The following is a 218,139-nucleotide window of genomic DNA, read 5'->3' on the forward strand; positions in this document are numbered from 1 at the left end:
GTCCTCGCGCTCGAAACGCGCCGGGATGCCGCTCTCATGCGACAGGCGGCGGGCGAAGGCGATCGCCTCGTCCGAGATGTCGACGCCCGTCACGTCGGCGCCGAGCCGCGCGAGGCTCAGGCTGTCCTGGCCGGAATTGCATTGCAGGTGAAGCAGGCTCAGGCCGCGGATCTCGCCGAGGAGTTCAACCTCCTCCGGAAAGAGCGTCGAACCGCCGTTCCGGAAGAAGGCGGCCTGGTCGCCCTTGTGGCTGTTGTGCGCGACGGTCGCGGCGTTCCAGGAGAGGCGGTTCGCCTCGTGAAGATCCTTGCGCATCGGGAGTTTCTTCCAGGTTCTTGTCGTTCTTACTGCATGGGATCATCCAAGCCGGGCAGATATGAAGCCGGGGATGCCCCTTTGCACCCCCCGGTCGTTGCAGGGCAGTGTTTCGTGCGCCGTCATCGGGGCTGCGCCGGGAAAAGCTGCCTCTCTCCCGGTTCCGGCATGGCCTCGGCGACCAGCTCGTCCGCGGCGGCGGCCAGCAGCTCGTCGGTGGCGCTGCCGTCCACCCGCTCCCGGCCGATCTCCAGGATGGCGGGGACGGCGAGCGGCGAGATGCGGTCGAGATCGCGGTGGAGGATGCGGCCGCGGATGCGCGCGAGGAAGTCGGACAGGCGGCGGATGTCGGTCAAGCCCCCCGCCGCGTCGGCCCGCGTCGCCCGCAGCAGCACATGGCCGGGATCGTGCTTGCGCAGCACGTCGTAGATCAGGTCGGAGGAGAAGGTGACCTGCCGCCCGGTCTTCTCCTGCCCCGGATGCCGGCGGTCGATGACGCCGGTGATCAGCGCCACGTTGCGGAAGGTCCGCCGCAGCATCGAGGACTCGTCCATCCACGCCTCCAGGTCGTCGCCCAGCATGTCCTGGTCGAACAGCGCCGCCATGTCGGCGGGCGAGCGCAGCGACCATACCGCCAGCACATAGTCGGTGGCGACGAAGCCCAGCGGCCCCAGCCCGAACCGCTCCATCCGCCGGGTCAGCAGCATGCCGAGCGTCTGGTGGGCGTTGCGCCCCTCGAAGGCATAGGCGACGAGGAAGCGCTTGCCGCCGCGCGGGAAGGTCTCGACCAGCAGCCCGTCGCGCGGCGGCAGGACGGAGCGCCAGCGCTGCAGCCGCAGCCATTCCTGCACATCCGCCGGCAGCCCGTCCCAGCCGGCGGGGTCGGAGAGCGTGGCCCGCACCCGGTCGGCGAGATGGGTGGTCAGCGGCAGGCGGCCGCCGGCATAGGCGGGGATCTTGGGGTCGCCGGTGCCGCCCTTGGCCACCTGCGCCTCCATCTCCCGCACGCCGAGGAACTTGAGGAGCTGGCCGGCGAACAGGAAGGTGTCGCCGGGCGTCAGGCCCTGGATGAAATACTCCTCCACCTCGCCCAGCACCGGGCCGCGGTTCAGGCGGACGCGCAGCAGCGCCTCCTGCGTGATGGTCCCGACATTCATGCGGTACTGCCGCGCCACCGCCGGCCCGGCGACCGCCATGCGCCCGTCCTCGCGCAGGGTCAGCCGATGGAAGCGCTCGTAGGCGCCGAGCGCGTAGCCGCCGGTCGCGACGAAGTCGAGCACGTCGTCGAACTCGTCGCGCGACAGGCCGGCGTAGGGGGCGGCGGTGACCACCTCGTCATAGAGGTCGTCGGGGCGGAAGGGGGCGGCGCAGGCCATGCCCAGCATGTGCTGGGCCAGCACGTCGATGCCGCCGGGCCGGGGCCGCTCGCCGTCCAGGGTCCGTTCCCGCACCGCGTCGAGCGCGGCACGGCATTCCAGCACCTCGAAGCGGTTGGCGGGGACCAGCAGGGCCCGGCTCGGCTCGTCCAGCCGGTGATTGGCCCGGCCGATGCGCTGGATCAGGCGGCTCGCCCCCTTCGGCGCGCCGATCTGCACCACCAGATCGACGGCGGCCCAGTCGATGCCGAGGTCGAGGGAGGAGGTGGCGACCACCGCCCGCAGCTCCCCGCGGGCCATCGCCGCCTCCACCTTGCGGCGCTGTTCCACGGCCAGCGAGCCATGATGGAGCGCGATCGGCAGCGCGTCCTCGTTGAGGCGCCACAGCTCCTGGAAGACCATCTCCGCCTGGGCGCGGGTGTTGACGAAGACCAGGGTGGTGCGGTGCCGCCGGATGCGCTCATAGACCTCGGGCAGGGCGTGCATCGCCATGTGGCCGGCCCAGGGAAGCCGCTGCGCCGTCTCCAGGATCTCCACCGCCGCGTCCGCACCGGCGCGGCCGAGCACAAGGCGGACGTCTCCACCCTCCGCCCGGCCGGTGCGCGACAGCCAGGCGAGCAGCGCGTCCGGCTCCGCCACCGTGGCGGAGAGGCCGACCCGCCGGGCGGCGGGCGCCAGCCGGGCGAGCCGCGCCAGCCCCAGCGCCAGCAGGTCGCCGCGCTTGGTCCCGGCCAGGGCGTGCAGCTCGTCCACGATCACGCAGCGCAGCCCGCGGAAGATCGCGTCGCTGTCGGCGTAGGAGAGCATCAGCGCCAGGCTCTCCGGCGTCGTCATCAGGATCTGCGGCGGGTGGGTGCGCTGGCGCCGCCGCTTGGCCTCCGGCGTGTCGCCCGTCCGCGTCTCCGTCCGGATGGGCAGCCGCATCTCCGCCACGGGCGTGTCGAGGTTGCGCTGGATGTCCACCGCCAGCGCCTTCAGCGGCGAGATGTAGAGGGTGTGCAGCCCTTCGCGCGGGCGTTCCGCCAGATCGATCAGCGAGGGCAGGAAGCCGGCCAGCGTCTTGCCGCCGCCGGTCGGTGCGATCAGCAGCGCGCTGTTCCCATGTGCCGCCGCCTCGACCATGGCGATCTGGTGGGGATGCGGCGTCCAGCCGCGTAACCGGAACCAGGCGGCGACGTTGGGCGGAATCAGGTCCGGTGCGGGAAGGGGTGGCTGGGAGGCATCCATCGCGGAGTCGGGAACGCGTCCGGGAGGATGGGCATGCTAGCCGAGCCGGGCGAACGGACAAAGAACAATGTCGAGCTGGGGCGTGATGGGCGGCGGGCAGCGGGCGGCGGGCGGCGGATCATCGCGGCCGACGGGTCGGGCAAAGAAATTCCCTTTCCCTCACGCATAGGATCATGCCGGACCGATGGTATGATATTTCGATGAGCCGTTTGTATAGTTTCTGCGGATTTGGCTCGCCGTATCGATATCGATGGCAGATGTGTCAAAAAGAAATAATTTCAGACGCATGATGATCCAAACATAAATCGGTAACGTAGTTGCCTTTTGTCTATGGGGTCTTCAGGGTTTTCCGCATCTTTTGTTTGTAACGGCGATGTGAAAATCTCCTGATTAGATCCGGTTGGTTTTTCCGTACAAAAACCGTGGTGGATATCGATTGAATGCAGGAGGTGGGCGCATGTCGTGGGTAATCAACGCAACGGTGCGGACCAAAGCTGTCGTCAGCTTTGCCGTCATCCTGCTCTTCACCCTGGGGTTGGGTGTCTTCTCCCTGGGCCAGCTCTCCAAGGTGAACCACGAGGCTGCGGAGATCCGCGACAACTGGCTTCCGAGTGTCCGGCATCTGGGCACGATCCGCAGTGCCTTCGACTTCTATCGCATCCTGGAAGGTGCCCATGTGATGTCCTCGTCGCCCGATGACATGAAGGCGGAGGAGCAGACCATGCAGACCGTCCTGCAGGACATGGAGAAGGCGCGGCGCGACTATCAATCCCTGCTGACCGCCGGGTTCGAGACGGAGAAGTACAAGCGGTTCTCGGAGCTGTGGGAAGCCTATCTGGCGCTGAGCCAGCAGAAGCTGCTTCCGGTGTCCCGTAAGAACCAGACCGAGCAGGCGAGCACGCTCTATCGCGGCGAGGCGCGCGTCGCCTACCGCGCCGCCAAGAAGATCCTGGACGAGCTGGTGGAGTTCAACACCAAGGGGGGCAACGAAGCCGCCGCCAAGGGCCAGCAGGTCTACGACAGCGGCAAGCTGTGGGTCTTCGCCGTCATCGGCCTCGCCGTCGTGATCTCTCTCGGGGCGGCCTGGTTGATGGTCGCCACCGTCTCCCGGCCGCTCCAGGTGCTGACCGGCACGATGAACCGGCTGGCCGCGCACGACCTCTCCACCCAGGTGGAGGGCGCCGGGCGGGGCGACGAGCTGGGCGCGATGGCGCGGGCGGTGCAGGTCTTCAAGGACGGGCTGATCGAGGCGCAGCGGCTGGCGGCCGAGCAGGCGGCCGAGCAGGCGGCCAAGCTGCGGCGGGCGGAGGCGGTGGACAAGCTGGTCGCCGACTTCGACCGGGTGGCGGCCTCGGCGCTGCGCACCGTGTCGTCGGCCGCGTCGGAGCTGGACGCCACGGCCAAGAGCCTGGTGTCGATGGCGCAGCAGACCAACATGCAGGCCGGCGCGGTGGCCGCGGCGGCGGAACAGACCAGCGCCAACGTGCAGACCGTCGCCACCGCGACCGAGGAGATGGCGAGCTCGATCCGCGAGATCGGCCAGCAGGTCACCAACTCCACCCGCATCGCCGGCCAGGCGGTGGAGCAGGCGGCCCACACGACCGACACGGTGCGCGGTCTTGCCGACGCCGCCCAGCGGATCGGCGAGGTGGTGAACCTGATCACCAACATCGCGAGCCAGACCAACCTGCTGGCCCTGAACGCCACGATCGAGGCGGCGCGCGCGGGGGAGGCCGGCAAGGGCTTCGCCGTGGTGGCCGGCGAGGTGAAGTCGCTGGCAAGCCAGACGGCCAAGGCGACCGACGAGATCGCCGCCCAGATCGCCGGCATCCAGAACGCCACCTCGGGCGCGGTGCAGGCGATCGCCGGGATCAGCGGCACCATCACCAACATCAACGACATCTCCACCACCATCGCCGCCGCCATCGAGGAGCAGGGCGCGGCGACCAACGAGATCGCCCGCAGCGTGCAGCAGGCGGCCGGCGGCACCCAGGAGGTCTCCAACAACATCGGTCAGGTGACGCAGACCGCCGGGGAGACCGGCAGCGCCGCCAGCCAGGTGATGTCGGCGGCCGGCGAACTGGCCCGGCAGGCGGAGTCGCTGCGTCACGACGTCGAGCAGTTCCTCGCCGCCATCAAGGCGGCGTAAAGCCCAAGCCGCCATCAAGGCGGCGTAAAGCCCAAGCCGCCATCAAGGCGGCGTAAGGCTCGGACCGCCATCAAGGCGGCGTAAGGCTCGGACCGCCATCAAGGCGGCGTAAGGCTCGGACCGCCATCAAGGCGGCGTAGGGCGGCGGTCCGGGCGGTCCTCTCAAGTGATGAGGATCGCCCGGAAGTCGTTGACGTTGGTCAGGGTCGGGCCGGTGACGATGCTGTCGCCCAGCGCCTGGAAAAAACCGTGCCCGTCATTGTCGGCCAACGCGTCCGGCGGCCGGATGCCGAGCGCGCGGGCGCGGTCCAGGCTGTCAGGGGCGAGGAGGGCGCCGGCGATCTCCTCCAGCCCGTCCACCCCGTCGGTGTCGCCGGCGATGGCGTGGACGCGCGGCTCGCCGTTCAATGCCAGGGCCAGCGACAGCAGGAACTCCACGTTCCGCCCGCCCCGTCCCGTGCCGCGCACCGTCACCGTCGTCTCGCCGCCCGACAGCAGCACGCAGGGCGCCGCGAAGGGCTGGCCGCGGCGGACCACCTGCAGGGCGAGGCCGGCCAGGACCTTTCCGACCTCGCGCGCCTCGCCCTCGATGCTGTCGCCCAGGATGTGGACCGGCAGCCCGGCCGCGCGGGCGACCGAGGCCGCCGCCTCCAGCGCCATCTGCGGGGTCGCGACCATGCGGACCTCGCCGCCGGCCAGCCGCGGGTCGCCGGGCTTGACGCTCTCGCCCCGGCCGCTCTCCAGCGCCTCGCGCACCGCCGGCGGCACCGCGATGGCGTAGCGCCGGAGGATCGCCAGGGCGTCGGCGCAGCTCGTCGGGTCGGCGACGGTCGGACCCGAGGCGATGTCCGTCGGGTTGTCGCCCGGCACGTCGGACAGCAGCAGCGTGACCACCCGCGCCGGGTGGCAGGCGGCGGCGAGCCGCCCGCCCTTCACCGCCGAGAGGTGGCGGCGCACGCAGTTCATCTCGGAGATGGTGGCGCCGGAGGCGAGCAGGGCGCGGTTGACCGCCTGCTTGTCCTCCAGCGTCAGCCCGTCCAGCGGCAGGGCCAGCAGGGCGGAGCCGCCGCCGGAAATCAGGCAGAGAACGGTGTCCTCGGACGTCAGGCCGCGCACGCGGTCGAGCAGCCGCAGCGTGGCGGCGTGGCCGGCGGCGTCGGGCACCGGGTGGGCGGCCTCGACGATCTCGATCCTCCGGCAGGGGACCGCGTAGCCGTAGCGGGTGATGACGAGGCCGGACAGCGGTCCCGGCCAATGGTCCTCCACCGCCCGCGCCATCGCCGCCGAGGCCTTGCCCGCCCCGATCACCACCAGCCGGCCCTTCGGCGGCTCGGGCAGATGCGCCGGGATGGTCAGCGCCGGCTGGGCCGCCGCCACCGCGGCGTCGAACAGGCGGCGAAGAAGCTCGCGGGGGCAGGGGCGGATCCGGACATCGCGGCGGCAGCCTCGGCAGGGGACGGGACGGACAGTATGCACCGTCCCGTCCGCCGCCGTCAGTCGATCCTGCTGACGCTCATTGGATGCCCGCGGCGGGTTGCGGGGGACGCGGGATCGGACGCGGGATCATTCCAGCAGCCGGCCCGCCGTCATCCTGTAGATCGCGACGAACTCGCCGGCGGTGGCCAGCAGGGCCGCGTACAGGATGACCTGGAAGTGGAAGATGAAGCCGATCGGCAGGGCGAGCAGAAGGATCGCCGAAGCGAGGACGGCGGGGATGAATACCCCCAGCCTGAAGGTTTCGTAGGGTTTGTCGTCGGCCGGGTCGTGCAGGACATTTGCCATGTCGGGTCTCCGCGAGGTCGGGACGGCGAGCCCTGTCTCCCGGCGCGCGGCCGGTCGATCCCCGCCGTCTGCTGGCGGAGGCGTTTCCCGGTGGGGGCGCGGGCGGGCTCGGATCGTGGCGTGGAGACTAGCTGCCGGCGGACGCGGGCGCTTTGCGAATTGACAAATTGCCGAGCCGGACCGGCGGACAGCGGCCCCCGGCGATGCCGCCGGGCCGCATGGCCGGGAAGACCCCGGCGGAGCCTGGACGTGCGAACGGGCGCTCCGGATAGGAGCGCCCGCGACGCAGCACGTTGCCCGGTTCGGGCGGTCTCGGCTTAGAACAGACGCAGGATGGACTGCTGCGACTGGTTGGCGAGGCTGAGGGCGATGGTGCCGAGCTGCTGGCGGGTCTGCAGCATCAGCAGGTTCGCGCCTTCCTCGTTCTGGTCGGCCAGCGTCAGCTTGCTGGCACCCTCGGTCAGCACGTCGCTGAACTCCTTGGTGAAGCTCTCGCGGGTCGTGATGATGTTCAGGTTGGTCGACAGCGTCTGGGAGGCGGAGCGGACCGTCGCCTTGGCGTAGTCGATGCTGGCGACCGCCTTGTCGATGTCGTTGCGGTCGGTCCAGTCGTTCTGGGCATAGTCCAGACGCAGGCCCTGGCCGCTCGTCGTCAGGTTCAGCGCCGACACCTTGATCGCGTTGGTGTTGCGCTCGTTCAACTGCACCGTCAGGTCGTTCGAGGTGTTGGCGTCCGCCACCTGCACCGTCACCAGGTTCGCCGCCGAGTTGGCCGACGCCGCCCGCTTGATGGTGTTCTGGTCGACCTTGACGCGCACCGTGCCGGTGTCGAAGGCGAGAGCCTGCTCGCCGTCCGACAGCTTGCCTTCGCCGCGGGCGGCCATGCCGTCGCGGGTGACCTGCGAGCCGTTCAGGTTGGTGGCGGTGAGCTGGATGTTGACCTTCTTCTCGATGGTCGAGATGCCGTTGCCGCCGTTGACCGCGGCCTCCAGCAGGGTCCGGTCCACCGTGAAGGACACCACGGTGCCCGACGCGAAGCTCTCGGAGATGCGCTTGGTCAGGGCGTTGGTCGTGGTCGCCGACACCGTCATCTCACGGGCGACGCCCGTGGTCTGCGCACCGGTCAGGGTCACCGTGCCGGCGCTGCCGACGGACACCGTGGCGACGTCCTTGCCGCTCAGCCGGCCGCCGGCGCCCAGGGCCGAGGAGATCGAGGCCTGGAGCTGGGTGGCGATGTTCTGCTTGGCCGTCTGGCCGACCGCGACGTCGGTGGAGGTGGCGGTGTAGCTGAAGGTCTGCCCCTCGACCGTGATCGAGAAGATGTCGCCCGCTTCGATGGTGCCGCCGACCGTCACCTTCGAGATCTGCGCGACGCCCGAGGTCGCGGCGCGCGTCAGGTTGGCGGAGATGGTCTGGTTGTTGTCGAAGTAGGAGATCGTACGGCTTTCCTTGCCGTCCGACACGATGAAGGAGCGCTCGCGGCCGGTGGCGCCGCGCACCTCGATCTGCACGTCGGAGAAGCTGCCGAAGCTGGTCGACATGGTGCCCGACAGCTTCAGGCCGGTCAGGCCGTGCGCCATCTCGGCGCTGTTGATGTCGGCCGCCGCACCGGTGATGGCGCCGTCGCCCTTGAGGCGGATGCTGTAGGTGTCGGTGGCGATGACGTTGGTGACGCGGGCGTTCTCGATGCCCTGGATCGTGTTGACGCCGGCGCGCGAGGTGTTGGTGGTGTCGAGCCGCAGCCCGTTGCCGGCGATCAGGTTCTTGCCGGCATAGCCGCTGTCGCCGGCCAGCTTGTCGATCTGCTCCTTCAGCGTGTTGAACTGGGCGGCCAGCGCCTTGCGGGTGGCGACCGAGCCGGCGTCCGTGCCGAGGGCGGCATAGGCGGCGGTGGTCAGGCCCTTGGCCTGGTCGATCATGGTGTCGATCGAGGTCAGGCCCTTGTCGGCGGCCTTGATGGTGCTGATCGACTGGCCCATCGCGTCCTTCAGCGACGACAGGTCGCCGGCGCGCTGGGTGAGGCTCTTGGCGGCGAAGAAGGCCGTCGGACCGTCGAGGGCGGAGTTGATCTTGTTGCCCGTCGACAGGATGTTCTGCTTCTTCGAGATCTGCTCCTGCGTGCCTTGCAGCTGCAGCAGGTTGGTCCGCATTGCGGCGGTCAGGGTCACTTCACCGGCCATGGCTCCAGTCTCCTTCTGAGGCTAACCCCGCGACCGGCCCTTTGGACCGAAGCGAGGCAACGTGCGTTTGCGTGACCAACCCCTTTCAAGCGGCGTGCCAACTCGGAAGGCCACTTCTATCCCATTGATTTTGCTCACTCCGTGACGAGGCCGGGGCAAAAAGCTCCCTGCCGCCCGGCGGGAGCTGTGCGGAAGGCCCACGGAAAACTTTGCCGGGAGCGGAGGGAACTGCCGGGAAATGCAAGGGACGAATCTTCCCAGCGGCCCTTCCCGGCACGCGTCGTCCCGGCTATGGTCGCCGGCGCAGGGGACCGTCGCGAACGACGTCAACGAACGACAAGGAAGGAAGACAGACCATGGCTGGTCGGATCGAAGCACGGCTGAGGGAGCTGGGGATCGAACTGCCGCAGGCGGCGGCCCCCGTCGCGGCCTATGTGCCCTACACGATCTCTGGCAAGACGCTCTACATCTCGGGCCAGGTCACCGTGTGGAACGGCGAGCGCAAGTTCATCGGCAAGGTCGGCAAGGAGTTCACGCTGGAGCAGGGCAAGGAGGCCGCCCGTCTCTGCGCGCTCAACATCATCGCCCAGGCCAGGGAAGCCTGCGGCGGCGACCTCGACCGCGTCGCCCGCGTGCTGCGCCTCGGCGGCTTCGTCAACGGCGGGCCGGATTTCCACGACCACCCGCAGGTGATCAACGGCGCGTCGGAACTGATGGTCGAGGTGTTCGGCGATGCCGGCAAGCATGCCCGCGCCGCCGTCGGCGTCTCCTCTCTGCCGGGCAACGTCGCGGTCGAGGTCGACGCGGTGATCGAGCTGGCGTAACGCCGGTGGGGCCGGAGCGGTGAGGGCGGCGGGAAAAACTTGCCGCGGCGCGGCACGCCTCCCACCTCCTTGGGCGTAGCCGAGGAGGAGCACGCATGCCGGACGGCAGCGACGCCATCACCGTGAAGGTCCTGACGGGGGTCGGGCTGGCGGATCCCAGCGAATGGGACGCCTGCGCCGGCCCCGACAACCCGTTCCTCTGCCATGCCTTCCTGCTGGCGCTGGAGGAATCGGGTTCGGCGGTGCGCCGCACCGGCTGGCAGCCGTCGCACCTCGCCGCCTATGACGCCACCGGCCGCATGGTCGGCGCGGTGCCGGCCTATCTGAAGAGCCATTCCTACGGCGAGTACGTCTTCGACCACTCCTGGGCGAACGCCTATGAGCGGGCGGGCGGCAGCTATTACCCGAAGCTCCAGGTGGCTGTTCCCTTCACGCCGGTCCCCGGGCCGCGGCTGCTGGTGGCGCCCGGCGGCGGCGACCGGGTCGTGGATGCGCTGGTCGCGGCCTTGGAGCAGGTCGCGGGACGCTATGGCGTCTCCTCCGCCCACGTCACCTTCCCGCGGGAGGAGGAGTGGACGCGGCTGGGCGAGGCCGGCTGGCTGCAGCGCATCGGCGTGCAGTACCATTGGGAGAACCGCGGCTATGGCAGTTTCGACGATTTCCTGGGCGCGCTGAACGCGCGCAAGCGCAAGGCCATCCGCAAGGAGCGGCGCGAGGTGGCGGAGAGCGGCGTCCGGCTGCACACGCTGACCGGCGACGATCTGAAGGCGGAGCATTGGGACGCCTTCCACCGCTTCTACCTCGACACCACCGACCGCAAATGGGGCGGCGGCTATCTGAAGCGCGACTTCTTCGAGCGGCTCGGCGCCACCATGGCCGACCGGGTGGTGCTGGTGATGTGCGAGGATGGCGGAGAGTGGGTGGCGGGGGCGCTGAACCTGCGGGGGAGCGACACGCTCTACGGCCGCAACTGGGGCTCCGACGGGAGCTACCGCTTCCTGCACTTCGAGGCCTGCTACTACCGCGCGCTCGACTTCGCCATCGAGCATGGGCTGAAGCGGGTGGAGGCCGGCGCCCAGGGCGAGCACAAGATCCAGCGCGGCTATCTGCCGGTGCCGACCTACAGCGCGCACTGGATCGCCGACCCCGGCTTCCGCCGCGCCATCGACGCCCACCTGCGGCAGGAGCGCGCCCTGATGCTCCAGGAGATCGCGGCGCTGGCCGAGCTGTCGCCCTACCGGCAGGAGGGGCAGGAGCGGGCGGCCTAGCCTTTCCGGCTCCATGCGGCGATGACGCCCGCCGCATCCGTCTCGCGCACCGGGGGACGGTCGGGCGGCGGCCCGCCATCGACGCGGACGCCCAGCAGGGTTTCGACCAGCGGCTCCGGACCGGAGGTCACGCGGATCTGGCCGCGGGCCTTCAGGTGCGGGTGGTCCGGGACCTCCGTCAGCGTCGGCAGCACCTCGAAGCAGCAGTCCGCCGGGTCGAGCAGGGCCCGCCAGTGGGCGAGGTCGTGGGCGGCGAACAGCGCGTCGAGCTCGCCGATCAGGCCGGTCTGCGGCAGCGGATCGGACTGGCGCTCGATCCAGTCGGGCCGGCCGACCGCCGCGCAGAAGCCGCGCCAGAATTTCGGCTCCAGCGCGCCCAGCGTGACGAAGCGGCCGTCCGCCGTCCGGTAGATCCGGTAGCAGGCGACGCCGCCCGAGAGCAGCCCCTCGCCGCGCTCCGGCAGCCGCCCGCGGGCCGCGTCGGTCAGCGACAGGCCCTGCCAGCCCAGCACGCTCTCCATGATGGAAAGGTCGAGGAAGCAGCCCTCGCCGGTCCGTTCCCGCCCGAACAGGGCGGCGGCGACCGCCATGGCGGTATGCTGGGCCGAAGCGAAGTCGGCGGTCGGCAGATAGGCGAAGACCGGTCGATCCGGCAGTCCGGAGGCGTCGAGCCCGCCGCCGACCGCCATGTAGTTCAGGTCGTGCCCGGCGCGCCGGGAGTAGGGGCCGGTGTATCCCCAGCCGGACAGGCTGGCATGGACGAGCCGCGGGTTGATCCGCCGCAGCCGGTCGCGCCCCAGCCCGAGCTTGTCGAGCACGCCCGGCCGGTAGCTCTCCACCAGCGCGTCGGCGCCGGCGACCAGCGCCTCGAAGGCGGCGACGCCCTCGGGGCTCTTCAGGTCGAGCCGGACGACGGTCTTGCCGGCCGACAGCAGCTTGTAGGCGGCGGTCGTCCCGTCGCTGTCGCGGTCGCCGAGCCCGCGCAGCGGATCGCCCTCCGGCGGTTCGACCTTCACCACCTCGGCCCGAGATCGCCGAGAAGCTGGGCGGCGAAGGGGCCGGGCAGATACTGGCCGAGGTCGATCACGCGGATCCCGGACAGGAAGCGGAGTGGCATCGGTGCGTTTCCCCATGATTATCGCCCCCGGCCCCCGGCTCGGAGGTCCGAGCGGGGAGGGGGATGGTTCCACGCGGCAGGATAGCGGAAATCAGCCGCCGGTCACGCTCATGTGCCGCGGCACCGCCGGCCCGTGGTTGCGCCGGTCGATGATGAAGTCATGCCCCTTGGGCTTGCGGCGGATGGCGTCGCGCACCGCGTCGATCAGCAGGCCGTCGTCGTCGCTCTTGCGCAGCGGGGTGCGCAGGTCGGCGGCGTCCTCCTGGCCCAGGCACATGTAGAGCGTGCCGGTGCAGGTCAGCCGGACCCGGTTGCAGCTTTCGCAGAAGTTATGGGTCAGCGGCGTGATGAAGCCGACGCGCTGCCCGGTCTCCGCCACCCGCACATAGCGGGCCGGGCCGCCGGTGCGGTGGTCGCTGTCCTCCAGCGTCCAGCGCGTCTGCAGTTCGGCGCGCAGCATGGTCAGCGGCCAATACTGGTCGAGCCGGGCGCTGTCGCCGATCTCGCCCATCGGCATCACCTCGATGAAGGTGAGGTCGAAGCCCTGCTCGCCGCACCAGGCGACCATGCGGTGGATCTCGTCGTCGTTGACGCCCTTCAGCGCGACGCAGTTGATCTTGATCTGCAGCCCGGCGTCCTTGGCCGCCTGGATGCCGCCCATCACCTTGTCGAGCTTGCCCCAGCGGGTGATCGCCTGGAACTTGTGGGGGTCGAGCGTGTCGAGCGAGACGTTGATCCGCCGCACCCCCGCCTCGGCGAGGCCCTGGGCATGCTTGAACAGCATCGTGCCGTTGGTGGTCAGCGTCAGCTCGTCGAGGTCGCCCGACTTGACGTGCCGGCCGAGCGCGTGGATCAGCCGCATCACGTCGCGCCGCACCAGCGGTTCGCCGCCGGTCAGCCGCAGCCGGCGCGTGCCCAGCCGGACGAAGGCGGTGCACAGGCGGTCCAGCTCCTCCAGCGTCAGCACTTCCGCCTTGGGAAGGAAGCTCATGTCCTCCGCCATGCAGTAGACGCAGCGGAGGTCGCAGCGGTCGGTCACCGACACCCGCAGATAGCTGACGGTACGCCCGAACGGGTCCACGAGCGGAGGCAGCACCGCCGCCGCATCGGTCTCACTCGGCGGAACGCTCTTCATCGGCAGGACCCCTCCCGGGGGATGGTTCTTGGTTGGCGGGTACAATACGCGAGTATGCAGACGAGTGTCGGACTTTGCAGATGGGACCGCCTTGATCCGGATCAAGCGTGGTATTACCACCGTATGCCGGTCAAGAGGGTTTCACGCCCTGCGGCAATCCGGCCGCCCGCGCCTCCTCCCGGTCGCGCAGGTCGTCGTCGGTGGTGCGGGGAACCGGCCGGGCGCCATAGGCGAGGGGGTCGTTGCCGCCCTTGAACTGGTCGACGACGCGGCAGTCCTCGCACATGCGGATGCGGTTGGCCGCCTCCGGCGTGGCGAACATCCAGTGCTTGCCGGCCAGCGTCGCGACGATCTTCTCGATCGACGACCTGGTGGCGAAGGGCTTGCCGCAGCTCACGCAGCAGAAGGGCTCCTCCTCCTTGACCACCCTGGCGCCGCGGGCGCCGTCGCGGAAGTCGATCTCGGGCGCCAGGGAGATCACCTTCTCCGGGCAGGTCGACTTGCACAGGCCGCACTGCACGCAGGCGTCCTGCGAGAAGGACAGCATCGGCTTGTCGGGGTTGTCGAGCAGCGCCCCGGTCGGGCAGGCGCCGACGCAGGCAAGGCAGAGCGTGCAGCCCTGCACATCGACCGCCACCCGGCCGAAGGGCGCGCCCGCCGGCAGGGGAAGCACCTCGACCGGTTCCGGGGCGACCTTGTGCAGGTGCCGCAGCGCCAGCATGGTGACGGCCCGCTTGCCGCCCATCGGCAGGAAATGGTTGGCCGCCGCGGCACCTTGCCGCGGCAGATCCCACAGCGTCGCCTCCACCGCGTCGGGGTCGGCGGTGTCGATCACCGAGACCCGGCCGGAGCCGTAGCCGAGTCCGGACAGCGCCGTCTCGGCCAGCCCGATCTGCGTCGCCAGACCGGCGGTCTCGCCGACGTTGGCCGGTCCGGTCAGCACCTGGACCGACTCCGCCCCATAGGCGAGCGCCGCCGCGAAGAGGTCGATGCCGAGCTGGCTGACCTCGTTGACCGCGAAGGGCAGCACGCGGGCCGGCAGCCCCCGTCCGTGCCGCCCGATCAGGGAGATCATCTCCTCGCCGTGGCGCGGGTCGTGGACCAGCAGCACCGGCGCCTCGCCGCCCGCCCCGGCATAGGTGGACAGCAGGGTGCGCAGCCGGTCGTAGACGCTCTGCATCGGCGGCAGCGCGTAGGTCGCGGCGCCGGTCGGGCAGACCGCGGCGCAGGAGCCGCAGCCGGCGCAGACATGCGGGTCGATCTGCACCGTGTCGCCGTTCGGCGTCACGGCGCCGGTCGGGCAGACGTCGAGGCAGCGGGTGCAGCCGGTCTTGCGGCTGCGCGAGTGGGCGCAGAGCTCGGCGCGGAAATCGACGAAGCGCGGCTTCTCGAACTCGCCCACCAGATCGGCGATCTCCAGCAGCGCCTCGGCGACGCGGGCCGGGCTGTCGGGATCGGGGCGCAGATAGCCGTCGCGCCGGCCGTGGGCGTGGAACAGCGGCGTCCCGCCGGTGAGGTCGAGGATCAGGTCGCAGCGCGAGGAGGCGCCGTTGCGGGCCGCCTCGAAGCGCAGGGTGCCGCGCGAGGACGGCTGGGCGGGCGCATAGTCGTCCACCACGATCTCGAACCGGCCGATGGAGCCGCGGGCCGTCCGGATGGTGCCCCTGAACAGGGCGACGTCCATCTGGCGCGGCGGGGCGACGTCCTTCGGGTTGGTCAGCAGCACGGTGACGTCGAGCCTGCCCGCCAGCTTCCGTCCGGCCTCGATCGCCCGCTCGTCGGTGCCGTAGACCAGGCAGACGCCCTCCGACTTCACCGTCAGGGCGCCGGCCGGCGGAACGGGCAGGGCGGCCTCCGCCAGCAGGGCGGCGATCTTGGGAAGCGACTGCGCGCCCTCGTCCGACCAGCCGGCCTTCTCGCGGATGTTGGCGAAGGACAGGGCGGCGTCCGGCGCCACCTCCGCCGCGATCTCGGAGAAGAGCGGGGCCTCCTGCGTACAGGCGACCAGGACCGGGCCTGCCGCCTCTTTCACCGCCGCTTCGAACCGGTCGAGCTGGGCACGGCAAAGCTGGCTGTGGACGACCGCATCCCCGCCCGCCCCGCAGGCACGGGCCAGCGCAGCCCCGTCCAGCGTCATGCTGTGGGCACAGTCGCAAACCAGCACCGTCCGCCCGTCGATCTTCATCACGCACCGCTCCCTTCAAGGCTGGGGAGACTCATATGGGCGAATGCGGGGGAATGGGAACGGGAATCTTGAAAACCGGGCCTGCAAGGCCGGGCGGACCGCACCGGCGGTTCGGTGACGCCGGTCCGCAATTTAAGAGAGCGTTAAGAGTGTGCCCGGAAAATTACAGCTGGCATTTTGTGAAATACTTCCGGCTCGAAGGATTGTTTCGGCCGCGGGAAGGGGAATGCGGGGGAAAGCGCCATGTCCACGTCCATCGACGCCCTGTTCGGTGCCACCAGTGCGGCGACCGCCAAGTGGAAGCCGATTTCCGCGTCGGCAGCATCGGCTGCGTCGGAAGGAAGCTGGAAGCCGGTGGCCGCCACGCCGGCGAAGGCGGCCGGCGCCGGCGACAGCGTCGAGGTGACCGGCCTTGCCAAGTCGCTGACCGGGGTGGCGGGGAAGGTGTTCGCCGCCCTCGGCTCCAAGGCCCGCGCCATGCTCGACGGCTTCGTGAAGTCCGGCCAGATGACCGAGGACGAGGTGGCGCTCGGCCTGCGGTCGCTGGCGACCGACGCGGTGCGCGGCCGCTTCATGCACGAGCGCGCCCATGACGAGGAGGACAAGGCCTGGGCCGAGAAGAGCGCCACTGCCGAAAAGGCCTTCCGGCGCAAGATGGACCGCATGGGTGCGCTGATGGGCGGCATGGAGGGCGAGCGGATGGCCGCCCATGCCGCCTTCGAGGCGGACGGCGACCAGCAGGCGTTCCAGGCCCGGATGCAGCCGGTCAACGAGCGGTTCCGGGCCGAGGCGGCGGCGATCGACAAGGAGGAATGGGACGCGGTCGGCGGAGACCCCAACGAGGTCAGGACCGCGGCCATGAACCACTTCCTGAAGAAGGGGATGACGGAGTTCGCCAAGCTCGGCCTCGACAAGGAGGAGGGCGGGCTGCTCAAGCAGAATGACGAGAAGGGCAAGGCGGCGGCCGACAAGATGTTCGACCTCGGCTTCATTCCCAAGACCTTCCGCAACGGGCTGGCCCAGTTCGCCGCCGACTTCGACATTCCGGGCATCGGGCGCGGGACCGTCGGACAGATGCTGCCGGAGTCCGACCCTTCCGCGGCCGAGGAGGCCGCGGCGACGGGCACCGCCGCGCCGACTGCTGCGGAGGCGGCGGCCGGGCCGGGGGTGAAGACCTTCGCGACGGTCGCCGAGGAGGCCCGGACGGCACTCGACGCCAGCCTCGCGTCGCTCGCCAAGGCGGGCAAGCCGGCCAGCCTCTCCGATCCGCAGCAGGCGGACGCGCTGTTCGGCGCCTTCGACCGCCGGTCGCTGTTCGCCGTCGCCAGCAACAGCGGCGGCAAGTTCTCCAAAGAGGAGCAGAAGGCGGCGCAGTCGGTGATGGCCCGCCAGCAGGAGCAGGCGATGAAGGCGGCCGATCCCACCGGCAGCAACCCCGCCGCCGCCTATCGGGCGGGGGTCCTGTTCCTCGATCAGGCGGGCGAGGAGGAGAAGGCGTCGGCCGGCTGGTCGGTGCAGCGGGCGGCGGCGCAGTTCGGCTATGAGAGCGCCATGCGCCGCAAGGGGGCTGAGCCGGACCGGCTGGAGAGCGGCAGCGACCTGGTCCGCATGCTGAAGGGAGCGCTCGACACCAGCAAGGACATGGAGGCCAAGGGGCTGTCCGGCGCCGACTATGTCCAGAAGCTGCTGAAGATGCCCGCCTTCCGCGACGGCGTTCCCGACCTGAACGACTATCTGAAGAACGCCGTCAGCCTGAAGGTCTGAGGGGAGGGGGCGGTCAGGCCCCCGGCTCGTTGGCGTTGGGGAAGAACAGGGACTGCCCCTCGATGGTGTAGCCGGCGATGGCCTGCTGGCCCTCGGCGGAGACCAGCCAGTCGACGAAGGCCTGTCCGTCCCTGGCCTTGACGTGCGGGAACCTGGCCGGGTTCACCAGCATGACGCCGTACTGGTTGAACAGCCGCTTGTCGCCCTCGACCAGCACCGTCAGGGGGCCGCGGTTCCTGAAGCTGAGCCAGGTGCCGCGGTCGGCCAGCGCATAGCCGCCCATGGCGGCGGCGGTGTTGAGCGTCGGACCCATGCCCTGGCCGATCGAGCGGTACCAGCCGCCGTCGGCCTTGGCCGGGTCGATGCCCGCCGTCTTCCACAGGGCGAGCTCGGCCTTGTGGGTGCCGCTGTCGTCGCCGCGCGAGATGAAGGGAGCCTTCGCCCGGGCGATCTTGTCGAGGGCGGCGGTCACGTCCTTGCCGCCCTTCACGCCCGCCGGATCGGCGGCCGGGCCGACCACGACGAAGTCGTTGTACATCACCGGCTTGCGCTCGGCGGAGAAGCCTTCGGCGACGAACTTGTCCTCCGACGGCTTGTGGTGGACGAACAGCACGTCGGCGTCGCCGCGCTTGGCGAGGTCGATGGCCTGGCCGGTGCCGCGGGCGACGACGCGGACCTCGATGCCGGTCCTGGCGGTGAACTTCGGCAGGATGGCCTTGAACAGGCCGGAATCCTCGGTGGAGGTGGTGGAGGCGACGGTGATGAACCGCTCCTCCGCCATCGCCCCGCGGGACAGTCCGACGACGGCCGCCAGGGCCATGCAGCCGAGCAGGACGGTACGGCGCAGCATCTCGGAAGCCTCCAGATCGTTGTTGCTTGCGTAGCATATCGCATACCGGAGTATGTGCATGCGGTCTGCCGGTTGGGAAGAGTCTTTACGGGCGGTCAGCGGCGCGAAATGTCGCGCAGCACCGTGGCGGCGAAGTTCACGGCGAGCGACAGGACCATCAGCACGATGCCGAGCCCCAGCGCCATCGGCAGGTCGCCCTTGCTGGTCTCCAGCGCGATGGCGGTGGTCATGACGCGGGTGACGTTTTCGATGTTGCCGCCGACGATCATCACCGCCCCGACCTCCGCCGAGGCGCGGCCGAAGCCGGCGAGCACGGTGGTGACGAGGCTCCAGCGCCCCTCCGACAGCAGGGTGCCCAGCGTGCGCAGCGGTCCGGCGCCCATCACCCGCAGGATGTCGTCATACTCGACCAGCAGGTCCTCCACCGTCTGGCGGGCGAGCGCCGCGACGATCGGGGTGATCAGCACCGTCTGGGCCACCACCATGGCGGCCGGGGTGAAGAGCAGCCCCAGCACGCCGAGCGGGCCGGAGCGCGACAGCAGCAGATAGACCGCCAGCCCGACCACCACCGGCGGCAGACCCATCATGGTGTTGAGCAGCAGCGCCAGGGCGTTGCGGCCGGGAAAGCGGAAGGCGGCGACGGCGGCGCCCAGCGGCAGGCCGATCAACGTCGCGGCGAACACCGCGGTCAGGCTGACCTGCAGCGACAGGCCGATGATGCGCAGCAGCCCCGGGTCGAGGGTCGCGATCATGTGGCCCGCGGTGACGAAGGCTTGGGAGACGTCCTGCATGACTTCCGACGACGAGGGAGGAGCTTGCCGTCAGGGCCCCGCTCCCCCACACTTGGCCCATGGACCTGACAGAATTCACCATAGCGCCGGATCCGGCGAACCCCAAGCTGACTGAGCGCGTCCAGGGCCTGGACCAGGACGGGCGAGCGGTCGAGACCTCCGTCACCGTCGAACGGCCGCTGACGCTCTACCTCAACGGCCAGGAGATCGTCACCATGATGACGATCGGCGACTACCCGGAGTATCTGGCGGTCGGCTACCTGCTGAACCAGAACATGCTGAAGCCGGACGACCGCATCACCGGCGTCGACGTCGACGAGGAGACCGACACCGTCGTCGTCCGCACCGCGCGGAAGACCGACTACGAGGAGAAGCTGAAGAAGAAGACGCTGACCTCCGGCTGCGCCCAGGGGACGGCCTTCGGCGACGTGATGGAGACCTTCGAGTCCGTCGCGCTGAACCCGGAGGCCCGGCTGCACACCTCCTGGATCTACGCCCTGTCGAAGAAGATCAACCTGCGGCCCAGCCTGTACCTGGAGGCCGGCGCCATCCACGGCTGCGTGCTGTGCCGGGAGGACCGGCCGCTGGTCTACATGGAGGACGTCGGCCGCCACAACGCGGTGGACAAGGTCGCCGGCTACATGCACCTGCACGGCGTCCCGGCCGGCGACAAGATCTTCTACACCACCGGGCGGCTGACCTCGGAGATGGTCATCAAGACCGTGCAGATGGGGATCCCGATCCTGGTCTCCCGCTCCGGCTTCACCGCCTGGGGCGTCCAGCTCGCCCGGCAGGCCAACCTGACGCTGGTCGGCCGCGCCAAGGGCAAGCGGTTCCTGGCGCTGGCCGGCACCGGCCGGCTGGTGTTCGACGCCGATCCCGCCGCCGCCGGCGACGAGGACAGCCGCCACGGCCGCAAGGGGAGCCGCGAGAATGACTGAGACGACCACCTCCGCAGCCGCCAGCCCGATCGCCGCCCCGGCCGCCGCCCCGGCCGCCGCCCCGACCGCCGCCCGACCGCCGGTCCGGTCGCCGGTGTCCTGCTGGCCGGCGGCCTGTCGCGCCGCATGGGCGGCGGCGACAAGACCCTGAGGACGCTCGGCGGGCGGCCCATCCTGGAGCGCATCGTCGGGACCGCCCGGGCGCAGGTCGGCCCGCTGGTGCTGAACGCCAACGGCGATCCCGCCCGCTTCGCCGCCTTCGGCCTGCCGGTGGCGCCCGACGTGGTGGAGGGCTATGCCGGCCCGCTCGCCGGGGTGCTGACCGGGCTGGAGTGGGTGCGGGCCAACGCCCCCGGCTGCGCCTGGATGGCGAGCTTCGCCACCGACGCCCCCTTCATCCCCGGCGACCTCGTCGCCCGCCTCGCCGCCGCCGTCGAGCGGGAGGGCGCCGACCTCGCCTGCGCACGGTCGGGCGGGCAGGACCACCCGGTGTTCGGCCTGTGGCCGGTCCGCCTCGCCGACGACCTCCGCCGCGCCATGGTGGAGGAGGGGGTGCGCAAGGTGGATCTGTGGACCGGCCGCCACCGGCTGGCGGTGGCGGAGTTCGCGGCCGACCCCGTCGACCCCTTCTTCAACACCAACCGCCCGGAGGATCTGGCGGAGGCCGAACGGCTTCTCGCCTCCGGCGCCGTCCGCTGAGGGACCGCCGGCAAGCGCCGGCCTGACCGGGGCGGCGTTGTGCCCGTTGTGCAGGTGTTTTCCGCTGCACAACGGGCGGAACTTCGTCTTTTCCCTTGTCCGGCAACGGCTTGGGCGGAGCGGCCGCGGGCTGCCGTTGTGCGTCGGATGCACAATGGCCGGGGGCCGGGGGCCGGGGGCCGGGGGCCGGACGCACCTCGCCCGCCGGCGCGCGAATGTTAGCCGTGCCGCCCGGCCGGAGCAACGGCGGTCTGAAACGCAGCTCCGACTCTGCCGTTCCCGCCGGGTAAAGGGTCTGTTAGGTGTCTTGCTCTATGGCCCTGAGGACCGATTACGTCGTGGTGCGCCGATGACCCAGCCGCTCAACCGCTTGGAAACCCTGTCGCTCGGCATCGTGGTGGAACGCCGCAGGAGCGCCAGCCCCTGGGCCGACTGGGTGTGGCGCCCGGTCTCCGTCATCCCCGGCGCCCCGCCGGTGGACGGCGGGCCGCGCATCCTGCTGGAGGGCGACGGCTGGCTGCATCTGCATGCCGCCACCCTGCCGCTGGAACTCTACCGGACCGATACGGAGGGCTATCGCCTGAACCTGTCGCAGGAGCCGCCGCGGCTGTGGATCGTCCTGCGCCCCGACGAGTCCGGCGAGGCGATGGTGCCCTTCTTCGTCACCGCCTCCGCCCATGAGGGCGAGGCCTATCAGGTGAGCGGGGCGGAAAGCGTCGATACCGTGCCGATGCCGCCGGAGGTGATCGCGCTGGTCCGCGACTTCACCGAACAGCACCATGTCGACGTGCCCTTCGAGAAGCGCGAGCGCAAGCGCCACTTCGACAAGGACGGCGCCCGGCGATGAGCGGCGAGGACTTCCTGTCGCGCTGGTCGCGCCTGAAGCGCAGCGCCGTCAAGCCGCCGGCGCCCGAGCCGCTCGCGGAGGCGGTGCCGCCGCCGGCCGCTCCCCTGCCGGATCCGTCCTTGCCGGATGCCGGCCCGCCTGTGGCTGCCGAAACGGCTGGACGGCGTGCGGCCGGACAGCGCGCGGACGAGCCGGGGGCGGACGTCGCCGAGGAGGATCCGCTGACGGATCTGCCGCCGGTCGAGGAACTGACGGCGGACTCCGACTTCACCCCCTTCCTGCGGGCCGAGGTGCCGGAGGACCTGCACCGGCAGGCGCTGCGCAAGCTGTGGACCTCCGACCCGGTCTATGCCAACGACGACGGATTGAAGGATTATGCCGACGACTATACCGGGATGTTCGACCTGTCGGAGCCGGTGAAGACGCTCTACCGGGTCGGGCGGGGCTTCCTCGAATCGGTGGAGGACATCGCCGAACCGGCGGCGGTTCCGGCCCAGGCCGAAGGCTGTGACAAATTACCCCGCGACGATGTAGCGGAAACCACAGACAGCGCGGCGGACAAGGGTGAAGAGCGGACCGTTTAACGGGCGATCTGTTTCTTGAAACATAGCGACTGCCGCACCTGTCCATAAGGTCTATTTCCCGGCCGCAACGTTGGTTGACAATGGCTGCGGCCGTGCTTTCTTATAGTCGGGCACTTTCGTCTAAACCCCTGGAATGGCAGGGTTTTTTCGCAAGTGCACACAAACGGGACGGAACAAGCCGTGAGAGGAAGGACGCCGTGTCGCTGACCGGTGACGAGGATCCTCATGCCCTGGCGGCAGAGGACCGGATGCGGGCGCAGGTTTATGCCCTGCTGGCGCGCCTGCTGGCGGCGGCGCCGGACGGCGATTTCCTGTCCGCGCTCGGCGCCATGCGCGGCAACGACAGCCCCTTCGGCGCCGCGATCGAGCGGCTTGCCGCGGCGGCGCGCGCGGCCGACCCGGCGGCGGTGGCGGACGAGTTCGCCGTGCTGTTCGTCGGCGTCGCCGGCAGCGAGCGCACGCCCTACGCCTCCTATTATCTGACCGGATTTCTGAACGAGAAGCCGCTGGCCGAGCTTCGCGACGATATGGCGCGGTTCGGCATCGCCCGGGCCGACGGGGTGACGGAGTCCGAGGACCACATCGCCTCGCTGTTCGAGATGATGAGCGGCCTGATCACCGGCGCCTTCGCGGAGGATGACGGGGACGGCGAGGACGGCCCGCTGGACATCGCCGGGCAGAAGGCCTTCTACGACCGCCACATCGGCAGTTGGGCCGGGCGGTTCTTCGCGGATCTGGAGACGTCGCCGTCCGCCGGTTTCTACCGGGCGGTCGCCGGCGTCGGCCAGTGTTTCCTGGCGGTCGAGGCGCAGGCCTTCGATCTGGCGGCGTGATTTTGACGGGCCGCCGTTCCGGCGGTCCGGTGGCGGCGATGACGGATTTTGGCAGACGGCATGCGGGAGGAACGGCGATGACCGAGAAGAACAAGACGACAACCGGTGCGTCGCTGGGGCGGCGCGAGCTTTTCCGTGCCGCCGGGATCGGCGTCGGCGCGCTGGGCGCCGCGGTCGCCGGCCTGCCGGCCGCCACGACCGAAGCCGCGGCCGCCGAGACCGTGACCTCCCAGGGCTACCGCGAGACCGACCATGTCCGGAAGGTCTATGAACTGAGCCGCTTCTAAGAGGAGCCCCCGACGATGCTCATCAAGAAGACAGCGGCCGCCGCGCGTGGCCGTCATCTCGCCAAGGCGATCTTCCCCGTGACCGCCAACACCGTGGATCGCCGGACGTTCCTGCGGGCCTCCGGAATCGCCGCGGGCGGGGCCGCCGTCGCCGCGACGGTGCCGTTCGGCATGGTGAAGAAGGCCGAGGCCGCCGCCACGCCGGCCGTCGCCGGAGCGCCGATCAAGCAGGTGAAGTCGGTCTGCACCCACTGCTCGGTCGGCTGCACCGTGGTGGCCGAGGTGCAGAACGGCGTGTGGACCGGGCAGGAGCCCGGCTTCGACAGCCCGATCAACCTGGGCGCCCATTGCGCCAAGGGCGCCTCGGTGCGCGAGCACGCCCACGGCGAGCGCCGGCTGCGCCATCCGATGAAGATGGTCGACGGCAAGTGGACCCGCATCTCGTGGGACCAGGCGATCGGCGAGATCGGCGACAAGCTGCTGTCGATCCGCGAGACGGCCGGTCCGGATTCCGTCTTCTGGCTGGGCTCCGCCAAGCACAGCAACGAGCAGGCCTACCTGTTCCGCAAGTTCGCCGCCTTCTGGGGCACGAACAACGTCGACCATCAGGCCCGCATCTGCCATTCGACCACGGTCGCCGGCGTCGCGAACGTCTGGGGCTACGGCGCCATGACGAACTCGTACAACGACATCCAGCGCGCCCGGTCGATGTTCTTCATCGGCTCCAACGCGGCCGAGGCGCATCCGGTGTCGATGCTGCACATCCTGAAGGCGCGCGAGCAGAACAACGCGCCGCTGATCGTCGCCGACCCGCGCTTCACCCGTACCGCCGCCAAGGCCGACGAGTACATCCGCTTCCGCCCCGGCACCGACGTGGCGCTGGTGTGGGGCATCCTCTGGCACGTGCTGGAGAACGGCTGGGAGGACAAGGACTACATCGCCAGGCGCGTCTACGGCTTCGACGAGATCCGCGCCGAGGTGAAGAAGTGGACGCCCGAGGAGGTGGAGCGCGTGACCGGCGTCCCCGGCTCGCAGCTCAAGCGCGTCGCGCGCACGCTGGCCTCCAACCGGCCGGGCACGCTGGTCTGGTGCATGGGCGGCACCCAGCACCACATCGGCAACAACAACACCCGCGCCTATTGCGTGCTGCAGCTCGCGCTCGGCAATGTCGGCGTGTCGGGCGGCGGCACCAACATCTTCCGCGGCCACGACAACGTGCAGGGCGCCACGGATTTCGGCGTCACCTCGGACTCGCTGCCGGGCTACTACGGGCTGGCCGAGGGGGCGTGGCGCCACTGGGCGCGCGTCTGGGACGTGCCCTACGACTGGATCCTGTCGCGCTTCAAGTCGAAGGACCTGATGGAGAAGACCGGCATCCCGGTCTCCCGCTGGTACGACGGCGTGCTGGAAGCCAGGGAGAACATGGACCAGCCGGACACGCTGAAGGCCATGATCTTCTGGGGCCACGCGCCGAACAGCCAGGTGCGCCTGCCCGAGATGAAGAAGGCGATGGAGAAGCTGGACCTTCTCGTCGTCGTCGACCCCTATCCGACGATGACCGCCGTCCTGTCGGACCGCAAGGACAACTTCTACCTGCTGCCGGCCGCCACCCAGTTCGAGACCTACGGGTCGCGCACCGCGTCCAACCGCTCGGTCCAGTGGGGCGAGAAGATCATGGAGCCGCTCTTCGAAGCGAAGACGGACCATGAGATCATGTACCTGTTCGCCCGCAAGTTCGGCTTCGACAAGGAGCTGTTCAAGCAGGTGAAGGTCAACGGCAGCGAACCGCTGATCGAGGACATCACGCGGGAGTGGAACCGCGGCATGTGGTCGGTCGGCTACACCGGCCAGTCGCCGGAGCGCATGAAGCTGCACATGCAGCATCAGGCGACCTTCGACAAGACGACGCTGCGCGCCAACGGCGGCCCGTGCGACGGCGATTTCTACGGCCTGCCCTGGCCCTGCTGGGGCACGCCGGAGATGAAGCATCCGGGCACGGCCAACCTGTACGACACCTCGCTGCCGGTGGCCGAGGGCGGCGGCGCCTTCCGCGCCCGCTTCGGCGTCGAGCGCAACGGCGTGACGCTGCTGGCCGAGGGGTCCTATCCCGTCGGGTCGGAGATCAAGGACGGCTATCCGGAAGTCACCTACGCCATGCTGGAGAAGCTGGGCTGGGCCGGCGAGCTGACCGAGGAGGAGATGGCCGTCATCCGGAAGATCGGCGGCGAGAAGATCGGCGCCGTGTCCTGGACCACCGACCTGTCCGGCGGCATCCAGCGCGTGGCGATCAGGCACGGCCTGAACCCGCCGGGCAACGCCAAGGCGCGCTGCGTCGCCTGGAACTTCCCGGACCCGGTTCCGATCCACCGCGAGCCGCTCTACACGCCGCGCCGCGACCTCGTCGCCAGCTATCCGACCTACAAGGACACCAAGTCCTGGCGTCTGCCGACGCTCTACAAGTCGATCCAGGACCGCGACGTGTCCAAGGAATACCCGATCATCCTCACGTCGGGCCGTCTGGTCGAGTATGAGGGCGGCGGCGACGAGACCCGGTCCAACCCCTGGCTGGCCGAGCTGCAGCAGGACATGTTCGTGGAGATCAACCCGTTCGACGCCAACAACGCGGGCATCAAGGACGGCCAGATGGTGTGGGTGGAGGGTCCCGAGAAGGGCAAGGTGAAGGTCAAGGCCATGGTGACCGAACGGGTCGGCCGCGGCGTCGCCTTCATGCCCTTCCATTTCGGCGGCTGGTACCAGGGCGAGGACCGGCGGTCCAAGTACCCGGCCGGCGCCGATCCGGTCGTGCTGGGCGAGGCGGCGAACACCGCCACGACCTACGGCTATGACTCGGTGACCCAGATGCAGGAAACCAAGACCACCCTCTGCCGCATCGCGGCGGCCTGATTGCGCCGGAGGTAAGACACCATGGCCCGCATGAAGTTCCTGTGCGACGCCGAGCGCTGCATCGAGTGCAACGCCTGCGTCACCGCCTGCAAGAACGAGCACGAGGTCCCCTGGGGCATCAACCGCCGCCGGGTCGTCACCATCAACGACGGCAAGCCGGGGGAACGCTCGATCTCCGTCGCCTGCATGCACTGCTCGGACGCACCCTGCAAGGCGGTCTGCCCGGTCGACTGCTTCTACCAGACCGAGGAAGGGGTGGTCCTGCACAACAAGGACCTGTGCATCGGCTGCGGCTACTGCTTCTACGCCTGCCCGTTCGGCGCGCCGCAGTACCCGCAGGCGGGCAATTTCGGCAGCCGCGGCAAGATGGACAAGTGCACCTTCTGCTCCGGCGGTCCCGAGCCCGACAATTCGGAGGCCGAATACAAGAAGTACGGCCGCAACCGCCTGGCCGAGGGCAAGCTGCCGCTGTGCGCCGAGATGTGCTCGACCAAGGCGCTGCTGGCCGGCGACGCCGACCGCGTCTCCGACATCTATCGCGAGCGGGTGGTGGCGCGCGGCTTCGGCTCCGGCGCCTGGGGCTGGGGCACCGCCTACCAGACCAAGTCCGGGCAGGAACGGAAGCTGGGGCTGTGAGCATGCGCAGGCTGCTTGGTCTCCTGCTGCTGCCGGCGGCGGTCGCGCTCGCCGGCTGCCAGGAGGAGGCCCAGCGCCCGGTCCATCTGGACAAGGGCGTCTATCGCGGCGCGCCGGACACGGCACGCAGCGCGGAGCAGGTCCGTGCGCTGGAGCAGCGCACCGCGACCCAGCGCTTCTAGGTCACGGGACAAGGGAGAGTCGGAGCGATGGCGTCCGTGATCAAGCGATGTGCCGGGGCCCTGCTGCTGGCGGGCGTGCTGGTGGTGGGGGCGGGCGTGTCCGGGGGCGTGTCCGGGGGCCTGTCCGCGGGCAGCGCGCTGGCGGCCGATCCGCCGCCGTTCAACACGCAGCTCGAGGGCAAGAGCAAGGGGGAGATGTGGTCGGGCGTCCGCCAGGGCGTGCAGGGACTCGTCTCCATCCCCGACAAGCGGGCCGGCACGCTGATCCAGTCGGAGGGCGAGGCCTGGCGGGCGGTGCGCAACGGGCCGCTCAGCGAGTATGGAAGCTGGGTGCTGGGCGGCATCTTCGCCCTGCTGGCGCTGTTCTTCCTGGTGCGCGGCCGCATCCGCATCGACGGCCGGAAGACCGGCCGGACCATCCAGCGCTTCAACGCCTTCGAGCGGGCGGTGCATTGGCTGACCGCCGGCAGCTTCGTCGTGCTCGGCGTCACCGGGCTGAACGTGCTGTACGGCCGCCATACCATCCTGCCGCTGCTGGGTCCCGAGACCTTCGCCGCGATGACCCATTACGGCAAGCTGGCGCACAATTTCCTGGGCTTCGCCTTCATCGTCGGCGTGACGCTGACCTTCGTGCTGTGGGTGCGCCACAACATCCCGGAGCGCCACGACCTCGTCTGGTTCCTCAAGGCGGGCGGCCTGTTCTCCAAGGGCGTCCACCCGCCGGCGCGCAAGTTCAACGGCGGCCAGAAGATCATCTTCTGGTCCACCGTGGTGGGCGGCGGCATCCTGGGATTCACCGGCGTGCAGCTGATCTTCCCCTTCAGCTTCGCCACGCTGGGCGAACTGCAGCTCTACCAGCTCGTCCATTCCGCCGTGGCGATCGTCATGATCGCGATCATCGTCGCCCACATCTACATCGGCTCCGTCGGGATGGAGGGCGCCTTCGACGCCATGGGCAGCGGCCAGGTCGAGCTGCAATGGGCGCGCGAGCACCATTCCCTGTGGGTGGAGGAGGTGACCGGCGAGCGGGTCGACCACCACCATCACCATCGGGCGCCGGCCGAGTGAGGACCTTGCCGATGACCTTCCGAAGCGCGCTGGCCGCCCTGCTGCTGCTGGCCGGCCCCGCCTTCGCCGACCAGCCGGTGAAGACCGCCGACGAGATCAAGGCGCTGGTGGCGGAGCGCTACGGCGTCGAGGTGCTGCGCGTCGTCGAGACGGCGCCGGAGGACGGCCCCGCCGCCTATCGCGTCACGGTGATGCTGCCGGGGCAGGCGGGCAACGCCGCCTTCCTGGTGAGCACGCTGCTGGTGGATGCCGCCACCGGCGGGCTGCTGTCGGCCTTCCGGCACGAGGCGGCCGGCTACAGCCTGTCCGACGCGCCGCAGCTCGACCCCAACCGGTCGACCGGCAACCCCGCCGCCGCCCGCGGCCACGTCTGGAGATAGGGCGGGCTCGAGGATTGGGCCGGGGGGCGTTCGTGGCGGCTTGACAGGGCAGGGCGGACCGTGGCGGGGTTGCGGCGTGATCCGTCCGGAGCCTTTGCCATGACCATCCCGCACCTCGCCGAGCGCCGCGCCGTCATCGACGCCTGCCTTGCCATGAACCGGCTGGGCATCAACCAGGGCTCGTCCGGCAACCTGTCGATCCGCATCCCCGGCGGCTTTCTCGTCACCCCCACCAGCCTGCCCTACGACGAGATGGAGCCGGAGGATTTGGTGGAGATGGGCTTCGACGGCACCTATCTCGGCAGCCGCCGCCCGTCGTCGGAATGGCGCTTCCACCGCGACATCCTGCAGGCCCGCACCGACGTGGACGTCGTGCTGCACGCCCACCCGAGCTACGCCACCGCGATGGCCGTCCACGGGCTGGACATCCCGAGCTTTCACTACATGGTCGCGCTGGCCGGCGGCGACTCCATCCGCTGCGCGCCCTACGCCACCTTCGGCACGCAGGCGCTGTCCGACCATGCGCTGGCGGCGCTGGAGGGGCGGCTGGCCTGCCTGCTCGCCCATCACGGCATGATCGTCCTGGGGCGGACGACCAAGGCGGCGCTGGCCCTGGCGGTCGAGGTGGAGACGCTGGCCCGCCAGTACAGCATCGCCCGCCAGTTCGGCGATCCGCCCCTGCTGCCGCCCGAGGAGATCGCGCAGGTGCTGGAGAAGATGCGGCGGATGAGGTACGGCCAGCCACTCGATACCGACGACCGGCCGGAAGACACCGCCCGGCCGCGCTATCCGTGACGGACCGGCCGACGGGAGCCGGCTTTGGCAGAAGACGCCGATGAACATGCGGATGTAGTCAGTGTTTGCCCCGCTACGGTCCAGTATGCGCGCAGAAATTCAACAAAATTCGCCCGATTGACGTACCGCGATTGCAGGAGAATATTGCGACCTCTACTCACTTGGAGGGCGCCACGATGCGCATTGTTTCTGCATTCATCTGTATGGTTGCCTGCACCGTCATGGCGGGAGAGGCCGCCGCGCGGGGCGGAAGCGGCGGACACTCGTTCGGCTCCGGCCACAGCTCCTCGACCTACACGCCGCACTCCTCGTCGCACGGCGACCACTCCGTCAGCGGCTATACGAGGAAGGACGGCACCTATGTGGCGCCGCATCACCAGACGAACCCGAACGGGACCAAGCTCGACAACTACTCGACCAAGGGGAACGTGAACCCCTACACCGGCAAACCCGGCACCGTCGATCCCTACAAATAACGGGGAACGATCTACGGTGTGAGCTGCGCCACCGGGCGGAGCGCGCCGACCGTCAGGAGGGGGCGGCCGGATCCCACCGGGTCAGCCGGGGCCGCATCCGCCGGCGGGCCGACCTGAAGGGGACGGTCCGCCGGCGGCGGGGAATAGGTGGCGGGCAGGAACAGGGTGATGCGGGTGCCGCGGCCGGGCTCGCTCGCCACCTCGATGTCGCCGCCGAGCATGGCGGTGTAATGCCCGACCAGCGTCAGCCCCAGCCCGGCGCCGCGCCGCGACACGCCGCCGGTCAGGGCGGCGCCCTGGACGAAGGGCTGGAACAGCCGGCCGGTCTGGGCCGCCGGGAAGCCGCGGCCGGTGTCGCTCACCGTGAAGCGGTACCAGATGCCGCCGTCGCGCTCGGTCTTCTCCGCCGCCAGCGTCACGCTGCCGCCCTCGGTGAACTTGCAGGCGTTGTCCAGCAGGTTCAGCAGGGCCTGCCGCACCTTGGTGAAGTCGCTGTTCATCTGGCCGAGCCCGGCGGCGGCGGCGAGGTCCAGGCTGTTGCCGTGCAGGTCGGCCGCCGGCATCGAGCGCTCGCGCACCTCGACCAGCAGGCGGTTGATGTCGAAGTCCTGCAGGACGACGTCCATCGTCCCGGCCTCGATCTTGGCATAGTCGAGCAGGGCGTCGACCAGCGAGACGAGCTGCTCGCCCGTCCACTGGATATGCTCCACGTCGGTCGCCAGCTCGTCGGCGCCGAAGCGGTGCAGCTCGCTCATCAGCGACTGGCTGGAATTGACGATGTCGGTCAGCGGCCCGTGCAGCTCGTGCCCCATGTTGACCAGGAAGTTGGTCTTGGCGACGCTGTCGGCCTCGGCCCGGTCCTTCTCGCGGGCCAGCCGGTCCTGAAGCGCCTGCGCCTCCTCCAGCCGCCGCTCGCTCTCGATGCTGGTGTCGCGCAGGATCTCCACGGCGCGCGCCATGGCGGCGATCTCGTCCTGGCCGGACAGCGCGGGCAGGGTGACGTCGGTCCTGCCGGCGGCGATGGCGGTGACGGCGCTGGCCATGGCATTGACCGGCCGGCCGACGCTGCGCTGGATCAGCCAGACGGCGACCAGCCCGACGAGCAGCAGGATGCCGCCGGTCCACAAGGCCGCCGTGGCATAGCCCGAGGCACCGGCAGCCAGGGCGCTGCGCAGGCTGCCGGCGCGCGCCTCGGCACGCTGGCGGATCTCCGTCAGGTTGGCGGCGATCCCGGCGGCGTTCGGGGCCATGCCCTCGGACCGGGCGGTGTCCTCCTCGGCGACCGCGGATTCGAGTCGCGTCAGGATGCCGTCGGCCCGGTCGAGGAGCTGGCCGACCTCGGTGATCGCCTGCTGCGTGCCGGCGATCCAGAGATAGCGGTTCATCTCCGCCAGCTTGCCGCGGGCATTGGCCAGCTCGGCCCGCATGCGCCCGGCATCCTGGGGATCGCGCCGCTCCAGGAAGCGGGTCAGATGCTCCTGCATCAGGAGCACGGCGATGGCGGCGTCGCTGGCCAGCGCCGTGGAGTCGACGCCGCCGGCGCTCTTCAGCAGCGACAGCCGGTCGCGCGCCTGGGCGACCAGCGGCTCCAGCTCGCCGGCCAGGACGGCGTTGCGGGCGTTGCGGATCGCGATGACCCGCTGCACCGCCGCCCAATAGGCGTCGAGCGAGCCTTTCACCTTGGTCAGGCTGGCGCGGTCGGCCGGATCGGCAACCGCCTTGTCGAGCAGGGCCACCCGCTCGACGATGCCGTCATGGCGCAGCGTGGCGTCGAGCAGGCTCTGGTCGTCGCCGTAGACGAGATGGTCGCGGATCGAGACCTCGAGGTCGCGCAGGCCGATATCCGCCTCCGCCGCGATCTGGCCGAGGTCGGCAGTGGCCGAATAGCTGCCGATGTCGCGGCTCAACGCATACATCCAGCCGAGCCCGATCAGCATGACCAGGACGACCAGCGCGAGCGCGACGCCGAAGCCGACGGAAATGCGGCGCGCCACGCTCAGGTCGTTGAACCGGCGCAGGGACGGGAGTCGTGGCAAGCCGCCGACCGTGGACAGAATGCCGCTCCGCTTCACGCCAACTCCGCACAAGCTGTGACAGTTTCGGGACCCGCCGGTCAGCGCTTGACCGGCCGGCGCGGATTGTAGCTTGGCGCGGACACCCCGCAAACAGACAAGTGCAGTCCTCAGCCCTCATCCTGCCCGTAAAAGGCGTAGGCGTGCATGCCCAGGCTGCCATGCTCGAAACCGGCGTGCAGCCGCCCGGTCCGCGGTACCGGCCCGGCGGCGCCGAACGCCACCGGCAGCGGCAGGAAATGCTCGTCGGTCGGATGGGCGCGGCGGGACTCGGGGCAGCGGGTCAGCCACTCCGCCACGGCATCGCCGTCGCCCGCAGCCAGCGCGCCGTCCAGCCAGTCGGCGAAACCGCTTGCCCAGCCGGCCGGACCGCCCGCCCCGCCGGACCACATGAACTCGCGCAGGTTGTGGACGGCGCCGCCGCTGGCGAGGATCAGCACCCCCTCGCGGCGCAGCTCCGCCAGACGGCGGCCGAGCGCGATGTGGTCGGCGGCGCTGCGGCCGGGCTGGACGGAGAACTGGGCGACCGGGATGTCGGCCTCCGGGTACATCAGCATCAGCGGCACCCAGGCGCCATGGTCGAGCCCCTGCGACGGATCGACCGCCGCCCCGGTCAGACCGGCCACCCGCTCCGCCAGGGCGGGGGCGCCGGGGGCGGGATAGCGCAGGCGGTAGAGCGCGTCGGGGAAGCCGGAAAAGTCGTGCACCGTCTCCGGCCGGGTCGCACCGCTGACGGCGGGGAGGCGCGTCGTCCAGTGGGCGGAGACGGCAAGCACCGCGCTCGGCCGGCCGAGGGTCGTGCCGAGCCCGGCGAGGAAGTCGCGTCCCGGGCTGTTCTCCAGGATCAGGGTGGGGGCCCCGTGGGAAACGAAGACGGACGGGAAACTGGTCATGGCGGGCGCTGGCTCCGGCAGGGGAGGGCGGGGAGCGCCGCGATGCGCCTCACGCCCGGAAATCTCGCGGAGACCATTGCACCAAAGAAAAACCCCGGCGCCTAGGCCGGGGTTTTCTCAAACTCCGTTGCGGAAGCCGCAACGATTCGTCCGAAGACGGTCAGTGCAGGTGCCGGGGCAGATCGGCGATCGACTGCTCGATCAGCTTGTCGGCCTGGGCAGGCTGCAGGCCGGTCTCCAGCAGGCGGCGGCCGGCGGCCACCGCGACGTCGACCGTCAGGTCGCGCACCTCGGCCACCGCCGCGGCTTCCGCCTGGGCGATGCGGGTCATCGCCTGGGCCTCGCGGCGCTTCAGCGACGCCTCGAGCTCGGCGGCGGCCTGCGAGCGCAGGCGCTCGGCCTCCTCGCGGGCATGGGCGAGGACGGCCTCGGCCTCCTTCAGGGCGTCGGCCTGGCGGCGCTGGTAGCTGTTGAGCAGCTCCTGGGCGTCGCGGTGCAGGCGCTCGGCCTCGTCCAGCTCGGCACGGATCTTCTCGGTGCGGGCGTCCAGCAGACCGCCGATGGCGGCGGCCGCCTTCTTCCAGACCAGCGCCACGAAGATGACGAAGGAGACGGCAACCCAGAATTCAGGCTGGTGGATCATTGCCGGCGCTCCTCGATCACGGCGGCCACGGCGGCTTCGGCCTGGGCGGCATCGACCTCGACCCCGGCCAGACGGCCGGCGACGTCACGGGCGATGTCGGCGGCGGCGGCCCGCACGTTGGCCAGAGCCTGCTCCTTGGCCGCGGCGATGTTCGCCTCGGCGGTCTTCAGGCGCTCGGCGATGTCGGCATTCAGCGCGGCCTGGCGGGCCTGGTTGTTCGCCTCGATGTCGGCAGCGGCCTGACCGATCAGGGTCTGGGCCTCGGACCGGGCATTCGCGAGGGACTTTTCGACCTGGGCCAGAACGGCCTCGGCCTCCTCCTTGAGCGAGGCGGCCTTGCTGAGGTCGCGCGAGATGCGCTCCTGGCGGGCATCCAGCACCTCGGCCACGCGCGGCAGCGCCTTCTTGGCCATGAGGTAGTAGAGGACGATGAAAGTCAGCGCCAGCCAGAAAATCTGGGTCGGGAAGGTGGCGGGATTGAGCTGCGGCAGGCCGCCGGCGTGCTCGCCGCCGTGGGCGGCGTCCGGAGCGTGCTCCGCCGTCGCCGCCAGGACAGTACCGGCGAGCATCGTCAGGCTGGCGAGCGTTGCGCTCCCCAGGCCGGACAAGCGTGCCAGCCGTCCCTTGGCCAACAGGTTCGGCATGATCGGTCCCCCTAGGCAAAGGTGCGGCGCCGAAACTTCGAGAGCCCGGCGCCGCGTCAGAGCGAGTGATAAGTCCGCTCAGGCCTTAGGCGAACAGGATCAGGAAGGCGATCAGCAGCGCGAAGAGCGCGACGGCTTCCGTCAGAGCGAAGCCCAGGATGCCGATCGGGAAGACCTTCGGCTGGACGGCCGGGTTGCGGGCGATCGAGCCGATGAGGGTCGAGAAGATGTTGCCGATACCCATGCCGACACCGGCGAGGGCGATAACGGCCAGACCGGCACCGACGAACTTGGCGGCTTCAGCTTCCATGGTACTCATTCCTCTAGGTAAGGGTGAACTGGACGGAACTGTCGGGTGAAGGCGGGTCCGGCTCGGCGCCGGGAACTGCTCAGTGCAGCTCCAGCGCGTCGCGGATGTAGAGGCAGGTCAGGATCGAGAAGACGTAGGCCTGCAGGAACGCGACCAGGAATTCGAAGCCGGTCAGCGCGATGTTGATGGCCAGCGGGACGAGGCCGGTGACGAAGCCGAGCGCGCCCAGGCCGCTGATCATCAGAACCGTGAAGCCCGCGAACACCTTCAGCATGGTGTGACCGGCCATCATGTTGGCGAACAGTCGGATCGACAGGCTCACCGGACGCATCACGTAGGAGATCACCTCGATCGGAATGAGGATCGGGGCGAGCGCGATCGGAGCGCCGTGCGGCATGAAGAAGCTGAAGAAGTGCAGCCCGTGCTTCAGCAGGGCCAGGATCGTCACGAACACGAACACCGTCGCGGCGAGCGCGAAGGTCACGATGATGTGGCTCGTGAAGGTGAAGGTGTAGGGGATCATCCCGATCATGTTGCCGAACAGGACGAACATGAAGATCGAGAAGACGAAGGGGAAGTACGGCTTGGCGTCGTGCCCCGCGTTGTCGCGCACGAGGTTGGCGACGAACTCGTAGAACATCTCGGCCAGCGACTGCAGGCGGCCCGGCACCATCGCCTTGTTCGCCATGCCGGCGACCAGCAGCCAGTAGATCAGCGCGACCGCGATGACCATGAACAGGGCGGAGTTCGTGAACGACACGTCGTACCCGCCGAGGATGATCTGGAACAACGGGTTGATCTGGAACTGGTGCAGCGGATCCAAGGTCGTCCTCGCTCAGTCTGCGTCGCCGTCACGGCGCTCGTTGTCGTCCCCAGGATGCCGGCGGTAACCGGCGGCTAGACCCAGGCCGTTGACGGCCCGATAGACATTCAGAACCCCTGCCGCCGCCCCGAAGAAGAACATGACGATCAGTCCCCAGGGCGCGGTCCCGAGCCAGCGGTCGAGCAGGAGCCCGCCGCCGACGCCGACGATCATCGCGGCGACCAGCTCCGTCCCGATGCGGAAGGCGAGGCCCAGCGCCGACTGCGGCGGCCGGTGGAACTTGCCACCCGGCTTGCCGGACCAGCCGCGCTGCGCGTCCTGCGCCTTCTTCAGTCGGGCCTCAAGCTCTTCCAGGGATTTCGGAGGCGTTTTGTCGGTCATGTCGCCCCGCAATCTCCGTCGGCTCGCCGCCACGCGAAAGCGGCGAGACCATACGGGCGGGGCGCAACCCTGTCAAGTCGCAAAACCGGACAGCCAAGTATTTGAAATCGTTCACAAAGCAGGATTGGAGGCCGGATTATGCCGCAGTGCGGCGCCTTGTCCCGCCCGCGCTTGCTGCAACCGGGCGCATCGGCAGGCCTCCCGGGCTCTTCAACCGGACAGCCGGGCGCCCAGATTCTCCGCCATCTGCTCGGGCGTGGTGCCCGCCGGATAGACGCCGACGAAGGCGCCATCGGGCCCCATCAGGTAGATGAAGCTGGAGTGATCCATCAGGTAATCGCTTGGTCCGCCGTCCTTTTGCGGCGCCTTCGCGTAATAGACGCGATAGGCGCGGGCGACGTCGCGAATCTGCTCCGGCGTGCCGGTCAGCCCGACCAGCCGCGGATGGAAGAGCGCCACATAGTCCTTCATGTGCGCCACCGTGTCGCGCTCCGGATCGACGGAGACGAACAGCGGCTGGACCTTCGCGGCCTTCGCCGGATCGAGCCGGTCGAGCGCCTGCGCCATGACGCCGAGCTCGGTCGGGCAGACGTCGGGGCAATAGGTGTAGCCAAAATAGATGAGCAGGTACTTGCCGCGATAGTCGGCGTCGGTGACCGTCCGGCCGGTGTGGTCGGTCAGGGTGAAGCGTCCGCCGATCGGCACGGCGCTCTGCACCGAGTTGGCGGCATGCTCGACCTGCCACCAGGCGATGCCGGCGGCGACGAGGAGGGCCACCACGGAGGCGGCGGCGATGCGGATGATGCGGGCCTTCATGATGCCACAGGAATGGGACCGTCCGCCGCCGAGGTCAAGGGGCAGGCGGCGGCCGGCCGCGCAGGGCGGCGATGCGCGCCCGCGCCGCCCGCCGCCGCCGCCCCCCGCCGTCGCCTGCGCCGCCGCGGCCGGGGGGCCTCAGGCGGCCTTCGGCCGGCCGGCCGGCCGCGCCGCGATGGCCTTGTCGGACTTGCGGATGTGGTCGAACAGCCAGTCGCGGAACAGCGCCAGCAGGTCGTCGCCGACCGATGATTCGCCGGCCTCGTAGCGCCGCTTCAGCCCGGCGGCGCGTTCGCGCAGGGCGTCGTGCTGCGCCTTGTGGCGGGCGAAGTCGGGGTGTCCGGCCAGCTGCATCAGCCGCTCCTCCTGCTCGAAATGCAGCGTGGTGTAGGCGAGCAGCCAGTCGATGGCGTCGCCGACCGCCGCCCCGCCGCCGCGGATGCGCTCCGCCGCCTCGTTGACCAGCGCGATCAGGATCATGTGGTCGGTGTCGATGTCCTCGTCGCCGACCTGCAGTTCCTCGCTCCAGCGCATGAAGGCGTCGGCCTGCGCCTCGGCCCCGGCATGCAGGGCGGAGAGCGGCGCGGCGTTCACCGCCGCGACGCCGACCAGGAAGGAATCGACGGTCTGGCGCAGCGTCTCGGAGTCGCGGTGGAGCAACCCGGCGGCGTCGAGCAGGCCGTTGGCCGACCGCTCGGTCTCCAGCGCGCCGGCCGACACGCTGTCGATGCTGGCGGAGACCTGCCGGGTGCCGGTCGCCGCCTCCGACGCGCTGCGGGCGATCTCGCCGGTGGCGGCGCCCTGCTGCTGCACCGCGGCGGCGATGGAGGTGCCGATCTCGTCGCTGCGGGCGACGATGCCGGTGATCTCGCGGATCGCGCCGATGGCCGCCTCCGAGGCGTGCTGCACCTCGGCGATCTGGCCGGCGATGTCGCCGGTCGCCTTGGCGGTCTGGTCGGCCAGCCGCTTCACCTCGCCGGCCACCACGGCGAAGCCCTTGCCGGCCTCGCCGGCCCGCGCCGCCTCGATCGTGGCGTTCAGGGCCAGAAGGTTGGTCTGGCTGGCGATGTCGGCGATCAGGCCGGCCACCTCGCCGATCTTGGCGACGGCGTGGCCCAGCCCGTCGATCTGGTCGCCGGCCCGGCGCGACGCCTCCACCGCCTGGCTGGAGATGGCCGAGGAGGTGGCGACCTGCTCGGCGATCGAGGCGATGGCGCCGGTCAACTCCTCCGCCGCGGCGGCGACGGTCTGCACCGAGGAGGAGGCCTGCTGCGACGCCCCGGCCACCGAGGCGGCCTCGCGCATGTTGCGGTCGGCGGTGTCGCTCAGGCTGCGGGCGGTGCCCTCCAGCGTCGTCACGGCGTTGCCGACCGTGCCGATGGTGGCGCCGACGGTGGCGTTGAAGCGGGCGGCCAGCCGCTTCAGGGCGCGGGCGCGCTGGCCGGTGATGCGGTGCTCGATCTGCTGGCGCTCCCAATGGCGGGCGAGGTCGATCTGCTGCCGGCGGAACACCTCGACCGTGCGGGCCATGGCGCCGATCTCGTCGCCGCGGCCGGTGCCGGGCACGGCGAGCGCGCTGTCGCCGTCGGCCAGCCGCTGCATCACGGTCCCCAGCGCGGCCAGCGGCCCGACGATGGCGCGGCTGACCAGCAGGGCGAGCCCGGTGGTCGCCAGCCCGATGACCAGCCCGATGATGCCCAGCTCCAGCGCGCTGCGCCGGAAGGCCGCCGCCACGTCGTCGACGTAGATGCCGGAGCCGATCACCCAGCCCCAGGGGGCGAAGCCCTTGACGTAGGAGAGCTTCGCCATCGGCTCGGCGGCCCCCGGCTTCGGCCAGAGATAGTCGACGAAGCCGCCGCCGCTCTCGTGCACCACGCGGACGAACTCGGCGAACAGGCGCTTGCCGTTGGGGTCGGCGTCCTGCGACAGCTCCTTGCCGTCCATCTCCGGCTTGATCGGGTGCATGACCATGCGCGGGGTCATGTCGGTGACGAAGTAATATTCGGTGCCGTCGTGCCGCAGCGCCTTCAGCGCGGCCCGCGCCGCCTGCTGCGCCGCGTCGCGCGACAGGGTGCCGGCGCGCTCCTGCGCCTCGAAATGGGCGACCAGCGTGTGGGCGACCTCCACAACGTTGCGGGTCTTGTCCTGCCGGTCCCTCATCATCTCCGACCGCAGGCCGAGGAGGCTGACCATCGCCACGAGAAGAAGGCCGCCGGCCGCCGCGGCCAGGATGACGGCGATCTTCCCCTTTATGCTGATGCGCGCGAGCACGGTGACGCCTCCCCATGTTTCGATTGTAAAATTTGTATGACCTTTGATTTACGGTGACATGAGCGTCAAGCCACTTCGTACGTGAAGCGGACTTTTTCTGTCGCAAACCGTTTCCAAAGCAATCAATGCGGCGATAGGTCGCGCTCCGCGGGTGCGGACAAAAGAAGAGCCCGGCGGGCGATGCATCGCCGGCCGGGCCCGAGTCGCCGTCAGGATGGGAAGGCGGCGGTCAGAGGACCGTCAGCATGCTGGCGACCAGCGGGTGGCGCACGATGTCCTTGTCGGTCAGCCGCACCACCCGACGCCCTCCACCGCCTCCAGCCGGCGGGCGATGTCGGCGAGGCCGGAGAGGTTGTCCAGCAGGTCGGTCTGGTCGGGATCGCCGGTCAGCACCATGGTCGAGTGCCAGCCGAGCCGGGTCAGCAGCATCTTGATCTGCGCATAGGTGCAGTTCTGCGCCTCGTCGATCACCACGAAGGCGTTGTTGAGCGTGCGGCCACGCATGTAGCCGACGGGCGCGATCTCGATCGTGCCGTCGGCGAGCATGGCGCGCAGCCGCTTGGCGCCCAGCCGGTCCGACAGGGCGTCGTAGAGCGGACGCAGGAAGGGGGCCATCTTCTCCTGCAGGTCGCCGGGCAGGAAGCCCAGGCTCTCGCCCGCCTCGATGGCCGGGCGGGACAGGATGATGCGGTCGACCGCGCCCTTCTCCAGCGCCTCCACCGCCGCGGAGATCGCGAGGTAGGTCTTGCCGGTGCCCGCCGGACCGAGCGCCACCACGAGGTTGTGCGCCTCGATCGCCTCCATCAGCCGCTGCTGGTTGGCGTTCTGCGGCTTGACCTTGCGGAGGTAGCTCTGGTCCCGGCGCTCCTCGCCCAGCAGCGGGTCCCAGCCTCCCGCCATGGGGAACAGGGCGTGGACCTTGCTGTCGGTCGCCGCAGCAGCAATGCCTTTGCTCGTGCGCTTGGCCATGGTGCTCTCCTCAAGGGTGGGGATTGGCGCCGGTCCGGGCACAAAAAAACCTCCCGCGAGGGGGAGGTTCGGACAGCCGTGCGTATGGGGTGCGACGGATGGCGTGCCGGACGCGGGATCGCCGGTGCGAGTCCCGGTCCGCCTCCGGAACCGCCGGGAGGCCGGCGGCGGAGTGCCGCAGGGCGGCCCCGCCGATGACGGTCCCCGGCGGGAACGTCCCGCAGGCGGTGGGCCGGGAGGATCGAAGGACGCGGCAAGCGGACCTCTTCGATTGGGAAAGCTCGCACGGGCAACTCTACCTCCCGAAACAGCCGGGGCCAGGAGAAATTGCGGCCTGCACAAAAGATTCACACAAGATGTGGTGTATCCGTCGCAGGAGGTACCGGGCATCCCCTCCGCCGTTCCACCAACGGGGAGCGCCGGCGGCGCCGGCCGCGTCCCCGGTGGCGGGGCCGGCGTCGTCGCGGCAGGGAATCGCTTCGAGAATTAACCAAATCCTGAAAGTCTTTGCCGGGTGGGGTTGCTTCCATTACCATGGCTAGTGGTCGGGCACCCTCGTTGCGCAAGACATGGGGAGATTCCGGGGCGGTTGACGGCCGCTCGGGAGTACCCCGTTCTGCCGGCGGCATATGTCGCCCGAGACAGCGCCGGGATTCGCTTGAACCGACAGGCCTTGCGCGGCTAGAACGCGCGATGCGGTCGGCGGGAACAATCGGGATGCCATCGGTGAGCAGCGCCAGTCAGGTTTCTGAACGGGACGTGCCTTTCCAGTTGCGGGGCAACTCCTTCACCATGATGGTGCTGAAGGTCGTCGCCCCGGCGTCGCCCGATTTCTTCCCGCAGTTGAACGTGAAGGTCCGGCAGGCGCCGAACTTTTTCCGCAACGCGCCGGTGGTCCTCGACTTCGAGGAGCTGCCCGAGGACGCGGCGGCGTTCGACGTCTCGGAGTTCATCGTCCGGGTGCGCGAGCATCACCTGCTGCCCATGGGCTTCCAGGGCGGTCCGCGCGCGGTGCAGGAGGCGGCGCTGGCCGCCGGCCTGACGCCGATGCCGGCCGGCCGGGCGGCCAAGCTGGAGGTCGCCCGCGCGCCCGAGCCGCGCGTGCAGCCGGCCGCGCCGCAGGTGGTGGTGGAGACGGTCCACCGTCCGACGCTGCTGGTGACCGAGCCGGTGCGATCCGGCCAGCAGATCTACGCGGAGAAGACCGACCTGATCATCATGGCTCCGGTGTCGCCGGGCGCCGAGGTGCTGGCCGACGGCCACATCCACGTCTACGGCGCGCTGCGCGGCCGGGCGCTGGCCGGCGTGTCGGGCGACCAGACGGCCCGCATCTTCTGCCAGAGCCTGGAGGCGGAGGTGGTCTCGGTCGCCGGGCTCTACCGGGTCAACGAGGACATCGGGGCGGAACTGCTGAAGAAGCCCGTGCAGATCTTCCTGCGCGACGGCTATCTGCATATGGAATTGCTGCGCACGCAGTGAGTGGTTTGGTACGGCATAGTCGACGGCAACATCTGGTCTTAGGGGAGAGGCTCCGTTGAGCAAGATCATCGTCATGACGTCCGGCAAGGGCGGCGTCGGTAAGACGACCTCGTCCGCCGCATTCGCGACCGGACTGGCCCTGCGCGGATTCAAGACGGTCGTCATCGATTTCGACGTTGGCCTGCGCAACCTCGACCTCGTGATGGGCTGCGAGCGCCGCGTGGTGTTCGACTTCATCAACGTCATCAACGGCGAAGCGAAGCTGAACCAGGCGCTGATCAAGGACAAGCGGGTCGACAACCTGTACATCCTGCCGACCTCGCAGACCCGCGACAAGGACGCGCTGACCAAGGAAGGCGTCGAGCGCATCCTGAACGAGCTGACGAAGGAGTTCGACTACATCGTCTGCGACAGCCCGGCGGGCATCGAGCGCGGCGCGCTGATGTCGCTGTACTTCGCCGACCATGCGGTGATCGTCACCAACCCCGAGGTGTCGTCGGTGCGCGACAGCGACCGCATCCTCGGCGTGCTCAACTCGCGCTCGCGCCGGGCCGAGCAGGGTCTGGAGCCGGTCACCCAGCAGCTCCTCCTCACCCGCTACGATCCGGAGCGCGTCGAGAAGGGCGAGATGCTGAAGGTCGACGACGTGCTGGAGATCCTGGCGATCCCGCTGCTCGGCGTCATCCCGGAGAGCCAGGCCGTGCTGCGCGCCTCCAACGTCGGCATGCCGGTCATCCTGGACGACAACTCCAACGCCGGCCTCGCTTACTCCGACGCGGTCGGGCGCTTCCTGGGCGAGGACATCGAGCACCGCTTCGTGACCCCGCAGAAGAAGGGTCTGTTCAGCCGCCTCCTGCGGAGGACCGCATGAGCATCTTCAGCTTCTTCCGCTCCGCCCCCGCGCCTCGGCCGTGCAGGCCAAGGAACGGCTGCAGATCGTGATGGCCCACGAGCGGGCCGGCCGCAGCGGTCCGGATTACCTGCCGATGCTGCAGCAGGAGCTGCTGGCGGTGATCGCCAAATACATCGACATCGACCAGAACAAGGTCGAGGTGAAGCTGGACCGCGGCGGCGACTGCTCCACGCTGGAACTCAACATCGAGCTTCCGGCGCGCGAGCAGGCCAAGGCCGCCGCCCGTGCGGCCGTCGGCAAGCCCGACGAGAAGAAGCCGGACGGCGGTCCCGCCCGCAACGGCGGCAAGGACGAGGACGGGGACGACGAGAGCCCGGTCAAGTTCGCCGCCGGCGGCAGCGCCCTGACCAAGGGCGGCGTCAAGAAGCGGCACTGAGCCGGTCCGGCGGGTCGCCGCCGGTCGTCCCGGTCCGGCCGGGGCGGTTTCCCGGCCGACAGGCTCGCGGACGTCGATGCGATGGCTCCCGGAGCCGGGCCGCCGATCCCCCCTTGGTGGCCTTTCCTGCGCGGTTCGCCGCGCTTTTTCTTTGCCGCCCATCCCCTGCCGGCACCGATTCCGCCGCAACCCCGACCGGAATAGGCGGGGCCGTGCCCCTCCGTCCGGGTTTACGACCGCGCCGCGACGGGGTATCAAACATGGTGTGGTCCGTGAAAGGCCAATCCGCGCAAGGGAGTAGGGGGCCCCGATGTTCCTCGATTGCTCGCCGCTGATCGCCGGCAACCAGCCCAGGCTGTCCAACGGCATCGCGGTCACCGACGTCGACGGCGACGGCGCCTTCGAGATCGTGGTCACCGGCTACGGCACGGCCAACCTCGTCCTGAAATGGACGGGGGAGGGGCTGGCGGACATCGCCACCCCCCTGCTGGCCGACGCCAGCAGCCATGCGGTCGGAGTCGCCGCGGCCGACGTGGACGGGGACGGACGCGAGGAGCTGTACATCGTCAACTCCGACCGGCCGAGCGGTCCCAAGGACATGGCCGACCGGCTGTTCGCCTGTTTCGGCAAGCACTGGCTGGACCTGCTGGCCCAGACGGAGAATGCCGGCGCCGCCAACCACCATGCCGCCCGTTCCGTCGCCGCGCTCGACCGCTGGGGGCACGGGCGCTACGGATTCGTGGTGGCGACGGACGGCGCGCCGCTGCGCCTGTACGAGCTGAGCCGCCGCGGCCGGATCGAGGATGCGGCGGAGGAGGCCGGGCTGGACGGCATCGGCACCGCCCGCGGCCTGACGGCCCTGCCCATCGTCTCCGACCGGATGGATCTGGTGGTGATCAACGACGGCAGCCCGAACTGGCTGTTCCGCAACCTGGGCGACGGCTCCTTCGAGGACATCGCCGAGGAGCGGGGCATGGCCGATTCGCGGCCCTCCGGCCGGGCGGTGGCGGCCCTGGACGCCGACGGCGACGGACTGTTCGACCTGCTGGTCGGCACCTGGGAGGGGGCGCAGCGCCTGTTCCTGCAGCGCACCGGCGCCTTCGTGGACGAGGCCGGGGCCGACCTGTCGATGCCCGGCCGGGTCTCCACCGTCGTGGTCGCCGATTTCGACAATGACGGCTATGAGGAGCTGTTCTTCCACCTGCACGGCGAGCGCAACCGCCTGTTCGCCTGGCGGCACGACGAGTGGCAGGAGGTGGATCCGGGCGACGCGGCCGAGCCGAAGGGGCTGGGCACCGGGGCGGTGGTCGCCGACATCGACGGCGACGGCCGGCTGGAGCTTCTGCTGGCCCATGGCGACGGCGCGGCGCAGCCGCTCTCGCTCTACCGCACGGCGGCGACCGGGAACCACTGGCTGCGGGTGCTGCCGCTGACCCCGCACGGCGCGCCGGCCCGCGGCGCCGTCGTCACCTGCCTCGCCGGCGGCCGCCAGCAGCGCCGGGCGATCTGCGCCGGCTCAGGCTATCTCTGCCAGATGGAGCCGGTGGCCCATTTCGGCCTCGGCGCGGTCGCCGAGGTCGAGCAGGTGGAAATCCGCTGGCCCGACGGGACGGTGGCGGTGGTGGACAATCCCCCAGCCGGCCGTGTGCTGACCGTCCAGTATCCTCCCGAGTGAGTTGCATTCCTGGTACAGGCCTGCAATACAGGCGGGGCAAATCATCGCACATGTGACAATTTCAACGTTTTTGTAACCGTTTCACCCCTTAAGTAACTCGACCGGCGCTCTCCTCCACGGGCGGGCGGCGAAGAAGAACGATAACAACCATCGAGCAATAGGGGAGTCGCCGGCGCCACCGCGCGGCGATCGAGAGACAGCATGGCACGACGCGATGTGTCCTTGACCGGGGTGGAGCGGTTCTTCGACCCCGGCGAGGTGATCGTTTCCAAAACCGACCTGAAAGGGCGGATCACCTACGCCAACCGCGTCTTCCAGCGCGTGGCGGGCTACAGCGAGGCGGAGCTGCTGGGGGCGCCCCATTCGATCGTCCGCCACCCCGACATGCCGCGCTGCGTCTTCAAGCTGCTGTGGGCGACGCTGGAGGCGAAGCAGGAGATCTTCGCCTATGTCGTCAACCGGGCGCGCAGCGGCGACCATTACTGGGTCTTCGCCCATGTGACGCCCAGCTTCGACGCGCAGGGCCGGGTGATCGGCTACCACTCCTCCCGCCGGGTGCCGGAACGCTCCGCCATCGACAAGGTGGTGCCGCTCTACCGCCAGCTCCTCGACATCGAAAACAGCCACGCCGACCGCAAGCAGGGCATGGAGGCCGCCTTCGCGACGGTGGTCGCCCTGCTGACGGAGAAGGGGATCGGGTATGACGAATTCGTCTTCTCTCTCTAAGGCCACGGCCCTGACCGCCGCCGCCGCCCTGTTCACCGGGCTGCTGCTGGCCTCGGCGGCCACCGGCTACGGCCCGGCGGCGTTGAACGGGGGGCTGGGCGCGCTGGCCCTGCTGGCGCTGGCCGGCGTCGTCTTCTACCTGCGGCGGACGACCGCGGCGGTGGCGCGCGTGGCGGAGGTCAGCCGGGCGGTCGCCCGCGGCGACTTCGAGGCGCGGGTGATCGGCATCGACGAGGGCGGGGTGCTGGGCGACCTGATGCACACCACCAACGACGCCATCGACCTGACCGACGCCTTCGTGCGCGAAGCCGCCGCCTCGATGAGCCACGTGTCGGCCCACAAATATTTCCGCCGCATCGTCGAGCGCGGCATGCCCGGCGGCTTCCTCCATGCCAGCCGCACCATCAACGGCGCCACCGCGGCGATCGCCGGCAAGGTCGCCGGCTTCTCCGCCATCAAGCAGCGTTTCGAGGGCGAGATCAATCAGGTCTGCGCCGAGGTGGCCGGGACCGCCCACCAGCTCGAACGCTCGGCCCGCGCGATGGAGGCCGATGCCGACACCGCCAACGGCAAGGCCTCGTCGGTCGCCGCCGCCGCGGCGCAGACCGGCACCAACGTCGGCGGCGTCGCCGCGGCGACGGAGGAGCTGTCGGCCTCCATCGGCGAGATCGCGCGCCGCATCGACCATGTCGTCCATGTCGCCGAGGATGCGGCGGGCGAGGCGGAGCGCTCCAACCATCTGGTCGGCCAGCTCTCCGACGCGGCGCGGACGGTGGGGGAGGTCATCACCCTGATCAACGACATTGCCAGCCAGACCAACCTGCTGGCGCTGAACGCCACCATCGAGGCGGCGCGGGCCGGCGAGGCCGGCAAGGGCTTCGCCGTCGTCGCCAACGAGGTGAAGCGGCTGGCCGACCAGACCGCCAAGGCGACCGGCGACATCGCCGGGCAGATCGCCGGCATCCAGTCCTCCACCAACGAGGCGGTGGGCGCCATCGTCGGCATCGGCCGCACCATCGCCAACATCAACAGCATCGCCGGCGACATCGGCGTCGCCATCGGCCAGCAGAGCTCGGCGATCCGCGAGATCGTCGCCAACATGGAGCAGGCCGCCGCCGGCACCCGCGCGGTCTCCGACGATATCCGCGGCGTGACGGAGGCGGCCGGCCGGACCAGCGGCACCGCCCACGAGGTGTTCGCCGCGTCCGAGCAGATGTCGGCCCAGGCCGACCGGCTGAGCCGCGAGGTGCAGGCCTTCCTGGAGGAGATGCGCCGGGTGGCCTGAGGCCGCCCCGCCGCATTTCGCCATCCCGGCGCGCAAGCCGCATCATTTCGCGCCTGTTGCACAAATCCCGGGCACCTGCGGCCCGGGATTTTGTGCACCGCAGCAGGAATCCGTCGTGTTTGGCTGGCTTTCGTTACAAAGATTTCCAAGCTGTAACCTGACCGTAAGCGAATGACCGCGGACATTCTCGTTCCGCGTGTGGGGCTGACCCGCTTCGTCCCAGACTGCCTGTTCAATCAGCGCATTAACCGACGTTAACCGCTATCTTCAATAGGGTTAAACAGGGCGTTAACCAGCGAAACGCTTCAGTCCTGCGCGTTTACCGGGCTATGCACGCCCACAACGTCAACTGGCACGAAAGTTGATCTGTGCTGCGACGTGGAAAGAGGTCACGACGGGAGACTGGCGAATGAGCATGGCGGGCAACGAACTGTTCGAGCTGTCGCGCGGCGTGCTGGACGTGGCGTCGAAGAAGGTCTCGCTGATCGAGGAAATCACACGTCGGACCAAGATGCTGGCGATGAACGCGCTGATCGAGGCGGCGCGCGCCGGGGATGCCGGGCGCGGCTTCGCGGTGGTCGCCAACGAGGTGTCGGACATTTCGCGGCAGGTGAACACCATCACCAGGGAGCTGCGCTCGGAGATCGTCTCGCGGGTCGACCACCTGACCACCACCGGCAGCGCCATGGTGCGCGAGATGCACGGCCGGCGGCTGGCCGACCTGTCGCTGAACATGATCGAGATCATCGACCGCAACCTGTATGAGCGGTCCTGCGACGTGCGCTGGTGGGCCACCGACAGCGCGGTGGTCGACTGCGCCGCCGACCCGACGCCGGAGACGCGCCGCCATGCCGCGCACCGGCTGGGCGTCATCCTGGAATCCTACACGGTCTATCTCGACCTGTGGATCTGCGACCTGAAGGGCGAGGTGATCGCCAACGGCCGGCCCGACCGCTATCCGGCGGCGCTCGGCGCGCGGGTGGAGGGCGAGGCGTGGTTCCGGCAGGCGCTGGCGACCGGCAACGGCGGCGAGTTCACCGTCGGCGACGTGGCGCGCAACGAGCGGCTGGACCATCGGGTGGTCGCGACCTACGCCACCGCCATCCGCCGCGACGGCGAGGCGGACGGCGAGCCGATCGGCGTGCTCGGCATCTTCTTCGACTGGGAACCGCAGGCCGCCGCCGTGGTGCAGGGCGTCCGGCTGGAGGAGGGGGAGCGGGAGCGGTCGCGCTGCCTGCTGCTCGACGCCCGCCACCGGGTGATCGCCTCGTCGGACGGGCGCGGCCTGCTGACCGAGACGGTGCCGCTGCGCCGCGGCGCCGGCAGCATGGGCCACTACACCGACGAGCGGGGCAACCTCGTCGGCTATGCCCTGACGCCGGGCTACGAGACCTATCGCGGCCTCGGCTGGTACGGGGTGATCGTGCAGGAGCCGTAAGGCAGCCTCCCTGCAATTGCCGGTGAATCGGGGCCGGGGCCGGGATAGACTCCCGGCCCTTGCCGTTTCCGCAGAAGGCCACCGGATGACCGCCGCCCGCCGCCTGACCGTCCGCCGCGAGAGCTTTCCGATCCGCGGTTCCTTCCGCATCTCCCGCGGCGCCAAGACGGTGGCCGAGGTCGTGGTGGCGGAGGTGGAGCAGGACGGCGTCCGCGGCAGGGGCGAATGCGTCCCCTATGCCCGCTACGGCGAATCGGTCGCCGGGGTGGCGGAGGTCCTGGAGGGGCTGGCCGGCGAGGTGGCGGCCGGGCTCGACCGCCGGCGGCTGGCGGAGCTGGTGCCGCCGGGCGCGGCGCGCAACGCGCTGGACTGCGCCCTGTGGGATCTGGAGGCGAAGCTGAGCGGCGTGCCGGTCTGGCAACTCGCCGGCCTGCCGCAGGCGCCGGGGCCGCTCATCACCTGCTACACGCTGAGCGTCGACGAGCCGGCGGCGATGGCCGCGGCGGCGCGCGAGCGGGCGCCGCGCCATCCGCTGCTGAAGATGAAGCTGACGGGCGAGGGCGACCTGGAACGGGTGCGCGCGGTCCGCGCGGCGGCGCCGCAGGCCCGGCTGGTGGTCGATGCCAACGAGGGCTGGACGGTGGAGCTGCTGCGGCGCTTCGCCCCGGCCTTCGCCGAACTCGGCGTCGAGATGATCGAGCAGCCGCTGCCCGCCGGCCAGGACGAGGCGCTGCGCGGCATCGCCTGCCCGCTGCCGCTGGGGGCCGACGAGTCCTGCCACGGGCTCGACTCGCTGGAGCGGCTGGCCGGCCTCTACCAGGTGGTGAACGTCAAGCTGGACAAGACCGGCGGCCTGACCGAGGCGCTGGCGATGACGCGCGCGGCGGAGGCGGCGGGATTCGACGTGATGGTCGGCTGCATGGTCGCCACCTCGCTCGCCATGGCGCCGGCGGTGCTGGTCGGGCAGGGCGCGCGCTTCGTCGACCTCGACGGGCCGCTGCTGCTGGCGCAGGACCGCGACCCCGGCCTCGTCTATGACGGGGCCGTGCTGCAACCGCCGGCGCGGGAGCTGTGGGGATGAGCGACGCGCGATTCGGCAGCCTGCTGGAGGGTCTGCCCGCCCACCCGCAGCCCGACGAGATCCTCACCACGCTGGCGGCGCTGCCCGGCACGCGGATCGAGCGGATCGTCTCCACCGGCCAGAGTTCGCCGGACGGCTTCTGGTACGATCAGGCCTGGGACGAGTTCGTGCTGCTGGTCGCCGGGGCCGCCACCCTGCAGGTGGAGGGGGAGGGCGACCGCATGCTGACCCCCGGCGACTGGGCGCTGCTGCCCGCCCGCACCCGCCACCGCGTCGCCGCCACGACCGCCAGCGAACCGACGGTGTGGCTGGCGGTCCATGTCGGGGAGCCGGCCGGGGAGCCGGGCTAGGCGTCAGCTCTTGAGCGCTGCGGCGATGCGCGCCACCGCCTCGTCCAGCGGCAGGTCGAGGCGCCGGATGGCGTGCTGCTCCAGGAAGCGCGCCTCGTTCCTCGTCAGTTCGCCGGGGATGACGGCCCAGTGTCGGTCGCCGGAGCGCTTGGCGATCTGGCGGGCGAAGGTGCGCTGGATCTCCTGGTCGAAGCGGCAGCCGAGGAAGAGGAAGGAGCGGCCGGTCCGCCGCTGCTGCACCACCGGCGGGATCGGCGTCTGGATGTCGATCTCCGTCAGGATCTCGACGAAGTCGCTGTCGGAGATCAGGTAGTTGCCGGCCGGCGAGACGCTGCCCGAGGGCTTGTAGAGCACGGTGTCCCAGGCGGATGCCGTGTCGGACGTCACCTCCGATCCGTCGGGGGCGTAGTATTTCACCCACTCGCCGGTCGATTGCGGGTGCGAGAGCCCCTGGATCTGGCCCCAGGCACGGTCGGCCGACCCGCTCAGCAGCGTTTCCAGCACGTCGTCGTACCAGACGTCGACGATCAGCGGCGGCGCCGGGATGGAGGCGAGGAAGCGGTGGACCGGCGTCGGCGGCACGCTCCGGCGGAAGATGTCGGTGAGGATCGCCTCCAGCGTCTTGCGGTGGCGGCGCGTCTCGATGAACTGGGCGACCGCCGTCAGCTGCGAGCGGATGCGGCCGGGGGCGGCGACCTTGGCGTTCAGCCGCTGGGTCAGCTCCGCCGAATTGCGCGGGATCGGGCAGTCCGCCGGCTCCAGCAGCGCGAAGGCGGCGGGGCCGAGATAGGGGACGGCGGTCCGGGCGGCCAGCGCCCCGGCGATGTCGCGGATGACCGCATCGGGATCGGCGGCGTCCTGCACGGAGGCGGTGGAGAGCGTCTCGGTCATGTCTGGTCCCTCACAGATAGATCGCGGCGCCGGCGCCGGTGTTGACCGTGGCGTCCTTCAGCGTCTCGACGATGAAGGTCACCTGGTCCTCGGTGATCCCGTGATGCAGCGGCAGGGCGAGCACCCGGTCGGCCGTCTTGGTGCAGACCGGGCAGGCGGCGCGGCTGGCCCCGCGGTCGGCGTGATGCTCCTGGTAATATTGCTGGGTGTGGAGCGGCTGGCCGAAGTCGGAGGCGTCGACGTCGTGGGTGTCGAGATCCTCCAGGATCGCCTTGCGCCCCGACGCGGTGAAGCGCGTGCCGAGATGCACGCAATAGACCATGGGGTTGACGATCTCCGCCCCCGGCCCGCGGTAGGGCGGCTTGATCCCCTCGAAGGAGGCCATGGCGCGGTCGTACCAGCCGATGACGCGGTTGCGCTTCTCCAGGATTTCGGGGAGCCGCTTCAACTGGACGAGGCCGAGTGCGGCGGACAGCGCGCCCATGCCGGCCTGCCAGGGGACGGTGCGGGTGATGACGACGGTGTTGCGGTGCTCCACCTCGCGCCGGCGCAGATAGCGCAGCCGGTGGGCGAGGTCGCGGTCGTCGGTGACGATCATGCCGCCCTCGCCGGCCAGCAGCACGCCCGGCTCGGAGAAGTCGAAGACCGCGCAGTCGCCGAAGCTGCCGACCATCCGCCCCTTGTAGGTGGAGCCGATCGCCTCGCAGCTGTCCTCGATCAGGATCAGCCCGCGCTCCTTCGCCAGCGCCGTCAGCTCGTCCCAATGGGCGGGGTGGCCGTTGACGTTGGCCGCCACCATCGCCTTCGTCGCCGGGGTGACGAGCTGGGCCGCCTTCTCCGGGTTGAGGGTGTGCTGCCAATAGTCGATGTCGACCAGCACCGGCACGGCGCCGGACAGCGCCACCGCATGCTGCGCCTGATGCCAGCCGAAGGGGGAGCACAGCACCTCGTCCCCCGGCCCGATCCCATGGGCCTTCAGCGCCAGCAGCAGCCCGATGGTGCCGCTCGCCACCGCCACGGCGTGGGCGCGGCCGACATAGGCGGCGAAGGCAGTCTCGAAGGCCTGCACCATCCGCCCGTCGCCCAGGCCGCCGCGGGTCAGCACCTGACCCAGCACCTCGACCTCCGCCGTCGAGATGTCGGGATTGCACAGCGGGATGTAGTCGAAGCCGTCATCCCCGGCGCTGGTCGCCGGGGGGTGGGGCGCCGGGGATCGGGCCGCCGGGGCTTCGGTCGAGGCCGGGTCGGAAAGGGCGGCGCTGTCGGTCATGCGGGACACTCCCGGTCAGGGTTCGGCGGATCAGCTCTCGTCGTCCCGCTCGGCGATCACGATGCCGGTCGCGGCGTCCGGCCGGTCGGTGATCAGCCAGCAGTGGTTGTTGCCGTCCACCAGATGCAGGTCGAAGCGGGCGGCCTCGCGGAAGGGATCCTCGGCCATGACGGCGGCCTGGGTGCCGGTCACCGTCTTCAGGTCGGGGTTGGCGGCGCGCAGGGCCTTCACCACCTCGTCCAGCCGGTCGCCGGCGGCGAAGCGCGCGTCGGCGAGCGTCAGGATGGCGTCGATGCGGTCGGGGGACAGGGCCATGCCGGTCACTCCGCGCCGCGCTTCCTGGCGTCCACGGTGATCGGCAGCCGGGTGTCGGCCGGCATCTCCGGCATGTCGAGCGTCCAGCCGTTGGCCACCTTGACCCAGCCGCCCCACAGGCCCGGCTTCTCCATCTCGACGATGGGCTCCTCCAGGTCCTTCTTGGCGACGTAGACCGTGTATTGCTCGCCCGCCTTGCGCACCATCACCTTCATTCTTCGGTACTCCGTCTCGGTTGGGTTCGGGTCAGGCCGCCAGCCGCGCATGCAGGGCGGGCAGTTCGCCGAGCACGGCATCCACTTCGGACGCCGTGCTGTAGCGGCTGAGGGAGAAGCGCAGGCTGCCTGCCGCCTGCGCCGGCGACAGGCCCATGGCGGTCAGGACATGGCTCGGCTCGTTGCCGCCGCTGGCGCAGGCGGCGCCCATCGACACGGCGATGCCGGCGCGGTCCAGCCGCGTCAGCAACTCCTCGGCGTCGACCGGCCGGCCCTGCGGATCGGCGAAGCGGATGGAGGAGGTGTTGGGCAGCCGCGCGGCCGGCACGCCGGCCGGGGAGGCGCCATTGACCCGCGCCCCGGGCCAGCGGGCGAGGATCCCGCGCTCCAGCCGGTCGCGCAGCCCGGCGACGGCACCCGCTCCCGACAGCGCGGCGCCGGCCAGCCGGGCGGCGGCGCCGAAGCCGACGATCGCCGGCACATTCTCGGTCCCGCCGCGCCGGCCGCGCTCCTGATGGCCGTGGATCAGCGGCAGGAAGGGCGCGCCCTTGCGGATGTAGAGCGCGCCGATGCCCTTGGGCCCATGCATCTTGTGGGCGGACAGCGTCAGGAAATCGACGCCCGCGACCTCCACCGGCACCCGGCCGGCCGCCTGCACGGCGTCGCTGTGGAACAGCGCGCCGTTCTGCCGGGCGATGGCCGCGGCGGCGCCGACCGGCATCAGGACGCCGGTCTCGTTGTTCGCCCACATCATGGAGACCAGCGCCGTCTCCGGCGTCACCGCGGCGGCGAGGTCGACCAGCGACGGCACCCCGGCGCCGTTGACCGGCAGCACGGTGACGCGCCAGCCGCGGTCGCGCAGGTCGGCGAACAGCATCAGGGTGGCGGGATGCTCGACCGCCGTGGTCACGAGATGGCAGCGCCGCGGGTCCCGTTCCTCCAGCGCGCGCAGGCTGCCGAGGATGGCGGTATGGGTCGCCTCGGTGGCGCTGCCGGTGAAGAGGATCTCGGCCGGCCGGGCGCCGATCAGTCCGGCGACCTGTCCGCGCGCCTCGCCCACAGCGCGCCGGGCGGCCATCCCGCCGCTGTGCGGGCTGGAGGGGTTGGCGAACTCGCCGAACAGGCAGGGGAACATGGCCTCCCGCACCTCGGGCGCAAGCGCCGTCGTCGCGTTGTTGTCGAGATAGATGGTCATGGTCGCACCCTCCCGGCCGCCCGCTCAATCCATGACGCCGGGCACGCCGCGGCGGGAGCCGTCGGCCGGGGCGATCTCCTCCTCCAGGCAGCCGACCACGGTGCCGCCGGGAAACTCCACGAGATAGACCGGCATGCCGTTCTCCTCCGCCCGGCCGACGCGGACGATGCGGCCGGGGGTGCCGCGCGGCGCCAGCAGCGCACCCGCCGGGACCATGGGATGGCTGCCGTCGTTGAACAGGTCGTCCTGCGCCGCCACGGTCAGCCCCCAGTCGTAGAGCGGCTCGCGGGGCGGAATGAAACCGGACTTGGCGGGGAGGGCGGCTTCGGTCATCGCGGGGGCTCCTGGCGGGGGTGGGGAGGGGGGCGGGGCAAAGGCGGCGGACGCTATTGCGGGTCGTTGCAGGTGGCGTCGATCAGCTCCAGCTCCTTGGCGCGCATGCCGACGACGACGCGCTTCTCGTAGAAGTCCACGGCATAGATGTAATACATCTGCAGGTAGGTCCCGACCGAGATGACATAGCCGACGTCGCCCTGACGGATCAGGAAGTCGCCGGTCGGCCGGCCGGGATAGGTGCCGTCGTTGCGCACATCGCGCAGCGCCCGCACCTTGTGGCCCTGGTCGAAGACCGGCGGGCCGGCCAGTTCCACGCTGTCGCTGGGTCGCGGGCGCGCTCTCGCATGGTGCTGGTCCCCCTTCAGTCGGTCGGCAGGTCGGTGGCGAGGCCGGCGGCGACGCCCGTGCGGCGCTGGCGGGCGACGGCGCGGACGTCCTCCACCGGGTCGTCGAGCAGCGGGTCGAGATCCTCCAGCGCGGCGCGGCTGGCGACGGCGTAGCGGACGCACCAGTCGGCGTCGCGAGCCAGCGGCGAGAGCTTTTCCGCCGGCAGCCGCTGGGCGACCACGAGGCGGACGCGGTTGCTGTCGTCCCATGCCATGCTCATCAGCCAGTCGAGCCCGATGCGGCGCGCCACCTCCAGCCGGACCTCGCCGTCCTCGTCATGCATCATGGCGGGCAGCATCCCTTCCGGCGCGCGGCGGGCGACGCGCAGGCGGACGCCGTAGTCGGGGTCGCGCATCAGCGGGGCGAGGTCGGCATCCTCCAGCCGGGTGGCGACGGCGATGCGCACCTCGCGCTCGGGATCGGAGCGCAGCTTCAGCAGCAGCCGGCGCGGCAGGCGGCGGGCGAGCGCGGTGCGCACCGTCTCGTCCGGATCCTCCATCAGCCGGGGGATCAGGAAGATCGGGGCGTGGCGCACCGCGTTGGTCCGCACCTCGAAATAGGGATGGTCGAGATGGTCGGCCGCGAGATCCGCGTTCCATTCGAAGAAGCGTTGGATGCGCTTGGCGTAACGGTCCTGGACGCAGGCGCGCAGCGGCTCGCAGCGCCCCTCGGCCAGCCGGTCGCGGTGGAGGCAGGCCCCGCAATCCACCGGACGGCCCAGCCAGTCCAGGGCGGAGGGGATGTCTTCGCTCATGCGTCTTCCTCCTCCTCGGTGTGGCGGTCGGCGACGGCGATCAGCCGCGCCGCGCCGAACCGGTCTTCGGGGTCGAGCCGGCGGACCGCCTCCAGCGCCTCCCGCCCCTCCCCGATCCGGCCGAGCCGCAGCAGCAGGTAGCCGACCGCGGTCAGGGCGGACAGGAACAGGCGCGGCGCCGGCTCCAGCCCGGTGAAGTCGACCCCGATGCGGCGGGCGGCGGCGGGCGTGACCGCCCGCCAGTCGGCGTGGTTCAGGCCGAGGGCGGCCATGGCATGGCCGACCATCCGCTCGCCATAGTCCAGCGCCTCGGCGAGGCGGGCCTTGTAGAAGAAGAACTTGTAGTGGCCGAGGTCGACCAGCCGGTGGCCGGGCGCGATCGCCGCGGCGCGGGCGAGGTGGGCGAGGGCGGCGTCGGCGTCGGCATGGCTGGCGGCCGCCAGATGCAGGCACCGTTCCGCCTCGGCCGGCAGGTCGCCGCCGTAATAGCGGCGGGCGAGCCAGCCCTCGTCCACCTCCTCCAGCATGGGCGCCGGCCGGAGGTCGTCAGGCCGGGACGCAGCAGTCGGCCGGGCAGACCGCGGCGCATTGCGGGGCGTCGAAATGGCCCTGGCATTCCGTGCATTTGACCGGGTCGATCACGTAGGTGCCCTTCTTGAAGCTGATGGCGATGTTCGGGCACTCGGCCTCGCAGGCGCCGCAGGCGGTGCAGTCGGAGGCTTTGATCTTGTAGGCCATGGTCGTTTCTCCTCTGGGGGCGTCGGTGGAGGGGGATGGGGGAAGGGATGGTCAGGCGCGCAGCGCGGTGAGGGCGCCGGTGCGGATGACCGCGTCCTGGCCGGCGCGGACGCTGACGGCGCCCCGGCTCAGGCGCCCGGCATAGTCCTTGAAGTAGGCCAGGGCGGATTCCTCGATGTACTCGAAGGCGAAGCGGTCGACCGGCTCGATGCCGGCGGCCTGCAGCGACTTGGACGGGCAGCCGCCGATCTTGGCGACGAGGACGGCGGTGCAGTCGTTGATGGCGGCCAGCACGCCGTCCAGCGCATCCTCGTCGCCCGAGCCGCCCTCGCAATACTGGTCGACGCGGCGGTGGCCGACGAAGGTGGCGCCCTGCGGCCCGACCTCGTAGATCTGGAACTCGCGGGCGTGGCCGAAATGCTCGTTGATGCGCTCGCCGCCCTTGGTGGCGACGGCGATCAGGATGGGGGCGGCCTGCGCGCCGACGCTGTCCTGCACCTCGGCTTTCGCGGCGGCCTTGGAGACGGCGCGGCCGGCGCGCTCCGCCTCGACATGCTCGCGGTAGCTGCGGCGCGCCTCGTCGTCGTAATCGACCTCGCCCATCGCCTCGATGCGGTCGATGGTGAACTCGGCGCCGCGGTCCTCGCCCAGCAGGCCGACCGCGTCGGCCCGGCACTGGCGGCAGTGGCGCATCAGCTTGGCGCCGCCCTCGCAGGCGTCCTGCACGACCTTCAGCTCCTGCGCGGTCGGGCCGCGCTGGCCGGTCAGGCCGAACTGCGTGCCGTGCGCCGGGTCGGAGATCAGCGGCATGATGTTGTGCAGGAAGGCGCCGCGCGCCTTCACCTGCCGGTTGACCTCCAGCAGATGCTCGTCGTTGATGCCGGGGATCATCACAGAGTTGACCTTCACCAGGATGCCGCGCGCGGTCAGCATCTCCAGCCCGAGCATCTGGCGCTCGTGCAGGATCTTCGCGGCGTCGAGCCCGGTCCAGCGCCGGTGGCCGTGGAAGATCCAGGGATAGATGTGCTGCCCGACCTCCGGATCGACCATGTTGATGGTGATGGTGACGTGGTCGATGTTGTACTGGGCGATCCGCTCGACATGGTCGGGCAGGGCGAGGCCGTTGGTCGACAGGCAGAGCTTCAGGTCCGGCGCCTTCTTCTGCAACTGCTCGAAGGTCGCGAAGGTGTTCCGGCCGCCGGCGGCCAGGCTGTCGCCGGGGCCGGCGATGCCGATGACGGAGAGCTGCGGGATCTCCTTCGCCACCGCCAGGATCTTGCGGATCGCCTGGTCGGGGGTCAGCTTCTCGGAGACCACGCCGGGCCGGCTCTCGTTCGAGCAATCGTACTTGCGGTTGCAGTAGTTGCACTGGATGTTGCAGGCCGGCGCCACCGCCACATGCATGCGGGCGAAGTAGTGGTGCGCCTCCTCCGAGTAGCAGGGGTGGTTCTTGACCTTCTCCCACACCTCCGGCGCCATGTCGGCCGGCCCGTCGGACGAGCCGCAGGAGGACGAGGAGCAGCCGGACGCCGCGGAGGCCGGCGGTGCCGTGTCGGGCGCCTTCAGCTCACCCAGGCCCAGGATGCCGTCGAGGGAAATCACATTGTCCATCGTCCACTCCTTCCCTGCCGCGCCCGAGGCGCTGTCGGTCAGCCGGATAGAAGCAAGGAGCGGGCCAGTCCGGTAGATGGTTAAATATCAATGGCTTGCTGGAGATTGTCGGCCCCGGCCCGGCTGTCGTCATTGCGACAAAGCCGGCGCAGTGTCGGGTCTGCTACAGGCCGTGGCGACAGAACCCCGGAGGACCGGAGAGGTCGCGCAGGGCCTGGCAGGCCAGCGTCAGGGCCGGGTCGGCCGGCTGGCCCAGCCGGCGGGCGATGGCGAGGCGGACGACCAGGGGCGGGTCGAGCGGCCGGACGATCAGCGGCGCGCCGGCTTCGGCGACGAGGTCCGAGGTGACGACCGAGGCGCCCATGCCGGCCGCCACCATCGAGCGGATGGCGGCATAGCTCGCCAGCTCCATGATAGGGCGGGGCTGCACGCCGCCGCTTTCGAACCAGGCGGCGGTCAACTGGCCGAGCCGGCTCGGCCGCTGGTCGAGGATGAGGGGAAAGCGCGCGAGGTCCGCCGGGCTGACGCGCTCGGGCAGGCCGGCGGCGCCCGGCAGGTCGGCGGGCAGGATCGCCACCGCCGGCTGGTCGCGCAGCGGCTCGATCTCCAGCCCGTCCTCCGTCACCGGCAGGGTGACGACCGCAAGGTCGAAGTCGTTGTCGAGAAGGCGACGCACGATCTCGCCAGCCGTGCCGGTCGAGACGGTGATCTCCAGTCCCGGGAACCGCTCGCGCAGCCGCTTCAGCGCCGCCGGGAGCAGATGGGTCGCCACCGAGGTGCCGGAGCCGAGTCGCAGCCGGCCGAGCGAGCCGGTGCGGTGCCGCTCCATCGCCTCCAGCGCGGAGTCGATCTCCGCCAGGATGCGCCGGGCGCGGGTCAGCAGGGTCTGGCCGGCGGGGGTCGGCACCGCCTGCCGTCCCTCGCGGTCGAGCAGCCGGACGCCGAGGCGGGATTCGAGCTCGCGGATCTGCAGGCTGACCGCCGGCTGGGTGAGGTTCAACCGCCGTGCCGCCGCCTGGAAGCTGCCGCTCTCCACCACCGTCAGATAGCTGCGAAGCTGGTCGGGGCTGAGGCTGCGCATGACGGACCCAAAGAAAACCTTATCGAAACTCAAGAAAGTCAAATTTGCCTTATGGTTCGGCTGCCGACAAGCTGCCTTCCGGACAAGGACGGGAGGCTTCGGTGGGCAGTGTCAGGAAGGCGACGGCGGCGGGCGGCTGGGGCTGGCTGGAGGCGGCGCTGGCGACGCTCGCGACATGGCGGGAGCGCAGCCGGCAGCGGCGGGCGCTGGGCGAGCTGGACGGCTTCCTGCTGCGCGACATTGGGGTATCGCCGGCCGATGCGCGGCGCGAGGCGGGGAAGAGCTTCTGGGAGCGGTAGGGCCGCGGCTCAGGCCAGTTCGCCGCGGAAGCTGACGACATGGTCCTGCGCGGGGTCGAGCGCCTCCGCCCCCAGCCCGATCAGGCCGCTGCCGACCAGCTTGGTCGAATCGCGGCGCAGCACCACCGGCGGCGCGTCGCCGCTGCGGATGAAGGTGCCGTTGGTCGAATGGTCGGTGAGGATGAAGCTCTCGCGGCTGAAGTCGATCACCGCATGCTGGCGCGAGGTGCGGCGCGAGGCGATGCGCAGGCCGCTGGTCTCCTCCCGCCCGATCGCGACGCGCGGCAGCGCGCGGTTCAGCACCACCTCCTGCCCGCGGTAGGACAGGTGCAGCGTCACCAGCGTTCCCGGCACGAGGTCGTGCGAGAAGCCGAGCGTGGTGCTCTCCTGCGCCTCCTCCCTCTCCTCGAACTCGCGGAGCTGGTGGACGCGGATCGGGTTGGACTTGCCCTTCACCGTGACGTTGTTCAGCGGCTTGGTCTTGCGCAGCAGCGGCGGCGACAGCCGGCCGACCAGCGCGTCGGTCGCCAGGATCTCGCCCGGCCGGGCGATCTGCTCGACCCGGGCGGCGACGTTGCAGGCATCGCCGTAAAGATCGCCTTCGCCCGAGATCACCGGGCCGAAATGGATGCCGACCCGCAGCCGCAGCCCGAAATCGCGCTGGGCGGCGATCATGGTGAGCGCCGCGCGGGCCGCCTCGTCGGGGACGGGGAAGGCCACCAGCAGGCCGTCGCCCAGGCTCTTGATGACGGCGCCGCCGCTCGTCTCGGTGATCAGCCGGAGATGGGCCAGCACCTTCTGCGTCAGGGCGGCGGCGGTCGCGTTGCCGGCCCGCTCGTACAGCATGGTGCTGTCGACGATATCGACGAACAACAGGGCGAGTGGCTTTTCCAGGTCGGGCAAAGGCCGGGTCCGGTGCAGCGTGGAGTATGCGTTCCTAGGAGTACCACAACTGGCGCCGCGCCGCGACCGGACTTAGAACTTCTTGATTTCGATATTGTATTTGCGCAGCGCGTAGCTCACCTGCCGGGTGGTCATGCCCAGCAGCCGGGCGGCCTTGGCCTGCACCCAGCCGGTGCGCTCCATCGCCCAGACCAGCCGTTCGCGCAAGGGGGCGGAGTCCGGATCGTCCAGCATGCCGGCCGCGGCAGCGCCGCCGCCCGCGGGTGACGCGACCGGGTCCGGCGCCGCGGGGGCCGGGTGGCGCACCGTCTCTTCCGGCGCCGGCTTCGGCTGGGGCAGGGGGCGATGGCGGCGGGGGAGATCGGCTCCGCCGCACCGCAGTTGGGGCCGGCCCGGCCGAACAGCCCGACGCGCAGGCCGGCCAGCCGCCGCCCGCCGGGGCGGGGGCCGGCGCCGGCAGCGTCGCGGCCGGCGCGCGCGGAGCGGGTGCGGCGGGGGCGCCGGGCGGAGCCGATCCCGGCCCCATCGAGGGGGCCAAGCCGCCGACCGCCGATCCCATGGTGCGGTACTGGAACAGGATCGACGAGTTGCAGAGGTTCATCGAGCAGGAGAGGTCCGGCACGCGGATCACCCCGTCGCGGCACTGGGTCGCCGCCCGCTCCACACAGTTCTCCAGCTCGCGCACGTTGCCGGGCCAGGTGCAGCGGTTGAGGACGTCCAGCGCCTCCTGGTCGATCGTCAGCGACAGTCCGTTGTCCTTGGCGAACTTCGCGACGAAATGGCGGGCCAGCACGGCGATGTCGCCGCGCCGCTCGCGCAGCGGCGGCAGGTGGATGGTGACGACGTTGATGCGGAAATAGAGGTCGGCGCGGAACTTCCCGTGGCCGACCGCCTCCTCCAGGTTCAGGTTGGTGGCGCAGATCAGCCGCACGTCGGTCTTGATCGTCTTGGTGCCGCCGATGCGCTCGAACTCCTGCTCCTGCAGGACGCGCAGCAGCTTGGCCTGGAAGTTGGAGGAGATGTCGCCGATCTCGTCGAGGAACAGCGTGCCGCCCGACGCCAGCTCGAACCGGCCCTTGTGGTCCTTCTGCGCCCCGGTGAAGGCGCCCTTCTCGTGGCCGAACAGCTCGGATTCGAGAAGCGATTCGGGCAGCGCGGCGCAGTTCACCCGGATGAAGGGGCGTCCTTGCGCGGCGACAGGTTGTGGATGGCCCGCGCGATCAGCTCCTTGCCGGTGCCGCTCTCGCCGCGGATCAGGACGGTGGACTTGAAGGGGGCGACGCGGTGGACCTGGGCCAGCACCTCCACCATGTTGGGGCTGCTGCAGACCACGTCGTTGATCGGGGCGGTGATCGGGCGCAGTTCCTTCTGGACGCGGAAGGTCTCGCGCATCATGAAGCGCCGCTCCTCCGCCACCGTGCGGTGCAGCCGCACCGTCTGGCCGATCAGGTTGGCCACCATGGTCAGGAAGCGGACGTCGCTGCCGAAATGGCCGCTCGGCCCGTCGTCGGAGATGCGGTCGATGGTCAGGACGCCGACCACGGCGCCCGCCGCCTTGATCGGCACGCCGACCAGCGAGGCCACCTGCTCGTCCAGGTCGTCGCGGCCGCCGGAGCGGTTGAGGAACAGCGGCTCCTCCGCCAAGTTGGGCACGACCACCGGCATGCCGGTCTTCAGGATGCGGCCGGTGATCCCCTCGCCCTCGTTCACGACCATCGTCTGGGCGACCGCCTCGGTCGACAGGCCGTTGGCGGCGACCAGCCGCAGGACGTTGTCCTCGCCCAGCAGGTAGATGCGGCCCCGGTGCATCTGGAGCTGGTAGGCCAGCGCCCGCAGCACCTCGCGCAGCGTCTGATGCAGGTCGAGGGACGAGCCGAGGATCTTGCTGACCTCGTAGATCGTCAGCAGTTCCAGGTTGGACGTGGACGAGCGTGCAGCGGCACCCGGCATGACGACACCCCTTGCTGTCGCTGGGGCCCTGTCCGCGGCGCGCTTCGGGTCGGGCGCGGTCGCGTCGAAGGTCCCGGCAGTGGCGCCTCGAACCATTCCTCCGGCGGGCGATGCGGCGCTTCTTCTCCCGGCGCCGACCTTGCGTCCCATTGTCGCAACGGAGGCCCGAACGGAGCCTCGACAGTCGCTTCTGGAGGAAAGTGTCCGCAACAACGACGGGAAAGGCAAGCCTTTTCGGATAGAAATTTTGCGCTGCACAATGACGAAAGGAGGAGCGGACGGGGCGGAACGCCATCCGATGGCGGAGCGGCGGCGGCAACGCCACCACTGGCGATGTTGCGGATTTCATGTTAATAACTAACCGGTCAGTTATCAGTCCGGCCGGCCTCCAGGCCGGCGAGATCAGGGGGCGCCCGCGCCATGCCCGACGAACCGCATCCGTTGCACGAGCCCGCGCCGCGCTGGCGCCGCCGGAAGGAGGCGCGGCCGCAGGAGATCGTCGCCGCCGCCATGGACGTCTTCGCCGAGCGGGGCTTCGCCGCCGCGAAGCTGGACGAGGTGGCGGGCCGCGCCGGGGTGAGCAAGGGCACGCTCTATCTCTACTTCCCGAACAAGGAAGAGCTGTTCAAGGCGGTGATCCGGGCCGCCATCCTGCCCAACCTGGAGGAGGCGGAGCGGATGCTGGCGGCGGACGACGGGCCGTCCTTCGCCCTGCTGGAGCGTCTGCTGACCATGGTGGCGGAGCGGGTGCTGACCACCCGGATCGCCGTGGTGCCCAAGCTGGTGATCGCCGAGGCCGGCAACTTCCCGGAGCTCGCCGCCTTCTACCACCGCGAGGTGATCAGCCGGGGCTTCGCCCTGCTGGCCGGGCTGCTGCGCCGCGGGATCGCGCGCGGCGAGTTCCGCCCGGTGGAGGTGGAGCACACGGTGCGGCTGATCGTGGCGCCCCTGCTGTTCGGCGCCATCTGGCGCTCGTCCTTCGAGGCGGCGGTGGAAGGCGGGCCGCTCGACCTGCGGGGCCTCGTCGCCGCCCACCTGGATCACCTGCGCCGCGCCCTGCGGCCGGAGGGAGGACCGTCATGAGCGGATGGACGGACTGGCTGGGGGCCGTACTGCTGGCGTTCGGTCTCGGCGGACCCTCCGGCCCGCCGGTCGCCCACGGTTATGTGGAGGGGGAGTATCTGCGCATCGCCGCGCCGGTCGCCGGCACGCTGGACCGGCTGGCGGTGGCGCGCGGCCAGCGGGTGGCGCCGGGCGCGCCGCTCTTCGCCATCGACCGGACCAGCGCGCTGGCCGAGCGCGAGCGGCTGGCCGCGGCGCTGGCCCAGGCCCGCGCCCAGCTCGCCGACCTCGCCACCGGCAAGCGGCCGGAGGAGGTGGCGGTCATCGCCGCCCAGAAGGCCCAGGCGGAGGCGGCGCTGCGCTATTCCTCGGCGGAGCTGGAGCGGCAGGCGACGCTGGTGGCGCGCAAGGTCAGCTCGCCCGACAAGCTGGATTCGGCCCGCGCCGCCCACGACCGCGACCGGGCGCGGCTGGCCGAGCTGCAGGCGCAGCTTTCCGTCGCGGCGCTGGCGGCGCGGCGGGAGCAGATCCGCGCGGCGCAGGAGGGGGTGGCCCAGGCGCAGGCCGCCCTGGCGCAGGCCGAGCGGCGGCTGGAGGAGATGGCGCCCTTCGCCCCCGCCGAGGCGCTGGTGGAGGACACGCTCTACAATCCCGGCGAATGGGTTCCCGCCGGCTCGCCGGTCGTCTCGCTGCTGCCGCCGGAGCGGGTGAAGCTGGTGGCCTTCGTTCCGGAGCCGCTGCTGGGCCGCGCCGGCCCCGGCGCCACGCTGCGGGTGCGCTGCGACGGCTGCCCGGAGCGGCTGAGCGGCCGGGTGACCCGCGTCTCCTCGCGGGCCGAATACACGCCGCCGGTGATCTACAGCGTCGGCAGCCGCGAGAAGCTGGTCTTCCGCATCGAGCTCGCCCCCTCCGACCCGGTGCGGCTGCCTCCCGGCCTGCCGGTGGACGTGGAGCTCGCGCCATGAGCGGGCCCCGGTCTCCCGCGATCGACGTCCGGGGCCTCGTCAAGCGCTTCGGCGACAAGACGGTGGTGGACGATTTCTCCATCCGCGTGGAGACAGGGCAGATCTACGGCTTCCTCGGCCCCAACGGGTCGGGCAAGACGACGACGATCCGCATGCTCTGCGGCCTGCTGACCCCCGATGCCGGGGAGGGGCGCTGCCTCGGCCTGGACATCCGGACCGAGAGCGCCGCGATCAAGCGGCAGGTCGGCTACATGACCCAGAAGTTCAGCTTCTGGGAGGATCTGAGCATCGCCGAGAACCTCGACTTCGTCGCCCGGGTGTATGGCCTGCCGGAGCGGCGTCGCCGCGTCGCCGCGGCGCTCGACCGGCTCGGGCTCGCCAGCCGGCGGGCGCAGTTGGCCGGGGCGCTGTCGGGCGGCTGGAAGCAGCGGCTGGCGCTGGCCGCCTGCATCCTGCACGAGCCGAAGCTTCTGCTGCTCGACGAACCGACGGCGGGGGTCGATCCCAAGGCGCGGCGGGAGTTCTGGGACGAGATCCACCGGCTGGCCGCCGACGGGCTGACCGTGCTGGTCAGCACCCATTACATGGACGAGGCGGAACGCTGCCACGAGATCGCCTATCTCGCCTACGGCAAGCTGATGGCCCAGGGACCGGTCGAGGCGGTGATCCGGCGCTCGGGCCTGCACACGCGGACGATCGCGGCCGAGGGGGCCGACCTGGGCCATGCCGCCGCGGATCTGCGCGGCCGTCCCGGCGTCGGGATGGTGGCGGTCTTCGGCAGCCGGCTGCACGTCAGCGGGACCGATCCGCAGGCGCTGGACCGGACCCTGGCCCAGGCGCTGGACCGCTGGACCGCCGGGGCGGGCATCCGGATCGAACGGTCGGAGCCCACCCTGGAGGACGTCTTCATCCACCTGATGAGCCGCAGCACGGACAACATGCGATGACCGCGCCGCGACCCATCGGACGGGGATCACTCGATGTTGGCGGAGGTGACGCCGGTGTTCTTGTTCCAGCGCAGGGTCACCTTGCTGATCTGGCAGAGGTTCAGATCCTCCCAGATCGCCGATTCGCCGTCGTCGTAGACGACCTTCATGTCCCACTTGCAGGTCTTCTCGGCCTTGGCGAAGGAGACCTCGAAGTACTCGCTGTCGTTCAGGACGTCGCGGCCCAGGATGTCCTCGTCCCAGCTGTTGTTGTTCGCCTCGGACACGTAGATGTGCTTCAGCGCATAGCCGGTCTTGTTGACGATGGTGAAGTCCTGGGCACCGGCCCAGGCGGCACCGGCGGACAGCAGGACGGCAGCGGCGGCAATGGTGCTCTTGGCGAAGGTCGAAATCACAGGTCGTCTCCGGACGGCGGGTTCGTAATAACCAAGAGAGAAAGGCGAGGAAATCGGCAGGAGTCAAATCCAGTATTTCGATCACACAGTAACATAGATAGACCCTTAACATGCTTTCCCGGGAAATGCCGTTGTTTCATTTCAGTAATTAACCAACAATTCTGCGCAGCGGGAGGTCCGCCATGACCCGTTTCTCGCCGTCCCGCTTCGTGGCGGTGCTGGTCAAGGAGTTCATCCAGATGCGGCGGGACCGGCTGACCTTCGCCATGATGGTGGCCGTGCCGATCCTGCAGCTCATCCTGTTCGGCTATGCCATCAACTCCGACCCGAAGCGGCTGCCGACCGCGGTGCTGGCGGCGGACTCCGGCCCCTTCACCCGCACGCTGCTGGCGGCGCTCGGCAACTCCGGCTACTTCGACCTGCGCCGCGTCGCCACGGGGGAGGAGGAGCTGGACCGCTGGCTGGCGGAAGGGGAGGTGCAGTTCGCCGTCACCATCCCCGCCGGATTCTCGCGCGCGCTGCAGCGGGGCGAACGGCCGGTCCTGCTGGTGGAGGCGGACGCCACCGATCCCGCGGCGACCAGCAACGCGCTCGGCGCCCTGGCCACCATCGCGCGCCAGTCGCTCGACCCGGAGCTGACCGGGCCACTGGCGGGGTTGCGCGCCTCGCCCGACCCGGTGGAGTTGCGCATCCACCGCCGCTACAACCCGGAAGGCATCACCCAGTACAACGTCGTGCCGGGGCTGATGGGCGTGGTGCTGACCATGACCATGGTGATGATGACCGCCCTGGCGATGACGCGCGAGCGCGAGCGCGGCACGATGGAGAATCTGCTGGCCATGCCGGTGCGCCCGTTCGAGGTGATGCTGGGCAAGATCGTGCCCTTCATCCTGGTCGGCTATGTCCAGGTGCTGCTGATCATGCTGGCGGCCTGGCTGCTGTTCGGCGTGCCGATCCTCGGCAGCCTTCTTCTGCTGTCGTTCGTGCTGATCCTGTTCATCGCGGCCAATCTGGCGGTGGGGTTCACCTTCTCCACCGTGGCGAAGAACCAGCTCCAGGCCATGCAGATGTCGTTCTTCTTCTTTCTGCCGTCCTTGCTGCTGTCGGGCTTCATGTTCCCGTTCCGCGGCATGCCGGGCTGGGCGCAACTGGTGGGCGAGCTGCTGCCGTTGACGCATTTCCTGCGCATCGTGCGGGGCATCCTGCTGAAAGGAAACGGGCTTTCGGAGATCGCCGGGGAGATCGCGCCGCTGCTGATCTTCCTGGCCGTCGTAACGGTCGTTGCGCTGAAGCGGTACAGGCAGACCCTCGATTGAGACCAATACTCGATCGAATGCCACCCAATTCTCCACCATTCCTTAACTCCCGCCAGAGTAAACCTCGATCGTGACGCAATGGGGCTGCGGTGGGGGACGTGATGCGCCGGCTTTGGCATGGGGTGTTCGTGGCCGTCGGCGTGCTGGCCTGTCTGGCCGGCGGGGCCGAGGCGAAGGAGAAGAAGAAGGTCAAGCGGGCCCCCCAGGCGACGAGCATCGCGTGGAGCCAGGTATCCGGCCCCTCCCTCGGGCCGGCGCAGTCGATCGGCGGCTATGCCGCGGGCTGCATCGCCGGGGCGCAGGCCCTGCCGCCGGAGGGGACGGGCTATCAGGTCATCCGCCTGTCGCGCCAGCGCAACTACGGCCATCCGGCGCTCAACGAGTTCCTCAAGGAGTTCGGCCGCAAGGTCGCGACGGCCGGGCTCGGCACCGCCCTGATCGGCGACATGGGCCAGGCGCGCGGCGGTCCGATGAGCTTCGGCCATGCCAGCCACCAGATCGGGCTCGACGCCGACGTGTGGCTGCGGCTCGACCTGCCGCCGATGGGGCGCGCGGGGCGCGAGCGGCTGGAGGAGATCAAGTATGTCGACTATGACCGGATGCGCGTGACGGAGGACTGGTCGGACAGGCAGGCCCGCATGATCCAGATCGCCGCCAGCGACCGGCGGGTCGCCCGCATCTTCGTCAATCCGGCGATCAAGCTCGCCATGTGCCGCCACGGCTGGGCCGACCGCTCCTTCCTGCAGAAGCTGCGCCCCTGGCACGGTCATGACGGCCACATGCACATCCGCCTCGACTGCCAGCCGGGCAGCCCGCTGTGCGAGGAGCAGGCCGCGCTGCCCGACGGCGACGGCTGCGGCGAGGAGCTGGAGTCCTGGCTCGACCGGGCCGTCCCGGCGGTGGAGCGGCCGGTGCCGGCGCGGCCGACCCCGCGCGCCGTGACCCTGCCGGCCGCCTGCCAGCCGGTCCTGCGCGCCGCCGGCACGCGCATCGCCTCGCTGCCGCCGGAGCCGGCATCACCCCTGCGTTGAGAGAGCAACAAATTTTTCTTTGCGCGTACAATTCGCACACGCTTAACATGCTGGCGGCGGACCACGCGGAGAGGGCGAATGCACGCGGGCCGATCGCCAAACGGGAGGGAGGCCGCGGTGATGCGGCGCCCTGTCGCCGGATGGCCGGCCACCGTGGTGTCGTTCGGTCATCGGGGCAGGCACGACAGGCATGACGGACAAGAGCGAGACCGGGAGCCTCTCCCTGAAGACGCGGCTCTACGCGTGGTGGGAAGGCTATGACCTCTCCGGCATGCGCAGCCGGCACAAGGCGGAGGACCCGGACGGGGACCGCCACGACCAGCCGCAGCACCCGCAGCCGGCGCCGGGCATCGACCGCTGGGGCAAGCCCCTGTGGACCGCGACCCGCATCGAGGTGGCGGAGAAGCTGTGGGGCGAGGGATTCAATACGCCCGGCGGGTCCGACCACATCCCCTATCTGGTGAAGCCGCTGGGGCTGAACCCGGCGATGAGCGTGCTCGACCTGTCGGCCGGGCTGGGCGGCACCAGCCGGACCATGGCGGGCAAATACGGCTGCTGGGTCACCGGGCTGGAAGCGTCGGAGCTGCTGGCCAAGGAGGCGATGATCCGCTCCTTCAAGGTGGGGCTGGAGAAGAAGGCGGCGATCGAGACATATGATCCCGAGCATTTCTCTTGGTCCAAGCGGGTGGACGCCGTCGTCTACAAGGAGGGGATGTTCACCGTCCGCGACAAGGAGCAGATGTTCGACGGGATCGAGATGGCGCTGAAGCCGCGCGGCCATCTGCTGATCACCGACTATACGGTCGAGCCGGACAGGCTGGAGAGCAAGGCTGTCCAGTCCTGGATCGCCAAGGATCCGCTGGAGCCGCATCCCTGGCCGAAGGACCGCATGGCGGCCGCCTTCGCCCAGCGCAACCTCGACCTGCGCATCACCGAGGACATCACCGACACCCACCGCAACCTGATCCTGACCGCCATCCAGGGCCTGGTCGGGCATCTGGAGAAGCACCACATGGACCAGCAGACCAAGCTGGCCGTGATGGACGAGGTGGAGCTGTGGGCGCGCCGCGTCGCGGCCATCGACGCCGGCATGCGGGTGTTCCGGTTCTATGCGCTGAAGCCGGCGGAATAGCCTCCCGCAAAAAAATCGTCACGGGATGCATTTTTCCTCTTGAGCATCAGCGCCAGCCCGGCTATTAGAACGGCCCGCGTGAAGCGAAGTAAAACGAAGATCGCGGGACGCGCTTGTGGCGGAATTGGTAGACGCGCTAGTTTCAGGTACTAGTGACCGCAGGTCGTGGGGGTTCGAGTCCCTCCAAGCGCACCATTATGGGGCCATAGCTCAGCTGGGAGAGCGCTACAATGGCATTGTAGAGGTCAGGAGTTCGATCCTCCTTGGCTCCACCAAGTTTCTCCGGGGCTAAAGCGGAAACGCTTTAGCCCCGTTGCTTTTCAGGCCAATGCTTGGCCGCCGCCCGCCGGGGTCAGCCGGGAAGGGCCGCCTCGACGCCAGCCGGAGTTGCCGGACGGCGGGGAACCAGCAGGTTCGCGACCATCGTCATCACCACCTCGTCCTTCTGGTTGAAGGTGACCGTCCGGATGCGGGCGACGCCGCTGTCCGGCCGCTTGCCGGACTCGCGCAGTTCCAGCACCTCGCTCTCGATGCGCAGCCGGTCGCCGGGACGGGTGGGGCGGGGCCAGCTCACCGATTCGACACCGAGCCCGATATAGCCGCCGGCCAGCCGCGTCTCGCCATCGACGATCATCCGCATGGTCAGCGCCGCGGTGTGCCAGCCGCTGGCCGCCAGACCGCCGAACAGGCTGTCGCGCGCCGCATCCTCGTCCAGGTGGAAGGGCTGCGGGTCGTAGTTGCCGGCGAAGGCGACGATCTCGTCGGCGGTGACGGTCCGGCTGCTGCTGCCGGCGAAGCGGTCGCCGACCTTCAGGTCCTCCAGGTAGCGCATGGTCCCCCGTTTCCTCCGTTTCGTCCGGCCGGTGCCGCCGGTGCCGCGTGCCGCCCGAGGCTGGACCGGCGCGGCTGGTGAGATTAAGTTAAAGACAGGTCTGTCTCATCTGTTGTCCTCGCAGAGGATAGAGACAGGTCTGTATCATTGTCAAGCCGGGTATGGGGATCGTCATGGTGGCAGAGGCGCGTGCGGAAGAGGCCCGCAAGCCGGCGCGGGAGCGGGTGCTGGACACCGCGGCGGAGCTGTTCTACCGCGAGGGTATCCGCGCCGTCGGGGTGGACACCATCATCGCCCGGTCCGGCGTGGCGAAGATGAGCCTCTACCGGAACTTCGCCTCGAAGGACGAGCTGGTCTGCGCCTATCTCGACCGGCTGCACCAGCAGTTGCTGGCGTGGTGGGAGAGGGTGACGGCGCGCCATCCCGGTGACCCGCGGGCACAGTTGAAGGGGCTGTTCGTCTCGCTCGGCCATTGGGTGGCCCATCCGCGCTTCGTCGGCTGCCCCTTCAGCAGCGCGATCAATGAACTGCGCGAGCCCGACAACCCGGGCCGCCTGCGGGCGCTCGGCGTCAAGCGGGAGGTGCTGGAGCGGCTGTCGCGGCTTGCGGCGGAGGCCGGGGCGGCGGAGCCGGACAAGCTGGCCCTGCAGCTCCAGATCCTGATGGAAGGGGCCTATACCGCCGGCCAGTCGCTGGGGCCGCAGGCTGGTCCGGCCATTGCGGCGGCCGGCGCCGCCCTGGTCGATACGGCGCTCGGCGGTGCGCAGGCCGACACCGGCGCCCGGGGCGGCCCGGCCGGCCGCTAGCGGCTTTGCCGGAAAGCACAAACGCCGCAGACCGGGGCCTGCGGCGCAAGAGTCGCGGTCGAAGGATCGGCTACTCGGCGGCGTCGACGCGCGCCCGGACGGGCTGGCTGCCGCGGTAGTCCTGCAGGCGGGTGGCGCGCAGGCCGCGCATCCCGTGGCTGTCGATCAGCCGCTGCCAGGACAGGAACTCCTCGACGGACAGGGTATAGCGGCGGCAAGCTTCCTCGAGGCTGATCAGCCCGGAACGGACTCCGGCCACCACCTCCGCCTTGCGGCGCATGACCCAACGCTTGGTGTCGGGCGGGGGAAGATCATGCTCGGTCAGGGGACGCCCGGCCGGGCCGATTACCGACGCTCCACCGGACGCCTCGTCGAGTTCGGATTCGCGTGACGACATGCGCGGACGCTCCACAATCGAACAGTGCATTCCACGATTTCGGGGTACCCTATTCCTCTCCCGCTTAACAAATGCCTAAACGATAGGGTTAACGACCTGTGCCCAAAATGAGCGCAGCCCCTGGAATTCCCGGCGCTTTTACCTGAGGCTCGGCCATATGCGAAGGGCCCCGGCGGGGGTGCCGGGGCCCATTCGGATAAGCGTCGGAGGGGGTAGCGGCGGCGGCCCGCCCGCCGGGTCAGTGCACCGTCATGATCTTGGACAGCGGCACCTCGGTGCTGCCGACGGTCAGGGTGGTCTCGCCGTCCTTGGTCTGGCTGACGCCCGCGACGGTGCCGAAGGTGTAGGTCTTCGCCTTGATGATCTGGTCCTCCTTCTCGCCGGTGGGGGCGATGTTCAGGCGGTAGCTGCCCGGAGGAACCGGCAAGCCATTGTCGTCCTTGAAGTCCCAGTTCACGATATGCTTGGTGCCGGCCGTCTTCTCGCCGGGGAAGGAGCGGACCTTGCGGCCGGCCGAGTCGAGGATGTCGACGCGCACCGACTTGGCGGCGGTCTCCAGCTCGTAGCCCAGCGGCGCCTGGGTCATCCCCTGGGCATAGTCGAACTGATCGCCTTCATAGCTGATCATGCGGCCGAGATAGGCGAGGTTGGTGGAGGCGGTCGAGGCTCCCTGCAGCTTCAGAAGCTTGTCCAGGCGGCTGTTGGTGCCGATGTTCTGCTCGACGTTGGCGAACTCGACCAGCTGCTTGGTCATCTCGTTCGTGTCCATCGGCTTCAGCGGGTCCTGGTTCTTCATCTGGGTGGTCAGCATCTTCAGAAAGGTCTCGAAATTGTCGCCGAGACCCTTCGTCGCGCTGGCGGTCTTCGCCTCTTCCGCCGTCTGGCTGCCGGTGCCCTTGGCGGCGCCGGTGGTGTTGGTCTTCGTGCTGGTGTTGGCGGCCGTGTTGGTCGTCTGGCCGCTGCCGGTGATCGTGGTGGTCATGGCGGAAGGTCCTGTCTTCTGAATTGCGGTGCGGCGGCCGGGATCAGGCGCGGATGTCGACGCGGCCGGGGCCGAGGGTCACGGTATAGGCTGCGGTGTCGGCTGTCTCGTCCTCGCCGTCGCCGCCGAAGCCGCGCCCGCGCCGGCCGAAGCCGCCGCCCTGGCGCTCATCGCCCTGCGACGGGGCTCCGTCGCCGCGCAGGCTGAAGGAGAGGCTGCCGGAGTCGGCCTTCAGCCCGGCGTCCTGCAGGGCACGCTCCAGCCCGCGGCTGTCGCGCTGCAGAAGCTCCAGCGTCTGGGCCTTCTCCACCGCGACCATCGCGCTGACGCGGCCATCGGCGCCGATGTCCAGCTTGATGTCGATCCGGCCGAGCTCGGCGGGGTTCAGGTTGATGGTGAAGCGGTCCACGTCGTCCGCGACGTTCTTGCGGATATGGACGGCGATCTGGTCGGGTACGCCGGCCGGCATGCCGGCGGAGCCGCGCGACGGGCGCAGCGTCGCCGCCGCCGGGGAATCCAGCGGAACCGCGCCGCGCTGGCCTTCCATCGCCGCGACCAGCGGGTGTGCGCCCGGCCGGTGTTCGGCGGCGGCGGTCCCGCCGGCGTCCTGGCCCGCGGCCAGCGCCGCCGTGCCATCGACGGCCGCCGCGGAGTCGGTGGCGCCGGCGGAGGCGGCCGACCCGGCGGCCGGCGGTTGAGCCGCGGCCTGAAGGCCGGACTGCGCGGCGGCCTGGGCGGTTGCCTGGGCGGTTGCCTGGGGGGCCGTCTGACCGGCGGTCTGGCCCTGCGGCTGCTCGCCACCCCTGCCCGAGTCGGCGCCGGAGTGATGGCCGGTGCGCCCGTCCGCCGGCTTGCCCTTCACGCCGGCGAGCAGATCGGCGAAGCCGGCGGCCGCCTTCGCGGCATCCTCGTCGGCCGCTTCGGCGTCGTCGGCGGTCTTCGCCCCGGCAGCCGCCGCATCGGCCGGCTTGGCATCGGCCGCCGCGGCATCCGCCGCCTTGGCGTCGGCAGCGGCGTGCGCCCCGGCCGCGTCGCCGGCCGCAGCCGTGGCGGCGCCGGCCATGGTCCCGGCGGTGGCGGCAGCCGCCTGCTGGGCGGCCAGGACCGCGGCGGCGTCCGCACCGGCGGGCGCCGCCCCGGTGCCCGGAGCGGTCGCGGCCGGCGCAACGCCGCCAACCGGGCCGGCTGCGTCACCGGCAGTCCCGGCGGTGGCCGGCGCCGCCTGCGCCGCAGCCGCAGCCGCGGCGGCAGCGAGGGCGGCTTCGGCGGCTTCGGGGCCGGCGGCCTGTGTCGTTTCGGCGGCCGGGGGCTGGAGCGGGTCGCGCGTCGCCGGCTCGACGGGCTGCGGTTCGGTGTCGGGCGAGGCCTGGACCATCGCCCGAAGGGCCGCATCGGCGCCATCGGTCCACCCGCCGTTCTCCGTGGCGGCGCTCTCCGCGGCGGCGTCCTCCGCCGCGTCCTTTCCGGCCTCATCCTCCGCCAGTGCCAGCAGGCCGTCGTCGGCCGGCAGGTCGGCTGCGGGCATCGCCCCGATGGCCTGCCCGGCGGCTTCGCCGGTCGTCGCGGTTCCGCCCGCGGGGCCGGCGGCGACCCGGCCGGCCTTCGCCGCCTTGCCGGCATCATGGTTTGCGGGGTGCGGGTCGGCCGGGCCGGGCGCCGCCGCATCCTTGCGGTCGCCGTCCCTCGGATGATCGGCCCGGGGCGGCGCGGTTTCGTCGGACCGGGCGGCGCGCCCGTCCGCGGCGGCATCGCCCCTGGCGGTCCGGACCTCCCCGGCCGACTTGCCCTGCGCCAGCCTGTCCCGGGACAGCCGATCCTCGGCGGCCTTCCCGTCGCGGGCCTCGCGGGCGCTGCGGGCTTCGGCCGCGGCCCTGCCGTCCTGCTCCGTCCTGCGGGCGGCGTCGGCGCGGCCGGAGGCCTCGGACTGCCGGACCGGGCCGGTCGAGGACTGCTGCGCCACCGGCTCGGGCCGCGGGCGGGGCTTGACCGGCGCGCGCTCGGCCGCGGACTGCTCGGCCAGCTGCGCCTTGCGCTCGGCCGCGGTCTTCGCCTCCTCGCGGCGGCGCTCGGCGGCGTCCGCCAGCATGCGGTTCATCATCTTGGCGAACATGTCGTCCCGGACGCCGGTCCCCTGGGTCTGGGACTGCGCGTCGAAGATCGTGGACGCAGCGGCGTTCGACTGGATTTCCATGGGACGGTCCCTCAAGGATGCAAGGCGCACCGTGGTCAAAGCAACTTCCGGGCCAATCGCCGCGGCAGGCTGGGGACCGTTCCGGGGCGGCGATCGCCCGGAATGTCCCGGCCGGCCGGCAGTTCCGTCCGGCGGGCGGCAAAAATCCGCCGGGTTTCCGCGGCCGTTCTTGCCGCCTGCCGCGGCGGCGGGGGGCCGGTCGAACGCGGCGGGCCGCTCAAAAAAAGAAGGGCCGCCCGGTGGGACGGCCCCTCCCGAAGACGGGACAGGTCGGATGGAGGCAATGGGGCGGGCGGACCCGCCGACAGGATGCGTCCTAGAGGCGCGTGTTCAGCGTCGCGGAGGTCTGCGGTCCATGGGTGGGCGGGGCGTAGGCGCGGCCGGCGGCACCGGCCGGGCCGTAGGCGGTCTTCGGAATCTGGCGCGCCCGGTTGATGGCGCCGACCACCGTATCCACCACCAGCTTCTGCGCCTCGCCGCCGACGCGCAGCGCTTCGGCATTCTCCTCGGTTGCGGCGCGCAGCGTGGTGGAGGCGTCCTTCAGCGCGCCCTTGATCTCCGCCGGCAGGTTGGCCAGCCCCTCGCGGTCGACGCGCAGAAGGCGGGACACCTCCTCGTAGACCAGCGACATCGGCTGCTTCTCGCGGGCGTACTGGGCCAGCTCGGCCGTCGGCCGGCGGTTGCGCACCGCCTCGGTCTCGCGGCGGAGCAGGGCGGTCATGCGGCCCATCAGGTCGATGAGCGCGCAGGCGCGTTCCTGCGCGGTCTTCGGGACGCTGGCGGGCGCCGGCCTGGCGGGCTGCGGGAAGCGGACGTCGACCTTATCCATGGCTGGCCTCCTGGGCGCGCAGAAGTTCGTTGTAGACCTGGCTGGCGATGCCGAGCCCGCCGCGCCGGCCGATCTGCCGGGCGAACTGCTCGTTCAGCATCGGGCGGAACATCTCCTCGCCCTTGCCGCCGCCGAAGGTCTCGTCCACTCCGAGGCCGTCGAACATGTGTCCCAGCATCTGGGTCATGAAGACGTTCTCGAAATCGTCGGCGGCCTTGTGGAGCTGGGCACGTTTTGCCGGATCGATCCTGCTCTCCAGCACGTCGGTGCGGGGCAGGATGCGGGCGGTGCCGCCATCCGCGAGGGGCCGTTCGCCCAGCCGTTCGACCTGCGCCGGCAGGCGGGGGGCGGGGGAGGCTGGAAGGGTGGGCGTCAGGTCCATCAGATCACCTCGATCTCGGCTTGCAGGGCGCCGGCGGCCTTGATCGATTGCAGGATCGAGATCATGTCGCGCGGGCCCACCCCCAGCGCATTCAAGGACTGTACCAACTCCTGCAGGGTCACCCCGGCATTCATCACGGCGAGGCGGTTGTTGGACTGGTCGTCGACCTGGATGTCGGTGCGCGGCACCACGGCGGTCTGGCCCTGGCTGAAGGGGCCGGGCTGGCTGACCTGCGGCGTCTCGGTGACGCGGATCGTCAGGTTGCCCTGGGCGATGGCGACGGTGGAGATGCGGACATTCTCGCCCATCACGATGACGCCGGACTTCTCGTCCACGACGACGCGGGCCACCTGGTCGGGGGTGATGCGGAGCTGCTCGATCTCGGTCATCAGCCCGACGACGTCGCCGCGGCGCGAGGCCGGGACGTTCAGCAGGACCGAGGACGGGTCGGTCGCCTGGGCCATGTTGCCGCGAAGCTGCATGTTGATGGCCGTCGCCACCCGCTGGGCCGTGGTGAAATCCGGATTGCGCAGGGACAGCCGCACCACCGGCAGCTCGGCCAGCGAGAACTGGATCTCGCGCTCGACGATGGCGCCCGAGGCGATGCGGCCGGAGGTCGGCACGCCGCGCGTCACGCTGGCCCCCTGGCCCTGGGCCGAGAAGCCCGACACGGCGATCGGCCCCTGCGCCACCGCGTACACCTCGCCGTCGGCGCCGATCAGCGGGGTGACGAGGAGCGTGCCGCCCAGCAGGCTCTTGCTGTCGCCCATCGCCGAGACCGTGGCATCGATCCGCGTGCCCTGGGCGGCATAGGCCGGCAGGGTGGCGGTCACCATGACGGCGGCGACGTTCTTGGTCCGCAGGTTGGTGCCGCGGGTGTTGACGCCCATCCGTTCCAGCATGCCGGTCAGGCTCTGCTCGGTGAAGGGGGCGTTGTTCAGGCTGTCGCCGGTGCCGTTGAGGCCGACGACGAGGCCGTAGCCGATCAGCATGTTGTCGCGCACGCCTTCGACATCGACCACGTCCTTGATCCGGGCGGACGCGGCGACCGCCGGGGCGGGCATGGCGAACGCCGCCAGCACCGCGGACAGCGCCATGGCCAGCCCGAGCAGGGCGGCGGCGCGGCGGAACCGGCGGAGGAGGGGGCGGGGCTGGCAGGCGGTGGGCATCATGGTGAACTCTCCACAACGGGCACCGTCTTCCATACAAATGCCGTGCCAGTCCGGCGAAAGCGGTGCAACGCGGGTGGACCGGCGAGTTGTCCCGATATTCGCCCGGCAAATGTCCAATCGCGGCCACAGCGCAACGGCAATTTTTGCCCGATTGCGGCAAAGCTTGACCGGATGTTAATCTTGTTCCATCTAAGGTGAGAGCCTTACCGCAGACGGTTGCACGGAACATGAAAGTCGAAGGCCCCGGAAATCTTCGCGGCAGCACCTCGGTCCGCCGTACCGGCAAGGCCGAAAGCACGTCCGGAGCATCCTTCTCCAAGCAGCTCGTGAGCGAGTCCAACACCGCTCACGGCGTCAGCGCGTCGGCTTCGCTTGCCGGCGTCGCCGGGGTTCTCGCCCTGCAGGAGGTCGATGCGACCGACGACGCCACCGCCCGTGCGTCGCGCGGAAAGATGCGGGCGGAGGAGATGCTCGACCGGCTGGAGGAACTCCAGCACGGGCTGCTCTCCGGCACCCTGTCGGCGCAGAAGCTGATGGACCTCGCCAAGGTCGTCCACTCGCGCCGCGTCCAGGTCGACGACCCGCATCTGGCGGCGATCCTCGACGAGATCGACCTGCGGCCCAGGTGGAACTGGCGAAGCTGACGCCGTAATCCGTTTTTTTACTACCCGATCCTTTGGTCGCGCCACCCGGCACCTTGTGCCGGCACTTTCTCGCGGGCGTGGTGCCGGTGGTGTAAATCGCCGATACTCCAATGGTTTGGCCGTCGGTTGCCGGGGCCAACCATAGGGTTGCGGATGGACGCCGCCATACCTATACTCCGCGCCGCCCGGATCACCCCTTTTCGTGCTGGATGCTTTCGGATGTCGCTGCCGCTTCTGCCCCCGAATTACGCGCCGTCTGAAGACGAGCCGTTCATGAATCCCACCATGCGGGAGTATTTCCGCCAGAAGCTGCTGCGCTGGCGGGCCGAACTGCTGGCTGAATCGACGGAGACGTTGAACAGCCTTCAGGAAGGCGGGATCCAGGAACCCGACATCGCGGACCGCGCCTCGGCGGAAACCGATCGGGCGCTGGAACTGCGCACCCGCGACCGCGAGCGCAAGCTGATCGCCAAGATCGACGCTGCGCTGGAGCGGATCCTGGACGGCAGCTACGGCTATTGCGAGGAGACCGGCGAGCCGATCTCCGTCCGCCGCCTGGACGCCCGCCCCATCGCGACGCTGAGCCTGGAGGCCCAGGAGCGGCACGAGCGGATGGAGCGCACTCAGCGCGACGACTGACGGTCCGGCCACCCCGCCGGTTGCGTCCGCCGGACCGGCGGGCGCGATCCGCGGACGTGCCCGCGCCGCCGCGGACCTCGGTCCCGACCCCACCGGCCCGGCAGCGGGCGGTGGGGTTTGTTTTTTTTGAGCCGATGCGATCACCAGGGCCGGCCGGGACTGCCGGTCCGCGGACGGAGGATTTGATGAGCGACGATCCCGACTGCCTCGGCATGTGCGCCATCGACGGCGAGGTCTGCACCGGCTGCGGCCGGACGCTGGACCAGATCAACGCCGCGCGGGACGAGGGCGGCGTCGACGAGGAGCCCGCGGCCTAGGCAGGTCTCTCCAGATCGGACCACACATGGCCCGGCCTGGAGAAACCTGCAAACCCGGAGATTCGCAGGTTTCCCGAGCCCGCCTCCCGAGCCCGCCTCCCGAGCCCGCCTCCCGAGCCCGCCCATGTGTGGGCGGGTTCGGAAAACCCGCTTGGCGGCAGGAAGCGGCGCGGCAATCTCCGCCGCCCGGCAAAAAGCTCCACCCCGGCGACGCGCGGCGGCCGGACGGAAGCCTGCGCTCCCGCCCGGTCCGCCGGTCCCGCCGGTCCTGCCGTCGGCCCGGGGCCGCCCGTCCTCAGAAGGGCATGATGATGTCGAAGAGCTGCTGGCCGTAGCGCGGCTGCTGCACGTCGGTGATCTGGCCGCGGCCGCCGTAGGAGATGCGCGCCTCGGCGATCTTCTCGTAGCTGATGGTGTTCTGCGCCGTGATGTCCTCCGGCCGGATGACGCCGGTGATGATCAGGTCGCGCACCTCGTAGTTCACCCGGACCTCCTGGCGGCCCTGGATGACCATGTTGCCGTTGGGCAGCGTCTGGGTGACGAGCGCCGCCACCTTCAGCTCGATCTGCTCCTTGCGGTCGACCGAGCCCTTGCCGTCGTTGGAGGTGTTGCTCGACAGGTCGACGAGGCTGGTGGCGCTGGCGCCGTTGGGCAGCACGCGGGCCAGCGTGTCGGCTTCGATGCCCAGAAGGTGCGGCATGCCCGCCTTGTCGGAGTTGGCGCGCGACCGCTTGCTTTCGTTCGCCAGCTTGGCCTGGTCGTCGATCTTGATGTTCACGGTCAGCAGGTCGCCGACCTTGGCGGCCCGCTGGTCCTTGAAGAAGGCTTTGGCCCCGGTCCGCCACAGGGAATTCGGGTTGCGCTCGACCGGCAGCGGGGTCGGCATCGGCAGGCTGACCGGCTGGTAGCCGGGAGCGGCGTGCGGATCCTGGATCTGCGAGAGTTCCGGCGCCTTGCCGATCTCAGAGATGCGCTGGGCCGCGTTGCAGGCGGGCAGCGAGGCGGCGACGGCAGCGAGCAGCGCGAAGCGGAAGGCGGTGCGGCCGAGGGAGGCGGTCGAGGTGCGGACCATGGGAGCTTTCTCCTTACTTCGCGGTCAGGCCGGGCTTTGCCACGGCGACGAGGTTGCTGCCGGTCACCGTCGCTTCGACGATGCGGTTGGATTGGGTGTTGACGACGCGGATGACGTCGCCCTTGCCGCCGTCCTGCAGGGCCTTGCCCTGGGCGGTCAGCGTCAGGTTCTCGGTGGTGAGGGTGATGGTCACCAGCGCCCCGCGGTCCACCATCCGCGGCGACTGCAGGTCGCGCAGCCGGACGGGCTGGTTCAGGGCGAAGCCGCGCTTGGGCGTCATGCCGATAAGCTGCGCGTCGGTCGCGGCGATGTCGCTGCCGGTCTGGTCGGCGCGGACATTCTGCCAGTCGACGTCGGCGGCGGTGATGACGTCGCCGGGGGCGACGCGGCGGGCCAGCACCGGCACCTGCACCACGCCATAGGCGCGGCCGGACACCGGCAGGCGAACCAGCGGCCGCGTGTCGGTCACGATCACCTCGGCGGCGAAGCGGCCCTGCACCGGGCTGTAATAGAGGTTCTCCACCTTCAGCGTGCCGGCCCCCTGCGGGGCGCGCAGCTCCAGGGCGCGGCTGTCCAGCTCGAGCTGCATGCGGCCGACCGGGATGTACTGCGCCAGCGCGTCGGTCAGCACCGCCTCGACATGCGGCGCGCCGTAGACCACGGCCGGCGGCTCCACCGCGGCGACGCCGCCGGCGGAGGCGGTGAGGAGGGCGGTGCCGAGGGCGAGAATGGCGAGGGTGCGGGTCATGGCGGCGTGTCCTCAAGCGGCGGCGGTCGGGGCGGCGTCAGCGGAGCTGGCTGGCCTGCTGCATCATCTCGTCGGTGGTCTTGATGATCTTGGAGTTCATCTCGTAGGCGCGCTGGGCGGTGATCAGCGTCGTGATCTCCTGCACCACGTTGACGTTGGAGGTCTCCAGCGCCCCCTGCACGACGCGGCCGAAGCCCGGGGTGCCCGGGGCGCCCGTCACCACCTGGCCCGACGCCGGGGTCTCCAGGAACAGGTTGTCGCCGATCGCTTCGAGGCCGGCGGCGTTGGCGAAGGTGGCGAGCTGGAGCTGGCCGACATTCTGGGTCGCGACCTGGCCGTCCAGCTTCACCAGCACCTCGCCCGAGGCGTTGACGGCGACGTCCACCGCGTTGCTGGGAATGGTGATGTTCGGCTGCACCGGGTAGCCGTCGGCGGTGACCATGATGCCTTCCGGCGACAGCTTGAAGTTGCCGGCGCGGGTGAAGGCGGTGTCGCCGCTCGGCAGCGTGATCTGGAAATAGCCGGAACCGTTGATCGCCAGGTCGAACTTGTTGTCGGTGACGTTCAGGTTGCCCTGCTCCAGCACGCGGGCCACCGCGGCGACGCGCACGCCGGCCCCCACCTGCACGCCGGTCGGCACCACGGTGCCGGCGTCCGACGAGGTCGAGCCGATGCGGCGGAAATTCTGGTAGAGCAGGTCCTGGAACTCGGCCCGCTGCTTCTTGAAGCCCGTGGTGGTGGCGTTGGCGATGTTGTTGGAGATCGTCTCGACGTTGAGCTGCTGGGCGATCATCCCGGTGGCGCCGATGGCGAGGCTGCGCATGGTTCCTACTCCTCTCGTCTCGTCTTCGGGCGGCTCAGACCGAACGGCCCAATCGCTGGATCATGGTGCGGATGCGCTCGTGCTCGCTGTCGACGAGCCGCTGTGCCGAGGCGTACTGGCGCTGGATTTCGATCATCTGCGTCATCTCCACCACCGGCTTCACGTTGGATTGCTCAAGCAAGCCCTGTGCCACTTTTGTGTCGGCCGGGGCCGGCTGCGGCTCCTCGTCGGTGACGTAGAGGCCGGCCCCCACCTCGGTCATGAACTGCTCGTTCTTGAAGGTGGCGATGTTCAGCTTGCCGACCTGCCCCAGCTCGGTCGACACCGTGCCGTCGCCCGACACCTTGATGTCCGTGGTGTTGGGCGGGATGGTCAGGGGCTGGCCGTTGTCGCCGAGGACCGGCAGGCCGCCGCCGTCGACGATCTGGCGCTGGTCGTTCAGGCGGAAGTTGCCGGCCCGGGTGTAGCGGGGGCCGTTGGCGGTATCGACGGTGAAATAGCCCTGGCCGGTCAGCGCCAGATCCAGCGGATTGCCGGTCTGGGTCATCGGGCCGGTCTGCAGGTCCCGCACCACCGCGCGGTCCTGGACGAAGCTGACCTTCTCGTGCAGGCCCGGCTTCTCCAGGAACTCGGTGAACAGCATGCGCTGGTTCTTGTAGCCGGCGGTGTTCATGTTCGCGATGTTGTTCGACACGACGTCGAGCTGGCGTTGCACCGCCATCTGGCGCGACAGGGCGACGTAGATCGAGTTTTCCATCGGACGGCCTCTTCACTCGCGATGCCGCCGGACCCATCCGGCTGACGCACAGTCCTTTGCAGCCGCCGTGCCAAGTCAGGCGGGACAAGGGGGCGAGGCATTTTTCAGGCAAGCCGGGGGCGGTCCCGGCCGGCGGTCGGCGGGTGGGAACGGCCCGGGGCAGGGGATGCCGGGCAAATCCTGCCGGCCCGACGGCGAGAGTTGCCGGCCGGCGTCGGGCAAAACCCTCCCGTTCCCGCGCCACCAGGGGGTGGGCGGGCCGGGCGCAGGGTCGGCGGAGGCAGACGGGGCCACGGCCTCCCGTTCCGGCCGGCCGGAGGGGCGGGCAGGGGGTGCGGACGACCGGGAGCCGCCTGGACGGACTCCTCCGCCACGGACCACATCAAAAATCGTGCCGGACGTCGCCAAACCCGCTTGGTCACACCTCCCGGATCACCCCGGAAAGGAGTTGTTAACTATCCGAAAGATAGGGTGTTGCGTGCTGGTAAGCCCATTTCCGTCACCGACCGCTGCCGGGATTCCATGACCGCGAACGCCGAAGATGCCGGCGAACTTTCGACCGAGGGCCTGCCGCGCAAGAAGTTCAGCGGCAAGAAACTGGTCCTGTTCGTCATCCTGCCGCTGGTGCTGCTGATCGGCGCCGGAGCGGGGATTTATTTCTCGGGCCTGCTGGACAGCCTTCTCGGCAAGAAGGAAGAGGCCGCCGCGGCCGAACACCCGCCGGAGCCGGCGCAGCCCGACCCGCATGCCGCCCCGATCTTCTACGATCTGCCGGACATGCTGGTGAACCTGAACAGCTCCGGCAAGCGCCCCGCCTTCCTGAAGATCAAGATCTCGATCCAGGTGTCCAAGCCGGAGGACATCCCGGGCATCGAGCATGTGCTGCCGCGCATCATCGACAACTTCCAGGTGTACCTGCGCGAACTGCGGCTGGAGGACCTGAAGGGGTCGGCCGGCATGTACCGGCTGAGGCAGGAGCTGCTGCTGCGGATCACCGCGGCGGCGCACCCGGTCAAGGTCAAGGACGTGCTGTTCAAGGAAATGCTGGTCCAGTAGGGCGAGAGGCGGGCGGCAGATGAGCAACACCGAGGAACTGAGCGAAGAGGAACGGCTCGCCGCGGAATGGGCGGCGCTGGCCGAGGACAGCGGCGACGTCGGCGACATGGGCGGCGGCGGCGGCTCCACCCGCGTGCTGAACCAGGACGAGATCGACAGCCTGCTTGGCTTCGACCAGAGCGGGGCCGGCGACGGCGACAACTCCGGCATCATGGCGCTGGTCAACTCGGCGCTGGTCAACTACGAACGCCTGCCCATGCTGGAGGTGGTCTTCGACCGCCTCGTCCGCATGATGTCCACCAGCCTTCGCAACTTCACCTCCGACAACGTCGAGGTCAGCCTCGACCAGATCTCGTCGGTGCGGTTCGGCGACTACCTGAACTCCATCCCGCTGCCGGCGATGCTCTCCGTCTTCAAGGCGGAGGAGTGGGACAACTACGGCCTGATGGTGGTGGACTCCGCGCTGATCTACTCCATCGTGGACGTGCTGCTGGGCGGCCGCCGCGGCACCGCGGCGATGCGCATCGAAGGCCGGCCCTACACGACCATCGAGCGCAACCTGGTGGAGCGGATGGTCCATGTCGTGCTGTCCGACCTGTCCGCCGCCTTCGATCCGCTGTCGCCGGTGACCTTCCGCTTCGACCGGCTGGAGACCAACCCGCGCTTCGCCACCATCGCGCGCCCCGCCAACGCCGCCGTGCTGGTCAAGCTGCGCATCGACATGGAGGATCGCGGCGGCCGGCTGGAGCTGATGATCCCCTATGCGACGCTGGAGCCGGTGCGCGAGCTTCTGCTCCAGATGTTCATGGGCGAGAAGTTCGGCCGCGACTCCATCTGGGAAACCCACCTGGCGTCCGAGCTGCTGGTGACCGACGTCGACCTCTCCGCCGTGCTGGACGAGGTCACGATGACCCTGCACGACGTGCTGAACTGGCGCGTCGGCACCCGGATCCTGCTGAACGCCACGCCGGACGGCGCGATCGAGCTGCGCTGCGGCGACGTCTCGATGTTCCAGGGGCGCATGGGCCGCAAGGGCGGCCACATCGCCGTGCGGCTCGAACGCGAGCTGCCCAAACAGGAGGTCATGCGTCTGTGAGCCCCGTGATCTCCCTGATCCTGGACGTCGTCATCGTCGGCCTGCTGGCCGCGACGATCGCCTACGCGATCATCCTCAACAAGCAGATCGTCCATCTGCGCGAAAGCCGCGGCGAGATGGCCGAGCTGATCAAGGGCCTGAACGAGGCCATGTCGAAGGCCGAGACGGGCGTGCGCGGCCTGAAGAAGACCGCGGCCGACACCGGCGAGGAGCTGCAGCGCACCGTCACCAAGGCCCAGGCCCTGCGCGACGAGCTGCAGTTCATGATCGAGGCGGCCGATGCGCTGGCCAACCGGCTGGGCGCGGTCGGCGACGGCGACCGGCTGCGCGCCGCCGCCGCCGCCCGCCCGGCGCCGAAGCCGGCGATCACCGCCCGCCCGGCGCCGCGCCCGATCCCGGTGCCGATCGACGACCATGGCGAGGACGAAGACGCGCCGGCGTCCCTGCCGTCGCCGGCCCGCCGCTCCCCGGCCGCCGACCCGCTGGTGCGGGAGGGCGAGAGCCTGTCGCGGGCCGAGCGTGAACTGCTGCAGGCCATCGAGAACGCCGGGAAGGGCATGGGATGAGCACCCCCTCCAACGACGAGCCCAAGGTGGTGATCCGCGCCGCCGGCGCCACGCCGCACGGCGTCCGCACCTCGGCCGGCGCCGCTCCGGCCCAGGCTTCCGCCGCCCAGGCCGCCGCGAGGTTCGGTCTGCCGGCCACCGCCGCGGCGAAGCCGGCCGCCGGGGCGAAGCCTGCCGCCCGGAAGGCGAAGGGCAAGCAGCGCAAGCCGGCCGCGGCCCGCCAGCCCCTGACGCAGCGGTTGCGGGCGCGGATGCAGGGCATGCGTTTCCGCCTGCTGCCGGTGACGATCTTCGTCGCCGTCCTGATGCTGGGCATCAGGGTCGGCGACCTGTGGCATCTGGTGACGCGGGACGCCCGGTTGCCCGACTTTCCGGTGACCCTGGCCCAGGGGCCGCAGGGCACGCAGAATCCGCCGGCCGGGCCGACGGCGAAGCCCAAGGACGCGCCGCCGCCCAAGGAGGCCGGGAACAAGCCGCCGCCGCCCGCCCAGGGCGGGGCGAGCGCCAACCCCGCCGCCCCCGTCACCGCCGCCGTTCCGGAGCCGCTGGGGCCGATCAGCAACGAGGAGCTGCTGCAGCACTTCGCCGAGCGTCGCGCCGAGATCGAGCGGCGCACCAAGGAGCTGGAGCAGCGCGAGGCCCTGCTGGCCGCCGCCGAGAAGCGCATCGACCAGAAGGTGGCGGAGATGGAGAAGACCCGCGCCGACATCCAGAAGATGATGCGGCAGGGCGACGAGAAGCAGGCGGCGCAGCTCGAGAGCCTCGTGAAGATCTACGAGACGATGAAGCCGAAGGAGGCCGCGCGCATCTTCGAGGAGATGGAGATGACGGTCCTGCTGGACGTCATCCAGCGCATGAAGGAAACCAAGACGGCGCCGATCCTCGCCGCCATGGATCCGGCCAAGGCGACCGCCGTCACCACCGCCCTGATCGAGCGCCGGGGCGTGCCGTCCGGCAAGTAGAAGGCGGCGGATAGAAGGGGGCGAATAGGGGCCGGAAAGTGCGGGTCGGCCGATCGGGGCCAATGGACGAAGGCGGCGCCATGCGGGGAGCGTGGCGCCGCCTTTTTCCGTCCGGGGGAGGGGAGAGACCGCTCAGGCCGCCAGCCGTTGCAGGCGCCGGTCGAGGTCGTCGATGCACTCCATCAGGTCGGTGATGGCCTGATCCGCCTGGGCGCGCGCGGTCGGCCAGGTGTCGTCGTCGGCAAGCCGCGCCGCTTCGATCCGGGCGGTGGCGCGGTTCCGCTCGCCGCGCAGATTGTCGAGCATGCGCTCCCACCCTTCACGGCCGGCACCGCCGGACCGTTCGACGAAAGACCGAAGCCGGTCCATCCGCTCTGTCGCCTGATCGAGCAGGTCGCGGCATAGCTGATCGAAAGCTTGCCGGGTACGGCAGCTCATAGACACCTCCTTGGTGGATTTTGCGACGGCCGACCCTTGCTTGCACGCTGTCTTCTGTTGCAAGAAAAATGAAATGGACCGGGCGTTCCGTCCCGTTTTAAGGGAAGGTCCCAACCCGGGTCCTGAAGTGGTCTGGCCGTCCTGTGCGTTTCCTCTTCGAGCAGTTTTGTCCGCTCTGGCTTCGTTTGAGCCGTTCTCTTGTTGGGAGACGTTGTGCCTGAATTGGCTGGGCAGGTCAACTGACCCGAAGTTCATAGAGGGTCGACAGGTTGTCGCATCCTAAAGTCTGACTTGATCGTCATCCTGATGAAATAACAGGAGCTGACCTATACGTCATGCCGGCCGGTCGTCTGGGGCCGGGCAGGAGACGAGGTGAAGAAAGCGTGACAGCTTTGTGAAGATATCGGTCAGGTTGTCGCCGATTACTCGGCAGCGACGCCATATTCGTAAGCGCCACTGTTCGCCGGCGCCGGGCTGGTCGCGCAGGAACCGCAGCCGCCGCCGTGCTGTGCGGCCATCTCGCGCATCAGTGGCACGCATTTGCCGCACTGTACCTGACAGGAATGGTGGCGGAAGATGGAGGCTGGAGTGCGGGCCCCGTTGTCGAGGGCGGCCTTGACCTTCTTGTCGTTCAGCGCGTGGCAGATGCAGACGTACATGAAGCCTCGACGGTGCCCGGATGCACGAAGCGGAGTGACCCGCTGACCGCCCATTTAATGCGATTGAGAATTGGTGTCAATTGCGCTCACGCGGCGGCAGCTCCCAAGTGGGGATGATGCGCGTGTTTGTCACACCCCGTTCCGATGGGGTAGGCGGAGCGGGTGCCGGAGCGCACGGGGCAAAGCCGGACGGCGGGCCGCCGGCGGAGGAGGCTTGCATTCCCCGGACGGCGGCGCTAGCCCCTTGGTCATGAGCGATACAGCCCCCCAGACCCCCGCCGCCCCGTCCGATCCCGCCCGGTCCCAGGCCGTTCCGGCACCGGTTCCGCTGGGGGAGACCATCTACCTCGCCCCCGAAGGGTTCGTGGACGATCTGGTGGCCGAACTGGGCGAGGTCTCGCGGGTCGACGGCCGGCTGGTCTACGCCCCCGGCCCGGCGCGCCCGGCGGCCTGGGCGCAGAACATCTGGTACGATCCGGTGCGCATCGAGGTGCCGTCGATCAAGGGCGGCGCCAAGGCCCTGCGCTCCATCCAGCGCAACTGGGCGCTCTGGTCGCAGCGCCACCACCGCCGGGCTTCGCTGATCCAGGAGAACCTGCCGCACGTCTCGGCCAAGCCGGTGAGCTTCCCGTCGCCCCTGCCGACCGCCCCGCTCGGCTCCTGGACGCTGGAGGACGAGACCACCATCATCGCCGCCGCCCGCTGTTCCAGCCCGTTCCGCCACGGCGAGCTGGTCTTCGTGGAGAACCGCACCGCGCCACCCAACCGCGCCTATCTGAAGCTGTGGGAAGCGCTGACGCTGTTCGGCGAGCAGCCGGGACCGGGCGACCGCTGCCTCGACCTCGGGGCCTGTCCGGGCGGCTGGACCTGGGTGCTGCACGAGCTGGGCGCCTCGGTGGTCAGCGTCGACAAGGCGCCGCTCGACCCGGCCATCGCCGCGCTGCCGCGGGTGGAGTACCGGCAGGAGAGCGCCTTCGGCCTGCGCCCGCAGGATGTCGGGCCGGTGGACTGGCTGTGCTGCGACGTCATCTGCTATCCGACGCGGCTGCTGCGGCTGGTGCGCGACTGGATGGACAGCGGTCTCGCCAAGCGCTTCGTCTGCACGCTGAAGTTCCAGGCGGAAACCGACCACGAGACCGCCCGCGCCTTCGCCGCCATCCCCGGCGGCCGGGTGCTGCACCTCTACCACAACAAGCACGAGCTGACCTGGATCTGGCCGGCGCGCTGAGCGCGCCGAAGCCGCCAAGCCGCAGACATGCGCAATCGCGCAGGGCCGCCTTCGGCCGCGCGGTCGGATCGTCATGTGCCGTCGAGGGGGAAGGGATGGTGCTGCCAGAGAGGATTGAACTCTCGACCTCTCCCTTACCAAGGGAGTGCTCTACCACTGAGCTACGGCAGCGCCGGGACCGTTTGCCCCCGGTCGGTGGGGATGGTGCTGCCAGAGAGGATTGAACTCTCGACCTCTCCCTTACCAAGGGAGTGCTCTACCACTGAGCTACGGCAGCGCCCTGATCTCGGTTGAGCGTCCTGCCTGCGCTTGGCAGGCCCGACCTCGCCCGACACTTCGCCGCCGACCGCCGGATCGCTGCCGCCGCCGAAGTGGCGCGGGTTATGCCATAGCCCCCCGCGCGATGCAAGCCGATAAAGCAGAAATTTCTCTCCTTCTTTCCTGCGCTTTAACCTTGGGGAGCAGGCGCGGATCAGGCGTTGGCGCCGGCCTGGGGCAGCACCGCCTCGCTGCGGAAATCCGGCACGATGTTCGACAGGATGGTCAGCACCCGCTCGCCGTCGCCGGCCCTGGCCGCCGCCTCCAGCTCGCCCAGCGCGCGGTTGACCAGCGCATAGTCGATCAGCCGGGGCGAGGCGAGGAAGACGCCGTCGGCCTCGGTGCGGCTCGGCGCTTCGGCGGCGGTCAGGATCTCCTCGAACAGCTTCTCGCCGGGACGCAGGCCGGTGAACTCGATCCGGATGTCGACTTCCGGCCGGTAGCCGGCCAGCCGGATCATCTGGCGGGCGAGATCGACGATCTTCACCGGCTCGCCCATGTCCAGCACCAGCACCTTGCCGCGGTCCTCCGAGCGCATCACGCCGTGGGCGGAGGCCTGCAGCACCAGCTCCACCGCCTCGCGCACGGTCATGAAGTAGCGGCGCATGTCGGGGTGGGTGACGGTCAGCGGCCCGCCCTTGGCGAGCTGCCGCGTGAAGAGCGGCACGACCGAGCCGGAGGAGCCCAGCACGTTGCCGAAGCGCACGGTCATGTAGCGGGTCGCCACCTCGGTCCCTTCGCGCGGCGGCAGGATGTCGAGGGCCTGGCAGTAGGTCTCGGCGAAGCGCTTGGTGGCGCCCATCACGCTGGTCGGCCGGATCGCCTTGTCGGTGGAGATCAGCACCATGGCGAGGCAACCCGCCGCCCGCGCCGCGTCGGCGACGTTGCGGGTGCCGACCGTGTTGGTCAGCGCCCCCTCGGTCGGGTTCGCCTCGACCAGCGGCACATGCTTCAGCGCCGCGGCGTGGAAGACCATCGCCGGCTTGTGGTCCTGGAACAGGCGGAAGACGCGGTCGCGGTCGCGCACGTCGGCCAGCACGGCGTGGACGGCAAGGCCGGGGAAGCGTTCCCGCACCTCCATCTCGATGCTGTAGAGGTTGAACTCGCCGGCGTCGATCAGCACGAGGCTCTCCGGCGACAGGCCGGCGATCTGGCGGACCAGCTCGCTGCCGATGGTGCCGCCGGCGCCGGTGACCACCACCCGCCGCCCCTCGATCAGCGAGCTCATGGCGCCGCGGTTCAGCACCGCCTGCGGCCGGCCCAGCAGATCCTCCAGTGCGATCGGCCGCACCTCGATCTTGCCTTCGCCGAGTGCCGACTTGAACTCCGTGAGGCTCGGCAGCCGTGACAGGACGAGGCCGAGCGAGTCCGCCTCTTCCAGCAGCCCGCGCAGGACGGTTCCCGAAATCTCGGTCTGGCCCTTGGTGACGATCAGCCGCTGCGGCCGGTCGCCCTTGCGCGCCAGCTCCTCGACCACCCTGGTCAGCTCCTCGGCGCTGCCCAGCACCGGCACGCCGCGCACCGCATGGCCGATGCGGCGCCCCTTCTCGTCCAGCAGCCCCACCACGCGGTAGGCGCCGTGGCCGCCCGACTGGTCGAGCGAGCGGATGAACAGTTCCGCCGCGTCGCCGACGCCCAGCAGCAGGACCGGGATGCGCGGGGTGCCGACCGTCTCGTCGCGGATCGACAGGCGGCGGTCCTTGAACAGGCGGTAGGCGAAGCGCGGGCCGCCCAGCAGCGCGATCTGCACCATCCAGAAGATCAGCGGCAGCGACCGCGGCAGCGCCTCCAGCCGGGTCAGCAGGAACATGGCCAGCACGAAGCACAGCATCGCCACCGTGACCGCGCGGACGAGCTGCGCCAGGTCCGGTATCGACGCATAGCGCCAGATGCCGCGATAGAGCCCGAAGAGAAGGAAGACGACGGCGGCGATGCCCACCACGATCGGCAGCGAGATCAGCAGCGGCTCGGCATACGCGGTGAAGGCGAGCGAGCCGACGCGCAGGTACAGGGCCGCCGCGAAGGCGACCCCGGTCATGACGAGATCGTGCAGGTAGACGAGGAATGCCCGCGGTGACGGGATGCGCATGCCGCTTGCCTCAATAGCTCTGCACCGCCCGGTTCCTGGACCGGCGGCGTCTCAACGGTCGGAAGCTTTGAACCATTCGGCCGTGGCGTGCAAGCCGGCGGCCGGGTCAAACGGTGGGGACCAGTCGAGCGCACGGCGGATGGCCGCGTCGTCGACGGTCAGCGATCCGGCGATGCGGTCGAACACCGCCTCCCGCTTGGCGAGCCTCGCCCCCAGTTCCATCACCGAGACGGGAACGGGCAGCAGCCGCGCCGGCCGGTCGAGCGCCTGGCCGATCGCCCGCACGAGGTCGGCGGTCGAGACCGGCTGGCCGTCCTGCACCAGGAACCGGCCGCCGGCCGCGTTGGGGTGGGTCAGGCAGGCGACGATCGCGTCGGCGAGGTTGCCGACGTAGATCAGGCTCCGCCGGTTGTCGAGCCCGCCGAGCGGCAGCGGAATGCCGCTCGCCACCGCCTTCATCAGCGCCAGGAAGTTGCCGCGGACGCCGGGGCCGTAGACCAGAGGCGGGCGGATCACCGCCACCTCCAGCCCGGTGCGGGTGGCGATGTCGGTCAGCGCCCGCTCGGCCTCCAGCTTGGAGATGCCGTAGGCGGTGTGCGGGTCGGGTTCGGTGGTCTCGTCCAGCGGCTCCGGCCGGCTCTCGTCCACCAGCGCCTTGACGCTGCTGAGATAGACGAGGCGCTTGACCCCGGCCGCCGCCGCGGCCTCCGCCAGCCGGCTGGTGCCGAAGGTGTTGACCATGCGGAAGGCGGCGAGCGGATCGCCGGCCGTCTCCTTCATGACATGGACGCGGGCGGCGAGATGGACGATGCCCTCGATTCCCTCCAGGGCCTCGGCCCAGTCGGTGGTGGGGCCGATATCGTCGATCAGGGCGGTGTCGTCCGCCCCCGGCACTAAGCTGTCGGGTCGGCGGACGACGGCACGGACGCTGTGGCCGCGGTCGGCCAGCAGGGGGATGAGGGTGCGGCCGACGAATCCGGTCGCGCCGGTGACGAGTACGCGCATCAGGCTTCTACCTGGACGGGGCGGGCCAACAGGGCCAGCAGGAGGATGACCGCCGCGGCTCCCGGCACCAGCGCGGTCCAGCCGACGACGACGGAGGCCGCGGCAAGCGCGGCCAGGATGATGTTCAGGACGAGGACCAGACGGACGACCTGCGCGTGGCTGCGCCCGCGCTGGGTTGCCTTCTGGTAGAAATGCTCGCGGTGCGCCTGCCAGATCTTCTTGCCCTCGGCCAGGCGGCGCAGCAGCGTGATGGTGGCGTCCGCCAGGAAATAGGCGGGGATCAGCAGGGCGGCCGGCCATTGGCCCAGCGCCGCCAGCGTCAGCAGAAGCCAGCCGAGCGTGAAGCCCAGCGGCACGCTGCCGACGTCGCCCATGAACAGCTTGGCCGGGTGCCAGTTCCACATCAGGAAGCCGAGCGCCGCGCCGGCCGCCGCGAGCCCATAGGGGGCGAGGACCGGATCGAGCCCGGCGAGCAGCGCCACCAGCGCCGTCCCGGCCCCGATGGTCGCCGTCTCGCTGCCGGCGAGACCGTCGATGCCGTCCATGAAGTTGAAGAGGTTGACGAACCACAGCCAGCCGACGGCGGCGAGCAGCCGGTCGGCCCACAGCGGCAGCAGCCCCTGGAACACCGGCGCGCCGTCCGGCAGGGCCGCCAGACCCAGCGCCACCGCGGCGGCCTGTGCCAGGAAGCGGGGTGCCGCCCCCAGGCTGCGCCGGTCGTCCATCCAGGACACCGCCATCAGCGCCGCCGCCCCGGCCAGCACCGGCAGGATCGCCGCCGCCTCGCCGTGCCCCGCGCCGATCAGCGCCCAGGCCGGCAGCAGGGTCAGCATGACGCCCCAGCCGCCGCCGCGCGGGTGGGGATGGCGTGGCTGGAGCGGTCGTTGGGATGGTCGAGGATGGCGCGCTGCCGCAGCCAGGACAGCACCCGGCCGGTCAGCCGCCAGGACACCAGCCAGGACAGGCCGAGCGCCGCGGCGAGGAGGAGGATGGCGGTCATGACGCCTCCCGCGCCGGCGACGCGGCGCCGGCTGCGCCCTTCAGCGCCGCGCGGTAGAGGGCGACCGTGCGGGCGCCGACCTTGTCGGAGGCCATGTCGGACTCGACGATGCGCCGGCTGGCCGTCCCGTAGCGGCGGCGCAGCTCCGGGTCGCGCACCAGCGTCTCCAGCGCGGCGGCCAGCGCCGCGACGTCGCCCGGCGGCACCAGGATCGCGTTCTCGCCGTTGCGCGCCACCTCGCGGCACCCCGGCACGTCGGTGGCGACGATGGCGCGCCCGCTCGCCGCTGCCTCCAGCAGGCTCTTGGGCAGCCCCTCGCCACCCAGCGTCGGCAGCGCCGCGACATGACAGCGCCGCCACAGCTCCCGCACGTCGGACAGATGGCCGGCCAGCTCGACCTCCGGCCGGGCGGCCCAGCCGTCGAGGGTGTCTTGCGGGAAGGAGGTGGGGTTGGCCGGGTCGGGCCTGCCGGCGACGATCAGCCGGACGTCCAGCCCCTTGGCCCGCAGCAGGGCGACCGCCTCGACCAGCCGGTCGATGCCCTTGTTGGCGAGCAGCCGGGCGGCGCAGCCGATCGCCACCGGCGGCGCCGGCGGTTCGGGCAGCACGGCGTAATGGTCGGTCTCGATGCCGGAGCCGCGGATGATCCAGGTGCGCCCCTGATCGATCAGCCCCTGTCCGGCGAGCGTCCGGCGGTCGTCCTCGTTCTGCAGCAGGGTGAGGCTGTTGCGCCGGCGCAGCACGGCGCCGAGCGCCGGGCGCGCCACCAGCCCGGCCAGCCGCGCCTTCAGCCCGCCGGTGCCGATGAACATGGTGCCGAGCCCGGCCAGCGCGTTGACCACCGCCGGCACGCCGGCCAGCCAGGCGGCCAGCCCGCCGAACAGCACGGGTTTCACCGCGACGTGGTGGACGAGGTCCGGCGCCTCGCGGCGGTAGAGCGCCACCAGCCGGGCGATGGAGGACAGCGCCTCCAGCGGGTTCAGGCTGCGGCGGTGCCAGGGCAGGGGCAGCAGGCGGAAGCCCTCCCCCTCGATCAGCGCGCCGTGGCGGTCGACGCGGGTGGCGACGGCGACCTCGAACCCGGCGTCGCGGGCGGCGCGGGCCATGGGAAGCCGGTGGGACCAGAAATACCAGTCCTCTGTCACCAGATAGAGCAGCTTGGGACGGGCGGCGGCCATCGGCGGTCAGGCGATCCGGTTGTAGGACTTGTACCATTCGGCGAAGCGGGGCAGCCCGACCTCGATCGGGGTGCGCGGCTCGAATCCGAGGTCGCGGCGGCTCGCCTCGATGTCGGCGGCGGTCTCCGGCACGTCGCCGGCCTGCATCGGCTCCATCACCTTGACCGCCTCGCGGCCCAGCGCCTTTTCCAGGATGCTGATGAACTGCATCAGGTCCTCGCACCGGTTGTTGCCGAGGTTGTAGACGCGGTGCGGCGCGCCGCTTTCCGGATCGACCGGGGCGGGGCGGTCGAGCGCCGCCAGCACGCCGTCGGCGATGTCGTCGATGTAGGTGAAGTCGCGCTTCATCCGGCCGCCGTTGAACACGCGGATCGGCCGTCCCGCCATGATGGCGTCGGCGAACAGGATGGAGGCCATGTCCGGCCGGCTCCACGGCCCGTAGACGGTGAAGAAGCGCAGGCCCGTCGCCGGGATGCGGTAGAGATGGCTGTAGGTGAAGCTCATCATCTCCGCCGCCTTCTTGGTCGCGGCATAGATCGACACCGGATGGTCGACCCGGTCCTCCACCGAGAAGGGCATCTTCCTGTTGGCGCCGTAGATCGAGGAGGTCGAGGCGTAGACGAAGTGCTTCAGCTTCGTCATCCGCCGTGCCGCCTCCAGCATGGCGACCTGTCCGGTCACGTTGGCGTCGACGTAGGCGTAGGGGTTCTCCAGCGAGTAGCGCACGCCCGGCTGCGCCGCCAGATGCACCACGCCGGTGACCTCCGCGAAGTCGGGCCACAGCGCCTCGATGGCGTGGCGGTCGGCGATGTCGGCCTTGAGGAAACGGAAGTTCGGATGCTCCGTCAGGCGGGCGAGCCGCGCCTCCTTCAACGCGACCGAATAATAGTCGTTGAGGTTGTCGAGGCCGAGGACCCGCTCCCCCCGCCGCAGCAGGGCGTCCGCCACATGGGAGCCGATGAAGCCGGCTGCGCCGGTGACAAGTATCGTCATGTCCTTCGATCCTCGAACCCGATCATTGAGGGTTCCTGCATTTCGAGCCGCTCAACCGGCGTCTTATGCCCCACCGGCCGGCCATACGCCAGTGGGCTTGTTCCGGGGCGACGGCTTGACAGCCGCTCCGCCATGCCGGTCTACTGCCGCCACGCCGGTTCGTCCGGCATCCCATCGTGACCCCAGTGAGCGCCATGCCTCCCAAGAAGAACCCGCTGAACCTGAACCCGTTGCAGCTCAAGACCCTGACCCTGCTGCAGGAGATCGCCCGGCTGGAGAACAGCCCGGCCGAGGGCGAGGACGGCGCTTTCGTCATCACGTCCCTGCCGCACGCGCATGGCAACCATTTCCATCTCGGCCCCTGGGTGGTCAGCGGCAAGGACGCCACCGGCCTGCAGAACGACGGAGTCTGGGCGGCGCTGATCCGCAAGGGCCTGATCAAGTCGGAGCCCGGCAAGGCCATCGTGACCGCGGCCGGCCTGGGCTACGACACGGGCCTGCGCGACAGCATCCTGCACGGCTCCGACCACTAAGGCGGAGCGGCCGGCCGTGTGCGGCATCTGCGGCTTCCTGGTCGAGCCCGAGGGCAGGGCGGCGGCGGCCGTGACGGCGGCGGGCGGCCTTGAGGCCGTGGCGCGCCGCATGGCCGACACCATCGCCCATCGCGGCCCCGACGGCGAGGGCGTGTGGACGGACGGGGCGGCCGGCGTGGCGCTCGGCCAGCGCCGGCTCGCCATCGTCGACCTCTCGCCGCTCGGCCGCCAGCCCATGGAGTCGGGCGACGGCCGCTGGGTGATCGTCTACAACGGCGAGATCTACAATTTCCAGGAGCTGCGCGTCGAGCTGGAGGCCGCCGGCCACCGCTTCCGCGGCCATTCCGACACCGAGGTGCTGCTGGAAGGCTGTGCGGCCTGGGGGTCGAGGCGACGGTGCGCCGGCTGGTCGGGATCTTCGCCTTCGCCCTGTGGGACCGGCGGGAGCGTACGCTGCATCTGGTGCGCGACCAGCTCGGCGTGAAGCCGCTCTACTGGTCGCGCACCGGCGGAACGGTCCTGTTCGGTTCGCAGCCGAAATGTTTCCGGCCACACCCGGCCTTCGCCCCTGCGCTCGACCGCGACGCGGTGGCGGCCTACCTGCGCTTCGGCTATGTGCCGGCGCCCCACAGCATCTTCCAGGGCGTCGCGAAGCTGGAGCCGGGGACGATCCTGACGCTGCGGCCGGGGCGCGAGCCGGAGGTCTCCCGCTATTGGGACCTCGCCGCCGTCGCGCGCGACGGAGTCGCCGGTCCGCACCGCCTGTCCGATGCCGAGGCGACGGACGCGCTGGAAGCCCTGCTGCGCGACGCCGTCGGCCGGCAGATGGTGGCCGACGTGCCGCTCGGCGCCTTCCTGTCGGGCGGGGTGGACAGCTCCGCCGTCGTGGCGCTGATGCAGGCGCAGAGCGACCGGCCGGTACGCACCTTCACCATCGGCTTCGGCGAGGGCGACTACAACGAGGCCGACGCGGCGCGCGCCGTCGCCGCCCATCTCGGCACCGACCATACCGAGCTGATGGTGGAGCCGCGCCACGCGCTGGACGTCATCCCGCGGCTGCCCGGCTGCTATGACGAACCCTTCGCCGACAGCTCGCAGGTCCCGACCCTGCTGGTGTCGGAGCTGACGCGGCGGTCGGTCACCGTCGCCCTGTCCGGCGACGGCGGCGACGAGCTGTTCGCCGGCTACAACCGCTATCTCTGGGGGCGGCGGTCTGGCGCAGGATGGCGCCGCTGCCGCCGGCGCTGCGTCGGACCGCTGCCGGAATGATCCGCGCCGTCCGCCCGGCCGGCTGGGACGCCCTGTTCGGCCTGCTGCCGGAGGGCCGCCGCCCGCGCCAGCCCGGCGACAAGCTGCACAAGCTGGCCGGGGTGCTCGCCGCGCCCGACGCCGACTCGCTCTACCGCCGGCTGGTCTCGCAGTGGACGGAGCCCGATGCGCTGGTGCGAGGCGGCCGCGAGCCGCAAGGCGTGCTGTGGGACGGCAGCGTGGCGAAGTCGCTGCCCGGCTTCGTCGAGCGCATGCAGTATCTCGACAGCGCGACCTATCTGCCCGACGACATCCTCGCCAAGGTGGACCGCGCCAGCATGGGCGTGTCGCTGGAGGCGCGGGTGCCGCTGCTCGACCACCGGGTGGTGGAGTTCGCCTGGCGCGTTCCGCTGTCGCAGAAGATCCGCGACGGGCAGGGCAAGTGGCTGCTGCGCCAGGTCCTCTACCGCCACGTCCCCAAGGCGCTGATCGAGCGGCCGAAGTCCGGCTTCGCCGTGCCGATCGACCGCTGGCTGCGCGGCCCGCTGCGCGACTGGGCCGAGGACCTGCTGGACGAGTCCGCGCTGCGCGCCGAGGGTTGTTTCGATCCCGCACCGATCCGCGCCTGCTGGGCCGAGCATTTGTCCGGAACCCGGAACAACCAGCACAGGCTATGGACCGTCCTGATGTTCCAGGCCTGGTCCCGCCACTGGTCCCAAGTCCCCGCCAGCACGCCGCTCGCCGCATGACCGACGACACCGAGAAGCAGGCCCGGAGCAAGCCCGCCGCCTCCGGCGAGAAGATCAAGTCCGCTGCCGCAGGAGAGAAGGCCGAGCGCCTCGCCGCCCGCCTGCGCGAGAACCTGCGCAAGCGCAAGGAACAGGCGCGGGCGCGCGAGAAGGACGGCGGCCGGGAGTAGGGCGGCCCCGGAACGGCCGTCAGTCGAGGTCCTTGCGGAACCAGATCTGCTTGTGGCCCGGCGGATAGCCCTCCATCTCCGCCCACACCCGGTAGCCGCGCTTCAGGTAGAAGCCGGGCGCCTGGAAATCGTAGGTGTAGAGGCGCGACCAGCGGCAGCCGCGGGCACGGGCCTCGGCCTCCGCCGCCTCCATCAGCCGCGTGCCGAGGCCGGAGCGCCGCCTGTCCTCGCCGGCCCACAGATGGTCGACATAGAGCCAGTCCCATTGGGTATAGCCGGTGAGCCCGCCGACGACGGCGCCGTCGGCGTCGCGGGCGATCACGGCGATGGCCCGGCGGTCGTGCGGGCGGCCGTGCCGTTCCTCGTTGAACAGCGTGAGGCCGCGGATCACCGCCGCGTCGTCGGCCGGCGCGACGCTGTCGGTGACGGTCAGTGTGATGGGGTCGGTCGTCATGGCGCGGAGCTTAAGGCGGAGCCGCGGGCCTTGTGAACACGCATCGTCCCACGCATGTCTGATTTCCTTGCCTTGAGCCCGCGGGTCTGGTCGGCTACAAACCGTCCTCACGAATCCCTTCACACACCGCAGGAGTACCCGCCGATGGGCATCATGCCGGACACCTGGATCCGCGAGATGGCCAAGACCCAGGGCATGATCGAGCCTTTCGTCGAGACACAGAAGCGGGAGGGCGTGATCTCCTACGGTGTGTCGTCCTACGGGTACGACGCCCGCGTCGCGGACGAGTTCAAGATCTTCACCAACGTCGACAACGCCATCGTCGATCCCAAGCGCTTCGACGATTCCAGCTTCGTCGACCGCAAGACCGACGTCTGCATCATCCCGCCCAACAGCTTCGCGCTGGCCCGCACGGTGGAGTATTTCCGCATCCCGCGCGACGTGCTGGTGATCTGCCTCGGCAAGAGCACCTATGCCCGCTGCGGCCTGATCGTGAACGTCACGCCGCTGGAGCCGGAGTGGGAGGGACACGTCACGCTGGAGATCTCCAACACCACGCCGCTGCCCGCCAAGGTCTATGCGAACGAGGGGCTGTGCCAGTTCCTCTTCCTCAAGGGCGACAGCGTCTGCGAGGTGTCCTACGCCGACAAGTCCGGCAAATACATGGGCCAGCGCGGCGTGACCCTGCCGCGCCTCTGACGGGCCGCCCTCCCCCTCATCACCCAGGCTGAAGACATCCCCTCATGGACAAGATCCGCATCCGCGGCGGCAAGCCGCTGAACGGTTCCATCACGGTCGGCGGCGCGAAGAACGCTGCCCTGCCGCTGATGACCGCGGCGCTGCTGACGGACGAGACGCTGACGCTGACCAACCTGCCGATCCTGGCGGACATCAACACGCTCTGCAATCTGCTGCTGCAGCACGGCGTGGCGATCCACCTCGCCGGGGCGGAGAAGGACTGCGCCGGGCGCGAGATCGCCTTCACCGCGCGCGACGTGACCAACACCACGGCGCCCTACGACCTGGTGCGCAAGATGCGCGCCAGCGTCCTGGTGCTGGGGCCGCTGGTCGCGCGCTGCGGCGAGGCGAAGGTCTCGCTGCCGGGCGGCTGCGCCATCGGCGCCCGTCCGGTGGACCTGCACATCCGCGGGCTGGAGGCGATGGGCGCCGACATCCGGATCGAGGGCGGCTATGTCGTGGCGAAGGCCCCGCCGGGCGGCCTGCGCGGGGCGGAGTTCGTCTTCCCCAAGGTGTCGGTCGGCGCCACCGAGAACCTGTTGATGGCGGCGACGCTGGCCAAGGGCACCACGGTGCTGGTCAACGCGGCGCGCGAGCCCGAGGTGACCGACCTCGCCGAGTGCCTCGTCAAGATGGGCGCCAGGATCGGCGGCATCGGCACCGACCGGCTGACGATCGAGGGGGTGGACCGCCTGCACGGCGCCCGCCACTCCATCGTGCCGGACCGGATCGAGACCGGCACCTATGCCATGGCGGCGGCGATCACCGGCGGGCAGCTCGACATCCTCAACACGCGGCTCGACCTGATCAAGGCGGCGGTGAAGTCGCTGGCCCCGGCCGGCGTCTCCTTCACGGAGATCGACAACGGCATCCGCGTGTCGCGGACCAACGGCCGGCTGCAGGGCATCGACGTGATGACCGAGCCCTTCCCCGGCTTCCCCACCGACCTGCAGGCCCAGATGATGGCGGTGATGTGCACCGCCAGCGGCGCGGCGATGATCACCGAGACGATCTTCGAGAACCGCTTCATGCATGCGCCGGAGCTGATGCGCATGGGCGCCCGCATCACGGTCCACGGCTCGTCGGCACTGGTGCGCGGCGTGGAGCGTTTGACCGGCGCGCCCGTTATGGCTACGGACCTGCGCGCGTCGGTGTCGCTGGTGCTGGCCGGGCTCGCGGCGGAGGGGGAGACGGTGGTCAACCGCGTCTACCACCTCGACCGCGGCTACGAGCGGCTGGAGGACAAGCTGTCCGCCTGCGGCGCCGACATCGAGCGCATCCGCAGCGAGGAGGAGTGACGCCCCGCTCCGGCGGGGCGGACCGTCACGCCTGAAGGAGACACCATGACCGCCATGCCGATCCGTCTGCGTGCCGAGGACGAGGAAGACCTGAAGATCGTCTCCGCCTGCCTGCAGGACGCCATCGTGCCCATCGGCGACATGGGGTTCCTGCCGGACGAGCAGCGCTTCGTCCTGGTGGTCAACCGCTTCAAATGGGAGACGGCGGACCAGCCGCGCCCCGGCCCGGCGGCGGATGACGACCACCTGGCCCCCTACGAGCGGACCCATTGCGGCGTCCGGGTCGAGGGGGTGTCCGAGGTGAAGGTCCGCGGCTTCGACCTGAAGGACCGCGGGCAGATCCTGGAGATCCTGTCGATGGAGGCGGTGGAGGGCGGCGTCGTCCTTCATTTCGCCGGCGGTGCCTGCATCCGGCTGTCCGGCCGGTCCTGGCGCTGCTTCGTCGAGGATATCGGGGAGCCCTGGCCGACCGCCTGCCGGCCGAATCACCCCGTGGAGTAGGCTCCGCGTCCCGCCGCCGCCGCGGTGGCGGCTTACTCCGGCCGTTCGGCGACCTGACGGTCGGCGTGCCGGGCCCGGGCGGGAGCCTGATGCCCGGCCACCTGCCGGTCCTTGCGGATGTGGCGGATGACGTCCGCCGCCGTCCTGGGATAGACCAGCACGTCCTCCTCCTCGCCGGGCGACAGCTCGGACTTGCGGACGGTGAAGAAGGCGTGGCCGACGTCGAGCATGCCGCTCGCCTCGACCAGGAGGGTGGTTTCGCCCTGCGGCGACTCGTTGACCGCCGCGATCTGCCCCAGTTCCTCTCCCAGGGCGCCCTCGACCTCCAGGCCGACGATCTCGTCGGCGGAGAGGGAGGTATCGGCCCGGACGGTGCCCGGCAGGACCGGCAGTACGGCCGCGACGGCAAGCGCGATGAGGTGAGTCCTGAACCGCATGAGTCGGTGCTCCCCTATCTGTGATCCGGCTCCGAGCGGAGCCTGGAGTGTGTTCCCCATGCCACAATCAACGCGATTATGCGCCGTGTGTTCCGCGGCGGTGTTGGGCAAAAGGATGGGAACGATCGGGGCCGTATCCGGTTGGCGCGCAGGAGGCCAACAAAGGAGGATTCCATGGCACAGAAACTTGACGGCAAGACCATCGCCGTGCTGGCGACCGACGGGTTCGAGCAGGTCGAGCTGACCGAGCCGGTGAAGGCCCTGCGCGACGCCGGGGCCGCCGTCCATGTGGTGGCGCCGAAGCCCGACCAGATCCAGGGCTGGAACCATCACGACAAGGCGGATTCGGTGCCGGTCGACGTCACGCTCGATCAGGCGGATGCCGGCCGCTATGACGGGCTGGTGCTGCCGGGCGGCGTGATCAATCCCGACGCGCTGCGGCTGGAGCCGGAGGCCATCGCCTTCGTACGGAGCTTCGTCGAGGCGGGCAAGCCGATCGCCGCCATTTGTCACGGCCCCTGGACGCTGATCGACGCCGGCGGCGTGCGCGGCCGGCGCATGACCTCCTGGCCGTCGCTGAAGACGGATCTCGTCAATGCCGGCGCCGCCTGGGTGGACGAGCCGGTGGTGACCGACCGCGGGCTCGTGACCTCGCGCAAGCCGCAGGATCTCGAGGCCTTCTGCCCGAAGATGATCGAGGAGTTCGCCGAGGGCCGCCACGCCGGCCACCGCCACGCGGCGGAATAGGGGCGGCGGCGGAACGGCAGGGGCGGGGGCTTCCCTCTCCCCGCCCTTCGCGGTGGCGGGAGAGGGCGGGGCTCAGGCGTTGGCCAGGGGGGACAGGCCGTTCTGGATGGCCCAGACGGCGGCCTGGGTCCGGTTCTGGGCGTTGATCTTCCGCATCACGTTCTTGAAATGCATCTTCACGGTCGATTCCGTGATGTGCAGGTTGCGGGCGATCGCCTTGTTCGACTGGCCGGCCAGCAGGCAGCGCAGGATCTGCACCTCGCGCTTCGACAGCTCGTTGGCCGGCACCGCGGTGGCGACCGGGGCGCGGGCGGGCACGGGCCGTTCGTTGACCGCGGCGATCAGCAGGCTCGCCACATGGGTCGGATAGACCACCTCGCCCAGCATGACGAGCTGCAGCGCGCGCAGCAGGCTCTCGCTCGACATGCTCTTGTTCAGATAGGCGTCGGCGCCGGCCTTCAGGGACAGCGACAGGCTGTGGTCGCCGATGCTGTCGGCCAGCACGACGATCCGCGCCCCGGTCACGCCGCGCAGGCGGCGCACGCCGGCGATGTCCTCCGCCTGGCCGTCCTGCAGCGCCAGCACGATCAGGTCGGGCTCGGCCCCGGTTTCGATGGCCGCCATCGCGTCGTCCGCGCTCGTCGCATGAGCCAGCACGCGGAACGGCCCGCTGCCGATCAGGGTGCTGAGCGCGGCCGAGAACAGGCGGTCATGATCGACCAGCATGACGCTCCAGGTCTTCATCCAGATCCCCTCCGTAATCCCACATCGAAGCGGTCGCCCACGCCGGCGACGGCCTGCCCGGCCCCCGGTTCCCCAGTTAGGAAAAATGCCGTCAGTATTGTTTGGAAAAAGCAGGCTTTACGCTTCCTGACTCGATGATTTATACGGGGGTGAATCGAGAGGTGCAAGGTATCAGGTCTGAATCCGTGTCATGATTGAAGGACCTGGTGAACAATTGCAGAAGCCGGCTAGCCATATCTAAAGGGGTATGTCTCTATTGGATGGGACGATCCTGGGTATGATGCACAGCTCAAGCTGTAGCTAGTCTTGAACTGTCGGGGCTGTAAAGCCTCATCGGTGGCCGGCTACATGGCGAGGTGGGAGCAAATGGACCTTCAGTTGCAAACACGTGCGCAAGGACGCGTCGCCGCGACCTCGGCACAGAAATTCCTCGTGGTGGACGATCACCCGATCGTCCGCCATGGCTTTGCCCTATCGGTCGGCGAAATCCACCCCAGCGCCGAGGTTCTGGAGGCGGGCTCGCTCGCCGAGGCGATGGCCGTCGTCCGGCGCACCCAGGGCCTGACGCTCGTCCTCTTCGACCTCGGCCTGACCAAGACGGGGCCGGAGGGGCATGACGGGATCGCCCGCATGGTGGAGGCGCTGGGCAACACGCCGCTGCTGGTGATCTCCGGGTCCGACGACGTCGCCGACATCGTGGAAAGCGTCCGGCTGGGGGCCAGGGGCTATATCCTGAAGACCAGCTCGACCGCGGTGCTGGAGCACTCGATCTCGCTGGCGCTGACGGGGGAAACCTTCCTGCCGCTGCCGAGGGCGGTGCTCAGCGGCGCCATCGCGGCGGAGCCCGCCCGTCCGCCGTCCGGCATGCTCGACCGGCTGACCGACCGCCAGCGCGACGTCTTCCAGCTCCTGCTCTCCGGCTATTCCAACAAGGAGATCGCGCGGGACCTGGGCGTGCTGGAGGGCACCGTGAAGGTCCATGTGCGCGCCATCATGCAGAAGCTGGGCGTGCGCAACCGCACCCAGGTCGCCGTCGTCGCCGCCCGCAGCGGATGCTTCACGCCGGAGTGACCGGCCGAGCGGAGCCCGCCGGTCCCGCATCGACGGCGGGGGGCTCCGGACAGAGACGTGCCCGATGCCGCGCCATTGCCCGCCGGCTGGGCAGCCGCCCCGCCGCAAGCCGGGGTCGCCCGACCGGCGATCCCGGCTTTTCCGTCTCCGGCATGACGTTTGCTAACGCGTGGAATCCCGGAAAGTGTTTCTTCGCCGGGCGAAGGCCGCGGCTCATTGCGGCTCCGGCGAAACTTCCGGCAGACTGGCGGAAAGGCCCGGGGGAACAGTCCCGTGGGAACGCCCATGAAGGGGGAGGGACCATGACCGGCTCCGTTCGTTTCGTTCTGGGCGGGCGCGTGGTGGAGGTGCGGGACGCCAGCCCCACGACGACCGTGCTGCAATGGCTGCGCGCCCATGGCCGTCCCGGAACCAAGGAAGGCTGCGCCGAAGGCGACTGCGGCGCCTGCACGGTCGTGCTGGGCGACCTGGTGGAGGACGGGGAGGGGGCGCCGCGGCTGCGCTACCGCGCCGTCAACGCCTGCATCCTGTTCCTGCCGATGATCGACGGGAAGCTGCTGCTGACCGTCGAGGATCTGGAATCGCCGGACGGCGAGCTGCATCCGGTCCAGGCGGCGCTGGTGGAACAGCACGGCTCGCAGTGCGGCTTCTGCACGCCCGGCTTCGTCATGGCGCTCTTCGCGCACTACCACCAGGACACTGCCCCCGACGACGCGGCGATCCACGACGCGCTGGCCGGCAACCTCTGCCGTTGCACCGGCTACCGGCCGATCCTCGACGCCGCCCGCAGCCTGCGGGTCCGGGACGGGGCGGACCGCTTCGACCGGGCCGAGGCCGGGATGGTCGCGCTGCTGTCCTCGCTGCAGCGCGACGATCCGCTGACGCTCGGCGCGGGCGGCGACAGCAGCCATGCGCCCCGGACCCTGGCGGAGCTGGAGCGGCTCGTCACCGCCCATCCGGAGGCGACGCTGGTGGCCGGCGCCACCGACGTCGGGCTGTGGGTGACCAAGCACGGCCGTCCGCTTCCGGCCACCATCCATCTTGCCGGCGTGGCGGAGCTCCATGCCATCGCCGAGGCTCCCGACGCCCTGACGGTCGGCGCCGCCGCGACCTATGCCGAGCTTCTGCCGGTGCTCGACCGCCGCCTGCCGCCGCTGGCCGGGCTGGTGCGGCGCATCGGGGCGGCCCAGGTACGCAATTCCGGCACGCTGGGCGGCAACATCGCCAACGGCTCGCCGATCGGCGACAGCATGCCGGCCCTGCTGGCGCTCGGCGCCACGCTGACGCTGAACCGGGGCGGGGTGCGGCGGACCGTCGATCTCGCCGACTTCTACCATGGCTACCGCCGGAACGACCTGAAGCCGGGCGAGTTCGTCGAGCGCATCCGTATCCCGCTGCCGGCCGACGGCGAGCGCTTCGCCACCTGGAAGGTCAGCAAGCGGCGGGACCAGGACATCTCCGCCGTCTGCGCCGCCTTCCTGCTGCGGCTCGACGGCGACGGGCGGGTGGCGGCGTTCCGCGCCGGCTATGGCGGCATGGCGGCGACGCCGGCCCGGGCCAGAGCGCTGGAGGCGGCGCTGCTCGGCCGGCCCTGGACGGTGGACACCGTCGCGGCGGCCGGGCCGGCGCTGGACGCCGACTTCCAGCCGATCAGCGACATGCGGGCGAGCGACCGCTACCGCAGCCTCGTCGCCCGCAACCTGCTGATGCGCTTCTATCTCGACGGCACGGAGGCCGGGGCGGTCTCGCTGGAGGTGGTCCATGGCTGACGGAAACGGCGGCGCCCTGCGTCCCATCTCCGGCGACGTCCACACGCCGCTGCCGCACGAGAGCGCCCGGCGCCACGTCACCGGCAGCGCCGTCTATACCGACGACCTGCCGGAGCTGCCCGGAACGCTGCACTGCGCCGTCCGGCTGTCGGAGGTGGCGCATGGCCGGGTGCTGGGCCTCGACCTCACCGCCGCGCGGCAGACGCCGGGCGTGCATGCGGTGGTGACCTTCGACGACGTGCCGGGCGACGGCGACATCGGCACGGTCCAGCCGGGCGACCCGATCCTGGCGCCCGACCTCATCTCCTACGCCGGGCAGCCCATCGCCGCGGTGGCGGCGGAGACGCTGGCCCAGGCCCGCGCCGCCGCCCGGCTGGTCGAAGTCTTCGCGGAGGAGCTGCCGGCCGTCCTGACGCCGGAACAGGCGTGGCGCGAGGGCTCCTTCGTGTCGCCCGGCCTGACCATGCGGCGCGGCGACCCGCAGGCGGCGCTGGCCGCCGCACCGCACCGGCTGGCCGGCACGCTGGAGGTCGGCGGGCAGGACCATTTCTATCTGGAAGGCCACATCGCCTACGCCATCCCGCGGGAGGGCGGCGACCTGCTGGTCTATTCCTCCACCCAGCACCCGGCGGAGGTGCAGCACGCCGTCGCCCAGGTGCTGGGCAAGCCGATGCATGCGGTGACGGTGGAATGCCGCCGGATGGGCGGCGGCTTCGGCGGGAAGGAGAGCCAGCCGGCGCAGATCGCCTGCATCGCCGCGCTGCTGGCCCATGCCACCGGCCGGCCGGTCAAGTTCCGCATGGACCGCGACGACGACATGCTGATGACCGGCAAGCGGCACGACTTCCACGTCCGCTACGACGTCGGCTTCGACGGCGAGGGCCGGCTGCAGGGGCTGGAGGTCGATCTGGCCGCCCGCTGCGGCTTCTCGCTCGACCTGTCGAACGGCGTGGTCGACCGCGCGATGTTCCACACCGACAACGCCTATTTCCTGCCGGCCGCGCGGGTGACCGGCCATCGCTGCAAGACCAACACCGTTTCCAACACCGCCTTCCGCGGCTTCGGCGGTCCGCAGGGCGTCATCGCCATCGAGGCGGTGATGGACGAGATCGCCCAGGCGCTCGGCAGGGATCCGCTGGATGTCCGGCGGGCCAACCTCTATGGCGGCCCCGGCCGCGACGTCACCCACTACGGCATGGCGGTGGAGGATGGCGAGCTGCTGGCCGAGCTGCTCGACCGGATCGAGGCCGAGAGCGACTACCGCCGGCGCCGGCAGGAGATCGCCGCCTTCAACGCGGAGAACCGCTGGCTGAAGAAGGGGCTGGGCATCACGCCGGTGAAGTTCGGCATCTCCTTCACCGCCATCCACCTCAACCAGGGGGCGGCGCTGGTCCACGTCTACACCGACGGGTCGGTGCAGGTGAACCATGGCGGGACGGAGATGGGGCAGGGCATCCATACCAAGATGGCCCAGATCGCCGCGCACGGCTTCCAGATCGACGTCGACCGGGTGCGCGTCACCGCCAGCGCGACCGACAAGGTGCCCAACGCCACCCCGACCGCCGCCTCGGCCGGCACCGACCTCAACGGGCAGGCGGTGCGGCTGGCGGTGGGCGAGATCCGGCAGCGGCTGACCGGCTTCCTGGCCGACCATTGCGGCACCACCCCCGACAAGGTCGAGTTCCGCGACAACGGCGTCTTCGCCGGCAACCACGCCTTCAGCTTCGCCGAGGTGGCGAAGCTGGCCTACCTGAACCGCGTCTCGCTGTCGGCGACCGGCCATTACAGGACGCCGAAGATCAGCTGGGACCGTGCCAGCGGCACCGGCCGGCCCTTCTTCTATTTCGCCTGCGGCGTGGCGGTGACGGAGGTGCTGGTCGACACGCTGACCGGCGAGTACCGCTTCCCCCGCGCCGACCTGCTGCACGACTGTTCCGGCTCCATCAATCCGGCGATCGATCTGGGGCAGGTGGAGGGGGCCTTCGTCCAGGGCCTGGGCTGGGTGACGTCGGAGGAGCTGTGGTGGGACGGCAAGGGGCGGCTGCGCACGCACGCGCCCAGCACCTACAAGATCCCGACCAGCCGGTCGCTGCCGGAGGATTTCCGGGTCAGGCTCTACACCGCCCGGCCGAACCGCGAGGACACGGTCTTCCGCTCCAAGGCGGTGGGCGAGCCGCCGCTGATCCTCGGCATCTCGGCATGGCTGGCGCTGCGTGACGCGGTGGCGGCGGTCGGCGGACACAGGTACCCTGTGCGCCTCGATGCCCCCGCCACGCCGGAGCGCGTGCTGCTGGCGGTGGAGGACGTGACGGCGAGGATGGGCGGGATTGGCTGAGCTGCTGGAGAAGAAGGTCGCGGTCCATGGTGCGGCGACCGTGCGGTTCGAGCGGCGCGATGGCGCGACGCGGCTCGCCACCCTCTACCACCACGACCCGTTGCGGGTGCTGCTGCCCGATCCGCGGCCGGGCGACCTGCCGGTCGCCGTGCTGGTGACGACGTCGGGCGGCATGGTCGGCGGCGACCGGCTGGACATCGCCCTGTCGGCCGGGCCGGAGGCCGCGGCGATGGTGACCACCCAGGCGGCGGAAAAGGTCTACCGCTCCGCCGGGGCCGACTGCCGCATCGACATGCGGGTGTCGGTCGAGGCCGGCGGCTGGCTGGAATGGATGCCGCAGGAGGCCATCGTCTTCGAGGGCTCCCGCCTGCGCCGGCTGACGCGGATCGACCTTGCGGGCGATGCGCGGCTGATCGCCGGAGAGATGCTGGTCTTCGGCCGCGCCGCCTTCGGCGAGACGGTGACCCGCGGGCTGATCCGCGACGCCTGGGAGGTCGCCCGCGACGGCCGCCTCGCCTGGGCCGACGCGCTGCACCTGGACGGGGACGTCGCCGAGGCGCTGGCCCATCCCGCCGGCTTCGCCGGGGCCGGAGCCTGCGCCACCCTGATCCACGCCGCGCCGGATGCCGCCCGGCACCTCGACGCCCTGAGGGAGGCCGCGGAGGCGCTGGAGGGCGTGCGGGTCGGCGCCACCGCCTTCGACGGGCTGCTGGTCGCCCGCATCCTCGGCGGCGAGGCCCGCGCCGTCCGCCGCGCCTACGCGGCCCTGTGGACCCGCCTCAGGGTCGCAGCCGCCGGTCTGCCGGCGCGCCTGCCGCGGCTGTGGGAAGTGTGAGCGGTCAGGACGCCTGGAGTTCGTAGCGCGAGCAATACCGGTGACGGTCCGTATATGCGGCAATGTGCGTTGACATGCGCAGGAGCGCTGCGCTTATCCTATCTATCGGGTAAGCCGCAAACCACCCAGCAGGATGCAACCACATGAAGCCCACCAGAAGCCCGATGCCCATCAGCATGAAGAGCGGTCGCGGCGAACGGACCGAGCGGGTTGTTCCGGCCAGGAAGGCCAGTGCCGATCAGCAGCGGGCCGCCAAGCAGCTGTTCCAGCAGTTGAGCAGCAATGTCAGCCTCAGCGGATGGAAGCCGTACGTCAAGGCGTCATAATCGCCGATGCATTACCTGAACATACCCATACCGGGTATCTCGCGGCCTCCGGCATGCGATAAGGAAGCGACGCAGGATTTCATCGACAAACGTGCGCAGCTGACGCCGGAGCAGGTCGCGGCCGTGGAGCGCGTGGTCGAGTCATTCAACACGAGACCCAGCACGACCGGCGACATCGAGCTTCCGGGGACGGTCATCGGCACAGCCCACGCCCGTATAAGAAATGGCGTCTACGTGCTGTATCAGCAGTTCTCGCAGCACGGACAAACCAAACTTCTGATCAAGCTCTGGTACTGCGGCACCTATGACGGGCAGCCGGGGTCCGGGCGTTTCGACTTCCAGACTGAAATGGACGAGGCGGCCGGCGAATAGGCAGCAGCCACGTGGCCGAGCGGTGCCCGGGTCCGTCGTCAGCGGCGCCTCAGTCCGCCGCCAACGCCATCCCGTCCGCATCCTCCGGGGCTTCGCGCAGCAGCAGGGCCAGGCGGCGGATCAGCCAGACGATGCGCTCGAACAGGGTCGTCTGGTTGAACAGCGCCTGCTGCACCGGATAGGGCGGCGGGTCGTCGGCGCGCAGCAGGGAGCGGCGGATGCGCTCCATCAGCTCGCCGCGGTCGGCGGTCAGGTCCTGCAGCAGGGCGATGGCCTCGCCGTCCGGCGCGTCGGCCGTCTCCACCGCCGTCACCAGCAGGGCATGCAGGCTCTCCACCAGATGGCCGGTCAGCGGATGGGCGCGGGTGCCCTCGGGCGCCGCCTCGATCTGGCGGACGAAGTCGGCGAGGCTGTCGTTGAGGGTGATCAGCACCTCCAGCCGGTTCTGCAGCGCGATGGCCCGCTCCAGCGTCTCGCGCGGCAGGCCGCCGTCCAGCAGTTCCGTCTGGAAGGACTCCGCGGCGCGGGCGACCATGCCCAGCCCCTCCTGCAGCGTGGCGGGCGGCAGCGGTTCGGGCTGTTCCGGCTCCGCCCGGACGCATTCCAGATAATCCGGCATGTGGCTCAGCAGGCGGAGCTGTTCCTTCTCCGCCAGGGCGAGCGCGCTCTCCGGGTCGAGCAGCGCCTCGTCCGACAGGTAGCGCGGGCGCGACAGCTCCTCCGTCTCGGTCGGCGGCGAGAGGCGGGCGAGCAGCCGCTCCATGGCGCCGTAGAAGGGCAGCATCGCCAGCGCCGGCACCACCTGGCAGGCGACGAAGACCCAGGCGATCCGCTCCGGCAGGGTGCCGGCCGCCTGGTCGATCAGGTGGCGCAGCAGCGGCAGCCCGCTCGCCTCCTCCAGCAGCAGGAGCGGCAGCAGGATGGCGACGCCCAGCGCCTTGAACAGCGCCTGGAAGATGGCGAGCTGGCCGGCGCGGCCGTCGAGGTTGCCGCCCATCAGCAGCGTGGTCAGGCCGGAGCCGAGGCTGGAGCCCAGCACCAGCAGGATCGTCTCGCGCTCGCCGAACAGCCCGGCGGCGGCCATGGTCACGGCCAGCACCGCCACGGTGGCGGAGCTCTGCGCGATCATCGTGACCGCGGTGCCGATCAGCAGCAGCAGGAAGTCCGACGAGGCGGCGAAGTGCAGCGCCGCCTTCATCGCCGCCACCTCGCGCAGCGGGCCGGAACCCGTCTTCATGAGCTGCAGCCCGAGGAACAGCGTCCCCACCCCCAGCAGCGCCCCCACCAGATGCCGGTAGCGGGTCGAGCGGTCGAGGTCGAAATAGAAGCAGATCCCGGTGATGCCCAGCACGTAGAGCACGGCGATCCGCAGGTCGATCACCGTCAGCACGACCAGGACGGCGGTGCCCAGGTTGGCCCAGGCGACCAGCGGCATGGCGCGGGTCAGCGTCGTCGCGCCGGCGGTGATCAGGTTGATGACGATGAAGGTCGTGGCGTTGGTGCTCTGGGTCAGCACGCCCAGCAGCGTGCCGAAGGCCGCGGCGGCGGCCTGGTTGGCGGTCGCCTTCGCCAGCACCAGCCGGAAGCGGCGGCCGGCCATGTGCTGCAGGTTCCGCCCGATCAGCTTCACCCCGGTGAAGAACAGGCCGAGCCCGCCGAACAGCGTCGCGAGGATGTCCACCGCCGCCGCTCCGCTCAGCCGCGCTTGCCCGCCGCCCGGGCAATCGCCATGGCGACCAGGGCGAGGCCCAGCACCATGCTGGCGATGGCGACGGTGCGGGTGCCGAGATAGCGCTCGTCCGCCGCGGCGCCCAGCTCGTCCTGCAGGGCGCGGGCGCGGTCGTGCGCCGAATCGGCCAGCGCGTCGATGGCGTCGTCCAGCGGCCGGTCGATTCCCCGAACCGCGCGGTCCACCGTGGCGACGCTGGCCGGGAGAGCGGGGTCGAAGGCGCCCAGCGCCTCGCGGTAGCGGCGGCCGAGCAGGGCATGGTCGCGGATCGCCGAGTCGATGGCGCCGCCGTCGATCCCCAGCCCCGGAGCCCGCGCCCGCAGGCTGGCCAGCGCCGCCGCCACCCGGGCCTCCTGCTCGGCGAAGCGGGCCATGTAGCGCTCGTAATCGGCGGGATCCAGGCCGCGCAGCAGCAGGTTCTTCCACTCCTGCACCTGGATCTTGAAGGCGACCTGCGCCTCGCGCGCGGCGTCCAGCGCGGCGATCAGCTGCGTCTCGGTGGCGCGCTGCGCCTCCTCCGCCTTGCGGGCGTAGTCGATGGCGAACAGCCCGACCAGGCTGTTGACGATGAACACCGCGACCAGCGCGCCAGCCAGCGCCACGATCGACCGCCGACCGCCACCCGCCCGATAGGCCGGCCGCGGCACCCCTTGCGCCATCCCAGATCCCCGAAATTTCCTGTCCGAACCACGGTGCTGTAGCGCGGCAATCGCGTCGGCGGCAAGTTACGGTCGCGTTACAGCCTTCCGGCCGCGGCGTCATTACGTCATACGACGCACTTGGCCCCGGTCCCGGCCGTGGCATAATCCCCGATCGAACGGGCAAGGAAAGCGACGGGGCATGAACCTGACACCGCGCGAGAAGGACAAGCTGCTGGTCGCCATGGCGGCGATGGTGGCGCGCCGCAGGCTGGAGCGGGGGGTGAAGCTGAACCATCCGGAGGCGGTGGCCCTCATCACCGACTTCGTGGTCGAAGGCGCGCGCGACGGCCGCAGCGTGGCGGAGCTGATGCGCGACGGCGCCACCGTGCTGACCCGCGCGCAGGTGATGGACGGGGTGGCCGAGATGATCCACGAGATCCAGGTGGAGGCGACCTTCCCCGACGGCACCAAGCTCGTCACCGTCCACCAGCCGATCCGCTAAGGGGGCCGCCACGCCATGAAACCCGGTGAAATCCTGCCCGAGCCCGGCGAGATCGAGCTGAACGCCGGCCGCCCGACCGTCGAAATCGACGTCGCCAATGCCGGCGACCGGCCGATCCAGGTCGGCTCCCACTATCATTTCTTCGAGACCAACGACGCCCTGCGGTTCGACCGCGACAAGGCGCGCGGCTTCCGCCTGGACATCCCCGCCGGCACGGCGGTGCGGTTCGAGCCGGGGCAGACGCGCACCGTGCGGCTGGTCGCCTATGACGGCGCCCGCACGGTCGTCGGCTTCCAGGGAAAGATCAACGGCGCCCTGTGACGGGCCTCTTGGGGAAGGGCTGACCAAATCATGGCGCATCGCATCGACCGGTCCGAATACGCGGCCCTCTACGGCCCGACCGTCGGCGACCGGGTCCGTCTGGCCGACACCGACCTGATCGTGGAGGTCGAGAAGGACCACACCATCTACGGCGAGGAGGTGAAGTTCGGCGGCGGCAAGGTGATCCGCGACGGCATGGGCCAGTCGCAGCGCCCGCGCGCCGAAGGGGCGGTCGACACCGTCATCACCAACGCCCTGATCATCGACCATTGGGGCATCGTCAAGGCCGACATCGGCATCACCGGCGGCCGCATCGCCGCCATCGGCAAGGCCGGCAACCCCGACGTCCAGCCGGGCGTGACCATCGTCGTCGGGCCGGGCACCGAGGTGATCGCGGGCGAGGGCAAGATCGTCACCGCCGGCGGCATCGACAGCCACATCCACTTCATCTGTCCGCAGCAGGTGGACGAGGCGCTCTATTCCGGCGTCACCACCATGCTCGGCGGCGGCACCGGCCCGGCGGCCGGCACCTCGGCCACCACCTGCACTCCCGGCCCCTGGCACATCGCCCGCATGATGCAGGCGGCGGAGGGGCTGCCGATCAACCTGGGATTCTTCGGCAAGGGCAACGCCAGCCGGCCCGACGCGCTGATCGAGCAGGTCGCCGCCGGCGTCTGCGGCCTGAAGCTGCACGAGGACTGGGGCACCACGCCGGAGGCGATCGACACCTGCCTGACGGTGGCCGAGCAGCTCGACATCCAGGTGGCGATCCACACCGATACGCTGAACGAGTCGGGCTTCGTCGAGAATACCGTCGCCGCCTTCAAGGGCCGCACCATCCACGCCTTCCACACGGAAGGGGCGGGCGGCGGCCACGCGCCGGACATCATCAAGGTGGCCGGCCTGCCCAACGTGCTGCCCAGCTCGACCAACCCGACGCGGCCCTTCACCGTCAACACGGTGGACGAGCATCTCGACATGCTGATGGTGTGCCACCACCTCAGCCCGCGCATCCCGGAGGACGTCGCCTTCGCGGAGAGCCGCATCCGCCGCGAGACCATCGCCGCGGAGGACATCCTGCACGACATGGGCGTCTTCTCGATGATCAGCTCCGACAGCCAGGCCATGGGCCGGGTGGGCGAGGTGGTCATCCGCACCTGGCAGACCGCGCACAAGATGAAGGTCCAGCGCGGCGCGCTGCCCGAGGATTCGGCGCGCAACGACAATTTCCGCGTCCGGCGCTACATCGCCAAATACACCATCAACCCGGCGCTGGCGCATGGCATCGCCCATGTCGTCGGCTCGGTCGAGGTGGGCAAGCTGGCCGATCTGGTCGTCTGGTCGCCGGCCTTCTTCGGGGTGAAGCCGGACATGGTGCTGAAGGGCGGCACCATCGCCGCGGCGATGATGGGCGACCCCAACGCCTCGATCCCGACGCCGCAGCCCGTGCATTACCGCCCGATGTTCGGCGCCTTCGGCCGCTCGCTGCAGGCGGGCAGCCTGACCTTCGTCAGCCGGAAGGCGCTGGAGCTCGGCAGCCTTTCCGGCCTCGGCCTGCAGCGGGAGCTGGTGGCGGTGACCGGCGTGCGCGCGGTCGGCAAGAAGCAGATGATCCACAACGACGCCACCCCGGTGATCGAGGTCGATCCGGAGACCTACGAGGTGCGCGCCGACGGGCAGCTCCTGACCTGCGAGCCCGCCGAGGTCCTGCCGATGGCGCAACGCTACTTCCTGTTCTGATTTTTCTCCCCCTCTCCCCACCGGAGAGAGGGTAAGGGTGAGGGGGGCGCCGTCCTGCGGGCCGGCGGCCTTCCCCCTCATCGCAGCCTTCTCCCCTGGAGGTTCCAGTTCCTTGATCGGCGTGTTCGATTCCGGCCATGGCGGCCTGACGGTTCTGCGGGCGTTGGTGGAGGCGGCTCCGGAACGGCCCTTCGTCTATCTCGGCGACCATGCGGCGGCGCCCTACGGGCCGCGCAGCGACGAGGACATCTACCGGCTGACCGTCCGCGGGTGGAGCGGCTGTTCGGCCAGGGCTGCCGGCTGGTCATCCTTGCCTGCAACACGGCGGCGGCGGTGGCCCTGCGGCGGCTGCAGCAGACCTGGCTGCACGACGCCTGGCCCGGGCGCAACGTGCTGGGCGTGCTGGTGCCGATGGTGGAGGCGATCACCCGCGTGCCCTGGATGATGGACATGCCGCCGGTCGACCACATGACGCACGAGCCGCGCACGGTCGGCGTCTTCGCCACCGCCGCCACGGTGCGCTCCGGCTCCTTCCCGCGGGAGATCGGCAAGCGCGCCCCGCTGGTGCGGGTGGTGCAGCAGGCCTGCCCGGACCTCGTGCCGCTGATCGAGCGCGGCGCCCCGGAGGACGAGACGGCGCCCGCCGTCCGCCGCTATGCCGCCGGGCTGCTGGAGCAGTTGGACGGCCAGCCGCCGGACGCCGTCGTCCTCGGCTGCACCCATTATCCGCTGGTCGCCCCCTCTTCGCCGCGGCGTTGCCGCCGGGGGTGGAGGTGCTGTGCCAGCCGACCCTGACCGCCCGCTCGCTGGAGAACTACCTGCAGCGCCATCCCGAATATGCGCCGCCGCCCGGTCCCGGCGGGGTGCGCTTCTTCACCACCGGCGATCCGCGGGCGGTCAGCGCGCTGGCCGGACGCTTCTTCGGACGTCCAACCCCCTTCGAACGGCTCGATCCATGACCCAAGCCCCCCGCCGCGCCATCAAGGTCCTCAACCGCGGTCACTGGCCGCAGGAGCGCGCCGCCGGCACCGTCACGCTCGCCTTCGACGACCGGCACCGGCGGCGCATGATGATGACCGACGACGCCGGGGCCGCCTTCCTGCTCGACCTGCCGCGGGCGGTGGCGCTCGACGATGGCGACGGGCTGGAGCTGGAGGACGGCGCCGTCCTCCGCGTGGTCGCCGCGCCCGAGGAGCTGATGGAGGTCGGCGTGCCGGAGGGCGGGGAGCGGTTCGCCCGCATCGCCTGGCATCTCGGCAACCGCCATCTGCCGGTGCAGATCGCCGGCTCCACCATCCGGCTGCGCCGCGACCACGTCATCGCCGACATGCTGCGCGGGCTGGGGGCGGAGGTGCGCGAGGTGGTGGCGCCCTTCATGCCGGAAGGCGGCGCCTATGCCGGGCAGGGCGGCGGGCATGGCCACTCGCATGGTCAAGCACACGGGCACGACCATTCCCACGGTCACCACGGCCACTCCCACGGGCATGACCATGGGCACGCGCATGACCATCACCACTGAGCCCGCCCCGTCTCATCGGGATTCCGCCGCCGGCTCCCCTGCGCCTCTCCCCGGCGACGGGCGGGAGCACGGCACCGTCTCGGCGCAGGCCCTCACCAAGCTGCTCGCCTGGCTGTCGCCCAGCTTCCCGGTCGGGGGCTTCACCTACAGCCATGGGATCGAGGCGGCGGTGGAGCAGGGGCTGGCGACCGACCGCGCCTCGCTGATCCGCTGGCTCGACGGCATCCTGCGCCACGGCGCCGGGCGCACCGACGGCATGCTGTTCGCCGCCGCCCACCGCGCGGTGCTGGCCGGCGACGAGGCCGCCTTCGCCTGGGCGGTGGAGCGGGCCGACGTGCTGCGCGCCACGGCGGAGACGGCGCTGGAGAGCCGCGCCCAGGGGCAGGCCTTCCTCACCGCCGTCCGGGCCGCCTGGCCGCTCGCCGGGCTGGAGCGCTGGGACGCCGTGCTCGCCGCCACCGGCCGTCCGCCCGCCTATGCCGTCGCCGTGGCGCTGGCCGCCGCCCTGCTGGGGGTGGCTGAGGGGCCGGCGTTGGCCGCCTATCTGCATGCCTTCGCCGCCAACCTCGTCTCGGCCGGGGTGCGGCTGGTGCCGCTCGGCCAGACCGACGGGCAGCGGGCGCTGGCCGCCCTCGACCCCGTCGTCCACCGGGCGGCCCGGGCGGCGCTGGCCGCTCCGCCCGACGATCTCGGCGGCCGGGCGATGGCCGTCGACTGGACCTCCATGATCCACGAAACCCAATATACGAGGCTGTTCCGCTCATGACCGCAGTTCCCACCGCGAACGCCATCGAGAAGAGCCACACGGGTCCCCTGCGCGTCGGCATCGGCGGGCCGGTCGGGTCCGGCAAGACCGCCCTGACCGACGCGCTGTGCAAGCGCATGCGCGAGGACTGGGAGGTCGCGGCGATCACCAACGACATCTACACCAAGGAGGATGCCGAGTTCCTCACCCGCTCGGGCGCCCTGAAGCCGGAGCGGATCATGGGGGTGGAGACCGGCGGCTGTCCGCACACGGCGATCCGCGAGGATGCCTCGATCAACCTCGCCGCGGTGGACGAGATGACCCGCCGCTTCCCCGACCTCGACCTGATCTTCATCGAGTCCGGCGGCGACAACCTCGCGGCGACCTTCTCGCCGGAGCTGGCGGACATCACGATCTACGTCATCGACGTGTCGGCCGGCGACAAGATCCCGCGCAAGGGCGGGCCGGGCATCACCCGGTCGGACCTGCTGGTGATCAACAAGACCGACCTCGCTCCGCTGGTCGGCGCCAGCCTGGAGGTGATGGACCGCGACGCCCGCAAGATGCGCGGCGACCGCCCCTTCGTCTTCACCAACATCAAGGCGGGGCAGGGGCTCGACGCCATCCAGTCCTTCATCGTCCAGCGCGGCGGGCTGCCGCTGCCGGGGTAAGGGACCCGCGGAACCTCCGGCTTGACCGTGCTGTTCTTGCAGCACGCGAGGTTTCAAGCCGGAGGAGTTCTCGATGACACGCCTGCTGCTCGGCGCCACCCTGGCGGGGCGCTGGTCCTGTGGCCCGCCCTGACGCCGGCGCTGGCCGCCGATCCCTGTGCCGAGGGGCTCGACCGGCTGGGCCAGCGCATCGCCGCCCTGGAGGCCGCCGGCCCGCAGATCCCGGCGGCGGTGACGCCGCAGGAGACGGCCCAGCTCCGCGCCCTGCAGCAGGTTGCCCAGCGCACCGCCCAGGCGGGCAACGCGCAGGGCTGCGCCGTGATCCTCGCCCAGGCCGAGGCGCTTCAGCGCGCCATCGGGAAGCCGCGCGTCGTCGCGGCGGAGGACCTGCAGCGCGCCACGCTGCGCGGTTCCGACGGCGAGCAGGTGGGCAAGGTGTCCGAACTGGTCGTCGATCCGACGACCGGCCGCGTCGCCTATGCGGTGGTGGAGCTGAGCGGCTTCCTCGGCCTCAGCGAGCGGCACTTCCCGGTTCCCTGGGCCCTGTTCCAGCCGTCCGGCGACGGGTACGTGCTGAACGTCCCGAAGGACCGCCTGACGGGAGCGCCGCAGTTCACCAGCTCCAACCGGCCGGACATGAGCGACCGCCAGTGGGCGATGGCGCTCCACACCTATTACGGCGTCCCGCCCTACTGGGTGCAGGACGGCGCCGCGCTGGCCGCCGCCGGCGCGATGCCGGGCGGGAACGGTGCCGCCCCTGCGGCGTTGCAACAGGAGGTCCAGCGACTGTCGCAGGAGGTGGACCGGCTGAACGGCGAACTGGCGCAGGCCCACGGCGGCCCGGGCCCGGCGGATGGCCCGGCTGCCGGATCGAGCGGCGGCGAGGCGCCGCCCTCCGGTGCGGCGGGCAATGCGCCGTCCCCGCCCGCCGCCAACCAATAGAGCCGGACCCCTCGCTCCGGACATGGAGGAACAGCATGGCACTTTCTCATCTTCCCGACCTGCACGACCGCATGATCAACGTCGGCCATACCGAGCGGCTGGTGTCGCTGGTCGGCGGCGGCCTGCTCGCCGTGCTCGGCATGCGGCGCCCGACCGCCTCCGGCGCGATGCTGGCGCTGGCCGGCGGCGCGCTGGTGGCGCGCGGGCTGACCGGCTATTGTCCGGTCAAGGAAATGCTCGGCGGGCACGCCCACGACCGCCGGGCCATACCGTCCCAGGACGTCGAGGAGGGGCGCGACCAGTTCTCGCGCCATCCCGGCGACATCTACGGCGAGTGCGACGACCGCGAGCGGGTCGACGAGGCGTCCGAGGAGTCCTTCCCGGCCAGCGATCCCCCCTCCTTCACGCCGGGCGTGGCGCGCTGAGCGGCGGCGACCGGGCCGGGAGGGCCGGGCCGGGAGCGATGCGGCCGGGAGCGATGCGGCCGGGACAGGGCTCCCGGCCGGCCCCCGCCGCAGCCACGGGAAAGATACCGGATCGGTCGCGAGGCCAACAGTGGAGGTGACGCCGGGTCGCTCCAGTCCAGGTCAGCGGACGACGTACACATATCATCGACTTCTGTTGTACATTGCTCTATGTCAATTTCATTTCAATATTAATGGGTTGATCGAGATCTGCGGCTGGTTTAGTGTGCACTGCACAAAGGATGGCGCGGGATGGTCCGGCGACAGGCCGTTTTCCTGAATGGTCTTGCCGAACCGCCGGCCCGCGATGAGCGACGCCTGTCTCATCTCAGGCCATCCCATACCAGGCCACCCAAACCTCAGGATTGCCCGTCATGACCACGATCATTCCCGCCGCCGCGACGCTGGAAGGCAAGAAGGGGCTCGTCCTCGGCATCGCCAACGACCAGTCGATCGCCTGGGGCTGCGCCCGCGCCTTCCGCGCGCTGGGTGCCGAGCTTGCGGTCAGCTACCTGAACGAAAAGGCCAAGCCGCACGTCGAGCCGCTGGCCCTGCAGCTCGAGGCGCCGATCTTCGAGCCGGTGGACGTCACCGCCGAAGGCCAGCTCAAGGCGATGTTCGACCGGATCGAAAAGGAGTGGGGCAAGCTGGACTTCGCCCTGCACTCCATCGCCTTCGCGCCGAAGGAGGATCTGCACGGCCGCGTCGTCGACTGCTCGCGCGAAGGGTTCCAGAAGGCGATGGACGTCTCCTGCCACTCCTTCATCCGCATGGCCCGCTATGCCGAGCCGCTGATGAAGGACGGCGGCACGCTGTTCACCATGTCCTACTTCGGCGCCAACCGCGTGGTCGACAATTACGGCGTCATGGGGCCGGTCAAGGCTGCGCTGGAGGCCTGCGTGCGCTATCTGGCGGCGGAGCTGGGCCCCAAGCGCATCCGCGTCCACGCCATCTCCCCCGGTCCGATCAAGACCCGCGCGGCCTCCGGCATCGCCCATTTCGACGAGCTGCTGAACAAGGCGACGGAGCGGGCGCCGGAAGGGCGCCTCGTCACCATCGAGGAGGTCGGCTACACCACCGCCTTCCTCGCCACCGACGGGGCCAAGGGCATCACCGGCGACACCACCTACGTCGACTGCGGCTACTCCATCATCGGTTGATCGGCCGGTCCGGCGGGCACGGGGCGGGGGCGGCGGCGCCTCCGCCCCGTCCGTCCGCGATGCGCCGGCCCTGCCGGCCCCGCCGGACGGGTGCGTCAAATTGACGTGTGACGCCGCAAGCTGTTCAGACTCCCTGGTATGACCACCATAATGGCGCAAACGCCCTCTCATGGGGCACTGGGGAGGCCGGGTGGGGCATGGGTGCCATCCATTGGCGGCGGCAGCTTAGCGTCGGCCAGCCGTCCATCGACGAAGACCACAAGCATCTGATCGGCTATCTGAACGAGCTGGACGCCGCTCTCGCCAGTGCGAAGTTCCAGCCCGTGCGCGTCGCCAAGATCCTGATGAAGCTCCTGGAATACACCAAGGAGCATTTCGCGCGCGAGGAACGGATCATGCAGATGGTCCATTACCCGCGCTATGAGGACCATGTCCGGCAGCATCACGAGGCGGTGAAGGCGATCAACGACCTGTCGCTGCAGTTCTCCAGCGACCCGACGCACCACAACGCCGAGCGGCTCTACAAGTTCACCGCCGACTGGCTGGTCCACCACATCATCATGCAGGACACCCAGCTCACCCCCTATGTGCGCGGGGTGTGGGCGTAGCGGCGCAGGCGGCCGGCCCTCAGGCCGCGGCGGCGCCCGCGACGATCTCGCCCGCCCGGTAGCCCTGGGCGAACAGCAGGGCGGTCAGGTCGCCGTGGTCGACCCGGGCGCGCGCCTCCGCCGCGACGGCCGGCTTGGCATGGAAGGCGACGCCGAGGCCGGCGGCCAGCAGCATCGGCAGGTCGTTGGCGCCGTCGCCGACCGCCATGGTCTCCGCCATCGGGACGCGGTGGTCGCCGGCGTAGCTCAGCAGGGACTGCAGCTTGCTGTCCTTGTCCAGGATCGGCTCCACCACCCGGCCGGTCAGCAGGCCGTCCGCCACCTCAAGCATGTTGCCGCGGTCGTCGTCGAAGCCGATCCAGCTCCGCACCCGGCTGGTGAAGCAGCGGAAGCCGCCGGACACCAGGACGCAGACGGCGCCGTTGGCCCGCATCGTCGCCACCAGCTCGGCCGCTCCCGGCATCAGGGTGGCGCGCTGCCACACCTCGTCCAGCACCTGCTCCTTCAGCCCCTTCAGCAGGGCGACCCGCTCGCGCACCGCCGCCTTGAAGTCGATCTCGCCGTTCATCGCGCGGGCGGTGATGGCGGCGATGTGCTCCTTCAGCCCGACATAGTCGCCCAGCTCGTCCAGCAGCTCCTGCCGGATGATGGTCGATTCCATGTCGGCGACCAGCAGACGCTTGCGCCGGGTGGCGGCGGGCTGGGCGATCACGTCCACCGGGGTGTCCCCCAGCGCGTGGCGCACCGCCGCCTCCGCCTGCTCCGGCGCCAGATTGCCGAAGGGCAGGTCGCAGGCCGTGCCGGGGGCCAGCCAGTCGGGGGCCACGGTGTCCGCGCCCAGCGACTGCAGCGCGGCGCGGGCCGCGGCGACCGCATCCTCCTCGAGCGTGACGGTCCGGGGAGCGATCAGCGTGGCGACGGCGTTCATGGCGGGCGTGTCCTGCGGCGGGAGGATGCTGCGCCGCTCCCTAGCACAGCGGCGGGGTCCGGTCCAATGAAGTGTCGTCGCAAGCGCCGGTGCGAGATTCCGCTTGGTCCGGCCGCCGGTTGATGGTGACTCTCGCCGCAGTTCCAGGGGGCCGGATTCATGAGCGAACAGACCGAGCACGGGCAGGGCGGGTACGAACGGACGGACGTGGTCGTCATCGGCGGGCCGACCGCCTCGGGCAAATCCGGCATGGCGCTGGACATCGCCGAGGCGTTCGGCGGCACCGTCGTCAATGCCGACAGCATGCAGCTCTACGCCGACCTGTCGGTGCTGACCGCCCGGCCGGGGCCGGAGGATCTGGCGCGCGTGCCGCACCGGCTCTATGGCGTGCTGCCGGCGGCGGAGCGAGGGTCGGCCGCGCGCTGGCGCGACATGGCGCTGGCGGAGATCGCGGCGGCGCGGGCGGCTGGTCGGTTGCCGGTGGTGGTCGGCGGCACCGGCCTCTATCTGCGCGCCCTGATGCAGGGGTTGAGCGCGGTTCCCGCCATCCCGGAGGAGGTCCGGCGGGCCGCCCATGCCCGCCTCGCCGAGCTGGGCGGCGAGGCCTTCCGGGCGGAGCTGGTCGCCCGCGATCCCGACAGTGCGCGGCTGCATGCCGGGGACACCACCCGCCTGACCCGCGCCTGGGAGGTGCTGGAGGCGACCGGCCGGCCGCTGTCGCACTGGCAGGCGGCGACCGCCCAGGGGGCGCCGGAGGGGCTGCGCTTCCACGTCGTCGTCATCGACCCGCCGCGGGACGCGCTCTACGCCAACTGCGACCGCCGCTTCGACCTGATGATCGGGCAGGGTGCGCTGGAGGAGGTCCGCCACCTCGACGCCCTGCAGCGGGAGCAGCGGCTCGCCCCCGACCTGCCGGTGCTGAAGGCGCTCGGCGTGCCGGAACTGCGCCGCCACCTGCACGGCGAGCTGCCGCTGGAGGCGGCGGTGGAGCTCGCGAAACAGTCGACGCGACGCTACGCCAAGCGGCAGGTCACCTGGTTCCGCCACCAGCTTTCGAATAGTTCGCCTGTTCCGCAATCGCATGGCAGCCATACGGTGCCGCATGTGCACCGCAGCACGGGATTGTACTTTTCTTCCGCCGGCCGCAATGCAATTCTCGCCCACCTAAATACGGCTTTGCGCCGCTGAATGCGTTGGAGGACCCGAGCGTGACGGTTGATTGGGCACATGTGTTCGCTGGCCGCGTCGGCGGCATGACGGCTTCGGAAATTCGCGAACTGCTGAAGCTGATCGACCGGCCCGAAATCATCTCCTTCGCCGGCGGCATTCCCGATCCCGACTTCTTCCCCACCGCCGCCATCGCGCGGGCCTACGAGAAGATCTTCCAGTCCAACACCGGGGCCGGCGGTGCGCTGCAGTATTCGATCAGCGAGGGCTTCACCCCGCTGCGCGAGTGGATCTGCGCCTATATGGGCCGGCTGGGCGTCGAGGTCGGGCTGGACGGCGTGCTGGTGACCAGCGGGTCGCAGCAGGCGCTGGAGTTCGTCGGCAAGCTGCTGATCGGCCCGGGCGACAAGGTGGTGGTGACGCGGCCGACCTATCTCGGCGCGCTGCAGGCCTTCTCGCCCTACGAGCCGACCTACGTCTCCGTCCCGATGGACGAGGAGGGGCCGGAACTGGCGGCGCTGGAGGCGGCGCTGGCCGAGAAGCCGAAGTTCTTCTATCTCGTCCCCGACTTCCAGAACCCGAACGGCACCACCGTCTCGCTGGCGCGGCGCGAGGCCATCCTCGACCTGTGCGTCAAGGCCGGCGTGCCGATCGTCGAGGACACCGCCTATTCGGAGCTGCGCTACGAGGGCGAGACGATCCCCTGCATCGCGGCGCTCGACGCGGCGCGCAACGGCGGCCATCTCAGCCACGTCATCTATTGCGGCACCTTCTCCAAGACCATGGTGCCGGCCTTCCGCATCGGCTGGGTCAATGCCGCGCCGGAGGTCATCAACCGGCTGGTGCTGATGAAGCAGGCCGGCGACCTGCATTGCAGCACCATCAACCAGATCGTGCTGCACGACATCGTCTCCTCGATCTTCGAGACGCACGTGAAGCACCTGCGCGCCCAGTACAAGGAGCGGCGCGACGCCATGCTGGCCGCGCTGGCGGAGTTCGCCCCGCCGGGCGTCACCTGGACCAAGCCGGAAGGCGGCATGTTCGTCTGGCTGGAACTGCCGGAGGGCGTCAACGGCACGGCGCTGCTGGAGCGGGCGATCAAGGAGGCCAACGTCGCCTTCGTCCCCGGCTCGGCCTTCCATGCCGACCGCTCGGGGCAGAACACGCTGCGCCTCAGCTTCTCCGTCACCAAGCCGGAGCGCATCCGCGAAGGCGTGCGCCGCCTGTGCAACCTGCTGAAGACCGGCTGATCCCGGACGGGAGCCGGCCGTCCGGGCAACCGGACGTCTTCGAGGGCGACCGGCTGCGGCCGGCCGCCCTTTTCGTTTGTGCGCATCGTGCGTGTGATGATCCAGGACGCGCAACATTCGGAAAAACTGCGGCAAAAAAGCTTTTCGAACATTCGCGAAATGGGTTGACCACCACCACGGATTTTGACTAGGGTGCCCGTCCCGGTTCCGGTCGTGCGGGCTTAAGCCCTTGTTTTTGCCGGCCGGAATGGTGAACGCGATGAACCGGGCTCCCTTGGGAGAGGGGGCCCATCCCGAAGAAGGTCGTGAGCTATGCCCGAACAGAAGCTGACCGGTGCCCAGATCGTCATCAAGGCCCTGAAGGACCAGGGCGTTGACATCATCTTCGGCTATCCCGGCGGCGCCGTACTTCCCATCTACGATGCCCTGTTCCAGCAGAACGACCTCAAGCACATCCTCGTACGGCACGAACAGGCCGCGGTCCACGCGGCGGAGGGCTATGCGCGCTCGACCGGCAAGGTCGGCTGCGTGCTGGTGACCTCCGGCCCCGGCGCCACCAACGCGGTGACCGGCCTGCTGGACGCGCTGTGCGACAGCATCCCGATCGTCTGCCTGTCGGGCCAGGTGCCGACCCACCTGATCGGCAACGACGCCTTCCAGGAGGCCGACACCACCGGCATCACCCGGCCCTGCACCAAGCACAATTACCTGGTGAAGGACGTCGACCAGCTCGCCCGCACCCTGCACGAGGCCTTCTACGTCGCGCGCACCGGCCGTCCCGGCCCGGTGGTGGTCGACCTGCCGAAGGACGTGCAGTTCGCCGAGGGCGTCTATGTCCCGCCGGCCGAGGTCAAGCACAAGACCTACCGCCCGCAGGTCAAGCCGGAGATCGCCCGCGTCGAGGAAGCGGTGGAGCTGATCGCCAACGCCAAGCGGCCGATCTTCTACACCGGCGGCGGCGTCATCAACGCCGGCCCCTTCGCGGCCAAGCTGCTGACCCAGTTCGTCAAGACCACCGGCTATCCGATCACCTCGACCCTGATGGGGCTGGGCGCCTTCCCGGCGTCCGACCAGCAGTGGCTGGGCATGCTGGGCATGCACGGCACCTACGAGGCCAACCTCGCCATGTACAACTGCGACGTCATGGTGAACATCGGCGCCCGCTTCGACGACCGCGTGACCGGCAAGCTGTCGGAGTTCTCGCCGGGCTCGAAGAAGATCCACATCGACATCGACCCCAGCTCGATCAACAAGAACGTCGCGGTGGACGTGGCGATCGTCGGCGACGCCGGCGCGGTGCTGGAGGACATGATCCGCATCTGGAAGGCGCGCCAGAAGCGCCCGGACCAGGCGGCGCTGAAGGAGTGGTGGGCGCAGATCGAGCTGTGGCGCGGCCGCCACTGCCTGAACTACCACCGCAGCGAATCGGTCATCAAGCCGCAGTACGCGCTGGAGCGGCTGCGCGAGGCGCTGAAGGGCAGGGACCACTACATCACGACGGAGGTCGGCCAGCACCAGATGTGGGCCGCCCAGTTCCTGCCCTTCGACCAGCCCAACCGCTGGCTGACCTCGGGCGGCCTCGGCACCATGGGCTACGGCCTGCCGGCGGCCATCGGCGCCCAGCTCGCCCATCCCGACAGCGTCGTGGTGGACGTGTCGGGCGAGGCCTCCTTCCTGATGAACATGCAGGAGATCGGCACCGCCGTTCAGTACCGCGCCCCGGTCAAGGTGTTCATCCTGAACAACCAGTACATGGGCATGGTGCGCCAGTGGCAGGAGCTGCTGCACGGTTCCCGCTATTCCCAGTCCTACTCCGAGGCGCTGCCCGATTTCGTGAAGCTGGCGGAGGCCTGGGGCTGCGTCGGCCTGCGCGCCACCACGGTGGCCGAGGTGGACGAGGTCATCAGGAAGATGCTGGAGGTCACCGACCGCCCGGTGATCGTCGACATCGCCGTCGACCCCAAGGAGAACTGCTTCCCCATGATCCCCGGCGGCAAGGCCCACAACGAAATCCTGCTGGGGCCGGACGACAGCCCGTCCGACGCCACGCCGGAAGACGGCATGGTTCTGGTCTGATCGGTTGCCGGCGACGACTCCAGGGGAAATGGGAATCATGGAAGAGAAGATCGAGAAGCACACCATCGCCGTGCTGGTGGACAACGAGCCCGGCGTGCTGGCCCGCGTGATCGGCCTGTTCTCCGGCCGCGGCTACAACATCGAAAGCCTGACGGTGGCGGAGGTGAACAACGCCGACCACCTGTCGCGCATCACGCTGGTGACCTCGGGCACCCGCATGATCATCGAGCAGATCAAGGCGCAGCTCAGCCGGCTGGTGCCGGTCCACCGCGTTCTCGACCTGACCGACGAGGGCCCGTCGGTGGAGCGCGAGCTCGCCCTGCTGAAGGTCGCCGGCACCGGCGAGAAGCGCATCGAGGCGCTGCGGCTGGCCGACATCTTCAAGGCGAAGGTCGTCGACGCCACCCTGACCTCCTTCGTGTTCGAGCTGACCGGCACGACGGCCGAGGTCGACGACTTCGTCGGGCTGATGTCGCAGCTCGGCCTCGTCGAGGCCAGCCGCACCGGCGTCGTCGCCATGTCCAAGGGAGCGGCGGGCCTCTGAGCCCGGCCGGTCATCGGCCCATGTCGCGAATCCGCCCGGCCTCGTCTAGGATGACGGGGCCGGGATGACGGGCAGGCGCGCGCAGGGGAGGCGGTCATGAAGATGTTGTCGATCGAAGAGGCCCAGGGCCAGCTCGCCAAGCTCGCCGAGGAGGCGCAGCGGGGCGAGGAGATCGTGCTCACCAGCCAGGGTACTCCGGTGCTGCGGCTCGTTCCCGAGTCCGGTCCGGCCAGGGACCGCAAGGATCCGCAGGCCGTGCGCGCTTTTCTGGACGACCTTGAGGAAGGCATGAGCATCGGCGAACGGAACTGGACGCGCGATGATATCTATGAGGAGCGTCTGAAGAGATTCCGATGAAGGTCATGTTCGACAGCAACATCCTCCTCTACGCTTATGACCACAGCGGGGAATTCCATCGGACCGCCTCGCGGGATCTCCTGAAGCGGGCCTTGAGTCGCGACAGCGTGCTGACCCTGCAAAGCCTGGGTGAATTCTACTGGGTCGCCAAGCGCAAGCAGCGCGCGACGGAAGACCGGATCGCGCGCGCCTTGGCCAACCTGCGCCGCATGTTTCCCGTTGTCGCGGCGGATGAGGAGTGTTTCGACGCCGCCGTTTCCGTCGCACGCGACCACGGCATCCCGTTCTGGGACGCGCTGCTTTGGGCCACTGCCCAGAAGGCCGGATGCGACGTCCTGTTTTCCGAGGACTATCAGGATGGCCGCAAGCTCGGGCGCGTGACCATCGTCGATCCATTTAAGATCGAGAACCGCGATTTCCTTGACGTAGCCCTGCCGCCGGTGGAGTAATTCCGCTGCGCAAATCCCGCAACACCAGACCGAAAAATCCAAGGAAGCACTACCATGCGCGTCTATTATGATCGTGATGCCGACGTGAACCTCATCAAGGGGAAGAAGGTCGTCATCGTCGGCTACGGCAGCCAGGGCCACGCCCACGCCCACAACCTGCGGGACAGCGGCGTGAAGGACGTGCGGATCGCGCTCCGCCCCGGCTCGGCGACCATCAAGAAGGCCGAGGCTGCCGGCTTCACGGTCATGACCCCGGCCGAGGCCGCCGCCTGGGCGGACGTCGTCATGGTGCTGACCCCTGACGAACTGCAGGCCGACCTGTACCGCGAGGATCTGGCCCCGAACATGAAGCAGGGCGCCGCCCTGGCCTTCGCGCACGGCCTGAACGTGCACTTCAACCTGATCGAGCCGCGCGCCGACCTCGACGTGTTCATGATCGCGCCGAAGGGCCCCGGCCACACGGTGCGCAGCGAGTACCAGCGGGGCGGCGGCGTGCCGTCGCTGGTCGCCGTGCACCAGAACGCCTCGGGCAACGCGCTGGACATCGCCCTGTCCTACGCCTCGGCCAACGGCGGCGGCCGCGCCGGCATCATCGAGACCACCTTCAAGGAAGAGTGCGAGACCGACCTGTTCGGTGAGCAGGCCGTGCTGTGCGGCGGCCTGACCGAACTGATCCGCGCCGGCTACGAGACGCTGGTCGAGGCCGGCTATGCCCCGGAGATGGCCTATTTCGAGTGCCTGCACGAGGTGAAGCTGATCGTCGACCTGATGTACGAGGGCGGCATGGCCAACATGCGCTACTCGATCTCCAACACGGCCGAGTACGGCGACTACCGCACCGGCCCGCGCATCATCACCGAAGAGACCAAGAAGGAGATGAAGCGCGTGCTGGAGGACATCCAGACCGGCCGCTTCGTCCGCGACTGGATGCTGGAGTGCAAGGCCGGCCAGCCCTCCTTCAAGGCCATCCGCCGCCGCAACGCCGAGCATGAGATCGAGAAGGTCGGCGAGAAGCTGCGCGCCATGATGCCGTGGATCGCCGAGCGCCGCCTGGTCGACAAGTCCAAGAACTGACCGCCTCTCCGGGCGGTCGGCAAAAAGGCGCGTCCCGCGGGGCGCGCCTTTCTTGTTCGTACGGCGGACGCGGGGGCGTCAGGAGCCGGCGACCTTCACCGTCCGCCCGGCGGTCAGGCCGGGGAGGTTGGCGGTGACCGCCAGATCGCCCTCCGCCAGCCCGTCGACCTGGACGAGGTCGCCGCGTGCCCAGACGGCGCGGCGGGTGACGGCGCGGCGTTCCAGCCGGTCGCCGGCCCCGCCGACCACCAGCACGAACTCGCCCTGCTCGTCCTTGCGGATGGCGGCGGGCGGCACGGCGAAGGCGCGCTCCTCCTCGGCGACCAGGGCGTCGCCGGTGGCGAACATGCCGCCGCGCAGCGCCCCGTCCGCATTGTCGACGCTGACATAGACGGGGATCGAGCGGGAGCCGGCCCGCGTCATCGGATTGATCCGGGCGAGCCGTCCGGGGAAGACCCGCTCGCCGAACCCCTCGACCCGCAGGGCGACGCTCTGGCCGGGCTTCAGCCGCGCCACGTCGTCGGCCGGGACGGTCGCCTCGACCTCCACCCGGCTGAGGTCGACCACCACGAACATCGCCGCATTCACCGCCAGATAGTCGCCGGGGTTGACCGAGCGCTGCGCCACCGTACCGTCGATCGGGCTGACCACCACGGCGTCGCGCAGGGCCTTGCGCGCAAGCTCCACCTGGGCGGCCAGTGCGGCGACCTGCGACTGCTGGAACTGGAAGCTGCTCTGCGCCTGGTCGAGGTTGGTCTCCGCCACGATGTCCTTCTGGCGCAGGGCGAGGCTCTTGGCGCGGGTCTTCTCGGCGAGCACGAGCTGCGCGCGGGCGCCGTCCAGGTTGCTCAGCTTCTCGTTCAGGCGGGCGGTCAGCTCGGCGGTGTCGAATCGGGCGAGCAGGTCGCCCTTGCGCACCGCCTGCCCCTCGCGCACCGTCACCTCGACCAGCCGGGCGGCGACCTCGGACTTGACGGCGCTCTGCTCCAGCGGCGCGATCGAGCCGCTGAGCCGCACCGTCTCGGCCAGCCGGCGCGGCACCATCCGCGTCACTTCGACGCGCGCCAGCTCGACCGGCCGTTCCACCGCGGGGGCGGCGGGCAGGGCGGCGGCGTCGCCGGGGCTGCGTGCGCGCCACAGCGCACCGGCCAGCGCGAGGCCGGCCACCAGCACCATCAGGAGAACCCGGCGCGAGCGGCGGCGCGGCTGGGGGAGGGCTTGGCTCATCACGGCACCTTCGACGGCCGGGTCGATCCGCCACACAGCTCAAACGGAGCAAAAGGCCCGGCTGGATCAACCGACTCGATAGGCGCGCGAGATAGGATGGAAGATGCGGCTCTGTCAAGGTTTCCGTAGCTAGACCCTGTTCCTTTGAAATAATGGCGAAGGATATTTGCCGAAAAACCAGCTTGCCCATTGTGGCGGAAACGTGGCTTAACAGCCCGTAAAGGAACGGCGTCGTTGTCGCTTGACACCTGGGCCGACTACTCCGAAAAAGCGTAGTACCTCCTGCGATACCCGCGCCAACAGCACGGAACTCCAGAACGTGGCAAACCGACCCCTCGCGACCGCCCGCGCCGCCGGTGCTCTGTTGTGTCTTGCGCTCGCCGCCAGCGGCTGCGCCTCGAACACGCCGGAGACGGCGACCGCCCCGGCCGCCAGGGTCGATACCGCCTATCAGGTCGATCCCAACGATCCGCTCGGCCGCTGGGCCCACCATATCCGCGAGGCGTCGGAGCGCTTCGACGTTCCGGAGAAGTGGATCCGCGCCGTCATGCTGCGCGAGAGCGGCGGGCGCGCCCAGGTGAACGGCCGCACCATCACCAGCCAGGCCGGCGCCATCGGGCTGATGCAGGTGATGCCCGGCACCTACGAACTGATGCGCTGGCAGTACAATCTCGGCGCCGACCCGGCCGATCCGCACGACAACATCCTCGCCGGCACCGCCTATCTGCGGGAGATGTACGACCTGTTCGGCGCACCGGGATTCCTCGCCGCCTACAATTGCGGCCCGGCCTGCTACGCCGGCCACCTCGCCGGCAAGCAGAGGCTGCCGCGCGAGACCAAGCAGTATCTCGCCGCCCTGACCCCGGCGCTGCGCGGCGTCGGGCCACGCGAACCGTCGCAGTCGGCCGGCGCCTCGGCCATCGAGGTCGCCGTGGTCCCGGCCAACGCGCCGAAGACCGATTCGAAGCCGGCCGCCGCCCCGGCCGAGCAGGCTCCTGTCCCCGCGCCGGTCCTGGTGGCCGAGGCTCCGGCCCCCGTTCCGCAGCCCGTGCCGGTGGCGGTCGCCCCCGCGGAGCCCGTCCGGACCGTCGCCCCCGCCGCCGCCCCTGTCGTCGTCGCCCCGCCGTCGGCCCCGCTCACCCAGCCGCCCGCGCATTATGTCGCCGCCGCCGACCGTGGCGCCCGGTCCGCGCCTGCCGGCGTCGCCCCGGCGCGCTCGGGCAAGGCGCCCGCCCGCACGGTGGAGACCGAGGTTGCCGAGGCCCTGTTGCCGCCGCAGTCCGCGGCCAAGGGAGATCGGGTGGTGATCCGCTTCGTCTCGCAGGGCAATGGCGGCTGCGGCAGCCTCGCCGGCAAGGACCGCGTCTGCGTGGCGCTGGCCGGAAACGGCCTCTGACCGCCGGCGGTAACCCGTCGCAGGCAGGTCCCGCCAAACTTCCGCCGGAATTTTGCTGCACGGCCATCAAAGTCTGGAATAAAGGATGAGCGTCGCGTGTTCGCCCCCACAGAACCGGGTCTTTTGACAGCCCGGCCCTGTGGGTGCGAACCGCGTCATCCTATTTGATGGTTGTCACGACTGTTTGCGTCGTGGCGCAATCGGAATCGATCGGGTGCGCGGTTGAGCAAATTCGGGGTCGAGCTGGAAGTCCATATTGCCTCGTTGCGGCGCTACGCTCGGGCGCTGATCCGCAACCGGTCGGACGCGGAGGACCTGGTCCAGGAAGCGTTGACGCGCGCGGTGGCGCGTGCCGACACCTTCCAGACGGGGACGAACCTGCGTGCGTGGCTGTTCACAATCCTGCACAACGTCCACGTCAACCAGGTCCGGTCCAAGGCGGCCAGGCCCGACGAGGTCGACGTCGAATCCGTCGAGTCCAGGCTGGTGACCCCGGCCCGGCAGGAGGAGCGGGTCGAGCTGCGCGAGATGATGCGCGCCGTCGAGGAACTGCCGGAGGAGCAGCGCAAGGTGCTGCTTCTGGTCGCGCTGGAGGGCCTGAAGTACGACGAGGTGGCGGATATCCTCGGCGTACCGATCGGGACCGTCATGTCGCGCCTGTCACGGGCGCGCGAGGCGGTCAGGGCGAAGCTGGCGAAAGAGGGTGGCAGCACCCTCAGGCGGGTGAAGTGATGAACGCGCATCGTTTGACGGAGGATGATCTCCACGCCTATGTGGATGGTCAGCTTGACGGAACCCGACGGCTCGCGGTGGAACGCTGGCTGGCGGAGGATGGCGACGCGGCGCGCCGGGCGGAGGATTACCGCACCCAGGCGTCGCTGCTGCACGAGCTGTTCGACCCGGTGCTGCGCGATCCCGCCGATGCCCCGGTGGAGGAGCTGACCGACCGGCTGAAGGGCCGGCTGGCCATCAACGACAACCGGCCGGCCTGGCATGCCCGCGGCTGGGTCCGCGCCGCCGCCGCGGTCGCGCTGGTCGTCGCCGGGGCCACCGGCGGCTGGTTCGGCCGCTCGGTCCAGACCACTCCCTCTCCCGTCGCGCAGCAGAACCGCACGCTCGCCACCTTTGCGCAGGAGGCGACGCAGGCCCACCGCTTCTATACCGCCGACGAACGGTTCCAGGTGGAGCTGGGCGCCGACAACCAGGATGAGCTGAACGGCTGGCTGTCCAAGCGGGTCGGGCGCGAGGTGTTCGGGCCGGATCTCGGCAAGATCGGCTACCGCCTGATCGGCGGCCGCTCGCTGCCGACCGACCTCGGCGCCGGCGCGCAGTACATGTACGCCAACGAGGGCGGGAAGCGGATCACGCTCTTCGTCGGCGCTCCGCCGGCCGGCAACAACTCGTCCTTCAGCTTCACGCAGAACGGCGATGTCGCGACCTTCTATTGGGTCGAGGGGCCGCTCGCCTACGCCATCGCCGGCCGCCTCTCCAAGGAGGAGCTGCTGGACATCGCCAAGGCCGTCTACAACGACGTGAAGGCCGGTCCGCCGCGCCGTGACCCGCCGCCGGAGCAGAAGCAGCCCGACCAGCAGACCCAGCAGCCGCAGGACCAGCCCCACGGCGTCCAGCCGGTCAGCGATACCCAGAAGGCGAAGGACAGCTGAGGCCGGCCCGCCATCCGGTCCGCCGCCCGCCAGCAAAGGCCTCTCCCATTCGGAGGGGCCTTTCTTTTTGTGCCGCCGGCGGCGGGAAGGGACGCCGGCGCCGCAAATGGAAGACGAATGAATTCGTTTCTGAAGTGGCGAGTGTTTTGCGACGCCAAAATCATGCCGATGTATTCGTAATGATTCGATCCGTCACCAAATGTCGATCATTGTGGTGCATGAAATATAGTTATCAGCATGTAGAGTTATTTGCGGGAGATGTGGAGTTTCTTTTCGAGTCGGATGAGTTCTTGCTGGTATTCAGGTGATCTCCTTGCATCAGGCGAATGAGGATGCCGTCGCGGCACGCCTGTGAGGCCCGCACATGGGCGGCTGCCGGCTGTCTGCCGAAAGAAGAGACCTCGTCGCCCCTTCCACGGGTGCCGCAGTCACCTGCCGGACCATTGCCCGGCAGGCCGGGCGGCGCCGTGACCAGGCCATTTTTCCATTCGATGGATTTCAGGAGGTTTTTGGATGACTCTTCCCGCCTTTGGTCCCGCCTATGATGCCGGCGAAGCGCTGGAGATCCTGCGCATCGCCAGTGCCGTCGATACCTTTCTTCCGCTCTATGTCCCGGACGGCGGGACCGCCGTGCTGGATCCGACCGCGCCGGCCACCGGTTCGCCCCTGAACCCCGCCTATGCCAACGCCTATCCGTCGATCTACTACCAGCGCTGGCCGTCCGACTGGCAGGCGGCCATCGCTTCCACCACCTCGACCACCTGGGCCTCCTCCATCGTCGTCTCCCAACTCGGCAACCAGGCGCTGCTGGCCGGTCTGGTGAACCAGACGGCGGTCCCGACCTACTGCCTGGCCTTCCGCGGTACGATGACCGCGACCAACGTGGTGGAGGATTTCTTCGCCCTGCCGGTCACTGCCCAGCAGATTCCCAAGGGATCGCTGCAGAGCCTTATCCCGCAGGCGCTGTGGAACAGCCTCCCGGCCGCGGTCCAGCAGATGCTCGACCTCTTCAGCCTGCCGAAGAGCTACGTCTCGACCAGCGGCAACGTCGCGGCGCAGAACGCGCTGGTCCATCTCGGTTTCCGCGTCGCCCTGGAATCGCTGGACTCGCTTCTGGACGCGAGGGTGACCGACTCCATCTTCTCGATCAACTCCCTCACCGGCCGCATCAAGGCGATCCTGTCCGCCCTGCCGGCCGGACAGACCTCCATCAACCTCTACGTCACCGGCCACAGCCTCGGCGCCGGCATGGCGGCGCTGGCGGCGGCCTGGCTGGCGACCCAGCCGTTCAGCGGCTACACCATCAACGTGAAGTGCTACAGCTTCGCCCAGCCCAAGCCGGGCAACGACTATTTCGCCTACGCCACCAGCATCCTGTTCCAGCAGCAGGGCTTCGGCTTCTACACCATCCTGAACAGCCTGGACACGGTGCCCCAGGTGCCGCTGACCATCCAGACCTCGGGCGACCTGAACTACTGGCAGGGCATCCAGTCCATCGCCACCTCGGCCACCCAGGGCTCCGAATCCAGGTTAACGGATTTTGGCGGCAAGGATGGCGTCGAGGTAATCGGTGTCCCATCCCGCCAGCTTTCGTCGGAGCTTGATGCTTGTCGCTTTGGGTTTGGCCGGTTTTTTGGTGGCGCGCCGCAGTCCCGAGCGCGGCCGGGCGGGTTCCTCGGCCTTGCGGACGAGATTGATGGCGAAATGGCGGACGACGGCCATGTTCTGAGCGCCATGTCCCTTGCGCAAGCGGGACTGGTCGTCGGTGAAGACGACGTCGAGAACCCAATGCAGCCGGTTCTCGATGCCCCAATGCCCCCGAATGGCCTCAGCCGCTGCCTGGGCGCTCAGCGTGGCGGAAGAAACGTAGTAGCGGGTGTCGAAGCGGCAGCGGTCCTTCAACTCGGCTTTGCTGCCAACCCGAATGATCGAGGCGACGGCGGGCAGACGCACCTCGCCGGGGAAGCGGCGCTCGCCGGTCAGCCAATCGACCTCGCGGGCGACCGTGACCGTGCGCTGCTCGATCCGGCCATGGCCCTTGTCGATGTCGGTGGCGTGCTCGAGGGCCACGTCCGGGGCCTCGGCGAAGTAAGTTTCGATCTCATCGCGCAGGGTCGGCTGGTTGGCCTTGACCGCCAGCAGGTAGTCGGCCCCGGCGTCGCGGATGGCTTGGGCGATGGTGGCGTTGCAGGCGATGGCGTCGATGGTCACGATCGCTCCCGTGAGGCCGCCGTCGGCCGCCAGGCGCTCCAGAAGAACGGGAATGGCCGCGAGTTCGCCAGCCTTGTCTTCGACGGCTTCCTGCCCGAGCACCAGACGGCTGGTGGTGGCGAAGGCCGACACCAAGTGGAGAGGGGCTTGAGCGCGGCTGCGGTCATGGCTGCGCCGCGAGGTCTTGCCGTCGATGGCGACAAGCTCGGGGCGGTCGGGCCAAGCCTCGCGCACCCAGGCTGTGAAGCAGTCCTGGAACAGGCACGGGTTGATCCGGTTCATGAACACGGTCAGCCAGCGTCCGCTCGGCACCCCGTGATGGTAGGGCTGAAACCGCCGCAGAAAATCGAGCCGGGCTTCGCCCCACGCTGCGATCGCCTCATAATCCTCACAATCGGCGATCGTCCCACAGACCGCCAGAAGCAGAATCTCCGGCAAGGGATAGGCCACCCGCCACGGATCGCGCGGATCGTCGATCAGCGAAAAATGATCCAGCAGCGCCTTCAGACGCGATTTCTGACCAAATTCGGCTGCGATGGAACTCATGGCACGGCACCCCCGATCCGGTTCGGCCCCACCGAATCAGAAACCGTGCCGTTCGTAAACCAGCGTTAACCCGACTTCGGAGCCCTGCTCGGCCACCAGCTCGGCGCTGGTCACCGAGTTCTTCGATGTGGTCAATGTGCTGAACCTGCCCTACAGCCTCAACTACATGCATGCCGGACAGGTGATCGCGCTGAACGGCACGCCGGTGGTCACGGCGGCGCCGCCGGCCGACCAGACGCCCGCCGACACCTACACCTTCCCGCTGAACGCCAGCGGCAGCACCTACTTCCCGACATATCTGGTGAACCAGCAGGCGCCGGCCGGCGTCACCAACGACAGCGTCGTCCCGCTGCCGTGGACCGTCACGCCGCAGAACACCAGCGGCCCGACGATCTCCGGCGCGGTATCGAACCTGTGGCAGCACATGCCCTTCACCTACGCGCAGCTTCTCTACCAGACCCTGCCGACCTGCCGACCTGCCGACCTGCCGACCTGACGGCCGGGTGACGGTCCCGCCCGCAGGCGTCCCGTGACCGGTCCGGGCCGGGCGCATGCGGGCAGGTGCCGTCACCGGCCGGACGTGGCAGTATGGCTGCCCCTGCATCCGGGAGGCGGTCCGCCCCATGACGATCAGAGACTCCTTCAACAGCGCCGCGTCGGGCTATGACGGGCTGCGGCGCGCGCTGATCCCCTGCTTCGACGATTTCTACGGCACCGCGGTCGAGCTGCTGGCCGTGCTGCCGGAGGCGCCGCGGCGCATCCTCGATCTCGGCGCCGGGACCGGGCTGCTGGCGGCCCGGCTGCGCGAGCGCTTTCCCGAGGCGGAGCTGGTCCTGGTCGACCTCGCGGAGGAGATGCTGGAGGTCGCCCGCCGCCGGTTCGCCGGGGACGGCCGCGCGGAGTTCCGCGCCGCCGACTATGCGCGGGACGATCTCGGCGGACCCTACGACGCCGTGGTCTCGGGGCTGTCCATCCACCATCTGGAGCACCCGGCCAAGCAGGCGCTGTTCCGCCGCATCCATGACCTGCTGGTTCCCGGCGGCCGTTTCGTCAACGCCGACCAGGCGCAGGGGCCGACGCCGGCGCTCGACAGGCTCTATGACGATGTGTGGGTGCGGCAGGTGAAGGCCAATGGCGTCGGCGAGGAGGAGTTCGCCGCCGCCCGCAAGCGCCAGAGCTACGACCGGCTCGCCCCGCTGGCCGACCAGCTCCGCTGGATGACGGAGGCCGGCCTGCGCGAGGTCGATTGCGTCTACAAGAGCTGGAACTTCATCGTCTGCACCGGCACCCGGCCGTGACGGCGCCGCCCGTCAGACGGGCAGCCGGATGACGACGCGCAGGCCGCCGAAGGGGCTGTCGTCCAGCGTGATGTCGCCGCCGTGGCTGCGCACCACGTCGCGCGCGATCGTCATGCCGAGGCCGGAGCCGCCGGTCTCGCGGTTGCGCGAGCTGTCCAGCCGGAAGAAGGGCTTGAACACCTCCTCGCGCATGTTGGCGGGGATGCCGGGACCGTCGTCGTCCACCAGGATCTCGATCATCCCGTCCTGCCGGCTGGCGCTGATCCAGGCGGTTGTGGCGTGGCGGCCGGCATTGACCAGCAGGTTGGCGATGCAACGCCGCATGGCGTTGGGGCGCAGCGGCAGCGTCATCGACGGCTCGACCGACAGGTGGACCTCCGTCCCGTCGCGCCGCGCGCCGGCCGCCGCCTCGTTCAGGATGCGGGTCAGGTCGGCGGGCTGCACGGCCTCCGTCCCCTCGCCGCGGGCGAAGGCGAGATAGCCTTCGATCATCGCCTCCATCTCGGAGACGTCGGTCATCAGCTCCTCGACCTCCGGGCCTTCGCCCAGCATGTCGATGGCGAGCCGCATGCGGGTCAGCGGCGTGCGCAGGTCGTGGCTGACGCCGGCCAGCATCTCGGTGCGCTGGGTGATCTGGCGCTGGATGCGCTCGCGCATCTGCAGGAAGGCGGCGGCGGCCTGCCGCACCTCCGTCGCCCCCTCCATCTTGAAGTTGACGACGTCGCGCCCCTTGCCGAGCGCGTCGGCGGCGGCGGCCAGCCGCTTGATCGGGCGGATCTGGTTGCGCATGAAGACGATGGCGACGGCGAACAGCACCGCGGCCGAGCCGATCATCCACAGGATGAAGATGTAGCTGGTCGGAGTGAAGAGGCGCCGCTCCGGCGACATCACCGACAGGGTCCCTTCCGCCATCTGCACGCGGATCTCGTACCATTCGCGGGCGACGCGGGTGTTGATGGCGAAGGGGCGGCCGACCCGCTCCTCCAGCGCCTTGCCCAGCGTCCGCTCCAGCAGGCCGCGCAGCGGCGGCTTGGTCTCCGGCAGGGGCGTGCCCGGCTCCAGCGTCACGATCAGGTCGGTGCTGCGGGCGGTGGTGGCCAGGACCCATTCCCGGCCCTCCGGGGTCGGGTTGTGCTCCAGCATGGCGATCACCATGGCGATGTCGCCGGCGACGCCGAAGGCCAGCCGGTTGGTCACCGTGTCCCAGTGGCGGTCGTAGAAGATCCAGGTCGCCACCGCCTGAGCCAGGATCACCGGGGTCACGATGATCAGGATGGAGCGGCCGAACAGCGTGCGCGGCAGGAAGCGCTTCAGCCCGCGCTGCCGGTTCCGCCGGTCGCTCCGCGCCCTCCGGGCCGGGCCGGAGGCTGCCTGCGCCGTCACGGATCGGGCCTCAGCACGTATCCCTCGCCGCGGACGGTCTGCAGGTAGCGCGGCTCGCGCGGGTCGCCCTCGATCTTGCGGCGCAGGCGGGTCACCTGCACGTCGATGGTGCGGGCGTTGCCGGCGACCTTGCTGCGCTCCACCAGCTCCTCGCGCGTCAAGGTCACGCCGGGGGAGGAGGCGAGCACCCGCATCAGGCTGGCCTCGGCGGTGGTCAGGCGGATCACCTCCTCGCCGGCCCGCAGCTCGTCGCGGTCGGGCAGGTAGAGCAGCGGGCCGAGGCGGACCGGCGCCATCGGCGTCGGATCGGGCGGGCGGCTGGCCTGCCGGCGCAGGATGGAGTTGATGCGCAGCAGAAGTTCGCGCGGGTTGAAGGGCTTGGCGAGATAGTCGTCGGCCCCGGCCTCCAGCCCTGCGATGCGGTCGTCCGGCTCGCCGCGGGCGGTCAGCAGCAGAATCGGCAGGTCGCGGTCGCGGCGCAGCGATTCGGTCAGTTCCAGGCCCGACTCGCCCGGCATCATGATGTCGAGGACGAGCAGGTCGAACTCCAGGCCGGCGAGCTTCGCCCGCGCCTCCGCCGCGTCCTTCGCCGTGGTGACGAGAAAGCCGTTTCCGGCCAAGTACTTGCGCAGGAGCTCACGCAGGCGGGTGTCGTCGTCGACGACCAGGATATGGGGCTGGTCTTCCGTCATGGCGCGACTATAGCGCGGTTGGGCGGCAGGCGTATAGCTGACCGGCGCAAAAGGGCGTTGGTGGTCCGGGCGGTCGATTGTGTTAACCTGGGGATTGATCGGGACCATCGGAGCGCTTGTGATGCCCAATGACAACAGGTCCGCGGACCGCCAGGACCTCGAGTCCCTGACCCGGGAGTTTCTTGCCAAAGGCGGCAAGATCGTTCAGTGCCCCCCGGCTCGTCCGACAACGTCGTGTACAAGAAAGGCAACTTCCGCCGCCGTCCCCCGGCGGACGCCGCCGCCCGCAGCGCCGTGGAGGCCGGCTCCGCGCCGGCCGGCGGAGACGGCGTGGCACAACCGCCCGCCGCCGCCGCGGGAGACGGAAAGGCGGAGTGACGAAAACCGGATGGGCGCTGGCGCCGCGGCGTCAGCGCTTCACCGCCGCGAGGCGGGGAGGGACCGGGGGAGCGAACTTCGCCCGGTCCTCCTCGTCGAGCATCCCCATCATCACCTTGCGGAACCCCTCCACCGCCTCCGCCCCGGCCATGCGGTAGGCCCGGGCGATGCGCTGGCGCTGGGTCTCGGAGAGCTGGCGTTCCAGCTCCACGCCCTTCTCCGTCAGTTCCAGCAGGCGCTGCCGGCGGTCGCGCGACCCCGTCTGCTGCACGATGAAACCCTGGCGGACCAGCTCGCCCAGCACGCGCGACAGGCTCTGCTTGGTGATCTTCAGGATCGCCAGCAGCTCCGACACCGTGATCTTCGGATAGCGGCCGACGAAATAGATCACCCGATGGTGCGCCCGGCCGAAACCGATCTCCGCGAGGATCTCGTCGGGCTCCGCGGTGAATTCCCGATAGGCGTAGAACAGCAGCTCCATCCCGGTGCGGAGTTCCTCCTCGCGGAGGAAGAGCTGGTTCACGCCTGCTTTTATGTCAGCCATGTTGACGTGGTTTGTGCGATTCGTTACAAATAGGTCAGCAACTCAGACATAAACAATCCTGAGCCCGGACACAAGGCCGGACTCGGCGATCCCGAACACATGTGTCCGAAACCAGGGCGGAAGCCAATGCGGCTTTTGCCCGCGGTGGCGTGCGCCCATGCGGAGCCGGGGCCGCGAAGACAGGCAGCAAGCCGACCAACCGCACAATCGTGGAGCCCAACCCATGTCCATCCTTCCCTTCGACGACCGTGACGGCGTGATCTGGTACGACGGCGCCCTGGTGCCGTGGCGCGAGGCCAGGCTGCATGTCCTGACGCACGGCCTGCACTACGCCAGCAGCGTCTTCGAGGGGGAGCGGGTCTATGACGGCAAGGTCTTCAAGCTGACCGGGCACAGCGAGCGCCTGGTGAACTCCGGCCGCATCCTCGGCTTCGAGATACCCTGGTCGGTGGCGGAGATCGACGCCGCGACCAACGCCGTGGTGGCGGCGATGGGCTTCAGCGACGCCTATGTCCGCCCGGTCGCCTGGCGCGGCAGCGAGGTGATGGGGGTTTCGGCGCCGGCCGGCCGCATCCATCTCGCCATCGCCGTCTGGCAGTGGCCGAGCTACTTCAGCCCCGAGGCCCGCATGGCCGGCATCCGCCTGACCTGGGCGCGCTGGCGCCGTCCGGCGCCCGACACGGCGCCGACCGCGTCCAAGGCCGCCGGCCTCTACATGATCGGCACGCTCTCCAAGCACGAGGCCGAGGCCGAGGGCTTCCAGGACGCGCTGATGCTGGACTATCGCGGCTATCTGGCCGAGGCGACCGGCGCCAACCTGTTCCTGGTGATCGACGGGGCGCTCCACACCCGATCCCCGACTGCTTCCTCGACGGCATCACCCGCCGCACGGTGATCGGCCTTGCCCGCAAGCGCGGCATCCCGGTGGTGGAGCGCCACATCCTCCCGGAGGAGCTGGCGGCGGCGCAGGAGGTCTTCCTCACCGGCACGGCGGCGGAGGTGACGCCGGTCGGCGAGATCGGCGGGCACCGCTTCACCCCCGGCGCGGTGTGCGAGACGCTGATGCGCGACTACGAGGCCGCCGTCCGCGCCTGACGAACCCGCTCCCGCCTCTGCCGGCATGGGAACGGGCCTGTCGTCAGCCCTGGCGGTCGTCAGCCCTTGCGGTGGAAGACCGGCGGGCGCTTCTCGTAGAAGGCGCTGATGCCCTCCCGGGCCTCGGGATGGTGCAGCGCCTCGACGAACAGGTCGCTCTCGCGGGCGAGCTGGCTGGCGAAGCTGCCGTAGGCAAGTTCCATCAGGCGCTTGCTGCGCGCCATGGCGGCGGTCGGGCCGTCGGCGACGGCGTCCGCCCAGGCAACCGCCTCCTCCAGCGCCCGGCCGGGCGGCACCACGCGGTTGACGATGCCGAACGTGTGGAGCCGCTGCGGCTCGACCGGGCCGCCGGTCAGCATCAACTCGGCATAGAGCTGCGGCGGCAGCGCACGGGCCAGCGAGGCCGAGGCGCCGCCGTCGGCGGTCAGCCCGACCTTGGCGTAGGCGGTGAGGAACCGCGCATCCTCGGCGGCGACGATCAGGTCGCAGGCCAGCGCCAGCGAGAAGCCGGCCCCGGCCGCCGGTCCCTCCACCGCGGCGATCACCGGCTTGGGGCATTCGCGCATCGCCCGGACCCAGCCGTGGAACCGCTCGATGGAATCGCGGTTCTCCGACCGCGACTTGCCGGCATGGTCGTAGAGGGTGGTCAGGTGCCCGCCGGAGCTGAAGGCGCCGCCCGCGCCGGTCAGCACGATCGCCCCGATCTCCTCGCTCTGCACCGCCTCGTCCAGCGCCTCGCGCCCGCGGGCCATCATGCGCGGGCCGAGCGCGTTGCGGGTGGCCGGATCGTCCATGGTCAGGACCAGGACGCGGCCGCGCCGCTCCACGTCCATGCGGCCGGTATCGCGATGTCCGTTCATCGTCGGTTTCCTCCCCCACAGGATGGCCCCGCATCGGGTTACGCCGGATCGGGTCCAGGTTGTACGGATGGGAGCAGTCTGCCACCCGGATTGGCGGGCACCAACCGGGTCGTGCGACCTAATCCCGGCGGGCAGGGGGCCAAGCGGCTGTTTTTCCTTGGTCGCGATACCCATATCGGGTGTGATGGATTGCCGCAGGGTTCCGGCATCGCGGGGGACGGGCGGCGCAGGGCGGGCAGGGGGGCGCATGACTCTGGTGCCGGGAGGCCGCGGCGTTCTGCGGCGCGGGCGGGGGATGGCGGAGCCGGCGGCGCTGCCGGTGGTCCCCGCCTATGCCAACCGCACGCTGATCCTCGCCTGCGTCCTGTCCTTCGTCCTGCAGCTTCCGCCCGAGCGCTTCGCCTTCGTCCCCGCCTATTTCTTCGGAACCATGGAGCTTGCCGGGCCGCTGCCGACGCTGGCGGTCTGGCGCGGCCTGTTCGGCCACGTCTTCATCCATGCCGACATCCTGCACCTCGCCTGCAACATGGCCTTCCTGCTGCCCTTCGGGAACGCGGTGGAGGCGACCGTCGGCCACTGGCGCTATCTGCTGCTGTTCTTCGCCGGCGCCGTGGCGGGCGCGCTGCTGGAGGGCGCCATCGCCACCGATCCGATGGCGCCGCTGATCGGGGCGAGCGGGGCGATCTGCGGCGTGCTCGGCGCCTTCGTGATCCTGCGCCCGCGGCCCTTCGCCCTGCTGTACCGGCCGGCCCTGTGGATCGTCGTCGGCTTCGGGCTGCTGAACCTCTACATGGTGGTGGTCCCTCCGGCCGCCGGCTCGCCGCTGGCGGAGATCGGCTGGGGCGCCCATCTCGGCGGCTGCGCCGCGGGCATCGCGCTGGCCCTGCTGATGCGCCCTGCGGCCGCCCGCCGCGCCGGCGGGTGAGTGAAGGGGGGAGCGGCAGAGGTTGAACAGGTCCCGCTTCGGCGCTATTGCTGTGACGAATCGACGAAACAGCGGGGGCGGGACATGGCCGACGTGGTGCTTGGCGTGATCGGCGGCAGCGGCGTCTATGACATCGACGGGCTGTCCGACAAGCGCTGGGTCAGGGTGGAGACGCCGTTCGGCGACCCGTCGGACGAATTGCTGACCGGCACGCTCGACGGGCAGAAGCTGGTCTTCCTGCCCCGCCATGGCCGCGGCCACCGCATTCCCCCGTCGGAACTAAACTTCCGCGCCAACATCCACGCGCTGAAGCAGTTGGGCGTCACCGACATCCTGTCGGTTTCGGCGGTCGGGTCGCTGAAGGCAGAGCTGCCGCCCGGCACCTTCGTGGTGATCGACCAGTTCATCGACCGCACCTTCGCCCGCACCAAGAGCTTCTTCGGCACCGGGCTGGTCGCCCATGTGGCGCTCGGCCATCCGGTGTGCAACCGCCTGGGCGACCTGATCGAGGAGGCTCTGACCGAACTCGACATCCCCTACCGCCGCCGCGGCACCTATATGGTGATGGAAGGCCCGCAGTTCTCGACCATCGCGGAGTCGGAGCTGTACCGGAGCTGGGGCTGCGACGTCATCGGCATGACCAACATGCCCGAGGCCAAGCTCGCCCGCGAGGCGGAGATGTGCTACGCGACCGTCGCCATGGTCACCGACTTCGACTGCTGGCATCCGGACCACGACCATGTGACGGTCGATGCCGTCATCAAGGTGGTGGTGGCGAACGCCGGCAATGCCCGCTCGCTGGTCAGCCGGCTTGCTCCGAAGGTCGCCGGCCGTGAGGGGGCCTGCAGCCAGGGCTGCCACACCGCCCTCGACAACGCCATCATGACCGCCCCCGGCCACCGCGACCCCGAGATGCTGAAGCGGCTCGACGTGATCGTGAAGCGGGTCCTCGGGTAAAGGCCTTACGGCGGGTAAGGGCCTCACGGCCGTTCCGGCACCGCCGCCGGACACGAAAAAGGGGCGCCGAAGCGGTCGGCTTCGGCGCCCCTTCGCATCCTGTCGGATTCAAGCGGTGCGGATCGGCGGAAATCGGTAGCGGACGGTCCCGGCTTGCGGAGGGGGATGGGACCGTTGCCGGGTGCTCAGTGGCGCGTGCGGGCCGGGGTGATGTAGACGCCGTCCCAGTCGACGCCGAACAGCGCGTCGTCGCCGGCCTCTTCGACCAGCTCTTCATATTCGTCGAGCGCGATCAGCCCGAAGATGGAGGCGGTGCCGGCGGAGTCGAGGTCGCAGGTGACGACCCGGCCGCGGAACTCCACCGAGGTGAAGAACACCTCCGGCATCTCCATGCTGTCGAGGTCCTCGGTCACTGCGCATTCGATCTCGTGGACCATGCGGGCGGTGAGGGAACTGCGCAGGCGGGCGGCCTGGGAGGCCCAGACGATCCGCTTGACGCGGGCTGCGGGGCGGTTGTCGATGGTGACAGGCGCGTCTTCGGTGGGACCGGCCAGCGTCGTCAGTTGGGAAACGAGGTCCGAGGGGCTGGGCGCACGCATGAAAGCCTCCGCATTTGAACGAGGCCAGATTTGCCTGCCGCGGGTTAACGCGGACTTAAGGAGCACCGGTCCCGGAGCCGCGCTGAAGAGGTAATTCCTTGGGCGCGACTGCTTCACTTTATTACCGGGAGCGCCGAATAGGCCGCCGCCACCCGTGCCGCGACCCTGGCGTTATTTCGGATCAGGGCAATATTCGCCTGCAGGCTGCGGCCCCCGGTGATCCGCTCCAACGCCGCCAGCAGGTGCGGCGTGACGTCCTTCCCCTTGATTTCCTTGGAGTCCGCATCGGCCAGCGCGGCGCCGATCGCCTGCTCCATGACGTCGGCATCCAGCTCGTCGGCCACCGGGATCGGGTTGGCGAGCAGCACCCCACCGTCCAGTCCGAGGTCCCATTTCGCCCGCAGAACTCCGGCTACCTCGTTTGCGTTGTCACAGCGATGCGAGACACGCATACCGCTGCGGCGGCTGTAGAATGCGGGAAACTCCTCCGTCCCGAAGCCCAGCACCGGCACGCCGCGGGTTTCCAGCACCTCCAGAGTCTTCGGCAGGTCGAGAATCGACTTGGCCCCGGCACACACCACGCAGACGCTGGTGCGCGCCAGCTCGTCCAGGTCGGCCGACACGTCGAAGCTGGTCTCGGCGCCGCGGTGGACCCCGCCGATGCCGCCGGTGGCGAACAGCGCGATCCCCGCCAGCCGCGCCGCGATCATCGTCGCCGCCACGGTGGTCGCTCCCAGCGCGCCGGTCGCCAGCGCCACCGGCAGGTCGCGCCGGCTCAGCTTCCAGACCGACTTGCCGCCGGTGGCCAGCCGCTCCAGCGCCACGTCGTCCAGCCCGACGCGGATGCGCCCGTCCATCACCGCGATGGTGGCCGGCACCGCCCCCTCCTCGCGCACGGCGGCCTCCAGGTCGCGCGCCGTCTCCAGGTTGCGGGGGTAGGACATGCCGTGCGAGATCACGGTCGATTCCAGCGCCACCACCGGCCGCTTCCCGGCAAGGGCCTCGGCGACCTCGGGGGCCAGGATCAGGCGGTCGTGCATGATGGGTCTCCTGCGAGGGGCACCCTATATTAGGGGGCATGTCCGCTCCGCTCCACTCCGAAGGCCTCGCCGGACCGGGTCCGGCCAAGCCGCATCCCGACCGGCCCAATCCGGACAGATGGATCAAGGTCCTGCCCGAAGGGCTCTATGTGGAGCCCGGCGGCTTCTACATCGACCCTGTGCGCGGTGTGGACCGGGCGGTCGTCACCCACGGCCATTCCGACCATGCCCGCGCCGGCAACCGCCATGTCCTGGCGACCGCCGGCACCATCGCCATCATGCGCCAGCGGCTGGGGGAGGGGGCCGGCGGTTCGCTGCAGGAGCTGGCCTATGGCGAGACGATCCGGCTGGGCGACGTCGCGCTGCGGCTGGTGCCGGCCGGCCATGTGCTGGGCAGCGCCCAGGTGGTGATCGAGCATGCCGGCTCGCGCGTCGTCGTCTCCGGCGACTACAAGCGCCGCTTCGACCGCACCTGCGCGCCCTTCGAACCGGTGCCCTGCGACGTCTTCGTGACCGAGGCGACCTTCGGCCTGCCGGTGTTCCGCCATCCCCCCGACCTGGGGGAGGTGCGGAAGCTGCTGCACTCCATGACCCTGTTCCCGGAGCGCAGCCACGTCGTCGGCGTCTATGCGCTGGGCAAGTGCCAGCGGGTCATCACGCTGCTGCGGGCGGCCGGCTATGACGGCCCGATCCACCTGCACGGCGCGCTGGAGCCGCTGTGCGACCTCTACCGCCGCTTCGGGATCGAGCTGGGCGAGCTGCGCCCCGCCACCGTCGCCGCCAGGGAGCAGCTCAAGGGCGCCCTGGTCCTCGCCCCGCCGGGGGCGGTGGCCGACCGCTGGGCGCGGCGCCTGACCGATCCGGTGGTCGCCATGGCGTCGGGCTGGATGCGCGTGCGGCAGCGCGCCCGCCAGCGCGGGGTCGAGCTGCCTCTCATCATCTCCGACCATGCCGACTGGGACGAGCTGACGCAGACCATCGACGAGGTGCAGGCGCCGGAGGTCTGGGTGACCCACGGGCGGGAGGAGGCTCTGGTCCACCACGCCACGCGGAAGGGCATCCGCGCCCGTGCGCTGGCCCTCATCGGCTTCGAGGAGGACGAGGCGTGAACCGCTTCGCCGCCCTGATCGACGCGCTGGTCTTCATGCCCTCGCGCAACGGCAAGATCCGGCTGCTCGCCGATCATTTCGCCACCACGCCGGATCCGGAGCGCGGCTGGGCGCTCGCCGCCCTGACCGAGACGCTGGTGTTCCGCGAGGCGAAGCCGGCGGCCATCCGGCAACTCGCCGCCGCCCGCGTCGATCCGGAGCTGTTCGCCCTGTCCTACGACTATGTCGGCGATCTGGCGGAGACGGTGGCGCTGATCTGGCCGGAGCGGCCGGAGCGGGCCAACAGCCTGCCGCCCACCCTGGACGAGGTGGTCGAAGGGCTGCGCGGCGCGAAGCGCGGGCAGGTGATGGAGCTGGTGGAGGGCTGGCTGGACGGCATGGACGCCTCCAGCCGCTTCGCCCTGCTGAAGCTGATCACCGGCGGGCTGCGCGTCGGCGTCTCCGCCCGCCTCGCCAAGACCGCTCTGGCCGAGTGGGGCAAGGTCGACGTCGGCGACGTCGAGGAGGTATGGCACGGCCTGACGCCGCCCTATGCCGAGCTGTTCGCCTGGCTGGAGGGTTCGGCCGAGCGGCCCAGCGCCGGCTATGGCGTCGGCTTCCGGCCCCTGATGCTGTCCCACCCCCTGGAAGAGGAGGACATGGCCGGCCTCGATCCCGCCCTCTACCGGGCGGAATGGAAATGGGACGGCATCCGCGTCCAGCTCGCCGCGGCGGGGTTGGAGCGGCGCCTCTACAGCCGCACCGGCGACGACATCTCCGGCGCCTTCCCGACCTGGTCGACCACATGGGCTTCGACGCCGTGCTGGACGGCGAGCTGCTGGTCGCCCGCGACGGGGTGGTGGCGCCCTTCAACGACCTGCAGCAGCGGCTGAACCGCAAGACGGTCACCGCGGCGATGCTGCGCGACTACCCCGGCTGGGTCCGGCTCTACGACATCCTGTTCGAGGGGAGGAGGATCTGCGCGGCCTTCCCTTCACCGAGCGGCGCGCCCGGCTGGAGCGCTGGTGCGAGGCGGTCAGGCCGCGCCGCATGGACCTGTCGCCCATGGTGCCCTTTTCCGGCTGGGACGAGCTGAAGGCGCTGCGCGAGGGGGCGCGGGAGAACGGCATCGAGGGGCTGATGCTGAAGCGGGCCGACAGCCCCTATACCGCCGGCCGACCCAAGGGTCCCTGGTTCAAGTGGAAGCGCGGCGCCCTGACGCTCGACACCGTGCTGATGTACGCCCAGCGCGGCCACGGCAAGCGGTCGAGCTACTACTCCGACTTCACCTTCGGCGTCTGGCGCGGGGAGGAGCTGGTGCCGGTGGGCAAGGCCTATTTCGGCTTCACCGACGCCGAGCTGGTCGAGCTCGACCGCTGGGTGCGCAACCACACCACCCGCCGCTACGGCCCGGTGCGCGAGGTGGAGCCGGGACTGGTCCTGGAGGTCGCCTTCGACAGCGTCCACCCCTCCAGCCGCCACAAGAGCGGGCTGGCGATGCGCTTCCCCCGCGTCCACCGCATCCGCTGGGACAAGCCCGCCGCCGAGGCCGACCGGCACGAGACCCTGGCCCGCATGGTCGCGGGGTGATGCGCCCTTCCCCCGGCGCAAAACCTGCTAAATTCCGCGCCATGTTCACCGGAATCATCACTGACGTCGGGCGTGTCCGGGCCGTGGAGCGGCAGGGCGATACCCGGTTCACCATCGAGACGGCCTTCGACACCGCGACGGTGCCGATCGGCGCCTCGATCGCCAACAACGGCGTCTGCCTGACCGTGGTCGAGACGGGGCCGGGCTGGTTCGCCGTGCAGGCCTCGGGCGAGACCCTGTCGAAGACCACGCTCGGCTCCTGGGCCGAGGGGACGCGGGTGAACCTGGAACGCGCGCTGAAGCTGGGCGACGAGCTGGGCGGCCACATCGTCTCCGGCCATGTCGACGGGGTCGGCACGCTGCTGTCGATCCGCCCGGACGGCGAGTCGATCCGCCTGACCTTCGAGGCTCCGGCCGATCTGGCGAAGTTCATCGCGCCCAAGGGCTCGGTGGCGGTGGACGGCGTGTCGCTGACCGTCAACGAGGTCGACGGCGCGCGCTTCGGCGTCAACATCATCCCCCACACCCAGCAGGCGACCACCTTCGGCGGCCTGCGCGAAGGGGACAGGGTGAACCTGGAGATCGACATGCTCGCGCGGTACGTGGCGCGGTTGGCGGGGCGGGAATGACCTCCGAATTCCATCAGTATCTCTCGCCGACCGAAGAGATCCTGGAAGAGGCCCGGCAGGGCCGCATGTTCATCCTGATCGACGACGAGGATCGGGAGAACGAGGGCGATCTGGTCATCCCGGCGGGCTGCGCCACGCCGGAGGCGATCAACTTCATGGCGAAGTTCGGCCGCGGCCTGATCTGCCTCGCCATGGACAACGACAACATCCAGCGGCTGCACCTGCCGCTGATGGCCCAGCAGAACGGCTCGCGCCACCAGACCGCCTTCACCGTCTCCATCGAGGCGCGCGAGGGCGTCACCACCGGCATCTCCGCCGCCGACCGGGCGCGCACCATCCAGGTGGCGATCGATCCGAAGGCGGGGCCGCAGGACATCGCGACGCCCGGCCACATCTTCCCGCTGCTGGCGCGCGACGGCGGCGTGCTGGTCCGCGCCGGCCATACCGAGGCGTCGGTGGACATCGCCCGGCTGTCCGGCCACGGCCCGGCCGGCGTGATCTGCGAGATCATGAACGACGACGGCACCATGGCCCGCCTGCCGGACCTGGTGAAGTTCGCCCAGTTCCACGGCCTGAAGGTCGGCACCATCGCCGACCTGATCGCCTACCGCCGCCGCACCGAGACGATCATCGAGCAGAAGCTGGCCAGCACCTTCGACAGCCGGTTCGGCGGACGCTTCCAGATGTATGTGTACGTCAACAAGGTGGCGTATGCCGAGCACATCGCGCTGGTGCGCGGCGACATCTCGGGCGACGAGCCGGTGCTGGTGCGCATGCACGCGCTGTCCGTCCTCGACGATGCGCTGGGCGACCGCAGTGCCGGCCGCGAGACCGAGCTGCAGGCCTCCATGGAGATGATCGCCCGCGAGGGGCGCGGCGTCGTCGTGGTCCTGCGCGACCTCGCCCCGACCGGCCTGACCGGTACGCTGAAGGCGCGGCTGGAAGGGCAGGGCGCCAGCGCGCCGGAGCTGCGCGACTATGGCGTCGGCGCGCAGATCCTGCTCGACCTCGGCGTGCGCAGGATGGTGCTGCTGTCCAACCGCAAGCGGCCGATCATCGGGCTGGAGGGCTATGGCCTGACCGTCGTCGACCACCGCCCGATCACTACCGTCGCCGGCGAATAGGGAGCGGATGAGCGACACCCCCCACATCATGGTGGTGGAGGCCCGCTTCCACGAGGACATCGTGGAGGAGCTGGCGCGCGGCGCCGTGGCCGAGCTGGAGCGCAACGGCGCGACCTGCCTGCGCGTTCCGGTGCCCGGCTGCCTGGAGATCCCCGCCGCCATCGCCTTCGCGGTGCGCTCGATGGACTTCTTCACGGCGCGCAAGCGCTTCGACGGCTATGTCGCGCTCGGCTGCGTCATCCGGGGGGAGACGACGCAGTACGACATGGTGTGCACCGAGAGCGCGCGCGGCCTGCAGACCCTGGCGATGCGCTATGCGCTGGCGATCGGCAACGGCATCCTGACGGTGGAAAACCGCGAACAGGCCTGGGGGCGGGCGGCGACCGGCGGCAGGAACAAGGGTGGCTTCGCGGCGCGGGCCTGCCTTGACATGATTGAATTGAAGCGCCAATTCCGCCTTTATCCGCGGTGACGGGTTCTCCGACTTTCCTTTCTCCTTCCTGACAGCAAGAAGACCATGAGCAACGACGACGCGGCCGGCCGCGCAAAAACCAAGCGTGGGTCCCGCAACCGGACGGGCGGCGGCTCGGCCAAGGCGCGGCGCAAGGCCGCCAGGCTGGCCGCCGTGCAGGCGCTTTACCAGATCGACCTGTCCGGCGCCGCCGTCGAGACCGTGGTGGGCGAGTTCATCAAGCACCGGCTGGGGGAGGAGATCGACGGCGCCAAGTTCGTCGCCGGCGATCCGCAGCTCTTCTCCGACATCGTGCGCGGCGCCTCGCACCGCCGGTCCGAGGTGGACGGCATCCTCGCCTCCGCGCTCGACCCGCGCTTCCCGCTCGACCGGCTGGAGCTGCTGCTGCGCGCCATCCTGCGCGCCGGGGCCTACGAGATGTTCGCCCACATGGACGTCCATCCGCGCATCCTGATCAGCGAGTATGTCGACGTCGCCCGCGCCTTCTATTCGCAGCGCGAACCGGCGATGGTCAACGGCGTGCTTGACCATGTCGCCCGCGCGCTGCGCGCCGAGGATCTGGCCAAGCCGGACCCCAGCCGTGCCGGCGCGGAGGAATGATCCCGCCGCGGCCGGTCCGCCGCTCGGCGAGTTCGGCCGCATAGAGCGCTTCTTCAAGCCGCTGGCCGCCGGATTTCCCGGCGCCCGCGGCCTTGCCGACGACGCCGCCGTCTTCGGCGTCCCGGCCGGCAAGGAACTGGTGGTCACCACCGACGCGATGGTGGCCGGCGTCCATTTCCTGCCCGACGACCATCCCGCGGACATCGCGGCCAAGCTTCTGCGCACCAACCTCTCCGACCTCGCCGCCATGGCGGCCGAGCCGCTGGCCTACACGCTGGTGACCGCCCTGCCGCGCGGGCTGGGGGAGGAGTGGCTCGCCGCCTTCGCCGCCGGCCTCGCCGCCGACCAGGAGCGGTTCGGCATCGCGCTGGCCGGCGGCGACTCGGTCGGCACCAGCGGGCCGATCACCCTGTCGGTCACCGCCTTCGGGCTGGTTCCCGCCGGCCGGGCCGTCCCGCGCTGGGGCGGACGGGCGGGCGATTGCCTCTTCGTCACCGGCACCATCGGCGACGCCACCCTCGGGCTCGACATCGCGCTCGGCCGGCGGGTGGTGGAGGATGTGGCGGTGCGCGAGTCCCTGCTGGCCCGGCTGCGGCGTCCCGACCCGCGCACCACGCTCGGCCCCCGGCTGGCCGGGCTGGCGACAGCGATGCTCGACGTGTCGGACGGGCTGGTCGCCGACCTCGGCCATCTCTGTGCCGAGTCGGGCCTCTCTGCGGTCGTCGAGGCCGCGAAGGTGCCGCTGTCGCCCGCCGCGCGGGCCCTCGCCGGCGGCGACTCCGCGGTCCTCGCCCGGCTCCTCACCGGCGGCGACGACTACGAGCTGCTGTTTTCCGCCCCGGCCGGGGCGCGCCCGGCCCTGCAGGACCTCGCCCTTCGGACAGGAGTTCCGGTCACCGGAATCGGCCGGCTGGAGGCGGGCGAGGCGGGTGCCGTCACCGTCCTCGATGCGGGTGGCGCGCCTCTCGCCCTGCCGCGGCGGGGGTGGGAGCATTTCTAGGCCGCCCGGCCGAATTCTCCGCTTGCGCCCGACCGCTTAACCCAATCGAAATCAGGCCCGGCGCAGGGTCGTGCCGCTGGTCGTCCGTGGGGGTGCGCGCGTGGTCAAGGCCTTGATCGTCCTGGTGTTGGGCCTGGTGCTGCTGGTCGGCGCCGGGGCCGGCGGCTGGTACCTCTACAACACCTACATGGTTCCGCACGAAGGCGAGCCGAAGAAGGAAGAGCCGCCGCCCAAGCCGCCGACCGCCTTCGTCCGCCTGCCGCCGCTGGTCGTCCCGGTGATCGGGACGAAGCGGGCCGAACAGTTCGTGACCGTCGTCGTCGCGCTGGAGGTGCTGTTGGACAAGCAGCCGATGGTCCAGCAGCACCAGCCCATCCTGACCGACCGGTTCCTGACTGTCCTGTACGGAGCAATCGACGAGAAGACGGTCATGAATGGCGCCTTGGTCAACATTCCTGCCGTAAAAGAAAAACTGTCCGAGGCGGCTGCCAAGGTGGTCGGTGCCGGAGTGGTGCAGAATGTGCTGGTCCAGGCCGTGACGCAGCGCAACCTGTAATCCATTTGGCCGATACCCTTGACGAAAGTCGCATGTCTCCGGCGATTTCGCCGCGCATGGCATGCACCGGCGGTGGTTGCATTGCGATCGCCGGTTCGGCATGCTTTCGCAAAGAACTGATGAGCCCGCCCTCTTCGGCCCAGCCTCTCCGGTCTCTCGCCTTCGATTCGTCGGCACTCTTCCATCTTTGGGGAAACCTTCAGGGATAGCGTCCTCAGGGACAGGGCTTTTCTCGGGCGGCACCATGTAATTTGGGGGATGCGATGGCAGGAGCGTTCATCGTCATCATCGTCTGCGGACTTCTGGCACTGGCCTACGGGGCCTATGCCGGCAAGCAGGTCATGGCCGCGTCACCCGGTTCCGACCGGATGCAGGCGATCGCCGCGGCGGTGCAGGAAGGGGCCCAGGCCTATCTGAACCGGCAATACACCACCATCGCCATCGCGGGCGTGGTGCTTCTCCTCATTCTCGGCGCCACGCTGGGCCTGCCGGTGGCGATCGGCTTCCTGATCGGCGCGCTGCTGTCGGGGACCGCGGGCTTCATCGGCATGAACGTGTCGGTGCGCGCCAACGTCCGTACGGCGGAGGCCGCGACCCGCGGTCTGGCGCCGGCGCTCGACATCGCCTTCAAGGCGGGGGCCATCACCGGCATGCTGGTGGTGGGGCTGGGACTGCTGGGGGTCGGCGTCTATTTCGCCATCCTCTCCATGATCTATCGGGTGAGCGATCCCGAGCAGCTCCGCGTCGTGCTGGAGGCGCTGGTGGCGCTCAGCTTCGGCGCCTCGCTGATCTCGATCTTCGCCCGGCTCGGCGGCGGCATCTTCACGAAGGGCGCCGACGTCGGCGCGGACCTCGTGGGCAAGGTAGAAACCGGGATTCCGGAGGACGACCCCCGGAATCCCGCGGTCATCGCCGACAATGTCGGTGACAATGTCGGCGACTGCGCCGGTATGGCCGCCGACCTCTTCGAGACCTACGCCGTCACGATCGTCGCCACCATGCTGTTGGCGGCGATTTTCTTTGTCGGCGACTCGATCCGCCTGATGCTGGTCTATCCGCTGGTCATCGGCGCGGTGTGCATCCTCGCCTCCGTCGCCGGCACCTTCGCGGTGAAGCTGGGGGCGGACAACAACATCATGCGCGCCCTCTACAAGGGGCTGCTCGCCGCGGCGGGCATCTCGATGGTGCTGATCCTGATCGTCACCGCGGTGATGTTCGGCTTCTCGCGGCCGATCGCCATGTCGGGCGGCGGCGCGATCACCGGCCTCAACCTCTTCGTCTCCTCGCTGGTCGGGCTGGGCGTGACCGGCCTGCTGGTGTGGATCACCGAGTTCTACACCTCCACCGCCTTCCGCCCGGTGCGCAGCGTCGCCAAGGCGTCGGAGACCGGCCACGGCACCAACGTCATCCAGGGCCTCGCCGTCTCCATGGAGTCGACGGCCCTGCCGGTGGTGGTGATCTGCGCCGGCATCCTGATCGCCTACGGCCAGGCCGGCATCTTCGGCATCGGCATCGCCGCGACGACCATGCTGGCGCTGGCGGGCATGGTGGTGGCGCTCGACGCCTACGGCCCGGTGACCGACAACGCGGGCGGCATCGCCGAGATGGCGGAACTGCCGAAGGAGATCCGCGTCACCACCGATGCGCTGGACGCCGTCGGCAACACGACCAAGGCGGTGACCAAGGGCTATGCCATCGGCTCCGCCGGCCTGGCCGCCCTGGTGCTGTTCGCCGCCTATGTGCAGGACCTGCGCCACTATTTCCCGAACGTCCCGGTCGAGTTCCGGCTGGACGATCCCTATGTGGTGGTCGGCCTGCTGATCGGCGGCCTGCTGCCCTACCTGTTCGGCGCCATGGGCATGACCGCGGTCGGCCGCGCCGCCGGCTCGGTGGTGGTCGAGGTGCGCCGCCAGTTCCGCGAGATCCCCGGCATCATGGCCGGCACGGCGAAGCCGGACTACGGCCGCGCCGTCGACATGCTGACCAAGGCGGCGATCAAGGAGATGGTGATCCCCTCGCTGCTGCCGGTGCTGGCCCCGGTCGTGCTGTACGTCGTGATCTCGGCCATCGCCGGTCAGGCGGCGGCCTTCGCCTCGCTGGGCGCCATGCTGCTCGGCACCATCGTCACGGGCATCTTCGTCGCCATCTCGATGACCTCGGGTGGCGGCGCCTGGGACAATGCCAAGAAGTACATCGAGGAGGGCAACCACGGCGGCAAGGGATCCGACGCCCACAAGGCGGCGGTGACCGGCGACACCGTCGGCGATCCCTACAAGGACACCGCCGGCCCGGCGGTCAACCCGATGATCAAGATCACCAACATCGTCGCCATCCTGCTGCTGGCGATCCTGGCCCAGTTCCACTGACGGCCCGGGCATCTGGCGGACCCGGACATCCCGGCAACGAAAAAGCCCCGCTTCGGCGGGGCTTTCTTCGTCCGGCTTCCTGTTCCGGCGTCCGGCGTCCGGGGGCCGGCGAACCGGCGTCCGTCGCGCCGGCGGTCAGCTCCCCGGGCCCTTGCCCTTGCTGTCCTTGGCCGAGAAGCGGCCGACGTTGCCCATCATCTGTTCCAGGAAGGTCATCTCGCGGCCGGCGGTCGGCGTCGTCCGCTCGACCATCTCGACCTGCTGGGCGTTGGTCTCGTCCAGCTTCTTGACCTCGCGCAGCGTGCCGGCGTCGTCGAACTTGACGATGACCACCCGCCGCTCGATCACGTCCGGCTCGAAGAAGGCGATCTTCTCGGTCTTCTGGCCGATGTAGTACCAGGTGTTCTGGTCGAAGGTGCCGACCGAGGTCGGCGAGCCCAGCACGGCCACCACATCGTCGCGGCGGCTCTGGCCCGGCTGCAGTTCCGCCACCCGCTCGGGGTCGGTCAGGTTGCCGCGGGTGGCGACGATGGGAGAGCAGCCGGTGACGGCGAGTCCCAGAAGGACGGCGCCCAGCACCGGGCGGCTGCTTCGAAGAAGGCGGTCCTGCTTGGAAATGTTCGATCTCGTCATGGTGCTCAGGCTATGATGGCGCCGCAACCGGGACCGGACCGTCCCCGGTGGGGCGACTCGTCCGGTGCGACTCGGGATCCGGCCAGTCTCAGGACTGCCGGGACAATCGCACCCGGCGCTTCATCCTGTCAATGAAACTATCTGGTTCAGCCAGCCGCGATCGAGAGAGGAACCGTGCCGATTTCCCTGTTCGGGCGCCTGTTGGGGACTCGCCGCGGAAGGCGCGCGGCGGCCGAATTCTTCGCCACCATCGCCGGGCAGGCGAGAAACCCCGTTTTCTACCAGCAGCTTGGTGTTCCCGACAGTCTGGACGGCCGCTTCGACATGGTGGCGCTGCACGTCTTCCTGGTGATGCGCCGGCTGAAGGGGCAGGGGGCGGAGGCCGCGCGCTGGTCGCAGGCGCTCTACGAGGTCATGGTCGCCGATTTCGAGGCCGGCGTGATGGAGCTGGGGGTGGGCGACAGCGGCATCTCCCGCAAGGTCAAGACCATGGCCCGCGGCATGGCCGGCCGCATCCAGGCCTATGACGCGGCGCTGCAGGAGGCGGGCGACGCGACGCTGGAGGTGGCGCTGGACAACAACGTCTACGGCACCGTGCTGGAGACCGATCCGCAGGCGCTGGCGACTCTGGTCCGCTATGTCCGGGCCGCCGACCGGCTGCTCGCCGGCCAGCCGCTGGAGGACCTGCTGGGCGGCCGCGTCCGCTGGCCCGATCCGCTGGCCGCGTGACCGGCCGGTCTTGCCGCGGGGCGGCGCGTCCCCTAGGATCGGTCCGGCCGATGCCTGGAGTCCGTCCCGACCGTCTGCGCCCCGGCTGCCACTGCCACTGCCACCGACTCCGCTGGCGATCCCGTCGCCGATCCCGTTGTGCAGCCACCGCACAATGACGGCAGGCGAACGATCGGGCGGAACCCGTTGCGGCGGAAGGGAAATCCGCGATGCTGCGCATTGTGCGCCGGAAACGCGCCGCACAATCCGCCCGGCCCACGGCGGCGGCAGGCCGGGGGACTTGTCTTTCGGCCGGCCCGGCGTCATCTGAAAGGGATTGCGCCGGCAGGACACGGGTGCAGTCCCGCAGGGCAGGGAGCCCGGAGATCTGGTGCCAGGGAAATAGCGAGCGATGACTGACCACCGCGGCCACGGAGCCGCCGAACCGCTGCCGAAACCGGAATTCTCGCGGATCGTGTCCGCCGAGATGGTCCGCCGCGCGGACCTGACCGAGACGATCGAGGCGACCGAGGCGGAGCGCCGGGCGCTCGCCGAGCGGTTCGAGCTGGAGGGGATCGGCCGGCTGACCGCCACCGTCCGGCTGCGCGCCGTGCGCGGCGGCCAGATGATCCGCGTTTCCGGCTCGCTGGAGGCCGACGTGGTCCAGACCTGCGTGGTCACGCTCGACCCTGTGCCGGCCCACGTGTCGGAGAGCTTCGAGGCCCTGTTCGCGCCGGAGACGATGATCGAGGACGAGGGACTCGAGATCGACATCGACCCGACCGTGGCCGACGAGGACAGTCCCGAGCCGATGGTCAACGGCCGCATCGACATCGGCGAGCTGACGGCGCAGCACCTGTCGCTCGGCCTCGACCCCTATCCCCGCGCCCCCGGCATCGACTTCGAGGGCTATGACGAGGGCGAGGAGGAAGAGGAGCAGCCGGTCGCCGAGCCGGAGAAGCCGAACCCCTTCGCCGTGCTGGAGCGGTTGAAGCGGGGCAACTGAACAGGGGGCGGCCCGGTTGATAAAAGGGGCGGAACGGGCTTGCCCTTCGACGGCAATTGCCGTATTGAATGCCGCTCGCGCTAGGCGGCCCCCCTTCGGGCCGCCTTTTCCAATGAAGAGAGTTTACGGTCATGGCTGTTCCGAAGAAGAAGACTTCCAAGTCGCGGCGCAACATGCGGCGTTCCCATCACGCGCTGCCGACCTCGGCGTACAACGAGTGCCCGAACTGTGGCGAGCTGAAGCGCCCGCACCACGTCTGCGGCTCCTGCGGCCATTACGACCAGCGCGAAGTGGTTCAGAGCGCCCCGGCGGCGTGACGTCGGGTAGGGCTGCCGAGACCCGCTTCAGCCAGGGAGCCTGTTCGCCGTGAGCCAGCGCCTGACCATTGCCCTGGATGCCATGGGCGGCGATCATGCGCCCGAGATGGTGGTCGCCGGGGCGGACATCGCCCGGGAACGCCACCCCGAGGTGCGGTTCCTGCTTTTCGGCGACGCCGGACGGATCGAGCCGCTGTTGAACCAGCGGCCGTCCCTCAAGGCGGTGGCTGAGGTGCGGCACACCACCGACGCGGTGGCGGGCGACGCGAAGCCGTCGGTCGCCTTGCGTGCGGGGCGCCAGTCCAGCATGCGGCTTGCCATCGACGCGGTGGCGAAGGGCGAGGCGGCCTGCGTCGTCTCGGCCGGCAACACCGGTGCGCTGATGGCGATGGCCAAGTTCGTGTTGAAGACGCTGCCGGGCATCGACCGGCCGGCGATCGCGTCGTTCTTCCCGACGCAGCGCGGCGAGAGCGTGATGCTCGACCTCGGCGCCAACACGGAATGCTCGCCGGACAACCTGGTGCAGTTCGCGCAGATGGGCGCCATCTTCGCGCGCACCGTGCTGGGGCTGGTGGAGCCGACCATCGGCGTGCTGAACATCGGGTCGGAGGACGTGAAGGGCAACGAGGTGGTGAAGGCCGCCGCGGCGCGCCTGCGCGAGATGCCTCTGCCCGGCCGCTTCCACGGCTTCGTCGAGGGCAACGACATCGGCGCCGGCACGGTGGACGTCATCGTCACCGACGGCTTCACCGGCAACGTCGCGCTCAAGACCGCCGAGGGCACCGCCAAGCTGTTCTCGGAGTTCCTGCGGCGGACCTTCGAGTCGTCCTGGCTGGCGAAGATCGGCTATGTGCTGGCGCGCGGCGCCTTCAAGCGGCTGAAGGCCAGGATCGACCCGCGGCGCTACAACGGCGCGATGTTCCTCGGCCTGCGCGGCGTCTGCGTGAAGAGCCACGGTGGCACCGACGCGGTCGGATTCGCCAACGCCATCGCGGTGGCGGTCAATCTGGCGGCGAACAGCTTCAACGAACGCATCAAGGAAGAGATGCAGCGGGTCGCGAACGCGAATCCTCTTCCCGACACCAAGGCGGCGGCGGTCTGAGCATGGTCAAGCGTTCCCGAGTCCTGGGCTGTGGTTCCTTCCTTCCGGCCAAGGTGGTGACCAACGCCGATCTGGAGAAGATCGTCGACACCTCGGACGAGTGGATCGTCCAGCGCACCGGGATCCGGTCGCGGCACATCGCCGCCGACGGGGAGTGCACCTCCGACCTCGCCATCGGCGCCGCGACCCGCGCGCTGGAGCATGCCGGCATCACGGCGGGCGACATCGACTGCATCGTGCTGGCCACCACCACGCCGGACAACACCTTCCCGGCGACGGCGACCAAGGTTCAGGCGGCGCTCGGCACCCGCGGCTTCGCCATGGACATCCAGGCGGTGTGCGCCGGCTTCGTCTATGCCCTGTCGGTGGCCGACAACTTCATCCGGATGGGGCAGGCGACCCGCGCCCTGGTGATCGGGGCGGAGACCTTCTCGCGCATCCTCGACTGGAACGACCGCACCACCTGCGTGCTGTTCGGCGACGGCGCCGGCGCCCTGGTGCTGGAGGGCTACGAGGCCACCGGCACCTCGGCCGACCGCGGCGTGCTGTCCACCCACCTGCATTCCGACGGCACCCACTACGACCTGCTCTATGTCGATGGCGGCCCGTCCTCCACCCGCACCGTCGGCCATGTCCACATGCATGGGCAGGAGATCTTCCGCCATGCGGTGACCAAGCTGACCTCCGTGGTGGAGGAGGCGCTGGTCGCCAACGGGCTGGAGGCCGCGGACGTCGACTGGCTGGTCCCGCATCAGGCCAACCGCCGCATCATCGACGGGCTGGCCCGCAAGATGAAGCTGCCGCCGGAGAAGGTGGTGCTGACGGTGGACCGCCACGGCAACACCTCGGCGGCCTCGATCCCGCTGGCGCTCGGCGAGGCGGTGCAGGACGGCCGGGTCAGGAGCGGCGACCTCATCCTGATGGAAGCCATCGGCGGCGGCCTGACCTGGGGCTCGGCGCTGATCCGCTGGTAGCCCCGGCGCCGGGCGGCAAGCGCGGCGCGCCTGTTGCATCGCGGCACGGTGCTTCAACGGAGTACGACAAGCTTTTGAATTGACGGGTGTTCTTGGCCCGGTTTACCGTCTTGCCCAAAGGTTGCGGGGGGAGGCGAACCATGACTCAGAACACCGTCACGCGCGCCCAGCTCAGCGAAGCGGTCTATCAGGAAGTCGGCCTGTCGCGGAACGAATCCGCCGACCTGGTCGAGAGCGTGCTCGACGAAATCTCCGACGCGCTGGCGCGGGGGGAGATGGTGAAGATCTCGTCCTTCGGCAGCTTCCAGGTCCGCCAGAAGGGGCAGCGGATCGGCCGCAACCCGAAGACGGGGGAGGAGGTTCCGATCCTGCCGCGCCGCGTCCTGGTCTTCCGCGCCAGCCACGTCCTGAAGAACCGTATCAACGAAGTGCAGGACGCGGCCGATGCGGGGCGCGTCAAGGCTCCGGCTCCGTGAGCGGGCGGGGCTGGACCGGGCACTGAGCCCGGACGCTGAGGATGGCCGGGACTGATCGGGCATGAGACCCCACGCTTCAATGAAGTCGGCGACGGCGTTCCGCACCATCAGCGAGGTGTCGGCCGATCTCGACGTGCCGCAGCATGTGCTGCGCTTCTGGGAAACCAAGTTTCCGCAGATCCGCCCGCTGAAGCGGGGCGGCGGCCGGCGCTATTACCGGCCGGAGGACGTGGAACTTCTTCGCCGCATCCAGGCGCTGCTCTATCAGGAGCGCTACACGATCAAGGGGGTTCAGCGCCTGTTGCGCGAGGGGCGCGTCGCCGACCCGACCCCGCCGCTGCCCGAGGATGCGGAGGACGAGTCGCCCTGCGATGTCCCGGGCTCTCCGTGCGAACCGGCCTCCGGGGTGGGGGAGGGGGGCGAGGCGTCGCTTCCCGAACCGCTGCGCCACGAGATCCTGATGGTGATCGACGAACTGCGCTCGCTGCGCCAGGTTCTCGACCGGGCATGCGGCAGAAAAGATGAAGCGACGGCGTAAAAAATCTTCAAGGACCCGTTGCGTTGCGGAAAGCCCGCCGCTATAGTCCCGTTCCCTTCCGGAGCGAGGCCCGCCACGGCGGACCGAACTGACGGAGCGTAGCGCAGCCTGGTAGCGCATCAGACTGGGGGTCTGGGGGTCGCAGGTTCAAATCCTGTCGCTCCGACCAGTTCCGGAAGGATACGAAAGCCCTGGAGCCAACGGCTCCAGGGCTTTTCGTTTTCGTCACGCCTTTCCTGTCCGACGTGAAGCTTCGCAGTTCATCTTGGCCCGCCGCGGAACCTCTGCCCGTCTTACGCCGGAATTCCGGCCCCAGCCCCCCTCATATACAGGGAAAACAACAAGTCATTCTGGTATTATTGCCTGAACGAGCAACCGGGAAGCCGATCATGCGGGTGCACGAGTGGTCCAACATTGTGCGGGCCTTGCGCAGGCTTCACGGCCTCAGCCGGGCGCAGTTCGCCTCGATGATCCCTGTTCCGGCGGACGCGGTGGCGCGGTGGGAGGAAGGGCAGGAGGTGCCGGCCGCACCGGCCCAGGCGATCCTGCGGGACATGCTGTCGGGCCATTTCCACAGCCACCCGACCTTCCTCGGCATCAAGGCCATGGTCCGTGCCACGCAGCAGTTGTCGGCGCTCTACACCCCGGGAATGGTGGTCCACGCGCTGTCGCGGCCGCTGGAAGGACTGTTCGCCGAGCATCGCTTCGACGTGCTGGGGACGTCGATGCTCCCCAGGATCGCCGGCCGCAGCAGCGAGATGGTCGAAACCTATGTCCTTCCGATGCTGGAGGGGAGGAGCGACATCCTCTCCCTGTCCTTCATCGACCGAGGCGTGGCCGACCGGACGCTGATCCTGCGCCAGCAGTTGACGATCATCCCGCTCGACGGAATCCGTGTGCTGGCGACCGTAGGGATACCGCTCCACCGGAGCGACGATCCTGACCTGCCGGACGCGGATCTGCGCATCCTAACGGCGGACGACCTGCGGGGTTGACCTGTCGCAGCCGCTGAAACACACCGGGAAGGTGCCCGCGCCCGATCAGTGGCGATACTGGCTTATGCAATGAGGAAAGGTTGGTTGGGGGACTAGGATTCGAACCTAGGCTGGCGGAGTCAGAGTCCGCTGTCCTACCGCTAGACGATCCCCCAATCCGGCCCGCTGGTTCCGGCGGGCGGCTGCCGATGACTGACGGCATTTGGAAAGCTTGGTTGGGGGACTAGGATTCGAACCTAGGCTGGCGGAGTCAGAGTCCGCTGTCCTACCGCTAGACGATCCCCCAGACCGTCCACGAGCGCAACGTCTCCGTCACGTCCCGTCGTGGGGCGTGCTTATAACGGGGCTTTGGCCGCTTGTGAAGCACTTTTTTCGGTCGGGCCTGTCACGAAAACATAATGTCCACCGGATGGAGGGTTCCGTCGCGCCGCGGAATGAGGGTACAGTTGATCCTCAGGATCGACAGGGAGGAGTCGTGGACCTGCAACTGCACAGTGACCGGCAGAACAGCACCGAACGGTTGCGTTCGTCGGCGCTCGCGCGACCGGTCTATGCGGCCCTCGACCTCGGTACCAACAATTGCCGGTTGCTGATCGCCCGCGCGTCACCCGGCGGCGGCTTCCGGGTGATCGACGCCTTCTCGCGCATCGTCCGGCTGGGCGAGGGCATGACCCGCAACGACCTGCTCTCCGACCACGCAATGGAGCGGGCCATCGCCGCCCTGCGGGTGTGCGGCGCGAAGATCGAGCGGCGCGGCGTCACCGCCGCCCGCGCCGTGGCGACCGAAGCCTGCCGCCGGGCGCGGAACTGCAACGAGTTCGTCGACGCGGTCGGGCGCGAGACCGGCATCGCCATCGAAATCATCTCCAGCCAGGAAGAGGGCAGGCTGGCCCTGGCCGGCTGCGCGGCGCTGCTCGACGCGCAGTATCCCTATGCCATCGTCTTCGACATCGGCGGCGGTTCGACCGAACTGATGTGGCTGGCGGTCGAACCGGGACGCGGCCCGCGCGTGCTCGACCAGACATCGATCCGCTGCGGCGTCATCGGGCTGACCGAGCAGTTCGGCGGGCCGGAGGTCACGCCGGCCATGTACCGCCGCATGGTGCAGGCCGTGGCCGATGCCGTCGGCCCTTTCGAGGAGCGCAACGGCATCGGCGACCTCGTGCGGCAGGGGCGGGTGCAGATGCTCGGCACCTCCGGCACCGTCACCACGCTCGCCGGCGTGCATCTCGGGCTGTGCCGCTATGACCGGCGCGCGGTGGATGGCAGCTATCTGCGCATCGACCACGCCCGCACGGTGATCCGGCATCTCGTGGGGCTGGACTTCGACGGCCGGGCACGGCATCCCTGCATCGGACAGGATCGGGCCGATCTCGTGGTGGCCGGCTGTGCCGTGCTGGAGGCGCTGTGCGACTCCTGGCCGGTGGACCGGCTGCGGATCGCCGACCGGGGGCTGCGCGAAGGGATCCTCGTGGACCTGATCGGCGCCTCCGGCGACTGACGGATCGGCCCGCAGGCCTGTTGTTCGCGCGCCGGGCAAGGTTCGCCCGGCTGGATGTCTTACAGGGAAGTTCGGGACCATGGTCGGAAAGACCCCCTCGTCGCGGCCCACCGGCCGCCGCACCGCCGTTCGCGTGAAGAGCGCCAACAGCCGCTCCGAATCCTCGCGGCGATGGCTGGAGCGTCACCTCAACGACCCCTACGTCGCCGAGGCGAACAAGCGCGGCTATCGCTCCCGCGCCGCCTTCAAGCTGATGCAGCTCGACGAGAAGTTCCATCTCCTGGGGCCGGGCAAGCGGGTGGTCGACCTCGGCGCGGCGCCGGGCGGCTGGACGCAGATCGCGGTGGAGCGGGTGTCGACCGCCAAGCCCGGCTGGGTGGTGGTCGGGCTCGACATCCTGCCGATGGACCCGGTCCCCGGCGCCACCACCATGCAGGCCGACTTCCTCGAGGAAGGGGCGGCCGAGCGGCTGAAGGAGGCGCTGGGCGGCCCGGCCGACGTGGTGCTCAGCGACATGGCGGCGCCGACCACCGGGCACCAGCAGACCGACCACCTGCGCATCATGGCGCTGGCCGAGGCCGCCTATGATTTCGCCGAGGAGGTGCTGGCGCCGGGCGGGGCCTTCGTGGCCAAGCTGTTCCAGGGCGGGGCGGAGCGGTCGCTGCTCGACCGGCTGAAGCGCAACTTCGCCGTGGTCAAGCACGCCAAGCCGCCGGCCAGCCGGGCGGAGTCGTCGGAGACCTATGTGGTTGCCACCGGCTTCCGCGGCGCCAACATCAACGACTGACCGGAGCGGCGGCATCGGCAGGGCAGGCGGCCGCTACGCCCGGGGGCATGGCTGACCTGCGCCGTGCGGGCCGTGCGGATGACAGATGCTGTGGTCCTGCGGCTTCACAAGCCCACGGTCTTGTGTATAGTGCGGCAAATTTTCATCCGGGAGACCACCGATGGCCCGAGTCACTCCGATTCGCGAAGCCCTGACCTTCGATGACGTCCTCTTGGTTCCGGCCGAGAGTTCCGTCCTGCCGAACGATGTGGATACCCGGACAAGATTGACGAAGACCATCGAGCTCGGCATCCCGCTGATGTCCTCGGCCATGGACACGGTGACGGAAAGCCGGCTCGCCATCGCCATGGCCCAGGCCGGCGGAATCGGCGTCGTCCACCGCAACCTGACGATCGAGCAGCAGGCCGAAGAGGTCCGCAAGGTCAAGCGCTTCGAATCCGGCATGGTGGTCAATCCGATCACCATCACGCCCGACGCCACCCTGGCCGACGCGCTGCAACTGATGGCGGACTACCGGATCTCCGGCATCCCGGTGGTCGAGACGATGGATTCCCGCGGCAGCGGCAAGCTGGTCGGCATGCTGACCAACCGCGACGTCCGCTTCGCCACCGATCCGCGCCAGCCGGTCAGCGAGCTGATGACCAAGAAGCTGGTCACCGTGCGCGAGGGCGTCAGCCAGGACGAGGCCAAGCGCCTGCTGCACCAGCACCGCATCGAGAAGCTGCTGGTGGTGGACGAGGACTACCGCTGCATCGGCCTCGTCACCGTCAAGGACATCGAGAAGGCGCAGGCCTATCCCAACGCCTGCAAGGACGAGAAGGGCCGGCTGCGCGTCGCCGCGGCGACCGGCACCGGCAACGACGGACTGGCGCGCGCCGAGGCGCTGTTCGACGCGGGCGTCGACGTGCTGGTGGTCGATACCGCCCATGGCCACTCGCTGAAGGTGCTGGACCAGGTGCGGGCCGCCCGCAGCCTGTCGAACTACACCCAGGTGGTCGCCGGCAACGTCGCCACCGCGGACGCCGCGAAGGCCCTGATCGACGCCGGCGCCGACGCCATCAAGGTCGGCATCGGCCCGGGTTCCATCTGCACCACCCGCATCATCGCCGGCGTCGGCGTCCCGCAGCTCACCGCCATCATGGACGTGGTGGAGGAGTGCGGGAAGCAGGGCATCCCGGTGATCGCCGACGGCGGCATCAAGTATTCCGGCGATCTCGCCAAGGCGATCGCCGCCGGGGCGAGCTGCGCCATGCTGGGCAGCCTGTTCGCCGGCACCGACGAGAGCCCCGGCGAGGTCATCCTCTACCAGGGCCGATCCTACAAGAGCTATCGCGGCATGGGCTCGGTGGGCGCCATGGCGCGCGGCTCGGCCGACCGCTACTTCCAGCAGGAAGTCTCCACCATGAAGCTGGTGCCGGAGGGCGTCGAAGGCCGCGTGCCCTACAAGGGGCCGGTGTCGGCGGTGATCCACCAGCTCGTCGGCGGACTGCGGGCGGCGATGGGCTACACCGGCAGCCGCTCCATCGCCGAAATGCGCGAGAAGTGCGAGTTCGTGCGCATCACCAACGCGGGCCTGCGCGAGAGCCACGTCCACGACATCACGATCACCAACGAGTCGCCGAACTACCGCCAGGGCTGACCGCCAAGGGCGATCGTCAAGAACGACCGGGGGCGGGGAGGGGGACGGTCCCTCACCCCGCCGCGCGGCGCAGGTCCCGGGCGGTCAGGTGGATGTTGGCGTCCGGGTCGAGGTTGCGGTCGATGATGCGCAGCTCGACCGCCTTTTCGAACAGCGGCTGGTTCAGGCAGACGCGCTCGACCGCCTCCTCCGGCTTCGGCGTATGGCCGATCAGCGTCTGCATGGCCCGCCGGGGCACGAAGACGCGGCCCCTGTATTCCCCAACCTCCACGGCGAACTCGACGGCATCCGCCTCCTCGTTCCAGGTGGGCTCGTCGGGGAATACGAAGATGGGCATCGCGCTCTCGGGTTCGGGGCCTTATTTCAGGACATAGGTAATATCATAGCCGCTGCGCTTGAAGCGCGTCTTCAGCAGCGTGCCGTCGGCGGCGTACCACAGTTCGCGGTCGACCTCGCCGGAGATGCGGTGGCGGGTCGCCTCCTGGGCCTTGCCGCCGGCCTCCACCGTCTCCTTGCCGACGGTCTGGCTGTTCACGGTGTAGCGGGCTCCGTCGATGACGGAGAGCAGCAGCGGGTGCTTCAGCACCTCCGGCGTCCACAGGGTCAGCGGCAGGGCGTTGCCCGGCAGCTCGCTGCTCTTGCCGTCGACCGTCATGACGTAGCCGGAGCCCTGGCGGGTCAGCTCCATGACGTGCGGGGTGCCGTCGTCGTCGGTCTTGCCGCGCAGGGACTGCAGGGTCGAGCCCTTCCACAGCTCCTCGCGCTGGTGGTCGTAGCGGAAGTTGATGAACAGCACCTTCACGCGGGTGGTCGCGGTGACCGTCACCTTGGTCTGGTCGCCCTGCTGGTCCAGCTTCACCTCCTCGGTGCCGATGGGATCGTCGCCCATCAGGATCTGGTAGCTCAGCGTGCGGGCGGCCGCGGCGGCGGGCGCCGCCAGCGCCAGGGCGGCAGCCGTCAGGGTGGCGCCCGTGACCAGGGCGCGGAACGCGGTCTTCGTCATGTTTCCTCCCACTGTGTTATCGGAACGACGTTTGTCTGTCGCGACAGGGTGCGGTCCGGGCGGCTTCGTCTTGCCGGGCAGGTGGCCGCCTTCGGACCGGAAGGGCCGGCTACTCGTCGAGAAGCTGCGCGAGCTTCATCGCGATGCCCTTGGAGCCGTCGACCTTCAGCTTGCCCATGGTGAAGGCCAGCATCGGGTTCAGTTTGCCGTTGATCAGCTTCTGCAGGTTTTCCGGGGAAATGCGGATGGTGCAGTCGGCGTCGCCGTCGCCCTGGGTGATGGCGACCGGCGTGCTGCGGGCATCCACATGGATCAGCCGTCCCTCGCCGAGGTCGAACTGGACGGCGGCGTTCAGGCTGCGGAGCGTGGTGGCGCGGGCGCGCATTTCCTGGAGGATGGTCTCGACCATGGATCGGCGTTCTCTGGAAGGTTGCATTGCTTGGGGTCTTGACAGTAGGCCAACATTACGTTTACGTCAACGTCATAACGAATAGGTTCCGGCCGGTGGCGGCGACGCGCTCCCGGTGCCGCGACGGGTCGGGAACCAGCCACAGCCCGGAGGAAACGATGCCGATACCGACGCCCATCCCCGTGCCTCCGCTCTCCGTTTCGAGCTGAGAGGGAGCGGACATGGTGAACCAGGACATGGCTGGGCAGCAGGCGCGCGCGACCATGCCGGACGGCAAGCGGTTCCCCTGGCTGGACCACTACCCGGCGGACATCGCCTGGGACCAGCCCTTCGCCCCGATGCCCCTGTGGGAGCTGTTCGAGCAGGCGGGCAAGCGCTTCGCCGACCGGCCCTGCCTCGATTTCCTCGGGCGGCGCTACCGCTACGGCGAGGTTCTGGCGCTGGTGAACCGTGCCGCCAAGGGCTTCCAGGCGCTGGGCGTCGGGCCGGGCGTCAAGGTCGGGCTGTGCCTGCCCAATTCGCCGACCTTCGTCATCGCCTATTTCGGGGTGCTGAAGGCCGGCGGCACGGTGGTCAACTACAACCCCCTCTATGTCGAGCGGGAGTTGGAGCACCAGATCGAGGATTCCGGGACCGAGATCATGGTCACGCTCGATCTCAAGCAGATCTACCCGCGCGTCGCCCTGATGCTGGAGCGCACGCGGCTGAAGCGGGTGGTCGTCTGCCGCATGACCTCCATCCTGCCGGCGGTGAAGGGCGCGCTGTTCCGCGTGCTCAAGCGCAGCGAGGTGGCGCCGGTCCCCTCCGACGCCAAGCATGTCGATTTCGACGAGCTGCTGGCCAACGACGGCGCCGTGCGGCCGGTGCGGATCGATCCGCTGCGCGACGTGGCGGTGCTGCAATACACCGGCGGCACCACCGGCGTGCCGAAGGGCGCCATGCTCACCCATGCCAACCTCGTGGCGAACGCCCAGCAGGTGAAGGCGTGGTTCCCCGGCATGAAGCTGGGGGAGGAGCGCATGATGGCGGTGCTGCCCTTCTTCCACGTCTTCGCCATGACGGTGGTGCTGAACATGGGTCTCGCCGCCGGGGCCGAACTGGTCATGCTGCCGCGCTTCGAGACCGAGCAGGTCCTGAAGACCATCGCCAAGCGCAAGCCGACCCTGCTGCCCGGCGTGCCCACCATGTACAAGGCGCTGATCAGCCATCCGAAGGTGGACCGCTATCCGCTGCGCTCGATCCGCTACTGCATCTCCGGCGGCGCGCCGCTGCCGATGGAGCTGAAGCGCCAGTTCGAGAGCGCGACCGGCTGCGTCCTGGTGGAAGGCTACGGCCTGTCGGAGGCTTCGCCGGTCTGTGCCTGCAACCCGCTGACCGGGTTGAACAAGGAGGGCTCGATCGGACTGCCGCTGCCGGGGGTGCGGTTCGAGATCCGCGGGCTGGAGGATCCGACGAAGGTCCTCGGCCTCAACGAGAAGGGGCAGGTGGTCGTCTACGGTCCCAACGTCATGGCCGGCTACTGGAACCGGCCGGAGGAGACGGCGCGGACCATCGTGGACGGCGCGCTCTTCACCGGCGACGTCGGGCTGATGGACGAGGACGGCTACGTCTTCCTGCTCGACCGCCTGAAGGAACTGATCATCTGCAGCGGCTACAACGTCTATCCGCGGGTGATCGAGGAGGCGATCTACCAGCATCCGGACGTCGTCGCGGCCTGCGTCATCGGCATCGCCGACGAATACCGCGGGCAGACGCCCAAGGCCTTCGTCCAGGTGAAGCCGGGAGCGACCCTGACGGCGGAGGCGCTGCGCGATTTCCTGCGCGACAAGATTTCGCGGATCGAGATGCCGACGGCGTTCGAATTCCGCGCCGAGCTGCCGAAAACGGCGGTCGGCAAGCTGTCGAAGAAGGAGCTGATCGCCGAGGCCGCCGCGAAGTCAACAGGCTGACCGGACGGAAAGGGGCTGACCGGCACGTAAACGGCATGCTTATCACGCAGCCATCGCTGTGGTAGGAACGGCTCGCCGATATGCGGCGAGAATGAACGAAGGCCCGACCACGGATGGAACAGCTTTATACGGTCAACCAGCTTGCGGAGGAGCTTGGCATCACCCCCGCGCGCTCCGGTTCTACGAGGTGAAGGGGCTGCTGGCACCCAGCCGGGTCGGCAACAACCGCGTCTACACCAAGCGCGACCGGGCCAGGCTGAAGCTGATCCTGCGCGGCAAGCGGCTGGGCTTCTCGCTGGCGGAGATCCGGGAGTATCTCGACCTCTACAACGTCGATGGCGGGGTGGAGCAGCAGAAGACCCTGTTGAAGCGGGTGCGGCAGCGCCTTCAGGATCTCGCCCAGCAGCGCGAGGATCTGGAGGCGACCGTGAAGGAGCTGAAGGATATCGAGGACCAGGTGCTCGGCGCCCTCGCGGAACGCGGGGCTGCCGAGGCCAAGGGCGACTGAGGCCGGAGCGGCGTCGCAGACCCTCGCTTCCGAAGGCCCGGCCGGCAGACCAGGGGCAGACCAGGGGAGGAGAGGGACGATGACGCGGCAATCCGGGCGGCGATCCGGGCAGCAGCCCGGTTGGTGCGGGGGAGGGGCGGCATGAACCTGCTGTTCCGGTTGATGGCGGTGCTCGTCGCGGCCTTGGCCGGCCGGCGGGTCGGGCTGCTGGACGCCACGCGGCTGTCCATGCGGGTCTGGCCCACCGACCTCGACGTCAACATGCACATGACCAACGCCCGCTACCTCAGCCTGATGGATCTGGGGCGGATCGACCTGATGATTCGCACCGGGATGGCGCCGCTCATCCTGAAGAACCGTTGGCAGCCGGTGATCGGTGCGGCGAATGTGCGCTTCCGCCGGTCGCTGCGGCCGTTCCAGCGCTTCACCCTGGTCAGCCGGGTGCTGTGCTGGGACGAGAAGTACGTGTTCATGGAGCACCGCATGGAGACCGCCGAGGGGACGGCCGCCGTGGCGGTCATGCAGGGCGCCTTCATCCACCGCGGAACGGTGGTGCCGCCGGCGGCGGTGCTGGGTGCGCTCGGCGTGGCGGTCGAATCGCCGCCCATGCCGGACTTCGTGGTGGCCTGGCGCGAACAGCCGCTGCCGGCGGCAGCCTGAGCGCCGCCGCAAGGGGAGACGAGAAGCCCGAGCCGATCGGGCCCGAGGGGAAACGGAAAAGAAAGCCGAGGAAGGAGAAGATTGGCATGAAGATCCTCGTACCCGTGAAGCGGGTGGTGGACTACAACGTGAAGATCCGCGTGAAGGTGGATGGGTCCGGCGTTGAGACCGCCAACGTGAAGATGAGCATGAACCCGTTCGACGAGATCGCGGTCGAGGAGGCGGTCCGTCTGAAGGAGGCGGGCAAGGCGGTGGAGATCGTGGCGGTGTCGATCGGTCCTGCGGCCTCGCAGGAGACGCTGCGCACGGCACTCGCCATGGGGGCCGACCGGGCCATCCTGGTGCAGACCGACGCCGAGACCCAGCCGCTGGCGGTGGCCAAGACGCTGAAGGCGCTGGTCGACAAGGAGGGCCCGCAGCTCGTCATCCTGGGCAAGCAGGCGATCGACGACGACTGCAACCAGACCGGCCAGATGCTCGCCGCCCTGCTCGGCTGGGGCCAGGGCACCTTCGCCTCGAAGCTGGCGGCCGGCGAGGGCAAGGTCACGGTGACGCGCGAGATCGACGGCGGTCTGGAGACGGTCGAGCTCGCCCTGCCGGCGGTGGTGACGGCCGACCTGCGGCTGAACGAGCCGCGCTACGCCTCGCTGCCCAACATCATGAAGGCCAAGAAGAAGCCGCTGGAGACCGTGACGCCCGACAGCCTGGGCGTCGACGTGGCGCCGCGGCTGAAGACGCTCAAGGTGGCCGAGCCGGCCAAGCGCAAGGCCGGCGTGAAGGTGGCGGACGTCGCCGCCCTGGTGGACAAGCTGAAGACCGAAGCGCGGGTGATCTGACCATGGCCAGCATTCTTGTTCTCGCGGAGCACGACAACGCGACGCTGAAGCCCGCCACGCTGCATGCGGTGACGGCGGCCGGCAGGATTGGCGGGGAGATCCACGTGCTGGTGGCCGGCCAGGGGGCGCAGGCCGCGGCGGCGGCGGCGGCCAGGGTGGCCGGTGTGGCGAAGGTGCTGCTGGCCGACGATGCCGCCTATGCCCACCAGCTTCCCGAGGCGGTGGCGCCGCTGGTGGTGGGGCTTGCCCAGGGTGGCTACGGCCATGTGCTGGCGGCGGCGACGTCGATGGGCAAGAACCTGCTGCCGCGGGTGGCGGCCCTGCTGGACGTGGCGATGGTGTCGGACATCACGGCGGTGGTGTCGGCGGACAGCTTCGAGCGGCCGATCTATGCCGGCAACGCGATCGCGACGGTGCAGTCGCCGGACGCGGTGAAGGTGGTCACCGTGCGCACCACCGCCTTCGAGGCGGCGGCCGGCGAAGGTGGTGCTGCGGCGGTCGAGAGCGTGGCGGCGGCGCAGGACGTGGCGGCCGGTCTGTCGCGCTTCGTCTCGGCGGAGCTGACGAAGTCGGAGCGTCCGGAGCTGACGGCGGCGCGGGTGGTGGTGTCGGGCGGCCGGGGCATGCAGTCGGGCGAGAACTTCGTGCTTCTGGAGGCGCTGGCCGACAAGCTGGGGGCGGCGGTCGGCGCCAGCCGGGCGGCGGTCGACGCGGGCTTCGTGCCCAATGATTACCAGGTCGGGCAAACCGGCAAGATCGTGGCGCCCGAGCTGTACATCGCGGTCGGCATCTCCGGTGCGATCCAGCACCTCGCCGGCATGAAGGACAGCAAGGTCATCGTCGCGATCAACAAGGACGAGGAAGCGCCCATCTTCCAGGTCGCCGATTACGGGCTCGTCGCGGACCTCTTCAAGGCCGTGCCGGAGCTGACGCAGGCCCTGTAAGGCGGATCGCCTCTCCTGATCGGGCCGGGCCGCCGCCGTCGGCGCCCGGCCTTTTTCATGCAGCCGGCCTCCTGCAGTCGGACCTTGCCCGCCGCCCTGCTCTGGTCTATCGCTGGGGCCGCAACCGGGAGGGAAGGCCGCCGCATGCTGAAGGGACTGGATCATCTGGTCGTCGCCGTCCGCGACCTCGACGAGGCGCAGGACCGCTGGACGCGCCTCGGTTTCACCGTGACGCCGCGCGGCCGGCATACCGAGCTGAAGACGGCCAACCACACCATCATGTTCAAGGCCGACGACTACATCGAGCTGCTCGGCGTCGAGGAGCAGCGGCCGGCCAATGCCCATTACGCGGAGTTCCTGCGCCGGCGCGAGGGACTGGCCGCGCTGGCGTTGAAGACCGACGATGCGCGCGGCGCCATGGCACCGCTGACCGCCGCCGGCTTCCCGGTGACCGAGGCGGTCGATTTCGGCCGGCCGGTGCAGGTCGCGGACGGGACGCGCGACGCCCGCTTCACCATCAGCCAGATCGACCCCGCCGCCACGCCCGGCGGACGCGTCTTCCTCTGCCAGCACCACACCCGCGACCTCGTCTGGCGGCCGGAGTATGTGGAGCATGCCAACACGGCGGCGGGGCTCGCCGCCCTGGTCATCGCGGCCGACGATCCCCAGCCGGTGGCGGAGAGTTATGCCCGGCTGTTCGGCGGCACGGTCGAGGCACAGGGGCCGGCGCTGCTGGTGCGGACGGGAGACACGCCGATCGTCGTCGCCACCCCGGCGGCCCTTCACTGGGTGTGGACCAGCGACCCGGCCTTCGAGACGGTGCCGCGCCCCTTCCTGGCCGGCGCCGTGGTCCGCGTGACCGATCTGGAGAAGGCCCAGCAGTGCCTGCAGAAGGGCAAGTTCCCGACGGTCGTCGGCAACGGCGTGCTGCGGGTGGGCTCCGCCGCCGGCAACGGCATGATGCTCGCCTTCGCCACCCGCTTCGACCTGCCGGCCCTGATCCCCTGACGGCCGGGCAGCCCGGCCGGTCTCCCGTCAGATCCAGTAGCGGGGATAGGCCCGGTCGTGGCGGAGATTGTGGACCAGCAGCCCGATCCCGATCAGCGTGGCCGCTCCGGCCATGACGGTCGGGATCAGCAGGGCCGGATCGGTGCCGGCGGAGAAGGCCAGCAGCGGCACCGCGCCGGCCGGGGCGTGAAGCGTGCGGGTCAGCTGCATCACGGCGATGGCGGTGGCGACCGACAGGGCGATCACCCAGGGCGCCGGCCCGACGACGGTCAATGCCAGAACCCCGATGACCGCCGAGATGAGATAGCCGCCGAGGACACTGCGCGGCTGGGCCAGCGGACTGTCGGCCGCCGCGAAGATCAGCACGCAGGTCGCCCCCAGCGGCGCCACCAGCAGCGGCAGCTTGCTGAGCATCGAGACCATGGTGACGGCGCCGATCCCGGCACCGCTGCCGAACCAGGACCACAGGACCTCGCGCAGGGGCGGGCGCTCCGGCGCCTGCCCGTTGCCCTTCATCTTTCCGAAATAGGCTCCGACGCGCTTCATCAGGGGCGATCCGGTCCAGGATTGTACAGCCAGGGCTGAGCAGCCGGCGGGGTGGGCCGCGATCCTATGTGTTGTTCAAAAAGCCGTCAAGCTGCCGAAAAATGCGGCATTCTTGTGTAAATACCTACGCGCCAGCTTGGGTACACCGAACGAAAAACGGGCGCCCGGATAGGGGCGCCCGTCGGTCTCCTTCGCGGTCCGGCTCAGACCACGCGGATGTTCTTGAACTGCCAGGGATCCTCCAGATCCACATCCTCCGGGAACAGGCGGTTGCGGTCCTGCAGCGGCGTCCAGTCGCCATAGGCGCCGACCACCTCGCCGAGATAGGGGGTGGCAACCTCCAGCACGCGGCGGAAGTTCATGTCCTCCGGCTCGATCAGGCCGCGATTCGGGTTCTCGATCGCCCAGACGATGCCGGACAGCACCGAGACCGTGACCTGCAGCGAGGTGGCGTTGTTGTAGGGCGCCAGCTCGCGCGCCTTGCCGATGGTCAGGCGCGAGCCGTACCAGTAGACGCCCTTCGGGTTGCCCATCAGCAGCACGCCCAGCTCGTCCATGCCGCTGACGATCTCGTCCATCAGAAGGCGCTTTTCCTTCTGAATGGTCCAGTTCTTGCCGGCCAGCTCATGCACCGACTTCACCGCGTCGTCGCTCGGATGGTAGGCGTAGTGGCAGGTCGGGCGGTAGACCACCCTGTCGCCGTCGCGCAGCGTGAAGAAATCGGCGATCGAGATCGCCTCGCTGTGGGTGATGAGGAATCCGTGGAACGGGCCTTCCAGCGGCGTCCAGGTGCGCACGCGGGTGGAGGCGCCCGGCCGGTTCAGGAAGATCGAGGCGTCGCAGCCGAAGCCGTGCCGCTCGCCGTCCGGCGGAAGCTGCTTCTCATGGGTGCCCCAGCCGAGCTCGGCCGGCTGGCAGCCTTCGCCGACGAAGCCGTCGATCGACCATGTGTTGACGAACTCGCCGACCTTCTTGGGGATGCTGGACACCTGGGTGTCGCGCTCGGCGACGTGGATCACCTTGATGCCCAGGTCGTGGGCAAGCTGCGCCCACTGCTCGCGCGTCGCCGGCTCGGCCGCGCCATGGCCGGTGTCCCGGGCGATGTTCAGCAGCGCCTGCTTGACGAAATGGGAGACGAGGCCCGGGTTGGCGCCGTGGGTCAGCACGGCGGTCGGGCCGCCGGCATAGTCGGGCCGATGCGCCAGCGCCTGCTCGCGCAGGGCGTAGTTGGAGCGCAGCGAGGGCGTCAGCGTGGTGTCGGTGTACCCGCCGGCCCACGGCTCGATGCAGGTGTCGATGTAGAGGGCCCCGACCCTGTGGCAGAACTCGACCAGCGCGACGGAGGACACGTCGACCGACAGGTTGACCAGGAAGTCGCCCTTGCCCAGCAGCGGCTCCAGCACCTGCGCGTAGTTGTCCCGCGTCAGGGGATTGTTGATGAACCGGACGCCGAACTTGTCGGCCTCGTCATGGCCCCGTTCCTCGGCCGTCACGATGGTGATGCGGTCCGCCGTGATCCCGTCGATGTGGCGAAAGATCAAGGGCAGCACACCCTGACCGATCGAGCCGAAACCGACGATGACCATCCGGCCGGTGAACCTGCAGTGCTTCGTGTCCAGGGCCATTTGTTCTTGTCCCCCAAAGGCTGGATGTTAAACACAGTCCGGCGACCCCGCCCCTTCTTTCGGGCGGCGGGGGTCACCGGACCAGCGAATGTGATGGTTATTGTCTCAGGATTTCTACCGAAGTGCCACAGTCCTTAGGTGACGCTCCCGGGGAGGGCCGGTCTCAGGCGACGCGCGCGGTCAGGGCGTAGCCGGGGGTCTCCAGCAGCGGCGGGTCGCACACGTCGACCACCCGCGCCTGATCGAACCCGTTGAACGCGGTCCGCAGGCACGAGCCGTAGGCGCCGAGCTGCCCCAGCTCGATCCAGTCGCCGGCCCGGATGTCGGCCGGCAGGTGGAAGGGGCCGTTCATCCTGTCGGCGCTGTCGCAGGTCGGCCCGTAGAAGGAGAAGGCCTCCAGCGGCGCGTCGGTCATGGCGGCGAAGGGACGGATCATCCGCACCGGGAACCGGAAGCCCGGCACGCCGGCGTCGGACAGGGCGCCGTAGACGCCGTCGTTGATGAACAGTTCGCTGCCGCGGCGCTTGATCACCTGGACGACCAGCGACACGCCCGGCGCGACCAGCGCCCGGCCGGGCTCGCACCAGACGCGGCACTGCGACGGCAGGTCGAGCGCCGTCACGGCGCGGGTGATGGCGGCCATGAAGTCGCCGAGCGGCGGCGGCGTGACGCCGGGGTAGGAGACGGGGAAGCCGCCGCCGACGTCCAGTACGTCGATCGCCACGCCGGACTCGGCGATCACCCGGCCGGCCAGCGCGATCGCCCGCTCATAGGCCGAGGGATCGAGCATCTGGGAGCCGACATGGAAGGACAGGCCGACCTTCGGCGCCACCGCCCGCACCGCCCGCAGCAGCTCGACCGCCTCGGCGACCGGCGCGCCGAACTTGCCGGACAGGTCGTAGACGGCATTGCCCTTCGGCAGTGCCAGCCGGACGACGAGGCCGAGATCGGCGGCGTTGCCGGTCTCCTCCAGGATCTTCTCGAGCTCCTCGCGGGAATCGAGCACGAAGTCGCGCACGCCGTACTGCTCGTAGGCGGCGCGGATGGCCTGCCGGCCCTTGACCGGGTGCATGTAGTGCAGCACCGCCGCCGGGAACATCTGGCGGATCAGACGGATCTCGCCGGGGGAGGCGACGTCGAAATGACGCACGCCGCCGGCCCACAGGGCGCGCAGCACCGCGGGCTCCGGGTTGCACTTCACGGCGTAGAGCACGTCGGCGCCGCGCCCGGCCGCCTCGCCGACGCCATCGAAGGCGCGGACGAAGCTGCGGGCGGTATCCTCCAGAACGCCGGGGCGGATGCAGTGCATCGGCTCCTCCGGACGGTGGAGGGCGACGGCGGTGGCGACCGTGGTGCGGGTGGACGCAACCGGCGAGGCCAGCGACGGGGCGGCGACCGACAGGCCGCGGCGCAGCGGGGAAACAGCGGAACGGGAGCGGATGTAGCCCATGACGCACTCCTTCCCGGGCGACCGTTTGGTTGGGTGCCCGGCGAGCAGACAACGCCCCCGGCCGCCCGGTTGCGGGCGTGAGGAGGCGCGGATTGTTCGGAAAGGGGGAACGAAAAAAGCCGGCTCGGGCACGCGTCCGGGCAAGACAGCTCCGGGCGTCAGCGCGTCGATTTCCGGCTGCGGGCTACGGTCTCACAGCCCTGCCGTGGGCAGCAAACATACTGACCTCCCTCTCGGGACCGGCCCACTGATGACCGGTTCTGCCAAAAAGGACGCTGTACGTCGTTGCATAACCACGAAGGGCCATTGGCACGTGCGATGTGCGTCGTTCGACCCCTCATTTACGCGAACGCGCGGGCGATTCAAGTGAAATTTTTGGGTCTGCCTGTCATGCGGGCAGCGGCTGGGGCCCGTAGGCGGGGAAGAGGCCGGCGATGGGGCTGCCGGTGGCCTGCGCCACCCAGCCGTCGGGCCGGGTGAAGAAGCGGATGGCGGTGAAGGCCGGGTCCGGCCCCATGTCGAACCAGTGGCGGGTCCCGGCCGGCACGTTCAGCAGGTCGCCCGCCTCGCAGACGACGCGGAAGACCTTGCGGTCGACGTGCAGGTAGAAGGCCCCGCTGCCCTCGACGAAGAAGCGGGCCTCGTCCTCGTCATGGGTGTGCTCGAAGGTGAAGCGGGCGCGCAGCGCCGCCGCGCCGGCGATCCCCCGCGGCACCCGGACCACGTCCACCGAGCGGAAGCCGCGGTCGCGCCGCAGGGCGGCGACGGCATCGGCATAGGCCGCCAGCACCGCCTCGTCGCCGGCCTCCTCCGGCAGCGGCCGTTCGGCCGACCATTGCTCGAACAGAATGCCGGCCAGCGCCAGATGCCCGGCCAGAACGGCCCGGTCGGCCGTGGCGAGGCAGGGCTGCGCCGGGTTGTAGTCGTCGTATACGGTCAGGTGAGCCATGGCGGACCCGGTTGCGCGCACCAGCGGGATGCGCCTTCGAAGCTGTACCTTCGCCGCCCCGGCTGCAATGGGAAAGTGAAGGACGGGACCGTCAGCGCCGCATGAGCTGTGCGGCCACCAGCAGGGCCGCCAGCAGCAGGACGCCGACGAAGCCGGCGACCCCGCTCCACCCCAGCCCGTGCCAGAACAGGCCGCCCAGCGTTCCGGCGAGGGTCGAGCCCATGTAGTAGCAGAACAGGTAGATGGAGGAGGCCTGTCCGCGGTTGACCCTGGCCCGCTGGCCGATCCAGCCCGAAGCGATCGAGTGGCCGCCGAAGAAGGCGAAGGTGAACAGGCCGATCCCCGGCACCACCGTCCACAGCGTGTCCGGCTCCATCAGGGCGAGGCCGGCGACCATCATGACGACGGCGGAGATCAGGACGCGGCCATGGCCGAACCGGCCGGCCATCGACCCGAACAGCGGCGAGCTGACGACGCCGAACAGATAGACGAGGAACACCGCCCCCGCCACGGCCGGACGCAGCTCGAACGGCGGGGCGGTCAGGCGGAAGCTGACATAGTTGAAAACGGTGACGAATCCGCCCATCAGCAGGAAGCCCAGGGCGAAGAGGCCGAGCAGGCCGGGGTCGCCGAGATGGCCGCGCCAGGCCGCCGCCAGGCTGCGCAGCCCGGCGGGCCGGCGTGCGAAATGGTTGGAGGGCGGAAGGGCGGCCCACACGGCGACCGCCGCCGCAACGCCCAGCACCCCGACGACGCCGACGGCGGTCCGCCAGCTCGCCACGTCGGCGACCACCGCGGTCAGCGCCCGGCCGGACATGCCGCCCAGCGCCGTGCCGCCGATGTAAAGACCCATGGTCACGCCGGCGGAGCGCGGTTCCACCTCCTCCGACACATAGGCCATGGCGACGGCCGGAAGCCCGCTCAACGCCACCCCCTCCAGCGCGCGGACGACCAGCAGCCCGTGCCAGTCCTGCATCAGGGCGCCGAGGATGCCCAGCAGCCCGGCCGCCATCAGCGAGGCGGCCATCACCGGCTTGCGCCCGATCCGGTCCGACAGCGCGCCGGCCACCAGCAGCATCACCGCCAGCACGCCGGTGGTCAGCGACAGGGCGAGGCTCGATTCGGCGGGCGTGACGCCGAAGTCCTTCACGAACTCCGGCATCAGCGGCTGCACGCAGTAGAGGGTGGCGAAGGTGGAGAAGCCTGCCACGAACAGGATGCGGCTGGCCCGGCGGTAGGCGGCCGTGCCGGCGACCAGATAGCCCTCGGATCCGCTCATGGCATCCACCGGCGGGAGCCGCGACGGTGGTTCGGAAGGCTGGACGGCGGCATCGGCGGAGGATCCTGTGCGAAGACTGCCGGGACTGTGCCATCGCCCGGCGCCGCTATGAAGCCGCCCTGCGCGCAGGGGTCGCATGCCGGCGCTTCATGAAGCCGAATTCATGGAGGGGACATATGGCGGACAGGCGCCGGCCGTTAGCTTCCAGGGCGTGACAGGGCGATATGCCCCCGATAGATCGTCCCGGTCACGCAGGTGCATTTGCGCACGTCCCTCTTGGTGGCAAGCCCTTACCACCAGATGAAACCGGCCGGACCTGTACTCCCGCATGCCCCCCGGCCCGGTACCCTCGGCGGAGCGTCTCGCCCCAGACGCTCCGCCGAATTCTTTTTCGGCCGCCGGATCCTGTTGGACGAATCCTGTTGGACCGGCGTCTGCTCGGGGACGGGCGACTTGACGGGGGTGGCGGCGGTCGCGATTGAATGGGGCGACGCACCCGCAACGACCGTGAACCGCTCCCTTGCGCCCCTCGATCCTCTTCCCCCTGTTCAAGACGGTGACCGCACTCCCCGGGCTCGGCCCGCGGCTCGGCAAGCTGGTGGAGAAGCTGGCCGGCCCGCATGTGGTCGACCTGCTGTGGCACCTGCCCTGCGGCGTGATCGACCGGCGCTTCTCGCCGAAGATCGCGGGCGCGCCGAACGGCAGGATCGCGACCCTGACGGTCCGGGTCGATTCGCACGCCGCACCGGCCAACCCGCGCCATCCCTACAAGATCCGCTGCACCGACGAGACCGGCGTGCTGGAGCTGGTCTATTTCCACGTGCGCGGCGACTGGCTGACCAAGCAGATCCCGGTCGGCAGGACCGTGGTGGTGTCCGGCAAGGTGGAGTGGTTCCACGACACCCCGCAGATCACCCATCCCGACGCCGTCGTGCCGCTCGAATCGAAGGACGAGATCGAGGCGGTGGAGCCGGTCTACCCGATGACCGCCGGCCTGCCGGCCAAGACGCTGCGCAAGGCGGTCCGCTCGGCCCTGGCAGAGCTGCCGGAGCTTCCGGAATGGCAGGATCCCGCCTGGCTGGCGCGGCGCCAGTGGCCGGTCTGGCGCGACGCGCTGCGCCGCGCCCACTGTCCGGAGGACGAGGCCGACCTGTCCGCCCTGTCGCCCGCCCGCTGCCGTCTCGCCTTTGACGAGCTGCTGGCGAACCAGCTCGCCCTCGCCCTGGTGCGGCAGCAGCAGCGCCGTCTCGCCGGGCGGACCGTCGCCGGCGACGGCCGGCTGCGGGCGCGGGCCCTGGCGGCGCTGCCCTTTTCGCTGACCGGCTCGCAGGCCGCCGCGCTGGAGGAGATCTATGCCGACATGGCGGCGGACCGCCGGATGCTGCGCCTGCTGCAGGGCGACGTCGGCAGCGGCAAGACGGTGGTGGCGCTGATGGCGATGCTGAACGCTGTCGAGGCGGGCGCCCAGGCCGCCCTGATGGCGCCGACCGAGATCCTCGCCCGCCAGCATGCCGAGACTCTGGCCCCGCTGTGCAAGGCGGCCGGGGTGGACATCGCCCTGCTGACCGGCCGCGACAAGGGCAAGGCGCGCCAGGCCGTGCTCGACCGGCTGGCGTCGGGGGAGCTGCCGCTGATGGTCGGAACCCACGCCCTGTTCCAGGAGGACGTCGCCTTCAAGGATCTGGCGCTGGCGGTGATCGACGAGCAGCACCGCTTCGGCGTCCACCAGCGGCTCCAGCTCTCCGGCAAGGGGCGGGCGGTGGACGTGCTGGTGATGACCGCCACGCCGATCCCGCGCACCCTGACCCTGACCGCCTATGGCGACATGGACGTGTCGCGGCTGACCGAGAAGCCGGCGGGGCGCAAGCCGGTGCAGACGGTCACCGTGGCGCTCGACCGGCTGGAGGAGGTCGTCCAGGGCATCCACCGCAAGGTGGCGGAGGGGGCCCGCGCCTACTGGGTCTGTCCGCTGGTCGAGGAGTCGGAGCAGATGGACCTCGCCGCGGCGACGGAGCGGCACGCCTTCCTGCGCGCCACCTTCGGCGACCGCGTCGGCCTCGTCCACGGCAAGATGCGCGGGCCGGACAAGGATGCCGTGATGGCCGACTTCGCAGAGGGCCGGCTGGACGTGCTGGTCGCGACCACGGTCATCGAGGTCGGCGTCAACGTGCCCGAGGCGACCGTCATGGTCATCGACCATGCCGAGCGCTTCGGCCTCGCCCAGCTCCACCAGCTCCGCGGGCGCGTGGGGCGCGGCGAGAAGCCGTCGAGCTGCCTGCTGCTGTTCGATCCGCATCTGACGGAAACCGCGCGTGCCCGCCTCAAGACCCTGCGCGACACCGAGGACGGCTTCGTCATCGCCGAGGAGGACCTGCGGCTGCGCGGGGCGGGGGAGGTGCTGGGCACCCGCCAGTCAGGCCTGCCGGAATTCCGCATGGCCGACCTCGCCGTCCATGGCGAGCTGCTCGCCGCCGCCCGCGACGACGCCCGGCTGATCACCGAGCGCGACCCCGACCTCGCGACGCCGCGCGGGCAGGCGCTGCGCACCCTGCTCTACCTGTTCGAGCGCGACGCGGCGGCCAAGACGCTGAGGTCCGGCTGAGCCCGGAGGGAGACCCGGTCAGGCGCGCCGCCGCTCCGGTCCGGCCTCCGGCTCCTCGGCCGCGTCCACCTCGCGCAGGCGGCGGTCGGGCGGGGTGACGATGCCGCCGGACATCACGAGCTTCAGCCCGTCCTCCACCGTCATGCCCAGCACCGTGACCTCGCGGCGCGGCACCATCACCAGATAGCCGGCGGTGGGCGGGGCGCAGGGGATGAAGACGTTGACGATCTCGTCCGCCGACAGCCTCTGCACCTCCGGATGGGCGTTGCCGGTGATGAAGCCGAGCGACCACACGCCGACCCGCGGATACTGCAGCACCACCACCTCGCGGAAGGCGCTGGACTTGTTGGCCAGCACCGTCTCGAAGATCTGCTTCACCGCGCTGTAGACCGAGCGGACGACCGGCATCCGCGCCACCACCCCCTCGCCGACGCCGAGGACGAGGCGGCCGACATAGCCGGCGGCGAAGGCGCCGATCAGCGTCACCACCAGGATGACCACCAGCACCCCGATCCCGGGGATCGAGAAGGGCAGGAAGTTCTCGGGGTTGTAGGCGGCGGGGATCAGCGGGCGGATGTGCCCGTCGATCATCGAGATGAACCACCAGGCGATATAGATCGTGATGGCGATCGGCGCCGTGACCAGGATGCCGGCCAGGAAATAGGCGCGCAGCCGGCCCATCAGCCCGATGCCTTCGCGGCGGGCCGGCCTCGGCTGCTCGGGCGGCGTCGGCTCTCCGGCATCGTCACGTTTGGCTGCGTCCACGCTCCCACTCCCGAAATCCGTTCGACATCATGACGATAGCCATGGCGGTCCGCTGCCATAGTGATACAGGCCGTGCCGCGGCTCAACCGGGACCTTGGTCCGGCGGGGGCGGCGCAAGCGGCTTACTCGCCCATGGTGATATGGGAAGCGCAGCCGGCGGCCCCCATCCTCCAGGGCATGGATTCGCCCCCACGACTGCTGTCGGTCGCCACGGCCCTGCCGCCGCACCGGCTCGACCAGGACGACACGCTGGCCGCGGCGCGGGCCGTCTTCGGCGGCCGGATGCGCGACTTCGACCGGCTCGCCCCCGTCTTCGCGAACACCGGCATCGAGACGCGCCACGCGGTGCAGCCGATCGGCTGGTACCTGGAGCCGCGCGGCTGGCCGGAGCGCACCGCCGCCTTCCGCGATGGGGCGCTTGCCCTGCTGGAGGAGGTCGCGGCGCGGGCGCTCGACCGGGCCGGGCTGCGGCCGCGGGACATCGCCGCCATCGTCTGCGCCACCACCACCGGCATCGCAACCCCCAGCCTGGAGGCCCAGCTTCTGGAGCGCATGGGCTTCCGTCCGGAGACGGTGCGGCTGCCGGTCTTCGGGCTGGGCTGCGCCGGCGGCACACTGGGGCTGGCGCGGGCCGGCGACCTCGCGCGGGCGATGGCCGGCCGGCCGGTGCTGTTCCTGGTGGTCGAGCTCTGCACGCTGGCCTGCCGGACCGGCGAGGCGACGCCGACCAACGTGGTGGCGAGTGCGCTGTTCGCCGACGGCGCTGCGGCGGCCGTTCTGCAGGCGGGCGGAGAGCGCGGCGGGCCGTGTCTTCTCGCCAGCGGCGAGCATACCTGGCCGGGCAGCCGTGACGTGATGGGCTGGCGGGTGGAGGATGACGGATTCGGCGTGATCTTCAGCCAGGACATCCCGGACCTCATCCGGACCCGCCTCGGCCCGGTGGTCGACGGGTTCCTGGAGCGGCTGGGACTGGCGCGCGGCGACCTTCGCGGGCTGATCGCCCATCCCGGCGGCGCCAAGGTGCTTCACGCGATGGAGGAGGTGATGGCGCCGGTGGGCGAGGGCTGGCCGACTCCCGGGCGGTGCTGCGGGCCTGCGGCAACATGTCGGCGGCGAGCGTCATGTTCGTGCTGGAGCGGCGCCTGGCGGCCGGGGCGCGCGGGCCGCACCTGATGACGGCGCTCGGCCCCGGCTTCACCGCCGCCCTTGCCCTGCTGGACCTCCGACCATGATGGGGTGGCCGCAGATCATCGTGCTGCTGGTGGCGGCGCAGAGGCTGGCGGAACTGACGGTCGCCCGCCGGAACACCCGGCGCCTGCTGGCCGACGGGGCGGAGGAGGTGGGGGCCGCCCACTACCCGCTGTTCGTGGTGCTGCATGCCGGCTGGCTCGCCGCCCTGTTCCTGGCGACACCGCCGGACCGGCCGGTGCAGATCGGCTGGCTCGTCCTGTTCGTCCTGCTGCAGGCCGGCCGGGTCTGGGTCATCGCCAGCCTCGGCCGCTTCTGGACCACCCGGATCATCTCGCTGCCGGGAGCGCCGCTGGTGCGCCGGGGGCCCTTCCTCTGGGTCCGCCACCCGAACTACCTGATCGTGGCCGGGGAACTGGCGGTCCTGCCGCTCGCGCTCGGCGAGCCGCTGCTGGCGGTGTTGTTCACCATCCTCAACATCCCCCTGACCCGGCACCGCATCCGGATCGAGGAGGAGGCGCTGGCGGAGCGCCGGCCGCTCAGCCCAGCAGGAAGCACAGCACCGTGACCAGCGCCGCGATGGCCGCCCCGTCGAGATGGTTGGGGAAGGCCTGCCACAGCTCGTCCTTGGTCAACGGTTCCGGCTCGTCCAGCTCGTCCAGCCACAGGCCGGCGGCGATGCCGCCGTTGGTCCGCTCGGCGATGGCGCCGGACAAGTGGGCCATGGCGACCGCCAGGTAACAGAACTTCACGAATTCCAGCAGGAAGGATACCGCTCCCCCCGCCTCGCCGATCGGGTCGGTCGCGCTGCCGGTGGCGGCGACGGCCGACGCCATGGCGATCGCCGCGGCGAGTGGGATGGCGACGACGGACAGCAGCCGCTGGCTGTCGACATGGCGGGCACGCGGGATCGAGAGGGTGGCGGTGGGGAAGGACGGCATTGGCTGGGCGCTCCGGTCTTTCTGTCCCGATCCTTCTCCGGCCGCTCCGGTTAACGGCTGGTTATCGTGTACGTATGGTTTCGCCCGGTTCCCCTTTTTCGCGGGCAGAGCTATCCTTTTGCGCACGTCATCCAACATCGCCCCGGACGAGAGCGCCCGTTGCCGACCGACCGTTCCGACCTTTCCAATGCCGCCGGTTCGCTCGACGGGATCGGGCTGCTGGCGCCGCTTCCGGCCGGGGAGCGCGCCGCGGTCGCCCGCCGCTGCCGCTGGCGCCGCTTCCATGCCGGAGAGCAGATCATCGGCCATGGCGACGGGGAGCCGGAGCGCGCCGACGTCGCCTTCGTGGTGGAGGGCAGGGTGCGGGTGGTCAGCCACTCCGCCGGGGGGCGCGAGATCAGCTTCGACGACATGGAGGCCGGCGGCTTCGTCGGAGAGATGGCGGCGCTGGACGGGTTGCCGCGCTCCGCCTCCGTCGTGGCGGTGGCGGAGGGCACGGTCATCGCCTTCCTTCCCGCCCGGCCCTTCCAGGAACTCGTCAGCGGCCACCCGGTGCTTGCCCGCTCGATGATGCTGCACCTGACGGGCAAGCTGCGTCTGGCAACCGACCGGATCATGGAGCTGTCGACGCTGGGCGCCAACAACCGGGTGCATGCCGAGCTGCTGCGGCTTGCCAAGCGCGGCCGGGTGGAGGGGCGGGCGGCCGTCATCACTCCGATTCCGGTCCATGGCGACATCGCCGCCCGCGTCAGCACGACCCGGGAGACGGTCGCCCGCGTCCTGAGCGACCTGTCGCGTGACGGCCTCGTGGAGCGCCGGCCGGACGCCCTGGTGATCCGCGACCTGACGCGGCTGGAGCGGCTGGTGGAGGATGTCCGCGGCGGCGGGTGAGGGCGGCGCCGCGGAGCGTTCACGGGAACCGTCGGCCCAACCGCGCGTTGGTATCCATACGACAGCTATGGAGAAGAACGATGGCGACCCGCCTTGGCATTGCTGTGCTGGTCTTCATGATGGTGCAGGCCGTGCTGTTCGGGATCGGCGCCCTGCTGGTGCTCGCGACCCCGCTGTCGGAGTGGGCGATGGCGTTGATGCCCTGGGTGGTCGGGATCAGCACGGTCGTCTCGATCCCGCTGTCCTGGATTCTGGCTCCCCGGCTGCGGCTGCGCTACTGGCGGGCGCGGGAGCGGCGCAACACCCTTCGCCGGGCCTGACGCCGCCCGGCGCACCCGCGCACAGCCCGCTCAGCGCTTGCGCGCGTATTCCAGGACGAACCAGCCGCCGGCCCCGCACCAGTTGCCGCTGGCGGCGAGGTTCACGTCGATCTCCGGCACCTGGATGCCGCCGTCACCCTTGGCAAGGATGATCAGGCCGTTGCCGTCGCTGTCCGGCGCCCCGACGACGAGGCGCCCCTGGGCGTCCGGCCTGCCGATCCCCTCGAAGCCGCAAACCCAGCGTCCGTCGCCCGGATGGGCGCCGGTGAGATGGACTGCGGCCTGCCCGTCGCGCAGCCCCAGAATGGACACCTCCATGAAGCCGCGATGATCGTAGCGGCCGACGAAGCGGTCGGTCGCGGCCGGCGCAGCCGGATCCGGACGGAAGCCCAGCACCGCCAGACGCCGCTCATAGGCGGTGCGCAGGCAGGCGGCATCGGCGGCGCAGGCGTTGCGGGCGGCGAGCCATGCCCGCTGGTCGGCCTTCACCGCGGCGCCGGCCTTGCTGTCCTCGGGCGAGGTGCCGCCGAAGGCCTTGATGGCCTCGCGGTAGGTGGCGGCCAGCCGCTCGTCCAGCGACGACAGGGCCGGGTCGGCGCAGATCGCCCTCTCTTGTCGGGGTCGAGGCCTTGGCGCAGGGGAAGCTGGCGGCCCCTGCGTCCCTTGGCGAGGCGATGAGAGGCAGAGCGACGAGGGGCAGGGCGATCAGGGGCAGGGCGGCCAGGAGCGGGATCAGGCGGGCACGGCGCAGCATCGGACGATCCGGGGCAGGGCAGGATATGGGCACTGTCGCGCCGGCAACCGCGGCCGGTCAACCGGGCGGTGGAGCCGCGCTCTCGTACAGCACGCAGGGCTCGCCGCAATATTCACCGCCGCCGGCGAAGCGCAGGCCGATCTTCTCCGCCACGCGGAAGGACTGGTCGTTGTCCGGATGGATGGTGGCGATCACGCGGGCCAGGCTCAGCGTCTCCCGCGCATGGCGGAGCACGGCCGCCGCGGCCTCCGGCGCATAGCCCCGGCCCCAGGCGGGCTTCGGGATGCGCCAGCCGATCTCTGCCGAGCGCACCGGACCGCCGTCCTCGGCGGGGAGCAGGCAGACCCAGCCGAGAAAGCCTGCCGGCTCCTGCTTCGGCAGGATCGTCCAGTAGCCGAGGCCCGGCGGGAAGCGGGCGGCGAAGCGGTCCGTCAGGAAGCGGGCGTGCTCCTCCGGCGAGACCGGCGCACCGACGTAGCGCAGCATGCCCGGCACGCTGTCCATGGCGAGGCAGGCGTCGTAATCCTCCGGCGTCCGGGCGCGGAGCAGGAGGCGGTCGGTCTCCAGCCGGGGAAGCATCGTGTCGCTGGCCTGACGATTGGCGGGGCGAAGCAGTGTAGCGGCCGGAGCATCGGTTGCCGATAGGGCTTTGGTCCCGGTGGAGCCGCCGCTGTTGCGTCTTCGTTCCCGCCCGTGCAGGATGGGCGGCGTCAGCGACCCCCGCCCTTTCCGGGCGCCGGGGCTATCGCCATTTGTCGGCATCGGGATCGAAGGCGGTTTCAAGGATCATGACGGACAGCATTTCCGACGGCGCGGAGAGCGTCGAGACCCGGCGCAAGCGGCTGCGCTTCCGTTCCTGGCACCGCGGCACGCGGGAGATGGACCTGCTGATGGGCAGCTTCGCCGACGCCCACATCGGCAGCTTCGACCACCCCCAGCTCGACCGGTTCGAGGCGTTGCTGGAGCTGGGCGATCCCGACCTCTACGACTGGATGAACGGCCGCGCGCCGGTGCCGGCCGAGCATGACAGCGACGTGATGCGGCTGTTGATGGACTTCCGCTACACGCCGCGCCAGGGCTCTTGACGGCGCGACGGCGACCCGCAGCTTCCCCCCGCGAAAAAGGCAGTTCCCGTGGTCAGTTTCGATCTTCAGCCCGGCCGTCCCGCCCGGCTGCTCGTCGGCGGCGCGCCGGAAGGGCAGGACGCCCGCATCCTTGCCGAGCTTGCCCGGAAGGCCGGCGGGGCCGGGCTGCTGCATGTGGCGCTCGACGACACCCGTGCCGCCCTGCTGGCGGAGGCGCTGGCCTTCTTCGCGCCGGGGCTGGAGGTGGCGACCTTCCCGGCCTGGGACTGCCTGCCCTATGACCGGGTATCGCCCAACGGCGAGATCGTGGCGCGGCGCATCGACACGCTGACCCGCCTGCTCGCCCGCCAGACCGGCGACGGCAAGGCGGCGCCGGCCCCGCTGGTGGTGCTGACGACGGTCAACGCCCTGGTGCAGAAGGTGCCGCCGCGCGAGGCCTTCCGCAATGCGACCTTCTCGGCCCGCCTGCGCGACCGGATCGACCTGAACCGGCTGCAGCGATTCCTCGCCGACAACGGCTACACCCGCGCCCAGACGGTGCGGGAGCCGGGCGAATATGCGGTGCGCGGCGGCATCGTCGATCTGTTCCCGCCGGGGACCGACGAGCCGCTGCGCCTCGACCTGTTCGGCGACGAGCTGGAGGGGGTGCGCGCCTTCGACCCGATGAGCCAGCGCACCACCGACAAGCGCGACGGCATCGAGCTGAAGCCGATGTCGGAGGTCTTCCTGGACGAGGCCGGCATCGCCCGCTTCCGCTCCGGCTACCGCGAGCTGTTCGGCGCCGTCACCGACGACGACCCGCTCTACGAGGCGATCAGCGCCGGCCGCAAGTATGGCGGCATGGAGCACTGGCTTCCGTTGTTCCACGAGCGGATGGACAGCCTGCTCGACTATCTCCCGAAGGCGATCGTCTCGCTCGACCATCAGGCGGCGGAATCGCGCGACGCCCGGCTGGCGCAGGTGGCGGATTTCCATGCCGCGCGGGCGGAGATGATGTCGGTCGAGAAGCGCGCCGGCAATCCGGTCTACAAGCCGGTGCCGACGTCCTCCCTCTTCCTCGACGCCGACGGCTGGGACGCCGCCTTCAGGGTGCGGGCGGTGGCGCAGCTCCAGCCCTTCGCCACGCCGCCGGGGATCATGGGCACGGTGGATGCCGGCGGGCGCCGCGGCCACGACTTCGCGGAGGAGCGGGCGCGGCCGGACGTCAACGTCTTCGACGCGGTGAAGGACCATATCCGGGCGTTGCGCGCCGATGGCCGGCGGGTGCTGGTGGCAGGCTATTCCGCCGGCTCGCGCGACCGTCTGATGAGCGTGCTCTCCGACCACGGGATCGAGGGGCTGGAGCCGGCCGGGACCATCGAGGAGGTCCGGCGCTTCGACCGCGGGATTACCGGCATGGTCGTGCTGGGCATGGAGCACGGCTTCGCCGCCCCCGACCTCGCCGTCATCACCGAGCAGGACATCCTGGGCGACCGCCTCGTCCGCCCGGCCAAGAAGAAGCGCAAGGCGGCCAACTTCATCGCCGAGCATTCGGCGCTGAACGAAGGCGACCTCGTCGTCCACATGGACCACGGCATCGGCCGCTATGACGGGCTGGAGACGCTGGAGGTCACCGGCGCGCCGCACGACTGCCTGCGCATCATCTACGAGGGCGGCGACAAGCTCTACGTCCCGGTCGAGAACATCGAGGTGCTGTCGCGCTACGGCTCCGAGGATGCCGGCGTGCAGCTCGACAAGCTGGGCGGGGCCGGCTGGCAGGGACGCAAGGCGCGCGTCAAGAAGCGCCTGAAGGACATGGCCGAGGCGCTGCTGAAGATCGCCGCCGAGCGCATGCTGAAGAAGGCCGAGCCGGTCCACACGCCGGAGGGGCTGTACGAGGAGTTCGCCGCGCGCTTCCCCTATCCCGAGACCGACGACCAGCTCAAGGCGATCGAGGACATCTTCACCGATCTGGCCAGCGGCCGGCCGATGGACCGGCTGGTCTGCGGCGACGTCGGCTTCGGCAAGACGGAGGTGGCGCTGCGCGCCGCCTTCATGGTGGCGATGTCGGGGCAGCAGGTGGCGGTCGTCGTTCCGACCACGCTGCTGGCGCGCCAGCATTTCCGCACCTTCTCCACCCGCTTCGCCGGGCTGCCGCTGCGCGTCGTCCAGCTCTCCCGCATGGTCACCGCGCGCGAGCAGACGCTGGTCAAGAAGGAGCTGGCGGAGGGCACCGCCGACATCGTGGTCGGCACCCACGCGCTGCTCGCCAAGGGGCTGGAGTTCAAGCGCCTCGGCATGGTCATCGTCGACGAGGAGCAGCATTTCGGCGTCAAGCAGAAGGAGCGGCTGAAGGAGCTGCGCTCCGACATCCATGTCCTGACGCTGACCGCCACCCCGATCCCGCGCACGCTGCAGATGGCGCTGTCCGGCGTGCGCGAGCTGTCGCTGATCGCCACCCCGCCGGTCGACCGGCTGGCGGTCCGCACCTTCGTGCTGCCCTACGACCCGGTGGTGATCCGCGAGGCGATCCTGCGCGAGCATTACCGCGGCGGCCAGACCTTCTACGTCTGCCCGCGCATCGAGGATCTGGCCAAGGTGGCCGAACGGGTGCGCGAGCTGGTGCCGGAGGTCAAGCTGGTCACCGCCCACGGCCAGATGGCGGCGAGCGAGCTGGAAGAGGTGATGACCGCCTTCGACGAGGGTAAGTTCGAGGTGCTGCTGGCGACCAACATCATCGAAAGCGGCCTCGACATCCCCAACGCCAACACGCTGATCGTCCATCGCGCCGACCTGTTCGGTCTGGCGCAGCTCTACCAGATCCGCGGGCGCGTCGGCCGGTCGAAGAAGCGCGGCTATGCCTACCTGACCTATGCCGCCAACAAGCCGCTGACCGGCACGGCGCAGCAGCGCCTGCACGTCATCGAGACGCTGGACAGCCTGGGCGCCGGCTTCCAGCTCGCCAGCCACGACATGGACATCCGCGGCGCCGGCAACCTGCTGGGCGAGGAGCAGTCGGGCCACGTCAAGGAGGTCGGCGTCGAGCTCTACCAGCATATGCTGGAGGAGGCGGTGGCGACCGCCCGCGCCTCGATGGACGGGCAGGTGCCGGCAGGCGCGTCGGCGCAGGACTGGGTGCCGCAGATCAACCTCGGCACGCCGGTGCTGATCCCCGAGAGCTACGTCGCCGACCTCAACGTCCGCCTGACCCTCTACCGCCGCATCGCCGATCTGGTGGACCGCAGCGAGGTCGAGTCCTTCGCGGCCGAGCTGATCGACCGCTTCGGCAAGCTGCCGGAGGAGGTCGAGAACCTGCTGGACGTCGTCACCATCAAGAAGCTGTGCAGGCAGGGCTGCGTCGAGCGGGTGGACGCCGGACCGAAGGGTGCGGTGCTGACCTTCCATGAGAACAGCTATCCGGAGCCGGCGAAGCTGCTGACCTACATCAGCCAGCACATGGGCCTGATGAAGCTGCGGCCCGACCACAAGCTGGTCTACACCCGCGAATGGACCGACACCCACCAGCGGGTGCGCAGCGTGCAGCGGCTGGTCAAGGATCTGGCGGAGATGGCGAGCGGCGGCGGCGTGCCGAAGGGCGAGACGCCCCCGCCGCCCCCGCCACCGCCGCCACCCCGTCCGACGGCGCTGAAGGCCGGATCGAAGTTCGGCCGCAACATCCCCGGCCGGCCTTTCCCGGGCCGGCGATGAGGAAGCCACCCAAGGCCGGCCGGCTGGGGGATGGCCGCCTTGCCGACCGTCTGCTCAGCGGCGAGCGCCGCGCGCTCGGCGATCCACCCTCCGTCGCGCACGAGGTGGCGGCCGATCCCGCCCGGCTGCCGGAGCTGGTGGCATGCCTGTTCGACGCCGATCCCGGCGTGCGGATGCGCGCCGCCGACGCGCTGGAGCGGGTGTCGCGCCAGGACCCGGCCCCCTTCGTCCCCTTCGTCGACCGGCTGCTGAGCGAGGGGGCGGCGATCGAGCAGGCGGAGGTGCGCTGGCACCTCGCGCGGATGATCCCGCGCCTGCCGCTGGACGAGGCGCAGCGCCGGACGGCCGGCGACCTGCTGACCGGCTGGTTCGAGGCGGCGGAGAGCCGGATCGTCCGCACCTCCGCTCTCCAGGCGGTGGTGGATCTGGCGGAGCGCGACCCCGACCTGCGGGCGGCGGCGGCGGAGCTGCTGGGCCGCGCCATGCGGTCCGACGTGCCGTCGCTGGCCGCGCGGGCACGGCGCATCCTGAAGCCCTTCGCGGTGGACGAGGCGACGCTGGCTGCCGCCCTGGTGAAGGAACAGACCGGCCTGACCCTGTCGATCCTGCCCCAGCGCCTCGCGGTGGCCCAGCTTCCCCCCGGCAGCGGGCTGCCCGGCTGGCTCGACTGGACCGCCCCGCTGGTCAGCGTCACCCGGACGGGGGAGGAGCTGTCGATCCTCTGCGACGAGGCGCGGATTCCCGACGGGGTGAAGGCCGAGCGCGGCTGGCGCGCCTTCAAGGTCCAGGGGCCGCTGGACGTCTCCCTGTTCGGAATCCTGGCGCGCATCGCCGTGCCCCTGGCCCAGGCGCATGTGCCGATCTTCGCCATGTCCACCTACGACACCGACTATGTGCTGGTGCGGGCGGACGATCTGGAGAAGGCGGCCGAGGTGCTGGCGCTGACCTGCACGGTGCTGAGGGGGTAGCGGCTCTCCCGCGTGGTCACCGCCTATTTCGAAGCAAGATGGAAGAAGCGGAAGTTGCAGTGCTCCGCCCCATCGGCCAGGGTTTGTGTCCGTTCCAGACGGATGCCCCGCGTCGCGTAGGCATCGAAGTCAAGCCCGCAAATATTCGGCAGTATCTCTTTGTCGCCATAGCGGGCCGCGAATTTGCAGAAGCCGCAGGCCTTGTAGTTGATTCCGAATTCGAAACTGTCGCCCGGGCCCGGTTCGATGAAATCATAGACGAAGTCATCCGGGAACTCTTCGCGATGACTCATCTCCGCCTGCTCGCGCAGGAAGGCCTGATTCTCCGGCGACAGGAAGTGACGACCGGCGGCGAGACGCTCCGTCTCGGACTCCGTCAGCAACTGCGCCTTGTAGGCGTCCCGTTCGATCTCGCCAATCAGCGGCACCGGTACGCCATGGCGCCGCAGCACCCGGCTGATCGCGATGAAGCCGATGAGACGGATGAAGAAATCGCTCATCCGGCTTGCCGAGCCGCCGACATACGGCGTCTGGGCGAGCACGATTGCGAACTCCTCCATCACCTCCCGTTTGATTTGGTCCGTGTCGGGCAGCCGGGTGCACTCGCGCAGCCTCGGTTCGGCAAGGTCGAGGCGGTGGCGCATGGCGGCCTCCATCGCGCCGCGATGCGCCTCGTAGAAGGGGTGGATGTTCTCAGTCATTGGGTGCCTTTCCGATACGATCGGTCTGTTGCACTGAATTGGTCGCGAACGTCGATCTCCGGGGCTTTGCCTAGGCTACCGCCACCGCCTCGATCTCGATCAGCCAGTCCTCGTCGAAGATGCCGGCGATGATGACGGTCAGGGCCGGCTTGCGGCCGGCCAGAACCTCGCTGCGGATGGCGCGGTTCTCCAGGGCATGGCGGCGGTCGGCCATGTAGGTCCGGTGCATCACCAGATTGTCCAGTCCCATGCCTGCGGCACGCAACTGGGCCTCGACGTTGGTCCAGGCTTGGCGGCATTGGGCGGCGAACCCTTCCGGCACGGTGCCGTCGGGGCGGACCGGGGTCTGCCCACTGATGAACAGGACGCGGCTGTGGCCGGTGATCTCCATCGCCTGGGAGTATCCGGTGGTGGGAACCTGGGCGTCGAAGGCGTTGATGGCGCGGGTCTGCATCGGAGGCTCCTCGAAACTGCTTTCCTCTTCTCTCTGAGCCGCCGCCTGTGCTCAAACGATTCTTTCTCGACTTTTGCCGCAGAAAAACTATCGTGAAACTGGTCGGACCCTCGCCGCTGTTGGAGTTTCCATGAGCTACCGCCTGCCGCCGCTGAACGGTCTGCGCGCGTTCGAGGCCGCCGGCCGGCACCTCAGCTTCAAGCAGGCGGCGGAGGAGCTGTCGGTAACCCCCGGCGCCGTCAGCCAGCAGGTCAAGCATCTGGAACAGGCGATGGGCGTGCCCTTGTTCAAGCGCCTGCACCGCAGCCTGATCCTGACCGCCCATGGCGAGGCGTTGCTGCCGGTGGTCGCCGACGTCTTCGAACGGCTATCCGCGGTCGCCGACGAGGTTGCGGAGGGGATGGAGGCCCGCGCCCTGCGGCTCGGCATCTCGCGGCATCTGACGGAGGAGCCGGCCCGGCTGCTCGCCCAATTGGCGGGCAGACGTCATCCCCCTGATTTCGTCCAAGTCCAGACCAGTGACGATGTCGCCGAGCTGCTGAGCGGCGGCCTGGACGCGTTGCTCCGGCCGGCCCCGGCCAGCCATCCCGGCATGCATGTCGAAACGCTGACGCTGGCGGACGGCTTCGCACCGCACCGCGAGGCGGTGCTGATCCTATGGCCCGGTCTGGCCCGCTGCCGCGAGGTGCGCAAGGTGAAGGCTCTGCTCGGCAGGCAGTGAGACCCGCCGCTCAGTTGTCCAGCATGTCGTCGTGATAGAGGACGTGGTTGCGCTGGAAATTCTGCCACAGCTCCACCAGCCGTGGATCGTTGAAGTGGACCGTATGGTCACGCACGAGGCAGAGCTGCATCAGCCCGCGGATGTCCAGGTTGAAGCCGCGCAGGTGCGACAGGTCCCAGCCGCGGCCGTAACGGTCGCCCCAGCGCGACAGGAAGGTCGCCATGTCCTGGGCCAGCGCGGTGCCCTTCATCGGCGTGCCGACCGACGCGGCGCCGGGCGCCCGCTCGACGATCTGCAGCACCCGCTCCGGCAGGATCTCGCAGCGGCCGCCCGCCGACCAGATGCGCAGCGCAAGGTCGGGGTCGGTGAAATGGGCGCGGTAGTCGTCGGAGAAATAGCCGCCGACCGCCTCCAGCGTGCTGCGCCGGACGAAGGGATAGTAGGGGTAATAGAGGCCGAAGACCGTGCCGATCAGGAAATCCATGCGGTGCAGCCCGACCGACAGCAGCGGATTTTGCTTCTCGCGCTCCTGCAGGAAGGCCAGCGCCTTGTCGGCCCAGCCGGCGACCAGCCGGGCGTCGTCGGACATGGCGACGATGATGTCCCCGGTCGCGGCCCCGTAGCCGATCTTGTGGGCGTGGCAGTTGCCGCGCGGCGTCTCCTCCCTCACCCAGCGGATGCGCTGCCCGTTGACCTCGAAGGGGTGACGACCACCAGCTCGTAGTCGAGCCCCTGCGAGGCGGCGAAGATGCTGCGGATGGTGGCGGCCAGCGCCTCCGGGAACAGGCCGGGGAGGATCAGGCTGATCTTCATGGCGATCCTCGCTCCGGCCGGACGCGCCCGGCGGCTGGTTGACGGGCCGGCGGCAGGCGTCCCATCGGCAGGCGTCCCGTCACAGGGCCTGCTGGATGCCCTTCACGAACTGGGGCAGCCCGACCTGACGGCGGCGGCGCAGCCGCTCGGCGCGCAGGATGGCCTCCACCGACGCCACGCTCTCGTCCACGTCGTGGTTGACGATGACATAGTCGTACTCGGCCCAGTGGCTGATCTCGTCCGAGGCCTTGGCCATGCGCTGGGCGATCACCTCGGCGCTGTCCTGGGCGCGGGTGTGCAGCCGGCGCTCCAGCTCCGCGCCGGAGGGCGGCAGGACGAAGACGCTGACCAGATCGTCCCGCGCGTTCTGGGCAAGCTGCTGGGTGCCCTGCCAGTCGATGTCGAACAGCACGTCGCGGCCCGACGCCAGCGCATCCTCCACGGCGCCCTTCGGCGTGCCGTAGCAGTTGCCGAAGACGCGGGCGTGCTCCAGCAGCTCGCCGGCATCGACCATGCGGTCGAAGGTCGGCAGGTCGATGAAGAAATAGTCGCGGCCCGGGACCTCGCCGGGGCGCATCGGCCGGGTGGTCACCGACACCGACATGGCGATGCCGGGATCGCGGTCCAGCAGGCGGCGCGAGATCGTGGTCTTGCCTGCCCCGGACGGGGAGGAGAGGACCAGCATCAGGCCGCGGCGGGAAACGTCGTTTCTGATCGGAGCCATAACCGTCACTCGATGTTCTGGACCTGCTCGCGAAGCTGCTCGATCGTCGCCTTCAGCGAGAGGCCGATGCGGGTCAGTTCCACGTCCGCCGACTTGGAGCAGAGCGTGTTGGCCTCGCGGTTGAATTCCTGGCAGAGGAAGTCGAAGCGGCGGCCGATGGCACCGCCCTCCGCCATCATTTCCCGCGCGGCCTGGATATGGGCGCGCAGCCGGTCCAGCTCCTCGCGGACATCGGCCTTGGTGATGAGGATGGCCGCCTCCTGCGCCAGCCGCTCCTCCGGCAGGCCGGGGGCGGCGTTCAGCAGGGCGGCGAGCTGGTTGCGCAGCTTCTCGCGCAGCGCCTCGGGCTGGGTGGCGGCGCAGGCGCCCGCCGCGTCGACCAGCCGGGCGATCTCGTCGAGATGGCCGGTGAGCACCACGGCGAGCCGGTTGCCCTCCGCCGCGCGGGCCTCCACCAGCCGGTCGAGCAGCCGGGTCAAATCCGTCTTCAGCGCCGCCTCGACACGCTCGCGCGCCTCCGTCTCGTCCTCCTCCACCGGCTCGATGATGCCGCGCACGGCGAGCAGGGAATCGAGCCGCGGCGCCGCGGCCCCCGCCCCTCGATCTCCCGCGCCAGGTCCAGCACCTGGGCCAGCAGGTCGCGGTTGATGCGGAGCTGCGACACCGACTGGGTGCGGTTGACCGTCAGCGTCAGGTTGACGTTGCCGCGGGCCAGCCGCTTCGGCATCTCGGTCCGCGCCGCCGCCTCGATCGAATCGAAGCCCGAGGGCAGCCGGCAGCGGAGGTCCAGCGAGCGGCCGTTGACGCTCTTCGCCTCGAAGGTCCAGGTATAGCCCTCGCCGTGGCCGTCCACGCGCGCGAAGCCGGTCATGCTGGCGACGACGGGGCGCTGAGCGGAAGTTTTGGCGGGCAAGGCGACCTCGGCTACTAACTGTGGGGGTGGGCACCTTATAACCGTGGCGTGACGCTGCAACAAGCTCAGAGGGGGAACGGCGCATGCGGGCTCCGCGTTCCGTGGTCATCACCGGCGGGTCGAGCGGCATCGGGGAGGCGCTGGCGCTGCTCTACGCGGCGCCGGGGGTGGCGCTGGCGCTGACCGGCCGCGACGCCGCCCGGCTGGAGGAGGTCGCGGCGCGCTGCCGCGCCGAGGGGGCGACGGTGACGACCGCCCGTCTCGACTCGTCGGACCGGGCCGGCATGGCCGACTGGCTGGCCGAGGTGGATGCGCGGACGCCGGTCGACCTGCTGATCGCCAATGCCGGCATCTCCGCCGGGACCGGCGGCGGGATGGAGACGGAGGAGCAGGCACGGCGCATCTTCGCCGTCAACCTCGACGGCGTGCTGAACACGGTCCATCCGCTGCTGCCGGCGATGCGGGTGCGGCGGCGCGGCCAGATCGCGCTGATGAGTTCGCTGGCCGCCTTCCGCGGCTTTCCCGGCGCCCCGGCCTACTGCGCCTCCAAGGCGGCCGTGCGGGTCTATGGCGAGTCCCTGCGCGACGATCTGGCGGCGGAGGGGGTCGGCGTCTCGGTGATCTGCCCCGGCTTCGTGAAGAGCCGGATGACCGCCGTGAACCGCTTTCCCATGCCCTTCCTGATGGAGACCGAGGCTGCCGCCCGCGTCATCCGCCGCGGGCTGGAGCGCAACAGGGCGCGCATCGCCTTTCCGCTGCCGATGGCGGCGTCGGTCTGGCTTCTCTCCCTGCTGCCGCCGGGCTGGACCGACGGTCTGCTGGTGCGGGCGCCGCGGAAGGGCGGTCAGGCCCGGCGGTAGCCCCAGACCGAGGCCGGCGGCACGTTCAGCGGCGTGAAGCCGACCCGCTCCCCCGTCAGGCCCAGGGCCTGCCGGTTCAGCGGCGAATGCGGCATGTAGGTGTAGAGCAGGAAGCGGCTGCCCGCCGGCATGATGCGGAAGGTGGCGTCCAGCACCTCGCGCTGGAACTCCAGCGGGAAGGTGATCATCGGGATTCCGATGATGACGGTGCCGACCCTGCCGGACAGCTCCGGCCCCAGCACCTCGGCCGCCTTGCGGCAATCCTCGGCGATCACCGTGACGTCCGGGTAATGGCCGCGCAGGAAGCCGGCGAGCTCGCGGTCGATCTCGAAGCTGTAGACGCGGTCGCCGGGAATGCCGGCCTCCAGGATGGCGCGGGTGACGGCGCCGGTGCCGCCGCCGAACTCGACGACCACCTGATCGGGACCGCAGACGAGGTTGCGGCCGATGATCCGGCGCAGCGAGGGCGAGGACGGGGTGATCGAGCCCATCGCCAGCGGGTTGGCCAGCCAGCGCTTGAAGAACAGCCACTTGGCGTTCGGGGCGTCGTTCCGGTCGGCGGAAAGGTCGGTCGGATGCATGATCGGTCTTTCGGCGTTGGCGGTTGAGTGGAATTCTCGGGGCCATAACACGCGGGGGACCTTGCCGGTCCCGTGCCAGACGAACCTGACAGACCTTATGTCCGAAACGATGCTCCGGCCGCAACCGAAGGCTTGGCCGTTACAATGAAACCTTCGTTACAACTGTGACGATCAGGAGAAAAGCTGCTGGCCGGCGTAGGAAATACTGCTGGCGACCAGGGCGAAGAAGCTGAAGGCGGCCACCGTCAGGCCGAGCCCGACGCCGATCGCCGCCCCGTCCCGCTCGATCAGGCCGAGCGAGATCAGCACCAGCGCGAAGCCCGGCAGCCAGCCGGTCAGCGGCAGGGGGACGATGCAGGTGATGGTGAGCAGCAGCAGCAGGAAGCCGAACCACCGCTCGCGGTCGATGGCGGCCAGCCGAGGCACGCGCGGCTTCAGCATGCGCTCGATCCAGCACAGCCGCGGCATGGCGGCATCGATCATGCGGCCGGCCATCGACCGGCTGACCGAGCAGCGCAGCAGCCAGTCCGGCAGCCGCGCGCCACGCCTGCCGAAGGCGAGCTGGGCGGCGAACAGCAGGATCGGCAGGTCGAACAGGCAGGAGACGCCGAGCGGCACCGGGGCGACCGTCGGCAGCGACAGGGCCAGCAGGATGGTGCCGAGCGAGCGGTCGCCGAGCGCCCGGATCAGGTCGCCCAGCGAAACGCGGCCGGCGGGCAGGGTGGCGCGGAACTGGGCGATGACGTCGGAGGTGCGCTCCGGTTCCCGGTCCGCCCCGGACTGCCCGGCCAGACCGGGGAAGTCCGCCTCGTCCGCCGTCACGGCGGGTTTGCGCCACGCCTGTCCGCTCACGCGCCGGCCTCCGCTGCCGCCATCTCGTAGGTCTCCAGCGCCTCCAGCCAGCTCTCCTCCGCGGCGGCGAGCTTCTTCTCGACGGCGCCGAGGTCGATCTGCAGCTTGGTCAGCGTGTCGGCCGGCCCGTCATAGAGGGCGGGATCGGACAGCCTGGTCTCGATCTTCCGCTTCTCCTCGCTCAGCCTCGTCACCAGCGCCTCGGCATCGGTGGCCTTGCGCTTCAGCGGGGCGAGGGCGGCGCGGGTCTCGGCGGCGGCGCGCCGCTGGTCCTTGCGGCTGGGGCCGCTGTCGGCGTCGCCCTTCGCCACCGCCCGCTCGACCTTCGCGCGGTCCAGCAGATAGCGGCGGTAGTCGTCGATGTCGCCGTCATAGGGCTTCACCGTGCCGTCGGCGACCAGCAGCAGCCGGTCGGCGGTCAGCTCGATCAGGTGGGGATCGTGGCTGATGAGGATCACCGCCCCCTGGAACCCGTTGATCGCCTCGATCAGCGCCTCGCGGCTGTCGATGTCCAGGTGGTTGGTCGGCTCGTCCAGCATCAGGATGTGGGGGGCCTCGCGGCTCATCAGCGCCAGCAGCAGCCGGGCCTTCTCGCCGCCGGACAGGTCGGCGATCCGCGTCTCCGCCTTGGTCTGCGGGAAGCCGAAACGGCCGAGATGGGCGCGGACCTTCTCCTCCGGCGCCAGCGGCATGGCGCGCTGGGTCTGCTGGATCGGCGTCAGCGACAGATCCAGCTCCTCCGCCTGATGCTGGGCGAAATAGCCGACGCGCAGCTTGGAGGAGCGGCGCATCTCGCCGTCCATCGGCTGCAGGCGGCCGGCCAGCAGCTTCACCAGCGTCGACTTGCCGTTGCCGTTGGCGCCGAGCAGCGCGATGCGGTCGTCCATGTCGATGCGCAGGTTGACCCGGCGCAGGATGGCCTTGTCGCCATATCCGATGGTGACCCCGTCCAGCGCGATCAGCGGCGGGGCCAGCTCGTCCGGCTGCGGGAAGTTGAAGACGACGTCCGGGTCGTCCTCCATCAGCGCGATGGTCTCCAGCTTCTCCAGCGCCTTCAGGCGGCTCTGCGCCTGGCGGGCCTTGGTGGCCTTGTAGCGGAAGCGCTCCACGAAGGCCATCATGTGCTTGCGCTTGGCCTCCTGCTTGGTCGCCATCGCCTGCAGCCGCTCCTGGTTGGCGCGGCGCTGCTTCAGGAACTGGTCGTAGTTGCCGGCATAGGTGACCAGCTTGCCCTGATCCACATGGATCGTGGTGGTCGGCACCTTGTTCAGCAGGTCGCGGTCGTGGCTGACCAGCAGGATGGTGTGCGGATAGGTCCGCAGATAGCCTTCCAGCCAGATCGTCGCTTCCAGGTCCAGGTGGTTCGTCGGCTCGTCGAGCAGCAGCAGGTCGGGCCGGGCGAACAGGACGCCGGCGAGCGCCACGCGCATCCGCCAGCCGCCGGAGAAGTCGGAGCAGGGCCGCGCCTGCGCCTCGGCATCGAAGCCCAGGCCGGAGAGGATCTGCGCGGCACGGGCCGGGGCGGAATGCGCCTCGATGTCGGCTAGCCGCGCATGGATCTCGCCGATGCGCAGGGGATCGGTCGCCGTCTCCGCCTCCTCCAGCAGGGCGGTGCGCTCCTTGTCGGCGGCGAGCACGGTGTCGATCAGGCTGACCGGGCCGGACGGCGCCTCCTGCGCCACCATGCCGATCTTCATCCCGGCGGGGACGGTGATGGCGCCCGCATCCGTCTGGAGCTGACCGGCGATCAGCTTCAGCAGGGTCGATTTGCCGGTGCCGTTGCGCCCGACCAGCGCCACGCGGTGGCCCTTCGGCACCACCGCGGTCGCCCGGTCGAACAGAACGCGCCCGCCGAAGCGGAAAGTCAGGTCGTTGATGTGCAGCATGTCAGTGGCGGATGTACCACGGGGGCGGGGGCGATTTGAAGCGGCGGCACGTCCGGGGCGCATTCTTGCCCCCGGCCGCGCTCCGGTCCGCCCCCAGATGGGGGCGCTTTCGGCGAAGAGAAGGGGCCCGGTGCAACGAACCGGTTGCCGAGGCGGGAAAGCCCGCCTATAAAGCCGCGCAACGGCGCCCCGGACCTGCGGAAGGCGCCTTTTAAGCTTTCGCAACAGGAGCCCACCATGGCCGTCGAACGGACCCTCTCGATCATCAAGCCCGATGCCACCCGTCGCAACCTGACCGGCAAGATCAACGCCAAGTTCGAGGAAGGCGGGCTGCGCATCGTCGCCCAGAAGCGCCTCCAGCTCTCCAAGGCCCAGGCCGAGCAGTTCTACGGCGTGCATCGCGAGCGTCCGTTCTTCAACGACCTCGTCTCCTTCATGATCTCCGGCCCGGTGGTCGTGCAGGTCCTGGAAGGCGAGAACGCCATCGCCCGCAACCGCGAGATCATGGGCGCCACCAACCCGGCCAACGCCGCCGAGGGCACCATCCGCAAGGAGTTCGCCGAGTCGATCGAGGCCAACTCGGTCCACGGTTCGGACGCTCCGGAGACGGCGGCCCAGGAAATCGCCTTCTTCTTCTCGGGCATCGAGCTGGTCGGCTGATCGTCCGACCCGGCTGATCCGGTCCTGATGCAGGGGCCATCCCGCCGCCCGGCGGGATGGCCTTTTGCGTTCCGGGATCCCCTTTTCGCGTTTGTGGACAGTCGGACTAAACTGGCGTATCTCCGAAGATTGCGCCGGCCGGCGGCCGGACGGAACAGCAGGAGAGCCCAGCTTTGCAAAGCCAGACCCCGAACCCGATCGTCGCAGCGCTGCTGGAGCCGCTGCCTTCGCTGGTCCAGGGCCGCATCGATCTGGGCGACCAGAACGTGGTGGAACTGCTGGTCCGCGGCTTCATCGACCACAGCCTCGCCGCCTTCCAGCGGGTGCTGCGCGGCGAGCAGGACGACGATTCGGCGATCGACGGCATCAACGCCCAGGCGATCGCGCTGAACACCGTCTTCCTCGGCCAGAGCGGTTTTCCGGAGGTGATCGTCCACCCCTGGAACACGGCGGAGCAGCTCGGCGCCTTCCTGCAGGACACGGTCCAGCTCGAATATCCCGAGGACGACTGCGTGCGCGCCCTGCTGATCCATCTGGCGACCCAGGTGATGCACGCGCTGCGCCTGCCCGAGGACCAGCGCCAGGAGGAGATCGAGGCGCTGACGCTCGACGCCACCGATCTGCTGCTCGGCCGCGCCCCGCAGGACGATGAGGACGCGGAGGTCATCATCGGCTAACGCCGGTCCCGATCGGTTGCCGGGCATCCGCCGGCCACCTCGAAACAAAAGCCCTTCCCCGGTGCCGGAGAAGGGCTTTTTCGATTCGTGGCCGGCGGCCTGCCGTCCGGACCGGCCCGGGCCTACAGCAGGAAGAGCGCCATCAGGGCCAGGAGGACAACCACTCCGACGGTGCCGATCTTGACGAAACGGGTGAAGGCCAGCCAGTTCTCGGTCCGCTCCCGCACGATCTCGTCGCTGACCGGGGGATGCTCGGTGCTCGCAACAGCCATGATGAACCCTCCTTGGTTTTCGTTGCCGACGATTGTGCCGCGACAGTTGGGAATCGCAACAGTTTCCGGCAAGGAGGGGCGGGAGCGCTTCAGAGCGGCGGGTTGATCACCGCCGGAACTTCGACCGCCGGTCCCCCGATCACCACGCGGTCGCCCTCCACCCGTGCCCGGCCCTCGGCCAGCAGGCGGACGGCATGCGGATAGAGCGCGTGTTCGCAGGCGAGGACCCGCTCGGCCAGACGGTCGGCGTCGTCGCCGGGCAGCACCGGCACGGCAGCCTGGGCGATGATCGGCCCGTCGTCCATCGCCGGCCGCACGACGTGCACCGTGCAGCCGTGGAAGCGCACCCCGGCGTCGAGCGCCCGCTGGTGGGTGTCCAGCCCCTTGAAGGAGGGCAGCAGGGAGGGATGGATGTTGATCAGCCTGTCCTGCCAGCGCCCGACGAACCAGGGGGACAGCAGCCGCATGAAGCCCGCGAGGCAGACCAGTTCCACCCCGGCGTCGCGCAGCTTGCCGTCCATCGCGGCTTCGAAGGCCGGCTTGTCGCCGGGGAAGTCGCGATGGCTGACCACGGCGGTCGGGATGCCGGCGGACGAGGCCCGCTCCAGCCCGAAGGCATCGGCCTTGTTGGACAGGACCAGCACGATCTCCGCCGGGAAGTCCGCGGCGGCACAGGCGTCGATCAGGGCCTGGAGATTGCTCCCCCGGCCCGAGATCAGGACGCCCAGCTTCAGCTTCGACACCTTACGCGCCCCAGGCCTGGTCCATGCCGGTGACGGTGACGCGGGCGTCGCCGTCCCTGATGGCGTGGACGGTGCCGACGCGGCTGACCGTCTCGCCGGCCTTGGACAGGATCGCGACGGCCTCGTCCGCCTTCTCGGCCGGGACGACGACGACCATGCCGAGCCCGACGTTGAAGGTGCGTGCCATCTCGTAGGCCGGGATGCCGCCCGTCTTCATCAGCCAGGAGAAGACCGGGGGCAGGGTCCAGGTCGAGGCGTCGAGCGTCACGCCCAGCCCGTCCGGCAGGACGCGCGGGATGTTCTCGATCAGGCCGCCGCCGGTGATGTGGGCCATCGCCCGCACCATGCCGGCGCGCACGGCCTGCAGCGTGCTCTTCACATAGATGCGCGTCGGCGTCAGCAGCGCCTCGCCCAGCGTCTTCGACCCGTCCCACGGGCAGGCGGCGTCGTAGCCGAGGCCGGATGTCTCCACCAGCTTGCGCACCAGCGAATAGCCGTTGGAATGCACGCCGGTCGAGGCGAGGCCGAGCACCACGTCGCCCGCCTGGACGGCGGCGCCGGTCAGCGCGTGCTCGCGCTCCACGGCCCCCACGGCGAAGCCGGCGAGGTCGTAGTCGCCGTCCGAATACATGCCCGGCATCTCGGCCGTCTCGCCGCCGACCAGCGCGCAGCCGGCCTGGCGGCAGCCCTCGGCGATGCCCGACACGATGGCGCGGCCGGCGGTGACGTCCAGCTTGCCCGTGGCGTAATAGTCGAGGAACAGCAGCGGCTCGGCGCCCTGGACCACGAGGTCGTTGACGCACATCGCCACGAGGTCGATGCCGACCGTGTCGTGGCGGTCCGCCAGGATCGCGACCTTCAGCTTGGTGCCGACGCCGTCCGTCGTCGCGACCAGCAGCGGGTCCTTGTAGCCGGCGGCCCGAAGGTCGAACAGCGCGCCGAATCCGCCCAGGCCCGCGTCGGACCCGGGGCGCGCGGTGGAGCGGGCGAGCGGCTTGATCGCTTCGACAAGCGCGTTGCCCGCGTCGATGTCCACGCCAGCCTGCTTGTAGGCGTCGGACGTGTTATAGGACTGGGTGCTGATGGTATCCTCGCTTGGGCTGGGCTATATAACCGGGCCTTAGGCACGGGCCGAACATACTCGAATCGGAAGGCATTGCAATGCTCCACCGCCGCCGCGCGCCGCTGTTCGCGGGCTTCGCCGTTGCTCTCGTGGCTGTTGCCGGGTCCGCCGGCGCGCAGACCCCGCCCCAGCCGACGATGCCGGCCGCGCTGCCCGCCACCGGATTGCCTGCCACCGGGCCGAGCGCCAACAGCGCGGCCGATCCGTTCGCCGTCACCGGGGTGAAGGTGGACGTGAACGCCGCCAACGCCAACGCCGCCCGCGACCAGGCGATTCGCGAGGCGCAGGTGAAGGCCTGGGCGGAGCTCTACAAGCGGCTGGTGCCCGGCGGGAGCGCCCCGCGCGTCTCCGACAACGACCTCGCCCGGCTGGTCCAGGGCTTCGAGATCGACGACGAGAAGGTGTCGGCCACCCGCTATGTCGGCTCGATCACCGTCCGCTTCCGCCCCAATGCGGTGCGCGAGGCCATCGGCGGCTCCGCCAGCGCCCAGTATGTCGAACCGCCGTCGCGTCCCTTCGTCGTGCTGCCGGTCACCGTCGTCGACGGGACGCCGGTGCTGTGGCAGGACCGCACCGCCTGGCGCGCCGCCTGGGAGGAGCGTCCCGCCAGCTCCAACCTCGTGCCGCTCGTCGTGCCGGACGGCGAACTGCCCGACGTGCAGGCCATCAGCGCCGAGGAGGCGCTGGCCGGCAACCAGGAGGCTCTGGCCCGCATCGCCCAGCGCTACAGGGCCGGCGGCGTCATCGTCGCCCGGACCGAGATGGGCGGCAACGGCCCGGATCTCGCCCGCGGCATGACGGTGGAGGTCACCCGCTACATGCCGGACGGCGTGCGCGATACGCAGACCGTCAACGTCAAGGCCGACGGGTCCGACCGGCCCAACGACTTCCTGAGCCGCGCCGTCACCTTCGTCGGCGCGTCGCTCGACGACTCGTGGCGCCGCGACAACATGGTGGCGACCGGGCCGGAGCAGACCACCCTGGTCCGCGTTCCGCTGGCGCGGCTGGAGGACTGGGTGGAGACGCGCAAGCGGCTGACCGGCATCGCCGGACTGACCCGGACCGACGTCGTGTCGCTGACCCGGAGCGAGGCGCTGGTCTCGCTGACCCACCGCGGCGACCCCGAGCGGCTGCGCCAGTCGCTGGCGCGGCGCGACCTCGGCCTGACCCGCAGCACCGCCGGCGGGGTGCCGGGAGCGATGCAGCCGGTCCCCGGCCAGCCGACCGCCGACTGGCAGCTCACCCTGCTGCCGCGCGGCTCGGGCGAGCAGGCGGGCGCCGTCGCCCCCGCCGGCGGGGCGGGGGCTGCGACCCCGCTCACCGGCTCGACCCCGTTCGGCGCGCCCGCGTCGATCCCGGCGCCGTCCTCGTCCTCCGGTGCGGCCGCCACCCCCTCCGGACTGGGGGCGCCGCCGCGCAACCTCGGCACCCTTCCGGTCGGCAGCGTCCGGCAGTGACGTGATCCGTCTCTCCGGGAGGCGAGGGGGCGCCCCTCTCCCGGAGGGAGGGAGAGGTTTTCCCTTTCGCCGGTTGTCGCCGGGGAACCTGGTGCAAACGGTGGCGGAGCAGGCGCGTTGAGCATTCCCAACATCATCACCTTCTTCCGCATCCTGGCGGTGCCGGTGGCCATGTACATGATCCTGACCGGCGATGCCGGCTGGGCCTTCTGGCTGTTCGTGGCGGCCGGGGTGTCGGACGGGCTGGACGGCGCGATCGCCCGCATGTTCCGGGCCCGCACCGTGCTGGGCGGCTATCTCGACCCCATCGCCGACAAGGCGCTGATCGTCGGCGTCTACATGGCGCTGGGCTATGTCGGGCAGATTCCGCTGTGGCTCGTCATGCTGGTCGTCTTCCGCGACGTGATGATCGTCGGCGGCGTCATGCTGCTCTACACGCTGAAGGAGACGCTGGCGATGCAGCCGCTCTACATCAGCAAGATCAACACGGTGGTGCAGATCGCGCTGGCGGCGGCCGTGCTGGCGCCGCCGGGCCTCGGCATGCCGCCGCTGGAGGCGGCGGGGCAGCCGCTGGTGCCGCTTCTGGTGTACGCCTGCGCCGCGACGACCATCGCGTCGGGCCTCGGCTATGCGTGGCGGGGCGGGCTGCTGTTCAATCGGCATGGGGGCGTGTCGTGACGGGTCCCGACGGACCGGCGTCGTCGCGGCATATCCGGTTCTGGCTGATCGGGCTGGGGCTGTTCGCCCTGGCCCTGTGGATTCTGTCCGGCATGCTGCTGCCCTTCGTGGTCGGGCTGGCCGTCGCCTATCTGCTCGACCCGCTGGTCGACCGTTTCGAGGAGTGGGGCCTTCCGCGCTGGCTCGCCACCACGCTGGTCCTGCTGTGCTTCGTGATCGTGCTGGTGCTGTTCGGCCTGCTGCTGGTGCCGCTGGTCCAGGCCCAGGTGTCGCACCTGCTGGAGGTGCTGCCGACCTATGCGGCGATCGTCAAGGAACGGATCCTGCCGGCGGTCGACCGGCTGGTCCACCGCCTGTCGCCGGACGACGTGGAGCGGCTGCGCAGCGCGGCCGGCGCCTATGCCGGCGACGTCGTCGGCTGGGTGGCCCGCGTTCTGAGCGGCCTGCTGTCGAGCGGGTTGGCGCTGTTCGACGTCTTCTCCGTCCTGTTCATCACGCCGGTCATCGCCTTCTACCTGATGCGCGACTGGGACCTGATGGTGGAGAAGGTGAACGGCTGGCTGCCGCGCCAGCATGCCGAGACCATCCGGGAGCAGGCGCGGGAGGTCGATGCGACGCTGTCCGGTTTCGTGCGCGGGCAGGCGACGGTCTGTCTCGTGCTCGGCGGATTCTATGCCCTGGCCCTGTCGGCGGCGGGGCTGGACTTCGGGCTGGTGATCGGGCTCGTCTCCGGCGTGCTGTCCTTCATCCCCTATGTCGGGACGCTGTTCGGCTTCGTGGCCAGCACCGGGCTCGCCCTGCTTCAGTTCGACGATCTGTGGCGGGTCGCGCTGGTGGTCGGCATCTTCCTGCTCGGCCAGGCGGTGGAGGGCAACGTCCTGACGCCCAAGCTGGTGGGCGACCGCGTCGGGCTGCACGCCGTGTGGGTGATCTTCGCGCTGCTGGCCGGCGGCACGCTGTTCGGCTTCGTCGGGGTCCTGCTGGCGGTGCCGGTGGCGGCGGTCATCGGGGTGCTGGTACGCTTCGCGCTCGGCCGTTATCTCGACAGCCCCTATTATCGCGGGATCGACCCGTGAGAGTGTCCCGATGAGCCTGCCGGCGCAGCTTCCCCTCGACCTCGGCCACCGCGCCGCCATGGGCTGCGAGGATTTCCTGGTGGCGCCCAGCAACGCCGATGCGGTGGCGTGGCTCGACCGCTGGCCGTCCTGGCCGGCGCCGGCGCTGACCGTCTACGGGCCGGCGGGCGGCGGCAAGACGCATCTCGGCCATGTCTGGCGGGCGCGCAGCCGGGCGGTGATCGTCGACGGGGCGGCTCTCGACCGTGCCGACCTGCCGGCGCTGCTCGCCCGCGCCAACGCGGTGATCGTCGAGTCGGCCGATGCCGTCGCCGGCAAGCCGGCGCGGGAGGAGGCGCTGTTCCACCTCTACAACCTCGCCCGCGAGTCGGGCGGCCATCTGCTGCTGCTGTCGCGCAAGCCGCCGTCGCGCTGGCGGGTCAGGCTGGCCGACCTGCGCTCGCGCCTGAAGGGGGCGCCCGCGGTGGCGGTTGAGGCGCCGGACGACGCCCTGCTCGCCGCCGTGCTGGTGAAGCTGTTCGCCGACCGCCAGTTGCGGCCGGGGCTGGAGCTGGTGACCTATCTGCTGACCCGCATGGAGCGGTCGCTGGACGCGGCCCGCGTGGTGGTGGCGGCGCTCGATCGCGCCTCGCTCGCCGCGCACCGGCGGGTGACGGTGCCGCTGGCCCGCGAGGTGCTGGCGGATCTGGAACGGGAAGCGGAGGAGACGAAGAATGGACCTCGGAATCGCCGGACGCCGCGCCATCGTGTGCGCAGCGAGCAAGGGGCTGGGTAAGGCCTGCGCCCTGGCGCTCGCCCGCGAAGGGGTGGAGGTGACCATCACCGCCCGCGGTGCCGACCTGCTGGAGGCGACCGCGGAGGAGATTCGCAAGGCCACCGGCGCGGCGGTGACGACCGTCCCCGGCGACATCACGACGGAGGAGGGGCGGGCCGCGGTGCTGAAGGCCTGTCCGGAGCCCGACATCCTGGTGAACAACGCCGGCGGGCCGCCGCCCGGCAACTTCCGCGACTGGGAGCGGGAGGACTGGATCCGCGCGGTCGACGCCAACATGCTGGCGCCGATCTTCCTCATCAAGGCGACGGTCGACGGCATGATCGCCCGGAAGTTCGGGCGGATCGTCAACATCACCTCGGGCGCGGTGAAGGCGCCGATCCCGATTCTCGGCCTGTCGAACGGTGCGCGCAGCGGGCTGACCGGCTTCATCGCCGGTCTGGCGCGCGAGACGGTGCGGCACAACGTCACCATCAACAACCTGCTGCCCGGCCCCTTCGAGACGGACCGGCTGCGCGCCACCATGGAGGGCGCCGCCAGGGCCGCCGGCCGCACGGTGGACGAGGAGATGGCCGCCCGGCGCAGGACCAATCCGGCCGGCCGCTTCGGCGACCCCGCCGAGTTCGGCGCCACCTGCGCCTTCCTTTGCTCCGCCCACGCCGGATTCATGACCGGCCAGAACGTGCTGCTGGACGGCGGGGCGTACCCGGGGACGCTGTAGGCGCGGCGAACCCGGCGCTCAGGCCCAGAAGACCGGCGTCTCGCGGAATGTCTTCCAGAGCGCCGGCAGGGCCTTGCGCTGTTTCCCGGCCTCCTTGCACAGCCAGGCGGCGGTCGCCTTGGCGGTGGCGCGGCCGGTGTCGAGCCGCGCAGCAGGCTCTTGGCCACCATCGCATCATGATCGGCGTCGAGCGCCTGCTGCACCGCCTCCAGCCTCGCGATGAAGGGCAGGGTCGCGGTCTCCGGATAGAGGCCGCGGAAGAACTCCGTCACATAGCGCAGGCTGCGCAGGCGGCGGCGCAGGCGGTTGCGCTGCTCGGTATCGGCGCGCCCGGACTCCATCGGCTTGGCCGTCTTGCGGACCCGGCCGAGGGCGTGGGACAGCCACGGACCGGCGAGGTCGGCGACCGGCCGGTCGAGCAGGGCGCGCCGGTCGGGCGGCGCCTCCGAATGCCAGCGCCCGTCCTCCAGCCAGGCGCCGAGCGCCAGGATCAGGCCGGAGCAGCGCGGCGAGGCAATGGCCTCCACCGCGGCGCCGGTCGGGGCGGCGCGGGCGGCACGCACCGCCTCGGCAAGGTCCGGCAGGCCGTCCGGGGCATCCGGCGAGCGCGACAGCGGTCCGGCGGCGTGGGTCAGCAGCACGTCCCAGCCGCGCGCCGGGGCGAGCTGCTTGGCGAAGGCGCGCAGGTCGGCGTGCAGCCGCTCCATCTCCGGTGACGCCACCAGCGGCCGGAACAGCCGGTGGGCGGTGTTCAGCCGGCGCAGCGCCACGCGGATCTGGTGCAGACCCTCCGTATCGCCGCCGGCCAGCGTGCAGGCCTCGTTGGCGAGGAGCTGGCGCAGCCCGTGGCGCACGATGTGCCGCCAGGCCTCCGCCACCGTCGTCACGGGGGACAGCGCCAGCGGCTCCGGCAACACCGGGGTGGGCAGCCTGCCGGTGACGAGGCGCAGCCCCAGCTCCGCCTTGCTCTCCGTCCCGATTCGCACCGGCACCGCCCGCTGCACGAGGAGGGCGAGGTCGAACAGCCGGCCGACCCGGCCGGACAGCAGTTCCAGCTCCACCTCGCAGATCGGATGGCTGGCGGCGCCGGCGGTGATGGCGCCCTCGTCCAGCGCCACCTCGATGGCGGTCAGCGGATCGGGGCGGACCAGCAGGGTGGTGCGGCGGAATTCGGTGGTCACCAGCGGGACGATGGCGTCGCGGGCGTCGGCCGGGACCAGCGCGCCCAACCCCTCCGCCGCCAGCAGCGAGAGGTCCGGCCGTTCCGCCGGGATGCTCCAGTCCCACTCGCGCCGGATCGCCACCGCGGCGCTGTCGCCGGGGGCGGCGCTGTTGACGGTCTTCAGCGTCTGGGTGAAGCGCTCGCCCTCCTGACGGATGCGCAGCGCGATGCCCGCGGTGAACAGCTTCAGGTCGGGGGTGTCGTAATAGACGGTGCGCAGCCGGCGCTCCGCCGGCGGGCCGTCGGCCCGGTCGAGCAGGGCCGGAAGCGTCGCCAGCCGGGCGAGGTCGCCGGGCGCCACGTGCAGCTTCAGCTCCACCTCGCGGGTGGCGGTGGGCGCTGCAGGCGGGGAAGCGGGCGGTGGTTGCGTCACCAGTCTTTGTCCCTTCCGGTCCGGTCGGGAAGTGATTACCGCAAAGCCCCGCCGCTCGTTAAGAAAGTTTTCGCGGCTGCACAAAGTCGACCAGCCGCCCGGCGCCGAGGTCGAGGTCGCGCCAGTGCAGGGTCTGGAACAGGATCACCGCACAGGCGCCCGTCGGGAACTTGTCCGCGACAGCATGGCGCAGGGCGGCTTCGCCCTCGCCGACCAGCTCCTGCGTCAGCTCGTACAGGTCGGGATTGTGGGCGATCACCATCAGCCCGGTCACCGAGTCCGGCACGTCGCGCACGCGCTCCAGCAGCGTGTGGGCGCCGCACAGGTAGAGGCCGCGCTCATGCTCGACCGGCGGGGTCGGGGCGCCCATGGCCGACAGCACGCGCCGTCCCGTCTCGACCGCCCGGACGGCGGTGGAGCACAGGACGAGGTCGATATGGGCGTGGTGCTTCCGCAGATAGCTGCCGACGAGGGGAGCGGCCTTCTCACCCCGCGGGGCAAGCGGCCGGTCATGGTCGCCGGAACCCGGCGAGTCCCAGGAGGATTTCGCATGGCGCAGCAGGAAAAGCGTCTTCATCTCGGCCGGGAGTGGAGAAAAGGGGGAGGGGAACGCCCATCTGGTCGGAGGGCATCCGCTGATGGTGTCCTGAAACCGTAACGCAGTTGGGCTAGGGTTGTCGCCCCAACTTTGTCTATGATCATACGTCTGCCACCAGCCGAGGCTTGCCGTGACCCAGCTCCAGGAATTCGAATCTCCGTGTGTCGAAGCCGGTTCCCCGACCGCTTCATCAACCGCGAGCTTTCGTGGCTGGCGTTCAACCAGCGTGTCCTGGAGGAGGCCTCCAACCCCAACCACCCGCTGCTGGAGCGGCTGCGCTTCCTGTCGATCTCGGCCAGCAACCTGGATGAGTTCTACATGGTGCGAGTCGCCGGCCTGAAAGGGCAGGTGGCCGCCGGGGTGAAGAACCCCAGTCCGGAGAACCTGACGCCGGCGCAGCAGCTCGCCGCGGTCAAGCAGCGCATCATCGAGCTGATGGCGAGCCAGCAGGCGATGTGGCGCACGCTGAAGACCGACCTGCGCGAGGCCGGGATCACCGTGATCGACCCGGACGGGCTGACCGACGGCGAGCGCGTCTGGCTGGAGGGCAAGTTCCTCGACGACATCTTCCCGATCCTGACGCCCATCGCGGTCGATCCGGCGCACCCCTTCCCGTTCCTGCCGAACCTCGGCTTCTCGCTGGCGCTGCAGCTCTTCGATCCGGTGAAGGGGACGCATCTCGACGCTCTGGTGCCGCTGCCGGCCCAGCTCGACCGCTTCATCCGGCTGCCGGGGTCGGACATCCGCTTCATCCAGCTCGAGAAGACGGTGATGATGTTCATCGACCGTCTCTTCCCGCCGTTCCAGGTGAAGGCCAACGGCGTCTTCCGCGTGCTGCGCGACAGCGAGATCGAGATCGAGGAGGAGGCGGAGGATCTGGTCCGCACCTTCGAAAGCGCGCTGAAGCGCCGCCGCCGCGGCAGCGTCATCCGGCTCGCCACCGACAGCGGCATGGCGGCCGACCTGCGCGAGTTCCTGCGCTACGAGCTGAACGTGGCGAGTGACGACGTCTTCGTGCTGGACGGGCTGATCGGCCTGACCGACACCAAGCAGCTCATCGTCGACGAGCGGCCGGATCTCGTCTTCCGGCCGTTCAACGCCCGCTTCCCGGAGCGCATCCGCGACTTCGGCGGCGACTGCTTCGCGGCGATCCGCCACAAGGACATCGTGGTCCACCACCCGTACGAGAGCTTCGACGTGGTGGTGCAGTTCATCCGGCAGGCGGCGCGCGACCCGCAGGTGGTGGCGATCAAGCAGACGCTCTACCGCACCAGCAAGGACAGCCCCATCGTCGCGGCCCTGATCGAGGCGGCGGAGGCCGGCAAGTCGGTCACCGCCCTGGTCGAGCTGAAGGCCCGGTTCGACGAGGAGGCCAACATCCGCTGGGCGCGCGACCTGGAGCGTGCCGGCGCCCAGGTGGTCTACGGTTTCGTCGACCTCAAGACCCACGCCAAGGTGTCGCTGGTGGTGCGGCGCGAGAAGAAGGCGCTGCGCAGCTACGTGCATTTCGGCACGGGCAACTACCACCCGATCACCGCGAAGGTCTACACCGACCTGTCCTTCTTCACCTGCGACCCGGCGCTCTGCCACGACGCGGCGGTGATGTTCAACTACATGACCGGCTATGCGACGCCCAAGGTGCTGGAGAAGATCGCCATCGCGCCGATCACGCTGCGCGCCAAGCTCGTCGAGCTGATCAACGCCGAGATCGCCCATGCCGAGGCCGGCCGGCCGGCCCAGATCTGGGTGAAGCTGAACTCGCTGGTCGATCCGGACATCATCGACAAGCTCTACAAGGCCTCGCAGGCCGGCGTGCAGATCGACATGGTGATCCGCGGCATCTGCTGCCTGCGCCCCGGCGTGCCCGGCCTGTCGGAGAACATCCGCGTGCGCAGCATCGTCGGCCGCTTCCTGGAGCATGGCCGGGTCATCTGCTTCGGCAACGGCCATGGCCTGCCCAGCCCGCAGGCGAAGATCTTCATCTCCTCGGCCGACTGGATGCCGCGCAACCTCGACCGCCGCATCGAGACGCTGGTGCCGATCGAGAACCCGACGGTGCACGAACAGGTCCTCGACCAGATCATGGTCGCCCAGTTCAAGGACGAGGCGAACACCTGGAAGCTCGGGCCGGACGGCGTCTACCATCGCATCAAGGCTGGTCCGGACGCCTTCTCCGCGCATAATTACTTCATGACGAACCCCAGCCTGTCCGGTCGGGGCAGCGCTGTAGGCAGCAAACGCACCCCGCCGCGGTTGATGCTGCGTACGGTTTCCTGAGGCGGGAGCGGCAAGGCCATGGTTTCAGCGCAGGACAGCAGCTCTGCCCGCACGGCCGGAGTATCTTCCGGGATACCCGGCGCGTCGGCGGAGCAGGGCGGCGGCGACCATGTCGCGGTCATCGACATCGGGTCGAACTCCATCCGGCTGGTCGTCTATGACGGACTGATCCGGGCGCCGATGCCGCTGTTCAACGAGAAGGTCCTGTGCGGCCTCGGCCGCGGAGTCGAGAAGACGGGCTGCCTCAACCCGGACGGCGTGGCGCTGGCGCTCGATTCGCTGGACCGCTTCAGCCGGCTGCTCGACGGCATGCGCATCGGGCGGCTCGACGTCATCGCAACCGCGGCGGTACGCGACGCCAGCGACGGCCCCGCCTTCGTCGAGGCGATCCGCAACCGCACCGGCCTCGTCGTCCGCACCATCAGCGGCGAGGAGGAGGCGCGGCTGTCCGCCATGGGCGTGCTGTCCGGCACCCCCGGGGCGGACGGGCTGGTCGGCGACCTCGGCGGCGGCAGCCTGGAACTGGTCCGGCTGGAACAGGGGACGATCGGCGAGCAGGTGACCCTGCCGCTCGGCCCGCTGCGGCTGATGGAGACCGGGGCGGCGCGCAACGGCGACCTCGCCCGCCACATCGACCAGCATTTCGAGAAGCTCGACTGGCTGTCGCAGCTCCGCGGCCGGCCGTTCCACCCGGTGGGGGGGAGCTGGCGCGCGCTCGCCAAGCTGCACATGGAGCAGACCGGCCACCCGCTGCACATCATCCACCATTACTGCATCCCTGCCACCGAGGCGCGGGAGTTCGCCGGGCTGGTGGCCCGGCAGAGCCGGTCGTCGCTGGAGAAGCTCTCCGGCTCGCGCCGGCGCATCGACACCATCCCCTATGCGGCGCTGGTGCTGGAGCGGCTGTTGCGCAACGTGCAGCCGTCGCGCGTCGTCTTTTCCGCCTACGGGCTGCGCGAGGGGCACCTCTATTCCCTGCTGTCGCCCGAGGGGCAGCGGCAGGATCCGCTCCTCGCCGCGGCGGGCGACTGGGCGCGGCGCTTCTCCCGCATGGGCGACCCGTCGCTGCTGATGGCCTGGACCACCGGCCTGTTCGCCGGCGAGGACGAGGCGGCGATGCGCCTGCGCCATGCCGCCTGCCTGCTGAGCGACGTCGGCTGGGCCGAGCACCCCGACTACCGCGCCGAACACGCCTTCCTGCGCATCCTGCGCTATCCCTTCCCGGCCGTGAACCATGACGAGCGGGCCTTCCTGGCGCTTGCCGGCCATGCCCGCTATGCCGGCTCCATCGACGCGCCGCTGACCTCCCGCGTGCGGCCGGTGGTCAGCGAGGGGCTGGCCCGCAAGGCGCTGGTGCTGGGCCTGGCGCTGCGCCTCGCCCATACGCTGAGCGGCGGGGCCACGGCGCTGCTGCAGCGCACCGCCCTGAAGGTGGTGGGGGAGAAGCTGGTGCTGAGCCTGCCGGAGGACGGCAGCGTGCCGCCCGGCGAGGCGGTGCAGCGGCGGCTGGATGCGCTGGCCAAGGCGTTGAGCCGGCGCGGCGACATCGTCTTCCCCGGCCCCAGGCGGCGGAGTGAGGTCGGCGCGGCAGGTCCGCCCCCCTTGCGATCCGGTGTGACGTTTGGCCGCAGAGGTGGTACGGATGGTCAGTATGCACAATGGTGTTCGCTGCGCTGCGGGGTGAACCGGCAGTGTGGCGGCTGCTTCCGGCGGGCGACCGGCGGCGGGCGGCCTAAGAACATCGCTGCGGCAACTGGAAAGCCTGTTGGCGATCAATGACCATCGGGAGGAGCCTCAATGTCTTACAAGCACATCCTCGTGCATCTGGATTCGAGCCCCCATGTCGAGGCGCGGATCGACGCGGCGGCCGCCCTGGCCGTCCGGCACGGGGCGTTCCTGCGCGGTCTGTTCGCGCAGGCGGACCGCAGCACCACCAGCGTGATCGCCCGCCGGTCGAGCGAGCATCTGGCGGAGGCATCGTCCCGCAGCCGGGAGCTGTTCCAGCAGAAGCTCCAGGCGGCCGGGCTGCAGGGCCAGTGGCACGGGCTGGAGCATGGCGAGTACAACCATGTCATCCGCGAGCTGATCATCTGGTCGCGCTTCGCCGATCTGACCGTCGTCAGCCAGTATGACCGCGAGGCCGGCTCGGCCGCCGCGCCGGAGGAGCTGAACGAGCAGCTCGTCCTCAATGCCGGGCGCCCCGTGCTGGTGCTGCCCTATGCCGGAACCTTCCCGGTGATCGGCAAGCGCGTCGCCGTCGCCTGGAACGCCGAGCGCGAGGCGGCCCGCGCCCTGTCCGACGCCATGCCGATCCTGCAGGAGGCGAGCGAGGTGACGGTGGTCACCGTGCTGACGCAGAACACGCCCCACACCGAAACCCACCGCGTCGGCATCCTCGACCACCTGTCGCTGCACGGGGTGAAGGCGGAGCAGACGCACTTCACCGTCACCGACATCGGCGCCATGGACGCGCTGCTGGCCCGCGCGATGGATTCGGGGGCGGACCTGATGGTGATGGGGGCGCACGGCCATTACGGCTTCCCCTTCCTGCACCGCGGCGGCGGCACCCGTCACATGCTGCGCACCTGCCCGGTGCCGCTGCTGCTGTCGCACTGAGGCGCGGCGGCGGTTTTCCGCGGCGGTCCTCCGCGCTCCGGCAAGGCCCTTCCCTGGAAACGGGGAAGGGCCTTGGTTTTTCAAGGTGATATCGCCTTCCGGCCGATGGCGGGCCGCCCGGCCGGCACCCATGACGGCCTTAAGTTGCGGCCCTTCCCCTTCCTTTCGTGTGTGTCCGGACGGGGGGAGGAACGGGGGCGTTTGCGTCGCGTTCTCTCTTGCACCAGCGAACGGGGCATCGAAGCCCCGCACCTACAGGAGAGACGTGCGAGATGAGTGGATCGGACAGGCTGACCGGCGAACGCATCCATCCCCCCAATCGTGACCGGCGGTGGCGGGAGGGGGCATGACGGGCCGGCATGATCCCGGAGCCTGGATGTGGACGGAGGCGGTCGAGCTGCTCGACCGTGCCGAGCGGCTGCACCGGCAGTTCTTCCGGCCGGCGCCGCCGGCGCCGCGCTGCGCCTGCTGGACTCCGCCGATGGACGTCTACGAGACCGACGACGCCCTGGTCGTGGCGGTCGCCTTGCCGGGCGTGGCCCCGGATCAGGTGGAGGTGCGGCTCGCCGACGGGGTGCTGGCGGTGGCAGCGGAACGGACCCTGCCGCTTGGCCGCCGTGGCGCGATCCGGCGGCTGGAGATCCCCCACGGCCGCTTCGAACGGCGGGTCGAGCTTCCGCCCGGTGCCTTCCGGCTCGGCGGACGGGACCTCGTCGCCGGGTGCCTCGTCCTGACGCTCGACAAGCTGCGGTGAGGGCCGGGACATGAGCGAAGCCCAGAACGGCGCCGCGCCCGCCCGGACCGCCGATCCGCAGGGGGAGCTTCTGCCGATCATCCCCGTCCGCAATCTCGTGCTGTTCCCCAACGTCGTCGTGCCGGTGACCGTCGCCCGGCCGCGCTCTGTCGCCGCGGCGCAGGAGGCGGTGCGGGACGAGGGGCCGGTCGGCATCCTGCTCCAGCGCGACACCGAGGTGGAGGAGCCGACCGGCGCCGACATGTTCCAGATCGGCACGCTGGCGGGCATCCTGCGCTACGTCACCACGCCGGACGGCCAGCATCATCTGGTCTGCCAGGGGCGCCAGCGCTTCCGCGTCACCGGCTGGGAGGAGGGGCATCCCCATCTGATGGCGCGGATCGAGCGGGTCGAGGAGCCCGACCTGCGCACGCCGGAGGTGCTGGCCCGCTTCGGCATCCTGCGCGACGAGGCGATGGAGGCGCTGCAACTGCTGCCGCAGGCCCCGCCCGAGCTGCTGGGCGCCATCCGTGCGCTGGAGAGCCCGGGCGAACTGGCCGACCTCACCGCCTCCTACATGGACCTGCGGCCCTCCGACAAGCAGGAGGTGCTGGAGCTGTTCGACCTGCCGGAACGGCTGGACCATGTCTCCGCCCTGCTGGCGCGGCGGATCGAGGTGCTGCGCCTGTCCCGCGACATCCGCGAGCGGACCCGCGAATCGATGGACGAGCGCCAGCGCGAGTATCTGCTGCGCGAACAGCTCCGCACCATCCAGAAGGAGCTGGGGGAGGCCGACGAGGGGCGGCAGAGCGAGATCGCGGAACTGCAGGAGGCCATCGCCGCGGCCGGCATGCCGCCCGACGTGCGCGAGCAGGCCGAGAAGGAGCTGCGCCGGCTGGAGCGCACGCCGGAGGCGGCGGCCGAACACTCCATGATCCGCAGCTATCTCGACTGGCTGATCGAGATGCCCTGGTCGCGCCGTTCCGAAGGGGTGATCGACATCGCCGGGGCCCGCCGCATCCTGGACGAGGACCATTACGGGCTGGAGAAGGTCAAGCGCCGCATCCTGGAGTTCCTGGCGGCGCGCAAGCTGAACCCGGACGGGCGCAGCCCCATCCTGTGCTTCGTCGGGCCGCCGGGCGTCGGCAAGACCTCGCTCGGCCAGAGCATCGCGCGGGCCACCGGCCGGGCCTTCGCCCGCCTGTCGCTGGGCGGCGTCCATGACGAGAGCGAGATCCGCGGCCACCGGCGCACCTACATCGGCGCGCTGCCCGGCGCCATCGTCCAGGCCATCCGCAAGGCGGGGACCAGCGACTGCGTGCTGATGCTGGACGAGATGGACAAGCTGGGCCAGGGCTTCCGCGGCGATCCGTCCGCCGCCCTGCTGGAGGTGCTGGACCCCGAGCAGAACGCCACCTTCCGCGACCATTACCTCGACGTGCCCGTCGACCTGTCCAGGGTGATCTTCATCGCGACCGCCAACATGCTGGACACCATCCCGGGCCCGCTGCTCGACCGCATGGAGGTGATCGAGATCAGCGGCTACACCGAGGACGAGAAGCTGGAGATCGCCAAGCGCTATCTCGTCCGGCGCCAGCGGGCGGCCAACGGGCTCGGCCCGGATCAGGTCGTGCTTCCCGACGAGACCCTGCGGGCGCTGATCCGCGACTACACGCGCGAGGCCGGCAACCGCAATCTCGACCGGCTGATCGGCGCGGTCTGCCGCCATGTCGCCGTGCGGGTGGCGGAGGGGCTGGAGGCGCCGCCGCGCATCGGGCCGGAGATGCTGGCCGGCATCCTCGGGCCGCCGCGGTTCGAGAACGACGCCGCGATGCGCACCAGCGTGCCGGGGGTGGCGACCGGCCTCGCCTGGACGCCGGTCGGCGGAGACATCCTGTTCATCGAGGCGAGCCGCTATCCCGGCACCGGACGGCTGATCCTGACCGGCCAGCTCGGCGACGTGATGAAGGAGAGCGCGCAGGCGGCCCTCAGCCTGGTCAAGACGCGGGTGCGCGACCTCGGCCTCGACCCGGAGGGGCTCGACAAGTCGGACATCCATATCCACGTCCCGGCCGGCGCCATCCCCAAGGACGGGCCGTCGGCCGGGATCGCGATCTTCTCCGCGCTGGTCTCGCTGCTGTCGGGCCGCTGCGTGCGCTCCGATACCGCGATGACCGGCGAGATCAGCCTGCGCGGCCTCGTCCTGCCGGTGGGCGGCATCAAGGAGAAGGTGGTGGCCGCCCAGCGGGCCGGGCTGAGCACGGTGCTGCTGCCGGCGCGCAACCGCAAGGACTTCGACGACATCCCTCCGGCGGTGCGCGACAAGCTGCAGTTCGTCTGGCTGGACCGGGTCGACGACGCCGTGCGCGCGGCGCTCGTCGCCCCCTGCCAGCCCGCCCCGCTCCGCAGCAAGGGGGCGGGCGGGGGCAGGATGGCCGGATAGCCGGCGACTCCGTCCCCGCCGCCTGCACCCGCAGGTCGGCGGCGGGGCGGGGGTTGCTATCCCATCGCATAACAATGGTGAGTTCTCACAGCCTGGAGGCGGCCTTTCGCCCTTGGGTGACTTGACAGAGCGGGTGCGAAAAACCCTAAATGGCTACGCCGGATGAGGGAGGTGCGCGGCGCGTGCCTATCCCTTCCGACGATGCTTGCGCCAGTTCGTTCCGCTTCTGCACCAAGGATGATTCATGGCCACCGACGACGCGCGTCAGCGCTTTGCCGATCTCGTCAAGCTCAACGGACTGACCTCCAAGTTCATCAACCGCGAAACGGAGCGCCGCATCCTCGAGGAGGGGGTGACGCGCTACGAGCTGTCGCTGGACGAGGCGCGCGGCGTGCTGCGGACCGTCGCCCAGGACGAGGGGCTGGTCTTCGAAAGCGAGACCGGGCGGCGCATCCAGCAGGTGCTGGACAAGCATGCCGGCAAGAAGGGCAAGATCAGCAAGCAGCAGTTCCTCCAGGCCTCCGCCATCCTGCGCGACTTCTCCGACAACGCCATCGGCGAGGAGGAGGCCAAGCGCCAGGTGAAGCGCATCATGGTGGACAACGGCTGGCAGCCGCGGCGCGCCGGGCTGCTGCGTTCCCGCCGCTGGTTCAGCAGCGTCGACGCCTGACGCCGGTGACGCGCCCCGGCCGGGTGGTCCGGGCGGGGGGACCGTCCCGTCTCGGCCGGGACCGGAGGGGAGACGCATGGGCCTGACGCCATGGACCTGCTGACCCTCGCCTGGGCCTGGGCTCTGATCGCAGCACAGCCGCTGGCGCTGGTGCTGCCCTTCATGCTGTGGAGCCGCGTCAGCGAGGCCGCCCACTTCCACCACCCCTACGGCTCCTGGCGGCCGGCGCTGGCGACCCTGGCCGGCGTCTCGCTCGGCCTGTCCATGGTCGTCGCCATGTGGGAGCCGGGGACGCTGACCTTCTCCGCCATCTTCGAGCCGGACGGCCGCTGGAACCTGTCCATCGACCAGTTCTGGACGCTGGTGATGGAGCGTCTGGCCGACGGCCCGCACCGCCTGATGGAAGTGATCGCCACCGATGACGAGCGGGGGAACTACACCGTCGTCGTCGCGGCGGTCGCCCTCCTCTTCGCGCTCGATTCGGCGATCATGCTGGCGGCCGGGTTCCGCGGACCGCCGCTGCTGGCCTTTCTGCTCGACCTCACCATGGCCGTGCTGGCCTGCGGCCTGACCATCTACGGCATCCACGCCACCCTGTGGTTGCTGAACCGGCTGAACTTCTGGGTGATCGCCGTCGCCATCCTGCTTTTGCAGGAGTACCGCTACAGCGTGCTGCACCTGTTCCGCCGCCGCCGCAGGTCGGCCCCCACCGGCAGCAACGGACAACATGGCTTCACCGGCAAGACGAAGGGTTCTTGACCAAGGCATGTTGTCTTTCGGATTACCTCAGGAGTGTCCGCAAGGTCGACAGTGGTAGGGAAAATCGGTAGCCTCCACAAAACGTCGACGTTCGGGCGCCCGGGCAACCTGTTCCGCGGCCCGGCCACGCCATCCACCGGAGCTTGACCGGCCCGACGCTTCCTACGTCATCGACAGGGGGGACCGACATGGACTTTGGCATACTCACCCTGCCAGCCCTCGCGCTTTCGGCGCTGCTGGGATACACGGTGTTCTTCGAAACCAGCAGCGTCCTGTTCCGCGACATCGACGTGCCCGAGGTCGTCGCCGAGGACGGGCTGTCGCCGCGCGTCGTCTCCTCCCGCCTCGCGCAGGAGGTGAAGCTGATCAACCGCGGCGCCCGCACCGCGAAGGAACAGCAGAAGGTCGGGCTCACCGACGACGAGACGGCGGTCAAGGTGGTCGCCGACCAGTTCGAGTTCCTGAAGCCGATCAAGGCGACGCAGGAAGTCATCGGCCTCGTCCACTTCATCTTCGCCGGCGAGATCGTGAAGCTGGAGAAGGGCTACGAGTTCG

Annotated in this window: 227 protein-coding genes, 7 tRNA genes and 9 pseudogenes (2 of these 243 running past the window's edge); 142 read left to right on the plus strand and 101 right to left on the minus strand. The window is 70.1% G+C overall.

Going from position 1 to position 218,139, the window contains the following annotated elements; translation table 11 throughout:
• Both DEW08_RS11245 and DEW08_RS11250 read right to left on the minus strand, forming a co-directional pair.
• On the minus strand, positions 1–315 hold the beginning of the coding sequence (locus tag DEW08_RS11245; protein WP_109327182.1) for a class I SAM-dependent methyltransferase. The gene continues 537 nt to the left of window position 1, outside the view; only the first 315 of its 852 coding nucleotides appear in the window; it begins with the start codon at positions 313–315; its stop codon lies beyond the left edge, outside the window.
• A gap of 122 nt (positions 316–437) precedes the next feature.
• On the minus strand, positions 438–2,918 hold the full coding sequence (locus DEW08_RS11250; protein WP_109327183.1) for a ligase-associated DNA damage response DEXH box helicase: 2,481 nt from the start codon (positions 2,916–2,918) through the stop codon (positions 438–440).
• A 457-nt stretch (positions 2,919–3,375) separates the two neighbouring features.
• Here DEW08_RS11250 and DEW08_RS11255 point away from each other — a divergent pair, with 457 nt between their 5' ends.
• Complete coding sequence (locus DEW08_RS11255) at positions 3,376–5,067, plus strand: methyl-accepting chemotaxis protein (RefSeq protein WP_109327184.1); 1,692 nt, start codon at positions 3,376–3,378, stop codon at positions 5,065–5,067.
• Between the two features lie 162 nt (positions 5,068–5,229).
• Here DEW08_RS11255 and DEW08_RS11260 read toward each other — a convergent pair whose 3' ends face one another.
• The 3 genes from DEW08_RS11260 to DEW08_RS11270 all read right to left on the minus strand — a co-directional run bounded on the left by DEW08_RS11260 (position 5,230) and on the right by DEW08_RS11270 (position 9,029).
• Positions 5,230–6,492, minus strand: coding sequence for a glycerate kinase type-2 family protein (locus DEW08_RS11260; protein ID WP_109329753.1), 1,263 nt, complete (start codon positions 6,490–6,492; stop codon positions 5,230–5,232).
• A gap of 138 nt (positions 6,493–6,630) precedes the next feature.
• On the minus strand, positions 6,631–6,849 hold the full coding sequence (locus DEW08_RS11265) for a hypothetical protein (protein WP_109327185.1): 219 nt from the start codon (positions 6,847–6,849) through the stop codon (positions 6,631–6,633).
• A 317-nt stretch (positions 6,850–7,166) separates the two neighbouring features.
• Entirely contained in the window at positions 7,167–9,029 is a 1,863-nt protein-coding gene (locus tag DEW08_RS11270; protein ID WP_109327186.1) for a flagellin N-terminal helical domain-containing protein, read from the minus strand.
• A gap of 356 nt (positions 9,030–9,385) precedes the next feature.
• On the opposite strand from DEW08_RS11270, the gene DEW08_RS11275 reads away from it, so the two are divergent.
• Entirely contained in the window at positions 9,386–9,853 is a 468-nt protein-coding gene (locus tag DEW08_RS11275) for a RidA family protein (protein WP_109327187.1), read from the plus strand.
• A gap of 95 nt (positions 9,854–9,948) precedes the next feature.
• Positions 9,949–11,121, plus strand: a complete 1,173-nt coding sequence (locus DEW08_RS11280; RefSeq protein WP_109327188.1) for a GNAT family N-acetyltransferase — start codon at positions 9,949–9,951, stop codon at positions 11,119–11,121.
• Here the strand turns inward: DEW08_RS11280 and DEW08_RS11285 are convergent.
• The 3 genes and pseudogenes from DEW08_RS11285 to DEW08_RS11295 all read right to left on the minus strand — a co-directional run bounded on the left by DEW08_RS11285 (position 11,118) and on the right by DEW08_RS11295 (position 15,558).
• Positions 11,118–12,238, minus strand: a pseudogene (locus DEW08_RS11285) (CaiB/BaiF CoA transferase family protein). The gene DEW08_RS11280 and the pseudogene DEW08_RS11285 sit on opposite strands and share 4 nt — an antisense overlap.
• A gap of 91 nt (positions 12,239–12,329) precedes the next feature.
• Positions 12,330–13,373 (minus strand): GTP 3',8-cyclase MoaA, encoded by a 1,044-nt coding sequence (moaA, locus tag DEW08_RS11290; RefSeq protein WP_109327189.1) that lies wholly within the window; start codon positions 13,371–13,373, stop codon positions 12,330–12,332.
• A gap of 130 nt (positions 13,374–13,503) precedes the next feature.
• Positions 13,504–15,558 (minus strand): 4Fe-4S dicluster domain-containing protein, encoded by a 2,055-nt coding sequence (locus DEW08_RS11295; RefSeq protein WP_109327190.1) that lies wholly within the window; start codon positions 15,556–15,558, stop codon positions 13,504–13,506.
• Positions 15,559–15,801: 243 nt separating this feature from the next.
• Here DEW08_RS11295 and DEW08_RS32265 point away from each other — a divergent pair, with 243 nt between their 5' ends.
• Positions 15,802–17,322 (plus strand): hypothetical protein, encoded by a 1,521-nt coding sequence (locus DEW08_RS32265; protein ID WP_245986581.1) that lies wholly within the window; start codon positions 15,802–15,804, stop codon positions 17,320–17,322.
• A gap of 13 nt (positions 17,323–17,335) precedes the next feature.
• Here the strand turns inward: DEW08_RS32265 and DEW08_RS11305 are convergent, their stop codons facing one another.
• Positions 17,336–18,172, minus strand: coding sequence for an ABC transporter substrate-binding protein (locus tag DEW08_RS11305; RefSeq protein ID WP_109327191.1), 837 nt, complete (start codon positions 18,170–18,172; stop codon positions 17,336–17,338).
• Between the two features lie 95 nt (positions 18,173–18,267).
• A complete protein-coding gene (locus DEW08_RS11310; RefSeq protein ID WP_109327192.1) occupies positions 18,268–18,963 on the minus strand; it encodes an ABC transporter permease in 696 nt (231 codons plus the stop codon).
• A 59-nt stretch (positions 18,964–19,022) separates the two neighbouring features.
• Here DEW08_RS11310 and fdhD point away from each other — a divergent pair, with 59 nt between their 5' ends.
• From fdhD to DEW08_RS11375, 14 genes are all read left to right on the plus strand, one after another.
• On the plus strand, positions 19,023–19,904 hold the full coding sequence (gene fdhD / locus DEW08_RS11315; protein WP_109327195.1) for a formate dehydrogenase accessory sulfurtransferase FdhD: 882 nt from the start codon (positions 19,023–19,025) through the stop codon (positions 19,902–19,904).
• On the plus strand, positions 19,897–20,055 hold the full coding sequence (locus DEW08_RS31145) for a hypothetical protein (protein WP_168220342.1): 159 nt from the start codon (positions 19,897–19,899) through the stop codon (positions 20,053–20,055). Before fdhD ends, DEW08_RS31145 begins: the two co-directional genes overlap by 8 nt.
• The gene (gene mobA, locus DEW08_RS11320; RefSeq protein ID WP_109327196.1) at positions 20,031–20,603 is read left to right on the plus strand and encodes a molybdenum cofactor guanylyltransferase MobA; all 573 of its coding nucleotides are present in this window, start codon (positions 20,031–20,033) and stop codon (positions 20,601–20,603) included. Before DEW08_RS31145 ends, mobA begins: the two co-directional genes overlap by 25 nt.
• Before the next feature lie 349 nt (positions 20,604–20,952).
• The gene (locus tag DEW08_RS11325) at positions 20,953–21,450 is read left to right on the plus strand and encodes a DUF3305 domain-containing protein (RefSeq protein ID WP_109327197.1); all 498 of its coding nucleotides are present in this window, start codon (positions 20,953–20,955) and stop codon (positions 21,448–21,450) included.
• Positions 21,447–22,034 carry a DUF3306 domain-containing protein gene (locus DEW08_RS11330; RefSeq protein ID WP_109327198.1) on the plus strand — a complete coding sequence of 196 codons (588 nt, stop codon included), beginning with the start codon at positions 21,447–21,449 and terminating at the stop codon, positions 22,032–22,034. Before DEW08_RS11325 ends, DEW08_RS11330 begins: the two co-directional genes overlap by 4 nt.
• Before the next feature lie 197 nt (positions 22,035–22,231).
• Positions 22,232–22,867, plus strand: coding sequence for a TorD/DmsD family molecular chaperone (locus tag DEW08_RS11335; RefSeq protein WP_245986582.1), 636 nt, complete (start codon positions 22,232–22,234; stop codon positions 22,865–22,867).
• A gap of 77 nt (positions 22,868–22,944) precedes the next feature.
• A complete protein-coding gene (locus tag DEW08_RS11340) occupies positions 22,945–23,154 on the plus strand; it encodes a formate dehydrogenase (RefSeq protein ID WP_109327200.1) in 210 nt (69 codons plus the stop codon).
• 15 nt (positions 23,155–23,169) lie between these two features.
• Positions 23,170–26,058, plus strand: a complete 2,889-nt coding sequence (locus tag DEW08_RS11345) for a formate dehydrogenase subunit alpha (protein WP_109327201.1) — start codon at positions 23,170–23,172, stop codon at positions 26,056–26,058.
• Positions 26,059–26,079: 21 nt separating this feature from the next.
• On the plus strand, positions 26,080–26,694 hold the full coding sequence (gene fdh3B / locus DEW08_RS11350; protein ID WP_109327202.1) for a formate dehydrogenase FDH3 subunit beta: 615 nt from the start codon (positions 26,080–26,082) through the stop codon (positions 26,692–26,694).
• Between the two features lie 2 nt (positions 26,695–26,696).
• Complete coding sequence (locus tag DEW08_RS11355) at positions 26,697–26,876, plus strand: hypothetical protein (RefSeq protein WP_109327203.1); 180 nt, start codon at positions 26,697–26,699, stop codon at positions 26,874–26,876.
• Positions 26,877–26,903: 27 nt separating this feature from the next.
• The gene (locus DEW08_RS11360) at positions 26,904–27,944 is read left to right on the plus strand and encodes a formate dehydrogenase subunit gamma (protein ID WP_109327204.1); all 1,041 of its coding nucleotides are present in this window, start codon (positions 26,904–26,906) and stop codon (positions 27,942–27,944) included.
• 11 nt (positions 27,945–27,955) lie between these two features.
• On the plus strand, positions 27,956–28,324 hold the full coding sequence (locus DEW08_RS11365; protein WP_109327205.1) for a PepSY domain-containing protein: 369 nt from the start codon (positions 27,956–27,958) through the stop codon (positions 28,322–28,324).
• Positions 28,325–28,423: 99 nt separating this feature from the next.
• Positions 28,424–29,119, plus strand: coding sequence for a class II aldolase/adducin family protein (locus DEW08_RS11370; protein ID WP_109327206.1), 696 nt, complete (start codon positions 28,424–28,426; stop codon positions 29,117–29,119).
• A 203-nt stretch (positions 29,120–29,322) separates the two neighbouring features.
• Positions 29,323–29,595: a hypothetical protein gene (locus DEW08_RS11375; protein ID WP_109327207.1), complete on the plus strand. Its 273-nt coding sequence runs from the start codon at positions 29,323–29,325 to the stop codon at positions 29,593–29,595.
• A gap of 11 nt (positions 29,596–29,606) precedes the next feature.
• Here DEW08_RS11375 and DEW08_RS11380 read toward each other — a convergent pair whose 3' ends face one another.
• From DEW08_RS11380 to DEW08_RS11425, 10 genes and pseudogenes are all read right to left on the minus strand, one after another.
• Positions 29,607–31,631 carry a sensor histidine kinase gene (locus DEW08_RS11380; RefSeq protein WP_245986583.1) on the minus strand — a complete coding sequence of 675 codons (2,025 nt, stop codon included), beginning with the start codon at positions 31,629–31,631 and terminating at the stop codon, positions 29,607–29,609.
• A gap of 146 nt (positions 31,632–31,777) precedes the next feature.
• On the minus strand, positions 31,778–32,560 hold the full coding sequence (locus tag DEW08_RS11385; RefSeq protein WP_109327208.1) for a dioxygenase family protein: 783 nt from the start codon (positions 32,558–32,560) through the stop codon (positions 31,778–31,780).
• Between the two features lie 160 nt (positions 32,561–32,720).
• Positions 32,721–33,203 carry a F0F1 ATP synthase subunit B family protein gene (locus DEW08_RS11390; RefSeq protein WP_168220343.1) on the minus strand — a complete coding sequence of 161 codons (483 nt, stop codon included), beginning with the start codon at positions 33,201–33,203 and terminating at the stop codon, positions 32,721–32,723.
• On the minus strand, positions 33,200–33,847 hold the full coding sequence (locus DEW08_RS11395; protein WP_109327209.1) for a F0F1 ATP synthase subunit B family protein: 648 nt from the start codon (positions 33,845–33,847) through the stop codon (positions 33,200–33,202). Before DEW08_RS11395 ends, DEW08_RS11390 begins: the two co-directional genes overlap by 4 nt.
• An 85-nt stretch (positions 33,848–33,932) precedes the next feature.
• A complete protein-coding gene (locus tag DEW08_RS11400; RefSeq protein ID WP_109120341.1) occupies positions 33,933–34,157 on the minus strand; it encodes an ATP synthase subunit C family protein in 225 nt (74 codons plus the stop codon).
• 79 nt (positions 34,158–34,236) lie between these two features.
• A complete protein-coding gene (locus tag DEW08_RS11405) occupies positions 34,237–34,980 on the minus strand; it encodes a F0F1 ATP synthase subunit A (RefSeq protein WP_109327210.1) in 744 nt (247 codons plus the stop codon).
• 12 nt (positions 34,981–34,992) lie between these two features.
• Positions 34,993–35,361, minus strand: a complete 369-nt coding sequence (locus DEW08_RS11410) for an AtpZ/AtpI family protein (protein ID WP_109327211.1) — start codon at positions 35,359–35,361, stop codon at positions 34,993–34,995.
• Between the two features lie 210 nt (positions 35,362–35,571).
• Positions 35,572–36,177, minus strand: a complete 606-nt coding sequence (locus tag DEW08_RS11415) for an SCO family protein (RefSeq protein ID WP_109327213.1) — start codon at positions 36,175–36,177, stop codon at positions 35,572–35,574.
• A gap of 138 nt (positions 36,178–36,315) precedes the next feature.
• Positions 36,316–38,448 (minus strand): bacteriohemerythrin, encoded by a 2,133-nt coding sequence (locus DEW08_RS11420; RefSeq protein WP_245986584.1) that lies wholly within the window; start codon positions 38,446–38,448, stop codon positions 36,316–36,318.
• A 229-nt stretch (positions 38,449–38,677) separates the two neighbouring features.
• A pseudogene (locus DEW08_RS11425) lies at positions 38,678–39,417 on the minus strand (PhoH family protein).
• Positions 39,418–40,134: 717 nt separating this feature from the next.
• On the opposite strand from DEW08_RS11425, the gene minC reads away from it, so the two are divergent.
• The 9 genes from minC (at position 40,135) to DEW08_RS11470 (ending at position 48,740) form a co-directional block, all read left to right on the plus strand.
• On the plus strand, positions 40,135–40,896 hold the full coding sequence (gene minC, locus DEW08_RS11430) for a septum site-determining protein MinC (RefSeq protein WP_245986585.1): 762 nt from the start codon (positions 40,135–40,137) through the stop codon (positions 40,894–40,896).
• Positions 40,897–40,951: 55 nt separating this feature from the next.
• Complete coding sequence (minD, locus tag DEW08_RS11435) at positions 40,952–41,767, plus strand: septum site-determining protein MinD (RefSeq protein ID WP_109327216.1); 816 nt, start codon at positions 40,952–40,954, stop codon at positions 41,765–41,767.
• Positions 41,768–41,807: 40 nt separating this feature from the next.
• Entirely contained in the window at positions 41,808–42,185 is a 378-nt protein-coding gene (gene minE / locus DEW08_RS33760) for a cell division topological specificity factor MinE (RefSeq protein ID WP_245986586.1), read from the plus strand.
• Positions 42,186–42,495: 310 nt separating this feature from the next.
• Entirely contained in the window at positions 42,496–43,860 is a 1,365-nt protein-coding gene (locus DEW08_RS11445) for a CRTAC1 family protein (RefSeq protein ID WP_109327217.1), read from the plus strand.
• Between the two features lie 201 nt (positions 43,861–44,061).
• Positions 44,062–44,586 (plus strand): PAS domain-containing protein, encoded by a 525-nt coding sequence (locus tag DEW08_RS11450; protein WP_109327218.1) that lies wholly within the window; start codon positions 44,062–44,064, stop codon positions 44,584–44,586.
• A complete protein-coding gene (locus DEW08_RS11455; RefSeq protein ID WP_109327219.1) occupies positions 44,561–45,871 on the plus strand; it encodes a methyl-accepting chemotaxis protein in 1,311 nt (436 codons plus the stop codon). Before DEW08_RS11450 ends, DEW08_RS11455 begins: the two co-directional genes overlap by 26 nt.
• Positions 45,872–46,280: 409 nt before the next feature.
• Positions 46,281–47,309 carry a methyl-accepting chemotaxis protein gene (locus DEW08_RS11460; RefSeq protein ID WP_109327220.1) on the plus strand — a complete coding sequence of 343 codons (1,029 nt, stop codon included), beginning with the start codon at positions 46,281–46,283 and terminating at the stop codon, positions 47,307–47,309.
• 85 nt (positions 47,310–47,394) lie between these two features.
• A complete protein-coding gene (gene dgcA, locus DEW08_RS11465; protein ID WP_109327221.1) occupies positions 47,395–48,390 on the plus strand; it encodes an N-acetyl-D-Glu racemase DgcA in 996 nt (331 codons plus the stop codon).
• The gene (locus DEW08_RS11470; RefSeq protein ID WP_109327222.1) at positions 48,387–48,740 is read left to right on the plus strand and encodes a cupin domain-containing protein; all 354 of its coding nucleotides are present in this window, start codon (positions 48,387–48,389) and stop codon (positions 48,738–48,740) included. The genes dgcA and DEW08_RS11470 overlap by 4 nt, the downstream gene beginning before the upstream one ends.
• Before the next feature lie 3 nt (positions 48,741–48,743).
• Here the strand turns inward: DEW08_RS11470 and DEW08_RS11475 are convergent, their stop codons facing one another.
• The 12 genes from DEW08_RS11475 to DEW08_RS11530 form a co-directional block, all read right to left on the minus strand.
• The gene (locus DEW08_RS11475) at positions 48,744–49,631 is read right to left on the minus strand and encodes an SIR2 family NAD-dependent protein deacylase (protein WP_109327223.1); all 888 of its coding nucleotides are present in this window, start codon (positions 49,629–49,631) and stop codon (positions 48,744–48,746) included.
• A 10-nt stretch (positions 49,632–49,641) separates the two neighbouring features.
• Positions 49,642–50,901 carry a DegT/DnrJ/EryC1/StrS family aminotransferase gene (locus tag DEW08_RS11480; protein ID WP_109327227.1) on the minus strand — a complete coding sequence of 420 codons (1,260 nt, stop codon included), beginning with the start codon at positions 50,899–50,901 and terminating at the stop codon, positions 49,642–49,644.
• A gap of 30 nt (positions 50,902–50,931) precedes the next feature.
• A complete protein-coding gene (locus DEW08_RS11485; RefSeq protein ID WP_109329765.1) occupies positions 50,932–51,216 on the minus strand; it encodes a hypothetical protein in 285 nt (94 codons plus the stop codon).
• Positions 51,217–51,221: 5 nt separating this feature from the next.
• Positions 51,222–51,431: a putative nitrogen fixation protein NifT gene (gene nifT, locus DEW08_RS11490; protein ID WP_109327237.1), complete on the minus strand. Its 210-nt coding sequence runs from the start codon at positions 51,429–51,431 to the stop codon at positions 51,222–51,224.
• Between the two features lie 31 nt (positions 51,432–51,462).
• Positions 51,463–52,626: a cysteine desulfurase family protein gene (locus DEW08_RS11495; protein ID WP_109327238.1), complete on the minus strand. Its 1,164-nt coding sequence runs from the start codon at positions 52,624–52,626 to the stop codon at positions 51,463–51,465.
• Positions 52,627–52,650: 24 nt separating this feature from the next.
• Positions 52,651–52,959 carry a nitrogen fixation protein NifZ gene (locus DEW08_RS11500; RefSeq protein ID WP_109327239.1) on the minus strand — a complete coding sequence of 103 codons (309 nt, stop codon included), beginning with the start codon at positions 52,957–52,959 and terminating at the stop codon, positions 52,651–52,653.
• Between the two features lie 53 nt (positions 52,960–53,012).
• Positions 53,013–53,276, minus strand: coding sequence for a nitrogen fixation protein NifZ (locus DEW08_RS11505; protein ID WP_245986587.1), 264 nt, complete (start codon positions 53,274–53,276; stop codon positions 53,013–53,015).
• A 47-nt stretch (positions 53,277–53,323) separates the two neighbouring features.
• Positions 53,324–54,103 (minus strand): 4Fe4S-binding leucine-rich repeat protein, encoded by a 780-nt coding sequence (locus DEW08_RS11510; protein WP_109327240.1) that lies wholly within the window; start codon positions 54,101–54,103, stop codon positions 53,324–53,326.
• Positions 54,100–54,630: a hypothetical protein gene (locus DEW08_RS11515; protein WP_109327251.1), complete on the minus strand. Its 531-nt coding sequence runs from the start codon at positions 54,628–54,630 to the stop codon at positions 54,100–54,102. Before DEW08_RS11515 ends, DEW08_RS11510 begins: the two co-directional genes overlap by 4 nt.
• A 19-nt stretch (positions 54,631–54,649) precedes the next feature.
• Positions 54,650–54,841 (minus strand): 4Fe-4S dicluster domain-containing protein, encoded by a 192-nt coding sequence (locus tag DEW08_RS11520; protein ID WP_109327252.1) that lies wholly within the window; start codon positions 54,839–54,841, stop codon positions 54,650–54,652.
• Positions 54,842–54,892: 51 nt separating this feature from the next.
• Positions 54,893–56,452, minus strand: a complete 1,560-nt coding sequence (gene nifB / locus DEW08_RS11525) for a nitrogenase cofactor biosynthesis protein NifB (protein ID WP_109327253.1) — start codon at positions 56,450–56,452, stop codon at positions 54,893–54,895.
• 163 nt (positions 56,453–56,615) lie between these two features.
• Positions 56,616–57,533, minus strand: coding sequence for a LysR family transcriptional regulator (locus DEW08_RS11530; protein WP_109327255.1), 918 nt, complete (start codon positions 57,531–57,533; stop codon positions 56,616–56,618).
• 101 nt (positions 57,534–57,634) lie between these two features.
• Here DEW08_RS11530 and DEW08_RS11535 point away from each other — a divergent pair, with 101 nt between their 5' ends.
• On the plus strand, positions 57,635–57,832 hold the full coding sequence (locus DEW08_RS11535) for a DUF1127 domain-containing protein (RefSeq protein WP_245986588.1): 198 nt from the start codon (positions 57,635–57,637) through the stop codon (positions 57,830–57,832).
• A 9-nt stretch (positions 57,833–57,841) separates the two neighbouring features.
• Here DEW08_RS11535 and DEW08_RS11540 read toward each other — a convergent pair whose 3' ends face one another.
• From DEW08_RS11540 to DEW08_RS33770, 3 genes and pseudogenes are all read right to left on the minus strand, one after another.
• Positions 57,842–58,735 carry an adenylate/guanylate cyclase domain-containing protein gene (locus DEW08_RS11540; RefSeq protein WP_245986589.1) on the minus strand — a complete coding sequence of 298 codons (894 nt, stop codon included), beginning with the start codon at positions 58,733–58,735 and terminating at the stop codon, positions 57,842–57,844.
• 72 nt (positions 58,736–58,807) lie between these two features.
• Positions 58,808–58,969, minus strand: coding sequence for a helix-turn-helix domain-containing protein (locus DEW08_RS33765; protein ID WP_168220405.1), 162 nt, complete (start codon positions 58,967–58,969; stop codon positions 58,808–58,810).
• A 396-nt stretch (positions 58,970–59,365) separates the two neighbouring features.
• Positions 59,366–60,835, minus strand: a pseudogene (locus tag DEW08_RS33770) (sigma 54-interacting transcriptional regulator); the annotation flags it as partial.
• Between the two features lie 270 nt (positions 60,836–61,105).
• Here DEW08_RS33770 and DEW08_RS11550 point away from each other — a divergent pair.
• From DEW08_RS11550 to DEW08_RS11560, 3 genes are read left to right on the plus strand one after another with little or no spacing between them, the layout of a single operon-like run.
• A complete protein-coding gene (locus DEW08_RS11550; protein ID WP_109327257.1) occupies positions 61,106–61,768 on the plus strand; it encodes a TetR/AcrR family transcriptional regulator in 663 nt (220 codons plus the stop codon).
• Positions 61,765–62,712, plus strand: coding sequence for an HlyD family secretion protein (locus DEW08_RS11555; RefSeq protein WP_109327258.1), 948 nt, complete (start codon positions 61,765–61,767; stop codon positions 62,710–62,712). The genes DEW08_RS11550 and DEW08_RS11555 overlap by 4 nt, the downstream gene beginning before the upstream one ends.
• Positions 62,709–63,659 (plus strand): ABC transporter ATP-binding protein, encoded by a 951-nt coding sequence (locus DEW08_RS11560; protein WP_109327260.1) that lies wholly within the window; start codon positions 62,709–62,711, stop codon positions 63,657–63,659. Before DEW08_RS11555 ends, DEW08_RS11560 begins: the two co-directional genes overlap by 4 nt.
• Before the next feature lie 26 nt (positions 63,660–63,685).
• On the opposite strand, the gene DEW08_RS11565 is transcribed toward DEW08_RS11560, so the two are convergent.
• Positions 63,686–64,054 carry a hypothetical protein gene (locus DEW08_RS11565; RefSeq protein ID WP_109327262.1) on the minus strand — a complete coding sequence of 123 codons (369 nt, stop codon included), beginning with the start codon at positions 64,052–64,054 and terminating at the stop codon, positions 63,686–63,688.
• Between the two features lie 182 nt (positions 64,055–64,236).
• On the opposite strand from DEW08_RS11565, the gene DEW08_RS11570 reads away from it, so the two are divergent.
• The 5 genes from DEW08_RS11570 (at position 64,237) to DEW08_RS11590 (ending at position 67,808) form a co-directional block, all read left to right on the plus strand.
• Positions 64,237–65,370, plus strand: coding sequence for an ABC transporter permease (locus tag DEW08_RS11570; protein WP_109327264.1), 1,134 nt, complete (start codon positions 64,237–64,239; stop codon positions 65,368–65,370).
• A 101-nt stretch (positions 65,371–65,471) separates the two neighbouring features.
• Positions 65,472–66,401: a penicillin-insensitive murein endopeptidase gene (mepA, locus tag DEW08_RS11575; RefSeq protein ID WP_109327266.1), complete on the plus strand. Its 930-nt coding sequence runs from the start codon at positions 65,472–65,474 to the stop codon at positions 66,399–66,401.
• Positions 66,402–66,591: 190 nt separating this feature from the next.
• Positions 66,592–67,533 carry an SAM-dependent methyltransferase gene (locus DEW08_RS11580; protein WP_109327268.1) on the plus strand — a complete coding sequence of 314 codons (942 nt, stop codon included), beginning with the start codon at positions 66,592–66,594 and terminating at the stop codon, positions 67,531–67,533.
• Positions 67,534–67,642: 109 nt separating this feature from the next.
• Positions 67,643–67,728, plus strand: a tRNA-Leu gene (locus tag DEW08_RS11585).
• A gap of 4 nt (positions 67,729–67,732) precedes the next feature.
• Positions 67,733–67,808: transfer RNA gene (locus DEW08_RS11590), tRNA-Ala, on the plus strand.
• 77 nt (positions 67,809–67,885) lie between these two features.
• Here the strand turns inward: DEW08_RS11590 and DEW08_RS11595 are convergent.
• On the minus strand, positions 67,886–68,365 hold the full coding sequence (locus tag DEW08_RS11595; protein WP_109327270.1) for a MaoC family dehydratase: 480 nt from the start codon (positions 68,363–68,365) through the stop codon (positions 67,886–67,888).
• 173 nt (positions 68,366–68,538) lie between these two features.
• Here DEW08_RS11595 and DEW08_RS11600 point away from each other — a divergent pair, with 173 nt between their 5' ends.
• Entirely contained in the window at positions 68,539–69,171 is a 633-nt protein-coding gene (locus tag DEW08_RS11600; protein ID WP_109329771.1) for a TetR/AcrR family transcriptional regulator, read from the plus strand.
• Positions 69,172–69,241: 70 nt separating this feature from the next.
• On the opposite strand, the gene sciP is transcribed toward DEW08_RS11600, so the two are convergent.
• The 6 genes from sciP to DEW08_RS11630 all read right to left on the minus strand — a co-directional run bounded on the left by sciP (position 69,242) and on the right by DEW08_RS11630 (position 75,124).
• A complete protein-coding gene (gene sciP, locus DEW08_RS11605; protein ID WP_109327272.1) occupies positions 69,242–69,568 on the minus strand; it encodes a CtrA inhibitor SciP in 327 nt (108 codons plus the stop codon).
• 238 nt (positions 69,569–69,806) lie between these two features.
• Positions 69,807–70,550 carry a flagellar hook assembly protein FlgD gene (locus DEW08_RS11610; RefSeq protein ID WP_109327274.1) on the minus strand — a complete coding sequence of 248 codons (744 nt, stop codon included), beginning with the start codon at positions 70,548–70,550 and terminating at the stop codon, positions 69,807–69,809.
• Positions 70,551–70,593: 43 nt separating this feature from the next.
• Positions 70,594–72,741 (minus strand): flagellar hook-length control protein FliK, encoded by a 2,148-nt coding sequence (locus DEW08_RS11615; protein ID WP_109327276.1) that lies wholly within the window; start codon positions 72,739–72,741, stop codon positions 70,594–70,596.
• A 316-nt stretch (positions 72,742–73,057) separates the two neighbouring features.
• Positions 73,058–73,570: a flagellar basal-body protein gene (locus tag DEW08_RS11620; protein ID WP_109327278.1), complete on the minus strand. Its 513-nt coding sequence runs from the start codon at positions 73,568–73,570 to the stop codon at positions 73,058–73,060.
• On the minus strand, positions 73,563–73,952 hold the full coding sequence (locus DEW08_RS11625) for a rod-binding protein (protein ID WP_109327280.1): 390 nt from the start codon (positions 73,950–73,952) through the stop codon (positions 73,563–73,565). The genes DEW08_RS11620 and DEW08_RS11625 overlap by 8 nt, the downstream gene beginning before the upstream one ends.
• Positions 73,952–75,124, minus strand: a complete 1,173-nt coding sequence (locus tag DEW08_RS11630) for a flagellar basal body P-ring protein FlgI (RefSeq protein WP_109327282.1) — start codon at positions 75,122–75,124, stop codon at positions 73,952–73,954. The genes DEW08_RS11625 and DEW08_RS11630 overlap by 1 nt, the downstream gene beginning before the upstream one ends.
• A 227-nt stretch (positions 75,125–75,351) precedes the next feature.
• Here DEW08_RS11630 and DEW08_RS11635 point away from each other — a divergent pair, with 227 nt between their 5' ends.
• The 3 genes from DEW08_RS11635 (at position 75,352) to DEW08_RS11645 (ending at position 76,724) form a co-directional block, all read left to right on the plus strand.
• Positions 75,352–75,768 carry a flagellar assembly protein FliX gene (locus tag DEW08_RS11635; RefSeq protein WP_245986591.1) on the plus strand — a complete coding sequence of 139 codons (417 nt, stop codon included), beginning with the start codon at positions 75,352–75,354 and terminating at the stop codon, positions 75,766–75,768.
• Between the two features lie 219 nt (positions 75,769–75,987).
• Complete coding sequence (gene dksA / locus DEW08_RS11640; RefSeq protein WP_109327284.1) at positions 75,988–76,407, plus strand: RNA polymerase-binding protein DksA; 420 nt, start codon at positions 75,988–75,990, stop codon at positions 76,405–76,407.
• Positions 76,408–76,592: 185 nt separating this feature from the next.
• A complete protein-coding gene (locus tag DEW08_RS11645; protein WP_168220345.1) occupies positions 76,593–76,724 on the plus strand; it encodes a DUF1289 domain-containing protein in 132 nt (43 codons plus the stop codon).
• 295 nt (positions 76,725–77,019) lie between these two features.
• On the opposite strand, the gene flgH is transcribed toward DEW08_RS11645, so the two are convergent.
• The 4 genes from flgH to flgF are packed head-to-tail and all read right to left on the minus strand — an operon-like array spanning position 77,020 to position 80,124.
• Entirely contained in the window at positions 77,020–77,796 is a 777-nt protein-coding gene (gene flgH / locus DEW08_RS11650) for a flagellar basal body L-ring protein FlgH (protein WP_109327288.1), read from the minus strand.
• 13 nt (positions 77,797–77,809) lie between these two features.
• Positions 77,810–78,544 carry a flagellar basal body P-ring formation chaperone FlgA gene (gene flgA, locus DEW08_RS11655; protein WP_109327290.1) on the minus strand — a complete coding sequence of 245 codons (735 nt, stop codon included), beginning with the start codon at positions 78,542–78,544 and terminating at the stop codon, positions 77,810–77,812.
• Between the two features lie 37 nt (positions 78,545–78,581).
• Complete coding sequence (gene flgG / locus DEW08_RS11660; RefSeq protein WP_109327292.1) at positions 78,582–79,367, minus strand: flagellar basal-body rod protein FlgG; 786 nt, start codon at positions 79,365–79,367, stop codon at positions 78,582–78,584.
• 34 nt (positions 79,368–79,401) lie between these two features.
• Positions 79,402–80,124: a flagellar basal-body rod protein FlgF gene (flgF, locus tag DEW08_RS11665; protein ID WP_109327294.1), complete on the minus strand. Its 723-nt coding sequence runs from the start codon at positions 80,122–80,124 to the stop codon at positions 79,402–79,404.
• 522 nt (positions 80,125–80,646) lie between these two features.
• Between flgF and DEW08_RS11670 the strand changes: the two genes are divergently transcribed.
• From DEW08_RS11670 to DEW08_RS11685, 4 genes are read left to right on the plus strand one after another with little or no spacing between them, the layout of a single operon-like run.
• Positions 80,647–81,180 carry a flagellar basal body-associated FliL family protein gene (locus tag DEW08_RS11670; protein ID WP_109327296.1) on the plus strand — a complete coding sequence of 178 codons (534 nt, stop codon included), beginning with the start codon at positions 80,647–80,649 and terminating at the stop codon, positions 81,178–81,180.
• Positions 81,181–81,199: 19 nt separating this feature from the next.
• Positions 81,200–82,276 (plus strand): flagellar motor switch protein FliM, encoded by a 1,077-nt coding sequence (gene fliM / locus DEW08_RS11675; RefSeq protein WP_109327298.1) that lies wholly within the window; start codon positions 81,200–81,202, stop codon positions 82,274–82,276.
• Entirely contained in the window at positions 82,273–82,842 is a 570-nt protein-coding gene (locus DEW08_RS11680) for a DUF6468 domain-containing protein (RefSeq protein ID WP_109327300.1), read from the plus strand. Before fliM ends, DEW08_RS11680 begins: the two co-directional genes overlap by 4 nt.
• The gene (locus tag DEW08_RS11685) at positions 82,839–83,804 is read left to right on the plus strand and encodes a MotE family protein (RefSeq protein WP_109327302.1); all 966 of its coding nucleotides are present in this window, start codon (positions 82,839–82,841) and stop codon (positions 83,802–83,804) included. The genes DEW08_RS11680 and DEW08_RS11685 overlap by 4 nt, the downstream gene beginning before the upstream one ends.
• Positions 83,805–83,936: 132 nt before the next feature.
• Here DEW08_RS11685 and DEW08_RS31160 read toward each other — a convergent pair whose 3' ends face one another.
• Positions 83,937–84,242 carry a hypothetical protein gene (locus DEW08_RS31160; RefSeq protein WP_168220346.1) on the minus strand — a complete coding sequence of 102 codons (306 nt, stop codon included), beginning with the start codon at positions 84,240–84,242 and terminating at the stop codon, positions 83,937–83,939.
• Positions 84,243–84,664: 422 nt separating this feature from the next.
• A complete protein-coding gene (locus DEW08_RS11690; RefSeq protein ID WP_109327304.1) occupies positions 84,665–84,901 on the minus strand; it encodes a (2Fe-2S)-binding protein in 237 nt (78 codons plus the stop codon).
• A 250-nt stretch (positions 84,902–85,151) separates the two neighbouring features.
• Between DEW08_RS11690 and DEW08_RS11695 the strand changes: the two genes are divergently transcribed.
• Positions 85,152–86,129, plus strand: coding sequence for an SAM-dependent methyltransferase (locus DEW08_RS11695; RefSeq protein ID WP_109327306.1), 978 nt, complete (start codon positions 85,152–85,154; stop codon positions 86,127–86,129).
• Between the two features lie 96 nt (positions 86,130–86,225).
• On the opposite strand, the gene DEW08_RS11700 is transcribed toward DEW08_RS11695, so the two are convergent.
• From DEW08_RS11700 to DEW08_RS11730, 8 genes are all read right to left on the minus strand, one after another.
• Positions 86,226–86,300, minus strand: a tRNA-Thr gene (locus tag DEW08_RS11700).
• 31 nt (positions 86,301–86,331) lie between these two features.
• Positions 86,332–86,406: transfer RNA gene (locus DEW08_RS11705), tRNA-Thr, on the minus strand.
• A gap of 195 nt (positions 86,407–86,601) precedes the next feature.
• Positions 86,602–88,536: a polysaccharide biosynthesis protein gene (locus DEW08_RS11710; protein ID WP_109327308.1), complete on the minus strand. Its 1,935-nt coding sequence runs from the start codon at positions 88,534–88,536 to the stop codon at positions 86,602–86,604.
• 51 nt (positions 88,537–88,587) lie between these two features.
• Positions 88,588–89,541 (minus strand): UDP-glucose 4-epimerase family protein, encoded by a 954-nt coding sequence (locus tag DEW08_RS11715; protein ID WP_109327310.1) that lies wholly within the window; start codon positions 89,539–89,541, stop codon positions 88,588–88,590.
• Entirely contained in the window at positions 89,541–90,374 is an 834-nt protein-coding gene (locus tag DEW08_RS11720; protein ID WP_245986592.1) for an MraY family glycosyltransferase, read from the minus strand. Before DEW08_RS11720 ends, DEW08_RS11715 begins: the two co-directional genes overlap by 1 nt.
• Positions 90,368–90,541: a hypothetical protein gene (locus DEW08_RS32275; RefSeq protein WP_245986593.1), complete on the minus strand. Its 174-nt coding sequence runs from the start codon at positions 90,539–90,541 to the stop codon at positions 90,368–90,370. The genes DEW08_RS11720 and DEW08_RS32275 overlap by 7 nt, the downstream gene beginning before the upstream one ends.
• Entirely contained in the window at positions 90,538–91,719 is a 1,182-nt protein-coding gene (locus tag DEW08_RS11725) for a glycosyltransferase family 4 protein (RefSeq protein WP_245986594.1), read from the minus strand. Before DEW08_RS11725 ends, DEW08_RS32275 begins: the two co-directional genes overlap by 4 nt.
• Before the next feature lie 6 nt (positions 91,720–91,725).
• Entirely contained in the window at positions 91,726–92,712 is a 987-nt protein-coding gene (locus tag DEW08_RS11730) for an SDR family NAD(P)-dependent oxidoreductase (protein WP_109327313.1), read from the minus strand.
• A 194-nt stretch (positions 92,713–92,906) separates the two neighbouring features.
• On the opposite strand from DEW08_RS11730, the gene DEW08_RS11735 reads away from it, so the two are divergent.
• The 5 genes and pseudogenes from DEW08_RS11735 to DEW08_RS31165 all read left to right on the plus strand — a co-directional run bounded on the left by DEW08_RS11735 (position 92,907) and on the right by DEW08_RS31165 (position 95,412).
• Positions 92,907–93,245, plus strand: coding sequence for a hypothetical protein (locus tag DEW08_RS11735; RefSeq protein ID WP_109327315.1), 339 nt, complete (start codon positions 92,907–92,909; stop codon positions 93,243–93,245).
• Positions 93,246–93,354: 109 nt separating this feature from the next.
• Positions 93,355–93,731: pseudogene (locus DEW08_RS33445) on the plus strand (asparagine synthetase B family protein); the annotation flags it as partial.
• Positions 93,732–94,070: 339 nt separating this feature from the next.
• Complete coding sequence (locus tag DEW08_RS33450; protein ID WP_342760771.1) at positions 94,071–94,514, plus strand: asparagine synthase-related protein; 444 nt, start codon at positions 94,071–94,073, stop codon at positions 94,512–94,514.
• Positions 94,511–95,242, plus strand: coding sequence for an asparagine synthetase B family protein (locus DEW08_RS33455; protein ID WP_342760764.1), 732 nt, complete (start codon positions 94,511–94,513; stop codon positions 95,240–95,242). The genes DEW08_RS33450 and DEW08_RS33455 overlap by 4 nt, the downstream gene beginning before the upstream one ends.
• A complete protein-coding gene (locus tag DEW08_RS31165) occupies positions 95,239–95,412 on the plus strand; it encodes a hypothetical protein (RefSeq protein ID WP_168220347.1) in 174 nt (57 codons plus the stop codon). Before DEW08_RS33455 ends, DEW08_RS31165 begins: the two co-directional genes overlap by 4 nt.
• A gap of 19 nt (positions 95,413–95,431) precedes the next feature.
• Here the strand turns inward: DEW08_RS31165 and DEW08_RS11745 are convergent, their stop codons facing one another.
• Positions 95,432–95,866, minus strand: coding sequence for a GNAT family N-acetyltransferase (locus DEW08_RS11745; RefSeq protein WP_109327317.1), 435 nt, complete (start codon positions 95,864–95,866; stop codon positions 95,432–95,434).
• A 144-nt stretch (positions 95,867–96,010) separates the two neighbouring features.
• On the opposite strand from DEW08_RS11745, the gene dcd reads away from it, so the two are divergent.
• Genes dcd through DEW08_RS11760 form a run of 3 tightly spaced genes read left to right on the plus strand, consistent with a single transcriptional unit; the run spans position 96,011 to position 98,403 of the window.
• Positions 96,011–96,565, plus strand: coding sequence for a dCTP deaminase (gene dcd, locus DEW08_RS11750; protein ID WP_109327319.1), 555 nt, complete (start codon positions 96,011–96,013; stop codon positions 96,563–96,565).
• A gap of 44 nt (positions 96,566–96,609) precedes the next feature.
• Positions 96,610–97,902, plus strand: coding sequence for a UDP-N-acetylglucosamine 1-carboxyvinyltransferase (gene murA / locus DEW08_RS11755; protein WP_109327321.1), 1,293 nt, complete (start codon positions 96,610–96,612; stop codon positions 97,900–97,902).
• Positions 97,903–97,947: 45 nt separating this feature from the next.
• Positions 97,948–98,403, plus strand: a complete 456-nt coding sequence (locus DEW08_RS11760; RefSeq protein ID WP_109327323.1) for a DUF2948 family protein — start codon at positions 97,948–97,950, stop codon at positions 98,401–98,403.
• Between the two features lie 32 nt (positions 98,404–98,435).
• Here the strand turns inward: DEW08_RS11760 and DEW08_RS11765 are convergent, their stop codons facing one another.
• Positions 98,436–98,840 carry a hypothetical protein gene (locus DEW08_RS11765; RefSeq protein WP_181449445.1) on the minus strand — a complete coding sequence of 135 codons (405 nt, stop codon included), beginning with the start codon at positions 98,838–98,840 and terminating at the stop codon, positions 98,436–98,438.
• 174 nt (positions 98,841–99,014) lie between these two features.
• On the opposite strand from DEW08_RS11765, the gene DEW08_RS11770 reads away from it, so the two are divergent.
• Positions 99,015–99,587 (plus strand): type 1 glutamine amidotransferase domain-containing protein, encoded by a 573-nt coding sequence (locus DEW08_RS11770; RefSeq protein WP_109327325.1) that lies wholly within the window; start codon positions 99,015–99,017, stop codon positions 99,585–99,587.
• Between the two features lie 72 nt (positions 99,588–99,659).
• Here DEW08_RS11770 and DEW08_RS11775 read toward each other — a convergent pair whose 3' ends face one another.
• Complete coding sequence (locus tag DEW08_RS11775; RefSeq protein WP_109327327.1) at positions 99,660–100,331, minus strand: LuxR C-terminal-related transcriptional regulator; 672 nt, start codon at positions 100,329–100,331, stop codon at positions 99,660–99,662.
• Positions 100,332–100,766: 435 nt separating this feature from the next.
• Here DEW08_RS11775 and DEW08_RS11780 point away from each other — a divergent pair, with 435 nt between their 5' ends.
• The 6 genes from DEW08_RS11780 (at position 100,767) to DEW08_RS11805 (ending at position 107,039) form a co-directional block, all read left to right on the plus strand.
• Positions 100,767–101,402 (plus strand): LuxR C-terminal-related transcriptional regulator, encoded by a 636-nt coding sequence (locus DEW08_RS11780; protein ID WP_245986595.1) that lies wholly within the window; start codon positions 100,767–100,769, stop codon positions 101,400–101,402.
• Positions 101,403–101,704: 302 nt separating this feature from the next.
• Positions 101,705–103,171: a xanthine dehydrogenase small subunit gene (gene xdhA / locus DEW08_RS11785; protein WP_109327331.1), complete on the plus strand. Its 1,467-nt coding sequence runs from the start codon at positions 101,705–101,707 to the stop codon at positions 103,169–103,171.
• Positions 103,164–105,506 carry a xanthine dehydrogenase molybdopterin binding subunit gene (gene xdhB / locus DEW08_RS11790; RefSeq protein WP_109327333.1) on the plus strand — a complete coding sequence of 781 codons (2,343 nt, stop codon included), beginning with the start codon at positions 103,164–103,166 and terminating at the stop codon, positions 105,504–105,506. Before xdhA ends, xdhB begins: the two co-directional genes overlap by 8 nt.
• Positions 105,499–106,341: an urease accessory protein UreD gene (locus tag DEW08_RS11795; protein ID WP_109327335.1), complete on the plus strand. Its 843-nt coding sequence runs from the start codon at positions 105,499–105,501 to the stop codon at positions 106,339–106,341. The genes xdhB and DEW08_RS11795 overlap by 8 nt, the downstream gene beginning before the upstream one ends.
• A gap of 143 nt (positions 106,342–106,484) precedes the next feature.
• Positions 106,485–106,667: a hypothetical protein gene (locus DEW08_RS11800; protein ID WP_109327337.1), complete on the plus strand. Its 183-nt coding sequence runs from the start codon at positions 106,485–106,487 to the stop codon at positions 106,665–106,667.
• 6 nt (positions 106,668–106,673) lie between these two features.
• Positions 106,674–107,039: a hypothetical protein gene (locus DEW08_RS11805; RefSeq protein ID WP_109327339.1), complete on the plus strand. Its 366-nt coding sequence runs from the start codon at positions 106,674–106,676 to the stop codon at positions 107,037–107,039.
• Between the two features lie 49 nt (positions 107,040–107,088).
• On the opposite strand, the gene DEW08_RS11810 is transcribed toward DEW08_RS11805, so the two are convergent.
• Both DEW08_RS11810 and DEW08_RS11815 read right to left on the minus strand, forming a co-directional pair.
• A complete protein-coding gene (locus tag DEW08_RS11810) occupies positions 107,089–108,720 on the minus strand; it encodes a Na/Pi cotransporter family protein (protein ID WP_109327341.1) in 1,632 nt (543 codons plus the stop codon).
• 14 nt (positions 108,721–108,734) lie between these two features.
• Complete coding sequence (locus DEW08_RS11815) at positions 108,735–109,427, minus strand: hypothetical protein (RefSeq protein WP_109327343.1); 693 nt, start codon at positions 109,425–109,427, stop codon at positions 108,735–108,737.
• A 181-nt stretch (positions 109,428–109,608) separates the two neighbouring features.
• On the opposite strand from DEW08_RS11815, the gene DEW08_RS11820 reads away from it, so the two are divergent.
• From DEW08_RS11820 to DEW08_RS11860, 10 genes are all read left to right on the plus strand, one after another.
• Positions 109,609–109,911 carry an urease subunit gamma gene (locus DEW08_RS11820; RefSeq protein ID WP_109327345.1) on the plus strand — a complete coding sequence of 101 codons (303 nt, stop codon included), beginning with the start codon at positions 109,609–109,611 and terminating at the stop codon, positions 109,909–109,911.
• A gap of 15 nt (positions 109,912–109,926) precedes the next feature.
• Complete coding sequence (locus DEW08_RS11825; RefSeq protein WP_109327347.1) at positions 109,927–110,232, plus strand: urease subunit beta; 306 nt, start codon at positions 109,927–109,929, stop codon at positions 110,230–110,232.
• Positions 110,233–110,262: 30 nt separating this feature from the next.
• Positions 110,263–111,972, plus strand: a complete 1,710-nt coding sequence (gene ureC, locus DEW08_RS11830; protein WP_109327349.1) for an urease subunit alpha — start codon at positions 110,263–110,265, stop codon at positions 111,970–111,972.
• Between the two features lie 270 nt (positions 111,973–112,242).
• Positions 112,243–112,767: a glutamate racemase gene (locus DEW08_RS32280; RefSeq protein WP_245986596.1), complete on the plus strand. Its 525-nt coding sequence runs from the start codon at positions 112,243–112,245 to the stop codon at positions 112,765–112,767.
• Positions 112,746–112,931, plus strand: a complete 186-nt coding sequence (locus DEW08_RS32285) for an aspartate/glutamate racemase family protein (RefSeq protein WP_245986597.1) — start codon at positions 112,746–112,748, stop codon at positions 112,929–112,931. Before DEW08_RS32280 ends, DEW08_RS32285 begins: the two co-directional genes overlap by 22 nt.
• Positions 112,928–113,491, plus strand: coding sequence for an urease accessory protein UreE (ureE, locus tag DEW08_RS11840; RefSeq protein WP_109327351.1), 564 nt, complete (start codon positions 112,928–112,930; stop codon positions 113,489–113,491). Before DEW08_RS32285 ends, ureE begins: the two co-directional genes overlap by 4 nt.
• The gene (locus tag DEW08_RS11845) at positions 113,475–114,257 is read left to right on the plus strand and encodes an urease accessory protein UreF (protein WP_109329776.1); all 783 of its coding nucleotides are present in this window, start codon (positions 113,475–113,477) and stop codon (positions 114,255–114,257) included. The genes ureE and DEW08_RS11845 overlap by 17 nt, the downstream gene beginning before the upstream one ends.
• Complete coding sequence (gene ureG / locus DEW08_RS11850; protein ID WP_109327354.1) at positions 114,254–114,907, plus strand: urease accessory protein UreG; 654 nt, start codon at positions 114,254–114,256, stop codon at positions 114,905–114,907. The genes DEW08_RS11845 and ureG overlap by 4 nt, the downstream gene beginning before the upstream one ends.
• Before the next feature lie 27 nt (positions 114,908–114,934).
• Positions 114,935–115,849: a PRC-barrel domain-containing protein gene (locus tag DEW08_RS11855; RefSeq protein ID WP_245986628.1), complete on the plus strand. Its 915-nt coding sequence runs from the start codon at positions 114,935–114,937 to the stop codon at positions 115,847–115,849.
• A gap of 35 nt (positions 115,850–115,884) precedes the next feature.
• Entirely contained in the window at positions 115,885–116,274 is a 390-nt protein-coding gene (locus tag DEW08_RS11860) for a YgaP family membrane protein (RefSeq protein WP_109327356.1), read from the plus strand.
• 219 nt (positions 116,275–116,493) lie between these two features.
• On the opposite strand, the gene DEW08_RS31170 is transcribed toward DEW08_RS11860, so the two are convergent.
• Entirely contained in the window at positions 116,494–116,640 is a 147-nt protein-coding gene (locus tag DEW08_RS31170) for a hypothetical protein (RefSeq protein ID WP_168220348.1), read from the minus strand.
• A gap of 47 nt (positions 116,641–116,687) precedes the next feature.
• On the opposite strand from DEW08_RS31170, the gene fabI reads away from it, so the two are divergent.
• A complete protein-coding gene (gene fabI / locus DEW08_RS11865; RefSeq protein ID WP_109327358.1) occupies positions 116,688–117,473 on the plus strand; it encodes an enoyl-ACP reductase FabI in 786 nt (261 codons plus the stop codon).
• Positions 117,474–117,670: 197 nt separating this feature from the next.
• Positions 117,671–118,081, plus strand: a complete 411-nt coding sequence (locus DEW08_RS11870; RefSeq protein ID WP_109327360.1) for a bacteriohemerythrin — start codon at positions 117,671–117,673, stop codon at positions 118,079–118,081.
• Positions 118,082–118,100: 19 nt separating this feature from the next.
• Here the strand turns inward: DEW08_RS11870 and serB are convergent, their stop codons facing one another.
• The gene (serB, locus tag DEW08_RS11875) at positions 118,101–119,009 is read right to left on the minus strand and encodes a phosphoserine phosphatase SerB (RefSeq protein ID WP_109327362.1); all 909 of its coding nucleotides are present in this window, start codon (positions 119,007–119,009) and stop codon (positions 118,101–118,103) included.
• A 159-nt stretch (positions 119,010–119,168) separates the two neighbouring features.
• On the opposite strand from serB, the gene miaA reads away from it, so the two are divergent.
• The 7 genes from miaA (at position 119,169) to ilvC (ending at position 125,926) form a co-directional block, all read left to right on the plus strand.
• Complete coding sequence (miaA, locus tag DEW08_RS11880; RefSeq protein ID WP_109327364.1) at positions 119,169–120,197, plus strand: tRNA (adenosine(37)-N6)-dimethylallyltransferase MiaA; 1,029 nt, start codon at positions 119,169–119,171, stop codon at positions 120,195–120,197.
• Positions 120,198–120,262: 65 nt separating this feature from the next.
• Positions 120,263–121,426: an aminotransferase-like domain-containing protein gene (locus tag DEW08_RS11885; protein ID WP_168220349.1), complete on the plus strand. Its 1,164-nt coding sequence runs from the start codon at positions 120,263–120,265 to the stop codon at positions 121,424–121,426.
• 312 nt (positions 121,427–121,738) lie between these two features.
• A complete protein-coding gene (locus tag DEW08_RS11890; protein WP_109327366.1) occupies positions 121,739–123,502 on the plus strand; it encodes an acetolactate synthase 3 large subunit in 1,764 nt (587 codons plus the stop codon).
• Positions 123,503–123,539: 37 nt separating this feature from the next.
• A complete protein-coding gene (gene ilvN, locus DEW08_RS11895) occupies positions 123,540–124,046 on the plus strand; it encodes an acetolactate synthase small subunit (RefSeq protein ID WP_109329782.1) in 507 nt (168 codons plus the stop codon).
• 96 nt (positions 124,047–124,142) lie between these two features.
• Complete coding sequence (locus tag DEW08_RS11900) at positions 124,143–124,403, plus strand: type II toxin-antitoxin system Phd/YefM family antitoxin (RefSeq protein ID WP_109327368.1); 261 nt, start codon at positions 124,143–124,145, stop codon at positions 124,401–124,403.
• The gene (locus DEW08_RS11905; protein ID WP_109327370.1) at positions 124,400–124,852 is read left to right on the plus strand and encodes a PIN domain-containing protein; all 453 of its coding nucleotides are present in this window, start codon (positions 124,400–124,402) and stop codon (positions 124,850–124,852) included. Before DEW08_RS11900 ends, DEW08_RS11905 begins: the two co-directional genes overlap by 4 nt.
• 54 nt (positions 124,853–124,906) lie before the next feature.
• The gene (gene ilvC / locus DEW08_RS11910) at positions 124,907–125,926 is read left to right on the plus strand and encodes a ketol-acid reductoisomerase (protein WP_109327372.1); all 1,020 of its coding nucleotides are present in this window, start codon (positions 124,907–124,909) and stop codon (positions 125,924–125,926) included.
• A gap of 78 nt (positions 125,927–126,004) precedes the next feature.
• Here ilvC and DEW08_RS11915 read toward each other — a convergent pair whose 3' ends face one another.
• Positions 126,005–127,153, minus strand: coding sequence for an efflux RND transporter periplasmic adaptor subunit (locus DEW08_RS11915; protein WP_109329784.1), 1,149 nt, complete (start codon positions 127,151–127,153; stop codon positions 126,005–126,007).
• A gap of 319 nt (positions 127,154–127,472) precedes the next feature.
• Between DEW08_RS11915 and DEW08_RS11920 the strand changes: the two genes are divergently transcribed.
• From DEW08_RS11920 to DEW08_RS32290, 4 genes and pseudogenes are all read left to right on the plus strand, one after another.
• Positions 127,473–128,549 (plus strand): lytic transglycosylase domain-containing protein, encoded by a 1,077-nt coding sequence (locus tag DEW08_RS11920; RefSeq protein ID WP_245986598.1) that lies wholly within the window; start codon positions 127,473–127,475, stop codon positions 128,547–128,549.
• Positions 128,550–128,771: 222 nt separating this feature from the next.
• Positions 128,772–129,281: a sigma-70 family RNA polymerase sigma factor gene (locus DEW08_RS11925; RefSeq protein ID WP_109327375.1), complete on the plus strand. Its 510-nt coding sequence runs from the start codon at positions 128,772–128,774 to the stop codon at positions 129,279–129,281.
• Positions 129,281–130,213, plus strand: a complete 933-nt coding sequence (locus tag DEW08_RS11930; RefSeq protein ID WP_109327377.1) for an anti-sigma factor family protein — start codon at positions 129,281–129,283, stop codon at positions 130,211–130,213. The genes DEW08_RS11925 and DEW08_RS11930 overlap by 1 nt, the downstream gene beginning before the upstream one ends.
• Before the next feature lie 867 nt (positions 130,214–131,080).
• Positions 131,081–131,599 (plus strand): annotated as a pseudogene (locus DEW08_RS32290) (lipase family protein); the annotation flags it as partial.
• Between the two features lie 144 nt (positions 131,600–131,743).
• Here DEW08_RS32290 and DEW08_RS11940 read toward each other — a convergent pair.
• Positions 131,744–132,970, minus strand: a complete 1,227-nt coding sequence (locus DEW08_RS11940; RefSeq protein WP_109326513.1) for an ISAs1 family transposase — start codon at positions 132,968–132,970, stop codon at positions 131,744–131,746.
• Between the two features lie 127 nt (positions 132,971–133,097).
• On the opposite strand from DEW08_RS11940, the gene DEW08_RS11945 reads away from it, so the two are divergent.
• A complete protein-coding gene (locus tag DEW08_RS11945) occupies positions 133,098–133,466 on the plus strand; it encodes a hypothetical protein (protein WP_109327379.1) in 369 nt (122 codons plus the stop codon).
• A gap of 127 nt (positions 133,467–133,593) precedes the next feature.
• Positions 133,594–134,268, plus strand: a complete 675-nt coding sequence (locus DEW08_RS11950) for a class I SAM-dependent methyltransferase (protein ID WP_109327381.1) — start codon at positions 133,594–133,596, stop codon at positions 134,266–134,268.
• Positions 134,269–134,280: 12 nt separating this feature from the next.
• On the opposite strand, the gene DEW08_RS11955 is transcribed toward DEW08_RS11950, so the two are convergent.
• The 3 genes from DEW08_RS11955 to DEW08_RS11965 all read right to left on the minus strand — a co-directional run bounded on the left by DEW08_RS11955 (position 134,281) and on the right by DEW08_RS11965 (position 137,265).
• Complete coding sequence (locus DEW08_RS11955) at positions 134,281–135,651, minus strand: ATP-binding protein (RefSeq protein WP_109327383.1); 1,371 nt, start codon at positions 135,649–135,651, stop codon at positions 134,281–134,283.
• The gene (locus tag DEW08_RS11960; RefSeq protein WP_109327385.1) at positions 135,648–136,343 is read right to left on the minus strand and encodes a response regulator; all 696 of its coding nucleotides are present in this window, start codon (positions 136,341–136,343) and stop codon (positions 135,648–135,650) included. The genes DEW08_RS11955 and DEW08_RS11960 overlap by 4 nt, the downstream gene beginning before the upstream one ends.
• A gap of 409 nt (positions 136,344–136,752) precedes the next feature.
• Positions 136,753–137,265, minus strand: coding sequence for a MarR family winged helix-turn-helix transcriptional regulator (locus DEW08_RS11965; RefSeq protein WP_109327387.1), 513 nt, complete (start codon positions 137,263–137,265; stop codon positions 136,753–136,755).
• Between the two features lie 223 nt (positions 137,266–137,488).
• On the opposite strand from DEW08_RS11965, the pseudogene DEW08_RS11970 reads away from it, so the two are divergent.
• Positions 137,489–138,360: pseudogene (locus DEW08_RS11970) on the plus strand (branched-chain amino acid aminotransferase).
• A gap of 59 nt (positions 138,361–138,419) precedes the next feature.
• Here DEW08_RS11970 and DEW08_RS11975 read toward each other — a convergent pair.
• Positions 138,420–139,220 carry an oxepin-CoA hydrolase, alternative type gene (locus DEW08_RS11975; protein ID WP_109327389.1) on the minus strand — a complete coding sequence of 267 codons (801 nt, stop codon included), beginning with the start codon at positions 139,218–139,220 and terminating at the stop codon, positions 138,420–138,422.
• Between the two features lie 247 nt (positions 139,221–139,467).
• Between DEW08_RS11975 and DEW08_RS11980 the strand changes: the two genes are divergently transcribed.
• A complete protein-coding gene (locus tag DEW08_RS11980; protein WP_109327391.1) occupies positions 139,468–140,145 on the plus strand; it encodes a rhomboid family intramembrane serine protease in 678 nt (225 codons plus the stop codon).
• An 84-nt stretch (positions 140,146–140,229) separates the two neighbouring features.
• A complete protein-coding gene (locus DEW08_RS11985; protein WP_109327393.1) occupies positions 140,230–141,102 on the plus strand; it encodes an S-methyl-5'-thioadenosine phosphorylase in 873 nt (290 codons plus the stop codon).
• Between the two features lie 185 nt (positions 141,103–141,287).
• On the opposite strand, the gene DEW08_RS11990 is transcribed toward DEW08_RS11985, so the two are convergent.
• Both DEW08_RS11990 and DEW08_RS11995 read right to left on the minus strand, forming a co-directional pair.
• Positions 141,288–141,701 (minus strand): hypothetical protein, encoded by a 414-nt coding sequence (locus tag DEW08_RS11990; protein WP_109327395.1) that lies wholly within the window; start codon positions 141,699–141,701, stop codon positions 141,288–141,290.
• Positions 141,702–141,814: 113 nt separating this feature from the next.
• Positions 141,815–142,741, minus strand: a complete 927-nt coding sequence (locus DEW08_RS11995) for a pseudouridine-5'-phosphate glycosidase (RefSeq protein WP_109327397.1) — start codon at positions 142,739–142,741, stop codon at positions 141,815–141,817.
• A gap of 38 nt (positions 142,742–142,779) precedes the next feature.
• On the opposite strand from DEW08_RS11995, the gene DEW08_RS12000 reads away from it, so the two are divergent.
• From DEW08_RS12000 to DEW08_RS12040, 11 genes are all read left to right on the plus strand, one after another.
• Positions 142,780–143,850: a ligase-associated DNA damage response exonuclease gene (locus tag DEW08_RS12000; protein ID WP_109327399.1), complete on the plus strand. Its 1,071-nt coding sequence runs from the start codon at positions 142,780–142,782 to the stop codon at positions 143,848–143,850.
• Complete coding sequence (locus DEW08_RS33775) at positions 143,847–144,722, plus strand: hypothetical protein (RefSeq protein ID WP_425429116.1); 876 nt, start codon at positions 143,847–143,849, stop codon at positions 144,720–144,722. The genes DEW08_RS12000 and DEW08_RS33775 overlap by 4 nt, the downstream gene beginning before the upstream one ends.
• Positions 144,635–144,925, plus strand: coding sequence for a DNA ligase-like domain-containing protein (locus DEW08_RS33780; protein WP_425429117.1), 291 nt, complete (start codon positions 144,635–144,637; stop codon positions 144,923–144,925). Before DEW08_RS33775 ends, DEW08_RS33780 begins: the two co-directional genes overlap by 88 nt.
• Positions 144,844–145,419 (plus strand): ATP dependent DNA ligase, encoded by a 576-nt coding sequence (locus DEW08_RS33785; RefSeq protein ID WP_425429119.1) that lies wholly within the window; start codon positions 144,844–144,846, stop codon positions 145,417–145,419. Before DEW08_RS33780 ends, DEW08_RS33785 begins: the two co-directional genes overlap by 82 nt.
• A gap of 41 nt (positions 145,420–145,460) precedes the next feature.
• The gene (locus DEW08_RS12010) at positions 145,461–146,048 is read left to right on the plus strand and encodes a riboflavin synthase (RefSeq protein ID WP_109327401.1); all 588 of its coding nucleotides are present in this window, start codon (positions 145,461–145,463) and stop codon (positions 146,046–146,048) included.
• A complete protein-coding gene (gene ribB, locus DEW08_RS12015) occupies positions 146,045–147,172 on the plus strand; it encodes a 3,4-dihydroxy-2-butanone-4-phosphate synthase (protein ID WP_109327403.1) in 1,128 nt (375 codons plus the stop codon). Before DEW08_RS12010 ends, ribB begins: the two co-directional genes overlap by 4 nt.
• Positions 147,173–147,179: 7 nt before the next feature.
• A complete protein-coding gene (ribH, locus tag DEW08_RS12020) occupies positions 147,180–147,644 on the plus strand; it encodes a 6,7-dimethyl-8-ribityllumazine synthase (RefSeq protein WP_109327405.1) in 465 nt (154 codons plus the stop codon).
• A gap of 45 nt (positions 147,645–147,689) precedes the next feature.
• Positions 147,690–148,244, plus strand: coding sequence for a transcription antitermination factor NusB (gene nusB / locus DEW08_RS12025; protein ID WP_109327407.1), 555 nt, complete (start codon positions 147,690–147,692; stop codon positions 148,242–148,244).
• Positions 148,225–149,244 carry a thiamine-phosphate kinase gene (thiL, locus tag DEW08_RS12030; protein ID WP_245986599.1) on the plus strand — a complete coding sequence of 340 codons (1,020 nt, stop codon included), beginning with the start codon at positions 148,225–148,227 and terminating at the stop codon, positions 149,242–149,244. Before nusB ends, thiL begins: the two co-directional genes overlap by 20 nt.
• A 100-nt stretch (positions 149,245–149,344) precedes the next feature.
• Positions 149,345–149,800, plus strand: a complete 456-nt coding sequence (locus DEW08_RS12035) for a hypothetical protein (RefSeq protein WP_109329788.1) — start codon at positions 149,345–149,347, stop codon at positions 149,798–149,800.
• A 263-nt stretch (positions 149,801–150,063) separates the two neighbouring features.
• The gene (locus DEW08_RS12040) at positions 150,064–152,166 is read left to right on the plus strand and encodes a sodium-translocating pyrophosphatase (RefSeq protein ID WP_109327409.1); all 2,103 of its coding nucleotides are present in this window, start codon (positions 150,064–150,066) and stop codon (positions 152,164–152,166) included.
• A gap of 135 nt (positions 152,167–152,301) precedes the next feature.
• Here the strand turns inward: DEW08_RS12040 and DEW08_RS12045 are convergent, their stop codons facing one another.
• Positions 152,302–152,799, minus strand: a complete 498-nt coding sequence (locus tag DEW08_RS12045; protein WP_109327410.1) for an outer membrane protein assembly factor BamE — start codon at positions 152,797–152,799, stop codon at positions 152,302–152,304.
• A 174-nt stretch (positions 152,800–152,973) separates the two neighbouring features.
• Here DEW08_RS12045 and DEW08_RS12050 point away from each other — a divergent pair, with 174 nt between their 5' ends.
• From DEW08_RS12050 to DEW08_RS12090, 9 genes are all read left to right on the plus strand, one after another.
• A complete protein-coding gene (locus DEW08_RS12050; protein WP_245986600.1) occupies positions 152,974–153,528 on the plus strand; it encodes a ubiquinol-cytochrome C chaperone family protein in 555 nt (184 codons plus the stop codon).
• 391 nt (positions 153,529–153,919) lie between these two features.
• A complete protein-coding gene (locus tag DEW08_RS12055) occupies positions 153,920–154,513 on the plus strand; it encodes a YceD family protein (protein ID WP_109327411.1) in 594 nt (197 codons plus the stop codon).
• Positions 154,514–154,644: 131 nt separating this feature from the next.
• Positions 154,645–154,830, plus strand: coding sequence for a 50S ribosomal protein L32 (rpmF, locus tag DEW08_RS12060; RefSeq protein ID WP_109327413.1), 186 nt, complete (start codon positions 154,645–154,647; stop codon positions 154,828–154,830).
• Positions 154,831–154,879: 49 nt separating this feature from the next.
• Complete coding sequence (plsX, locus tag DEW08_RS12065) at positions 154,880–155,932, plus strand: phosphate acyltransferase PlsX (protein ID WP_109327415.1); 1,053 nt, start codon at positions 154,880–154,882, stop codon at positions 155,930–155,932.
• Between the two features lie 2 nt (positions 155,933–155,934).
• Complete coding sequence (locus DEW08_RS12070) at positions 155,935–156,906, plus strand: beta-ketoacyl-ACP synthase III (protein WP_109327417.1); 972 nt, start codon at positions 155,935–155,937, stop codon at positions 156,904–156,906.
• A 140-nt stretch (positions 156,907–157,046) separates the two neighbouring features.
• Positions 157,047–157,382, plus strand: a complete 336-nt coding sequence (locus tag DEW08_RS12075; RefSeq protein WP_109327419.1) for an integration host factor subunit alpha — start codon at positions 157,047–157,049, stop codon at positions 157,380–157,382.
• A 79-nt stretch (positions 157,383–157,461) separates the two neighbouring features.
• Positions 157,462–157,920, plus strand: a complete 459-nt coding sequence (locus DEW08_RS12080; RefSeq protein WP_181449446.1) for a MerR family transcriptional regulator — start codon at positions 157,462–157,464, stop codon at positions 157,918–157,920.
• Between the two features lie 92 nt (positions 157,921–158,012).
• A tRNA-Pro gene (locus DEW08_RS12085) sits at positions 158,013–158,089 on the plus strand.
• A gap of 220 nt (positions 158,090–158,309) precedes the next feature.
• Positions 158,310–158,915, plus strand: a complete 606-nt coding sequence (locus DEW08_RS12090; protein ID WP_109327423.1) for a helix-turn-helix domain-containing protein — start codon at positions 158,310–158,312, stop codon at positions 158,913–158,915.
• An 81-nt stretch (positions 158,916–158,996) separates the two neighbouring features.
• On the opposite strand, the gene DEW08_RS12095 is transcribed toward DEW08_RS12090, so the two are convergent.
• Positions 158,997–159,070 (minus strand) — tRNA-Gln (locus tag DEW08_RS12095).
• A 57-nt stretch (positions 159,071–159,127) separates the two neighbouring features.
• Positions 159,128–159,201, minus strand: a tRNA-Gln gene (locus tag DEW08_RS12100).
• Positions 159,202–159,390: 189 nt separating this feature from the next.
• Here DEW08_RS12100 and DEW08_RS12105 point away from each other — a divergent pair.
• The 3 genes from DEW08_RS12105 (at position 159,391) to guaB (ending at position 162,842) form a co-directional block, all read left to right on the plus strand.
• Positions 159,391–160,416, plus strand: coding sequence for a Ppx/GppA phosphatase family protein (locus DEW08_RS12105; protein ID WP_109327425.1), 1,026 nt, complete (start codon positions 159,391–159,393; stop codon positions 160,414–160,416).
• Positions 160,417–160,495: 79 nt separating this feature from the next.
• The gene (locus DEW08_RS12110; RefSeq protein ID WP_109327427.1) at positions 160,496–161,203 is read left to right on the plus strand and encodes an RlmE family RNA methyltransferase; all 708 of its coding nucleotides are present in this window, start codon (positions 160,496–160,498) and stop codon (positions 161,201–161,203) included.
• Between the two features lie 160 nt (positions 161,204–161,363).
• Positions 161,364–162,842, plus strand: coding sequence for an IMP dehydrogenase (gene guaB / locus DEW08_RS12115; RefSeq protein ID WP_109327429.1), 1,479 nt, complete (start codon positions 161,364–161,366; stop codon positions 162,840–162,842).
• A gap of 52 nt (positions 162,843–162,894) precedes the next feature.
• Here guaB and DEW08_RS12120 read toward each other — a convergent pair whose 3' ends face one another.
• The 3 genes from DEW08_RS12120 to DEW08_RS12130 all read right to left on the minus strand — a co-directional run bounded on the left by DEW08_RS12120 (position 162,895) and on the right by DEW08_RS12130 (position 164,254).
• A complete protein-coding gene (locus DEW08_RS12120) occupies positions 162,895–163,179 on the minus strand; it encodes a DUF1488 family protein (RefSeq protein WP_109327432.1) in 285 nt (94 codons plus the stop codon).
• A gap of 21 nt (positions 163,180–163,200) precedes the next feature.
• The gene (locus tag DEW08_RS12125) at positions 163,201–163,845 is read right to left on the minus strand and encodes a DUF6134 family protein (protein WP_109327434.1); all 645 of its coding nucleotides are present in this window, start codon (positions 163,843–163,845) and stop codon (positions 163,201–163,203) included.
• Between the two features lie 109 nt (positions 163,846–163,954).
• A complete protein-coding gene (locus DEW08_RS12130; RefSeq protein ID WP_109327436.1) occupies positions 163,955–164,254 on the minus strand; it encodes an SCP2 sterol-binding domain-containing protein in 300 nt (99 codons plus the stop codon).
• A gap of 221 nt (positions 164,255–164,475) precedes the next feature.
• Here DEW08_RS12130 and DEW08_RS12135 point away from each other — a divergent pair, with 221 nt between their 5' ends.
• The 6 genes and pseudogenes from DEW08_RS12135 to DEW08_RS12160 all read left to right on the plus strand — a co-directional run bounded on the left by DEW08_RS12135 (position 164,476) and on the right by DEW08_RS12160 (position 170,159).
• Positions 164,476–166,203 (plus strand): long-chain-fatty-acid--CoA ligase, encoded by a 1,728-nt coding sequence (locus DEW08_RS12135; RefSeq protein ID WP_342760765.1) that lies wholly within the window; start codon positions 164,476–164,478, stop codon positions 166,201–166,203.
• A gap of 113 nt (positions 166,204–166,316) precedes the next feature.
• A pseudogene (locus tag DEW08_RS12140) lies at positions 166,317–166,711 on the plus strand (MerR family transcriptional regulator).
• A gap of 141 nt (positions 166,712–166,852) precedes the next feature.
• Entirely contained in the window at positions 166,853–167,371 is a 519-nt protein-coding gene (locus tag DEW08_RS12145; protein ID WP_109327438.1) for a thioesterase family protein, read from the plus strand.
• Between the two features lie 86 nt (positions 167,372–167,457).
• Positions 167,458–168,207 (plus strand): electron transfer flavoprotein subunit beta/FixA family protein, encoded by a 750-nt coding sequence (locus tag DEW08_RS12150; RefSeq protein ID WP_109327440.1) that lies wholly within the window; start codon positions 167,458–167,460, stop codon positions 168,205–168,207.
• A 2-nt stretch (positions 168,208–168,209) separates the two neighbouring features.
• Positions 168,210–169,151 carry an electron transfer flavoprotein subunit alpha/FixB family protein gene (locus DEW08_RS12155; RefSeq protein WP_109327442.1) on the plus strand — a complete coding sequence of 314 codons (942 nt, stop codon included), beginning with the start codon at positions 168,210–168,212 and terminating at the stop codon, positions 169,149–169,151.
• Between the two features lie 144 nt (positions 169,152–169,295).
• Positions 169,296–170,159 (plus strand): VOC family protein, encoded by an 864-nt coding sequence (locus DEW08_RS12160; RefSeq protein ID WP_109327444.1) that lies wholly within the window; start codon positions 169,296–169,298, stop codon positions 170,157–170,159.
• Between the two features lie 27 nt (positions 170,160–170,186).
• Here the strand turns inward: DEW08_RS12160 and DEW08_RS12165 are convergent, their stop codons facing one another.
• The 5 genes from DEW08_RS12165 to DEW08_RS12185 all read right to left on the minus strand — a co-directional run bounded on the left by DEW08_RS12165 (position 170,187) and on the right by DEW08_RS12185 (position 176,008).
• Positions 170,187–170,705: an HPP family protein gene (locus tag DEW08_RS12165; RefSeq protein WP_109327446.1), complete on the minus strand. Its 519-nt coding sequence runs from the start codon at positions 170,703–170,705 to the stop codon at positions 170,187–170,189.
• A 203-nt stretch (positions 170,706–170,908) separates the two neighbouring features.
• Positions 170,909–172,330 (minus strand): homospermidine synthase, encoded by a 1,422-nt coding sequence (locus DEW08_RS12170; RefSeq protein WP_109327448.1) that lies wholly within the window; start codon positions 172,328–172,330, stop codon positions 170,909–170,911.
• A gap of 163 nt (positions 172,331–172,493) precedes the next feature.
• Complete coding sequence (locus tag DEW08_RS12175; RefSeq protein WP_109327450.1) at positions 172,494–173,780, minus strand: type III PLP-dependent enzyme; 1,287 nt, start codon at positions 173,778–173,780, stop codon at positions 172,494–172,496.
• Between the two features lie 388 nt (positions 173,781–174,168).
• The gene (locus DEW08_RS12180; protein WP_109327452.1) at positions 174,169–174,729 is read right to left on the minus strand and encodes a 1,2-dihydroxy-3-keto-5-methylthiopentene dioxygenase; all 561 of its coding nucleotides are present in this window, start codon (positions 174,727–174,729) and stop codon (positions 174,169–174,171) included.
• Positions 174,730–174,820: 91 nt separating this feature from the next.
• Positions 174,821–176,008 carry an MFS transporter gene (locus DEW08_RS12185; RefSeq protein WP_109327454.1) on the minus strand — a complete coding sequence of 396 codons (1,188 nt, stop codon included), beginning with the start codon at positions 176,006–176,008 and terminating at the stop codon, positions 174,821–174,823.
• Between the two features lie 520 nt (positions 176,009–176,528).
• On the opposite strand from DEW08_RS12185, the gene recG reads away from it, so the two are divergent.
• A complete protein-coding gene (recG, locus tag DEW08_RS12190) occupies positions 176,529–178,610 on the plus strand; it encodes an ATP-dependent DNA helicase RecG (RefSeq protein WP_109327457.1) in 2,082 nt (693 codons plus the stop codon).
• An 18-nt stretch (positions 178,611–178,628) separates the two neighbouring features.
• Here the strand turns inward: recG and DEW08_RS12195 are convergent, their stop codons facing one another.
• Positions 178,629–179,375 (minus strand): DUF502 domain-containing protein, encoded by a 747-nt coding sequence (locus DEW08_RS12195; RefSeq protein ID WP_245986601.1) that lies wholly within the window; start codon positions 179,373–179,375, stop codon positions 178,629–178,631.
• Between the two features lie 132 nt (positions 179,376–179,507).
• Here DEW08_RS12195 and DEW08_RS12200 point away from each other — a divergent pair, with 132 nt between their 5' ends.
• Both DEW08_RS12200 and DEW08_RS12205 read left to right on the plus strand, forming a co-directional pair.
• Complete coding sequence (locus tag DEW08_RS12200; protein WP_245986602.1) at positions 179,508–180,548, plus strand: type III polyketide synthase; 1,041 nt, start codon at positions 179,508–179,510, stop codon at positions 180,546–180,548.
• Positions 180,549–180,603: 55 nt separating this feature from the next.
• Positions 180,604–181,131 (plus strand): isoprenylcysteine carboxyl methyltransferase family protein, encoded by a 528-nt coding sequence (locus DEW08_RS12205; protein WP_211107130.1) that lies wholly within the window; start codon positions 180,604–180,606, stop codon positions 181,129–181,131.
• Here the strand turns inward: DEW08_RS12205 and DEW08_RS12210 are convergent.
• A complete protein-coding gene (locus tag DEW08_RS12210; RefSeq protein WP_109327461.1) occupies positions 181,103–181,504 on the minus strand; it encodes a hypothetical protein in 402 nt (133 codons plus the stop codon). The genes DEW08_RS12205 and DEW08_RS12210 overlap by 29 nt on opposite strands.
• Before the next feature lie 159 nt (positions 181,505–181,663).
• Between DEW08_RS12210 and DEW08_RS12215 the strand changes: the two genes are divergently transcribed.
• Together DEW08_RS12215 and DEW08_RS12220 are read left to right on the plus strand one after the other, a co-directional pair.
• Positions 181,664–182,395 (plus strand): Crp/Fnr family transcriptional regulator, encoded by a 732-nt coding sequence (locus DEW08_RS12215; RefSeq protein WP_109327463.1) that lies wholly within the window; start codon positions 181,664–181,666, stop codon positions 182,393–182,395.
• Positions 182,396–182,475: 80 nt separating this feature from the next.
• Positions 182,476–182,715, plus strand: coding sequence for a hypothetical protein (locus DEW08_RS12220; protein WP_109327465.1), 240 nt, complete (start codon positions 182,476–182,478; stop codon positions 182,713–182,715).
• Between the two features lie 30 nt (positions 182,716–182,745).
• On the opposite strand, the gene DEW08_RS12225 is transcribed toward DEW08_RS12220, so the two are convergent.
• Both DEW08_RS12225 and DEW08_RS12230 read right to left on the minus strand, forming a co-directional pair.
• Positions 182,746–183,318, minus strand: coding sequence for a lysozyme inhibitor LprI family protein (locus DEW08_RS12225; protein WP_109327467.1), 573 nt, complete (start codon positions 183,316–183,318; stop codon positions 182,746–182,748).
• A 208-nt stretch (positions 183,319–183,526) separates the two neighbouring features.
• Positions 183,527–184,048 (minus strand): GNAT family N-acetyltransferase, encoded by a 522-nt coding sequence (locus DEW08_RS12230; RefSeq protein ID WP_168220351.1) that lies wholly within the window; start codon positions 184,046–184,048, stop codon positions 183,527–183,529.
• A 209-nt stretch (positions 184,049–184,257) separates the two neighbouring features.
• Between DEW08_RS12230 and DEW08_RS12235 the strand changes: the two genes are divergently transcribed.
• The 3 genes from DEW08_RS12235 to DEW08_RS32295 are packed head-to-tail and all read left to right on the plus strand — an operon-like array spanning position 184,258 to position 189,209.
• Positions 184,258–184,554 (plus strand): FAD assembly factor SdhE, encoded by a 297-nt coding sequence (locus DEW08_RS12235; RefSeq protein ID WP_109327472.1) that lies wholly within the window; start codon positions 184,258–184,260, stop codon positions 184,552–184,554.
• Positions 184,555–184,602: 48 nt separating this feature from the next.
• Positions 184,603–188,241: a transcription-repair coupling factor gene (gene mfd / locus DEW08_RS12240; RefSeq protein ID WP_109327474.1), complete on the plus strand. Its 3,639-nt coding sequence runs from the start codon at positions 184,603–184,605 to the stop codon at positions 188,239–188,241.
• Entirely contained in the window at positions 188,238–189,209 is a 972-nt protein-coding gene (locus tag DEW08_RS32295) for an ACT domain-containing protein (protein ID WP_245986175.1), read from the plus strand. The genes mfd and DEW08_RS32295 overlap by 4 nt, the downstream gene beginning before the upstream one ends.
• A 23-nt stretch (positions 189,210–189,232) precedes the next feature.
• On the opposite strand, the gene DEW08_RS12250 is transcribed toward DEW08_RS32295, so the two are convergent.
• Both DEW08_RS12250 and DEW08_RS12255 read right to left on the minus strand, forming a co-directional pair.
• A complete protein-coding gene (locus tag DEW08_RS12250) occupies positions 189,233–189,910 on the minus strand; it encodes an L-2-amino-thiazoline-4-carboxylic acid hydrolase (protein ID WP_109327476.1) in 678 nt (225 codons plus the stop codon).
• 70 nt (positions 189,911–189,980) lie between these two features.
• Positions 189,981–190,364: a RidA family protein gene (locus DEW08_RS12255; RefSeq protein ID WP_109327478.1), complete on the minus strand. Its 384-nt coding sequence runs from the start codon at positions 190,362–190,364 to the stop codon at positions 189,981–189,983.
• Positions 190,365–190,494: 130 nt separating this feature from the next.
• Between DEW08_RS12255 and DEW08_RS33170 the strand changes: the two genes are divergently transcribed.
• Positions 190,495–191,085, plus strand: a complete 591-nt coding sequence (locus DEW08_RS33170; RefSeq protein WP_109327480.1) for a LysR family transcriptional regulator — start codon at positions 190,495–190,497, stop codon at positions 191,083–191,085.
• A 10-nt stretch (positions 191,086–191,095) separates the two neighbouring features.
• Here the strand turns inward: DEW08_RS33170 and DEW08_RS12265 are convergent, their stop codons facing one another.
• The 4 genes and pseudogenes from DEW08_RS12265 to DEW08_RS12275 form a co-directional block, all read right to left on the minus strand.
• A complete protein-coding gene (locus DEW08_RS12265; protein WP_109327482.1) occupies positions 191,096–191,755 on the minus strand; it encodes a glycosyltransferase family 2 protein in 660 nt (219 codons plus the stop codon).
• Complete coding sequence (locus DEW08_RS31175; protein ID WP_168220352.1) at positions 191,752–191,898, minus strand: hypothetical protein; 147 nt, start codon at positions 191,896–191,898, stop codon at positions 191,752–191,754. Before DEW08_RS31175 ends, DEW08_RS12265 begins: the two co-directional genes overlap by 4 nt.
• A 79-nt stretch (positions 191,899–191,977) precedes the next feature.
• Entirely contained in the window at positions 191,978–192,622 is a 645-nt protein-coding gene (gmk, locus tag DEW08_RS12270; RefSeq protein WP_109327484.1) for a guanylate kinase, read from the minus strand.
• Positions 192,623–192,627: 5 nt separating this feature from the next.
• Positions 192,628–193,493, minus strand: a pseudogene (locus DEW08_RS12275) (YicC/YloC family endoribonuclease).
• A gap of 125 nt (positions 193,494–193,618) precedes the next feature.
• Here DEW08_RS12275 and DEW08_RS12280 point away from each other — a divergent pair.
• Positions 193,619–194,395, plus strand: a complete 777-nt coding sequence (locus tag DEW08_RS12280) for an SDR family NAD(P)-dependent oxidoreductase (RefSeq protein WP_109327486.1) — start codon at positions 193,619–193,621, stop codon at positions 194,393–194,395.
• Here the strand turns inward: DEW08_RS12280 and DEW08_RS12285 are convergent.
• The 3 genes from DEW08_RS12285 to DEW08_RS12295 form a co-directional block, all read right to left on the minus strand.
• Positions 194,380–194,976 (minus strand): class I SAM-dependent methyltransferase, encoded by a 597-nt coding sequence (locus DEW08_RS12285; protein ID WP_109327488.1) that lies wholly within the window; start codon positions 194,974–194,976, stop codon positions 194,380–194,382. The two genes, DEW08_RS12280 and DEW08_RS12285, sit on opposite strands and share 16 nt — an antisense overlap.
• A 171-nt stretch (positions 194,977–195,147) precedes the next feature.
• Positions 195,148–195,828 (minus strand): exopolysaccharide biosynthesis protein, encoded by a 681-nt coding sequence (locus DEW08_RS12290; protein ID WP_245986177.1) that lies wholly within the window; start codon positions 195,826–195,828, stop codon positions 195,148–195,150.
• Positions 195,825–197,714, minus strand: coding sequence for an ABC-F family ATP-binding cassette domain-containing protein (locus DEW08_RS12295; protein WP_109327490.1), 1,890 nt, complete (start codon positions 197,712–197,714; stop codon positions 195,825–195,827). Before DEW08_RS12295 ends, DEW08_RS12290 begins: the two co-directional genes overlap by 4 nt.
• 237 nt (positions 197,715–197,951) lie before the next feature.
• Between DEW08_RS12295 and ndk the strand changes: the two genes are divergently transcribed.
• Together ndk and DEW08_RS12305 are read left to right on the plus strand one after the other, a co-directional pair.
• Entirely contained in the window at positions 197,952–198,374 is a 423-nt protein-coding gene (gene ndk, locus DEW08_RS12300; RefSeq protein ID WP_109327492.1) for a nucleoside-diphosphate kinase, read from the plus strand.
• A gap of 173 nt (positions 198,375–198,547) precedes the next feature.
• On the plus strand, positions 198,548–199,051 hold the full coding sequence (locus DEW08_RS12305) for a hypothetical protein (protein WP_109327494.1): 504 nt from the start codon (positions 198,548–198,550) through the stop codon (positions 199,049–199,051).
• Positions 199,052–199,173: 122 nt separating this feature from the next.
• On the opposite strand, the gene DEW08_RS12310 is transcribed toward DEW08_RS12305, so the two are convergent.
• From DEW08_RS12310 to purM, 3 genes are all read right to left on the minus strand, one after another.
• Complete coding sequence (locus DEW08_RS12310) at positions 199,174–199,323, minus strand: aa3-type cytochrome c oxidase subunit IV (RefSeq protein ID WP_109327496.1); 150 nt, start codon at positions 199,321–199,323, stop codon at positions 199,174–199,176.
• An 89-nt stretch (positions 199,324–199,412) separates the two neighbouring features.
• Entirely contained in the window at positions 199,413–200,066 is a 654-nt protein-coding gene (purN, locus tag DEW08_RS12315) for a phosphoribosylglycinamide formyltransferase (protein ID WP_109327498.1), read from the minus strand.
• 1 nt (position 200,067) lies between these two features.
• The gene (purM, locus tag DEW08_RS12320; protein WP_425429094.1) at positions 200,068–201,102 is read right to left on the minus strand and encodes a phosphoribosylformylglycinamidine cyclo-ligase; all 1,035 of its coding nucleotides are present in this window, start codon (positions 201,100–201,102) and stop codon (positions 200,068–200,070) included.
• A 125-nt stretch (positions 201,103–201,227) separates the two neighbouring features.
• Here purM and DEW08_RS12325 point away from each other — a divergent pair, with 125 nt between their 5' ends.
• From DEW08_RS12325 to DEW08_RS12345, 5 genes are all read left to right on the plus strand, one after another.
• Positions 201,228–202,646, plus strand: a complete 1,419-nt coding sequence (locus DEW08_RS12325; protein WP_109327502.1) for a DUF2066 domain-containing protein — start codon at positions 201,228–201,230, stop codon at positions 202,644–202,646.
• Between the two features lie 117 nt (positions 202,647–202,763).
• Positions 202,764–203,324 (plus strand): CDP-alcohol phosphatidyltransferase family protein, encoded by a 561-nt coding sequence (locus DEW08_RS12330; RefSeq protein WP_109327504.1) that lies wholly within the window; start codon positions 202,764–202,766, stop codon positions 203,322–203,324.
• Positions 203,321–204,400, plus strand: coding sequence for an AI-2E family transporter (locus tag DEW08_RS12335; protein ID WP_109327506.1), 1,080 nt, complete (start codon positions 203,321–203,323; stop codon positions 204,398–204,400). Before DEW08_RS12330 ends, DEW08_RS12335 begins: the two co-directional genes overlap by 4 nt.
• A gap of 10 nt (positions 204,401–204,410) precedes the next feature.
• Positions 204,411–205,175, plus strand: coding sequence for an HdaA/DnaA family protein (locus DEW08_RS12340; protein WP_109327509.1), 765 nt, complete (start codon positions 204,411–204,413; stop codon positions 205,173–205,175).
• Complete coding sequence (locus tag DEW08_RS12345) at positions 205,114–205,893, plus strand: SDR family oxidoreductase (protein ID WP_109327511.1); 780 nt, start codon at positions 205,114–205,116, stop codon at positions 205,891–205,893. The genes DEW08_RS12340 and DEW08_RS12345 overlap by 62 nt, the downstream gene beginning before the upstream one ends.
• Before the next feature lie 206 nt (positions 205,894–206,099).
• On the opposite strand, the pseudogene DEW08_RS12350 reads toward DEW08_RS12345, so the two are convergent.
• Positions 206,100–207,488 (minus strand): annotated as a pseudogene (locus DEW08_RS12350) (CYTH and CHAD domain-containing protein); the annotation flags it as partial.
• Positions 207,489–207,546: 58 nt separating this feature from the next.
• The gene (locus DEW08_RS12355) at positions 207,547–208,065 is read right to left on the minus strand and encodes a SixA phosphatase family protein (protein WP_109327513.1); all 519 of its coding nucleotides are present in this window, start codon (positions 208,063–208,065) and stop codon (positions 207,547–207,549) included.
• A gap of 117 nt (positions 208,066–208,182) precedes the next feature.
• Here DEW08_RS12355 and DEW08_RS12360 point away from each other — a divergent pair, with 117 nt between their 5' ends.
• The 8 genes from DEW08_RS12360 to DEW08_RS12395 form a co-directional block, all read left to right on the plus strand.
• A complete protein-coding gene (locus DEW08_RS12360) occupies positions 208,183–210,363 on the plus strand; it encodes an RNA degradosome polyphosphate kinase (RefSeq protein WP_425429095.1) in 2,181 nt (726 codons plus the stop codon).
• 18 nt (positions 210,364–210,381) lie between these two features.
• Complete coding sequence (locus tag DEW08_RS12365) at positions 210,382–212,142, plus strand: Ppx/GppA family phosphatase (RefSeq protein ID WP_109327515.1); 1,761 nt, start codon at positions 210,382–210,384, stop codon at positions 212,140–212,142.
• Positions 212,143–212,160: 18 nt separating this feature from the next.
• Entirely contained in the window at positions 212,161–212,979 is an 819-nt protein-coding gene (locus DEW08_RS12370; RefSeq protein ID WP_109327517.1) for a universal stress protein, read from the plus strand.
• 346 nt (positions 212,980–213,325) lie between these two features.
• Positions 213,326–213,733, plus strand: coding sequence for an Hsp20/alpha crystallin family protein (locus tag DEW08_RS12375; protein WP_109327519.1), 408 nt, complete (start codon positions 213,326–213,328; stop codon positions 213,731–213,733).
• A 10-nt stretch (positions 213,734–213,743) separates the two neighbouring features.
• Positions 213,744–216,155: an endopeptidase La gene (lon, locus tag DEW08_RS12380; RefSeq protein ID WP_109327521.1), complete on the plus strand. Its 2,412-nt coding sequence runs from the start codon at positions 213,744–213,746 to the stop codon at positions 216,153–216,155.
• A 244-nt stretch (positions 216,156–216,399) separates the two neighbouring features.
• A complete protein-coding gene (locus tag DEW08_RS12385) occupies positions 216,400–216,825 on the plus strand; it encodes a hypothetical protein (protein ID WP_109327523.1) in 426 nt (141 codons plus the stop codon).
• A 90-nt stretch (positions 216,826–216,915) separates the two neighbouring features.
• Positions 216,916–217,584, plus strand: coding sequence for a hypothetical protein (locus DEW08_RS12390; protein ID WP_109327525.1), 669 nt, complete (start codon positions 216,916–216,918; stop codon positions 217,582–217,584).
• A 188-nt stretch (positions 217,585–217,772) separates the two neighbouring features.
• On the plus strand, positions 217,773–218,139 hold the start of the coding sequence (locus tag DEW08_RS12395; RefSeq protein WP_109327527.1) for a tetratricopeptide repeat protein. It continues 689 nt past the right edge of the window; 367 of the gene's 1,056 nt are visible here — the first part of the coding sequence; it begins with the start codon at positions 217,773–217,775; the stop codon falls past the right edge of the window.

The sequence above is a fragment of the Azospirillum thermophilum genome, from assembly GCF_003130795.1.
Lineage (GTDB): Bacteria > Pseudomonadota > Alphaproteobacteria > Azospirillales > Azospirillaceae > Azospirillum > Azospirillum thermophilum.

What these genes read in the sequence shown, in the direction of transcription:
- DEW08_RS11825 (WP_109327347.1), top strand. Translation starts at nt 109,927, where the DNA reads ATGAAACCCGGTGAAATCCTGCCCGAGCCCGGCGAGATCGAGCTGAAC.
- DEW08_RS12375 (WP_109327519.1), top strand. Translation starts at nt 213,326, where the DNA reads ATGACGGGCCGGCATGATCCCGGAGCCTGGATGTGGACGGAGGCGGTC.
- ribH (WP_109327405.1), top strand. Translation starts at nt 147,180, where the DNA reads ATGAGCGACACCCCCCACATCATGGTGGTGGAGGCCCGCTTCCACGAG.
- DEW08_RS11530 (WP_109327255.1), bottom strand. Translation starts at nt 57,533, where the DNA reads ATGCGCAGCCTCAGCCCCGACCAGCTTCGCAGCTATCTGACGGTGGTG.
- DEW08_RS12090 (WP_109327423.1), top strand. Translation starts at nt 158,310, where the DNA reads ATGCGGGTGCACGAGTGGTCCAACATTGTGCGGGCCTTGCGCAGGCTT.
- DEW08_RS12325 (WP_109327502.1), top strand. Translation starts at nt 201,228, where the DNA reads ATGCTCCACCGCCGCCGCGCGCCGCTGTTCGCGGGCTTCGCCGTTGCT.
- DEW08_RS11345 (WP_109327201.1), top strand. Translation starts at nt 23,170, where the DNA reads ATGCTCATCAAGAAGACAGCGGCCGCCGCGCGTGGCCGTCATCTCGCC.
- DEW08_RS31145 (WP_168220342.1), top strand. Translation starts at nt 19,897, where the DNA reads ATGACTGAGACGACCACCTCCGCAGCCGCCAGCCCGATCGCCGCCCCG.
- DEW08_RS11415 (WP_109327213.1), bottom strand. Translation starts at nt 36,177, where the DNA reads ATGAAGGCCCGCATCATCCGCATCGCCGCCGCCTCCGTGGTGGCCCTC.
- DEW08_RS12220 (WP_109327465.1), top strand. Translation starts at nt 182,476, where the DNA reads ATGGCGACCCGCCTTGGCATTGCTGTGCTGGTCTTCATGATGGTGCAG.
- DEW08_RS11480 (WP_109327227.1), bottom strand. Translation starts at nt 50,901, where the DNA reads ATGACCGACAGCGCCGCCCTTTCCGACCCGGCCTCGACCGAAGCCCCG.
- DEW08_RS11615 (WP_109327276.1), bottom strand. Translation starts at nt 72,741, where the DNA reads ATGGAAATCCAGTCGAACGCCGCTGCGTCCACGATCTTCGACGCGCAG.
- DEW08_RS11555 (WP_109327258.1), top strand. Translation starts at nt 61,765, where the DNA reads ATGAGCGGATGGACGGACTGGCTGGGGGCCGTACTGCTGGCGTTCGGT.
- DEW08_RS11760 (WP_109327323.1), top strand. Translation starts at nt 97,948, where the DNA reads ATGACCGCCATGCCGATCCGTCTGCGTGCCGAGGACGAGGAAGACCTG.
- DEW08_RS12070 (WP_109327417.1), top strand. Translation starts at nt 155,935, where the DNA reads ATGGTCAAGCGTTCCCGAGTCCTGGGCTGTGGTTCCTTCCTTCCGGCC.
- DEW08_RS11870 (WP_109327360.1), top strand. Translation starts at nt 117,671, where the DNA reads ATGGGTGCCATCCATTGGCGGCGGCAGCTTAGCGTCGGCCAGCCGTCC.
- DEW08_RS11355 (WP_109327203.1), top strand. Translation starts at nt 26,697, where the DNA reads ATGCGCAGGCTGCTTGGTCTCCTGCTGCTGCCGGCGGCGGTCGCGCTC.
- DEW08_RS12340 (WP_109327509.1), top strand. Translation starts at nt 204,411, where the DNA reads ATGAGCCTGCCGGCGCAGCTTCCCCTCGACCTCGGCCACCGCGCCGCC.
- DEW08_RS11930 (WP_109327377.1), top strand. Translation starts at nt 129,281, where the DNA reads ATGAACGCGCATCGTTTGACGGAGGATGATCTCCACGCCTATGTGGAT.
- DEW08_RS11270 (WP_109327186.1), bottom strand. Translation starts at nt 9,029, where the DNA reads ATGGCCGGTGAAGTGACCCTGACCGCCGCAATGCGGACCAACCTGCTG.
- DEW08_RS11690 (WP_109327304.1), bottom strand. Translation starts at nt 84,901, where the DNA reads ATGTACGTCTGCATCTGCCACGCGCTGAACGACAAGAAGGTCAAGGCC.
- DEW08_RS11765 (WP_181449445.1), bottom strand. Translation starts at nt 98,840, where the DNA reads ATGCGGTTCAGGACTCACCTCATCGCGCTTGCCGTCGCGGCCGTACTG.
- DEW08_RS11550 (WP_109327257.1), top strand. Translation starts at nt 61,106, where the DNA reads ATGCCCGACGAACCGCATCCGTTGCACGAGCCCGCGCCGCGCTGGCGC.
- DEW08_RS31160 (WP_168220346.1), bottom strand. Translation starts at nt 84,242, where the DNA reads ATGAGCTGCCGTACCCGGCAAGCTTTCGATCAGCTATGCCGCGACCTG.
- DEW08_RS11475 (WP_109327223.1), bottom strand. Translation starts at nt 49,631, where the DNA reads ATGACCGAGACGCTCTCCACCGCCTCCGTGCAGGACGCCGCCGATCCC.
- DEW08_RS11515 (WP_109327251.1), bottom strand. Translation starts at nt 54,630, where the DNA reads ATGCTGGAGGAGGTGGACGAGGGCTGGCTCGCCCGCCGCTATTACGGC.
- gmk (WP_109327484.1), bottom strand. Translation starts at nt 192,622, where the DNA reads ATGGCTCCGATCAGAAACGACGTTTCCCGCCGCGGCCTGATGCTGGTC.
- DEW08_RS12125 (WP_109327434.1), bottom strand. Translation starts at nt 163,845, where the DNA reads ATGACGAAGACCGCGTTCCGCGCCCTGGTCACGGGCGCCACCCTGACG.
- ndk (WP_109327492.1), top strand. Translation starts at nt 197,952, where the DNA reads ATGGCCGTCGAACGGACCCTCTCGATCATCAAGCCCGATGCCACCCGT.
- DEW08_RS33780 (WP_425429117.1), top strand. Translation starts at nt 144,635, where the DNA reads ATGGGCTTCGACGCCGTGCTGGACGGCGAGCTGCTGGTCGCCCGCGAC.
- dgcA (WP_109327221.1), top strand. Translation starts at nt 47,395, where the DNA reads ATGACCGCCGCCCGCCGCCTGACCGTCCGCCGCGAGAGCTTTCCGATC.
- DEW08_RS11360 (WP_109327204.1), top strand. Translation starts at nt 26,904, where the DNA reads ATGGCGTCCGTGATCAAGCGATGTGCCGGGGCCCTGCTGCTGGCGGGC.
- DEW08_RS12155 (WP_109327442.1), top strand. Translation starts at nt 168,210, where the DNA reads ATGGCCAGCATTCTTGTTCTCGCGGAGCACGACAACGCGACGCTGAAG.
- DEW08_RS11325 (WP_109327197.1), top strand. Translation starts at nt 20,953, where the DNA reads ATGACCCAGCCGCTCAACCGCTTGGAAACCCTGTCGCTCGGCATCGTG.
- DEW08_RS11375 (WP_109327207.1), top strand. Translation starts at nt 29,323, where the DNA reads ATGGTTGCCTGCACCGTCATGGCGGGAGAGGCCGCCGCGCGGGGCGGA.
- DEW08_RS11295 (WP_109327190.1), bottom strand. Translation starts at nt 15,558, where the DNA reads ATGAAGATCGACGGGCGGACGGTGCTGGTTTGCGACTGTGCCCACAGC.
- DEW08_RS12055 (WP_109327411.1), top strand. Translation starts at nt 153,920, where the DNA reads ATGACTGACCACCGCGGCCACGGAGCCGCCGAACCGCTGCCGAAACCG.
- DEW08_RS11385 (WP_109327208.1), bottom strand. Translation starts at nt 32,560, where the DNA reads ATGACCAGTTTCCCGTCCGTCTTCGTTTCCCACGGGGCCCCCACCCTG.
- DEW08_RS11995 (WP_109327397.1), bottom strand. Translation starts at nt 142,741, where the DNA reads ATGCACGACCGCCTGATCCTGGCCCCCGAGGTCGCCGAGGCCCTTGCC.
- DEW08_RS12180 (WP_109327452.1), bottom strand. Translation starts at nt 174,729, where the DNA reads ATGGCTCACCTGACCGTATACGACGACTACAACCCGGCGCAGCCCTGC.
- DEW08_RS11710 (WP_109327308.1), bottom strand. Translation starts at nt 88,536, where the DNA reads ATGCGCATCCCGTCACCGCGGGCATTCCTCGTCTACCTGCACGATCTC.
- fdh3B (WP_109327202.1), top strand. Translation starts at nt 26,080, where the DNA reads ATGGCCCGCATGAAGTTCCTGTGCGACGCCGAGCGCTGCATCGAGTGC.
- flgA (WP_109327290.1), bottom strand. Translation starts at nt 78,544, where the DNA reads ATGACCCGCACCCTCGCCATTCTCGCCCTCGGCACCGCCCTCCTCACC.
- DEW08_RS11735 (WP_109327315.1), top strand. Translation starts at nt 92,907, where the DNA reads ATGCCTCCCAAGAAGAACCCGCTGAACCTGAACCCGTTGCAGCTCAAG.
- DEW08_RS12385 (WP_109327523.1), top strand. Translation starts at nt 216,400, where the DNA reads ATGGCCACCGACGACGCGCGTCAGCGCTTTGCCGATCTCGTCAAGCTC.
- DEW08_RS11365 (WP_109327205.1), top strand. Translation starts at nt 27,956, where the DNA reads ATGACCTTCCGAAGCGCGCTGGCCGCCCTGCTGCTGCTGGCCGGCCCC.
- DEW08_RS11960 (WP_109327385.1), bottom strand. Translation starts at nt 136,343, where the DNA reads ATGACGGAAGACCAGCCCCATATCCTGGTCGTCGACGACGACACCCGC.
- DEW08_RS11610 (WP_109327274.1), bottom strand. Translation starts at nt 70,550, where the DNA reads ATGACCACCACGATCACCGGCAGCGGCCAGACGACCAACACGGCCGCC.
- DEW08_RS12235 (WP_109327472.1), top strand. Translation starts at nt 184,258, where the DNA reads ATGACGGACAGCATTTCCGACGGCGCGGAGAGCGTCGAGACCCGGCGC.
- DEW08_RS32275 (WP_245986593.1), bottom strand. Translation starts at nt 90,541, where the DNA reads ATGACCGCCATCCTCCTCCTCGCCGCGGCGCTCGGCCTGTCCTGGCTG.
- DEW08_RS11885 (WP_168220349.1), top strand. Translation starts at nt 120,263, where the DNA reads ATGACGGCTTCGGAAATTCGCGAACTGCTGAAGCTGATCGACCGGCCC.
- lon (WP_109327521.1), top strand. Translation starts at nt 213,744, where the DNA reads ATGAGCGAAGCCCAGAACGGCGCCGCGCCCGCCCGGACCGCCGATCCG.
- xdhB (WP_109327333.1), top strand. Translation starts at nt 103,164, where the DNA reads ATGGCTGACGGAAACGGCGGCGCCCTGCGTCCCATCTCCGGCGACGTC.
- DEW08_RS12165 (WP_109327446.1), bottom strand. Translation starts at nt 170,705, where the DNA reads ATGAAGCGCGTCGGAGCCTATTTCGGAAAGATGAAGGGCAACGGGCAG.
- DEW08_RS12075 (WP_109327419.1), top strand. Translation starts at nt 157,047, where the DNA reads ATGACTCAGAACACCGTCACGCGCGCCCAGCTCAGCGAAGCGGTCTAT.
- fdhD (WP_109327195.1), top strand. Translation starts at nt 19,023, where the DNA reads ATGGACCTGACAGAATTCACCATAGCGCCGGATCCGGCGAACCCCAAG.
- DEW08_RS11500 (WP_109327239.1), bottom strand. Translation starts at nt 52,959, where the DNA reads ATGACCGAAGCCGCCCTCCCCGCCAAGTCCGGTTTCATTCCGCCCCGC.
- DEW08_RS11470 (WP_109327222.1), top strand. Translation starts at nt 48,387, where the DNA reads ATGAGCGACGCGCGATTCGGCAGCCTGCTGGAGGGTCTGCCCGCCCAC.
- DEW08_RS11905 (WP_109327370.1), top strand. Translation starts at nt 124,400, where the DNA reads ATGAAGGTCATGTTCGACAGCAACATCCTCCTCTACGCTTATGACCAC.
- DEW08_RS12130 (WP_109327436.1), bottom strand. Translation starts at nt 164,254, where the DNA reads ATGGTCGAGACCATCCTCCAGGAAATGCGCGCCCGCGCCACCACGCTC.
- DEW08_RS12175 (WP_109327450.1), bottom strand. Translation starts at nt 173,780, where the DNA reads ATGGGCTACATCCGCTCCCGTTCCGCTGTTTCCCCGCTGCGCCGCGGC.
- DEW08_RS11330 (WP_109327198.1), top strand. Translation starts at nt 21,447, where the DNA reads ATGAGCGGCGAGGACTTCCTGTCGCGCTGGTCGCGCCTGAAGCGCAGC.
- DEW08_RS11980 (WP_109327391.1), top strand. Translation starts at nt 139,468, where the DNA reads ATGACTCTGGTGCCGGGAGGCCGCGGCGTTCTGCGGCGCGGGCGGGGG.
- guaB (WP_109327429.1), top strand. Translation starts at nt 161,364, where the DNA reads ATGGCCCGAGTCACTCCGATTCGCGAAGCCCTGACCTTCGATGACGTC.
- DEW08_RS11845 (WP_109329776.1), top strand. Translation starts at nt 113,475, where the DNA reads ATGACCATCACCACTGAGCCCGCCCCGTCTCATCGGGATTCCGCCGCC.
- DEW08_RS11990 (WP_109327395.1), bottom strand. Translation starts at nt 141,701, where the DNA reads ATGCGTGCGCCCAGCCCCTCGGACCTCGTTTCCCAACTGACGACGCTG.
- DEW08_RS11445 (WP_109327217.1), top strand. Translation starts at nt 42,496, where the DNA reads ATGTTCCTCGATTGCTCGCCGCTGATCGCCGGCAACCAGCCCAGGCTG.
- DEW08_RS11800 (WP_109327337.1), top strand. Translation starts at nt 106,485, where the DNA reads ATGAAGCCCACCAGAAGCCCGATGCCCATCAGCATGAAGAGCGGTCGC.
- DEW08_RS11630 (WP_109327282.1), bottom strand. Translation starts at nt 75,124, where the DNA reads ATGATGCCCACCGCCTGCCAGCCCCGCCCCCTCCTCCGCCGGTTCCGC.
- fabI (WP_109327358.1), top strand. Translation starts at nt 116,688, where the DNA reads ATGACCACGATCATTCCCGCCGCCGCGACGCTGGAAGGCAAGAAGGGG.
- DEW08_RS11715 (WP_109327310.1), bottom strand. Translation starts at nt 89,541, where the DNA reads ATGCGCGTACTCGTCACCGGCGCGACCGGATTCGTCGGCCGCACCCTC.
- DEW08_RS11370 (WP_109327206.1), top strand. Translation starts at nt 28,424, where the DNA reads ATGACCATCCCGCACCTCGCCGAGCGCCGCGCCGTCATCGACGCCTGC.
- DEW08_RS12370 (WP_109327517.1), top strand. Translation starts at nt 212,161, where the DNA reads ATGTCTTACAAGCACATCCTCGTGCATCTGGATTCGAGCCCCCATGTC.
- xdhA (WP_109327331.1), top strand. Translation starts at nt 101,705, where the DNA reads ATGACCGGCTCCGTTCGTTTCGTTCTGGGCGGGCGCGTGGTGGAGGTG.
- rpmF (WP_109327413.1), top strand. Translation starts at nt 154,645, where the DNA reads ATGGCTGTTCCGAAGAAGAAGACTTCCAAGTCGCGGCGCAACATGCGG.
- nusB (WP_109327407.1), top strand. Translation starts at nt 147,690, where the DNA reads ATGAGCAACGACGACGCGGCCGGCCGCGCAAAAACCAAGCGTGGGTCC.
- DEW08_RS32265 (WP_245986581.1), top strand. Translation starts at nt 15,802, where the DNA reads ATGTCCACGTCCATCGACGCCCTGTTCGGTGCCACCAGTGCGGCGACC.
- DEW08_RS12355 (WP_109327513.1), bottom strand. Translation starts at nt 208,065, where the DNA reads ATGAAGACGCTTTTCCTGCTGCGCCATGCGAAATCCTCCTGGGACTCG.
- DEW08_RS11340 (WP_109327200.1), top strand. Translation starts at nt 22,945, where the DNA reads ATGACCGAGAAGAACAAGACGACAACCGGTGCGTCGCTGGGGCGGCGC.
- DEW08_RS33170 (WP_109327480.1), top strand. Translation starts at nt 190,495, where the DNA reads ATGAGCTACCGCCTGCCGCCGCTGAACGGTCTGCGCGCGTTCGAGGCC.
- murA (WP_109327321.1), top strand. Translation starts at nt 96,610, where the DNA reads ATGGACAAGATCCGCATCCGCGGCGGCAAGCCGCTGAACGGTTCCATC.
- DEW08_RS11600 (WP_109329771.1), top strand. Translation starts at nt 68,539, where the DNA reads ATGGTGGCAGAGGCGCGTGCGGAAGAGGCCCGCAAGCCGGCGCGGGAG.
- DEW08_RS11310 (WP_109327192.1), bottom strand. Translation starts at nt 18,963, where the DNA reads ATGCAGGACGTCTCCCAAGCCTTCGTCACCGCGGGCCACATGATCGCG.
- DEW08_RS12010 (WP_109327401.1), top strand. Translation starts at nt 145,461, where the DNA reads ATGTTCACCGGAATCATCACTGACGTCGGGCGTGTCCGGGCCGTGGAG.
- DEW08_RS12280 (WP_109327486.1), top strand. Translation starts at nt 193,619, where the DNA reads ATGCGGGCTCCGCGTTCCGTGGTCATCACCGGCGGGTCGAGCGGCATC.
- DEW08_RS11670 (WP_109327296.1), top strand. Translation starts at nt 80,647, where the DNA reads ATGACCGCGAACGCCGAAGATGCCGGCGAACTTTCGACCGAGGGCCTG.
- DEW08_RS11860 (WP_109327356.1), top strand. Translation starts at nt 115,885, where the DNA reads ATGGCACTTTCTCATCTTCCCGACCTGCACGACCGCATGATCAACGTC.
- ilvN (WP_109329782.1), top strand. Translation starts at nt 123,540, where the DNA reads ATGGAAGAGAAGATCGAGAAGCACACCATCGCCGTGCTGGTGGACAAC.
- DEW08_RS11410 (WP_109327211.1), bottom strand. Translation starts at nt 35,361, where the DNA reads ATGACCGACAAAACGCCTCCGAAATCCCTGGAAGAGCTTGAGGCCCGA.
- DEW08_RS11695 (WP_109327306.1), top strand. Translation starts at nt 85,152, where the DNA reads ATGAGCGATACAGCCCCCCAGACCCCCGCCGCCCCGTCCGATCCCGCC.
- DEW08_RS11305 (WP_109327191.1), bottom strand. Translation starts at nt 18,172, where the DNA reads ATGCTGCGCCGTACCGTCCTGCTCGGCTGCATGGCCCTGGCGGCCGTC.
- DEW08_RS12390 (WP_109327525.1), top strand. Translation starts at nt 216,916, where the DNA reads ATGGACCTGCTGACCCTCGCCTGGGCCTGGGCTCTGATCGCAGCACAG.
- DEW08_RS31170 (WP_168220348.1), bottom strand. Translation starts at nt 116,640, where the DNA reads ATGAGACAGGCGTCGCTCATCGCGGGCCGGCGGTTCGGCAAGACCATT.
- DEW08_RS11390 (WP_168220343.1), bottom strand. Translation starts at nt 33,203, where the DNA reads ATGATCCACCAGCCTGAATTCTGGGTTGCCGTCTCCTTCGTCATCTTC.
- mepA (WP_109327266.1), top strand. Translation starts at nt 65,472, where the DNA reads ATGCGCCGGCTTTGGCATGGGGTGTTCGTGGCCGTCGGCGTGCTGGCC.
- ribB (WP_109327403.1), top strand. Translation starts at nt 146,045, where the DNA reads ATGACCTCCGAATTCCATCAGTATCTCTCGCCGACCGAAGAGATCCTG.
- DEW08_RS31175 (WP_168220352.1), bottom strand. Translation starts at nt 191,898, where the DNA reads ATGAAGATCAGCCTGATCCTCCCCGGCCTGTTCCCGGAGGCGCTGGCC.
- DEW08_RS33450 (WP_342760771.1), top strand. Translation starts at nt 94,071, where the DNA reads ATGGTGGCCGACGTGCCGCTCGGCGCCTTCCTGTCGGGCGGGGTGGAC.
- DEW08_RS11950 (WP_109327381.1), top strand. Translation starts at nt 133,594, where the DNA reads ATGACGATCAGAGACTCCTTCAACAGCGCCGCGTCGGGCTATGACGGG.
- DEW08_RS11820 (WP_109327345.1), top strand. Translation starts at nt 109,609, where the DNA reads ATGAACCTGACACCGCGCGAGAAGGACAAGCTGCTGGTCGCCATGGCG.
- flgG (WP_109327292.1), bottom strand. Translation starts at nt 79,367, where the DNA reads ATGCGCAGCCTCGCCATCGGCGCCACCGGGATGATCGCCCAGCAGCTC.
- DEW08_RS11570 (WP_109327264.1), top strand. Translation starts at nt 64,237, where the DNA reads ATGACCCGTTTCTCGCCGTCCCGCTTCGTGGCGGTGCTGGTCAAGGAG.
- ureC (WP_109327349.1), top strand. Translation starts at nt 110,263, where the DNA reads ATGGCGCATCGCATCGACCGGTCCGAATACGCGGCCCTCTACGGCCCG.
- DEW08_RS12205 (WP_211107130.1), top strand. Translation starts at nt 180,604, where the DNA reads ATGATGGGGTGGCCGCAGATCATCGTGCTGCTGGTGGCGGCGCAGAGG.
- DEW08_RS11560 (WP_109327260.1), top strand. Translation starts at nt 62,709, where the DNA reads ATGAGCGGGCCCCGGTCTCCCGCGATCGACGTCCGGGGCCTCGTCAAG.
- DEW08_RS11900 (WP_109327368.1), top strand. Translation starts at nt 124,143, where the DNA reads ATGAAGATGTTGTCGATCGAAGAGGCCCAGGGCCAGCTCGCCAAGCTC.
- DEW08_RS12345 (WP_109327511.1), top strand. Translation starts at nt 205,114, where the DNA reads ATGGACCTCGGAATCGCCGGACGCCGCGCCATCGTGTGCGCAGCGAGC.
- DEW08_RS12255 (WP_109327478.1), bottom strand. Translation starts at nt 190,364, where the DNA reads ATGCAGACCCGCGCCATCAACGCCTTCGACGCCCAGGTTCCCACCACC.
- miaA (WP_109327364.1), top strand. Translation starts at nt 119,169, where the DNA reads ATGAGCGAACAGACCGAGCACGGGCAGGGCGGGTACGAACGGACGGAC.
- DEW08_RS12360 (WP_425429095.1), top strand. Translation starts at nt 208,183, where the DNA reads ATGATCATACGTCTGCCACCAGCCGAGGCTTGCCGTGACCCAGCTCCA.
- serB (WP_109327362.1), bottom strand. Translation starts at nt 119,009, where the DNA reads ATGAACGCCGTCGCCACGCTGATCGCTCCCCGGACCGTCACGCTCGAG.
- DEW08_RS12000 (WP_109327399.1), top strand. Translation starts at nt 142,780, where the DNA reads ATGTCCGCTCCGCTCCACTCCGAAGGCCTCGCCGGACCGGGTCCGGCC.
- nifT (WP_109327237.1), bottom strand. Translation starts at nt 51,431, where the DNA reads ATGAAGGTGATGGTGCGCAAGGCGGGCGAGCAATACACGGTCTACGTC.
- DEW08_RS32295 (WP_245986175.1), top strand. Translation starts at nt 188,238, where the DNA reads ATGAGGAAGCCACCCAAGGCCGGCCGGCTGGGGGATGGCCGCCTTGCC.
- dksA (WP_109327284.1), top strand. Translation starts at nt 75,988, where the DNA reads ATGTCGCTGCCGCTTCTGCCCCCGAATTACGCGCCGTCTGAAGACGAG.
- DEW08_RS11620 (WP_109327278.1), bottom strand. Translation starts at nt 73,570, where the DNA reads ATGGATAAGGTCGACGTCCGCTTCCCGCAGCCCGCCAGGCCGGCGCCC.
- DEW08_RS12170 (WP_109327448.1), bottom strand. Translation starts at nt 172,330, where the DNA reads ATGGCCCTGGACACGAAGCACTGCAGGTTCACCGGCCGGATGGTCATC.
- sciP (WP_109327272.1), bottom strand. Translation starts at nt 69,568, where the DNA reads ATGTCGTCACGCGAATCCGAACTCGACGAGGCGTCCGGTGGAGCGTCG.
- DEW08_RS12310 (WP_109327496.1), bottom strand. Translation starts at nt 199,323, where the DNA reads ATGGCTGTTGCGAGCACCGAGCATCCCCCGGTCAGCGACGAGATCGTG.
- DEW08_RS11625 (WP_109327280.1), bottom strand. Translation starts at nt 73,952, where the DNA reads ATGGACCTGACGCCCACCCTTCCAGCCTCCCCCGCCCCCCGCCTGCCG.
- DEW08_RS12250 (WP_109327476.1), bottom strand. Translation starts at nt 189,910, where the DNA reads ATGACTGAGAACATCCACCCCTTCTACGAGGCGCATCGCGGCGCGATG.
- DEW08_RS11275 (WP_109327187.1), top strand. Translation starts at nt 9,386, where the DNA reads ATGGCTGGTCGGATCGAAGCACGGCTGAGGGAGCTGGGGATCGAACTG.
- mobA (WP_109327196.1), top strand. Translation starts at nt 20,031, where the DNA reads ATGGGCGGCGGCGACAAGACCCTGAGGACGCTCGGCGGGCGGCCCATC.
- DEW08_RS12150 (WP_109327440.1), top strand. Translation starts at nt 167,458, where the DNA reads ATGAAGATCCTCGTACCCGTGAAGCGGGTGGTGGACTACAACGTGAAG.
- DEW08_RS11455 (WP_109327219.1), top strand. Translation starts at nt 44,561, where the DNA reads ATGACGAATTCGTCTTCTCTCTCTAAGGCCACGGCCCTGACCGCCGCC.
- DEW08_RS11450 (WP_109327218.1), top strand. Translation starts at nt 44,062, where the DNA reads ATGGCACGACGCGATGTGTCCTTGACCGGGGTGGAGCGGTTCTTCGAC.
- DEW08_RS12110 (WP_109327427.1), top strand. Translation starts at nt 160,496, where the DNA reads ATGGTCGGAAAGACCCCCTCGTCGCGGCCCACCGGCCGCCGCACCGCC.
- DEW08_RS11975 (WP_109327389.1), bottom strand. Translation starts at nt 139,220, where the DNA reads ATGAACGGACATCGCGATACCGGCCGCATGGACGTGGAGCGGCGCGGC.
- nifB (WP_109327253.1), bottom strand. Translation starts at nt 56,452, where the DNA reads ATGGACAATGTGATTTCCCTCGACGGCATCCTGGGCCTGGGTGAGCTG.
- DEW08_RS11720 (WP_245986592.1), bottom strand. Translation starts at nt 90,374, where the DNA reads ATGCTGACCCTGCTGCCGGCCTGGGCGCTGATCGGCGCGGGGCACGGC.
- DEW08_RS12285 (WP_109327488.1), bottom strand. Translation starts at nt 194,976, where the DNA reads ATGCATCCGACCGACCTTTCCGCCGACCGGAACGACGCCCCGAACGCC.
- DEW08_RS11485 (WP_109329765.1), bottom strand. Translation starts at nt 51,216, where the DNA reads ATGGCCCTGTCCCCCGACCGCATCGACGCCATCCTGACGCTCGCCGAC.
- ureG (WP_109327354.1), top strand. Translation starts at nt 114,254, where the DNA reads ATGACCGCAGTTCCCACCGCGAACGCCATCGAGAAGAGCCACACGGGT.
- DEW08_RS12120 (WP_109327432.1), bottom strand. Translation starts at nt 163,179, where the DNA reads ATGCCCATCTTCGTATTCCCCGACGAGCCCACCTGGAACGAGGAGGCG.
- DEW08_RS11280 (WP_109327188.1), top strand. Translation starts at nt 9,949, where the DNA reads ATGCCGGACGGCAGCGACGCCATCACCGTGAAGGTCCTGACGGGGGTC.
- fliM (WP_109327298.1), top strand. Translation starts at nt 81,200, where the DNA reads ATGAGCAACACCGAGGAACTGAGCGAAGAGGAACGGCTCGCCGCGGAA.
- DEW08_RS11250 (WP_109327183.1), bottom strand. Translation starts at nt 2,918, where the DNA reads ATGGATGCCTCCCAGCCACCCCTTCCCGCACCGGACCTGATTCCGCCC.
- DEW08_RS11495 (WP_109327238.1), bottom strand. Translation starts at nt 52,626, where the DNA reads ATGACCATCTATCTCGACAACAACGCGACGACGGCGCTTGCGCCCGAG.
- DEW08_RS11985 (WP_109327393.1), top strand. Translation starts at nt 140,230, where the DNA reads ATGGCCGACGTGGTGCTTGGCGTGATCGGCGGCAGCGGCGTCTATGAC.
- DEW08_RS12145 (WP_109327438.1), top strand. Translation starts at nt 166,853, where the DNA reads ATGAACCTGCTGTTCCGGTTGATGGCGGTGCTCGTCGCGGCCTTGGCC.
- DEW08_RS11940 (WP_109326513.1), bottom strand. Translation starts at nt 132,970, where the DNA reads ATGAGTTCCATCGCAGCCGAATTTGGTCAGAAATCGCGTCTGAAGGCG.
- DEW08_RS11775 (WP_109327327.1), bottom strand. Translation starts at nt 100,331, where the DNA reads ATGAAGACCTGGAGCGTCATGCTGGTCGATCATGACCGCCTGTTCTCG.
- DEW08_RS12200 (WP_245986602.1), top strand. Translation starts at nt 179,508, where the DNA reads ATGGTGATATGGGAAGCGCAGCCGGCGGCCCCCATCCTCCAGGGCATG.
- DEW08_RS33455 (WP_342760764.1), top strand. Translation starts at nt 94,511, where the DNA reads ATGATCCGCGCCGTCCGCCCGGCCGGCTGGGACGCCCTGTTCGGCCTG.
- flgF (WP_109327294.1), bottom strand. Translation starts at nt 80,124, where the DNA reads ATGGAAAACTCGATCTACGTCGCCCTGTCGCGCCAGATGGCGGTGCAA.
- DEW08_RS31165 (WP_168220347.1), top strand. Translation starts at nt 95,239, where the DNA reads ATGACCGACGACACCGAGAAGCAGGCCCGGAGCAAGCCCGCCGCCTCC.
- DEW08_RS12295 (WP_109327490.1), bottom strand. Translation starts at nt 197,714, where the DNA reads ATGCTGCACATCAACGACCTGACTTTCCGCTTCGGCGGGCGCGTTCTG.
- DEW08_RS11815 (WP_109327343.1), bottom strand. Translation starts at nt 109,427, where the DNA reads ATGGCGCAAGGGGTGCCGCGGCCGGCCTATCGGGCGGGTGGCGGTCGG.
- DEW08_RS33765 (WP_168220405.1), bottom strand. Translation starts at nt 58,969, where the DNA reads ATGCTGGACGATCCGGACTCCGCCCCCTTGCGCGAACGGCTGGTCTGG.
- DEW08_RS11645 (WP_168220345.1), top strand. Translation starts at nt 76,593, where the DNA reads ATGAGCGACGATCCCGACTGCCTCGGCATGTGCGCCATCGACGGCGAG.
- ilvC (WP_109327372.1), top strand. Translation starts at nt 124,907, where the DNA reads ATGCGCGTCTATTATGATCGTGATGCCGACGTGAACCTCATCAAGGGG.
- DEW08_RS11965 (WP_109327387.1), bottom strand. Translation starts at nt 137,265, where the DNA reads ATGGCTGACATAAAAGCAGGCGTGAACCAGCTCTTCCTCCGCGAGGAG.
- DEW08_RS11730 (WP_109327313.1), bottom strand. Translation starts at nt 92,712, where the DNA reads ATGACGATACTTGTCACCGGCGCAGCCGGCTTCATCGGCTCCCATGTG.
- flgH (WP_109327288.1), bottom strand. Translation starts at nt 77,796, where the DNA reads ATGGTCCGCACCTCGACCGCCTCCCTCGGCCGCACCGCCTTCCGCTTC.
- DEW08_RS11805 (WP_109327339.1), top strand. Translation starts at nt 106,674, where the DNA reads ATGCATTACCTGAACATACCCATACCGGGTATCTCGCGGCCTCCGGCA.
- DEW08_RS11255 (WP_109327184.1), top strand. Translation starts at nt 3,376, where the DNA reads ATGTCGTGGGTAATCAACGCAACGGTGCGGACCAAAGCTGTCGTCAGC.
- DEW08_RS11400 (WP_109120341.1), bottom strand. Translation starts at nt 34,157, where the DNA reads ATGGAAGCTGAAGCCGCCAAGTTCGTCGGTGCCGGTCTGGCCGTTATC.
- DEW08_RS12185 (WP_109327454.1), bottom strand. Translation starts at nt 176,008, where the DNA reads ATGAGCGGATCCGAGGGCTATCTGGTCGCCGGCACGGCCGCCTACCGC.
- DEW08_RS11770 (WP_109327325.1), top strand. Translation starts at nt 99,015, where the DNA reads ATGGCACAGAAACTTGACGGCAAGACCATCGCCGTGCTGGCGACCGAC.
- dcd (WP_109327319.1), top strand. Translation starts at nt 96,011, where the DNA reads ATGGGCATCATGCCGGACACCTGGATCCGCGAGATGGCCAAGACCCAG.
- DEW08_RS11520 (WP_109327252.1), bottom strand. Translation starts at nt 54,841, where the DNA reads ATGGCCTACAAGATCAAAGCCTCCGACTGCACCGCCTGCGGCGCCTGC.
- DEW08_RS12045 (WP_109327410.1), bottom strand. Translation starts at nt 152,799, where the DNA reads ATGACGAGATCGAACATTTCCAAGCAGGACCGCCTTCTTCGAAGCAGC.
- DEW08_RS11265 (WP_109327185.1), bottom strand. Translation starts at nt 6,849, where the DNA reads ATGGCAAATGTCCTGCACGACCCGGCCGACGACAAACCCTACGAAACC.
- moaA (WP_109327189.1), bottom strand. Translation starts at nt 13,373, where the DNA reads ATGAAGAGCGTTCCGCCGAGTGAGACCGATGCGGCGGCGGTGCTGCCT.
- DEW08_RS11745 (WP_109327317.1), bottom strand. Translation starts at nt 95,866, where the DNA reads ATGACGACCGACCCCATCACACTGACCGTCACCGACAGCGTCGCGCCG.
- DEW08_RS11915 (WP_109329784.1), bottom strand. Translation starts at nt 127,153, where the DNA reads ATGAGCCAAGCCCTCCCCCAGCCGCGCCGCCGCTCGCGCCGGGTTCTC.
- DEW08_RS11635 (WP_245986591.1), top strand. Translation starts at nt 75,352, where the DNA reads ATGAAAGTCGAAGGCCCCGGAAATCTTCGCGGCAGCACCTCGGTCCGC.
- DEW08_RS12135 (WP_342760765.1), top strand. Translation starts at nt 164,476, where the DNA reads ATGGTGAACCAGGACATGGCTGGGCAGCAGGCGCGCGCGACCATGCCG.
- DEW08_RS12210 (WP_109327461.1), bottom strand. Translation starts at nt 181,504, where the DNA reads ATGCCGTCCTTCCCCACCGCCACCCTCTCGATCCCGCGTGCCCGCCAT.
- DEW08_RS11685 (WP_109327302.1), top strand. Translation starts at nt 82,839, where the DNA reads ATGAGCACCCCCTCCAACGACGAGCCCAAGGTGGTGATCCGCGCCGCC.
- DEW08_RS12080 (WP_181449446.1), top strand. Translation starts at nt 157,462, where the DNA reads ATGAAGTCGGCGACGGCGTTCCGCACCATCAGCGAGGTGTCGGCCGAT.
- DEW08_RS12160 (WP_109327444.1), top strand. Translation starts at nt 169,296, where the DNA reads ATGCTGAAGGGACTGGATCATCTGGTCGTCGCCGTCCGCGACCTCGAC.
- DEW08_RS12040 (WP_109327409.1), top strand. Translation starts at nt 150,064, where the DNA reads ATGGCAGGAGCGTTCATCGTCATCATCGTCTGCGGACTTCTGGCACTG.
- DEW08_RS12230 (WP_168220351.1), bottom strand. Translation starts at nt 184,048, where the DNA reads ATGCTTCCCCGGCTGGAGACCGACCGCCTCCTGCTCCGCGCCCGGACG.
- DEW08_RS11890 (WP_109327366.1), top strand. Translation starts at nt 121,739, where the DNA reads ATGCCCGAACAGAAGCTGACCGGTGCCCAGATCGTCATCAAGGCCCTG.
- DEW08_RS11395 (WP_109327209.1), bottom strand. Translation starts at nt 33,847, where the DNA reads ATGCCGAACCTGTTGGCCAAGGGACGGCTGGCACGCTTGTCCGGCCTG.
- minC (WP_245986585.1), top strand. Translation starts at nt 40,135, where the DNA reads ATGCCATCGGTGAGCAGCGCCAGTCAGGTTTCTGAACGGGACGTGCCT.
- ureE (WP_109327351.1), top strand. Translation starts at nt 112,928, where the DNA reads ATGACCCAAGCCCCCCGCCGCGCCATCAAGGTCCTCAACCGCGGTCAC.
- DEW08_RS11595 (WP_109327270.1), bottom strand. Translation starts at nt 68,365, where the DNA reads ATGCGCTACCTGGAGGACCTGAAGGTCGGCGACCGCTTCGCCGGCAGC.
- DEW08_RS12365 (WP_109327515.1), top strand. Translation starts at nt 210,382, where the DNA reads ATGGTTTCAGCGCAGGACAGCAGCTCTGCCCGCACGGCCGGAGTATCT.
- DEW08_RS11510 (WP_109327240.1), bottom strand. Translation starts at nt 54,103, where the DNA reads ATGAGCGAAGACATCCCCTCCGCCCTGGACTGGCTGGGCCGTCCGGTG.
- DEW08_RS11725 (WP_245986594.1), bottom strand. Translation starts at nt 91,719, where the DNA reads ATGGCCGCCGCCCGTCCCAAGCTGCTCTATCTGGTGACAGAGGACTGG.
- DEW08_RS11460 (WP_109327220.1), top strand. Translation starts at nt 46,281, where the DNA reads ATGAGCATGGCGGGCAACGAACTGTTCGAGCTGTCGCGCGGCGTGCTG.
- DEW08_RS11580 (WP_109327268.1), top strand. Translation starts at nt 66,592, where the DNA reads ATGACGGACAAGAGCGAGACCGGGAGCCTCTCCCTGAAGACGCGGCTC.